The following is a 230,686-nucleotide window of genomic DNA, read 5'->3' as shown; positions in this document are numbered from 1 at the left end:
TCCGCAGGCGTCGGCGAGGAAGTGGTCGGGCGCATCCTCAAGCGCGTTGCGCGCCGTGAAGACATCGTGGTCACCACCAAGGTCGGCTACGGCACCCGCAGCGGCATCAATGCCAGCGGCCATTCGCGCAAGCACATCATGGACAGCATCGACGCCTCCCTGAGCCGCCTTGGCATGGATTACGTCGACGTGTTCATGCTGCATTACTTTGACGTGAACACCCCGGTGGAAGAAACCATGGGCGCCCTCAACGACATCGTGCGTTCCGGCAAGGCGCGCTACATCGGCGTGTCGACCATGCTCACCGGGCAACTGGCAAAAATCCTCATGGCCTGCGAGCGCAACGGCTGGGTCAAGCCGATCAACATGCAGCTGCAACTGAACTGCGCCTACCGCGAGGAAGAGCGCGAGATGATCCCGTTCTGCCGCGACCAGGGCCTGGGCGTGTCGGTGTTCAGCCCGCTGGCCCGTGGCTTGCTCACCGGCGAAGTGCAGTCGACCCGCAACCAGACCGACTTCTTCACCCAGCAGATGTACAGCGACCAGGCGTCGTTCGACATCGCCCACTCGGTGCAACGTGTGGCCCGTGCCCGTGGCGTGTCCAACGCGCAGATTGCCCAGGCCTGGGTGGCCAATCATCCGGGTGTGGACGTGATGCTGGTGGGCGCCGACACCACCGCACAATTTGATAGCGCGCTCGCCGCTTTGGACACCCAACTGGATGCCGAAGAACTGCACGAGCTGGAACGCAACTACACGCCGTGCGATGTGATCAACGACTACACCGCCGGCAAACGCATCCTGCGCAGCGCCCGTCCGGGCCTGGACCGTTTTAACCTGATAGAGGCCGTGGCATGAACCCGCTGATTCGCACAGGCAATTTCATTGATGGCCAATGGTCCAGCGGTGGGCCGGTCTACCCGGTGCGCAACCCGGCCAATGGTGCGCAGATCGCCGAAGTCCAACGCGCCGGGGCTGAAGAAACCAACCTGGCCATTGCCGCCGCCAACCGCGCGTTGCCGGCCTGGCGCAAGCTCACCGCCAAGGAACGCAGCCAGCGCCTCAAGCGCTGGAGCGAGTTGATGCTGAGCAACCAGAAGGACCTGGCCCACCTGCTCAGCCTGGAACAGGGCAAGCCGCTGGCCGAAGCCATGGGCGAAGTGGTCTACGCGGCGAGCTTCCTCGAATGGTTTGCCGAAGAAGCCAAGCGTGCCTATGGCGACGTGATCCCGAGCCACAAGGCCGACGCGCGGATCATCGTGACCAAGGAAGCCATTGGCGTGGTCGCGGCGATCACCCCGTGGAACTTTCCCCTGGCCATGGTCACCCGCAAGGTCGGCCCGGCGCTGGCGGCGGGGTGCACGATGATTCTCAAACCGTCGGAAGAAACCCCGCTGTCGGCCTTTGCCCTGGCGGTGTTGGCAGAACAGGCCGGGATTCCGGCGGGCGTGTTCAACATCGTGTCCGGCGATGCCGTGGCCATCGGTGGCGCACTGCAAGCCTCCAGCATTGTGCGCAAGCTGTCCTTCACCGGCTCCACCCGCACCGGCAAGCTGCTGATGCGCCAGGCCGCCGACACCCTGAAAAAGGTCTCCCTGGAACTGGGCGGCAACGCACCCTTTATCGTGTTTGACGATGCCGACCTGGACGCTGCCGTCAAAGGCGCCATGGCTTCCAAGTTTCGCAATACCGGGCAGACCTGCGTCTGCGTCAACCGCTTCTTCATCCAGGACGCTGTGTACGATGCGTTCACCCGCAAGCTGGCCGAAGCAGTCTCTGCGATGCGCGTCGGCAGCGCCCTGGACGGCGAAACCGAGCAAGGCCCGCTGATCAATGCGGCCGCGTTGGCCAAGGTTGAAGCCCACGTCGGCGACGCCCTGGAGAAAGGCGCCAAGCTGCTGTGCGGCGGCCGTCGCCATGCCTTGGGCGGGACGTTCTTCGAACCGACCATCCTCACCGAAGCCCACGGCGAGATGCTGATTGCTCAGGAAGAAACCTTCGGCCCGGTGGCGGCCTGCTTCCGCTTCAAGGACGAAGCCGAAGTGCTGCAACGGGCGAATGACACGCCGTTTGGCTTGTCCGCCTACTTCTACAGCCGCGACATCGGCCGCGTATGGCGCATGGCCGAAGGCCTGGAAGCGGGCATGGTCGGGATCAACGAAGGGATCATCTCCACCGAAGTCGCACCGTTTGGCGGGATCAAGGAGTCGGGCCTGGGCCGTGAAGGTTCCAGGTACGGCCTGGAGGATTACCTGGAGATCAAATACCTGTTGATGGGCGGTCTCTGACCCCACTCTCCCAAACAACACAAAACCCTGTGGGAGCTGGCTTGCCTGCGATAGCGGTAGGTCAGTCCCCCATTATCCAACTGACCCACCGCCATCGCAGGCAAGCCAGCTCCCACAATAAAGCTCACACATCACCATCGGCTTGCCCGCTGTTACTCCGTCAAGAACAAAAATATGGAGAACACCATGTCCACTCAACCCATCAAAATCGACGACCTGCCCATCGGTCGCTTCCACCTTAAAATCGCCGGCCTGACCTTCGGCGCCCACTTCACTGACGGCTACATCCTCGGCCTGATCGGCATTGCCTTCACCTTGCTCAGCCCACAGATGCAACTGGACGCCTTCTGGCAAGGCCTGATCGGCGCCTCGGCCCTGATCGGCCTGTTTATGGGCAGCCTGTTCTTTGGCTGGATCTCCGACACCCTCGGCCGGCAGAAAATCTTCCTGGTCAGCTTCGTCCTGATCACCGTTGCCTCGGTGATGCAGTTCTATGCCGAAACCGCCATGGGCCTGTTCCTCTGCCGGGTGTTGATCGGTATCGGCCTGGGCGGCGACTTCAGCGTCGGCCACGCAATGCTCGCCGAGTTCTCACCCAGGAAACATCGCGGGGTACTGCTGGGCTCCTTCAGCGTGGTGTGGACGGTTGGTTACGTGGCCGCGACTTTCGTCGGCACCGCCATGCTCAGCCTCGGCGATGATGCCTGGCGCTGGATGCTTGCATCGTCGGCAATTCCTGCCGGGCTGATCCTGATCGCGCGCATCGGGACGCCCGAATCGCCGCGCTGGCTGGTCAACCAGGGCCGGATTGCCGAGGCCCGAGCCATCGTCAAGAAACACCTCGGCGAACACGTGGTCCTCGATGAAGAACCGTCGACGCAAACCCGTTCCGGCTACGGCGTGCTGTTCAGCCGTGAATACCGCAAGCGCACCGCGTTCAACTGCCTGTTCTTCGTGTGCATCGTGATGCCGTACTTCGCCATCTACACCTTCCTGCCGTCGATCCTGCAGAAGATGGGTCTGGCCGAAGGTTTTGGCACCGAGCTGATGCTCAACCTGCTGCTGATCATCGGCGCCTTGATCGGCATCTGGTGCACCGTGAAATTCTCCCGGCGGGGCTTCCTGATCAACTCGTTCATCATCCTGGCGGCGGCGCTGTTCCTGCTGGCGGTATTGCCGGGCAGCATGGCGTGGTTGATGGTGCTGACGTTCGGCGTCTTCACCCTGGTGCTGTCGGCGGTGAGCAACCTGGTGGGCGTATTCCCGGCGGAGAGCTTCCCGACCGAAGTGCGGGCCAGCGGCATCGGCCTTGCCACAGCCATCAGCCGCCTGGGTTCGGCGGTGAGTACCTTCCTGTTGCCGGTGAGCGTAGCGGGGATCGGCCTGAGCCCGACCATGGGCATCCTCGCCGCGATCCTGGTGCTGGGGGCGATCATCTCCTGGGCCTGGGCGCCGGAAACCAAGGCGTTGACCTTGAGCCAGGCGTGCAAGGCCGAGCCTGCGGTGTCAGGGATTGCTCACCCGGTTCAACCACTGCGTAAACAACCGAACCTTGGATAAACCCTGCTTGTCACTTGCCACATCCAGCCAATAGCCATACGGGCCGATCACCTCCACCGGGGTGATCGGCAGCAGGCTGCCATTCGCCAGTTCACGCTCGATCATCTGCCGGTCGATCACCGCCAGCCCACCGCCGGCCAGGGCGGTGTGGATCACCTGGTCCAGGGTGCTGAATTCCAGGCCCTGGCCTGCATCGATATCTTCCCGGCCCATGGCCGCCAGCCAGTTCTCCCAAACCTTCAAGCGCTTACCATCGTGCAGGATGTGCAGCAGCGGAAAGCGCCGCAGGTCGGGCGGCTGACCGTCGCTGAACAGTTCCGGGCTGGCGACGGCGATGTGGCGTTCCATCACCAGCAGTTCACTGCTGCACTGCGTGGCCGCTTCCAGGCCGAAGCGGACTTGGCAGTCGATTTCCGCCAGGCTCGCATGGGTGTTCTGGTGGGTGACGCTGAGGTTGATGTCCGGGTAACGCTCGCAAAACCGGCGCAGGTGGGCGGACAGCCAGCGGGTGGCCCAGGTGGGCGGGGCGACGATACGCAGGCGCTGGCGCAGGTTGGGCACGCGCACGGCGTGCAGGGCGCGCTCGATATGGTCGAAGGCGTCGCTCAGGTGCGGGGAGAGGGCGAAGCCGGCTTCGGTCAGGGACAGGCCCTGGGGGGTGCGGATGAAGAGGGCGACGCCGAGGTAGTCTTCCAGTTGTTTGATCTGGCGGCTGACGGCGCCCTGGGTGACGTTGAGGCCCACGGCGGCCTGGCTGAAGCTGCGGTGGCGGGCGACTTCTTCGAAGACACGGAGCATGTTGAGGGAGGGCAGTTGGCGCATGAAATGGATTCCACACCTGTTGTTTTTATGGTGTTTTTGGCGGCCTCTTCGCGAGCAAGCCCGCTCCCACATTTGATCGGCGCCGCGGTCAAAATGTGGGAGCGGGCTTGCTCGCGAAGGCGTCAGTGAAGACGCCGCCTATTTTAGAAGTAGTAGCCAATGTTCATATACAACTGATTCTCCCACTGGTTACTCCCCCCAGCTCCCAAGCTCTCGGTATAGCTGCTCCCACCAATATACGGATCGTTCTTGCCGATCAACCACTCCGTGGCCACCCACAGTTTACTCACCGAAAACGACGTGCCCAGGATCACCCGCTGTGAGGTCTTGAACTGATCCTCGGACTTGTCAAACGCACTGTAGTTGGCATACAGCTTCACACCGCTGACCTGGTCAAACAGGTACTTGCCGCCCACGTCGTAGCTCAAGTCCGCCACATACAGATTGCCGCGGCTGGCCACGTTGAACGTGCCGTCATACCCGCCCAGGGTCACCACTCTGTCGGTGCCCGGGTTGCGCGGTGACATCTGCTGGCGTGCCGCCTGCAATTGCACGCCCCACGGGCCGTTCTTGCCCAGGTAGTGGATCGCCACCGCGTTGCGCCGGCCATCGTCGTTGGTGTCCTTGTTCTCCAGGGTGGAGGTCAGGCCGGACAGCCCGACTTCCGATTTCCACCCGCCCAGGTCCATGGCCTTGGCCACCCGCACCACCACGGTGTTGCGTTCCTGGTTGTTGCTGCCGTCGCCCACGTAGCTGTCGGCCTCGGAGATCACGCTAGAGTAGGTCACGCCCTTGCTCGTGCCTTTGCCTTGCCACGCCGGGCGCAGGTAGTAACCGGCCTGGATGTTCCAGTCGCCGCTTTGCTGGATGTACTTGGCGCCCACCTGCTGCACATCTTCCAGGCCGATCACGTTGCCCAGGGTTTCGTAGAAGGTGCTGCCGAAGTACGGCTGCAAGCCAAACGGCACGGTGTTCAGGCCCACTTGGACCTGCTGGTCGGGGTTGAACTTGTAGCCCACCCAGGCGAACTTGGCGAACTGGATATCGCCGTAGTTCTTGGTGTACTGGTACGGATAGGAGCGCCCGTAGAAACGGTACTGCGCCTCGCCGATCCAGGTGTCGGAGTTGTACTTGGCGCTGAGGTACGCGGTGTCGAGGCCGAACTTCTGGATGTCGCGATCCGGGTCGTAGTCCCAACGGGCGCGCACGGCGCCGCCGAGGTCGAGGTTGTCGGTGACTTGAATGGCCATGGCCGGTGCCGCAAGGGCGCCAAGCACAGGGACCAGAGCGATGTAACGGAAGGTTGGTCGCATGGTTTTGCTCTCGTTATTGGTTATTTTTTGGCAACAGCAGCCCCTTGCCGCAACGAACGCTGCGACGCGGGGTAAAGGGTTGACTCAGTGCGCTTGCGGGCGAATCAGCCGCAACGGCGGGCCTGCCGTGGGCAGCTCCGAGGCGCCGGGGGCGGCGGCCAGCAAGGTCTGGGTGTAAGTGTTCTGAGGTCGCAGCAACACTTGCTCGGCAGTGCCGTATTCCACGACTTCGCCCTGGCGCATCACCGCGATGTAGTCGCTGATCTGCGCCGCCACCCGCAGGTCGTGGGTGATGAACAGGATGCTCAGGTTCAGGCGCTGCTGCAGTTCGGCCAGCAGTTCCAGCACCTGTTTCTGCACCGAGACATCCAGGGCTGACACGCTCTCATCGGCGATCAACACTTCCGGGCGCATCGCCAGGGCGCGGGCGATGCCGATGCGCTGGCGCTGGCCGCCGGAGAACTGCCGGGGCTTGCGCTTGAGGGCGTCGCGCTTGAGGCCCACCTGTTCCAGCAAATCACCGGCTTCAGCCCACGCATCCTTGGCCGACAACCCGCGCAATTGCGCGGCGCGGGCGATGATGTCGCCCACCCGGTGCCGAGGATTGAGCGAGCCATACGGGTCCTGGAAAATCATCTGGATGCGCCGACGATTCGCCGCCAGCGCCGAGCCGCGCAGGGCCAGGAAGTCGGTGTCACCGACCCATACGTGGCCGCTGTCGCTGTCCACCAGGCGGATCGCGGCTTTCACCAACGTGCTTTTGCCCGAACCGGACTCGCCGACAATCGCCAGGGTCTTGCCCCGTGGCAGTTGCAGCGAGACATTGCGCAAGGCCGCCACCGAGCTGCCGCCGACGGTGTAGGTCTTGGTCAGGTGCTCGATGCGCAATGCCAGCTCGCCGTCGGCACTCGGCTTGTGCAGCTCCGGGTGCAGCGCCGGCACGGCCGCAATCAGCTTGCGGGTGTAGGCGTGGGCCGGGGCATTCAGCACCTGGTCGCGCTCGCCGATTTCCACCAGCCGGCCGCCTTCCATCACCGCGATACGGTCGGCAATCTGCGCCACCACGCCGAAGTCATGGGTGATAAACAGAATGCCGTGTTGCCCGCGGCCGCGCAGTTCGCGCACCAGCTTCAGCACTTGCGCCTGGGTGGTCACGTCCAGCGCCGTGGTGGGTTCGTCGGCGATCAGCAGGTCCGGGTTCATCGCCAGCGCCATGGCAATCACCACCCGCTGGCATTGGCCACCGGACAACTGGTGGGGAAAGCTGTTGGCGATGCGTGGCGGGTCCGGTAGTTGGGTGGACTCCAGCAGCGCCAACATGCGCTCGCGACGCTCCGCCGCCGGCATCTGCGGTGCGTGAATATCGAAGATCTCTTCCACTTGCTTGCCAATGCGAATCGCCGGGTTCAGCGCCGCCATGGGCTCCTGGAAAATCATCGCGATACGGTTGCTTCGCAGCTGGCTCAAACGCTCCTCGTCGAGGGTGCAAATGTCATCGCCGAGGAAGTCGATCACGCCTTCGGTATGCCGCAAACCCTTGGCGTAGTCGCCCATGATCGCCGCCGACAGCACGGACTTGCCGGAGCCGGACTCGCCGATCACGCAGAGGATTTCGCCCTTGCGCACTTCCAGGCTGATGCCTTGCACCGCGTGGCTGCGGTCGGCGCCGGCGGGCAATTCGATGGACAGGTTCTGCACCCGCAGTACTTGCGTGTGGTTCATGCTCAACTCCTTGCGCCTTTCTGGGCGTGTTCATCCAGGCCGTCCGCCAACAGGCTCAGGCCCAGCATCAGGGTGGAGATGGCGATGCACGGGAAGATCACCAGGTGCGGGAAGGCGATGGCCATGGCGCGGCCGTCATTGATCATGCCGCCCCAGTCCGGTGTGGGCGGCGGCAGCCCGAGGCCCAGGAAGCCGAGGGCGCCGATCATGATCGCGGTGTAGCCGATGCGCAGGCAAAAATCGACAATCAGCGGCCCGCCGCAGTTGGGCAGGATTTCCACCAGCATGATCCGCAGCGAGCCCTCGCCCTGGGTGATGGCGCTGAGCACGTAGTCTCGCGAGCGAATATCGATGGTCAGGGCGCGCATGATCCGGAAGATCGCCGGCGCGCTGGTGAAGGTCACCGCAATCAGGATATTCAGCGCCGAAGCACCGAGGGCGATGATGATCACGATGTACAGCACCAGCACCGGGAACGACAGCACCGTGTCGGCCACATACGACAGCACGCTGTCGACCCAGCCGTTGAAGTAGCCGGCGCACAGGCCCATGGCGATGCCCACGGCAAACGCGGTGAGCGTGGCGAGGATCGACCAGAACAGCACGGTACGAGTGCCCCAGATCAGCCGCGAGAGAATGTCGCGGCCAATCATATCGGTGCCCAGCAGGAAGCCCTGGCCGTTGTCGCCGACGGTCATTGGCGTGAGCAAGGGCGTGAAGCTTTCCAGCGGATCATGGGGCGCGATCCACGGTGCGAACAGCGCGATCAGCACCCAGCCGCCCACCAGCAGCAGGCCGAGCAATGCCAAGGGATGTTTGAACGAGTGCAGCAGGTTCATTGGGCACCTCCGCCGAGGCTGCGCAGGGTGATGCGCGGGTTGAGCCAGGTGTAGGCCAGGTCCGAGAAAATCTTGGTGATGCCCACCACCACGGCACTGACCATCGCGCAGGCTTCGATCAGGTACACGTCATGGTTCAGCGAGGCGGTGTACAGCAGCGAGCCGAAGCCCTTGTAGGCGAAGAACACCTCCACCACGATCACGTTCGACAGCAGCCACGGGATGTACAGCATGATCACCGTGACCGGCGCGATCAGCACATTGCGCAGGGCATGCCGCAGCACAATGCGTGAGGTCGACGCCCCCTTGAGCCGCGCCGTGCGGATGTACGGCGCCTGCATCACTTCCACCATCGAGGCCCGGGTGATGCGCGCCAGGTAACCGATGCCGAACAGGCACAGCACCATCAGTGGCAGCACCAATTGCACGACGCTGAAGCCTTCGCTCATGCTGCTCACACCGGGCAGCCAGTTAAGCCAGAACACAAAGATCGCGGAGACGAACACCGCGCTGGCGAAGTCGGGAATCGAGGTGGTGACGATCGACAGGAACGACACCAGGCGGTCCAGCGCCGAGCCCTGGCGAATCCCGGCCAGAACGCCGAGGGTCAACGCCACCGGCACCATCACCAGCAAGGCCAGGCCGGCCAGGGTCAGGGTTTGCGCAAGGTTCGGCAGCAGCAGCTTGATCACTGATTCGCGAAAGTACACCGAGGTGCCCCAGTCGCCGCTGACAAAGTCCTTGAGCCACACCAGGTAGCGCCACACAAAGGGTTGGTTGTAGCCATGTTCCACCAGCCACGCGGCGCGCTGGTCGGCGGCGGAGTAGGGGCCGAGGACGTTGATCGCCACGTCTTCGATATTCAGTTCCAGGGCCAGGAACACGATCAATGACACCGACAGCAGGGTCGCCACCAGCGCCAATAACTTGCGCATCAGAAAATGAGCCATGGGTGCATGCTCCGACTGTTCAAGGGATGCCTGCCCGTGTGCGGGCAGGGAGGAGGGCGTGCGCTAAATCAAGCGCTCATCCACACACTGTCCATCGGGTAGAAGTCGGAAGGGTGCACCTGGAAGCCCTGGACCTTTTTGCTCACGGCGGTGAACTTGTCGCCCCAGAACGGCTGCACGATCACGCAGGCGTCCTGCAGGATGCGTTCGACATCTTCCATCGCCACGGCGCGCTGTTTCGGGTCGATGATGCCCATGGCCTTGTCCAGCGCGGCATCGAACGCCGGGTCGCTGTAATGGCTTTCGTTCCAGGCACCACCGCCACGGTAGGCCAGTTCCAGGGACATTACGCCCAGCGGGCGGTGGGCCCAGTAGGTCAGGCTGAAAGCAGCCTTGTCCCAGATCGGCCAGTACTGTGCAGCAGGGATCACCTTGAGGTTGATGCGGATCCCGGCTTCCAGGCAGTTCTGTTGCAGGATCTGCGCGCAGTCCTGTTCATAGCGGCCCTGGGTGTTGCCGACGATCAGGTCAATGTCGATGCCGTTGGGGAAGCCGGCTTCGGCCAGCAGCTTCTTGGCCGCCGCCACGTCGCGGTTGCGCTTGGGCAGCGGGAAATATTCGGGGTGGGAAGGCGCCACATGATGGTCTTCGCCGAGGGTGCCCATGCCGCGATAGGCGATCTTCAGCATCTGCGCGTTGTCGGCGCACAGCACCACCGCCTTGCGGATGCGCAGGTCGGTGAACGGCTTCTGGTCGCAGGCCATGCGCATCACCACGGTTTGCGCCGACTTGCAGGTCAGCAACTGGGCCCCGGGCAAGCGCTTGGCCAGGTCCAGTTCAGCCACCGTCACGCGGTACAGCACGTCCACTTGCCCGGCTTGCAGGGCGGCGAGGTGGGTGGACACGTCGGTGCCCATGTCGACGTAGCGCAACTCGTCGAGGTTGGCTGGTTTGCCCCAGTAATCGGCGCGCTTGGCGAAGGTCGCCTGCTTGTTCACGGCGAATGAAACCAGCTTGAACGGCCCGGTGCCCAGCGGGTTTTTCGCCCAGTCGTCACCGGCCTTGAAGCTGCGGTGCACGATGGCGCAGGTGAAGGCGTTGAGCATCTCCGGGATCGCCAGGATCGGCCGCTTGAGCACCAGGCGGAACTGGAACTCGCTGACTTTTTCGAAGGCCTTGATGTCCTGGAACGCGGTGCGGTTCACCGACTTGGAATCGGCGGCGATCCAGCGTTCGATATTGTGCTGCACGTCGTCGACGTTGAAGGTGTCGCCGTTGCTCCACTTCACGTTCTGGCGCAGGTTGAAGGTCCAGGTAGCGAGGTCTTCCGACGGGCTCCAACTCTCGGCGAGGTAAGGGTGGGTGATGTTGTCGGCGTCGACCCAGGTCAGGTATTCCACCGAGTTGCGCAGCAGGTTCGAGGCTTCGATCCAGGTGATCAGCATCGGGTCCTGGATTTCCTGGATCGCGCAGGCAAACCGCAGGCTGCCGCCCTGGCGTGGCTCGGCGGCCTGGGCGTGATTGCCCAGCAGTGCGGAACCGAGAAAGGTGCTGGCACTGGCGACGGTGATGCCCAGCAGCGCGGCCGTGCGCAGGAATTGGCGGCGGTTGATTTCGCCGCTTTGCACTTGGGCACACAGATCATTTACGGCTGGATGCGGCGCGGCGCCGTCCAGGGTAGTCAATTCTTTCATAAGCCTCTCCGGTACTTGCGAATATGCGTTTTTTTGTTGAACCGCAAGGGTCAATGGCAAGCGCCGCGAAGGCGTGACCGTGACCGCTGTGAAGCCGGCAGAAGAACAAGGCGCAACGAAGTCGGGAGGGTGGCAATGGGACAGGACATAGGGCAGCTCTCATGTTGTTTTTATTAGAGATGCCCGCAGTTTTGTCATTTGCGCAAAGATCGACAAACGACAAATTCTGCGTTGGAACGTTCTATAAACGCATGTTACATGTCGCTCCCCACCGACCGATCGTTCCCACGCTCTGCGTGGGAATGCCGCTCCGGACGTTCCGCGTCCCCTCTGCGAAACGGTGACGCAGAGCGTCACGGGATGCATTCCCACGCAGAGCGTGGGAACGATCAGTACCTCAACAAGCGCGGGTCGAACGGGTAGTCGGAGAGCAACTCGATGCCGTGTTCGTGGATGTAGATCTGCTCTTCGAGCTTGACCCCTTCGCCGCCGTCGTCGTGGCCGATATAGCTTTCCACGCAGATGGTCATGCCGGCTTCGAACACGCCGTCGTAGCCCAGGGCATCAATGTCTTCGCGATGCACCACGTAGGGGTATTCACCGGTCATGCCAACCCCGTGCACCAGGGCGAAGTAACGGTTGTTTTTGTAATGCTCGGGAATCTTCCAGGCCAGTTCCGCGTACTCCTTGAAACTGCGCCCGGCCTTGAGCATTTCCATGTTGGTCTGCACTTGCTCGTAGGCCAGTTTGTACAGCTCCTGCTGCTTGGCGGTGGCGGCTTGTTCCCCGCACAGGAAGGTCCGCGAGAAGTCGGCGTAGTAGCCGAAACGCCCGACCACGTCAGTGTCCAGCGCTACCAGGTCGCCGGCTTCGATGGGCCGGGTGCTGCACTCCTGGAACCACGGGTTGGTGCGTGGGCCGGAGGACAGCAGGCGGGTCTCGACGTAATCACCGTCGGTGGCGATCACATGCTGGTGCAGGTGCGACCACAGCTCGTTCTCGCTGATGCCGGGGGTGAGTTTGCTTTCCATCAGGCGCACCCCGGCTTCAGTGGCACGCAGGCTGGCGCGGATCATCTTGAGTTCGTTCGGCACCTTGATGCAGCGTGCACGTTCCAGCGGTTCCTGGGCATCGAAAATCTGGTAGCCGAGCTTTTGCAGTTCGAAGGCCGCGGCCGAGGTGGCGCTTTCAATGGCGATGCGTTTGCCGCCGCCGCATTTGCGCACCAGCTCATCGATTTCCGCGGCCCAGTCGGCGGTGACATTGCCCAGGAAACTTTCGCAGAAGTAATAGGAGATGGCTTTGGCCGGGCGCACTTCATCGACGGTGTTGAGGGTTTCGGCCAGGTGCAGGCAGCCGCCGAACTCGAACACCACCACCGGGCCTTCTGCCGGGATAAACGCATAGCGGGCCGGGTTGCGCGCCGAGTACACCTGCATGTTGCGTGAGCCGGTGGCGTAGCGCATGTGGGTAGGGTCGAACAGTACGCAGGCGGCGTAGTCGCGTTTTTTCAGCTCGTTGCGTACCCGTTGCAGACGGTCCAACTGGATCTGCTGGATCTCGTCATGGGTAGGTTCGCAGTCAGCGGGGTTGCGGTTGGGGCCGGACAGACTCATGGGGTGTTCCTCGCAGGGCACATACGGTTTTTTGGTTTTTTTAGGTGTGAATCAGTCGAGCAACTGGTCGCTGCGGACCAGGTTGCGTTCGGCTTGCAGATGGGCTTCGGACAGGCGTCCGTAAAGCTGCTTGGTGCGCCGGGCACGGCCAATGATTCCGGGCTTTTCGGAGTAGGCGAAGATCGCCGTGTTGCGCTCGGTGGCGCCTTCCACGCGGGTCACCCGGTGCACCGAGAAACGTCCTTTGAAAATCTGCAGGTCGCCGGGGTTGAGTTCCAGTTCCTGCACCCGCGAACGGTCCTCGCCACGCACCACCTTGCCGACGGCGCCGAGGTTCTCCTGGGTGCGCGAGCGAATCATCGGCGCGTACTCGAACAGGCCGCCGGCCTCGGGCTTCTGGGTCATCATGCTGACGATGAATTCGTTGGTATCGAAGTGCCAGGGCTGCTCGGTGCCGTCCGGCATCACGTTGATCACCAGCCCGGCGAACGGGTCGGCGTACTCGAAGATTTCCGGCTCATTCAGGCAGGCACCGATAAAGCGTTTCATCATCGGCGACACGTACAGCCGGTGGATGATCGCGTCCGGGGCGATCATGTCGCGGGTCACAAAGCCGCTGGTGCGCTCCATGAACGTGCGGCGCGGGTCATCGTGGGGCAGGGAGGTGTCGTCCTCGGTGAAGTAGGCGTTGACCTTGCGCACCGAATAAAACGTCTTGCTCGACAGCGCCAAACCTTCCAGGCGCGCCTGCTCAAGCGCTGCGGGGCGCAGGAAGTTCTTCAGCAGGCAGCAGCCGTCTTCGGCCAGTTCGGCCCGGGCGTGTTCGATCAGGGCCTGTAATTGAACATGGCCCGAATCATGTATGGGATACAGCTCGGTATTAATAATGTCGCTGATATCGCCCACTTCAGCGTCAGCAAGTTGAAGGCTCATGCAAGACTCCCGGAACTATCAGTTGGTGTTTTTTGGCTGACCCGATAGTTGCTGAACGAGGTGCAAAGTGGAAATTACAAGTTGTGATCGAATCCATCGGCGAGGGCGATAGTTATGTCGGGCGAACTGGATGGCACCCTGCTTAAAGTGTTTGTGGCAATTATCGAGTGCCAAGGGTTTTCGGCGGCCGCCGAGCGCCTGCACAAGACCCAATCCACCGTCAGCCAGAGCCTGCAACGCCTGGAAGACATCGTCGGCACGCCACTGATCCGCCGTACCAGCCGCTCGGTGGGCCTGACCCCCGGTGGCGAAACCTTTTTGATCTACGCCCGGCAGATCCTCAAGCTGCACAGCGAGGCCGTCAGCGCCGCGCAATTGCCCAATCAACAGGTGTGTATCCACCTCGGCATGCCCGAGGACTACGCCGAGTACTGCCTGGGCGGGATGCTCAAGGACTTCCAGGCGCAGTTCTCCCAGGTACGGCCCGATGTGTGCTGCGAGATGTCGACGGCCCTGGTGGGGCGCCTGCAACGGGGCGAGCTGGACCTGGTGCTGGGGGTGGAACACGCAGGTTTGCAGAGCGGGGAATACCTGTGCGACGAGCCGTTGGTGTGGGTCGCGGCGCCCAGCTGGAGTTGCGTGGGGCGTCAGTCGGTGCCGTTGGCGGTGTACGCCGAGGGCTGCGCGTTCCGTGCGAACGCCGTGCAGGCGCTGGCCCAGTCCGGGCGTTCGTGGCAGGTGGTTTACACCAGCCAAAGCCCGCGCGGCATTGCGATTGCGATCGAGCAGGGCTTGTCGGTGGGCGTGATGGCGCGGCGCCTGGTGCCACCCGACTGGCAGATTCTGGACGAGCGCCAGGGCTTCCCGCCGATTGCCCCGGCGCGCCTGATGTTCTGGCGTTCAGCCGGTTGCCAGGTGCCGGAAGTGGATGCCCTGGTGGAGATTCTGCGCCGGCAACTGGGCCACTCAGGGCATCTGGGCGGCCAGCGCTTCACGGGTGTGTCGCTGGGCCATGCGCTTGAGCAATAACAGGCTGGCCAACACCCAGGCCGCGATCCAGCCGTGCACCACCGCAAATTCGCCAGTGACTTGCAGCAGCCAGCCGCACAAGGCATTGCCGGTGGCACTCGCCAGGCCGTAGCTGACCATGCTCAGGCTCACCACTTGCAGGCTGTGCACCGGGCTGAGCCGGGCACCGACGTAGGCGGCCATCAAGCCCCAACACGGGAAATAGAACAGCGCGAACAGCCCTGCCGCCAGCCAGCTCAGTACCAGGCTCGGGTGCCCGAGCAAGCCGAGCATGCTCAGACCAAACGCGCCGATACTCAGGGCCATCACCCGCAACGCCCCCCAACGATCTGCCAGCGTGCCCAGCAGCAAGCCGCCGATCACACCGCCGATCCCGATCAGCGTCCACATCGAGCCGGTGACGGAAGCGCTGGCCTGTAGCTGCTCGCTGACGAACGCCGACAGGAAATTCAGAAACGGCCCGCTGATGGCGCCGATAAACGCGCTGAGCAAGACGATCTGCATTGCCACCGGTTGTGCCATGCACAACTTCAGCCATTGGCGCAGCACTTGATTCAGCGCCGGCGCCATGGTCTCGCGTGGTGCCGGTTGCTTGATCGGGGCCAGTGCCCACAGGGTCAACAGCGTGACAACCAGCGTCAACCCGGCGCAGATCAGCCAGAACTGGCGCAACGACAACCCCTGCAACAGCGCGATCAACAGCCCGTTCAAGCACAGCGCAAAGGCTGAGCCCGAGGACGCCAGCCCCAGCACCCGGCTGCGATGTGTAGTCGGGATCACCTCTTGAGCGAGGGCCGAAATCGCGTTCCAGTTCGACACCGCGCACGCCGACACCAGTGCCAGGCACAGGGCAAACGGCAGCACCCACGGCGTGGCGACGGCCAGGGCCAGCAGGGCGGGGCTGAGGACGATGGTCAGGCGCACCATATTGCGCGGGCTGATCCACGCCGCCGCCAGGCCGCTGGCAATCGAGGCACCCATGTAGAACAGCTGCAACAGCGCGGCAATCAACGCGGCCTGGCTGTAACTGAGCTCAAAGGCCAGGCGGATCTGCGGCAACAGCGCCGAATACAGGAACACACTGAAACCGTGGGTGGTGGCGTTGCAGGCGGTAAACACCAGTGCCAGCAAGCCAATACTTCGCCGGGATGAAACGGGTGCGTTGGACATGGCGATGACTCGATAAGTTAATCGCGAAAGAGAGGGGCGAAGTTACAGGAAGTACATCGGCAGACTAGCGTTTATAGCCTGGCAACGACCAATGCTTAATTGTCTTAGTGTGCATGCGTTATACGCAGGCTATTTATTCGTGAGCGACGGTCTGTAGCGATAAACGACACTTTCAGCGTTTGCGACGATTAATTGTTTGTCAGGCTGGGGTGCTACCGCTGACCCAATACAAAAAGGTATGTTGTGCAGGTTATTTCCCCTGTGCTCCCGAGTGTCGTCCATGAAACGCAAAATGCCCGGTCTCAACGCCCTCAAAGCTTTCGAAGTCGCCGGCAGTACCGGCAGTTTTACCCGGGCCGCCGAGCTGTTGAACGTGACGCAGAGTGCGGTCAGCCGCCAGGTGCGCCAGCTTGAAGAACAGTTGGGCGAGGCCCTGCTGGAGCGTCGTCACCATCACCTGGAATTGACCAGTGCCGGGCGGGTATTGCTGCGGGCGTTGCATCAGTCGTTCGACAAGATCGAGTTGACGGTGCGCAGTATCCAGCAGAAGTCCCATGCCAATCGGCTGCACATCAATGCGCCGCCGACGTTTACCAATCGTTGGTTGATGCCGCGGTTGGGGCGCTTGCGCGAGCAGCATCCGGAGTTGGAGTTGAGCATTACCACGCGGTTGCAGGACAGCCTGGCGGAGACCAGTACGCTGGATTGTGCGATTCGGTTTGGCGATGGGGAATGGGATGGGTTGGACAGCTCGCTGTTGATTCAGGAGCGGCATATCGCGGTGTGTGCGCCGTCGTTGTATGCCCGGGAGTGGAGTGACGGGATTGATCTGAATCGCATGACGTTGCTGCATGTGCTGGCGCGGGAGGATCAGCGGTATCTGACGTGGAAGCATTGGCTGGATGCGGCGCGGATCAGTGGGGTTGATATCGAGGGGGGGTATGAGTTTGACCTGCTGGATTTGGCGATTCGGGCGGCGATCGATGGGTTGGGGATTACCATTGCGGATTGGCATATGGTCGCTTCGGAGTTGGCCAGTGGGCAGTTGACGCAGGTGCTGAATGTGCATGTGGAGGGGCATCAGTCGTATTGGCTGGTGACCCGGCCGGAGCAGACGGATACGCCGCAGTTGCAGGTGTTTGCGCAGTGGTTGCAGGAGGAGATTTGGTTGGCTCAGCGGCAGTTGGAGCCTTCTTTGGCGGCTGTTTGATTCGGTGTACATATCCGTTATTTAGGTAACGGCGACTTATGGTTCCGCTCTTACAGCGGGTCACTTTTGGCAAACGCCCCAAAAGTAACCAAAAGGTCTTTGCCCCACCACTCGGTGCCTCGCCTAGGCTCGGCATGCCCGCACTCCGGCCCGGTTCCGCGGGTCGCCGCGATGGGCCATCCCTGGCCCGGCGCGGCTAAATCGGCATCCTTGCCGATTTACCCGCTCCACCGTGCCTACTTGCGGCCATCGTGGTTGACGGGGCCCGCAGATCAAGATCAAAAGCAAGAGCACAGCGGCTACCGGCCGGCTTGAGTGTTAAAAGCAAAAGCAAAGACCAGAGCGAAAACAGAGCTGCTTTTCTGTGGGAGCGGGCTTGCTCGCGAAAAACCTGAGAGCGCCGCGTTCATCCAGAATGCCCGCGTCATCGTTAACGACCTTCGCGAGCAAGCCCGCTCCCACATTTGGACCGTGCCCGCTTTAGCTTTTGATTTGGCTTCTAAACACTCAAGCCGGCCGGGAGGCCGCTGTGCTCTTGCTTTTGATCTTGATTTTGATCTTAGGCGCCCCGTTAAACCACGCTGGCCGAACGCAGGCTTTGGAGCGTGGGTAACCCGGCAGGACGCCGGGTTAGCCGTCCTGGGCCAAGGATGGCCCATGACGGCGGCCCACGGTCCAAAGCCGGAGTGAGGGCACACCGAGCCTAGGCGAGGTGCCGAGTGGTGGGGCAAGAGCGTTTTGCTTACTTTTGCGCTGTTCAAAAGTGAGCCGCTGTAAGAGCGGAACCAATCTCAGCCATCACCCAAATAACGGATATTCACTCACTCACTCACTCAATCAATCAACCCAACCCCAACCGCCCATGCCACTCGGCAATCGACTCCTCTGGATACTCCTCAAACTCCAGGTCCCCCGCGCGAACACTCACCTCAACCCACGGCGCCTTCGACCCCAGCATCAAATGCGTATGCTCCGGCGGCACCGGCAACGGCGTATCAATCGCCGAAGCAAACGGATGAATCAACTCCGGCCACTGCGGACTGAACAACCACAACCCCGACCCACACTGCGAACAAAAATGCCGCTCAGCCGTACTCGCATGCGCCCGGCTATCCCCCGCCTCTTTCATCCGCGCGTGATAAATCGAAATCAACTTGCGCCCCCGCACCTTGAGGCTCCTGGCATCCCCCCCAAGGTTGATCGCATACCCGCCACCCCCCTGGGTCTTGCGACAAATCGAGCAATAACACCGCTGATAAGGGTAGGGATGCGCACTCTCAAGACTGAACGAAACCGCGCCGCAATGGCAGGAACCTTCAAGCTGCATGACCAGATCTCCTTCGCAAAAGGGCAACGTTAGCTTAGGCGCCCGGCAGCCGGGGCGGTTCCATCTCGGGCATCAAGGTCGCGATCAACGCCCGAATCGTACCCGGCAACGCCTCCAGTTCCCGCACCAGAATACTGCGCTCACGCACTGCCCAAACCTCATCCAGCTTCACCGTCACCAGTTGCATGGTCCGGCTGTGCCGCACGGCGGCCGACTCGGGAATGATGCCGATCCCCACGCCCGCCTCAACCATCCGGCAGATCGCCTCGAAGCTCGACATTTGAATGCGCAACGACAAGTGCTTGCCCAGCCGCTCCACATGCTCACGCAGGAAACTCAGCAACGTGCTGCCGTCATGCAAGCCGATATGCTGATAAGCCAGGGTTTGCTCCAGCGTCACCGAAGGCAGGCCCGCCAGCGGATGCCCCACCGGTACCGTCAGCACCAGGTGGTCGGTGCTGAAGTGCAGCACCTGCAAACCCGACGCTTCCACAGGCCCGGCGATGATGCCCATGTCGCTGGTGCCATCCAGCACGCCCCGCACGATATCCCGCGACAGCCGCTCCTGCAGGTCCACCGTCACGCCGGGTCGCTGGGACAGGAAGCCGGCCAGCACCTCCGGGAGAAACTCGGTCACGGCGGTGGTGTTGGCAAAAATGCGGATATGTCCGGCCGAGTCGATGCCGTATTGGGTGAACTCGCTTTTCAGGTAATCCACCTGGCGCATGATCAGCCGCGCATGGTGCAGCAGCCGTTCGCCCGCCGGGGTGATCTCCACGCCACGGCTGTCGCGGTACAACAGGCGGGTGTCGAGCTGGCCCTCCAGGGCCTTGATCCGCGCACTGGCGGCGGCCGGCGAAAGGAACGCGCGCTTGGCGCCCTGGGTCAGGCTGGGGGATTCGGCGATATGGATAAACAGGCGTAAGTCAGCCAGATCAAAGTGCATGCAAGGCTCCGGGGCAGCGACGAAGAACCCATGTGGGAGCAGGCAAGCCAGCTCCCACATTGATCATCCGGGTTCTTGAGATCTTTTTATGGGCGATGGCGTTCAGCATAGCCGAACGCTGCTTTATTGAAATGCAAATTCTCAGAACGGCCAGGGCCCAGCATGATCCGGTTCAGATTCCCTGCCCGAGGACATGCACCCGATGAGCGCCACAGACTGGATCGGCCGTAGCGAAACAGCCCACGACCACTTGAGCCACAACCTGCTCAAACGCATCGCCGCCACCTTTGGCGAAGCGGCACCGGCAGATGGCGAGCCGGTTCCGCCCTTGTGGCAATGGTGCTTCTTCCAGGACCCGCTGCCCGAATCCGCCCTGGGCGGCGACGGTCATCCGGCCCGTGGCGGCTTCCTGCCGCCGGCCGATAACCGCAACCGCATGTGGGCCGGCGGGCGCATCGAGTTCTTCCATGCATTGCGTGCGGGTGAGGCCGCCACCCGCGTTTCGACCATCACCCGGGTGGAAGAAAAAACCGGTCGCACTGGCTCGTTGTTGTTCGTCACCGTGCGCCACGACTATTCCCAGGACGGCCGCCTGGCCCTGCGCGAAGAACAGGACATCGTCTACCGCGAACCCACGCCGCCCAAGCAGGGCAGTGGTGACGCGCTCCTCGAAGGCGCCTGGCGTGAAGCGGTCGACCCGACGCCAACCCTGTTGTTCCGCTACAGCGCCGTAACCTTCAACGGCCACCGCATTCACTACGACTACCCCTATGTCACCGGCACCGAAGGTTATTCGGGGCTGGTGGTGCACGGGCCGCTGATCGCCACCTTGAGCCTGCGCGCATTTTGCCGCGCCAACCCCGCGGCCACGTTGCGCCGTTTCTCGTATCGCGGCGTGCGCCCGTTGATTGCCCCGCAAGCCTTTGAAGTGGGCGGGCACGTCACCGCGCCGGGCGTCGCGGAACTGTGGGCGGGCAACGCCGACGGCCTGGCCCAGCGCGCCGAACTGCATTTCGAATAAACCTCCAAGAACAACAGGCGGAGAGCCGTTAATGAACCCGAATGACAACGAAGAACTGAATGCCATCCGCGAAGGCGTGCGCGCACTCTGCGCCGAATTCGACGCCGCCTACTGGCGCAAGGTCGATGAAGAAAAGGGCTTCCCGGAAGCCTTCGTCAAAGCCCTGACCGACGCCGGCTGGCTGTCGGCAATGATCCCCGAAGAATACGGTGGCTCCGGCCTGGGGCTGGCGGAAGCCTCGGTGATTCTGGAAGAAGTGAACCGCTGCGGCGGCAACTCCGGCACCGTCCACGGCCAGATGTACAACATGTTCACCTTGCTGCGTCACGGCAGCGAAGCACAGAAACGCTTCTACCTGCCCAAGCTCGCCAGCGGCGAATTGCGCCTGCAGTCGATGGCCGTGACCGAGCCCACCACCGGCACTGACACCACCAAAATCAAGACCACCGCAGTCAAGCGCGGCGACAAGTACGTGATCAACGGCCAGAAAGTCTGGATCTCGCGGGTGCAGCATTCCGACCTGATGATCCTGCTGGCCCGCACCACGCCGTTGGCCGAGGTGAAGAAAAAATCCGAAGGCATGTCGATCTTCCTGGTGGACTTGCGGGAAGCCATCGGCAACGGCCTGACCGTGCAGCCCATCGCCAACATGGTCAACCACGAGACCAACGAACTGTTCTTCGACAACCTGGAGTTGCCGCTGGACAGCCTGATTGGCGAGGAGGGCAAGGGCTTTCGCTACATCCTCGACGGCTTGAATGCCGAGCGGACGCTGATTGCCGCCGAGTGCATCGGCGATGGCCGCTGGTTTATCGAGAAAGCCAGCGCCTATGCCCGCGACCGCGTGGTATTTGGTCGGCCCATCGGACAGAACCAGGGCGTGCAGTTCCCGATTGCCGAAGCCCATATCGAGATCGAAGCGGCCGACTTGATGCGCTGGCGTGCCTGTGAGGAATACGACAGCGGCGCCAATGCCGGGGCCAGCGCGAACATGGCCAAGTACCTCGCGGCCAAGGCTTCCTGGGAGGCGGCCAACGCCTGCCTGCAAACCCACGGCGGCTTCGGGTTTGCCTGCGAATACGACGTGGAGCGCAAGTTCCGCGAGACCCGCCTGTACCAGGTTGCGCCGATCTCCACCAACCTGATCCTGTCCTACGTGGCCGAGCATCTGCTCGAACTGCCACGCAGCTTCTGAGGGCCCGACCATGAGCCATACCCAAGCGCTGTGCCGGTTCCTCGCCGAGTTGAATTACGCACAATTGCCGGACGCCGTACTCGCCCGCACCGAAGACCTGTTCCTCGACTGGCTCGCCTCGGCGCTGGCCAGCAAGGGCGCGCATCCGATCCCGCTGTTCGAACGTTATGCCCGCAGGATGGGCCCGGCTGATGGCCCGGCGCAGATCATCGTCAACGGCGGCAGCAGCAGTGCCTATTTCGCCGCGCTGGTGAATGGCGCGTCGTCGCACCTGGTGGAGCAGGATGACCTGCACAACAGCTCGGTATTGCACCCGGCGACCGTGGTGTTTCCGGCGGCATTGGCGGCGGCGCAAGACCTCGGCAAGTCCGGTCGCGAGCTGCTGCTGGCCTCGGTGGCCGGCTACGAAGCCGGGATTCGCATCGGTGAGTTCATGGGCCGTTCCCATTACCGGATCTTCCACACCACGGCCACCGTCGGCACCCTCGCGGCGGCGGTGGCCGTGGGCAAATTGCTCGACTTCAACCAAGAGCAATTCATCAACCTGCTGGGCAGTGCCGGCACTCAGGCGGCCGGGCTGTGGGAGTTCCTGCGGGATGCCGCCGACTCCAAGCAACTGCACACTGCCAAGGCCGCTGCCGATGGTTTGCTGGCGGCGTATCTGACGGCGGACGGGCTGACCGGTGCGCGCAATATTCTGGAAGGTGATCAGGGGATGGCGGCGGGCATGTCCACCGACGCCGACCCAGGCAAATTGGCGGATCGCCTCGGCAGTCGCTGGGCGCTGCTGGAAACGTCGTTCAAGTTCCATGCTTCATGCCGGCATACCCATCCGGCCGCCGATGCGCTGCTGGATCTGATGCAGCGCGAAGGGCTGGGCCATGAGCAGATCGCCCATGTGGAAACCCGCGTTCACCAGGGCGCCATCGACGTTTTGGGCCGGGTGACGCTGCCGCAGACCGTGCACCAGGCCAAGTTTTCCATGGGCACCGTGCTGGGGTTGATTGCCGTGCATGGCAAGGCCGGGCTGACCGAGTTTCACGAGCTGGCGCTGAGCGACGGGGACGTGGCGGCGTTTCGCGACAAGGTCTCCATGACCCTCGACGCCGAAGTCGACGGTGCCTATCCGCAGCGCTGGCTGGGCCGGGTGATCGTGACCACCGCCGATGGTCGCACCCTGCACGGCGCCATCGACGAACCCAAGGGCGACCCGGGCAACACCCTGAACCGCTCGGAGCTGGCCGACAAGTTCCAGCGCCTGACTCAATTCAGCGGTGCCCGCACACCCGCGCAAACCACCGGGCTGATCGAAAAAGTCTGGGACCTGCGCAACGCCGCGTCCCTGGCTCACTGGCTTTAAGGAACTGTCATGACCGCTAATCAACGACCGCTGGACGGCATCACCGTTGTCAGCCTGGAACACGCGATTGCCGCACCGTTCTGCACTCGCCAGTTGGCCGACCTGGGCGCGCGGGTGATCAAGATCGAACGTCCCGGGGCGGGCGACTTTGCCCGGGGCTATGACGAGCGCGTGCGCGGCCTGGCCTCGCATTTCGTGTGGACCAACCGTTCCAAGGAAAGCCTGACCCTGGACCTCAAGCACGACGATGCCGGGAACATCCTGGAAACCCTGCTGGCCGATGCCGATGTGCTGGTGCAGAACCTCGCACCGGGCGCGGCCGCGCGCATGGGATTGTCATTCGAGGCGCTGCATGAGCGCTTCCCGCGGCTGATCGTCTGCGACATCTCCGGCTATGGCGAGGGTGGCCCGTATGAAAAGAAAAAGGCCTACGACCTGCTGATCCAGAGCGAAGGCGGCTTTCTCTCGGTCACCGGTGGCCCGGGTGAAGACCAGATGGCCAAGGCCGGCTGCTCCATCGCCGATATCTCCGCCGGGATGTACGCCTACAGCGGCATCCTCTCGGCGCTGCTGCTGCGGGGCAAGACCGGGCAGGGCAGTCGCATCGACGTCAGCATGCTGGAAAGCCTGGTGGAGTGGATGGGCTACCCGATGTATTACGCGTTCGACGGCGCGCCCCAGCCACCGCGCGCGGGTGCGGCGCATTCGACGATCTACCCCTACGGGCCGTTTCCCACCGGCGACGGCGGCACGGTGATGCTCGGGTTGCAGAATGAGCGGGAATGGGCGGCGTTCTGCGACAAGGTGCTGCTCACCCCGGAATTGGCCACCGACGAGCGTTTCTCGGCCAACTTCAAGCGTTCGGAAAACCGCGACGTGCTGCGCCAGATCATCGTCGACAGTTTTGCGCAGATGAGCGCCGAGGGCGTGATCCAGCGCCTGGAAGACGCGCAAATCGCCAGTGCACGAGTCAACGACATGCAAGGCGTGTGGGACCACCCGCAGCTCAAGGCCCGGGACAGTTGGCGTGAAGTCGACAGCCCGGCGGGCAAGTTGCCGTCGTTGCTGCCACCGGCGCGCAATGCCGCGTTCATTCCGCGGATGGATGCAGTGCCGGGGCTGGGGCAGCACAGCCAGGGGATTCTCGACCAGCTGGGTTACTCCGCTGAAGCCATCGACGGCCTGCGTGCACGCGGCGTTATCTGACAAGGAATCGAACGATGCCAACCTCTCTTGTGCGCTCTGCGCTGTTTGTACCGGGCAGCCGACCGGAACGTTTTGCCAAGGCCCTGGCCAGTGGCGCCGATGCGGTGATTGTGGATTTTGAAGACGCGGTGGAAGAGCCGCTCAAGCGTCAGGCCCGGGACAACCTCGGGGTGTTTTTGCAGGCGACGCCAGCGGCGCGGGTGTGGGTGCGGATCAACGCGCCGGAGCATCCCGAGCATTTTGCCGATGTGGCGTTCTGTCAGGCCCACGCCGGGGTCGCGGGGGTGTTGCTGCCCAAGGTTGAAAGTGCGGCCCAGGTGGCCGTGGTGGCTGCAACGGGCAAGGCTATCTGGCCGATTATCGAGAGTGCGCGGGGTTTGCTGGCAGTGGCGGAAATCGCCCATGCGCCGCTGGTGGAGCGCCTGTCGTTTGGTGGCCTGGACCTGGCGCTGGACTTGAACCTGAGCAGCGGCTCCCCGGCCGCGCAATTTGCCCTCGACCAGGCCCGCCTTGCCTTGATCGTGCATTCCCGCGCCGCCGGGCTGGTGGCGCCGCTGGACGGCGTGCACCCGGCCATCGACGACCCCGAAGGCCTGCGCCGTTCGATTCGGCATGCCTATGAAATGGGCTTTGCCGGCGCGCTGTGTATCCATCCCAAGCAGGTGGCGGTGATTCACCAGGCGTTGGCCCCCAGTGCCGAGGATCTGGCCTGGGCCAAACGGGTGGTGGATGCCGGTGCCCATGGGGCCGGGGCGTATCAACTGGATGGGCAGATGGTGGATGCACCGGTGCTGCTGCGGGCCCAAAGATTGCTGGCTGCACAACTCTAAAGTGTGGGAGCTGGCTTGCCTGCGATAGCGGCGGTTCAGCCAAGGATGTGTTGCCTGACACGCCGCCATCGCAGGCAAGCCCGCTCCCACATTGGATCTCTGTCGTTTGCAAAATCGGCGTTCGTCCACGCCGAACGCAGGTATCTAAAATTCGAAATTCTCTATACGCGTGACATCAGGCACCTTGCCCTATAACACAACAATAAGAAGGTGATTTTCCATGCTCAAGCTTTCTCGGGCGCTGTTCTGCGCCGCCACCTTGTTTGCCGCGGGCCTGGCCCAGGCGGCCGACCCCATCGTGATCAAGTTCGCCCACGTCGTCGCGGAAAACACCCCCAAAGGCCAGGGCGCCTTGCTGTTCAAGAAGCTCGCTGAAGAACGCCTGCCCGGCCGGGTGAAAGTCGAGGTGTACCCCAACTCCTCGCTGTTCGGCGACGGCAAGGAAATGGAAGCGCTGCTGCTGGGCGACGTGCAGATGCTGGCGCCGTCCCTGGCCAAGTTTGAGCAGTACACCAAGCAAGTACAGATCTACGACCTGCCGTTCCTGTTCAACGACCTGGCGGCGGTCGACCGTTTCCAGGCGGCCCAGGGCAAGGCGTTGCTGACCTCGATGCAAGACAAGAACATCCTCGGCCTGGCCTATTGGCACAACGGCCTCAAGCAACTGTCGGCGAACAAGGCATTGCGTGAGCCCAAGGATGCCCGTGGCCTGAAGTTCCGCGTGCAGGCCTCCAGCGTCCTGGAAGAGCAGTTCAAGGCGATCCGCGCCAACCCGCGCAAGATGAGTTTTGCCGAGGTGTACCAGGGCTTGCAGACCGGCACCGTCAACGGCACCGAGAACACCTGGTCGAACTATGAAAGCCAGAAGGTCAACGAAGTGCAGAAGTACTTCACCGAATCCAACCATGGCCTGATCGACTACATGGTGATCACCAACGCCAAGTTCTGGAACGGCCTGCCGCCGGATGTGCGCACCACCCTGGACCAGGTCATGGTTGAAGTCACCGTCGAGGTGAACAAGCAGGCCGAGGCGCTGAACCAGTCGGCCAAGCAGAAAATCATCGACGCCAAGACCAGCGAAATCATCGAGCTGACACCGGAGCAACGCCAGCTCTGGCGCGAAGCCATGCGCCCGGTGTGGCAGAAGTTCGAAGGTGAAATCGGCGCTGACCTGATCAAGGCGGCCGACGCGTCGAACCAGTAATTTGGAGAGCACCGAGATCAAATGTGGGAGCGGGCTTGCTCGCGAATGCAGTCTTTCAGTTGATGCATTCGGTGACTGACACACCGCATTCGCGAGCAAGCCCGCTCCCACATTTTGATCCGGTTCCCGCCTCCAAGCCTTGCACACACCTATCTCCGCTTCGCGAGGTTTTGCCATGCAAACGCTAAGGCGCGTCTGGGAGCACCTGGAGGAAGGCTTTATCGCCATCCTGCTGGCCGCCATGACCCTGGTGACTTTCGTCTACGTCATGCTCAACAACATCTACACCCTGTTCTTTGCCCTTGCCGACAAGTGGGCGTGGAGCAGCGGTTTCTTCAACGCCCTGGGTGACCACACCATGGGCTGGGCCCAGGACATGACCTGGAGCGTGGCGCTGACCAAGGCCATGTTCGGCTGGCTGATTTTCTTTGGCATCTCCTACGGCGTGCGCACCGCCGGCCACCTGGGGGTGGATGCCCTGGTCAAGCTGACGCCGCGCCGGGTGCAGCGCCTGCTGGGCATGCTGGCTTGCCTGTGCTGCCTGGCCTACGCCGGGTTGTTCATGGTTGCCAGCTACAAATGGCTGAGTGCGGTCACCACCGCGCACATCGGCGCCGAAGACCTCGACAAGTTCGGCATCGACGTCGACGACATCGTGGTGATCGTGCCCATCGGCTTTGCCCTGGTGTTCATCCGCTACCTGGAAATTTTCTACCGCATCTTCACCCACCGCCAAACCGGGCTGGGCCTGGCCGACGAAGCCGGTGAAGCCAGCAAGTTGGCCGGCAGCCATGAGGAGCGTCACTGATGGCCGTTCTGTGTCTGTTTTTGCTGCTGTTCGTGTTCATGTTCCTCGGTGTGCCCATCGCGATTTCCCTGGGGTTGTCGGGCGCGGTGTCGATCCTGATGTTCAGCCCGGACTCGGTGAGTTCCCTGGCAATCAAGCTGTTTGAAACCTCGGACGCCTATACCTTCCTGGCGATTCCGTTCTTCCTGTTGTCGGGTGCGTTCATGACCACCGGTGGCGTGGCGCAGCGGCTGATCGACTTTGCCAACGCCTGCGTCGGGCATATCCGCGGCGGGCTGGCGATTGCGGCGGTGCTGGCATGCATGCTGTTTGCCGCACTGTCGGGCTCCTCGCCCGCGACAGTGGCGGCGGTGGGTTCGATTGCCGTGGCGGGCATGGTGCGCTCGGGCTACCCGAAGGAATTCGGCGCCGGGATCATCTGCAACGCCGGTACCCTGGGCATCCTGATTCCGCCGTCGATCGTGATGGTGGTGTACTCGGCCGCCACGGAAACCTCGGTGGGCAAGCTGTTCATGGCCGGGGTGATTCCGGGCCTGCTGCTGGGCTTGATGTTGATGGTCGCGATCTACATCGTCGCGCGCATCAAGAAACTGCCGGCCCAGCCACGGGCGACCTTTCGCGAGTGGCTGACCTGCGCCCGCCGGGCATTCTGGGGCCTGTTGCTGCTGGTGATCATCCTGGGCGGGATCTACAGCGGCATGTTCACCCCGACCGAAGCGGCGGCGGTGGCGGCGGTGTACTCGGCGTTTGTCGCGCTGTTCATCTACAAGGACATGAAGATCAGGGATTGCCCCAAGGTGCTGCTGGAGTCCGGGCGCCTGGCGATCATGCTGATGTTTATCATCGCCAACGCCATGCTCTTCGCTCACGTGCTGACTACGGAGCAGATTCCCCAGGAAATCACCGCGTGGGTGATCTCCGAGGGCCTGACGCCGATTGGTTTCCTGATCATGGTCAACGTGGTGCTGCTGGTGGCGGGCAGCTTTATGGAGCCGTCGGCGATCGTGCTGATCCTGGCGCCGATCTTTTTCCCGATTGCGATGAAGCTGGGGATCGACCCGATTCACCTGGGGATTGTGATGGTGGTCAACATGGAGATTGGCCTGGTGCATCCGCCGGTGGGGTTGAACCTGTTTGTGACCTCGGCAGTGACAGGGCTGACCCTGGGGCAGACCATCCGCGCGGCGTTGCCGTGGCTGATGATCCTGCTGGTGTTCCTGATCATGGTGACTTACCTGCCGTTCATATCGCTGGCCTTGCCGCATTGGCTGGGGATGTAAACCCAGCTTGAATCACGCCACAAAACAATGTGGGAGCGGGCTTGCCCGCGATGAGGGCGTGTCAGCCAGCACATGTGCCGACTGATACACCGCCATCGCGGGCAAGCCCGCTCCCACATTTGAGGTATGCAGGGATTTATTTATCCATCGCACTCAAGATCGCATGGGCCACTTTCACCCGTTCGGCATTCGGGTAGTTCTTGTTCGCCAGGATCACCACCCCCAGGCCTCTGCTCGGCACGTACGCCACATAGGCGCCAAAACCACCGGTGGCGCCAGTCTTGTTCACCAGCGTGTCGGCATGGGGCGCTTGCGGTGGTGTCAGCCAGTTGACCTTGTGGGGCTGAAAGGCCATTTGTGCCGAGTTGCCTTCCGTCAATGCATCCAGCGTGATCGGGTAGGGGTACATCTCCCAGCCGAGGCCCTGGGTCATGCCATCCACCGTGTAGTAGCCGGTGTGGGTTGCGGCAATCGCCTGTTGCAGCGGCTTCTCCAGCTTCGCCGGGTGCATGTTCACTTCAACGTACTGAATCAGGTCCGAGGTGCTGGTCTTGATGCCGTAGGCCTCGGCGTCCAGGGCGCCAGGCCCGACGCGCACCGGTTTGCCGGACTTGTCGTAACCCTGGGCGTACAGGTTCATTTGTGACTTGGGTACGCTGATAAAGGTGTGCTTGAGGCCGAGTTTCGGCAGCAGGGTCTGCGCCATCAACCGGTCAAACGGCTGGCCCAGGCTTTGCGCTGCCAGGTGGCCGAACAAGCCGATGCTCGGGTTGGAATACAGGCGTTGGGTGCCGGGAGCGAAGTCCGGTTTCCAGTGCTGGTAGTAGCTGATCATCTTGCCGGCGTTATCGGACTCATCGGGGAATTGCAGGGGCAAGCCACCTGCGGTGTAGGTGCCGAGGTTGAGCAGGCTGATGTGGTCAAACGTGTCGCCGCGCAATGCCGGCAGGTATTGGCTGGCCGGGTCCGACAGCTTCAGCTTGCCGTTAGCCAGGGCATAGCCGGCAAGGGTGGCGGTGAAGGTCTTGCTCACCGAGCCGATTTCAAACAGGGTGTTTTCGGTGACGGGCTGCTTGCTCTCCTTGTTGGCGACGCCGTAGTTAAAGTATTGCGCCTTGCCGTTCTGTACGATCGCCACCGACAGGCCGGCGATGTCCTGTTGCTGCATCAGGGGCTGGACCGTACTGTCCACGACCTGGCGCATGTCGGTAGCCGCCATGCAGTTGCCTGCGCCGAGCAATAAGGCGAATATCGCGGTGTTGCGCACGGTTGGAAAAAGGGATGTGTACATGATGACGTGACTTCCATGAAGGTGATCGGGTGAATACCGTTGCCTGCGCAGGCGCCGCAAATCTAGGCAGTTTGTGATCCCGCGGCAAACGATGATATCTCGCAACAGCCATTAGAAAAATTAGGGTCAAGCCATGCTCCGTTCCCATTTGCCACTCAACGCGCTGCGAGCCTTCGAGGCGTCTGCGCGGCATTTGAGTTTTACCCGGGCGGCGATTGAACTGTGCGTCACCCAGGCGGCGGTCAGTCACCAGGTGAAAAGCCTGGAGGCCCAGCTCAATGTCACGCTGTTCAAACGCCTGCCCCGGGGCCTGATGCTCACCAGCGAGGGCGAGACCCTGCTGCCGGTGTTGCGCGAATCCTTCGACCGGATAGCTCAAACCTTAGGCCAGTTTGAAGGTGGGCATTACCGCGAAGTATTGACGGTAGGCGCGGTGGGCACCTTTGCGGTGGGCTGGCTGTTGCCGCGTCTTGCGGATTTCCAGGCGCGCTACCCGTTTATCGACTTGCGCCTGTCCACCAACAACAACCGCGTCGACGTGGCGGCCGAAGGCCTGGATTACGCAATCCGGTTTGGTTCCGGCGCGTGGCACGGCACCGAGGCGTGCCAATTGCTGGAGGCGCCGCTGACGGTGCTGTGCGTGCCGCAACTTGCTCGGCAATTGCAGGCTCCGGCGGACCTGTTGAAGCACACGCTGCTGCGCTCATATCGTGCGGATGAGTGGACGCAATGGTTCCAGGCCGCGGGCTTGCCTGCCGACACGCTGGTGCCGCGCAGTATCGTTTTCGACTCGTCCCTGGCGATGATGGAGGCGGCGCTGCAAGGGGCGGGGGTGGCCCTGGCGCCGGCGATGATGTTCAGCCGGCAGTTGGCGACGGACGTGATTCGCCAGCCGTTCGAGATCGGCATCACCACCGGCAGTTATTGGCTGACGCGCTTGCAGTCACGGGCCGAGACGCCGGCGATGCTGGCGTTCAAGACGTGGTTGCGTGAAGTGGCCATGAACTGAGGTTGGGTCGACGCTGTGGCGAGGGAGCTTGCTCCCGCTGGGCTGCGTAGCGGCCCCAAAGAAGCGACGGTGTTAGTTCAGCAAGAACGCGGCGGATGGTTTCAGGGTCGCTGCGCAACCCAACGGGAGCAAGCTCCCTCGCCACAGGTTATTCTCCCACTCGGTCTGCCCATTGATCATAAGAGGCTGCAATGCAAACTTCCGGCGTAGACATCCGTCAACTCAAGGCCTTCGTGGTGGTGGCCGAGGAGCTCAGCTTCGTGCGCGCCGCGACCCGTCTGCATGTCTCGCAACCGGCGCTGTCCCAGACCATCCGCCAGTTTGAGGCGCTGCTGGACGTACAACTGTTCCAACGCAACACCCGCAACGTAGCACTGACCGAAGCCGGCCTGGCCTTGCTGGTAGAGGCGCGGGAAATCGTCAATGGCGTAAGCCGCCTGGTACGCACCGCCCACGAACATGCACGCGGCGTACGCGGCTCATTGAATATCGGCTTCCTGATCGGCGCGGGTGTGGACTTGATGCCGCAAATCCTCAGCGTGTTCGCCAGGCGCTACCCGGAGATCGAACTGGTGGTGCGCGAGTATGACTTCGGCTCGCCCCATGCCGGGATCGACGAGGGCATGGACGTATCGGTGCTGCGCCCGCCACTGGGCCTGCCGGACATCGAGTTGCACACTCTGGTGACCGAACCCTGCGTGGCGTGCCTGGCGTCCAGCCACCGGTTGGCCGGGGAGAGCAGCGTGAGCATCTACGACGTGCTGGATGAGCCGATCATTGCTGCACCGGGAGTGGGCGTGTGGCGCAGTTTCTGGACCGCCGACGCGTACCGCGATGGCCAGCCGGCGCGGATCGTCCATGAAGCTTCGACGGTGGAGACCGAGTTGCAGGCGGTGGCGTCGGAGCGCGGGATCAGTATCACCGCGCTGTCCACCGCACGTTTTTATGCACGGCCCGGCCTGGCCTTCCCGGTGATCAGCGATATGCCGATGTGTGAAGTGGCGGTCGCCTTGCCGCCACAACCGAGTGTGGCGGCGCGCAACTTTGCCGAGTTGGCGATGGAAGTGGCGAGCAGCCGGGGTTAGTCAGGACAGGTCGTGCAGGGATTTGCCGTTGGGCGCACTTACCTGAAGCTCGGAAAACTCCACCTCCAGCCCGCCACGTTCCGGCGTGCAGCAATAAGGCCCCACCTGATACGACGCAGCCACGGGGAACGGCGCCAGGCGCACCAATGGCCAGCTCACACCATCCACCGACACCTGCACGCGCAGCACGCCCTTGGCCACGGTGGCGCGAATCCAGAACGCCTCGGGATCACCCGGGAACACACCGGTGGCCCAGTCCGACACACCATCGGTCAATACGCTGCTCAACAGCGTCACACCGTCGGACAGCTCTGCACCGATCTTCACCCAATGCGCTTCATCCACCCGCACCATCAACCCGGCCTGGTCATACAGGTGGGTAAACGCGCTGTGGATCTTGACCTGGGCGGTGAAGTCACCGTCGGTTTCAACAAACAGGAAATGCCCGTTGTCGCGCACAAAACCATAGTGGGTTTCGCGCCAGAAATCGGTGCTGGCATCGGTGCGCACCTTGAGGCGCTGGCCTTCTCGGCTCCATTGCTGGGGTTGATTGAGCCAACTGGCCTGTTCAAACATCGGGAAGCTCCTTGAAGGTGACAAGACAAAACCCCGGCGTCCGGGGTTTTGTTGTTTGGCTGCAATCAGCGGCTAGTGGTCGAGCAATTTGCCGCTCGGCCCGGCGGTGCCATTGTTAAGGCGCGTGCGCAGCGAAAACAACCACCACAGCACGCCGACCCCGAGTGTAACCCCGGTGGTGATGGCGCCGGTGTGGCTTTCTTCGGGCACGCTCAGGGTCAGGATCACCGCGATGGCCCACAGGCCGCCAAGGACGATCATCGGCAACAACCACTTGCCCAGGCTGAACACACCCGCAGGCGCCCCCGGCATCCGGCCATTTTTATAGGCCAGGTACGCGGCAATCAGCGTCAGCAGGTAGGTGCAGTAGTAGGTCAGGCCGACCATCGAGTAGATCGCCGTGACAAACCCGCCGCTCGCCAGGTTCAGCAGCACGGCAATGGCGGTGATCAACACGATGGCGGCGACCGGCGTACCGAAGTGCGGGTTGATCTTCGCCAGCACCTTGGAGCCCGGCAGCATGTTGTCCCGGGACAGGGCGAAGGTCATGCGCGTGGCCACCGCCATGTTGGCGATGAGGCAGGCGAGGATCGAGGCGAAGGCGATCACGATCATGCCCACGCCGGCGGCGTTGCCCAGTTGCAGGCGCACGATATTGATCACCGGGTTTTCGCTGTGGCTGAGCAGCTCGCTGACCGACCCCGGGATCGCAATGCTCAGCAAGGCGAACACCACGAAGCCCAATACACTGGACACCAGCACCGCTCGCAGCATCGCCCGGGGCGCGGCGCGGCGTGGGTCCTTGGTTTCCTCGGACAGGTCGGCGGCGCCCTCCCAGCCCAGCAGCACCGAGACCGGCAGCAAGGTGGCGAGGGCGAGGGTGGTGAAGCTGAGGGTGCCGCCGCTCACCGGTTGTGCCGAGGTCAGGATCGCCACGCCCTGGGTGTGCTCGAAGAAGAAAAACACCCCGAAGAACAACGCAATCGCCAGCAGCACCGTGCCGATGATTTCGATGATCGCGCCGATGTCGTTGATCCGCGTGGCCAGGCGAATCCCGCAGATGTTCAGCAGGCCTACCACCAGCGTGGCACCGATGCTCAGGCCCTGGATCTGGCCCTGTGTCGGGTTGGCCCAGATCTCCGGCGCGAACACCGTGCCGATGGCCGCCGAGGTGGCGGCTGTACCGGCGACAAACGAGGTGAACGCGACCCAGCCGGTAAACCAGCCGAAGTGATTGCCCGCCAACCGGCTGGACCATTGGTAGGCGTAGCCGGTAAGCGGAATGCGCCCGGCCAGGTGGCAGTAGACCATGACGATGCAGCACACCAGCGGGATCACCAGCAGCCACAAAAGGATGCCGATACCGCCGACGCGGTTGAACGGGTCGGCGAACAGCGTGACCACCCCGGTGTTGATCGAGACCATGGAAAAGGCCAGGGCAAACGAGGTGAACGAACTCATGGTGCGGTGCATCTTTTGCTCGTAGCCGAGGTTGGCCAGGTCGGCGTCGTCGCTGGACAGCGGGGCCTGGGCATTCGGCGGGGCGGTCACGGTGTTTTCAACGAATGTGCTCATGGCCGTTGCTCCTCGATGATGCCGATCACCTCGTCCAGCACGTCGAGGGCCTTGGCCAGCAACGGGCGTTCGATATCCAGAGGAGGCTTGACCTTGATCAGGTTACCCAGCCCGGCGTAGCGGCTTTCGCCAAACAATACGCCGCGCTCCACCCCAAGGCGATACACCTCCTGGGATTCCCGGCAGGCCGGTTCCTTGGTGGTGCGGTCCTTGACCAGCTCGATGGACGCCATCAGCCCGGGGCAGCGCACGTCGCCGATCAGCGGGTGGCGGGTTTGCATGTCCTTGAGGCGGGCGGTGATGTAGTCGCCGGAGTCGCGGGCCTTTTCGCAGAGGTTGTCGGCGACGATCGCTTCCACCGTGGCGTAGCCGGCGGCCAGCGAGACCGGGAAGTGGCCGAAGGTCAGGGCTTCTTCACCTTCGTCGAACCACTTGAGCTTGTCATCGGCGAGGATCCCGGCCAGTGGGAAGCCGCCGCCGACGCCTTTGCCGAACACGATGATGTCGGGCAGCACGTCGTAATAGTCCGCAGCGAACATCGTGCCCATGCGCCCGAAACCGGTCTGCACTTCATCAAAAATCAGCAGCACGCCGAGGCGGTCGCAGATCTCGCGCACGCCTTTGTAGTAGGAGCGGGGGAACTCGATATGCCCGCCATTGCCCTGGATCGGTTCCATCATCACTGCTGCCACGCCACCGTCGACGCCCTTGAGGATGGTTTCTTCCAGCAGGCCAAGGCACAGCTGCGACTCGGTTTCCGGGTCCATGCCCAGGCGCGTGCGGTACGGGTTGGGGTGGGGTACGCGGGTGAAACGTGGCTGGATCGCCAGGAACGGATTGTTCGGGTGTGGCCAACTGGCGCCGAGGGTGGCCAGGGAGCGGCCGTGGTAGCCGTCCTGCAGCACCAGCAGGTTCTGTGCGCCGGGGCGGTTCTTGAAAGCCAGTTTCATCGCCATTTCACCGGCGAGGCTGCCATGCAGGGCAAAGCCCATCTGGTTGAGGGTGCCCGGGGAGACTTCCCGCAGCTTCTTCACCAGCCGGGTGTGGGCCGGTGAGCCAAAGTTGGGGCGGATGTGAGTCATTTCGCGCAATTGCGCGACGGCGGCTTCCACCACCCGGGGGTCATTGGCCCCCAAATTGTTCGACCAGGCCTGGGCGGTACAGTCGATGTATTCCTTGCCCTGGTCGTCCCATACCAGCGAGCCTCGGGCCTTGACCAGGTTGATCTTGGCGGGTGCGGTGTTCATCACTTCATTCATCTGCGTTATCTCTTTTGTTAGGGCGGCAGTGTTTGGGGATGTGTGCAGTTAGGGTTGTGACTCGCTGCATCGAGTTGACCCGATGCTAGTGCCGGGGACGGGAGGAATAGAAAGACCGATTGCAGTGGGATTGATTGGCGTGGCTTATTAATAGAATCCTCTGAAACAAAATGAAACATTTGTCGCGGGCCAGCCTCTACCGTATCTCCACGACGAGTACCTCTATGAAAATTCCGCGTCCCTCTTCGCGAATGCCCCACCTCACGCAACTGCGCAACCTGAAGATGGCGCGCTCCGCCCACGCTTATGTGCGGGGCAGTACGATTCAGTTTTACGAGTGGCTGCACAGCCAGCGCGGCCGGCGCTTGCCCCACGGACCGGAGATCTGGATCTGCGGCGACTGCCACGCCGGTAACCTTGGGCCCACGGGCGATACCAAGGGCCGGATCGATATGCATATCCGTGACCTTGACCAGGCGGTGATCGGTAATCCGGCCCATGACCTGGTGCGCCTGGCCTTGTCCCTGGCCACCGCTGCGCGGGGTTCGGACCTGCCGGGGGTGACCACCGCCCGCATGCTTGAAGAGATGATGGTGGGCTACGCGCAGGCGTTTAAGGACAAGCCCGACGAGGCACCGCCGCGCCCGTCCCAGGTCAAGGCCGGGATGCGCAGTGCGGTGGAGCGCACCTGGAAGAATCTGGCTCGCGAACGTATTGAAAACACCCGGCCGACGATTCCATTGGGCAAGCATTTCTGGTCGTTGTCGCGGGCAGAAAAGTCAGCCCTTGAAACGTTGTGCGCGTCGGATGAAATCCACCGGCTGGTGACTTCGCTCAAAGGCCGCTCCAACGATGCTGAGGTTGAGTTGCTGGACTCGGCCTATTGGGTCAAGGGTTGCAGCTCCCTTGGATTGCTGCGTTATGCGGTGTTGCTGGGAGTAGGGGACAAGTCTGATCAGGAATACTGCCTGCTCGACATCAAGGAAGCGGTAGGCGCTGCGGCGCCGCGTGCGGCCCGGGCAAAAATGCCTCGGGATAACGGCCGGCGGGTGGTGGAGGGCGCGCGGCACCTGTCACCGGCGTTGGGGGAGCGGATGTTGGCCACGCGGTTTCTGGATCACGGGTTTTTCATCCGCGAACTGCTGCCCCAGGACATGAAGCTGGAGCTGGATGAGCTGAGCGAGATTGATGCGATGCACGCGGCCGGGTACCTGGCGCGGGTGGTCGGCGTGGCCCATGCGCGGCAGATGGACCGGGATACGCGCAAGGACTGGATGGCGCTGTTGCAAGAGAACCGCTCCAAGCAACTGGATGCGCCTTCGTGGCTCTGGACCAGTGTGGTGCAGTTGGTGGGGAGCCATGAGGAAGGGTATTTGAATCATTGCCGGCGGTATGCGCTGGAGCACTGAGCTCAAGAACGCTGAAAGTCCCCTGTGGGAGCGGGCTTGCTCGCGAAAGCGGTGGATCAGTCAAATATCTGCTGACTGACACACCGCTTTCGCGAGCAAGCCCGCTCCCACATGAGTTGGGTGGTGTTTTGGAGGGCGGGTTACACCAGGTATTTCTTGAACCAGCCCAACGTCCGCTCCCACGCCAGATTCGCCGCCGCCTCGTCATACCTCGGCGTCGAATCGTTGTGGAAGCCGTGATTGGCGCCCTTGTAGATAAACGCCTCATAGGTCGTGCCGGCCGCCTTCAACGCTTTCTCATACGCCGGCCAGCCCTCATTGATCCGCGTATCCAGCTCACCGTAATGCAACATGATCGGTGCCTTGATCCGTGGCACATCCTTGGCTTCCGGCTGGCGCCCATAAAACGACACCGCCGCACCCAGTTCCGGATAAGCCACGGCCGCCGCATTCGTCACGCCGCCGCCATAACAGAACCCGGTAATGCCCACCTTGCCGGTGCTCGCATCGTGGTGCATCAACCATTCGATGGCCGCGAAAAAGTCGTTCATCAGCTTCTCGGGATCGACTTTCTGTTGCAACTCCACGCCTTTCTCATCGTTGCCGGGATAGCCGCCCACCGAGGTCAGGCCATCCGGCGCCAGGGCAATGAATCCGGCCTTGGCCAACCGACGGGCGACGTCTTCGATATACGGGTTCAACCCCCGGTTCTCATGCACCACCACCACCGCCGGCACCTTGCCGCTGGCCTTGGCCGGGCGCACCAGGTAGCCGCGCACCGTGCCGTTGCCCTTGGGTGACGGGTAGGTGATGTAGTCGGCGACGATATCCGGGTCGGTGAATTTCACCTGCTCGGCCAGGGCGTAGTTGGGGCTCAGGGCGGCGAGCAGGGCGGAGGCCGTCAGCCCGCCGAAGGTGAACAGTGCTGCGCGGTCGAGAAATTCCCGGCGGTTGATCTTGCCGTGGGCGTAGCCGTCGTAAAGCTCCAGCAGTTCAGGGGCGAAGTCTTTGGCGGTCAGACGAGTCATCGGTAGCGTCCTCGATTAGCGGTGGGACTGAATGTAGACCAGTATCAGGCTTCCCGGCGATGGGCCGCGGCGGCCAGTTGCCCGGTGTCGACCCGTACGAAGACCGAATCGCCAATCGCCGTCAGCACGCCATCGGCGTACACCTCGCACACCACGCGGCTTTTGCGCCCCACGTCACCTTCGACTTTCGCGCGCAAGGTCAGCGGCACGCCCATCGGTGTCGGCTTGATGAATTTGATTCCCAGGTTGCCGGTGACGCAGTCGATACGCGGCAGGCTGCCGGGTTCGCGTTGCTCGGCCCGGTAGTGGTAGGCCATGGCGGTCCAGTTCGAGTGGCAGTCCACCAGCATCGCGATCAGACCGCCATAAACCAGGTCTGGCCAGCCGCTGTATCGGGCGTCGGGCTGGTGCTCGGCGATCACGTGGATGCCGTCGGCGTCCCAGCGGCTCTTGATGTGCAGCCCGTGGGGGTTGCTGCTGCCGCAGCCATAACAGACGCCTTCGGGGGCGGTGGTGTCTTGCAGGGAAAGCGCGGGCATCGTGGCTCCTTGTTGTTTGAGTTCCGTCGAGGCACGAGCCTAATGCCAGGCGCGTGAATAAATCCAGCGCCTACGCTGTTAGCAGTGCACAGCGTGTTCATTCCCGGTTGAGAATCCCATGAAATCTCGATTGCCAGCGGTCTTCCTTGCCTTCGCCACCTTGTCTAACGCGTACGCCGTGGAATACACCGACGTGAATCCGACGGCCAGCACCATCAGCTTCACCTATGACCAGATGGGCCAAGAGGTGTACGGCACGTTTGGCACCTATTCGGCGACCCTGAATTTCGACACGCAAAACCCGGCTGCCGCCAGCACCGTACTGACCATCCAGCTGCCGAGCATCAATGCCGGCAGCGACGACGCCAACACCGAACTGCCCAAGCCCGGTTGGTTCGACATGACCACCTACCCGGTGGGCACCTTCACCTCGACCCACATCACTGACCTGGGCGACAACCGTTACCTGTTCAGCGGCAACCTGACCCTCAAGGGCCAGACCCGGCCGGTGGAGGTCAAGGTGGCCCTCAAGGAGCAGAGCGGCATTGGCATATTCGACGGCGAATTCGTGCTCAAGCGCGACGACTTCAGGATCGGCGCGGGGGAGTGGGCGGACAGCGTGGTGTCCAATGCGATTGTCATCAAGTTCAAGATGGTTGCGCCTGAACGCTGATGGTCAGCGGGCGAACTTCTTGGCCCCCGCCACGCACGCAATCACCGCGACGGTCACCCCCAGCATGCCCAGGCTCACCTGCTCATGCAGCAGCGTGGCCGCCAGTGCCAGGCCGAAAAACGGTTGCAGCAATTGCAATTGCCCGACGGCGGCAATGCCGCCCTGGGCCAGCCCGCGGTACCAGAACACAAACCCGATCAGCATGCTGAACAGCGACACATAGGCCAGGCTCAGCCAGGCCGGCAGGCTGATGCTCACGAAAGTGCCCGGGGCGAGGATCGCCGTCAGCGGGGCCACAATCGGCAGCGAGATCACCAGCGCCCAGCAGATCACCTGCCAGCCACCCAGGGTGCGTGAGAGCCTGGCCCCTTCGGCATAACCGAGGCCGCACACCAGGATTGCCAACAGCATCAGCAAATCCCCGGCGGGCGCAGCGCTCAGGCCCTGGGCAACCGCGTAGCCCACCACCAGCAGGCTGCCCAGGATCGAAAACAGCCAGAACACCAACTTGGGCCGCTCGCCGCCGCGCCATACGCCGAAGACCGCAGTGGCTAAAGGCAGCAGGCCGACAAATACGATGGAATGGGCACTGGTGACGTACTGCAAGGCCAGTGCGGTGAGCAAAGGAAAGCCGATCACCACGCCCAGCGCGACGATTGCCAGGGGCAGCAACTGACTGCGGGCCGGGGTTTTTTCCTTGAACAGCCACAGCAGGCACAGGCCGAGCAGGGCGGCGATGGTGGCGCGGGCGACGGTCAGGAATACCGGATCGAACTCCAGCACCGCCAGGCGCGTGGCCGGCAGCGAGCCGCTGAAGATCACCACGCCGATCAGACCGTTGATCCAGCCGCTGGCGTTGTTTTCCCGGGTGTTGAGGTGGGTGGTTCGTTCCATGAGTGTAGGGCTCGATAGGGATAAGTTGCGTCCTGCGCATCCTATGATTCACTATCAAGACAATCAAAAAATTGTCATGGATACATCGCCTATGCCCCGCGCCCGCTACAAGACATTGGTGGACACCTTCGCCCGGGATATCCGTTCGGGCGCGCTGGCGGCGGGCACCCGGTTGCCGACGCACCGCCAGTTGGCCGCCAGCCATGGCCTGGCGCTGGTCACGGCCAGCCGGGTATACACCGAGCTGGAGGCCATGGGCCTGGTCAGTGGTGAAACCGGGCGCGGAACCTTTGTGCGGGAAATCGCGTTGTCGCCGGGGCAGGGCGTCGGCCAGATCGCGGTGGCGGCGGGCATGATCGATCTCAACTTCAACTACCCGTCGCTGCCGGGCCAGACCGACCTGCTGCGCACCGCATTGCGCCAGTTGGCGTTGTCCGGCGACCTGGCGGCGCTGCTGCGCTATCAGCCTCACGCCGGTCGGCTGCATGAGCGGGCAGCGGTGGCGCGTCATCTGCTGAGTCGTGGGTTGACGGTGCAGGCCGAGCAGGTGCTGATCGTCAGCGGTGCCCAGCATGGGCTGGCGGTGACCATGATGTCGCTGCTCAAGCCCGGCGATGTGGTGGCGGTGGATGCGCTGACCTATTCCGGGTTCAAGGTGTTGGCCGAGACGCTGCACCTGGAAATCGTTGCGATCCCGGTGACCGCGACGGGCCCCGACTTGGCCTTTCTTGAACAACTCTGCGCCCGGCGCCCGGTACGCGCCGTGTACAGCATGCCGACCCTGCATAACCCGTTGGGCTGGGTGATGAGCATAGAGCAGCGCGAGCACCTCGTGGCGATTGCCCGTCGGCATGACCTGATCCTGATCGAGGATGCTGCCTACGCGTTTTTAGCCGAGGACCCGCCACCGCCCGTGGCCGAACTGGCGCCGGAACGCACGGTTTACGTGTCGGGGCTGTCCAAGAGCGTCGCCACCGGCCTGCGGGTGGGTTACGTGGCTGCGCCGCTGCCGTGGATGGCGGCGCTGGAACGTACGGTCATGGCCACCACCTGGAACACCCCGGGGGTGATGACCGCCGTCGCCGTCGCGTGGATCGATGACGGCACGGTGCTGCAACTGGAAGCGCAAAAGCGTGAAGACGCCCAGGCGCGCCAGGCGGTGGCCGATGAGGTGTTGGCGGGGCTCACTGTGATCCGCCATCCGTCTTCGTATTTCTTGTGGTTGCCGTTGCCGGAGGATGCCCGCGCCGACCAGATCACCATGGCGCTGGCCCGGGAGAATATCTCGGTGTCCACCGCCGAGCCGTTTGCCGTCTCGGCCCACGTGCCCCATGCCTTGCGTGTGGCGCTGGGTTCGGTGGACCGGGAGGTGCTGCGCGAGGCGTTGGTGAAAGTGCGCTGGGCGGTGGAGGCGTACTAGATCGCGCTTGAGATTACTGTGGCGAGGGAGCTTGCTCCCGCTGGAGTGCGCAGCGCTCCCAAAGATGTTGGGGCCGCTACGCAGCCCAGCGGGAGCAAGCTCCCTCGCCACAGGGCAAGCATCTGTCGCTATCAGAATCGGCCCACGTGCCCCATGCCTTGCGTGTGGCGCTGGGCGGTGGAGGCGTACTAGGGGGCCGGATCGTTCCCACGCTCTGCGTGGGAACGCCGCCTTGGACGCTCCGCGTCCCGCTGTAGATTTGCGCGATAGTGACGCAGAGCGTCACCGGATGCATTCCCACGCAGAGCGTGGGAACGATCCAGGCGGGACTCAGAACTTGTAGGCCTGGCGCCCGATCAGCAGCCATTTGCCTTTCTGCTTCTGCCAGACCTGGAAGTTTTCAATTTCGGTGGGCACCTCGACGCCACTGTTCACCGCCTGCGCGGAAAAGTGGTTGCGCACCAGGGCGGTGTCGCCATTGAGGGTGATGGTCTGTTTCTGCATTTCCAGGGTCTTGAAACCACTTCTGCCGGTTTCAATGTCGGCGATAAATTCCTGCTTGTTCTGGACCTTGCCGCTGGAATGGCCGTAGGTGAGGTTGTTCGCGGTGAGGGCCTGCAGTTGCGGGATGTCCTTGTGCAACATGGCCTGGGTCAGATGATCGACCGCAGCGGCTACATCCTTGTCAATTGCGGCGGGCGCGGCGGCCGCGTAGCCGCTGAACAGGCACAGAAAACCAATCAGAACCTTGACGTTTTGCATGGGTGTTTCCTTGTTGTTGTGGGTACCGGGACGACTCGGATTGTGTTTTTAAGTCGTCGTACAACCATGCCGTATTTACCGGGATCAAGGAAAGTGAAATTTGTTCTTGGCTAGAAGATAAGCGCTGTTTGCCAGTATTAGTTGTCGTATCACTTGCGAAATAGCGGTCGGCACTTCCCGTGGAAATGGCACATGGCTATGCTGTGGCCGGCGACTTCATGGCGTGGATTCGCAACGACTGAGGAAAACAAAAAAATGACACCGGATCAAAAGTATGCGGCGGCCATGGTGCGCCTGGGTTATCAACTCAACGAGTTCAAGATCGGCGGCAACTACACGCCGCTGCTGAGGGACGGCAATCACGTCTACATCAGCGGCCAGATTCCGCGGGTGGGTGACGCCATCGTGTTGCCCGGCAAGGTCGGCGAAAGCCTCAGCCTGGCCGACGCACAGATTGCCGCGGGCGTCAGCGCACTGCGTTGCCTGGGCTTGCTCAAGCAGGCACTGGGTTCGCTGGACCAGGTCAAGGCGATCCTCAAGATCAATGTGTACGTGCGCAGCGCGGATGACTTCGACCAGCAAAGCGAAGTGGCCAACGGTGCGTCGGACCTGTTGAACGAGATCCTGGGGGCCGCAGGATCCCATACGCGCACCTCGGTGGGCGTGCTGCAATTGCCCAAGGGCGCGGCCGTGGAAATCGACATGATCGCCGTGGCACGGGACTGAAACCGGGTGATCGCCGAGGCGTTTGCGGTACTGGTCCACTATGGAATCTACCTGCTCCCGGGACTGATCCTGTTTGGCCTGTGGTTTGGTCTCACGCCAAAAACATTGCCGGGCTTGCGCATCGTTATCCTGCTGCTGGCCTTTGTGCTGATGCGCGATGCGATGACGCCACTGGGCATGTGGTCGCTGAGCCGCGAGGTGCAGATCGAGTTCACGGCCAACCCGTGGGTGCTGGCCGCGCTGGGCGGGTTATCCCTTGGGCTGATTGCACTGCTCGCGCGCCTGGCACCGGAGTTGTGGCAACTGACGGTGCTGTTCAAGGGCAATCGTTGGGCGGGCCTGGCGCTGGGCCTCGGGGCCGGGTGTCTGATCGGCCTGCCATTGCGGCTGTATCAAGGCATTGAGCCGGTTTACTGGGCCTGGCTGATGGGCATGCTGGTGCTTGCCTACTGCGCCAATGCGCTGGAAGAGGTGCTGTTTCGCGGCTTCCTGCAGGGCTATCTCGAACAGCACGTTACGCCGCTGCGCGCGGCGTTGCTCAGCGGGTTGGCGTTCGCCGCGTGCCATTCATTTCTGGCGTTGAGCGTGACGCAACTGGGCTGGCCAGTGTTGGCCTTTACCCTGATTGAAGGCGTGGCCTGCGGGCTGGTGCGGATGCGCTACGGTGTGGTGGCGGCGACGGCCACCCATGGCACGGCGATCTTGCTGATTGCCGTGCCGATGGTGTGAACCGTCTCAGGCCTGTACATCAACGCCGATGTGGGCCTGGAGCCAGTCTTTGTAGACCGCGATGTTATCGGTCGACTGGTCGCCATTTTTCGCGGTGACAGTCTTGCCGTCCAGGCGCCCGATATCGAGCAGGTACTGAAGACCGTTGGCCACATGGGTGGCGTCGCTTTTGCTGAGTGACTGAACATCGGGCAGTTCGACGGCGTTGCCTTTATCGTCGAAGGTCGCCCATGAAGGGTTGGCCCTGGCGGTGGCAACGGTTTGCGCGGTCGAGCGCACTTGCTCCTGATAGCTGGCTTCCAGCTTGGTCTTGATCTCGGGCGTGGCGTTGGTGACTTCAATCCTCCCGGCCCGCAGGGTGCCGTTTTCCATGGATTGTGTAAAAGTCTTCTGTCCCAGCGCTAACAGACTTGTCGTGCTTCCTATCATGGTGCCGCTCCCTTATTGGTAGCAGCAACAGAGCAAAACCCGGGCCATGTGCTGCATGCCTTGTGCGGCGCGGGCTGGGTGGTATTGCCGGGGCAGGGCGCAGGCCAGGAGTTGCCGGGGCTGGCAAAGGGTTGCCACGTCGGCTCGCGCGAGCGCATTTCAGAACGTTGGAAACTAAGTTCAGAATCTCCAGTCTGTAATAGCGTATCGCCACCTCTACAAGGAATTAACATGAAGCTTAAGGTCGTTTTGCTGGGCACGGTTTTGTTGGCTGCGCCGCTTTACCAAGCGGTTGCCGAGACGTGCAGGGCGAACAGTTATGGTGGGTCCGATTGCGAATACGACAATGGCACCTCTTCCAAGAGTCGCGCCAATAGCTACGGTGGGCAAGACACCCAATACAGCGATGGTACTTCCTCCAAGAGCCGCTCCAATAGTTATGGCGGGCAGGATATCCAATACGGTGACGGCACCTCGGCCAAGACCCGTTCCAACAGCTATGGTGGGCAAGACACTCAATACAGCGACGGCACCTCAGCCAAGAGCCGCTCCAATAGCTACGGCGGGCAAGACACCCAATACAGCAACGGCTCCTCCTCCAAGAGCCGCGCCAATAGCTATGGCGGGCAAAATACGACAAATAACTAATGGCCCCGCCGCGGCTTTCTACCTCACCAATGACCGCTCATACGCCGCGGTCATCACCTGCCACGTCTGCGCATCCGCCGGAATCAAATGCTCGATGCGCAACGACGTTACCGTGATGTCCTGAGGCATGCCGAAGGTGGTGAAGGTCGACATGAAGTTCAGCTCACCTTCACGGGAGTTGACGCGTGTCAGCACCAGTGGCGGCGGTTCATTGACCAAGGCTTCGGTACTTTGCGGGGCCGGCAGGCTGTCCAGAAGCCTGGCAAGTTCGGAGTTGCCCAACGCCTCGCGCGTCGCCCGTTGCCAGGCGATGGTGCGGATTTCGTCAGCGTTGATCAAATGATCACCCAGGCCGCCAGGCTGTAGCAGGGTGACCAGCAAATTCAGCCCATCAGCCGCCTCCGGTTTGATCCCCACCAGCTCGAACAGCACCTGGGTACTGGCGTTGGCGGCGAGCACTTCCCAGTGGCTGCCCAGCACGATCGCCGGTGCAGGATTGTTCGCGTGGAGCACATGGCTGATTGCCTCGCGAATAGCCTCCATGGAGGGCGAGGAGAGCGGGGTTGCCTCATAGCGCGGGGCGAAGCCGGCAGCGAGGAACACGCTGTTGCATTGCTCCAGCGGAACCTCCAGCGCCATCAGCAAATTATGCAAGGTGCCCGGGCTCGGCTTGGCGCGCCCGGTCTCGATGCAGCTCAGGTGGCGTTGGGAAACCCCGGTGATCAGCGCCAGTTCCAGCTGGCTCAATCTGGCGTGCCGACGCAGCACGCGCAGTTGCGTGCCGGCGGTGGTGTCGGGGTTGGCGCGGGGGAAAGGTTGGCTGCTCATGGGTTGACTCTGGCCGTGCGGGTCGGTGGTGTCGATGACCTTCGAGGTCATTGAGAGGGGAACGACGTTATCACTAATGTGCAGCTTCCCGAACCGTTGTCTCCAAGGAGGAGAACATGCGCAGACCCTGGATTGCCCTGGCCGGGCTGTTGGCTTTTGCCCTGTACACATTGATCACGATGCTGATCGCCGAACAATCGCTCATGGCGTTCGGACGTGAATTGATATCGAGGCCGGATACTGCCCAGGTGGTGATTGACTTGTATCTGATGGCGGCCTTGGCGGGCGTATGGATGTACCGGGATGCGCGGGCCAGGGGCAAATCCCTGGCGTCGGTGTTGCCCTATTTACTGGTAACGGCGGTTTTCGTATCCATCGGTCCGCTGCTGTATATCGTGGTCAACGGGTTCCGCGAACCTTCAGGGGGCCGGTGATGGAGGTTTATGCGTTGTGCGTACTGGTGCTGTTCTTGAAGATGCTGGCGATCTCCTGTTACCAGGGTTTCTTTCGACTCAGATTCCGTGCATTCACTAACCACGAGGATGCAGCTTTCTTCCATCGCGATGCGAATCCCCAGGAGTTACCGCAAGTCTCCCGGGCCGAAAAGGCTTGGGCCAATGATCTGGAAAATATTCCGTTGTTCTTCATTTTGGGTGGCCTGTGCCTGGCGATGGAAACGCCAGGCACCGCTACCGCGGGGTTGTTCTGTTTGTTCACCGCTGCCCGTGTGATGCATACGGTGATGTATCTGAGCGGCCGCCAGCCCTGGCGCACCCTCGCTTATGGAGTGGGAGTGCTCTGTTTGTCGGGGCTGGCCGGTCTGCTTGGCGCTGGGCTGATAACAATCAAGGGGTGAGAAAGGCCTGATAGTTGTCCTTGGTGATCTGTTGATAGGGAATGGTCAGCTCCGCCGTGTAGGGCTGCTTCCTGATCATCTTCAGCGCCAGGTCAATCGAGCCGACGGCCTGGCCCTTGTTGTCCTGATAGGCCGTGACTACCAATAGATCTTTCTTGATCGCATCCAGGCCGGCGGGGCCGCCGTCGCTGCCGCCCACCAGGATGTCCTTGCCAGGGTGCATGCCGGCCTGGGTAATCGCCATCGCGGCACCGATAGCCATTTCATCGGCATTGGCCGCCACGGCGTCGATTTTCTTGCCCGAGACGATCCAGTTGTTCATCAGGTCCATGGCCTTGCTGCGCTGCCAGTCGGCGCTTTGTTCTTCGACGATATGGATGTCGGGGTAATCCTTCAGTACGTTTTTCACGCCCTGTGTGCGGTTGTGGGTGGCGTTGTTGGAGAGCAAGCCGAGCATGATTGCGAGGTTGCCCTTGCCGTTCATTTTTTCCGCGAGGTAGCGCATCTGAATCTCGCCCGCTTTGATCTCGTCCGAGCCGACATAACCCACCCCGGCCGGCAGGCCCGGGATGTCAGGGCGACGGTTGACGTACACCAGCGGGATACCCGCCTGCTGGGCATTTACGGTCATTTTCTGGGTGGCGGCGGTGTCGACCGCGTTGACGATAATCGCGTCCATGCCTTGGGCAGAAAAGCTCTGCACCTGGTTCAGTTGGCGCACCACATCGCCTTGGGCGTCTTCGAATTGCAGGGTCACGTCGGTGAGGTCCCTGGCGTGGGCCGCCATGTAGTCACGCATCTGGGCGAGGAACACGTCGTCCACCTGGGCGATGCTGACGCCGATGCGTGTCTCGGCGAGGGCGAGCGGGGTAACGATGAGGGTCAGGAGCAAGGTCAGCAGCTGTTTTTTCATGGTGTCAGTCCGTTTTTTGTTGTTTTGAAAGACGTTGAAAACATTCCTCAGCCTTGGCGTTTGGCGTGTAGTTGCGCAACGCGTTCGGCAAAGGTCTCGCAGGGCCAGCGTTCGTTCAGTGCCTGCAACATCAGTTGCTGCCCGGTTTGCGGAGCCAGGCCCTGTAAGGGTGGGTCGGTATCCAGGTTGGTGGGAAAGGAATAGCCATCGGCGGTGCAGGCGATCACCGCGTGCAGCGCCTCGCCATCCATGACGTTGTCCGCCAGGCGCTCCAACAGGCAGGGGTAGAGCGCCAGCATCATCCGGTCGCGGTCCACAGCTTCCATCGTTTTGCCGAACGCCGAGGAGATTTGCAGCAGGTTGGCCATGCGCTGGCGGTCCGGTGTGCGATTGGTGCCAGCGGCGTGAAACAGGGCCGGGTTGAAGAACAGCAGGTCACCTTTGTTCAGCGGCAATTGCACGGCATGCTGCTGGAAGTACTCGATGAATTCAGTGCGCCTCCAGGCCAGGTAGCCCAGTGGGTATTGCTGGGAAAACGGCAGCAGTTGGGTCGGGCCGGTTTCCAGGGGCATGTCGCTGTGGGCCACGGCCCCTTGCAGCGTGAGGTATTGGGACAGCGTGTGCAGGGGCAACGGAAAGCGCTCCACCACGTCGATGGTCTGGAACCCGAGGTGATAATCACGGTGCGGTTGCTGGGCTTGGCCACCGGGGTGCACCACGTTGACCTGGGCCGTGACTTGGTAGCCCGGGCCGAGCCAGGCTTGTGCGATCAACCCCAGCAGTGGGTTGGAGTAATATTCGACAAAGGATGCCGGCGACTGCAGTGCCGCCTTCTGTAATGAGTTCCAGATACGTCCGTTACTGCCGGCCTTGGCGAAGTGGTCGGCGGCTACACCTTGCGCAGCCTCTTGGGCAAAGATCGCTTCGAATACCTGGCTGTGACGGTCCACCACGTCCAAGTCGGCATAGCCCTGGCGCACCACCATCACTCCCGGCCCCTGGCTGAACAGGCGATGCAGTTCGTCCAGCACGGCGTGACGATCGCCTTTGCGCAGTGCCTGGGCCTGATAGATCGGGATGTTGCTGCACACTTCGGCGCAGTGCGGGTAGTCCTCGGCAGCAGCCTGCTGGGCACAGATCGAGTGAAAATCTTCCAGTTGCACCGCATCGGCGCTGACAAAGGCAGGCATCACGCACCCTCCACCAGGCTCAAGGCCTGATCGGGGCGTGGGGTGCCGCCGTCGCCACAGCCGATGACGCCTTGCTCCAGGTCGATCACCGTGCCGGTCATCATTCCCGACTCGCGTGACAATAGAAATGCCACGCTCCGGGCCACCTCTTCAGGTTTGAGCAGGCGGCCGAAGGGCTGTGCGGCTTCGGCGGCCTCCAACCAGGCATCCCCGGCACCGTGGTAGTGCCGCTGGATTTCATCCTCGTGCGGTGTGTCCATCCAGCCGATGTTCAAGCCGTTGACCCGAATCCGGTTGCGCAGGGCGCTGAACGCCACGTTTTTGGTCAGAATCGCGAGAGCGCCCTTGGACGCCGCGTAGGCACTCAAGAACGATTGCCCGCCGTGGCCGGTGACACTCTGGATATTGACCACTGCACCTTCAACCCTCTGGCTGATCATCAGCTTCAAGGCTTCCTGCATCAGGAAAAACGGCGCCCTCACATTGACCGCAAATAGTCGATCAAACAGTTCGGGGGAGGTGTCGAGAATGGTGCCGCGATCCGACATCCCGGCGCAGTTGATCAGCCCGTGGAGGGTGCCGAAGTGGGCACGGGCCGCCTCGATCACGGCGCGGCAGTCGCCGATCTGTTCCAGGTCCGCCTGGACAAACACCGCGCGGCAATCGAGCGCTGCCAACTGCCGTACTTGCTCCTGGCCCTGGTCCGGGCGGCGTCCGCAGATGATCAGGCCGGCAGCACCGCGCCGCGCCAGGGTATGGGCGACGGCAGCCCCCAATCCCTGGGTGCTGCCGGTGACGACAAAGTATTGGCCTTTGAAGGTATGGCTGAGGTCGGTTGAAGGCATCGGGGTCTCCTGGGTTTTTGTTGTTTTGAAGGCCGGGCTCGACGCCGGGCAAAACTGAGACTAGCATTGCGGTCACCTCAATGAGTCTCAAAAAGACCTCAAAAAAACCTCAGGCTCAACGGCATGCTCGAACGCGCTAAACACTTTTCCATCAAGCAACTGGCCACCCAGGCGGGCGTCAGCAAGGCGACAGTCGATCGCGTCTTGCATGAGCGCGGCAGCGTGCACGCCCAAACCCGGCGGCGTATCGAACAGGCTCTGGATGAGCTGGAATCCCAGGAAAAAAATGGCCTGGCAGTAGGCCGTACCTTTCATGTCGATGTGATCATGCACACGCCCAAGCGCTTCAGTGCGGCGGTGCAGGCCGCCATCACCGCCCAACTGGGCAGCCTGGCACCGTTTCGTATCGCCCCGCGGTTTCATGTGTTCGAAGAGATCGAGCCTCAGGCGATGCACGACCAATTGCTGCGCTGCCTCGAGACCGGCAGCCAGGGTGTGGTGCTCAAGGCCGCGGACGAGCCGGCGGTGAATCTGGCGGTCAAGCACCTGGCGGCCGCAGGTATTCCGGTGGTGACCCTGGTCACCGATCTGCCCCACAGCGAGCGCATCGGCTACGTAGGCATGGATAACCGCACCGCCGGACAAACCGCCGCGTACCTCCTGTCCCGCTGGCTGTCACCCCAACCCCAGGAAGTGGCGGTGGTGATTGGCAGCGAATTGTTCCGGGGCGAGGAAGAACGCGAAATGGGCTTTCGCATGTGGCTGCGCGGCCGTGCGACGCACCTGCGGGTACTGGATATCAGCGGTGGGTACGGCGTGTATGACCGAACATTTGCCCGGGTCACCGATGCGTTGAAGCAGCATCCCGAACTGAAGGCGGTGTACAGCGTCGGCGGTGGCAACCGGGCAATTGTCGACGCCTTTGCGGCTCTGGATCGCCCGTTGGACGTGTTTATTGCTCACGACCTCGACGAAGAGAATCGCCAGCTGTTGGCTGAAGAAAAAGTCGCCGCGATTATCGATCACAACCTGCAGATCGATGCGCGCCATGTGTTTCTGCACATCCTGCAATTTCATCGGCTGTGGAAGGCTGGGCCGATTGCGCCGTCACAGGTACAGATCGTCACACCGTTCAACCTGCCGGACTGAATCTCCACACCCAATAACAATCCCAGGAGTTCGACCATGCTACGTATCGCTGTCCTTGGTGCAGGGCGCATCGCCAACATTCACGCGGCCAATGTCGCGGCCCATCCTGATGCCACTCTGGTGGTGGTCGCCGACCCCTGGCGGGAGGGCGTCGATGGCTTGGCTGCGCAGCTGGGTTGCGAGGCGGCCTATGACTGCGCAGCAGTGCTAAGTCGGGACGATATCGACGCGGTGGTGATTGGCACACCCACCGACACTCATATCGATTTGCTGCTGGCGGCCGTGTCCCAGGGCAAGGCCGTGCTGTGCGAGAAGCCCATTGACCTGGATTTCGCCAAGGCGCGGGCGGCGGCGCAAGCTGTGGAGCGCGAGGGCGGCAAAGTCATGCTGGGCTTCAACCGCCGCTTCGATCCCGACACGCTGCGCCTGCGCCAGGCCATCGACGCGGGGCAAATTGGTGCTGTGCGGCAGGTGATCATCACCAGCCGCGACCCGGGGTTGGCGCCACGGGATTACCTGGCACATTCCGGCGGCATCCTGCGGGACATGACCATTCATGACTTCGACATGGCGCGGCACCTGCTGGGTGAAGAGCCCATTGAAGTCGGCGCGATAGCCAGCCGGCTGGTAGATCCGAGCCTGGCGCAGATTGACGACTTCGACAGCGTGATGGTGCTGCTGCGCACCGCATCCGGGAAACAGTGCCATATCAACTGCTGTCGGGAGGCGGTCTACGGGTATGACCAGCGACTTGAGGTATCCGGGGCCAAGGGGGTGCTGCTCACGGATAACCATCGACCCAGCACCTTGCGCCATTGGAACCACGAGCACACCGAGGCGTTGGAGCCGTTGCAGCATTTCTTCCTGGAGCGTTATGCGGATGCCTACCGCAATGAGTTGGGGCAGTTTATCCAGGCACTGAGCGCGGGGCGCGCGCTGCCCACCAACATGCGCGATGGGCTGTATGCGTTGCACTTGGCGGACTGTGCGCTGGAGTCCATCAAGACCGGGCGAATGGTTGAGGTCAATTACGCTATTTAAGGTGTTGCCGGAGCGGGCATGCTCGCTCCGGCAGATTGCGCGTTAGATTTTTGCCAACGCCTGCGCCAGATCCGCCCGCAGGTCTTCCACGTCCTCAACCCCCACCGACAACCGCACCAACCCGTCACCAATCCCCAACTGCGCCCGGGTCGCTGCCGGGATGCTCGCATGGGTCATGATCGCCGGGTGCTCGATCAGGCTTTCAACGCCCCCCAGGCTTTCAGCCAACGCAAAGATCTTCACGTTTTCCAGGAAGCGTGTGGCGCCCGCCAGGTCGCTTTTCAGGTCCACCGAAATCATCCCGCCAAACCCGCGCATCTGCCGGCGTGCCAGCTCATGCTGCGGGTGTGATGCCAGGCCTGGGTAATAAACCCGCGCCACTTGCGGCTGTTGCTCCAGCCACGTCGCCAGTTCCAGCGCATTGCTGCAATGGCGCTCCATGCGCAGCGCCAGGGTCTTCACCCCGCGCAAGGTCAGGAATGCGTCGAACGGCCCGGCAATCGCGCCCACGGAGTTCTGCAGGAAGCCCACGCGTTCGGCCAGTTCAGGATTCTGGCCGACCACCGCAATGCCGCCGATCACATCGGAGTGGCCGTTGAGGTACTTGGTGGTGGAGTGCACCACGATGTCGAAACCCAGCTCCAGCGGGCGCTGGATCCAGGGGCTGGCGAAGGTGTTGTCGGCCACGCAGATGATGCCCCGGGCCTTGCAGATGCGGGAGATGGCACTGAGATCGGTCAGGCTCAGCAGCGGGTTGCTCGGGGTTTCGACCCAGACCATCCGCGTGTCGTCCTGCAGCGCGGCTTCGAAGGCCGACAGGTCGGTCAGGTCGACGAAGCTGAAGCGATGCCCGGCGCTGCGCTGGCGCACTTTGTCGAACAGGCGGAAGGTGCCGCCGTACAAGTCATTGCCGGAAACCACGTGGGAACCGGCGTCGAGCAGTTCCAGCACGGTGGAAATCGCCGCCAGCCCGGAGGCGAACGCGAACGCCTGGGTGCCGCCTTCAAGGTCGGCCACGCAGCGTTCCAGGGCAAAGCGCGTCGGGTTGTGGGAGCGTCCGTAGTCAAAGCCTTTGTGAACGCCGGGGCTGTCCTGCAGGTAGGTGGAGTTGGCGTAGATCGGCGGCATCAGCGCCCCGGTGGTCGGGTCCGGGGATTGCCCGGCATGGATCACGCGGGTGGCGAAGGCGCTTTTATCGTGCTGGGTCATGCAAGGGATCTCCGTAGGTGATTGAGCAGGTCGACGCGGGTGATCAGGCCGTGAAAGCCCGAGGCGTCGGCAATGATTGCCACCAGCCCGCGATCCAGCTCGGCCTGCAATTGCGCAAGGCTGGCGCTGGGTGCGAGGGTGTGAAGGGCGTTGGTCATGGCGCTGCCCACGGTCATGGAAAAGTGCGCGGCGTTCTGATGCAGGCCGAGCAATACATCCGACTCGTCGAGCACCCCCACCAGTTGCTTGCCGTCCACCAGCACCGGCAGCTGTGAGACGTCGGCCAGGCGCATGCGCTGGAAGGCGGTGAGCAGGCTGTCGTCGGGGCCGACGCTGATCACCCGGCCGTCCTCGAAACGACGGGCGATCAGGTCGCGCAGGTCGCCGTAGTGTTTGTATTGCAGCAGGCCGGCGTCGTTCATCCATTGGTCGTTGTAGACCTTCGACAGGTAGCGCGTGCCGGTGTCGCAGACGAAGGTGACCACGCGCTTGGGCTCGGTCTGTTCGCGGCAATAACGCAGGGCGGCGGCCAGCAGGGTGCCGGTGGAGGAGCCACCGAGAATGCCTTCGGCCCGCAGCAGTTGGCGGGCGTGGTCGAAGCTTTCTTCGTCGCTGATGGAATAGGCGTGGCGCACGCTGGAGAGGTCGGCGATCGAGGGGATGAAGTCTTCGCCGATACCTTCCACGGCCCACGAGCCGGGTTCGGTCATGGTGCCGCTGCGGCTGTACTCGGCCATCACCGAGCCGACCGGGTCGGCCAGCACCATGGCCAGGTCAGGTTGCACGCGCTTGAAGAAGCGCGTCAGGCCGGTGAGGGTGCCGGCCGAGCCGACGCCAACCACGATGGCATCCAGGTCATGTTGGGTCTGGGCCCAGATTTCCGGGGCGGTGCTGGTCTCATGGGCCAGGGGGTTGGCCGGGTTGTTGAACTGGTCGGCGAAGAACGAATCGGGAATGTCCTTGGCCAGTCGCGCCGCCACATCCTGGTAATACTCGGGGTGGCCCTTGCCGACATCCGAGCGGGTGATGTGCACCTCGGCGCCCATGGCTTTCAGGTGCAAGACTTTCTCGGTGGACATCTTGTCCGGCACCACCAGCACCACCCGGTAGCCTTTGGCGCGTCCCACCAGGGCCAGGCCGAGGCCGGTATTGCCGGCGGTGGCTTCGATGATGGTGCCGCCGGGGCGCAGGCGGCCATCCCGCTCGGCGGCGTCGATCATGGCCAGGCCAATGCGGTCCTTGATGGAGCCGCCGGGGTTCTGGGATTCAAGCTTGAGGAACAGCGTGCACGGGCCGGTATCGAAGCGGCTGACCCGCACCAGCGGGGTATTGCCAATCAGTTCGAGCACGGCGGGGCGGGAAGCGGTGGGCATGTCGTCACCTGGCTACGGAAAGGGCGTATGGGATGGACAGCAGCGTTTACAACATGGTTTCGAACATAGGCCGGTATCGGGCCGCTCGCAACCGCGCGGCCGCCAGAATGTCTTTTTTTGGCGCATTGCTGCTTCATGACGGAGCACGGCTGGAGGCGATCCATCGGTGGGTTTTCTGTCAACCTCACGTATTCATTGGCTTGCAGCTGATTGGCCCAGGGTTTGCTAAAAGAAATCCAAACTTGGATACAAGATGGAATCCTCAATGCGCAACGAACAACTCGGCTGGACCCTGGGTGAATGGCAAGCTGCCTACCGCAGCCAGGCGCTGACTCCCGACATTCTGTTGACCCTGGCGAGCACGTTTCCCGCCGAGGACAACGCCTGGATCAGCCAGGTGCAACCGCAGCAGTTGCGTGACCAGTTGGCGCAGTTGGCCGAGCGGCTTGCGGCGGTCAATGGCGATATCGACCAGTTGCCGTTGTATGGCGTGCCGTTTGCCATCAAGGACAACATCGATGCGGCGGGTTGGGAAACCACGGCGGCGTGTCCTGAGTTTGCCTATACCGCCGCGGCGGATGCCTCGGTGGTGGCGCGGTTGCGGGCGGCCGGGGCGATCCTGATGGGCAAGACCAACCTCGATCAGTTCGCCACCGGCCTGGTCGGTACACGCTCGCCCTACGGCGCGGTGAGCAACAGTTTTAACCCGGACTATGTCAGCGGCGGTTCCAGCTCGGGTTCGGCCTCGGTGGTTGCCCGCGGGCTGGTGGCGTTTTCCCTGGGCACCGACACCGCCGGTTCCGGGCGGGTGCCGGCGGGCTTCAACAATATCGTCGGGTTGAAGCCGACCAAGGGGCGCTTGTCCAACACCGGACTGGTGCCGGCCTGTCGTACCGTGGACTGTATTTCGGTGTTTGCGCTGACGGTTGAAGATGCCGAGACGGTTGCGGGCCTCGCTGCTGCTTACGACGCCAGCGACGCCTATTCACGCGTCAATCCCAACACTGCTCCCGTAGCGGTCGGCGCCACAATCAAGCTGGCGGTTCCGGCCAGCCTGGAGTTTTTTGGCGACGCGCAGAACCAGGCCGTATTTGAACAGGCGCTGCTCAGGTTCCAGTCCCTCGGCGCCGAAATCACGGCGGTGGATTTCAGCCCGTTTCAGCAACTCGCCGAGCAGCTCTATTACGGCTCCTGGGTTGCGGAGCGCACGGTGGCACTGGAAGGCATGCTCGCCAGCAACGCCGAAGCGATCAACCCGGTGGTGCGTGGCATTGTGGAAAACGGCCACACGTACAGCGCCTGCGATGCCTATAAAGCCGAATACCTGCGCGCCGAACTGAGCCGCCGCATCAACGACACCCTGGCCGGTTTCGACGCCTTGCTGGTGCCGACATCGCCGACGATCCGCACCCTGGCGGAAATGGCCGTGGAGCCGGTGCTCTACAACTCGCAGTTTGGCTTCTACACCAACTTCACCAACCTGGCCGACCTCTCGGCACTGGCCGTGCCCGCCGGGCTGCGGAGCGACGGCCTGCCGTGCGGCGTCACCCTTATCGCACCGGCCTGGCACGACGCCGCCCTGGCGCATCTGGGCAAGCGTTGGCAGGCCGGCCTTGATCTTCCGCTGGGCGCTACCCAACGCAATCTGCCGCAACCGGCACCGGCGCGACAGGCGCCCGGCAGCGTGCGGGTGGCGGTGGTTGGGGCGCATCTCACCGGGATGCCGCTGAACTTCCAGCTGACCAGCCGCAACGCCGTGCTGGTGGAGCAAACCCTGACGGCGAGCAACTACCGCCTGCATGCACTGCCGGGCACGGTTCCGCCCAAGCCGGGGCTGGCCAGGGATGACTCGGGCCGCTCGATCATCGTCGAGCTGTGGGACATGCCTGTCGCCCGCTTTGGTGAGTTCGTCGCCGAGATTCCCGCGCCGCTGGGCATCGGCAACCTCACCCTGGCGGACGGGCGCAGCGTGAAGGGTTTTATCTGCGAGCCCTGGGCCCTGGCAGGCGCCATCGACATCACCGAATTCGGCGGCTGGCGCGCCTACATGGCGAGCAGGAACTAGGCATGCAGCTCTCAACCATGAGAAAACCCGGCGAACGGCCGGACAGCCTGGCGGAACGGGTCTACCAGCAGGTGAAGGACGACATCTTCGGCTTTCGCCTGCTGCCGGGTGATCGCTTCAGCGAAGGCGACGTGGCCGAGCGCATGCAGGCCAGCCGCACGCCGGTGCGCCAGGCGCTGTATCGGCTGGAGCGGGAAGGGTACCTGGAGGTGTTTTTCAGGAGTGGCTGGCAGGTGCGGCCGTTCGACTTCAACTATTTCGAAGAGCTTTACGACGTAAGAATCGTGCTGGAGTTGGCCGCCGTCAGCCGCTTGTGTGGCATGGCGGAGCAGGGGCTTGAACGGCTTGAAGCGATCTGGCGGGTGGACGAAAGTGCCCGGCTGGATGACGCACAGGTCGTCTGCGCGCTGGATGAGGAGTTCCACTGCGGGTTGGTGCAAGCCACGGGCAACGCTGAAATGGCGCGCATGCATTACGAGATAACCGAGAAAATCCGCATCATTCGGCGGCTGGATTTCACTCAGCAATCACGTATCGCAGCGACCTATGAGGAACACGCAAGCATCCTCGATGCGATCTCGGCACGGCACCGCGATCTGGCGCAGCAACTGCTCAAGACTCACATCGAGGTGAGCAAGCAGGAGGTGCGCAAGATCACGTTGCATCGGTTGGCGGTGGCGAGAGGATAAGCCCTCGTATCGACGAGGCAGCCCGCCCCCTGTGGCGAGGGAGCTTGCTCCCGCTGGGGTGCGAAGCGCCCCCAAAACCGGTCACCCCATTTTACCTGGCGAAAACGCGGTGCCTGAATTGGGGCTGCTGCGCAGCCCAGCGGGAGCAAGCTCCCTCGCCACGGGTTATTGCCGCACGCCTAATACTTGCTGCAACCGATTTGTCACCGTCTCACTCGCCCCCAACATCGGCGCCCGCAACTCACTGCCGATCAAACCCTCCATCGCCAGCGCGGCCTTCACCGGCGCCGGATTGGGCTCCACGAACATTGTGTGAATCAACGGCAGCAGCCCGAAAAACGTCTCGCGAGCCGCCAGCAACCGGTTGTCGCGAACCTGTCGATGCAGCGCCACAAAATCCGCGGTACGCACATGCGCCGACGCGGCAATCGCGCCGGTCGCTCCCAGGCACAGCGCGTTGAATATCTGCACATCCTCGCCACACAACACATCCACATTCCCGCTGGCCAGCAGCGCCAGGGTATTGGCCAGGTTGCCGCCACAATCCTTGATCGCGACGATCCGTTCATGGGCAACGATGTTCAGCAACGTCGCCTGTTCGAAGGCGATACCGGTGCGGTAGGGAATGTCATACAGAATGATCGGCACACTGGACGCATCGGCCACGGTGCGGAAGAACGCTTCAAGGCCCGCCTGGGACGGGCGGATGTAGCTCGGCGGCGGTACCAGCAAACCGGCCACTGCGCGTTGCAGGATTTCACTCTGGAACTGCAGCAGCTCAATCTGGTTATACCCTGCCAGGCCCATCACCACCTGCTGCGGCGGTACCAGTTCCAGTACGGCATCCAGCATCGCCAACTGCTCACGGCGGCTCAGTGCTGCGGCTTCGCCGGTGGTGGTGCAGACCATGATCCCGGCCACGCCTTGTTCCAGCAGATGGCAGACCAGGCGGCGCAAGCCGATGAAGTCGATGGCGCCGTTATGAAACGGTGTAACGACGGGAACCCAGATACCTTGAAACGATGACATGCGCTTTCTCCTGATGGTTGACCGATTTCGTCACCGTCAGAAGGGCAGAGGGAAGTAAGCAAGAGGAGGGGGCCTTCGCGCTCAATGTCCTGTCAGCTCATCTGACGGGACAGCGCGCCCCGGTCACATGAGCGACTGTTTCTTCGATTTGAGGGCGTGCGCAACGCAACCTTGCGCCTTGGCAATCAAGCCAATGACGGAAAAGTTGAAGGTCGTTGCAGACATTGAGGACACACCCTGAAGAAGGCGCTTATCTTTATGGATTATTACAGGGTGTGTCAACTCACGGCGATCAGTCGCGGTTCAACCAGTGGCGCACGAAACGCACCTGCTCTGCCGACAGTTCTGCGTCTTCCGGCGCGCCCATGAAACCGCCGTGGGGCATTGCTTCAAAGATGTGCAGTTCCACCGGTACCTCGGCCCGGCGCAGCGCCCGGTGCAGGCGTACGGCGTTGGACAGGAACAGGTCGCGGGTGCCGCTTTGCACGAACGTCGGCGGGAAGCCCGCTGCGAAATCCCCGAACAGCGGCGACAGGTACGGGTGAGACAAATCCGCGCCAGCGGCGTACAGCAGGTTGGTGCTCATCAGCGGGTTGGGCAACACCACGTCGACGGTGCGGTTGACCTGGAAGCTGTCGCCCGATTCGGTCAGGTCCACTTCAGGTGACAGCAATACCAGCGCGGCCGGCAGCGGCAAGCCTTCGTCGCGGGCGCGCAGCACCATGGCAGCGGCGAGGTTGCCTCCGGCCGAGCGTCCGCCGATCACGATCTTGTCCGGGGTGTGGTGCTTCAGTACATGCCGGTAGGTGGCCATACAGTCATCGAGTGCCGCCGGGTACGGATGGTCAGGCGGCATGCGGTAGTCCACGCCGTAGCAGGCCAGGTTGTGCAGGTCGGCGTGCTTGCCGGCGGCGAGGCGGGCGTTTTCGCCGCCGCCGAACACCAGGGCGCCGCCGTGCAGGTCGATATAGGCGAACTCGGCCCCGTATGCCGGCGTCGCCCGGTACACGGTGGCGTCTTCCACGGTGAATGTCTCAACGTGGTCTGCCGTCTGTCCTGCCTGGGACGCCGCGTACTGTTGGGCAACTGCGGCCTGCATGCGGCGCCAGCCAGCGTGGTCATCGGGTGCGGGCAGGGTGTACAGGCTGTTCAGCGGCACGCCATCGGCGTTCACCATGCGTTGCAGCATCGCCTGGGCCTCGGGGCTGATGGACCGCGGAGCCGGGATGATTCGCGGGTCGATCCTTACACCATTACTCATTCTCTGCACCGTTTGGGTTCATGTCAGGACGCGAACGCATTCTTGTCGGTAGCGGTACTACACTGCAAGTCCGAACCTCCACGCTGGAGAACACTCATGCTCAGCAAAAACACGGTGTGCCTTTGGTACGACGGCAGTGCACTGGACGCTGCCAACTTCTACGCCAGGACCTTCCCGGACAGCGCAGTGACCGCGGTCCATCACGCCCCCGGGGATTATCCGGCGGGCAAACAGGGCGATGTGTTGACCGTGGAATTCACCGTCATGGGTATTCCTTGCCTGGGGCTGAACGGCGGCTCCGGCGTGCAGCACAACGAGGCGTTCTCGTTCCAGGTGGCCACCGACGACCAGGCGGAAACCGACCGCTTGTGGCACGCGATTGTCAGCCATGGCGGCCAGGAAAACGTCTGCGGCTGGTGCCAGGATAAATGGGGGGTGAGATGGCAGATTACCCCGCGTGTACTGAGCGCGGCGATCACCCACCCCGACCCGGCAGCGGCCAAGCGGGCGTTTGATGCGATGATGGGGATGACCAGGATTGATATTGCGGGGATTGAGGCGGCGCTCAAAGGTTGATGCACCGATTGAGTCAATCGGCGCCCACCGCCGTCCGGTCCACCAGACGAATACGGTTGCGTCCACCGCGCTTGGATTCATACAGCGCCGCGTCGCCTTGTTCGATCAAGGCCGCGAGGCTGGCGGGGGGCGTGTCGAACAGGCTGGCGCCGATGCTCAATGTCACCGCTTCGGGCGTGGCGAACGCCTGCGAGGCAGCCTGATGAAACTGTTCGCGCAGGGCGCTGCCCAGCGCGACAATGCGCGCGTTCGAGGTGTCGTTAAGCAGGATCACGAACTCGTCGCCACCCAACCGCGCCGCCAGCGAATCATCGGGCAACTGCGCGCGAATCATCTCGCTCAGGGCCACCAGCAGCCGGTCGCCCGCGGTATGGCCGTACAGGTCGTTGATCAGCTTGAAATTGTCGATGTCGATCAACAGCAGGGCACCCGGCCGGGCCTGCGAGACCTCGCTCAGCAGGTTCGGCGCGCGCATTTCAAGGGCGCGGCGGTTATACAGCGCGGTCAACGGGTCGCGGGCGGCCAACCGTGCAATCTGTTCCTCACGGCGGTAGCGCTCGGTGCCGGTCATCGACAATGCAATCAGCATGATCGCCATGGCGCCTTCCACCAGCGACACCTGAATGATCTCGCCACGAAACGCCGTCAGGTCGATCAGTGTCCCCGGCACGATCGCCACCAGCGACTTGGCCAGATAGAACAGCCCGTGGGCCAGCAGCACATAGCGCAGTTGCACCGCGCCCACGCTGAGTGATCGGCCATGGGGGCGCAACAGGAAACTGGCCCGCAGGGTCGGCAGGGCAACCAGCAGCGAGTTGGCCAGCAGCATGGCCCTGGACCACGACTGTCCTTCCGGCAACAGCAGCATGGCAAACCAGGCCACGAACATCAGGTACCAGGCGCGAGACAGGCGCACCTGGGTGAAACGCGCAACGCCCAGCAGGAACAGCCAGTGGGCGGTGATCAGCAGCCCGTTGGCGAACCAGATGCCGATCAACAGCAGGCCGCTGGCCCGCAACAGCGCCAGGGTGCTGCCCACGCTGATGATGGCGAAACCGGCGGTCCAGTACAGCAGCGATGGCTCGCGGACATTGCGCCACTCGACGGCCAGGTACAGCGCGGCGGCGCCTGCCAGTGCGATGGTGAGGACCAGTATGGTGATGGGGTCGAGCGCCATGGGCGAGCTGGCCTGCCTGAGTTGCGGTGAGACGGCGATTGTAAGCGTTTTCGCCGGTTTTTCGCAGTGCTCAGGCCCTGCGCGCCATCAGCAATACCGTCGCGGCGGCCGACAACAACCCCGCACAGCAGCGGTTGAAAATCCGCTTGCCCCGAGGCTGCGCGAACCAGCGGCGCATATGCAAACCCATATAGGCGTAGGCGCTGATGGCGAACCATTCCAGCGCCAGGAACATCGCTCCCAGCAGGGCAAATTGCGGCGTGATCGGACGTGCCGGGTCGACGAATTGCGGCAGGAAGGCGGTAAAAATCAGGATTGCCTTGGGATTGCCGGCGGCCACCAGGAACTCCTGTCGCGCCAAGGCCCACAAGCCCGCCTTGGGCGCTGTCGACTCAGCCTCCGCGTGCGGATTGGACCGCCACAGTTGGTACGCCAGATAAAATAGATACGCCGCCCCCAGGATCTTGATCCCGTAGAACAACAACTCCGAGGTTTGCAGCACCACCGCCAGCCCGGCGGACGCGAGGGCGATCATCCCGGCAAAGGCCAGCAGTCGCCCGACGCCTGCCAGGCACGAAGTGCGGTAGCCGTAGCGGGTGGAGTTGCTCACGGACAGCAGGTTGTTCGGGCCTGGCGCCATGTTCAGGGCGAAGCAGGCCGGGAGGAAGAGGGTGAGGGTGGCGAGGTCCATGGGGGGCTCCGGCGGGCGCTGGCAGGTAAGGCCACGAGGATAAGGGATGTGAGGCGGTTGAACAATTTGCGCTAATGGGTAGAACCGATGGCGCTCTGGCCATGTCTGTGAATCGCGGGTAAATAGATCGGTCACCATGACGCTCATTCGTTAATATGCCCGGCATGCCAATCGGGTAAAGGAAGTTGGCGTGAAGCACGAAGTACTTTTCCCGGGAATTAAAAATAGAGTAGGCAGGGAATGGAATATCCTTCATTTGAAAACAAATCAAAGATAAGAACCTTGTTGTTGGTGGTGTGTCTGGTATTTGGAGCATGGATTGCTTATATACTCTGGGCCGGTCGCATTGTAATGCGAACGGTTTTAATGCCATCGATTCCCGAGTGGACGACCTATATAGTCATTGGTTGTCTGGTTGGACTCTTTTTTGCTGCAAGGGCCACCTACTATCGTCCGGCTGTAAGAAACCCGAACCGTGTTGGAGAATCTTTTTTTGGTGGTTTTTGCCTGGGTCTGATTTTGTCCTTGCACAGTTATGACGTCGTGACGTACCTGTTGCCCGGCGACATTGTTCAGTATGCGTCACCATACGAGCTGGTGACTCCGGGGCCCTACGTTGGAAAGTTCAGTCGTTGTGAGGCGGGTCTGCGGATTAAGGATTTAAAGACTGAGCGCTGGGTTGCGCTTTGTACCACTCAGTCGGAATTCAACGATCAAAGAAAGACAGGCATGAATGCAGTGTGGGTGACTGCTCATTCAAACGAGATAGGTTCTTATATTGAGGCGTATGAATTTATTTATAAATAAATCATGTCGTCGTTGTACCAGCCTTCGTTCATAAGCCAATGACTCATTGTTGGCCGGGAGGGGAAGGTTTCGGTTTGCCATCAGCCACTTGTGTCTTGCCACAAACTTGCTGCGTTGCATTCGGCAGTATTGCGCCCCCTTGAAAGCCTCAGATGAACAGATCCGCCCCTTGCCTTCAAAGCGCCGCATAGACAAGGGATGAAAGTCGGCGGGGGCGTGGATCAATCATCGAATGGCTGCCCGAAGTCGTGGTGACAAAACCGAAGCTCACTTGTTTTTCGGGATCAGCGAAACTGATCGGGCCACCAAGCCCGATATGGCCAAAGGTGTTCGGGCCCATTGCATGGGAAGCCGTCGGGTCGCGTTGCTGCTCGAGCATGCAACCCAATCCATAACGCATGGGGCGCATCCATACTCGATCCATGCCATGACTGTGCTCACGGCTGAATTCAGTAAGCAGCTCGGGACCGATAAAGTTTCCTGCCATCAATGCACTGTAGAAACCGGCCAGGCCGTGAGCCGAACCGTGTCCACACACGGCGGGTTGCCGGTAGGCCCACCAGCGAGGGTCACTGGTTCGTCTGGGCACCATTCCGGGGTTGGTGAAGGCGAGCGTCGCGATATGCGACGGCTCGTTTTTCACCACGGTTCGCAACGCCTGCGAGTAAGGGTCACCGACTCGTCCCGTGGCACTGTCGAAACGCGCGATACGGTGAAAGTGTTCTTCGCTCACGCCAAGGTGCACGTCCAACTCATGGGGATCGAGAATCTCTTCGTGGATAAACACACAGGGATCTCGTCCGTCCACCCGGCGAATCAACTCGCCGAGGATCCAGCCAAACGTGGTGGTGCCGTAGCCCAGGTCTGTTCCCGGTTCCCACCACAGCGGCTCGGCCTCCAGCAGTCGCAGCATGTGCTCCCAGTCATACATCATGGGGTTATGGTCGGGCCCCCGCAGCGCCGGCAGGCCTGCGGTATGGTTCATCACCTGGCGCAGGGTGACCTTTGTTTTCCCGCTCCGGGCGAACTCGGGCCAGTAACGGGCCACGGGTGCATCCAGCTCCAGCTTGCCCGCCTCAACCAACATCAGGACGGCCACCGCGACATAGGGTTTTATTACGCAGAAGGTATTGGCCAGCGTATCGCGGGTCCAGGGTTTCGTGCCCGCCTGGTCTGCCATGCCGGCCCACAGGTCGACAACGATCTCTGCGCCTACCTGCACGCACAGGCCGGCCCCACGTTCCTGCGGATCATCGAACATGTCCTCGAAGGCCTGCTTGACCGCTTCAAACTGCTTCGCACATATCCCTTGCGCTTTCATACCTCAACGTCCTCGTATTTGAAGTGCGGCCCTTGATACTTGCCGAACACCGATAATGGTTGTGGAGGAATTCACCCACGAGACCGAGTTTGGGAGTGCTCCATGGAAAAGCGATTGGCTCGTTTGTAGGTGCCGAAGTCATTGAACCTGACACCGGCCTGGGCCATGACTTTATGAGCATGAGGTGCCGTCATCTGACGCAGATAAAACGGGTCTCTCACCACGAAGTGATGGATGCTGTGAGTGCTGCCAAAGTTAAAACAGAACAACTGGAACGGCCACAGCCACCAAGGGTTCATCACCTGGGTTTGTTGTAATGCGTTACGCGGGGCAACATCGCCGTAATAGTGCATATTTGAACTTATAAAGAACAGGCAGAACTGCCGTATCATATTGGGCGCTATAAGAATAACCACTGCGCTATTGACGATATCCATTAATTCCAGCGTCGTAGCTGAACTGTGAACCTCCATCCCGGTAATTGACCCAAGCCAGACATACAGGTGGTAGCCGAGGAACACATACCAGCACCCCCAATACAGAAGCCCGAATGGTGTATTGAGCCGAATGATCTTGCCTAACAATTTTACCTTTTGCCTCCATCCAGGGGCAAACACCGCATTTAGAAAACCAAATACAAATCCGTCCACCAGTTTGAGTAATCGCAGTATTCCCCAAGGACTGCCGCTCGTGGTGATCCAGGCTTCAACATCAGAATCAGTTCCGGACTCCTTATGGTGATGAAAGTGCAGACTGCGTCTTAGCCACGGGCTGGGCATACCCGGGCGTGCCAGCCAGCAGAAGAGCATCATGGCATTATGGGCCAGCGGCTGTTTTCTAAAATAAAGGCGATGAATCAGGTCATGTTCGATTTCATGAATGAACGAAGTCAGCAGCGCATTGACCAGAATACACATCCATGCGGGGATAAAACCCTTTAGATAGAGCCCTCCCGTAATGACCATCCCTATCAGGGAAAACGCCATGACACTCGCGCCCAGAGCATCCTGGTGCTGCAGGATCGGATAACGCTTTCGCAGGTAGTTCCCATGATCGGTAATACTGCGGGTTACCTTATCAATCTTTTCCTGATCGGCAGTTGGGCGATCAATTTCGATGGCGCCTTCCAAGACATTCATCCATTCATCCTCTGATTGCATCGAGAAATTAACAGCCGCGTCAAGCCGGTCATGTCAATTATTTGAGCTGTAAAACAGTAGATACTCATATGGGTTGCTTGAATTGCACGGGGCATTCAAGGAGTACGAAATCGACTTTTTTGCGAAAAGCTTGTTAGAATTCCATACTTCAAAATGATAAGGGAAGTTCAACTCTTTGCGACTGTGTATTTTGGGTGGGTTCAGTGTTACAAGTGCGGTGTAAGGAATTGATGATTTAGTTACAGTTTGTACAAGTATAAAATGACGCTGTACAAGTATTGCCAAGGAGGCACCATGAGATTGCATCGCATCAAATATGTCCGGCGCGCTCTAAAAGAGCCCGAGGGTGGCGTAGAGAAAATAACAAGCGACGATGTATTTGATGCCGTGTTTTGCGATGAGCCGGCAGACAATGCCGCGAATCCTGCAGGCCTGGAAAGGCTACTCCGCTACCTGCAGTGCGGGGATACCGTGGTGGTGGACAGCATGGCAGCGCTGACTTCAAGCACGGAGGAGCTGTGCGCCATCATTCGCCGGTTGATTGAAAAGCAGGTCACGTTGGAGTGTTTGAACGAAAACCTGGTTTTCCGGCATGACTGTCTTGAAGTCGTGGAGTCGATCATTGCGGTAATGGAGCTGATTGCAGAGTTCGAGCGCGCTGCGATGAGGGAAAGACAGGCGGCGGGAATTGCCAGTGCAAAGAATCGTGGGACTTATAGAGGTCGCAAGAAAAAGCTGTCTGACAATCAGGTTGTAAACTTGATTGACCGGGCCGCTGCTGGAGAAAGTAAATCCAAGTTGGCGCGTGATTTTGAAATCAGTCGGCAGACGCTCTATCGGTACTTGAGATCCAGATAGGGGCTTCTTCGGGTCGCACGAGGGAGCGGCTGCCAACAAGATCCTACAGTTGAAAAAACCTGTAGGACGGCATGGCGCGAAAGCGGTGGAAGTCTTGCCATCAATGATTTCTTCACTGGCAAGACGACCCACTATCGCGGCCAACGCTCCTGCTCCCTCTATTCAAGGCAGCCTTCAGATGCTGCGGGCAAGCGCTCGAGAAACTCGGCGATCTGCTGGCCACCGCGCAAGTGCACCACGGGCACCGACGGGCCTGCCGCCAACCGCACCGCCTCGATACCTGGCCGGTGGCCGCGATCAAACGTCCACACGTACTTCAGGAATGTCAGGAACTCCCGGTCGAGTTTCTCGGTACAGCCGGCGGGAATATCCGGGCGCGGGCGGTTCAGCGCACTGCGCAGGATCACCCGGGTAAAGCAGGTGAGCCGTGGCGTGTCGAGCCAGATGATCAAATCGGCACGGGGCAGGCGCAGGTCGAACGTGCGCCGCGCATAGTTGCCTTCACACACCCAGCCATCGGCGGCAACGGCGTCGCGCACGCGGGTACGGAACTGCTCGGCGTCGGGCTCGACCCAGCCGGGCGACCAGAACAGGGTGTCCAGGTGCACCACGGGCAGGCCCAGGCGTTGTCCGAGGGCGCGGGCGAGGGTGGATTTTCCGCTGCCCGCATTACCGAGAATCACGATGCGTTGCATGAAGGGACGTCCTGTCGCGGGAAAGCCCACAATTGTGCAGGTTTTACATGACCGACAAAAGCCATATGAGGTAGGTTGGGCGCCCCGGAATGAACCCTCTCGACCAAGGAAGCGCCTGTCAATGCCAAATGCCTTTTGCCAAATCAGCGAACGCCTGGACAACCGCCGGTTTATCGTCGCGGGCAACACCCATGGTGTGTCCGGTACAGGCACCGTGTTTCATTACCACGTCGATGAAAACGCCATATGGGGCACCTACCAGGGCGGCCGGATTCGCATGGGCAATCAAGTCGGGCGCGCCACAGGCCCCGATACCATCGAGTTGCTGTACCAGTGCCTGACCACCGAGGGCGAGATTCTTGCCGGCTGGTCCCGGGGCACGCTAGGCGTGGATGACGCCGGGCGTACCACCCTGGCCTTCGTCTGGGGCTGGTTGTCGGGCGCGACGGGAGGCGGGGAGTCGAACTACGTCGAACTCGTTGCCGAGTAATCATGCAATTTCGCGCCTACTGGAACCGCTCAACCAGGTAGTCGACAAAACACCGGACCCGCGCCGGCGTGTGGGTACCGCCGAGGAACACGGCATGGATCTCTTCGCCATCGCCTGGATTGAATGCCTCCAGCAGCGGCACCAGCCGACCCGCCTGAATGGCGTCCGCCACGGTCTCGGCGCAGACCCGCGCGATGCCGATGCCCTCGGCCGCCAATTGGCCCTGGGTGTCACCGTTATTGGTTTCGACATGGCCCTTGATCGTCAGTGAATAGTCGTGGCCATCCTTGCGAAACGGCCAGGTGGGCGCCGCACGCTTGAAGTTGAAACCGATGCAGTCGTGATCCAGCAGGTCTTCCGGCACCTGCGGCGTGCCGCGTCGTGCCAGATAGCTCGGCGCAGCAATGATGACCTTGTGGGTGGCGCCCAGCCGGCGGGACGTCAGGCTGCTGTCGGGCAGCGGGCCCAATCGCACTGCGACGTCGGCTTGCCCGGCGGCGATGTCGACCACGGTGTCGGTCAGGTTGATGTCCACCAGGATGTCCGGGTAACGCTGAATGAACTCGCCCAACAACGGGATCACGAAGGTCCTGCCATACAGCAGCGAACTGCTGACCCGCAGGCGCCCGCGGGGTGAACTCTGGTCGGTAATCTGCTGTTCGGTTTCCCGCAGGTCCGTGAGGATCCGCCGGGCGCACGACAGGTAGGCGGCACCCTCCGGGGTCACGGTCAGTGAGCGCGTGGTTCGCAGCAACAGGCGTACGCCCAGCCGGGCCTCCATGCGGTCCAGCACCCGCGCGATGGAGGAGGGCGCAAGGTTCAAGCGACGCGCGGCCGCCGAGAAACTCGCGGTCTCGGCCACGAGGGTAAAGATTTCCAGTTCGTCCGTTATGTCCACGGGAAACTCACTTGTGCGTTTTTCGCAAAGGCCTTGAGCGGCGTAATGGGGTTCACATCGGTTTTTGTCGGGTTCAGTATTGCGTAAAGCAATGCAATACGGAAACTCACCAGGAGAATCCCATGATCTTGCCCTACACCATCAATGTCCCCGACGAACGTCTTGTGGCCATCCGCGACAAAGTCGCCGCCTACGATTGGACCCGGCTTCCCGATTTGGGAGGGTGGAAGTCGGGCGTTGGCGTGCGCGACCTTCAGCGCCTGGTCGCTTACTGGCTGGAATCCTATGATTGGCGCCGGGTCGAAAAACACCTCAACCAACTGCCCAACTTCATCACCGAGATTGAGGGCGAGCACCTGCACTTCGTCCATGTGCGGGGCGACGGTTCCAGGCCGCCGATCCTGCTGCTCCATGGCTGGCCAGGTTCGTACCTGGAATTCGAGGCGCTGCTGGAACCGCTGGCGGCTGACGGACACGATGTGATCGTGCCGTCGCTTCCGGGGTTTGCATTCTCCAGGCCGATCACCGGAGTGATTGGCCCCCGTCGGGCGGGCGAACTCATGCATGGGCTGATGGCCCGGCTGTTCGGGCCAACCCGCTTCATCGTTCAGGGCGGTGACTGGGGTTCGGGCATCGCCGGTTGGATGGCCCACGATCGGCCCGAGGCGTTACTGGGGATTCACCTGAACATGGCCGACCTGCTGGCCCAGGGCACCGTTGCGACCACGCCGGAGGAGGAGGCTTTCGTCGCCCGGCGTGACGTGCTGATCGACTGGGAAACCGGCTACAACCACCAGCAGGAAACCCGCCCGCAGACCCTGGGTGTCGCGCTGGCCGACAGCCCTGTGGGGGCCGCGGGATGGATCCTCGAAAAAATCGGCACATGGGCCGATCTGCCCACTACCGCCGATGGCAGCCCGGATCTCTGGGGCACCTTTACCGAGGAGCAACTGCTGACCAACATCATGTTGTATCTCGCGCCATCTTCCATGGTCACCGCGACGTGGATGTATCACGGCAAGCGCCTTGAGGGATCGTCAAAATTCCCGGTCGGCACCCGCATCCAGGTGCCGACCGGATTTGCCGCCTTTCGTGATCCGGTGTTCGTGCCGCCGCCGCGCTCATTTGCCGAAAAGACCTTCAACATCGTGCACTGGAGCGAGATGCCCGCCGGTGGTCACTTCGCGGCCTGGGAGCAGCCGGCGTTGATGCTGGCGGACCTGCGCGCCTTTATCGCTACGGTCTCGGCTTGATCATCAAATCCAGGTTCTGCACGGCGGCACCTGCGGCGCCCTTGCCGAGGTTGTCGAATATCGCCGCCAGCAGGACCTGGCCCGTCTCGTGGTTTTCACACACGATCAGGCGCACATCGTCCGTGCCGTTCAGCGCTTGAGGGTCAAGGTAGGTCAGCTCCTTGGCGGCCTGCATCGACAGCACCTGGACGTGATTCGTATCGCGGTAGTGCTGAGTCAAACAGTCATGCAACCGCGAGCCATTCACACCCGGCGCCAATAACCGAAGTTGCAGGGGGATGGTCAATACGATCCCCTGGCGAAAAGCCCCGTAGGCCGGCACAAAGGTCGGCCTTTCCGTCAGCCCGCTTTGCTGCTGAATCTCCGGCACATGCTTGTGTGCCAGCCCAAGCCCATACACCAGGAAGGCGGGCGCCTGTGAGGCGTCGGCGCCCTCATGCTCCTGCACCCCGGCGCGGCCCTTGCCGGAATAGCCCGAGACGGCATGAATGGTCGTCGGGTAGTCCCCGGGCAGCAGCCCGGCCTCAAGCAACGGGCGCAGCAACCCAATCGCACCGGTGGGATAGCAACCGGGATTGCTCACCCGCTGCGCCGTGGCAATGCGTTGCGCCTGTTGCGGGTTCATCTCGGCGAAACCGTAGGTCCAGTCGGGATGAGTGCGGTGTGCCGAACTCGCGTCGATCACCCGCACGGCCGGATTGTGGATGCTGGCGACGGCGTCCCGTGCGGCGTCGTCGGGCAGGCAGAGAATCGCGATATCGCAGGCGTTGATCATCTCGGCGCGCTGCTGCGGGTCCTTGCGGTGTTCAGGGCTGAGGGTGATCAGTTGCAGATCGGTGCGGTCGCGCAGGCGTTGATGGATCTGCAGCCCGTTGGTGCCTTGGTCGCCGTCGATGAATACAAGAGGATTTGCCATGGGATGCACTCGGATAGGAAATCAGGTGTTCCAATCTTCGGCCAGCCGCTAGGATAGGAAAAGTTGAATTTCCAAACGATGAAGTTCAGTTTTTATGAATGAGGATTGACCCATGCGCGAAATCAGCCTGGACCGCCTGCGTACGTTGGTGGCAATTGCCGACCTCGGTTCGTTCGCCGAAGCAGCCCGCATGCTCAACCTGGCGCCACCCACCGTCAGCCTGCATATCGCCGACCTGGAGGCGCGAGTGGGCAGCAAGCTGCTATCGCGTACCCGTGGGCGGGTGCAGCCTTCAGCGATTGGCGAAACCCTGGTGGAGCGCGCGCGCCGCTTGTTGGCGGATGCCGAGCAGGCGCTTGAAGACGTGGAGCGACAGGTGCAGGGGCTGGCGGGGCGGGTGCGCCTGGGAGCCTCAACCGGAGCCATCGCACAGTTGCTGCCGCAAGCCCTGGAAACCTTGAGCCAACATCATCCCGCCATTGATGTGCAGGTGGCGGTGCTCACGTCGCAGGACACATTGAAGAAGCTGGCCGAGGGCGCCCTGGAGATCGGCCTGGTGGCGCTGCCCCAGGCACCGGTGAAGGGCTTGCGGATCGAGCCCTGGCGGCGCGACCCGGTCATGGCGTTTTTGCCGGCGCGCCGGGAATGCCCCGAGGTGGTAACACCCGCCTGGCTGGCTGCCCAGCCGTTAATCCTGAATGACAACACCACCCGGCTTTCGCGCCTGACCTCGGAGTGGTTTGCCAATGACGGCTACCAGCCGACGGCGCGTATTCAGCTGAATTACAACGACGCAATCAAAAGCCTGGTGGCCGCCGGTTACGGGGCCACGTTGTTGCCCCATGAAGCGTCCACGCCCTTGCACGACACCCGGATTGCGATGCGACCGTTGCAACCGTTGCTGTGGCGCCAACTGGGGATCGCCCATCGCGCCGGGGAGGTTGAGCGGCCTACGCAACATGTGTTGGACGTGTTGTGGGGATTGAGTGCGGGGTAGGGCGTTATGGAACGACTCATACGATCAGCCTATGAATACCTTCCCGAATCAGGAATTTACAGAAACCTGAATACCGTTGAAATTAACGGCTTTTGAGCCGCCAATCGGTTTTTCAGGGAGTCTTCACCATGCCATTCACCCACACACAACTCCCCATCGTCGTCGCCGATGTGCCGTTGAACATCGCCACGATCCACCGCGCGGGTACCCTGGCGCCAATCGTGTTCCTGCATGGCTTTGGCTCGACCAAGGAAGATTACGCCGACATCGTCCAGCAACCTGCCTTCGACGGTCATCCATTTTTGGCTTATGACGCCCCGGGTTGCGGTGAGAGCCATTGCGATGACCTGTCGAAGATCTCCATCCCGTTCCTGCTGCAAACCGCCTTGCAGGTGCTGGAGCATTTCAACATCGAGCGCTTCCATCTGGTAGGCCATTCCATGGGCGGCCTCACCGCGCTGATGTTGGCGCACCAGTTCCCGGGCCGGGTGCTGAGCTTTGTTGATATCGAAGGCAATATCGCCCCGGAAGACTGCTTTCTCAGCCGGCAGATCGTCGACTACCCGGCGGACGATCCCGAGGCGTTTTTCAGCGCCTTTATCGAGCGCACCCGGCAGGCACCGGCCTACGCCAGCGCGCTGTATTCGGCGAGCCTGCGGCACAAGGTGCGTGCCAGGGCGGTGCGGGGGATCTTCCAGTCGATGGTCGAACTGTCGGATAACGCCGACTTGATGGGCAAGTTCCTCGGCCTGGAATGCCCGCGCATGTTCATGTACGGCGAGCAGAATGCCCATTTGTCGTACCTGGCGCATATCCAGGCGCAAGGCGTGCGGTTGGCGCCGATTGCCCGGTGCGGGCACTTCCCGATGTACTCCAACCCGATCGCGATGTGGCAGCAGATTGCGGACTTTCAACACGGCTGATACCCATCGCCAACGATCGGCCAGGCCCGAAAGCACAAGACTTACGCCTCGAAACCCGGATAATGGCGGCCATATTTTGCTCGCTATTCTGGTAATCCCGCATGGAAATCAAGGTCAATTTTCTCGACAACCTTCGACTTGAAGCCAAGTTCGACGACTTCACCGTGGTGGCCGACCAGCCTATTCGCTACAAGGGCGATGGCTCGGCCCCCGGTCCGTTCGATTACTTCCTGGCGTCGTCGGCGTTGTGTGCGGCTTACTTTGTGAAGTTGTACTGCGAAACCCGCAACATCCCTACCGACAATATTCGCCTGTCCCAGAACAACATTGTCGACCCGGAAAACCGCTACAACCAGATCTTCAAGATCCAGGTCGAATTGCCGGCGGACATCTCCGATAAAGACCGCCAGGGCATCCTGCGTTCCGTCGACCGCTGCACCGTGAAAAAAGTCGTGCAGGCCGGGCCGGAGTTTGTCATCGAGGAAGTGGAAAACCTGGATGCCGATGCCCAGGCATTGCTGATGCCGAGCGCGGCGTCCGACGCGGGCACCTACATCGCGGGCAAGGACCTGCCGCTGGAAACAACCATCGCCAACATGTCGGCCATTCTCGCGGGCCTGGGCATGAAGATCGAGATCGCTTCGTGGCGCAATATCGTGCCCAACGTATGGTCGCTGCATATCCGCGACGCGCACTCGCCGATGTGCTTTACCAACGGCAAGGGCGCGACCAAGGAAGGCGCATTGGCGTCGGCATTGGGCGAGTTTATCGAGCGGCTGAACTGCAACTTCTTCTACAACGACCAGTTCTGGGGTGAAGACATCGCCAACGCGGCGTTTGTGCATTACCCGGACGAGCGCTGGTTCAAGCCGGGCCGCAAGGACGAACTGCCACCGGAGATACTCGACGCGCATTGCCTGCACATCTACAACCGTGACGGCGAGCTGCGCGGCTCACACCTCTACGACACCAACTCCGGCAACGAAGAGCGCGGCATTGTTTCGCTGCCGTTCGTGCGCCAGTCCGATGGCGAGGTGGTGTATTTCCCGTCCAACCTGATCGAGAACCTGTACCTCAGCAACGGCATGAGTGCCGGTAACACCCTGGCCGAAGCGCAAGTGCAGTGCCTGTCGGAAATCTTCGAACGCGCGGTAAAACGCGAAATCATCGAAGGTGAATTCGCGCTGCCGGATGTACCGCAGGAAGTGCTGGCGAAATTCCCCGGTATCCTGGCCGGTATCCAGGGCCTGGAAGCCCAGGGCTTTCCGGTACTGGTGAAGGATGCGTCCCTGGGCGGTGAATTCCCGGTGATGTGCGTGACGTTGATGAACCCACGCACCGGCGGCGTATTCGCCTCGTTCGGCGCGCACCCCAGCCTGGAAGTGGCGTTGGAGCGCAGCCTCACCGAACTGCTGCAAGGCCGCAGCTTTGAAGGCCTGAACGATCTGCCGCAGCCGACGTTTGAAGGCCATGCGGTGACCGAACCGAACAACTTTGTCGAGCACTTCATCGACTCCAGCGGCGTGGTGTCGTGGCGCTTCTTCAGCTCGAAGTCGGATTACGAGTTCGTCGAATGGGACTTCTCCGGCCAGGGTGAAAACTCCAATGCCGAGGAAGCCGCCACGTTGTTCGGCATCCTCGAAGGCATGGGCAAGGAAGTCTACATGGCGGTGTACGAGCACATCGGCGCGACCGCCTGCCGCATCCTGGTGCCCGACTATTCGGAGATCTACCCGATCGACGACCTGATCTGGGACAACACCAACAAGGCGCTGTTTTTCCGCGAGGACATCCTGAACCTGCATCGCCTCGACGAAGCGGAATTGAAGGGGTTGGTTGAGCGTCTGGTGGAAAGCGAGCTGGACGACTACACCGACATCACCACCTTGATCGGCATCGAGTTCGATGACAATACGGCGTGGGGTCAACTGACCATCCTGGAATTGAAGCTGCTGATTTATCTGGCCCTGCAGCAGTTCGAAGAAGCCAAGGAACTGGTGGAGATGTTCCAGCAGTACAACGACAACACCGTCGAGCGCGGCTTGTTCTATCAGGCTGTGAATGCGGTGCTGGAGATGGAGCTGGACGAAGACCTGGAACTGGCGGACTACGAAGTGAATTTCCGCCGGATGTTTGGCAACGAGCGGATGGACGCGGCGATTGGGTCGGTGAATGGCAGTGTGCGGTTCTATGGTTTGACGCCGACGAGCATGAAGCTGGAAGGGCTGGACCGGCACCTGCGGTTGATCGACAGCTACAAGAAGCTGCACGCGGCGCGGGCCAATACCGCGCGCTGATCCATACCTGTCAGGGAAGATATTGACCTGTGGCGAGGGAGCTTGCTCCCGCTGGGTCGCGAAGCGGCTCCAGAAAATGGGACTGCTACGCAGTCCAGCGGGAGCAAGCTCCCTCGCCACAGGTTATTGGTTGCTTGCTCTGGCTCTTACAACGTCCATCCCAACCCCAGCGCCTTGTGCAACGACGCAAAGTCCTTGAGCAACAGCGCATCCCCGGAAATCCGGCTTTCCTGCGCCTGGTACCGCGTACGTTCCGCGTCCAGCCAATCCAGCGTGCTCGCCGTACCTGCCTTATAACGCTGGCGCGTCAGGTCCGCAGCCCGTACTGCCGAAGATTCCACGTTACGCAGCAGCACCACGTTCTGCCGCTGGTTGCCATACCGCGCCAGGGCCACATCCGCATCACGCAACGCACTCAACACCACGCTTTTGTAATGGGCCAGGGCCTCGTCGCGCCCGGCTTCCGCACCTTTGACACTGGCCGCCACCCGGCCGAAATCCAATGCGTTCCAGGTCAGCCGCGGCAACAGCAGCCAGGTGCCGCTGTCCTTGCGCGCCAGGTGCCCGGGATCGGCCGCCGAGAACGACAAGTCGCCCATCAGGCTGAGCTTGGGAAACCAGTCGGCGGTTTTCTCGCCGATCTGCGCGTTGCTGGAAGCCAGTTGGCGCTCGGCCACCCGGATATCCGGGCGTGCTTTCAGGATCGCCGCCGGGTCTGCAAAGGGTACCTGGCTAGGGATAGCGGGCAGGGCGCGGGGAGTGTTGAGGCTCGCGTCCAACTCGCCCGGTTCCAGGCCGCAGAGCAGGTTCAACTGGTCAATCGCTTCGACGATTGACGCTTGCAGCGGCAGGCGTTGGGCCCGGGTGTTTTCGGCCTGGGTCAGGACCTGCTCCAGTTGCAACTGCGAGGCCACGCCACGGCTGCGTCGCTGCTGGGTCAGGTCCAGCGCCTGTTCCTCAATCTCGACACTGGCGTCCACCAGTGCCAGTCGCGCCTGCTGGTCACGCACGTCGGCATAGGTCTGCACCACCTCGGCTGCCAGTTGCACCTGGGCATCGGCCAGTTGCGCCTGCGAGGCGTCGTTCTCCGCCTGGGCCGCCTCGATTGCACGCCGGGTGCCGCCGAACAGGTCGGCCTCCCAACTGGCATCAAAGCCGGCGAGGTAAAGGCTCAATGGCCCGCGACCACCGCCACTGCTGCCACCCAGCGCCGAGGTGTCGGGGGAGCGCAGCTTCAGCATCGCTGCATCGCCGGTGATCTTGGGCAGGGCGTTGGCGTTGGCGCCACTCAGGCTGGCTCGCGATTGCTTGAGGCGCGCCTGGGCGGTCGCCATGTCCGGACTGTTTTGCAGGGCCTGGGCCACCAATTGGTTGAGCTGCGGATCGCCCAGGGCTTGCCACCACTGGGCGACCGCGGGTGTGCGCGGCAGGCCTATGTCGGCGTGGGGCAAGCGTCCGGCCGCGAGGGTCTTTGGTGAGGCATCCGGCGCACCCTGGTAGTCCGGCCCCACGGTACACGCCGTCAGCAGGCCGACGGTGAAGAGCAAGGGAAGTGAGCGATAAATCATGTTCGTTGGCCTGCCTGCGCCGCGCGCTTTTTCAGGATGAAGATCAGGGGAAGGCACGCCAGCATGGCGAGTCCCAGCACGTAGAACGCGTCGTTGTAGGCCATCACCGCCGCTTGTTGGGCGATGTCGTTGGCCAGATGACTGAGGGCCTGCAGCGAGGCGGTGGACGGGTCGCCGGTTTGCGCTAGGTAGCTGGCGGTATCGCTCGCCATTTGATCCTGGGTCAACTGGGTGTTGGCCTGGATGCCTTCGCGCAACATGTCGTCGTGGAAGTGGCTGCGCCGGTCCATCAGTACGCCGAGCAGCGCCAGCCCCAAGGTGCCGCCGAGGTTGCGTGACATGTTGTAGAGCCCGGCCGCGTCACCCGCATCGCGGGTTTCCACCGAGCGCATCGACAGTTGGCTGAGGGGCATCATCACCAGGATCTGCCCGAAGCCCCGCAGGATCTGCGACCAGTAGAAATCATGGCCGACGCTCTGGGCGGTGAGCTGGGTGTCGAGAAAGCAGCTGGCCCAGTACATCAACAAACCCACGCCGACCATCATCCGCAGGTCCAGGCGGCCAAGCATTCGCGGCAGGATCGGCATCAGCAGGAACGCCGGAATCCCCGACAGCAACATGATCGAACCCGACTGTTGCGCGTTATAGCCCGACAGGATGCCGAGGAACTGCGGCACCAGGTACGCCGTGCCATACAGCCCGGCGCCGACCGCCGTGGCGATCAGCAGCACGCTGCCAAAGCTGCGGTTGAGCACCAGTTGCAGGCGCAGGATCGGCGTACTCGAGCGGACTTGCCCGACGGCAATCAGGAAAAAGCCGATCACCATCGTGATGCTCAACCAGATGATCAACTTCGAGTCGAACCAGTGTTCGCGCTGGCCTTCTTCCAGCACCACGGTGAGCGAGCTCAGGCCCATGGCCAGGCCAATGATGCCCAGCCAGTCGGCCTTGATGAATTGCTGGAGGTTCATGCGGTCGCTGGGCAGGCCGGTGATCAGCAAGGTGATCAAGGTGATGCTGACGGGCAGGTTGATGAAGAAGCACCAGCGCCAGTTGATGTTTTCCGTGAGCCAGCCGCCAATCACCGGGCCCAGCAGCGGGCCGAGGATCACCGTCATGCCGAACATCGTGGTGCCGATTGCCAACTGATGGGCAGGCAGGCGGGTGCGCACGATGGTCTGTGCGGTCGGGATCATCGCGCCGCCGGCAAAACCCTGGCCGATACGCCCGGCGATCATCGCGCCGAGGCTGGAAGACAACCCGCAGAACATCGAGAAAAACGTGAACATCAACGCGGTGCCGATCAGGAACCGGCGCAGGCCGAATACCCGGGTCAGCCAGGCGGCGAGGGGAATCATGACGATTTCCGACATCAGGTAACCGGTGGCGATCCACGTGCCTTCGGTACCGGTCGCGCCGATCTGGCCCTGGATCTGCGGCAGCGCCGAGTTGGTGATCGAGATGTCCAGGGTCGCCAGCAAGGCGCCCAGCGAGCCGGCGGCGACTGCGATCCAGTCTGTCAGCGAAGCGTTGCGCGGTTTGTCCGCGGGCACTTCGGTCAAGATGGCTTCAGCCATGGTTGGCGTCTGCCTTGTGGGTGCGGGTGTCGACTTCCACGGTGGCGGACAAGCCGGGCACCAGTGCCTGGCGCACGTCGTCATCCGGTACATCCAGGGAAATCCGCACCGGCACCCGCTGCACGATCTTGGTGAAGTTGCCGGTGGCGTTGGACGGCGGCAGCAACGCGAACTGTGCGCCGGTGCCTGGGGACAGGCTGTCGATATGGCCCTGAATATCATGGCCTGGCAGTGCGTCCACATGCACGGTGACGGTCTGCCCGGCGCGCATCTCGCCGATCTGCGTTTCCTTGTAGTTGGCGGTCAGGTAGATCGCGCTCACCGGCACCACGGTCAACAAGCGTGTGCCTGGCTGCACGTATTGGCCGACGCGTACACCGCGATCAGCGACGCGGCCATCGAGCGGGCTGCGAATCACCGCGTCGTCCACGTCCAGCTGGCTCTGGGCTTCGCTGGCCTTGGCCACGCCGAGTTGCGCCTGGGCTTGCTTGAGCTGGGCTTCGAGGGTGCCGTAGCGGGTCTGGCTGGAGCGCAACGCGGCCTGCTTGGCGGCCACGGTGCTGCGGGCCTGGGCGAGTTGGTTGTTGAGCTGCGCCAGGCGTTCTTCCGGCTCGGCCCCGGAACGCGCGAGCGGCGCATAACGTGCGACTTCGGTTTGCGCGTGCTGGGCGTCGGCCTGGGCGCCTTGCAGTTGGGCGCGGGCTTCGGCGATGGTCGAGTCCTGTTGCACGAGGTCGGCCTGGGCCTTGGCAAAGTCGGCCTCGCGGGCCGCAATCGTCGCCGAGGCTTCGTCACTGACTGCCTGGTATTTGCGCGCATCCAGGCGCACCAGCACGTCGCCATGCTTCACGTTCTGGTTGTCGGCCACCAGCACCTCGGCGACGTAGCCGTTGATTTTCGGCGCCACGCTGATGCTGTCGGCTTGCAGATAGGCGTCGTCGGTGGTCTCGATAAAGCGCCCGGTGAGCCACCACCAGGCGCCCCAAGCCAGCCCGGCCAACAGCGCCACGCCGGCGAGTGACAGTAGAATCCGTCGGGCTTTGCCACGTTGGCCGTTGACGGTGGTTTCAGGAATGACCTGAGGAGAGGGAGGTGCAGCGGACATCAAGTCACTCCAGTTTTATATCAGTTGGAATAAATTCGTTTTTTCGCGAATTTTTGTCAACTGGTATATTTTGGTTACGTTAAAAAAATGGAGTGGCACATGGCACGACACAAACCGGCCGCCGAAGGGGGTTATCAGCGGGGTGAAGAAACCCGCGCACGCATTATCGAGGCGGCTGTCGAGGTATTTGGCGAGCGTGGCTACGACGGCGCGTCCACGCGAGACATCGCGAATGCTGCCGGCGTCAATGCGCCCGCAATCCAGTACTACTTCGATGGCAAGGAAGGCGTGTATCTGGAATGCGTCGAGCACTTGATCACGCTGTTGTGGCAAAAGATGGCGCCTACCGTTGAAGCCGCAGAAGGTGCGCTGGCCGATCCCGGGGTCGACGATCAGAGGTTGATCGACGCCTCACTGGGCATTCTCGGCGCGGTGGTTTCAACGATCCAGGACAGTCCCCAGACCACCGCGTGGCGGGCGTTTCTTGATCGCCATCAAGCCGGGCTCTGCCCTGAAAGCGCGACCATGGCGTTCGAGGAACGCTTCAAGGCGCGCATCGCCAACGTGATCCGCCTGCTGATCGCGCGCGTTGCCGGCCTTGCCGTTGACGACGAACGCACGGTGATCCACTCGATGGCGCTGTTCACCCAGGGCCTGGCGTTTCGGGTGCAGAAACCCAAGCTGCTCTCCGCCTTGAACTGGACCGAAGTGAGCCAGAAGGAAATGGAACTGGTGCGGGATGTGGTGCTGATGCAGGCGCGGTTTACCCTGGAAGGCCTGGTACGGCATCGGGACCGGCGCTGACTTCAGCGCTTGCTGAAGGCCAGCCGGGCCGCGAACAGCACGAATATCATGCCGGTGGTGCGGTCCATCCACTTGATCACCTTTTCACGCCGCAGCATGCCGGCCAATGGCTGCGTGGCACCGATCAGTATCAGTGACCAGGCCAGGCTGATCACCACGTGGATGCTCACCAGCCCGAACGTCCACGCCACCAGCGGATGCCCCTGGGGAATGAACTGCGGCAGGAAAGACACGTAGAAAATCCCGATCTTGGGGTTGAGCACGTTGCCCATCATGCCTTTCAGGAACCAGTTGGCACCGGGCTTTCCATCGGCCTCGACGGACGCCAGCGAACTGCGCGGACGCAGCAGCATGTTCAAGCCCAGCCACGCCAGGTAAGCCGCGCCGCAATACTTCAAGACGTTGAAGGCCACCTCGGACACGGCAATCAACGCGCCCAGCCCAAAGGCCACCGCTGCACCCCACAGCAGGCAGCCGGCATTGATGCCCAATGTGGCGCGCAAGGCTTGTTGCTTGCCTTCGACCGTTGCGGTGCGCAGCACCAGGGCCGTGTCCAGTCCTGGGGTCAGCGTCAGCAACGTGGCGGCGAAGGTGAAGGCGAGCAGGTTGTCGGTGATGGACATGGATATTTACCTGAGATCAGAAACGCTCAAGACAGGCGTTGATACCGGCGACACGCGCCAGTTCGATGGTTCATCGTTCGTGGGGCAGATTACGGTCATGGGCGCGCGGCTGTCGATATTTAATCAAGAGCGTTGTGGCTTTCTGGAAAGGCTCATGACGCACTACACCGTCACGCCACGCGATTGCGCCCCGACGACTTGGCCCGATACAACTGCTGATCCGCACGCTTGATCAGCACTGTGGTGTCGCTGTCCGAAGCTTCAACGAGCCCGACGCCAATACTCACCGTGACCTGCCCAACGGTCTCGAAATGCGCTCCGGCAATTGCCGCGCGAATCTTCTCGGCCACCACGTCCGGGCTGTCCGGCGCTTCGATTTCCGGCAACAGCACCGCAAACTCTTCACCGCCGTAACGGGCGACGAAGTCAGTGGCGCGGGTGGCGTCCTGAATCAACTGCGCGAGCTGGCGCAGTACATCGTCCCCGACGGCATGCCCATGGGTATCGTTGATCCGCTTGAAATGATCAACGTCGATCAGCATCAAGGCAAACGCGCGCCCGCTGCGCTGGAACAGCAGGCTGTACTCCGCCAGTTTTTCATCGAAGCGCCGACGGTTGTAGACGCCGGTCAGGGCGTCATGGCTGGCCAGGTTCAACAGCTCGGCATTGGCCTGGGTGAGGGCGGCAGTACGCTGGGCGACGGTGGCTTCCAGGGACGCATTGGTGTCCTGCAGCTCGCGCTCCTTGCCAAGCAGCGATTGGGTCATGCCCTTGATGGAGCGCCCGAGCTGGGCGATTTCCAGTACGAAATGGTCTTGAGGGAAATACGCGCCAGGCTGTTGGTTTTGGACCTGCTTGGCTGAACGCGCGAGTTCTTCGATGGGCCGGCTGAGGTACGACGCCAGGTAATACGCCACGAAGCCGAAAATCACCGCGGCAATGACGCCCAACAGCAGCAGTTTGTAGAGCAATACGCGGGCAGGGTGCAGGGCGATTTCCAGCGGCTGGCGCATCACGATGTACCAGGTCAGGCTGGAATTCGACGGGCTGGGCACCGCCACGGCGCTGGTCACGTAGCCGTTGTCGACCGACCAGCCGGTGTCATTGGCCAGGCGGTCCTGGGGCAGTTGCTGGCCGGCCAGTTGTTCCGGGTAGAGCACCTTGCCGTCGTTGTCGATGATCAGCGCCTCGATGTCCGGCGTATTGCCTTTGGCCGCTTCGACAATTTGTGTCACCCACGTCCAGTGGGCGTGAGCCCCCAGTACGCCGATCACCTGGCCCCCGGCATTGCGAATCGGTGCGGCAAAGTCGATGAAGCGCCAGGGCTCACCGTTGGAGCCCGGCAGCAACTTGGCAAGCAGTACCGCCTCGTGGGGATCGCCGGTGTAGTTGCCCTGCAAACCGGCCTGGAACCAGGGCCGTGCCGTTACGGATTGGTTGACCAGCAGCCCATTCACCGCCTGGCGCACACGCCCGTCGGTGTCGGCCACGCCCATCCACGCGTACTCGGCGCGGGACTGGGTGCGTTGTTCCATGGAGGTCAGTATGTCCGGATCGTCCAGGTTGCCCCGTCTGAACAGCGGTGCGCGGCTGAGCAGCGACACTTCGAGCTGGCGTTCACGCAGCTGCACCGCCAATAGCGCGGCGGTGGAGCGGGCAGTGCTCAACAAGGCATTGCCACTGGCCAGTTTCAGTTGCTCGGTAGCGATGTGCCCAACGTAGAACCCTACGCTCACCAGGGTGAGCAGCGACAAACCGGCAAACCAGAGGGTCAGGTGACTACGCAGGCTGGCTTTGATCATTGGGGGCTATCTGAAAGGAGTGTGACTACATGGTAGACGTACCATTCGGATAGTTGCCATAGCCTGATGATTTATACGCGCATTGATTTCCCACCTGCTTTCCCATTACGGGCATGCCAGAATATGGCGCTTAGCCACTTAGGGAACTCAAGGATGAAAACGCTGTGTGCTGCGCTGTTGTTGATGGTTGTCACCGGGCTGGCTCAGGCCAATGAGGTTCGGATCGGCTTCCAGGAAATAGTGATTCCCGACGCGGAGCACGGCAGGCCGTTGCAGGTGGCGGTGTGGTACCCGACCCATGCTGCCGGCACGCCGCAACTGATCGCTGACAATCCGGTGTTTGTCGGCGCGCCGGCCTTGAAGGACGCCGCGCCGGCTGCTGGCGAACACCCGTTGGTGGTGATCTCCCACGGCATCTTTGGCAACTGGATCAACCAGTCGTGGCTCGCCAACGCGTTGGCCGGGCAGGGTTACATCGTCGCCTCGCCCAACCACCCCGGCACCACCAGCAAGGACCGCACCCAACCCGCGGCCTCCGAACTTTGGAAACGTCCCCTTGATATCCATCGGGTGATTGATGCCGTGATCGCACAGCCAAAACGCTTTGGCGCGGTGGCCGAGCGCAAGATCGCCGTGGTGGGGCACTCACTCGGCGGCTGGACCGCGATGGAAGTTGGCGGCGCCCGCTTTGATCCCCAGCGCTTTACCGAGGACTGCAAGGTGCATTCCGAGATCGCCCCTTGCAAAGCGTACGACCTGATCGAGGTGGGTCGCACGGACCAGGCCAAACAGCTCCTGGCCGAGGACCTGAGTGACCCGCGCGTGGCGGCCATCGTTTCCCTGGACCTGGGCTTCGCCCGCGGCTTCAGCGACGAAAGCCTCGCGGCGCTGAACCGCCCCACACTGGTGATTGCAGCAGGCACACCGTCCCCGGAATTGCCCGCCGCGCTGGAGTCGGCCGACATGGCCAAGCGCTTGCCGCAGGCCACGTCGCGCTTCGTGGAAATCAGCGACGCCACGCACTTCAGCTTCCTGCCCCTGTGCAAGCCGGGCGCGGTGGAGCGAATTGAACAGAGCGACCCCGGCGAAGGCTTCATCTGCCTGGATGCCAAGGGCGCTCGTCCCAAGCCGCAGATCCAGCAGCAGATACTCAGCTTGATCAGTGAGTTCCTGCAGCAGTCCCTGCGCTAGCCGTCAGATATCCTTGGGTAGCACCATCCCCCTGCACATTCTGAAGTCGCCGAACAACCTGTGGCGAGGGGGCTTGTCCCCCGTTGGGCTGCGGAGCAGCCCCGGCAATCCGTCAAACATCATTGCTCTGCCAGGAAACCACTAACCCCGTGGCGAGGGAGCTTGCTCCCGCTGGGGTGCGAAGCGCCCCCCCAAAACAGGACTGCTACGCAGCCCAACGGGGGACAAGCCCCCTCGCCACAGTCGTTTCGCGTTGCTATCTTGCGGAGTCGGTCGCGGCCTCAACCTGTTCCCGCAAACGCCGGCCAATTACATCCATCAAGTCACACCCATCGCGCAATGGGATAGCCAGCAACTGGGCGAAGTCAGAGAGCACGACAGTGTCGCTTTGCAGTTCACTACGAAAGGCGATGTTTTCCAGGACTTGAGTCACCGTTCGAATTCGGTAATCGGCCATGGCGTGAAGGACGTCCAGCGGGGCGTGAGTGTCGATGAGCAGGGAGGCTGGAACCAGGTCGATTCCAGTGAGGGGCATGTATCTATCCATATTTGAAGCTCCGATAGCGCAACGATTGACCGCCACTTATTCGTCGCCAAACGATAGGTGGCAGCTGTACGCAGGTTGGCGAACCGGTATCGGAAAACCCGGCAGACCCGAGGGTCTCCCGCGCACAGCCGCCATAAGACAGCTTTGCGAAGGTGCAACAGCATCTGCAAAAAAGCGCAGTGCTTTTGCATCCGATAGACAGGTCGCCAAACCTGATCGCCATTTGGGCGACGGGGCGGACTATAAGCTCCATAGCGTTGAGGAATCAAGCGAACACTCAAATAGCCAAGCCTGTCCTTGAACGAGCAAAGAACAGGCTTGTAAATCTTTTATATGGCTATCGCTTTTTCCATTCCTGCGTAGTGCGTACCATCTAATCTACGAATCTCTTCAAATATGTCTCGAACAATAAATTCTGACTCTGCGGCTATGTTGTCAGATGCGCTGTCATCAAAGTCGATTACTTGATTGTGAGAGTATTTATTTATAAATCTATATATTCGCTCGCATTTTGCTGGGTCGGAAATTGCTTGATCCATTAGGCTGCGAAAGTCGCCTCTGCCATGAGGATATTTAAATGTTAAAAAGGATTCTAGTATTTTTCGAGACATGTTTGCGACAGAGAAAGAGGCTTCCATTGATAGTGTTCTTTCTTCTGTGTATTGCTTTAGTGTGGAATATAGAAAGTGGTATTCTGAGTTAAAGTTTGTTAGTGTGTTGGGTGCATTTTTTATCGCTGATATGCGTGGGGTAGTCAGGGTGGCGTCAATACAATAAAATCTCGATTTGATTTTTGGTGGGGCAGATGGATCTGATCTCTTGTTTTTTGCTGCCAACCAATCGCGAGCTAACTTAAAATAGTTAAAGCTATGGGTGAGAAGGAATAGTTGTTTCGCGTTTTGGCAGTGTTCACGCAAAAAAGAGTGCGCGTTAAAGAGGTTGTTTGAGTCGAAACTAGATACTGGGTCATCGAAAACTATAATGGAGTTTTTGATGTCCCTTTCGTTCTCTGAAAGCTTTGTCAGGAAGTATATTAGGCCGATAGCATTTTTTTCCCCTTCGCTTAAATTTTTTGCGGGTAAATCTTCGGGAGTTCTAAGTATCCGGTATCCTTTCTGTGTGGTATCAAAGTTCAGAGAAATGCTATCTCTTCCCAAGAAACGATGCAGTGAGCGGTTGAAATCATTGGCGCCAATGCTTTCGTTGTTTAATAGCTTCTCTAGACTGGCAATTTCCGCTGTCAGATCTCGCAGCTCTTTTCCAATATTGTCGATTGGAATATCTAATTTTTTAGAGGTTTCTTCTGACTTTAGATACTCTGAGTCACGTATCTCTTCGCTTAGAAAGTGTAGTTCTAATGCCGACTTCGCGAAGGTGATTTCATTATTGAAATTTTCCGCTTTCTCATTATGAGAACGGATTTTTTTCTGAATTTCCCTAGAGGACCTATTGTAGCTCTCGAAAAGAGTCTCCAAAGGCGTCGAAATGGCGAGCGTTATATCGAAAGGGTTTTCTATTTTTTGGTCTAACGTTACCTTCCAAGCTTGAAGATGATTGTTTAGACTTTCTACTGCAGCTTCAGCCTCGGCTTCCAAGCTGGGTATGTCGAACGCGAATTCTTCATATAATTCTGAGATGGCTATTTTGGGTGGCGCGAGGATAGTTACCCCTTGTATCCATTGCACAGCATCAGTAAGACGTGCTTTGAATGCTCTAAAGGATTCATTGAAGTGGTCATTTAGTGAGCTTAGTCTGTCGGCTGAGATTGGGTTTCCACAGAATTCACAATCCGCCTGACTCTTGTGAATCGCAAGGCCGGTTTCGATCCATGATTGTATAGGTGGATTTTCGAGTAAATAGTCGATTGATGTGGATATCGCTGTTTCACGAAATAGTGAGTTCAAACGTTCGGCTAACTCTTTGTACTTCTGATGACTTGCCGTGTCTAGAGTGTATTGTATGGTGGGTTTAAATTTTGGAGAGATCGCCTGTTGAGTTTTCTTAAAAGCCTCCTCTGTTAATAGTAAGCTGCCAGCTTTTATTTCTTCATGGTGTGAGTTTATTTTTGTTTGAACTTTGCTTCTGTTGTAACTAACATAGTAGTTATCTGTGCTGTCTAGTATTTGGAATCGGCTTTTGATGTTTTTTGCTATCGCGCTAAGTTGTTTTTGTATGTTGTCATCTGTTCTTTGTTTTTCTATGATTTTGTTTTCTAATAAATCGCTTTTCGTCTTGTGGGTTTCTTTTTTTTCTTTCCATGTTTTTTTCTCTTCGATCTTTTCTTTGGATATTAGGAGGATGCTTTTAACTAAGCTGTCCCAATTTATATTTTCCTTTATAAAATTTGAATTGAAGACGCAAACGTCAAGATCTCTTCTTATTAAGTTTTTGTTGTCGATGCTACCTATGTCTGTATCTATTTTTAGGGTGGCATCTGGGAAGTCAGATATTATATGTCCCTTGGATAGGCATTCAAATACTTTTGATAGTGTCGATTTTCCGCTTCCGTTCCAACCATAAATCAGATTGAATTTAGAAAATTCTTCAAGTTCGGGGGGCTTGGAATAATTTTTAAAAATTCCAAAGCTTTGTAGGGTTGTTATAGACTTGATCATTGAAGTTCCTTTTCTATGTGGTTGGCTTGTTAATTGTCAATGTCCTGGCGTCATTTTAGTGGTTTTTAAAGTTTTTTGATTTTGATCGCTGCTAGCAAGATAGTAGTAAATATTGAATTAAGTAAAGAGAATTTATTGGGAAATAAAAGTTTATCTAAGAGAAGGCTCTAGACCCTATGTCTAGTACCAGCTGAAATACTTTTTCATCATCCCGTCCTACCCGGAATCGCCACCCGACTCGTCGCCTTCACCTCCCTTAACGCCAAACTCGACTGAATCGACGCAATCCCCAACTGCCGCCGCAACACGCTCTCCACAAAATCGCTGTACGCATCCAGATCCTCCGCCAACACCTGCAACAGATAATCCGCATCCCCAGTAATCTTGTGGCACGCCTGCACCTGCGGCAGTTCCTTGATCACCGCTTCAAAATCTTCCGGCGTATGGTCGGAATGCACCGCAAACCTCACGTGCACAAACGCCATGATTTCCAGGCCCAGCATCTTGCGATCGAGGTTGGCCTGGTAATCCTTGATCACGCCTTCTTCTTCCAGCCGCTTACGCCGTCGCCAGCACGGCGTGAGGCTAAGGGACAGGCGCTCGCTGAGTTCGGCGTTGGAGATACTCGCGTCTTCCTGCAGCAATGCGAGGATGGCGAGATCGGTGTCGTCAAGTGCGACCTGTTTGGTTTTATTTTTCTTCATGGCGGCTCATCGGGGTAAAAATGCCCGATTACACTAGCATCGGCGCACATAAAAGCAAAGAAAGCCCACCGCAGCCAGAACAAAATAATCACCTGTCTTTCACGGGTGGATGTCTTTCATGTTGACTGTTTTCAGCGACTCTCATCGTTTGCACCATGGCACCGAACTCAAGGATGGCGTGCTCAAGCCGTCCTTCGAACAACCCAGCCGCGCCGACACGGTGCGTGATCGGGTCAAGCACGTTGGGCTGGGCGATATCATCGTGCCGCGCACGTTCGACCGGGCCTGTTACGTCAATGCCCACAGCGAACGCTACGTGTCCTTCCTGGAAACCGCCTGGGCCGAATGGACGGCGATTGGCCGTGCCCATGACGCCTTGCCGCTGGTGTGGCCGGTGCGGGACCTGGCCAATGAGCAGGTGCCGGAATTCATCGACGGCAAGCTCGGGTTTTTCGCGATGGATGCCGGTTCACCGATCACCAGCACCACCTGGGAAGCGGTGAAGACCAGCGCCGATATCGCACTCACCGGCCTGGCATTGATTGATGAAGGCCACAACAGCGCCTTCGCCCTGTGCCGGCCACCGGGCCACCATGCGGCGCGGGAATATATGGGCGGTTATTGCTACCTGAATAACGCAGCCATTGCCGCGCAACAGGCGATCACCCAAGGCGCCAAACGGGTCGCGGTGCTGGACGTGGATTTCCACCACGGCAACGGCACGCAGAACATCTTCTACAACCGCAATGACGTGATGTTCGTCTCGCTGCATGGCGATCCGTCCGTGTCGTATCCCTACTATTCGGGCTTCAGTGTCGAGCGCGGTGCCGGGGCGGGCGAGGGGTTCAACCTGAACTACCCGCTGGCGAAAAACACCGGGTGGAGCACCTACAAAGAAGCGTTGCTCGACGCCTGCAATCAACTCAGAAAGTTCTCGCCGCAAGTGCTGGTGATTTCCCTCGGCGTCGACACCTTCAAGGACGATCCCATCAGTCATTTCCTCCTGGAAAGCCGCGACTTCCTCGGCATCGGCGAGATCATCGCCAGCGTCGGCGTGCCCACGCTGTTTGTGATGGAAGGCGGCTACATGGTCGATGAAATCGGCATCAACGCGGTCAACGTGCTGCACGGTTTCGAGAACAAACACGCCTGATCCCGATGCCATTCCAACAATAAACAACGCCTGACTTTTTTCTGCCAAAACTCAAAAACATAACAAGAGGTTTTGTGATGAAAACAACCGTGCCCGGGCTGATTGAAAAGCCCGCTTTGCAACGCACCCTCAACAACCGCCATATCCAGCTGATGGCCATGGGCGGTGCGATCGGCACCGGCCTGTTCATGGGCTCGGGCAAGATCATCGCGCTGTCCGGCACTTCGATCATCCTGATCTACATGATCATCGGGCTGTTTGTGTATTTCGTGATGCGCGCCATGGGTGAGCTGCTGCTGTCCAACCTGAACTTCAAGAGCTTCGCCGACTTTGCCGGTGCCTACCTGGGGCCGCGTGCGGCGTTTTTTCTTGGCTGGTCGTATTGGCTGAGCTGGAGCGTGGCGGTGGTGGGGGATGCGGTGGTGGTCGGGGGCTTTTTCCAGTACTGGTTCCCGCACGTGCCGGCCTGGATACCGGCGATTGCAATGCTGCTGACCCTGTTTGCCTTGAATGTGCTGACGGTGCGGCTGTTCGGCGAGGTGGAGTTCTGGTTTGCGATCATCAAGATCATCGCCGTGGTGACCCTGATCAGTGTGAGCGTGGTGTTGATTGCCAGCTCGTTTGTATCGCCCACCGGCGTCACGGCTTCCCTGAATCATTTGCTGGATAAACAGGCGGCGTTTCCCAATGGCGTGTTCGGCTTCTTTGCCGGGTTCCAGATGGCGATCTTCTCGTTTGCCGGTACCGAGTTGATCGGCACGGCGGCGGCCGAAACCCGTTCGCCGGAGAAGACACTGCCCAAGGCAATCAACTCGATTCCGCTGCGGATCATCCTGTTCTACGTGCTGGCCTTGGCCTGCATCATTGCGGTGACATCCTGGGAGCAGGTGTCCCCCAGCAAGAGCCCCTTTGTCGAGCTGTTCCTGGTAGCCGGCTTTCCCGCCGCCGCCGGGATTGTGAATTTCGTGGTACTGACCTCAGCGGCTTCTTCGGCCAACAGCGGGGTGTTTTCGGCGAGTCGCATGTTGTTCGGCCTGGCGGACCTGGGAGACGCACCCGGGATATTCCGACGGCTGTCGAAAAACAGCGTGCCGTTTATCAGCCTGGCGTTTACCACCTTCCTGATGCTGCTGGGCTTGTTGCTGCTGTTTGTAGTCCCGGAAGTGATGACGGCCTTTACCATCGTCTCCACTGTTTCGGCGATCCTGGTGATCTTTACCTGGTCGACCATCCTGGCGTCCTACATCGCCTATCGGAAAAAGTGCCCGGAGCTACATGAAAAATCCCTCTACAAAATGCCCGGAGGCGTACCGTTGGCGTGGGTTTCACTTGGCTTCCTGGCGTTCGTACTTTGCCTACTGGCACTTCGCCCAGATACCCGCCTGGCCCTTTGCGTGATGCCTGCATGGTTTATGTGGCTGGCGGTTGCCTACCATTTCTCGCATTTTCGCCACCGACTCCAGCCTGATCAGCGCACGGCGCAGTAGCGGTTGTCGTACAACCGCACGCCATTCAACCCTCGAAAAAGGCCGGCTTGTACGGCCTTTTCATGACGGTTTTTTCATCGGTACATGACAAAAATTTCACATTCTGCGCCATCAGCCCCATGCCACAATCCGCAGCGTTTGCAGGGCCGCAACGGTATTCGCTCGAAGGACAGTAAAAAAATAATGTTCACAGGGGCGCAGTAAATGAAACTCTCTACATTAGCGTTGGCCATCACGGCGGCTGTCCTTGCACAACACGCCAGCGCAGACGGCTTTGGTCTTGGCTCACTCGGCACGGGTGACGGCCATAGCGGCTTCCTCGAAGACAGTCATTCTTCGATCAGTTCGCGCACCATGTACTACAACGCCGACGTTCACTCCGGCACGGCGAACGACCTGCGGGAAGCGGCTCAAGTACTGCGTTTCGACTATAAATCCGGTTACACCCAGGGCACCGTCGGCGTAGGTTTCGACGTGATGGCTTTCGGCGCGTTGCGTCTGGACGGTGGCGATGGCCACGCAGCGGGCAATGGCCTGTCGGGTAACGGCAACAGCTTCTTCCCGGTGAAGAACAACGGCACCGAGCCTGCTGACAGCTTCGGTCGCGCAGCCGGCAACGTTAAATTCCGTATTTCCCAGACTGAATTGCACGTGGGCGGTGGCCTGGCCCCGATCCTGCCGATCCTGGTGTCGAACGACAGCCGTGCCGCGCCGCAAACCTTTGACGGCGGCATCCTGACCTCCAAGGACATTCCCAACGTCACCTTCACCGGCGGCGAGCTGAACAAGGCTGAAGGTCGTGCATCGAGCAACTCCACGGGCTTGAGCGTGGCCGGTGCCACTCGCGACAGCGACAGCTTCCGTTTCGGTGGTGTCGACTACCAGCCGTTTGGTTCTTCTGACAACGTCATCGCTAAAAACCTGACGTTGCAGTACTACTACGCCAACCTGGAAGACTTCTACAAACAGAACTATTTTGGCCTGGTCCATGTATTGCCGTTGGGCAATGACCAGTCGTTCAAGACCGACCTGCGTTATTTCGACAGCACCAGCGACGGCAAAAACGGTTCGGCCGGCTATGCGTTCAACAACAACGGCGGCTATGCCAAGCACGCCGGTGAAGTCGACAACAAAACCTACAGTGCTGCCTTCACCTATCAGTTGGGCGGCAGCCAGTTGATGCTCGGCCATATCGGCGTGAGTGATGACGGTGGCTTCGTCTGGGTCAACCAGGGCAGCATCGCCGATCCAACCGCCCAAGGCGCGGCCGGTTCCGACTTCTACCTGTTCACCGACGCGGTGGTTGGCCAGTTCTCCCGTGCGGGCGAGCAGGTCAATTTCGGTCAGTACCTGTATGACTTCAGAACCCTGGTGCCGGGCCTGAAAGCCTCGATTGCCTACCTGAACGGCAGCGACATCAAGGCCAAGGTTGCCGGTGGCAGCGATCAGTCGGAACGCGAAACCGATTTCCGTCTTGATTACGTCGTGCAGGAAGGCCCGCTGAAAGGCTTCGGTACTACGTTCCGTACCGGCAGCTACCACGGCCATAACACCGGCACCGCCGACCAGGATCAGACCCGCCTGATCTTCAACTACACCTACGCGCTGTTTTAATCAGTCGTCGGTAACTGCTCCAGATGAAGGCCGCCCATTGGGCGGCCTTCTTTATTGGCGTGGGGTTCCAGCCAGAGCAGGGCGCTACAGTTGTTTTTACACAAGGCAACGTTTAACCATGCGCGGCAATTCCCAACCTACAAGTCAAGACAAGAACCGTTTCCATGAAAGTCAGTGCACGCAACGTATCCAAAGGCCAGGTCAGCCAGGTCCAGCACGGCGCGGTCAATGCCGAAGTGGTGTTGACCCTGCCCGGCGGCGAGCAGTTGGCGGGCGGTTCGAAGGTGTTTTCCATCGTGACCCGCGACGCGGTGGCCGAGTTGGGCCTGAAGCCGGGCGTGAGCGCCACGGCGTTTGTTGTTGAAAAGGGCTATTGCGCTAAGGCGCCAGCCGGGTGAACACATAATCGTGGTTCTTCACCAGCGCCTGATGGCAGGCAAAGCACGTCTCATGCTGCGCCTGGTCCACCGGCTTGCCATTGATGAACCGTCCAAAGCCCCAGCCTCCGGTCGCTGCGTATTTCTTCGAGTCCTTGACCATGAACTGCACGGTGGTCGCCGCGCCGGGAATCGACGCGGTCTTGAACTCCGGCGATTGCACATGTTTCCAGGCCAGTTTCGCCAGCACAGTGCCGTCGGGGAAGGGCAGCGTGCCGTCGCGGTACGCCTTGAGCGCCACTTTATTGCCCAGCACCACCCGCAGTTCATTCAGCGGGTCGGCTTCCTGGGCCGGCGCGATCAGCTCCCATTGACGGTAGCCGTCGGGAATGGTCACGCCGTAGATCGGCGAAGGCTCGCTGGTGGCCGGGCCGCCAAAGGCGAACCCGGTAGCGGTGGCCACCACGGCAGCTGTTGCAGCGACGAGTGCAGCAAGATGCAGGCGCTTCATCACAGGTGGTCCGCATCGATCACAGCCTTGGCAAAGGCTTGCGGTGCTTCCTGCGGCAGGTTGTGGCCGATGCCGCCGCTGATCAGGCGGTATTCGTACTTGCCGGTAAAGCGTTTGGCATAGTCCTCTGCGGCCGGGTGCGGCGCGCCGTTGGCGTCGCCTTCCATGGTGATGGTGGGTACGTTGATGGAGGGTGCAGTGGCCAGTTTCTGTTCCAGCGCAGCGTATTTTTTCTCGCCCTGCACCAGCCCCAGGCGCCAGCGGTAGTTGAAGATCGATACGGCGACGTGGTCGGGGTTGTCCAGGCCCTTGGCGCTGCGGTCGAAGGTGGCGTCGTCGAATGCCCATTTTGGCGAGGCGATCTGCCAGATCAACTTGGCAAAGTCGTGGGTGTTTTTCGCATAGCCGGCGGCGCCGCGATCGGTGGCGAAGTAGAACTGGTACCACCATTGCAACTCGGCCTTGGGCGGCAATGGGTTCTTGCCCGCGGCCTGGTTGCCGATCAGGTAGCCGCTGACCGATACCAGCGCCTTGACCCGCTCAGGCCACAACGCCGAGACGATGTCGGCGGTGCGCGCCCCCCAGTCATAGCCGCCGAGCACGGCCTGCTTGATCTTCAGCGCGTCCATGAAGTCGATCAGGTCGACGGCGAGGGCGGCCGGCTGGCCGTTGCGCAGGGTCTTTGCCGACAGGAAATGGGTATCGCCATAGCCGCGGGCGTAAGGCACCAGCACCCGGTAGCCCTGGGCGGCCAGCAGCGGCGCTACCTCGGAGTAGCTGTCAATGTCGTAGGGCCAGCCATGCAGCAGGATCACCACCGGGCCATCGGCCGGGCCGACTTCGGCGTAGGCCACATCCAGCAAGCCGGCTTTCACATGCTTCAACGGGCCGAGCGCGCTGTGGGCAGTTGCGCTGGCAGCCGCAGGTGCTTGCGCGTCCTGTGCACTGGCGACGCCGAGGGCACCGAACTGCAACAGCGCAAAGGCCAGCAGCGACGCGCCCATCAGGCGGCGGGGTGGGATGTTCAACTGTGTGTGCATGGTGAGTCTCCGGCGGCGGGTGGTGTGCCTGGCTCACAGTTGAACGTAGTTGTGTATCCCGTCTGTTTCGAGAAAACCCGTGGGTTAAAGGTTTTGTATCGCAGCGGTGTTTGGACACACTGCGATACAAAGGTCAGAGGGCCCGCCGGGCCACATACACCTGGCTCGGCGCCTGACCGGGTACATCGTCCAGCTCATCGATGTACTGCATGCCGATTTTCTCCAGCACCTTGATCGATGCTATATGAGCCGGACGCACCACGCCGTACACCTGCGGCTGGTCCAGCTCGACAAACGCAAACTGCAACGCCGCCCTGGCAATCTCGGTTGCAAAGCCCTGGCCCCAGGCGCTGACCGCAAAGCGGTAGCCCAGGTTGATCCGCTCAACGTCGTTGTAGGGGTACAAGGTGATGCCACCAAAGCCGATCACGCGGTCCGGCGCCTCTTGTGTAGCAATCGCCCATTGGCCGAAACCATGTTCTGCCCAGTGCAGCAGCCAGCGAGCCAGGGCGGCCTCGGCTTGGCCCAGGTCCGTCAACGGGCCGGCCGGGTTGTAGCGGTTGGTCTCGGGATCGCCATAAATGGCAAATACACTGGCCACATCGTCGGCCGCTGCGGGCCTGAGAATCAGGCGTTCGGTGGTAATCGGGTGGGTATTCATGGGTGGACTCTGATCCTTGGAGCGAGCGAGACGGTGTTCACCTATATTTATCCTGCTTTCGGCGCTCTAGCACGCTTGATTCAGTTGTTAGGGCTACTGGCAGGATGCCACAATGGCACTTTGTCGCGGCAGTAAGATCAGGCGGACCAAATGAATGGCCTTGGGCGTGGGCAGGACCAGGATTGCTTCATCGAGGAGCAGGTACGAACAGATCGATTGCACCAGCTGTTTCGCCAGTCATTCTCTGCAGTGTTCGGCAGTTATATGGCGGCCGCCATGCTGTGCTGGCTGTGCTGGGAACGTTTTGATCACCGGGTAATGCTGGTCTGGCTGGTGGTATTGGCCGGGACGTCGTTGCTGCGGGTGTGGATGTTCATGGACTGGTTTCGCTGCCCCAACAGTGAACGCACCCCCGCGCGCTGGGAGCGGCGCTATTGGGTAACGTTGATGTTGTCGGCCGGGGTCTGGGGAATCGGCGCATTCGTCCTGATGCCCACCGACGACCGCCTGTCCCAGGCCCTGGTGATGTTGTTCACCGTGGGCATGTCGGTCAGCGCAGTCTCGTGTTATTCAGCCTATCGCTACATGACCCTGGTCTCCATGGGCCTGGTGCTGCTGCCGTGCACCCTGTGGCTGCTGTTTCAACCGTCGTCGATGCAAGTCGGCATGGCCCTGGCGGTGCTGGTGTTCTCTTCGTTTGTCGGTGGCGCCACGCGCAAGCTGTCGGATGCCCTGGAAAAAGCCTTTCGCCTGACCCGGCAAATGGAACGAGCCCACAACATCTCCGCCCGCGCCGCGCAAACCGACGAACTCACCGGCCTGATGAACCGCCGGGCGTTTTTCGAGCATGCGCAGTTGCTCTACGAACAGTGCCGGCATAACCAGCAGCCGTTGTGCGCGCTGATGATGGACATGGACCACTTCAAGGACATCAATGACACCTACGGCCACCAGGCCGGGGACCAGGTGCTGCGCCAGATCGGCGGGGTGATCAGCGCGTCGTTTCGCCAGGCCGATGTGTACGGGCGGCTGGGGGGCGAGGAGTTTGCGGTGTTGCTGCCGGATACGTCGCTGGAGACCGGGCGGGACATCGCCGAGCAGTTGATCAAGGCCATTGCCGGGCTGACCAGCGAGCCGGTCAAGGGGTTGACCGCAAGCCTCGGCGTGGCCTGGGCTCGCGCGGTGGACCAGGACCTGCACGGCCTGATGAACACCGCAGACAAGGCGCTGTACCGCGCCAAGGCCCTCGGGCGTAACCAGGTGGCCGTCGCGGAATAGGCCTCAGCCCTTGAGCAGCGCCTTGGCCAGCACCTGTGAGACCTGGTCGGCCGAGTAGGGCTTGGGCAGGAACACCAGGCCTTCATAGCCGCTTTCCGCCAGTTCCTCGCTGTAGCCCGAGGTCAGTACCACCGGCAGGCCGGGCCGGCGGCGTCGCAGTTCCCTGGCCAGGGCCACCCCGGTGATGCCGGGCATCACCACGTCGGAAAACACTGCATCGAACCCCAACGCGTCTGCGCCGGCCAGTTCCAGCGCCTGTTCGGCATTGGTTGCCCAGGTGGTCTGGTAGCCGAGGTCCTGGAGGATCTGATTGGCAAAGCGGCCCACTTCCAGGTTGTCTTCCACCACCAGGATATGGCGCTGGGCGCATTCGGTGATCAGCCCGCAGGTGTCCGGGGCGTCACGTTGGAAGGTCTCTTCAGGTACCACTTGCGGCAAGTACAGGGTAAACACCGTGCCCTGGCCGACCTGGCTGGCCACATCGACGTTGCCGCCCGATTGCTTGGCGAAGCCGAACACCTGGGACAGTCCCAGGCCGGTGCCCTTGCCGACTTCCTTGGTGGTGAAGAAGGGTTCGAAGATGCGCTCGAACGTCTCCCCGGGAATCCCGCTGCCGGTGTCGGTGAGTGAAATGGCGATGAACGCCTGGCGTGAACCGGCGTCACCACGGATGCTCGGCAGTGCTTGATCGGCGTCCAGTCGCAGGGTCAGGCTACCCTGGCCGTTCATCGCGTCCCGGGCGTTGAGGGCGATGTTGATCAGGGCGGTTTCAAACTGGCTGGAGTCGGCGCGGATGTAGCACGGCTGCCCGGGCAGTTCGACGTGCACATGAATCCGCGCGCCAGTCACCGTCTCGAGCATCTCGCCGATGTTTTTCACCCGCAGGCCTGCATCGAACACTTCCGGGTTCAGCGGCTGGCGCCGGGCAAATGCGAGCAACTGGCTGGTCAATTTGCCGGCCCGGTCCACGGTGTCGGTGACCGCGCTCATGTAGCGCTGGCGACGCTCTTCGGACAGGCTCGGCATCCGCAGGAAGTCGACGGATGAGCGAATGATGGTCAGCAGGTTGTTGAAGTCGTGGGCCACGCCACCGGTCAACTGGCCGATGGCTTCAAGCTTTTGCGATTGACGCAAGGCGGCTTCGGTCTGGGTCAGCAGGGTGGTCCTTTCGGTGACGCGCTGCTCCAGGCTAGCATTCAGCTCGGCCAGGCGCTGGGACAAAACCACGGTGGCGGTGGTTTCGGTCACGGTGTCGAGCATGCCGACCACCTTGCCCTGTACGTCGCGGATCGGGCTGTAGCAGAAGGTGAAGTACGCCTGCTCCGGCGCGCCGCCGCGTTCGATCGTCAGCGGGAAGTTTTCGATAAAGGTGGCTTCACCCGCGAAGGCAGCATCCGCGATCGGGCTGATTTCGGGCCAGGCTTCCTGCCAGATCTCGTTGAATGGCCGCCCGAGGGCATCAGGCTTGTCGCCGAGAATCGGGATAAACCCGTCGTTGTAAAGCGTGATCAGCGCAGGCCCCCAGACGATCGCCTGGGGGAAACTGGAGGCAAGGCACAGGGCGACGGTGGTCTTCAGTACGTCCGGCCAGTGTTCCAAAGGCCCCAATGGCGTATTGGCCCAGTCGTGATGCCGGACCCGTTCGGCCATTTCGCCGCCGCCTTGCAGCCAGTTTGTCATTCGGTGAACGCCTTCTTGCCACGGTTCGCTGAGGTAGGGATGCCAAGCTACAGACATCCCGGGACTCAGCCAGTTCAGCGGGATTATCCACTAGATGGCACTTTAGTGTCTCGGCCGGATAATGCTTTGCTGAGCTCCCTTCAGGCCACCGTAATCGTTACCGCGATATTGCCGCGGGTGGCCTTGGAATACGGGCACGTCTGGTGGGCACGGTCCACCAGTGCCTGGGCGGCCGAGTGTTCGATACCCGGCAGGCTGACCCGCAGGCGCGCCTGCAGGTAATAGCCATCTTCCGGGCTGTTCACCAGGTCCACTTCGGCACTCACTGCCGTGTCGGCGGGCAGGCGGATGTGAAGGGTTTGTGCGGCTTTGCCCATTGCGCCGATAAAGCAGGCGGACCAGCCGGCACCAAACAGTTGCTCGGGGTTGGTGCCGGGCGCCTTGGAGCCGGGCGGCGACAGCTTGATGTCCAGGTGCAGGTCATCGCTGTGGGACGCGCCTTCACGCCCGCCGGTGGTGTGGGTTCTGCCGGTGTAGAGCACGGTGCTGTTCTGGGACATGACGGTTTCCTCGCAAGTGGCCCGGGGTGGGCCGGTGTGCACAGGAAACCGCGCCGGCGTATCCGCAATGTGTCATCGCCGGGGGCCTGCACCTCGCAGTGTGTCGCCTCGCCGGGAAGATACGTTGGGATACAAACCGTTATTGCTGCTGCACGCCAAACAACCCGGTCCAGTAGATGCCGGCATCACTTTTCGGGTCCATGGCGTAGGCGGCGCCCATTTCGCGGAACTGCGGGTTCATCAGGTTGGCACAGTGCCCGGGGCTGGCCAGCCAGCCGTCGACCACCTTGCGTGGGGTGTCCATGCCGGCGGCGATGTTCTCGCCGATCTGCTGGCCGATGTAGCCTGCCAGTTCAGCCCGGTCACCCGGGGTGCGGCCATCGTGGTCCAGGTGATCGAAGAAGTTGCCGTTGGCCATGTTGCGCGCGTGGCCGGCGGCGGCGTTGGCGAGTGCTTCGTTCCAGCTCAGGGGTGTGGTGGCGGCAAAGGCCTGGGCGCCACATTGGCGTGGTTGCTGGCGGGCGGTGTTGATCAGGTCGAGCACCTTCTTGCCTTCGGTCTGGGTCTCGCCCAGGCCGCTGGTCAGCAGCGGGCGGGCCAGCACGATGCGCCAGTCCTGGCCGCTGTTGCTCACGCCGATATCAATGAACTGCGGGTCGAGCACCACCCGGCAAAAACTTTCGCGCACGGCTTTCATCGCGGCTTCGGCGTTCCTGGGCCCGGACAGGCTGATGGCCTGGACGTTGACCATCGGGTACGCCGCCCGCGCCAGCGCCTGCTGCAAGTCGCCGACACTGTTGACCGGCAACACCAGCCGCGTGTCGCTGGCCAGCGGTGGCAATTCCTGGGAACCCTGGTTGCCGCAGCGCTGGACCTGGCTGCGGTATTGATTGATCGAGTCGACCAACAGGCTTTCTTCACCCGCCTGCGCCTGGGCGGTAAACACCAGACTGGCGGCCAGCGTCGTAAGACCCATCATCAATGACAGAACGCGCATGGACGTTTCCCTTGAGCTTGAAAGTGCCCATGATGCGCGATGAAGGGGCATCCATGCACCCGTTGGTCCGAACTTTTTGCCTCAGTTCTTGAATGCCGAGTGTTTACGGCCCTGATCGCACAAGGCGAACACCACCACCAGCAGGGACGAGATCGCGAGGATTATCACAACGCCATCAGTGGAGTGAGTGGCCGACGCCGCCACCATCGACAACGCCCCTAATGGCGCCAGGCCACCTGCGATCGCGGTGCCGATTTCCCGCCCGGTGCCAAAGCCCGAGGAGCGGGTCTGGGTCGGGAACTGGCGGCTCAGGAACGAACCCTGCGGCGCAAACATCATCGGCGCGAGGATGCCGGTGCCCACGCCAATGGCGACGTAGATCATCAGGCTTTCACCGGTATTGAGCAGCGCAAGGAACGGGTAGGCAAACAGCAGCGACAGCAGGCCGCCGAGCATCAGCACGGTCTTGCTGCTCCACTTGTCGCACAACCAGCCGAAGCATGGCACGGCGACGATGGCGATCAGGCTGGCAATGGTCACCGACAGCGACGTGACGTGCACATCGACACCCTTGAACTGGGTGAGGTAAGCCAGGGAAAAGGTCTTGAAGATGTAGCTCAACGCGTTGTAGCCAATCGCCACGAAGAACACCACGGCCAGGCCCTTGAGGTCGTTCTTGAACAGCGCCTTGAGCGGCGACGCCTTGGCCTTTGCGGTTTCCTTGCTCAGTTCCTTGAATTCCGGGGTTTCCGGGATGCTGTTGCGCACCCACAGGCCCACACCCACCAGCGCGATGCTGCAAATGAACGGAATCCGCCAGCCGCCGGCCAGCAGGAATTCATTGCCGTTGATGGTCAGCAGGTACACGGTCAGCGAAGACAGCAGCAAACCCAGGTTCAGCCCCAGCGCCGGCCATGCACCCTGGCTGCCGCGCTTGCCTTGCGAGGCGTGCTCGTAGGAAGTGACCGCCGCGCCGGACAATTCGGCCCCGGCGCCCAGGCCCTGGATGATGCGGATAAACACCAGCACGATCGGCGCCCAGATGCCGATGGAGGCGTAGCTGGGGATCAGCCCGATCAGTGTGGTGCACACGCCCATCATGCAGAAGGTCAGCACCAGCACTTGTTTACGCCCGAACTTGTCGCCCAGGTAGCCGAACAGAATGCCGCCGAACGGGCGCGCGATGAAGCCGATGGCAAAGGTGGAAAACGCCATCAGCGTAGCGGCTTTCGGGTCGCTGTTATCGAAGAAAATCTTCGAGAACACAATCGCCGCCATGGTGGCGTACAGGTAAAAGTCATACCACTCCAGCATCGAACCGAAGATCGTCGCGGCCGCGACTTTGCGCAGGCGTTTCCTGGTTTGCTCGGGGGTTTCAACGTCCGGGGTGCGGGCTGTAGCCGTCATTCTGTACTTCCTTATGAGTCATTATATTTATTGTCAAAGTGAGGCGTGGTGCGGTGCGTCAGTGGGGCTTGAACATGCGGTCGGCGATCATCGAGCCGATGGGAATCGCGGAGGTGGCAGCGGGTGAGGGCGCATTGCACACGTGGAGCATTCGCGGGGTCTGGGCGAACAGGAAGTCGTGCACCAGGGTGCCGTCGCGCATCACGGCCTGGGCGCGGATGCCGGCTTCATAAGGCAGCAGGTCTTCGATGTTGAGCGATGGGCAGTACTTGCGGCACTGCTCCAGGTAGCCGGACTTGAACAGCGAGTTCTTCATCTCGACGCTGCCCGAACCGAGGTTCTGCCAGATGGTTTTCCAGAAGCCCGGAAAGCTCGCGTACTGCGCCACGTCGCGCCAGTTCACCGAGAATTTGCGGTAGTTCTCGCGACCCAGGCCGAGTACGGCATTCGGGCCAACGGTGACGCTGCCGTCGATCATGCGGGTCAGGTGCACGCCGAGGAAGGGCAGCTCCGGGTCGGGAATCGGGTAGATCAGGTGGTTGACGATGGTGTTCTTCGATTCCGGCAAGCGGAAGTATTCGCCACGGAACGGGATGATCTGGTGGTCGATCTTGACGCCGGCCATCACGGCCAGGCGGTCCGATTGCAAACCTGCACACACCACCAGATGCCTGGCCTGCCAGCTTTCGCCCCGGGTGCTGACGGTGACTTTGTCGGTGTCCTCGACGATCACAGTGACGGTGCGTTCCAGGCAGATTTCCCCGCCGGCGCGACGAATCACCCGGGCCATGGTTTCGCAGACTTCGCGGTAATCGACAATGCCGGTGGCGTCGAGAAACAGCCCGCCCAGCCCGACGATGTTCGGTTCGCGCTGGCGCAACTGGTCGGCGTCCAGGCGTTCGACTTTCATGCCGTTGAGCTGCGAGCGGGCGTACAGCGCTTCCATCCGTTGTACTTCCAGATCAGTCGAAGCCACCAGCAACTTGCCGCACACCTCGAACTTGATCCCGTGCTCGGTGCAGAACTGCTTGGTCGCTTCGGCGCCACGCTTGCACAAGTCGGCCTTGAGGCTGCCCGGCGCGTAGTAGATGCCGGCATGGATCACGCCGCTGTTATGGCCGGTCTGGTGTTTGGCCAACAGGCTTTCCTTCTCCAGGATCACCAGCGAGGCGTTGGGCTGGCGCTTGAGCAACTCCATCGCGGTGGCCAAACCGACGATGCCGCCGCCGATGATGCAAAAGTCATAAATCATTATTTTGAATACCTACGCATTTCAGTCTGCTTATCAGGTTGTCAGACTAATGGTTTTGTTAAAAAAACAGCGCGCCATCGGCACGCTTTAAACGGGTTCGGATCGGTCAATTGATAGCGGGCAGTTCCAGATGCAGGCGCCTTGCTGCGGCGCGCAAGTGAGCCTCGGCACAGGCGGCAGCGCCTTGGGCATCACCGTCGACGATGGCCTGGTAGAGCGCGGTGTGTTCCTGGGTGGCATCGGCCGAGCCGCTGACAAAGCGGGTGGCGGAGTTTTCCCAGGCGGTCTTGCGGGCGCTGGCCAGTTGGCTTCTGAGGAAGTCATGGAAGGCCACGAAATAGTCGTTCTTGCTGGCCTCGGCGATGGCGCGATGGAATTCTACATCGGCCAGGGCGGCGGCGTCGAAGTCGGCGCGCTTGTCGTGCATTTCCTGCAGGGCGGTCTTCATGCGCTGCAGGTCGGCGGCGTCGCGGCGTTGGGCGGCAATCGAGGCGGCCTGGGTTTCGATCCACAGGCGCACTTCGAACATTTGCGCCAGGTCCGGGCGGCGACCGTTTTTTTCCGGGAAGCGGAACACGGTGCCGGCCGGGGTTTGCGAGATAAATGAGCCCAGGCCACGCCGTGCGGTCAGTACGCCGTCGGCCTTGAGCTGGGCAATCGCTTCGCGCACCACCGAACGGCTGACATTGAGTTGTTCAGCCAGTTGCTGTTCGGTGGGCAGGCGCGCTTCGGGCGCCAGTTGGCCGGAGTCGATTTCTGCACGAATGGCGCTGACAACGCGCATAACGAGCGAATCAGGGCGCTGGAGCTCAAGCATGGGAAAACCTTGGTAATCAGGTTGTCAGACAATAGTCGTTACGATTTTACCTTGTCAAGACAGGTGTTACGCGGAACCGGACGCGTAGGGCCAGGAAAAGACCTGCACCAATCAGTGCCAATGCCACGCCGAACGTGGCTTGCATCCCACTTCCCACGTCGCCGGGAGTGGCCGTGGAGAGGTCACCTGAAACCTGCGAAAACACTGCGCCCAAGGCCGAAGCCCCGGCGATCAGGCCCAGATTGCGCGACAGATTAAGCAAGCCGGCGATCACGCCACGGCGGTCTGGCAGTACGTCGCTCATCACGGCGGTGTTGTTGGCGGCTTGAAACTGGGCGTAGCCGAGGGTGAGGATGATCAGCGGGGTGATATACCCGGCAACCCCAAGGTTCAGCGGCGCCAGCGAGAGCAGCAGGCAGCCCGCCAGCATCGCCAGCAGCCCGGCGATGGTCATCGGGCCGCTGCCGAAACGGTCGGTCAAACGTCCCGCAGGGATGCCCGTCAATGCCGAAACGCAGGGCCCGACTGCCATTGTCAGGCCCATCCAGGCGGGGTTGAGGCCTGCACCGTGGGTCAGGTAGAAGGGCCCGACCACCAAGGTCGCCATCATCACCGCCGATACCAGGGCGCTCATGGCCAGGCCAGCGCTTAGCGTTGAATCCCGTAGTGTCGACAAGAAACTGAACCCGGATTGCGCGGGCTGTAGCCCATGGCGGTCGACGCGCAGATAACGCCGGGCGAGGGCAAATGTCAGCAAACCCAGCGGCACGGTGATGAAAAACAGCGCGCGCCAGCCAAACCCCGCGATCAACACCCCGCCAAGGCTTGGCCCCAGCGCGGTACCCATGGCCGACATCGTGCCCAGCAACCCCATGGCGCGGCCGGTGCGTTCCTTGGTCACGGTGGCGCCCACCAGCGCCATGGTCATCGCCATCATGACCGCCGCGCCCAGGCCTTGCAGGGCGCGGGCCGCAATCAACAGCCCGAGGGACGGAGCCATGCCGCACAGGGCCGAGGCAACGGTGAAGAGCAACAACCCGGCCAAGAGCAGGCGGCTGCGGCCCATCAGGTCGCCCAGGCGCCCGACGCTGACGATCACCGTGGTAATCGCCAGCAAGTAGGCGAGCACCACCCACTGCGCCGCCTGGAACGATGCATCAAACGCCTGCACCAGGCTCGGCAGGCCGACGTTGGCGATGCTGGTGCCCAAGGACGCCAGCAACATGGACAGTGACAGGGCGACGAGAGCGCCACGGGGTGCAGGTGATTTCATCAAGAGGCTCCTGGGTTTGACCGCTGTCAGAAATCTACGCCGTCACCTAACATGGCGGAAGGCGCAGCATTTGCACTTTATACGTGCGCCAAACGCCCTATGAGGTTTGCCGTGTCGACACCTGATTTCAATCTGCTGGTCACCCTCGATGTGTTGCTCGCCGAAGGCAGCGTCGCCCGTGCCGCTCAACGCTTGCGCCTGAGCCCGTCGGCGATGAGCCGGGCGCTGGCGCGACTGCGGGAAACCACCGGCGATCCGTTATTGGTCCGTGCCGGCCGCGGCCTGGTACCCACGCCGCGCGCTCTGGCGTTGCGCGAACAGGTCAGTCAGTTGGTGCAGGACGCCGAAGCGGTGTTGCGACCCGCTGCGACGCTGGATGTGAGCCAACTGGTACGCACCTTCACCTTGCGCACCAGCGACGGATTTGTTGAAAACTTCGGCCCGGCGCTGTTGACGCGGATCGCCCGGGAAGCGCCTGGCGTGCGGTTGCGCTTCGTGCACAAGCCGGACAAAGGCAGTACGCCGCTGCGCGATGGCAGTGTCGACCTGGAAACCGGCGTGGTCGACAGCAGCGCCAGCCCCGAGGTGCTGACCCAGGCGCTGTTCCGCGACCGGTTTATCGGCGTGGTGCGCAAGGGCCATCCGCTCAGCCAGGGCGAAGTCACGCCGCAGCGCTTCGCCGAAGGCCAGCACATCTACGTGTCCCGGCGTGGCCGTGATCAAGGCCAGATCCATCAAGCCCTTGAAGCGCTCGGGCTGACCCGGGACGTGGTGACCATCGTCGCCGGCTTCTCGACCGCCCTGGCCCTGGCCCGCAGCACCGACCTGATCGCCAGCGTGCCGGAGCGGCATACCGCCAACCTGCACAGCGACCTCTACCGCTTTGCGCTGCCGTTCGTGTTCCCGGACTTCACCGTATCGATGCTCTGGCACCCGCGCCTGGACGCCGACCTGGCCCATCGCTGGCTGCGCGGTTGCCTGCGGGAGGTATGTGCGCAATGAGCCGAGCAGCCCCCTTGTGGCGAGGGAGCAAGCTCCCTCGCCACAATGGGTGCTTGCGGGTCCACGGCGGCCCTTCAGCAGGTACAATCCGCCGGGCCTTAAAATGAAACACCAGGAATTCAAATGTTCAGCCTTACCCATTACGAAACCCCATGCCCCGAGCCGATCAACGCGCAGATCCTGCAGATGGTGGTCGACTACCTGACGGACATCAGCATGGTCGCCATCCCGCCAAGCAACCTGCTGTACAACGTCTACCAGTACGCCATCGGCTACGAGGTGCACCTGTACCTGGAAGCGCTGGGCGGGTCCAAGGGCATTGCGGTGGAATTGATCGTCGCGCTGGACGCGCAGGAGCAGGTGATCGGCTTCCTGCTGTACCTGCCGGTGAAGGACGATCCCGAGGCGTGCGGCGTGGCTTACATGGCGGTGCACGCCAGCCATCGGCGCAAAGGCGTGGCGCGGGCGATGATGCAGGACATGCTCGCTCGCTACCCCCATGCCGAACTGACCTGCGCAGTGGAGAAGGTCCCGGCGTTCGAGTCCATGGGCTTTCAACTGCGCGGTGTGCGCGGTACCCAGGTGTTGATGAACACCCGCGACTACAGCACTGACGGCTTGATGGGGTTGCTGGATGTGGCGTCGATCTACAGCTCGCTGGAGGTGCGGCAGATCCACACCTACCTCCTGCAAAAGCACGGCAAGCGGGCGATGGTCGATGCCGAAAAACAGCGTGATCGTCACTTCGACCAGATGACCCACAAGGCTCGGATGTTTGTGCACGCAAGGCTGGGTTAACGCGCGCCTCGACTCACCATCGACTTGATGCTCGCAAACAGCTCCTCCTGTGCCTCCAGCGCGCTGATTTCCCCGCTCGCTACGGCATGGGACAAGGCTTCCGCTGCGCCCAGCATCCCCCTCAAACCGGCCTGGGTTATCACACCGTCCACGGCAAAAGGGGCGAGGGCATCGCGGCACTTGCCGAGGAATATCACGTCGTACTCACGCTTGATGCTTTCCAGTTCCGGGCTGCCAGCCAAGGCGGAAATCACGCCCGGAATTTCACGTCCCTGCAGCAACACACAGTCGACATAGCACGAGGCGATCACCCAGGCGCGGTTGTCCAGGGTGGGTTCGCTGGCCTCGATTGCGGCGGCAAATACCTGGTTCTGACGGGCGTCGAAATCTTCATACAGCGCGGCCAACAGCCCCGCGCGATCGCCAAAATGGTCATACACCACCGGCTTTGTAACGCCGGCCAACTCAGCCAGATGCCCCAGGGTCAGGGCATCGGTGCCTTCTTCTCGCACCAGTTGCCAGGCCACGTCGAGCAGCTGGCGCAACCGGTCATCCCGGGACAAGCGGCGGCGAGGGGCAGGGGATTGATCGCTTGACATGCTTATATACCAAAAGTAACTTACCAACGGTAACTTAGCTCAAGCCTACTCAATTTGCCTTCTCATCGCTACCCCGACGGAGTCACTGCCATGCACGCGCTGATCGTTGTTGCTCACCACGACTCACACTCCCTGACCCACAGCCTCGCCAAACAGGCGGCTGCCGGCATAACCGCCGCCGGCCACACCTTTGAAATCGCCGACCTCGCCGCTGAAGGTTTCGACCCGCGTTACAACGCCGCCGACCATAAAGTGCACCGCACCCGCGCCACGCCGCCGGCCGACGTACTGGCCGAACAGGCCCGACTCGACCGCGCCGACGCCTTGGTGCTGGTGTTCCCGATCTTCTGGTGGTCGATGCCGGCCTTGCTCAAGGGCTGGATCGACCGGGTATTCGTCAACGGTTGGGCGATCGACTACAGCCTTGAGACGAAGGTGGTGAAAAAACTCGGCCACTTGCAGGTGCACTTACTGGGCGTTGGCGGGGCGGACGAAGGGGTGTTTGAACGCCACGGCTATGCCGACGCCATGCGCACGCAAATCGACCATGGGATCTTTGATTACTGCGGTGCGAAAGTGCTGACATCCGAGCTGCTGCTGGACTCGGAAAGCGGCGCTGCCGAACAGCATCTGGAGACGGCGGCGAAGTTGGGGCGACAACTGTTCGTCACCCTGCAACCCTGCGAAACCGCCTAAACCAGGCTGCTCTGTATGAGCGCTGCAAGCTGTGCGACCGCAGCGCCTGGCGCTGGATGGCTGCAATGCAATTCATAGCCAAGGGACGGCACCGGCGGCAGACCGTCGAGTACACGCAGGTGCGCAGGCAAACCGATACGGGTGCGCAAGGTCACACCCAACCCGGCATCGACCGCCGCCCAGATCCCACCCACGCTGGGGCTGGTCAAGGCAATGCGCCAGGCAATGCCGGCGCGGTCCAGGGCTTCGGTGGCGGCGCTGCGCAATACGCAGGGTGCCTCGAACATCACCAGCGGCAGCGGCGCGTCCTCGGCGCGCAGTAGTTGGGGTTTGTCCCGGGGCCCGATCCAGTGCATGGGTGTTTGCCCCAGGCGGGTGCGGCAGGACGATGTCTGACCGGTTTCCCAGGTCAGCGCCAGTTCCAGGCTCGCGCTGTCGATCAGGGTCAACAGCTCGGCATTGCGGCCTATCCGCACTTCAAGGCTGATCATCGGATAAAGCCTGGCGAAGCGCCGCAGGATGTCACTGAGCACATGCTCGCCGAAATCCTCCTGCAAACCGAGGCGCAAAGTGCCTGCGGTTTGGGTTTCGTTAAGGCTGCTGAAGACAGTGTCATTGAGGTCCAGCAACCGCCTGGCGTGGCCGAGCAGCGCTTCACCCACCGGCGTCAGCACCAGCCCGCGCCCGGATTTGCTCAGCACCGGCGCGCCGACCTGTTCTTCGAGTTTCTTTAATTGCGCGCTGACGGCTGAGGTCGAACGGCCCAGGCGATCCGCCGCCTTGGCAAAGCTGTTCAGCTCGACGCCGGTGACGAAGGTGCGCAGTACATCAAGGTCGAAGGTGGGGCGGCGCATTGAATGGTCCATTAAAACGGGATGGTGGATGCTATTGAATCTGATATTCGGAATGATCCTGGCTTGCTAGTTTTTGCCCGTCAACTGAATTGTCGGAGCGAGCGTCCATGAGCAACAAATTTACCGAGCTGACCCGCGACGTGCTGTTCGCCGATATCTGGGAGCGCGAGGGCCTGTCGCCCAGGGAGCGCAGCCTGATCACCGTGGCGGCACTGGTGGCGATGTACCGTCTGGAGCAACTACCGTTTCACTTGCAGCGGGCGGTTGGCAATGGCTTGAGCGTCGAGGAACTGGGTGAAGTCATCACTCACCTGGCGTTTTACTCCGGCTGGCCGACAGCGGCGTCGGCGCTGAACCTGTTGGCAGCCATCCATCCTGCGGAGTAACCCCATGCCTTACGCTCGAATCTCCCTGCACCGCGGGAAATCCCCTGAATATCTGCAAGCGCTTTCACAGGGATTGCATGATGCCCTGGTTGAGAGCTTCAAGATTCCTGACGCGGATCGCTTCCACGTGATCCACCAGCACGAAATTGGCGAGATGATCATCGACCCCAACTATTTGGGCGGCCCGCGCAGCCACGACTATGTACTTATCGCGATCACGGGCGGTAAACCTCGTGATACCGAGACCAAACGGCGGTTTTACCAGGTGTTGGTGGAGCGGCTGGAGGCTGCGATTGGGCTGAGCCCTGAGGATGTGATGGTAGTGATTACGACGACGGCGGCGGATGAGTGGTCGTTTGCGGGGGGAAGAGGGAATTAGTAGCACGGGCGTACTTTTCCAATTGGAATGATTGCCCACAAGGTATGGAGAGGTGATCGGGAAATGTCAGTCTGGAAAGGAGGACCTTTCTGACAACCTTTCAGGCGGCTCAGTCTTACTCTTTGCGCTCTCGTGGAATCCAGGAGTAAAGGAATGACTTCCAGCGTCTTGAAGGACGGTTTTCCAGCTGCCTATCGCACCACCCGCAAACGGATCGAAGGCAGTATCGACCTCGGCCGGTTGTTTGCCGCGATCGATGCTGACCCGGCGATTGCGGGGGCAGGAGTGGGTGCAACCATGAGTGTCATAGGCAGCGGCGTCTCCGGGAATATCCGGACACTGGCCATCGGCCTATACGAAGAGTTTGAATAATGGAACTGAGAAATTCCCCTAGAGCTTTTATGGCTCACTATTTTCCGGTTTTAGTCTGTGCTTTTATGTTTGCGCTTTTTGCTCTTGCGGTAGCGGGGTCGTCGATGGGTAGTACCTACATGCGAGGCGTGCCTGCTTATCGTAGTTACACGGGGCTGGATGTGGGTATCGCTTCCATTATCTTGTCAGCGGGCAACTTTCTTATCCTCCGAGGTCGCGACTGGGGCGTCTGGATACTGGCAGGCAGTTGTGTGATGAGCTTTTTCATTGTGCTGTTCACCTACAGCTATCAGCCCCATGTTTTTATCTACACAACGGGGCTGCTGTTCCCGCTGCTAAGCCTCTACCTGCTCAATACCCACCGCCACCGCCAAATGCGCGCAGAACTCGTCCTGCTTCGTCATGAACGCAAGCGCTACAAAGCCGGCTTTCGGCCCCCGCGTACTCAGGAGATGGCCCAGGCTCGCCTCGAATACAAAACGGCCCGCAGACTCAAGCGAGAAAATCGCCGCAAATGGAAGGCGGCCCTCAACCCTCGCGAAACAAGTCATGAGCATCCAGCAACCGATACGCAATCTCCGGGCGCTTCTCCATGCCCTTGCGAATCGCCGCTGGAATCGACTGCCGGGTCTTGCGACACAACCCCGGCAAGTCATCGATAACGATCTGAATCCCGCGCATCGTCTTCACTTCCGTATGACCCGGCGCGATATGCACGCGAATGCCCAGTTGCTGGTACATCAGCTGTTGCATGCGCTCAAGATCGGGCAGGCTTTGCAGGTTTTCGAGGCGTTCGAGCAGGCGTTTTTCTTCCTGGCGGGTCAGTTGCAGGATGCGCGCATCGGCGCCGGGAAGGTCGAGCAGTTGCTCACGATTGCAGTCGCAGACGCCGGGTGGGCAGGGTTGGCGAATCGTCATGCAGTCTCCCTCCCGTTATCGGCGCCGGCGGCTTACCAGGTCAAATGGACCCCAAGGCTTTCCAGCTCTTTCCAGTACTCGGGATAGGTCTTGCCGACGCAGTCCGGGTCCTGAATCCTGATCCCCGAGACCTTCAGTCCCGCCAGGGCAAAGCACATGGCGATGCGGTGGTCGGCGTGGGTGTCGATCAGCGCGTTGCAGCTGGTACCCGCCAAGGCCGGATCGCTGGCTACCAGCAAGTCATCACCTTCAATGGTCGCCAGGCCCGGACGGATTTCATTCAGACCGTCATGCAGGGCCTGCACCCGATCACATTCCTTGACCCGCAGGTTGGCCAGTTCGGTGAAGCGCACCGGCGTGTTGTTGAACGCGGCGAGCACGGCGAGGGTGGGGATTGCGTCCTGCATCTGCGAACCGACAACCACCGGTTGCATCTGCGGAAATTGCGCGATCACTGCCTGGGCCTTGGCGTCGGGCTGGGTGAAATCCTGCGGGGCGACACCGAGGTCGATGCGGCCACCGGTCAGCACTTCGGCGGCCCACAAATAGGTGGCGGCGGAAGCGTCAGGCTCGATCAGGTAGTCGTGGGCGGTGTAGCCGGTCGGGGCCACGCGCCAGGTGCTTTCATCGACGATGTCCACCTGGGCACCGAAGGCGCGCATGCAGTCCAGGGTCAGGTCGACATAGCCACGGGCGCCGATGTCCTTGCCGGTCAGCGCTACTTCAATCGGCGCTTCGCCGCACGCCGCCAGCATCAGCAGCGCCGACACGTACTGGCTCGACAGGCCGCCGTCGATCTCGAAACGCTTGGCTTGCACGCGGCCAGTGCCATGGACGGTCACGGGTGGGCAACCGGTAGGGCTGTCGACCTCGATGCCATTCTGGCCGAGGGTCGCCAGCAGCGGGCCGATCGGACGCTTTTGCATGTAGGCGTCGCCATCCAGCACCACGGTGCCTTGTACAGTGGCCACGGCAGCGGTGAGGAAGCGCATCGCCGTGCCGGCGTTGCCGAGGAACAGCGGCTGCGCCGGCAATTGCAGCTTGCCCAGGCTGGTGACGACGAACGTGGTGTCGTCCGGTTCATCGATCACCACGCCCATCTGCCGCAGGGCCACCGACATGTGGCGAGTGTCATCGCTTTTCAGCGCGCCGCTCAAGCGACTGGTGCCCTTGGCCAGGGCCGCCAGCAGCAAGGCACGGTTGGTAATGGATTTGGAGCCGGGGGGCGCTACCTTGCCGTTCAATGGAAAGTTGGGCGGTGTAACGGTCACGGTTTTCTGCGAACTCAAGGTACAAGGCTCCTGCTTCAAGGCGGGTGGCGTTTGGCGGACACGAATAATCGGCCAAACACGCTACCGTTGTCGAGCGTGGATCTACGCCTCCAGCCCTGCCACCGGCTTCCAGGCGGCCAGTGGTGTCAGGAAATGCAGCTCAAAGCGCCGCTCTCTGAACGCCCATTGCCCTTGCCGGCGTTCGAACCGATCGTGATAAAGACCGCTGATCTGCACCTGCCCCAGTTCGTTATGGGTGCACAGGCAATCCACCGCAACCCTCGCGCTGGCGGTATCGCCGCTGATGTCGATCAGCGGGTTGGCCATCCAGTGATGCATATGCGGCATGGCTGCCCAGTTGAGGTGGGCGGAAGCTATGATCGCGGCGACGCCGTCATGGCAGCCAAACGCGGCACCCAGGTCCAGCCGTGCGTCGTCGTGCCAGATGCTGCGCAGCAGTGTTTCGTCGCGGGCGTCGAAGGCGTGGGCGTACTCACTGATCAGGCGCTCCAGGGCGAAGCGGGTTTCCAGCTGTTCTACGCGGGTGATGAGGTCAGTCATGACAGAGGCCTTTATTGAGGAAAATCGGTGGAGGTGGACAGCGAGCGCCAGCGTTCAAGATCGGCGCGAACCTGGCCCAGCTTGGCTTCGACGACACTCAGCGCATCGCTGCCAGCGACGAAGCGCAACGGCGGTGCTGCCAGAGCCGCCAATTGCACAACCGCCAGGCCGAGTCGGTACGGGTCGCCGATTTGCCGGTGATTACGAGCCTCGAAGACCGCCAGCGTGCGGGCGCGAAATTCGGCGTAATCCTCAAGTGCCCGGGTGCCGAGCTTGAGCGTGCGGCTGTCGAGAAAGTCAGTACGAAACGCCCCGGGCTCCAACAGCGTCAGGCGGATGCCGAACTCGGCGACTTCCTCGGCCAGGGCTTCGGAAAACCCTTCAATCGCAAACTTCGACGCCGAATACATCGAGGCCCCACGCACGCCCTTGAAGCCGCCATTGGACGACATCATCACCAGGTGCCCGCTGCGCTGGCGGCGCATCACCGGCAGCACTGCGCGGGTTACGTTGAAGGTGCCGAACACGTTGGTCGCGAACTGACGCTCGATGGCCTCGGGCTCGACTTCCTCGAATGGCCCGAACTGTCCGTAGCCTGCGTTATTGACCAGCACATCGATGCGTCCGAATCGCGCCACTGCTGCGGTCACCACCGTTTGGGCCTGTTGCTCATCGCGGATGTCCAGCGCGGCGGTCATCACCTGGTCGCTGCTGTAGGTCTGGTCCAGACGGGCCAGGTCAAGGTCGGTGGCTACCACCTGGTCGCCGTTAACCAGCGCCGCGCGGGCGATGCCGGCACCCAGGCCGCCGGCGCTGCCGGTAATCATCCAGACTCGGCTCATAGCGGCATCTCGCTGCCGATCCAGTCGAGGATCGAAGCGTGACGCGGCGCCCAACCCAGCTCGGCGCGAGCGCGCTTGGCCTTGACCCGGCTATTGGTGCCGAAGGTGTAATGCACATGCATCGGGTCCCAATGTTGCTCGGCTTCTTCGGCTGGCCATGACTGCACCGCGCTCAGGTTCATGCGCTTGGCCAGTGCGGCGGCCATATCGATAAACGACGCCTCACCGTTTTCCAGAAAGTAAAACGCGCCGGCCGGGGCTTTTTCCACGGCCAGCAGGAACAGTTTCGCGACGTCATCAATGTGCACGTTGGACCAGCGATTGACCCCGGCCCCGACGATACGCATCACCCCGGTTTCCCGGGCACGGGCCATCAGGAACGGCAGTTGGAAGCTGTGATCGGTCAATCCATGGCCCACGCCATAGATGTTGCTCGGGCAGATCACCACGCTGCGAATACCTTGGTCGGCGGCAGCCATCATGCGCAGGTCAATGTCGTAGCGGGCTTGCTTGGGGGCCTCGATGATGAAGGGGGTGTCTTCGTCAAAGATGTGTTCGGACAAGGTATTGCCCAACGCGTCATCGCCGATGATGCTGGAGCCGCTGGTGTGGATCAGCAGTTTGCCCGAGCCACGCAGCGCCTCGATGAACGCGTCGACGGCACCGGCGTGGTCGCTGTTGGCGGCATCAATCACAGCGTCGGCCTGGCGTGCTTCGTCGATCAGTAATTGGCGGTCATCCAGGCTGCCGATCACCGGGGTGATGCCCTGGGCCTGCAAGCGGCCGGCTTTCTGCGGGTCGCGCAGCAGGCCGCGCACGCTGTGCCCTTGGGCGATCAAGTGATGGGCAACGCTGCCGCCGACGAAACCATTGGCACCGGTAAGGAAAATCTTCATGGGAAAAAGCCTGTGGCTGGGGAACGAGCCACCACCATAGGCGTGAACAATTAGCGGAAAAACAGGCCTTAGTTCTGTTTAGAATGGACTCCAGAGTCCTTAATGGGTAAGCGTATGGAAAGCCTGAATGCCATCGGCGTGTTTGTCGCGGCAGCTGAAGCCCGCAGTTTTGTCGGCGCTGGCAGGACGCTGGGCATCTCGGCGTCGGCGGTGAGCAAGAGCATCGCCCGGCTGGAAGCAAAGTTTGGTGTGCGGCTGTTTCATCGCAGCACCCGCAGCATCACCCTCACGGCCCAGGGCACGCAGTTTGTCGAGCGCTGCCGGCGGGTACTGGCGGAGCTGGAAGTGGCGGGTGAAGAGCTGTCGCAAACCCTTGTCGCGCCCCAGGGCCCGCTGCGGGTTGGCCTGCCGATGATTGCGCGGCCGTTCCTGGCGATGTTCGGCGAGTTCCAGGCGCTGTACCCGCAGATCCAGCTGGACCTGGATTTCAACGACCGCCTGGCGGACGTGATTGCCGAAGGTTTCGACGCGGTGATCCGCAGCGGCGTGCCGAAGGATTCCGGGCTGTCGGCGCGTCCGCTGGGCACCTATCGAATGTTGGTCGTTGGCTCCCCGGATTATCTGGCTCGGAACGGAACGCCGCGTTGCCCGGAAGACCTGCACGCACATCGCTGCATCCATTTCCGCTTTCCCGCCTCCGGCAAACTCCAGGCCTGGCAGATGCGCCGCGACGAGCGAGCGCTGGAGCTTGAGCTGCCGCGCTCGATGATCTGCAATTCGGTGGAAGGACGCATGGAGCTGGCGGTGCAAGGCCAGGGCCTGACTTATGCGGCCGACTTCGTGGTGCGCGAGGCACTCGCGGCCGGGCATCTGGTGGAGGTGCTTGGGGATTACACCTGTGAGGGCGGCCAGTTCAACCTGCTGTGGCCGTCGGGGCGGCAGGTGCCGCCCAAGCTGCGGGTGTTTATTGAATTTATTGTCGCCAATATGCCGTTGGTACGTGGGACGTCTTAACCCGGCATCGCAATCGTGAAACCACCACTGGTCGACATTTCCCACGTTGATGTCGATTGAGCGCCTGATGGATCGACTACAGGCACAACAACCCGTCGAATCAGGAGAGTGATCATGTCTTACGTAGATGGCTGTGTGATCGCGGTGCCCACCGCAAAACGCGAACAATTCATCCAGCACGCCAAGGCCGCCGCCGTGGTGTTCAAGGAACATGGTGCGCTGAATATCATCGAGTGCTGGGGCGATGACGTACCCCAGGGGCAGGTGACCTCGTTTCCCATGGCGGTCAAGCTCAAGGAGGATGAAACCGTGGTGTTTTCCTGGATCGTCTGGCCGTCGCGGCAGGTGCGTGACGCCGGGATGAGCAAGGTGATGGAAGACTCGCGCCTGAAGGCAGACGTCAATCCGATGCCGTTTGATGGGCAGCGGATGATCTATGGCGGATTTGAGATGATCCTCAACACCTGAGGCCAGGCGTTCATGGACGGCGGCTGTAGTCCGATCGCCTGTCGCAGGGTAGGACCGACGATAACTCTGGTGCAAGACCAGTACGAAAGCTACGCAAAACAAGGACATGACGCGATTTGTCTGACAGAACCGTCGGGTAGACAACCCGGCGAGGTGGGCTAAGTTCAAGGCGCTTCCCATGAGGGGAAGTCTTCAATCAAGGAGTGACTGAAATGAACAAACCCCAGACTCAACTCAGGCATGGTCGCGTCGTGACACCCGCCAGCCGTGGCTCGGTGGCGGTAGAGCGTGGCCTGCTGGAAAACTGGCAAGTCAACGAAATGGAAGGCGGCAAGAACTTCCCGGCCCTCAACGCCGGGCCGTTTCCGGCGCCTTATGAAACCGACGATCAAAGCGTCACGCCGCCCGCCGACGGGCACATCCTCAGCGGCGGCAAGACCGATGCCCGCGACTGTGTGAACTTCACCGACGAAGAAATGGCTAAAAAGCTCAACACTCCGTTTAACTGGCCGTTGTTGAATGTTGAAGCCGGCCAGGTGTTCAAGGTGCAGTGGGATTACACCGCTGCGCACGTGACCCGTGGCTATCGCTGGTTGATCACCCGGGACGGTTGGGATCCCAGGCAGCGCATCAGCCGCGCCCAACTGGAGGCCAAGCCGTTCTTCGAGGACTTCTATACCCAGGTGCCGTATTACCAGCACTCGGCCGAACTGAAGGCCAAGGTTGAACATCAGGTGACATTGCCCAAGGGCAAGAAGGGCCGGCATGTGCTGGTGTTGATGTGGATCGTGGCCAACACCGGCAATGCGTTCTATCAGGCGTTTGACGTCGATTTCAACTAGCGGCAACTGAACCCGGAGGCAAAACAAATAAATGTGGCGAGGGAGCTTGCTCCCGCTGGGCTGCGAAGCAGCCCTAAAAATCGGGGGCGCTTCGCACCCCAGCGGGAGCAAGCTCCCTCGCCACAGGTGTTGCGTTCAGCGCTGGGCCAACCAGTAGTCGTGCAACGCACGGGCGGCCGGTTCGATAGCGGCTACCCGTTGCTGATGGGCATTTACATCCAGGTCTGCCGGCAGTTCAAAGTTGTCCTGCTCGGCGCACCAGGAAATCTTCTCCAGTTGCCCGGCCTGTTCGGCAGGCAGCTCTGGCCAGTTGCCGATAGCGGCGCCACGGATATAACCAAAGCACCATTCTTCCGCCAGGGTCAGTGGCTGGTCCTGATGCTCGGTTTCCTCGAAACGTGCCTTGAAACCCTGGGCGTCGGTCGCCAGTTGCGTGGCAATGGCGTTCATATGGCGCACGCACAGTTCAAGGAACTGCCCGGCTTCTTCCGGGCTTTCCCAATCCGGGTTCTGCCCACCAAAGATACCGGGGAACCATTCGGCAACCTCCACCTGCGCGGGGCTTGAAACCAGGGCGGTGAAGTAACCGTCGAGCTCGGCCAGGTTCAGCACCGAATGGTCGTCGCCGTACTTGAGCAGGGTGTCGTCGATGAACTCGAAATCGGCGGGGGCGAGGGGTTGGTCGTGCATGGGCATATCCTTTGTGCGTGGAACGCCGCTGATGGGGCGGCTTAAAGCGCGGAGGATGGCGCGTGTCGGGGTTTTAATCCAGCTTCTTCAACGCTTTTCCCACAGGACGCACAGCTTGCTCATGCACATCGAACCTGCCACCGCGAGAATGATCGGCACCAGGAAGTCATGGTCGATGCGGGTGAATTCCGCCACCAGCACGATTGCCGTCAACGGCATGCTCATGCTCGATGCCAGGAACGCCGCCGCACCGATGATCGCGAAAGCCCCCAGCGGCACGCCGGGCCACAACAGGCTCCAGGCGCCGCCGAGGATGATGGCGAGCAGGGCGCCGTTGGCCAGCGCCGGGGTCAGCAAACCGCCTTCGGCACCGGCGCGCAGGCTGCTCGCCGTGATCAGTACCTTGACCACCAGCAGCACCGCGGCAAGGCCGATGGTCAGCTCATTGTCAAAGCCCAGTTGCGCCGGGCCCTTGCCGTTGCCGAGGATCTGCGGCAGGAAAATCGCCAGGCCCCCGATGATCGTGAAGTTGATCAACGACAGTACCGGCAACCGCCAGCCACGGGCGGCGTTGCTGCGGGCCGCGCCGGTCAGCCGGGTGAATCCGTAGGCGGCCAGGCCAAACACCGGCCCGCAGGCCAGCGCCCAGGCGATCAAGCCTGGGCTGAGCACAAAGTGCGGCACTACGTATTGCGCCTCTGCGCCCAAGCCAATCCAGGCCACCGACGCGCCGATGGCCGAGGTGGCCAACGCAATCACTGCCGCCGGCCAACTGAACACACCCACCAACACTTCGAGCACAAACACCGCGCCGCCCAACGGCACGTTGTACACCGCCGCCAGCCCGGCGCCCGCACCGCAGGCGACGATCAGCCGGTGCATGTCCGGCGCCAGTCGCGCCCGCTGTGACAACCAGGTGGCGGCCAGCGCGCCGACTTCCCGTGGCGCCACTTCACGGCCCAATGGCGAGCCGAGGGCCACAGTGATGATTTGCAGCACGGCGTGGGCGAGGGTGGTCTTGGGCGGCATGATCGGTGCCTGGGCGGAGACCGCTTGCTTGATGCTCACCAGCGGGCGGCCATAGCGGTAGATCAACCACCAACCCACACCGGCCACCAGGCCACAGGTGATCAGCACCAGCACCCGGCGTTCGGGCGCGGCGGCGGTGACACCGAGCAAAAAGGTTTCATGGCTGATCAGGCTGTCGAGGCTGTAGCCGTAGGCCAGATGCTGGATGCCGTGCAGCAGCAAGGCGAGGAGCATGCCGCCCAGGCCGGCGCCGATGCCGGTGAAGATGACGACGAGTGCGAGAATCAGCAGCGAACGGGTTTTTGAGGGCATGAAGGGTCCAGGGAGCCGGGTTTCCGAGCCCGATTCTATAGCGCAATGGTGACGCCATAGCCCCGAGATGTAATGCATATGCGCGAACTGGCCTTCCACAACATTGCATTACGTTCAGATTACTTTAACGGCCCGGCCAATTGCCTGAATCGGACCTGTCGGCTTGCCGGTTTTCGACCCGCCGGGATTTTCCAGGGTCAGCTCAAACAGCTGGTTCGGCGCCAGTGGCGGGAGTTTGTCCAGGGGCACAGATAACGTCTGTCCAGGCTTGACCAAGCCCAGCGACACCGGGCCTTGCCAGTCTTCGCCCTTGGTCCAGAACTGCAGCGTCTTGTCTGCCGGTACTTCCATGATGCCCAGGGGAATCAGCTGGATTTCCTGGGTATTGCTCGCCTGGATTACCCAGCCCGGCGCCTGGTTTTGCGGGGCTACCAGCACCACTACATAAGCGGTCGGGTTGATGGCGGCCGTACGGGTCAACAGCAGTGTCGCCAATACCAGGCTCGCCGCGATGCCGGCGCCGGCCAGTCCGCGCCACAACGCCAGCCTGTTCCACCACGAGACCGGCGAGTTCCGGGTGGCAGAATGCCCCAGGCTGCGCTCGATGCGTCGCCATAAATACACCGAAGGCGTTGCAGGCGGGGCCTGTCCAGTCAGTGGCAGCAGGCGCTGTTCCCAGGCGTCTACTGCCGCACGCAAGTCGGCATCGGTGGCCAGGCGCTGTTCCACCTCGGTGCGTTGCTCGGTGGGCAAGGTGCCCAGCACATATTCGCTGGCCAGTTCGTCGATGCTGTTCATGCCATGCACTCACGCAATGCCGCGAGGCTGCGTTTGATCCACGCTTTCACGGTACCCAGCGGGGTGCCGAGTTTGTGCGCGATTTCGCTGTGGGAATAACCGTCTACATACGCATGCAGGATGCAGTTGCGGCGGGCCGGGTCGAGTTGTTCGAGGCAGCTGTAGATCCGCGCCGAGTGCGCCTGATAGTCGAAGGTGTCAGCGCGCTCTGCGCTTTCATGCTCTTCGCTGAGGGGCACTTCGCGTCCATTGCTGCGCACGGCATTTAGCGCCAGGTGCCGGGTCACGCTGTATACCCAGCCGCGGGCCGAGCCTCTGTGCGGGTCAAAACTGGCCGCGCCGTTCCAGATCTTGATGAAGGCGTCATGCACGATATCTTCGGCCACCGCCTTGTCACGCACGATGCGCAACGCGACCCCCAGCAGCCGGCTGCTTTCCTGTTGATACAGCCGGCGCAAGGCCGGTTGTTCGCCACGGGCGCAGGCCAGCAGGCAGGCTTGATAGTCAAAATCGGCTTCAGGCAAAGACAGGTTTCCAGGTGGAGGCCCCGGCGGTGAGCCCGGGGCGCTTTCGCAGCAGCGTAGACGAATCTGGTCAGTTGGCCGCCCAGAAGATGTAGTCGGCCTGGTATTTGACCACTTCCTGCTTGCCCTTGTTGGCCGCCGTGCATTCCGTGCCTGGCGCCACGCCGCCCTTGAGGGCCACCCGCTGGATATACGCGACGCCACTCATCGCGCCCTTGCCTTCGGCGGGGTTGGCCTTGACCAGTTGATAAGGCAGGTTGCCAGGGCTGGACGGCGCCACGGCCAACTGGGTGCCGGTGACTTTCGAACCATCCTTGGCCTGCCAGGTGGCCGGCGGGCCGAAGTAGCTACCGACCTGCTGGCCGCTGCGGTCATTGAGCACCGCCTTGGGCCCGACGAAAAACCATTCGGTCTGGCCGGCAGCATTGGCCTTGTCCCGGCATTCGTAGGTGATTTCGCCGACTCCGGTGGTTTCCATGGTCACCTTGTGGCCGTCCGGCACCTTGATGCTGTCGGGTAAACCGGTCTGGGCAAAGGCAGTCGGTGCAGCGGCGAACAGGCAGGTCACGCAGAACAGGGCTTTGGCGTTCATCGGTGTCTCTCCATAAGGGCAGCAAGGCGCTGCTACCTGTACTACCCACGGCACGCGCAAACGGATGCAGCGATTAGAAAATAAATCTTCAAGGGCGCACACTGTGGGCCCCCGCACTACCAGAGGAGAGATTGACGATGACCGGTGTTCACAAGTCTGCTCAACAGGGTTTCTCTACTCAGGCCGTCACGTACGCCCAAGGCCGGCCGGACTATCCACGGCAACTCACGGGTTGGCTCACCGACGCCCTGCAGATCAATCCCCACTCCACGGTCATCGACCTGGGCGCCGGCACCGGCAAGTTCACCCGCTTGCTCAGCACCGTGGCGCCGACGTTGATCGCAGTGGAGCCGGTGGAGGCAATGGGGGCGCAGTTGCACAAACTGCTGCCCCAGGTGCGCCTGCTGTCGGGCACCGCTGAAGCCATCCCCCTGGAGGCGGCCACCGCTGATGCCCTGGTGTGTGCCCAGGCGTTCCATTGGTTTTCCACGGAAGCGGCCCTGGCGGAAATTCACCGGGTGCTCAAGCCGGACGGTCGCCTTGGGTTGATCTGGAATGTGCGGGATGAGTCGGTGGACTGGGTCGCGGCCATCACCGAAATCATCACGCCCTACGAGGGCGACACACCGCGCTTTCATACCGGACGTTGGCGCGAGGCCTTTACCGGCGAGTATTTTTCCGCCCCCGAAATGACCTGCTTCCCCTACAGCCATGTCGGCAGCCCCCAGGAAGTGATCATGGACCGCTTCCTTTCCGTGAGCTTTATCGCCGCATTGCCACCGGCAGAAAAGGCGCAGGTGACTGAGCAGTTGCAGTCGCTGATCAACACGCATCCGGCCTTGCGCGGCCGTGAGACGGTTGCGTTTCCGTACCAGACCCAGGCTTATCGCAGCCAGCGGCTGACCAGAAAGGCATAATGTCAGATCGTTTTGATATAAGTAGTTATAAGAAAAATCGCTATGCTGCGGCCAGAATTTTATAAGGCCGCAGGTAGTGGTAATGGATGTAGGTAATTTTGGTTTCTCGATTGCTGGCCTGATTGTTGGATTTATCGTGGGAATGACCGGTGTAGGCGGGGGCTCGTTGATGACGCCGATCCTGCTCTGGTTCGGCATCAACCCGGCCACCGCCGTGGGCACCGACCTGTTGTACGCCGCCATCACCAAGTCCGGCGGGGTGCTGGTTCACAGCAAGAATCGCAACATCGACTGGACCATCACCGGCTGGCTGACCCTGGGCAGCGTGCCCGCCGTGTTGCTGACCTTGTGGTTTCTCAAGAGCCTGGACACCGACCCCGCCGCCTTGAACGCGGTGATCAAGCAGTCCCTGGGCGTGGTCTTGCTGCTGACGGCCACGGCGATCCTGTTCAAGAACAAGCTGTTGGCCTTTGCCCAGCGGCATGCCGGCGACGACTACAAGATGGCGCCGCGCAACCTTAATGCGCTGACCATCATCACCGGCGCTGTCCTCGGTACCATGGTGGCCCTGACCTCCATCGGCGCCGGTGCCCTGGGCACGGTGGCGCTGTTTATCCTGTACCCGTTCCTGGCCACCAAGCGCCTGGTGGGTACCGAAATCGCCCACGCCGTGCCGCTGACCCTGGTCGCCGGCCTCGGCCACGCCAGCATGGGCAACATGGACTGGACCCTGCTGGGCTTCCTGTTGCTGGGCTCGCTGCCGGGGATTTATGTCGGCAGCCACATGGCCGGCAAGGTCCCGGACGGGATATTGCGTCCTTGCCTGGCGTTCATGCTGGTGATGATCGGCTTCAAGCTGGCGTTTTAACGCGCCGGCCCATTGCCGATCTGCCACACAAACGGCGGCTCGGTGCGGTTGATCACCCAGTCGCCGACAATCCGCGCCTTGTAGATCACCGGGTTGTGGGACGACACGGTGCGGGCGTTGCGCCAGTGCCGGTCGAGGGCTTTGCCCTGGCGTACATCCGAAGCCCCCAGTGCGTTGAACAGTTCAGTGGTGGCGCGCTGGATCAGTTCCGAGACCACCACCTGCGCCGTGGCTGATTCGATTTCGGCGGCCACATTGGCTTCGTGCTCCACGGCATCGTCCCCACCGAACCGCGCCACATAAGCCCGCTGCGCTGGAACTGCGGTTTTCAATGCGCTGGCTTCGGCCGCATACACCAGCGCTGCAACTTCACCCACCACCTGCTGAATCTGCGAGTCCTGGCTCACATGGGCGGCATTGCCATGGCTGTAGATCCGTTCACGGCTGCGCACCTGATGCGCCACATCCTTGAGGGCCGCGCGGCCGATGCCGGCGAGGGTGGCGAGCAGCACCAACTGATAGAACGCAGTCTGATATTTGAAGCGCGTGGCAAAGTCGATGACGTTTTCCGCCTCCACCACCGCATCGGTAAAACGCGAGGTGCCGCTGCCGGTGGTGCGTTGGCCAAAGCCGTCCCAGTCATCGCTTTGCACCACGCCGGGCTGGCGGGTGCGGGTGGCGGCAATCACGTCGCCGCCGGTGTCGCTGCGTTGGGCGTAGACGTCGATCCAGTCGGAAAACAGGCTGCCGGTGCTGTAGAACTTCTCACCGTTGAGTTTCCATTTGTCGCCGTCAGGGCTGACTTTAGTGACGACATCGCCGATGGCCACGCTGCCGATTTCTGTCCAGGCGCAGCCCACGATGTCACCGTCGACAAAGCGTTTGAACCAGAGGTCTCGCGCCGCGCCGGGGGCGGCATTCAGGCGGTCTTCGGCAAACGCGAAGTGCCCGCGCAGGGCCTGGGGCACGTTGGAGTCGGCTTCGGCCAGTTCGATCAGCAGTTCGAATAGCTGGGGCAGGGAGGCGCCGCCACCGCCGTATTCCACCGGGACGCGCACGGCGCCAAAGCCGGCTTGCTTGAGCCATTGGATCGGCTCGTAGGGCAGGGCGCGGGTTTGTTCGCGCTCTACGGCACCCTCGGCGATGCGCTGGAAAATCGGCCGGAAGCGTTCGGCCAGGGCGTGATAATCGACGCCGGTGGACAGTGGATTGATCACGTGATGTTCGGTCATGGGGACGGTTCCTGGGCAGTGAGATAGGTGAGCTATTGCACGGTCCATGCCGGGCGCGAAGGCACGTATTTACGGGACGGGTGACGATTCAACTGTTGTTCCTGCAACAGCAAAACGACAAACCGCTGCAATCCACGACAGCTCGGAACAGGCTGCTTTTCGCCTGTTTCCGCGCTCGAAGGCCGGTAGTGCGGGCCTCTCACGCCCACTGGCACAGTTGCTGCTCCACACCTCGTACATGCCAATCCGCGAGGTACAGTCCAATGAGTCAGCAAGCCGTCAAATTTGCCTACTGGGTGCCCAACGTCAGCGGGGGGCTGGTGGTTAGCAAGATCGAACAGCGCACCCATTGGGGCATCGACTACAACCGCAAGCTGGCGCAGTTGGCTGAAGAAGCCGGCTTTGAATACGCCCTGACACAGATTCGTTTCACCGCCGGTTATGGCGCCGAATACCAGCATGAGTCGGTCGCGTTCAGCCACGCGTTGCTGGCGGCCACCACCAAGCTCAAGGTGATCGCGGCAATCCTGCCGGGCCCCTGGCAACCTGCGCTGGCGGCCAAGCAACTGGCAACCATCGACCAACTCACTAACGGCCGCGTTGCCGTCAATATCGTCAGCGGCTGGTTCAAGGGCGAGTTCCAGGCCATCGGCGAACACTGGCTGGAACATGACGAGCGTTATCGCCGTTCCGAGGAATTCATCCGCGCCCTGAAAGGCATCTGGACCCAGGACAACTTCACCTTCCGGGGTGATTTCTACCGCTTCGACAACTACAGCCTCAAGCCCAAGCCCCTGGGCGAGCCCCACCCGGAAATCTTCCAGGGTGGCAGTTCGAGGGCCGCGCGGGACATGGCGGCACGGGTATCGGACTGGTACTTCACCAACGGCAATACCCCGGAAGGCATCAAGGCCCAGGTCGATGACATTCGCGCCAAGGCGGCGGCCAATAACCATTCGGTGAAAGTCGGTGTGAATGCGTTTGTGATCGCTCGCGACACCGAGGAAGAAGCCCGCGCCGTGCTCGCGCAAATCATCGAACAGGCCGACCCGGAAGCCGTCAACGCGTTTGGCGATGCGGCGAAACAGGCGGGCAAGGCGTCACCGGAAGGTGAGGGCAACTGGGCCAAGTCGACCTTCGAGGATCTGGTGCAATACAACGACGGCTTCAAGACCAACCTGATCGGCACCCCGCAGCAGATTGCCGAGCGCATCGTCGCCTTGAAGGCGGTCGGCGTGGACCTGGTACTGGCCGGCTTCCTGCACTTTCAGGAAGAAGTGGAATACTTCGGCAAGCGTGTATTACCGCTGGTGCGCGAACTGGAAGCCAAGGCCGGGATCAAGCAAGTCGCCTGAACACCACCACCGCTGCCCGCAATTTGTTATTGCCGAACCGGCACATTCGCTCGAACTCCCCATGGCTGACCGGCAGATGCTGGCAGTCCATGGGCTGGCGGTGCTGGCTGTGATCCACGTCCGGGTCGTGCAGGTACACGAAGTCTTCGTCGCAGTCGGTGACGATTACCCAGTGGGGTGACTTGGAGCGGGTCAGCCGGTAGCTGCTGATCAACACCAGCGGCTGGCCGCCGTCGCGCAGCACCTGGGGTAAATCCAGCGGGCCGCCGAGCACTTGCTCAACGTCGCTCAAGGCCAACTCTTCCTCGAAGGCGTCATGCACCAAACGCATGACGTCTTTTTTATGCTGATCACGCACCCCGTCGAGAAACAACGGCCCGCTGACATTGACCTGCATGCGCACGCGAAAGCCCCGGCGCCAGGCGGCCAGCGCCAAACCCTGGGGGCTGCAGCCGCCATGTCCGGCGGTCATGAACACGGTGGTTGCCTCGCGCCAGATCTGCAGTTCTTCCCGGCGCTGGGCCACCCGCGCAGGTTCCAGGGCACCCATGGCCATCAGCAGGCTGGCGGCTCCGCAGGTGAAGTCGGTGGTTTGCTGGTAATAGGGCACGCTCAAGGCGCGCGCGTCCTGGTGCTGGAGGATGCGTTTCTCCAGGCGCAGGGCCGGGGCGTGGTCTTCGTAGTAGTCGTTGACCAGGGCAAAGCGCCGGTAGCCGTTGCGCTCATACAGGGCGATGGCGCCGGGGTTGTCGGTACGCACTTCCAGGCGCAGGTAGGCGCAGTCATGCTCCACCGCACAGGCTTCGATGCGCGTCAGCAGTTGTTTGCCCAGGCCCAGGCCCCGGGAAGACTCGGCGATGGCGATGGAGTACAGGCGCGCCAGGGAGGTGCCACGGTGGAACAACACCAGGGCGTAGCCCAGCAATTCGCCGTGTTTTTCTGCCACCAGCAGTTGCCCGTGGGCGCGACTGACCATCCACTGGAAGCTGCGGGTGGAGAGCCGGTCCGTGGTGAAACAGTGCTGTTCCAATGCCACCAATGCAGGCACGTCATCGGGTGTTGCAACGCGAAAGGAAAGAGCCATGTGACCGCCGTAAAAGTTGCGTAACGAAACGGGACTTCTCTAAAAGATCGTGCTTAATAGAAAAGGTCTAGTTCTCTAAAGCGGATCAATCAATATGTCAGCGGTACAAGGTCATTGGCGTGAAGTATCCGAGCAAACAGTGGCGGCGACAATAACTTCCAACGGTTATTTTTCCAGCCCTCCCAAGAGTGCAAGTCAAGTCGTGATCATTGTCGAGCGCAAGGAAGACTGGGCCTCGTACTTCCCCAGCGAAGACATCGTCACCGCCCAGGAATACCTTGAGCAAACCCGGGAAAACGAGACGGGCAAGCGCGTGCAGGTGATCAACCTGTGCCGCAGCTACAAGTACCTGGGGCACGGCTATTACTGCTCGCTGCTGGCCGAGGCGCGGGGGCACAAGGTGATTCCGTCGGTGCGCACCATCAGCGAACTGACGAAAAAGTCCCTGTACGGCCTGGCCCTGGATGACCTCGATAAAACCCTCGATAAAGCCTTGAGTCATCATCTCTACAGCAACACCGAAGGCTTTACCCTGACACTTTACTTTGGCCGGACCAATATTGAACCCTTGCAGGATCTGGCCCGCCAATTGTTTGAAGCGTTTCCCTGCCCGATCCTGTTAGTTGAGTTTCGCAAGAATAACGGCTGGCACATCGAAGGCATCAAGTCTGGCGTATTGCACAAGTTGCGTGATGACCAGGAAGACCAATTCGCGAATGCCCTGGACAACTTCAGCCGCAAGATCTGGCGTCAACCGCGCTCCCGCCGTCTGGCCCGCTATGACCTGGCGATCCTGCACGACCCGCAGGAACAACTGCCGCCGTCCAATGCCCGCGCCCTGGAAAATTTCGTCCGGGTCGGCAAGGGGCTCGGCATCGACGTGGAACTGATCGAACGCAAGGACTACGCCCGCCTGGCCGAATACGACGCCCTGCTGATCCGCGAGACCACCAGCGTCGACAACCACACCTACCGCTTCGCGAAAAAGGCCGAAAGCGAAGGGCTGGTGGTGATGGACGACCCGGCCTCGATCCTGCGCTGTACCAACAAGGTCTACCTCACGGACCTGCTGAAAAGCCATCAACTGGGCATGCCCGCCACCGAAATTCTCTACAAGGAGCGACCCGAAGATTTCGAAAGGGTGGGTGAGCGCCTCGGCTTCCCGCTGGTGCTGAAGATCCCCGACGGGTGTTTCTCCCGCGGCGTGATCAAGGTCGAAAGCCAGCAAGCGCTGCTGACCGCCACCGCCGAACTGTTCGAGCATTCCGTGTTGCTGCTGGCCCAGGAATTTTTCTACACCGAGTACGACTGGCGCATCGGCGTCCTCAACCGCAAACCGATCTTTGCCTGCCAGTACTTCATGTCCAAGGGGCATTGGCAGATCTACAACCACAAGGCCATCGGCCAGGACATCAACGGCGAGTGCCGCACCCTGGCGGTTCACGAAGCCCCCAAGGCGGTGGTGGAACTGGCGGTAAAAACTGCCAACCTGATCGGCGACGGCCTGTACGGCGTCGACCTCAAGCAATCCGGCGACAAGGTGGTGGTGATCGAGGTCAACGACAACCCCAACATGGACGCCGGCATCGAAGATGCCTACCTGCAAGACGACTTGTATTCCCTGGTACTGGAAGAGTTCGTGCGACGCCTGGAGTTGAAGCGTCAAGGCCAGGTGTGGTGACGCGCGATGATCCAGCGCTTTGAATTAACCGATGGCAAGTTGTACAACAGCCTGGGGGACGGCGGGGATGTCTTGCTGTTCAGCAATCCTGACCCCCACGAGCGCAAGTACCTGCGCGACTGCTACAAGCTCGATGAACACGCCCTGGCTTCGGCGCTGGACCCGGACGAAGTGTCGCGCATCGAGTTCCACCCCGATAACCTGTTCCTGATCTGGAAGCGCCCGGAGAACTATTCCGGCGGCGGCAACCTGGTGTTTGAAGTGTCGTCCTGCGGCCTGTTGTTTTCCGGGGACCAACTCCTGGTGATCGCCACCGACGACAGCCAGCTCTCCGGGCTGGGTGCGCGCCGGCCATTGCGCACGCCGCTGGATGTGTTGCTGGACTTGCTGCTCAACAACATCCATCACTACCTGGGCCACCTCAAGGTGATCAAGATGGTCGCCCGGGAACTGCAGCAGCAGTTCAATGCATCGATGAGCAATCGCCACCTGATGCAGATGTTCAACCTCAGCGAAAGCCTGATCTATTACATCAACGCCCTGCACAGCAACGGCGCGGTGCTGACGCGCCTGCGCAACCATGGGGAAAAGGAACATTTCAGCGCTGAAACACTGGGCCTGATCGATGACCTGATTATCGAGAACAACCAGTGCTACAAGCAGGCGGAGATTTACTCCAACGTGTTCTCCGGGCTGATCGACGCCCGGGGCAACCTGATGAACAACAGCATGAACAACCTGCTGCGCAAGCTGACGCTGATCAACGTGGTGTTCCTGCCGTTGAACCTGATTGCGAGCGTGGGCGGGATGTCGGAATTCAGCATGATGACGGCGGGGACGCCGTGGTGGATTTCGTATCCGTTGTTCATGGCGGCGATGGGGCTGGGAGCGGGGTTGATGGTGTTGGGGTTGAAGCGGATTGCGGGGAATGGCGACAAGGCAGTATGACCAAAATCCTGAATATCACTGAGGTCTGAATGTGGGAGCGGGCTTGCTCGCGAAAGCGGTGGATCAGTCGCTGTAGATGGCGACTGTCACACCGCTTTCGCGAGCAAGCCCGCTCCCACAGGGGATTTGCGCCATTCAGACGTCTGGCTGCAACGTCAACACCTCAAACCCGTCCCGCGTCACCGCCACGGTATGTTCCCACTGCGCCGATAGGCTGTTATCCCGCGTCACTACCGTCCAGCCATCCTTCAAGCTGCGCACCTTGGCGCTGCCCTGGTTGAGCATCGGCTCAATGGTAAACACCATGCCTTCGCGCAGTTCCATTCCGGTACCGGGGCGGCCGAAGTGCAGGATTTGCGGTTCTTCGTGCATCTCGCGGCCGATGCCGTGCCCGCAATATTCACGCACCACGCTGTAGCCGTTGCTTTGGGCATGGCTCTGGATGGCGTAGCCGATATCCCCCAGGCGCGCGCCGGGTTTGACCTGGCGGATCCCGGCCCACATGGCCTCAAACGTCATTTCTACCAGGCGCCGGGCCTTGGGCGCGACGTTGCCGATCATGTACATCTTGCTGGAGTCGGCAATGAAACCGCCTTTTTCCAGGGTGATGTCGATATTGACGATGTCGCCATCCTTGAGCACGGCCTTGGCGCTCGGCATGCCATGGCACACCACCTCGTTGATCGAGGTGTTGATGCAGAAGGGGTAGTCGTACTGGCCCAGGCTCGCCGGCCGTGATTGCAGGTCGTTGCGGATGAAGGCTTCGACGGCGCTGTCGATCTCCAGGGTCGACTGGCCGGCGGCGACAAAGCCGTCAAGCATGGTAAACACCTGGGCCAACAGGCGGCCGGATTCGCGCATCACCGCGAGTTGTTCCGCCGTCTTGATCATTGCGCGCGCCCTCGGATCAGGTCGGGTTTGTCCAGCAACAGCTTGTTGATCAGGTCGTTATAGGCCAGGTGCGGATTGAGCTCGGCGAGCAGGCCGATCTTGATCCAGAACTCGGCCTGGGCGTTGATGGAACGGTCCATGGTGGCGCTGGCCAGACGGAGTTGTTCGTGCAATTGGTCGGTGATCTTGACGATGCCCATAAGCTTCACTGTGCAGGGTTGATATACAAAGCGTATACGTTTCGTATGCTCCCCGTAAAGCCTGGCGTTTCGCCATTGACTTGCCCGGTGACGCCGGTTAATTTTGATTCATGACATTTCAAACCTTTCGTTGCCAGCCAAGCATTATTACCGCCATTCCTCATTTGGCGGGATAGCGCTCGGCTGTACCCAAACCCGCCCTAGAGGCGGGTTTTGTTTTTCCGTCTCCAGGGCCCTGCAAACACCCAGGAGACATCCATGAGTACCCGCCCCGCGAGCCAGCCCCAGGATTCGGGATTGCTTGAGCACTACGTGAAGAAGATCCTGGCCGCCCCGGTCTACGACCTGGCGGTGCGTACGCCGTTGCAGGTGGCGCCGGCGCTGTCGGCATTGCTGGGCAATCAGATCCTGCTCAAGCGCGAAGACCTGCAACCGACCTTTTCCTTCAAGATTCGAGGCGCCTACAACAAACTGATGCAGCTCAGTGCCGAGCAAAAGGCGCGAGGCGTGATCACTGCTTCTGCGGGTAATCATGCCCAGGGCGTGGCATTGGCGGCGCGGGAGTTGGGGATCAAGGCGACGATTGTCATGCCGTGCACCACCCCGGAGTTGAAAGTGTTGGGCGTGCGCTCCCGAGGCGGCGAGGCGGTGTTGCATGGGGCCAGCTTTCCGTTTGCCCTGGCCCACGCGTTGCAACTGGCCGAGGCCACCGGCAGCACCTTTGTCTCGCCGTTCGACGACCCGGACGTGATTGCCGGGCAGGGCACCGTGGGCATGGAAGTGCTGCGTCAACAGCAGGGCCCGCTGGACGCGATCTTTGTCCCCGTGGGCGGCGGCGGATTGATCGCCGGTATCGCGGCCTACGTCAAATACCTGCGCCCCGAAGTGCGCATCGTCGGCGTCGAGCCCGAAGGCTCCAGTTGCCTGCTGGCAGCCTTGCGCGCAGGGAGCCGGGTGGTGCTGCCGAGCGTCGACAGCTTTGCCGACGGGACTGCCGTGGCCCAGATAGGCGCCCATGGTTTTGAAATCTGCCGACACCACGTGGATGAGGTGATCACCGTCAGCAATGACGAACTGTGCAGCGCCATCAAGCTGATCTACGACGATACGCGATCAATTACCGAACCTTCGGGGGCGCTGGCGGTGGCGGGTATCCGCAAGCATGTCGCGAAGACCGGGATCCAGGGACAAACATGGGTGGCGATCAACTCGGGGGCCAATATTAACTTTGATAGTTTGCGACATGTTGCCGAACGAGTGGCGGCTCAAGCAGATTAAACGTTTAATCTAATGAAAATTTAATGTTAGTCGCAGCCACCCGTTTGGAGGGTGTTTATTTCCGCTGGAAATAGTTTCGGGAAGGCGCTTGTTTTACAGTCTTTCAATTTGCATGACGCCAACCGGTGCTTATTGCAGGATGCATGAGTCGGTGGCCAGTATTTCGTTCGAATATGCCGATTTTCCTGGGCCTTGGCAGTCCATGCCCGACGGCATGTTTAATGCTTCATAAGATCCTGTTACAACTCTGAATGAGCAACAAATACCGCTGCTGATCCCCCAAACGAACGGGTTAATGGCGGTCTGCCACGTAACTTATATAAGTAACGTTGTCGCTTATGAGGAAAGGATCCAACGCAACTCTGAACGGCCTAGTAGGCTGGGTACGTGAAGCCGTCTGCCAGGGCTGGCAAGGCGCAAAAAGGTGAACGTCTCATCACGGTCGCCAGCAATAAGAATATTGATAACAATCGATTGGCAATCTCATAAAAGGAGAGGTCGGCCATGCTTTCGGATCTGGAACTACGCGGCATCATTGAAGGAAGTTTTCTGCCCAAGCGCTGTGAAGTCACCAAGGCGTCGGACGCCTCGCTGACGGTCAAGGTCTATCACGAGATCGATCATGACCGGGTCGACCTGGTGGTCACCGGCATTTGCGCCAACAAGCTCGACAGCAGTCGGGCGATCTGCAACTTGATTACCGAGTTGCGTGAAGACCTCAAGCATACCCACACCCAGGCCCCGGCCCTCAAACGAGCCGGCGCGCGTCCTTTCTATTAAACGGACGGTTGAGCTTCAGTCAGTGAAGACTTGCGGGCCTGGATAAATGCCAGGCCCAACGCCGTTTCCGTGATCCTTTCGGCCGTGAAGCGGCCGGCAAGGGTAACGCCTGGCGACCGCAGGAGCGAGCTCGCTCCCCCCTGCAACGGCGCTGCAATCACATCAGTTCTGGAAATCACACGCCTCGGACATTTTGCGATAACCCACGTCCTGGACTTTCCCTTGGCTGTCCACGAACTTGATATCGGCATTGATCACTTTGCAGACATTGGTGTCGGGTTCGTGCATGGCAAGTACCTTCTGCACATCCATCTTCTCGCCGTAGTGGTAAGGCGTGATGACGGGTGCGGTGTCAGCCTGCGCCATCCCCGTTACAGCCGTCAGGGCCAGTGCAGCGCCGAGCATTAACGTACGCAGTTTCATGGTGTTTCTCCGCAAGTCGTTCGCAGGCTCAACAACGTGATGAGCCGCGGCCGCCCTGGGCAACGGCTGGAGCCGTGCGAGTGCGGTCGATTCAACTGTCGTCCCGGGGGATTAACCATCGATTAAGTGAGGCTTTACTGACAAAAGCTTCATCTTCAGCACCGTCGATATCTCGCGCGCTTTAACCGGAAAAGTCTGATACGAGCCGGTTAACCCCGCTTGCTACCGTCGCCGCCGGGTCCATCAATCGGATGGCGTTGGCATTGGGTGGAGTTGGTTTGCAAAAGAAAATCGCAGCAGAATTTCTTGGGACGTTCTGGTTGACCTTCGGCGGGTGCGGCAGCGCGATACTGGCCGCGGCGTTTCCGGAGCTTGGGATCGGCTTCGCCGGTGTCGCCCTGGCCTTTGGCTTGACGGTGCTGACCATGGCCTACGCGGTGGGCAGTATTTCCGGTGCGCACTTCAACCCGGCGGTGACCATCGGCTTGTGGGTGGGGCGCCGGATGCCGGGGGGTGACGTGGTGCCGTACATCATTGCCCAGGTGGCTGGTGCGATTGTCGCCGCCGCCGTGTTGGCGCTGATCGCCAGTGGCCGTCCGGGGTTTGAAGTGGGTGCTTTCGCCGCCAACGGCTATGGCCAGTTGAGCCCCGGGCAGTACAGCCTGCTGGCCGCGTTGGTGGTCGAGGCGGTGGCGACGTTCTTTTTTGTGTTCATCATCATGCGTGTCACCGGCCCGGGTTCGGCGGTCGGGTTTGCACCGATTGCCATTGGCCTGACCCTGACGCTGATTCACCTGGTGGCCATCCCCGTCACCAACACCTCGGTCAACCCGGCGCGCAGCACCGGGCCGGCATTGTTTGCCGGCGGGGAATACCTGATGCAGTTGTGGCTATTCTGGGCGGCACCGATAGCGGGTGCGGTGGTGGGCGCCATCGTTGCCCGCGCGGTTACCTGCCCCCGGGAGGCGTGAGCCTACCAGCTCATGCGTACCCCGGCGTTACCGCTGAAACCCTCCAGCGTGTTGCTGTCCAGTTGGGTGTTGTAGTCCGCCGCCAGGTACACGCTGACGGTGGACGACAACTTGGCGACAACGCCCACACCGAGGTCGGCAGTGGATGACTTGTGATCGGTTTTAATCCGGTCCACGTCGTCGTAGGTCACCGTGTCACTGCCACCGAAGGTGCGCCAGGCGTTGGCTCGCAAATACGGTTCGATCGGGGTGTTCTGCACCAGGTAACGCCCCTTCAGGCGTGCACCGAGGCGGCCGGTCCAGTAGTCCTGGGAGTCGAATGAAACCTTGGAGATGCCGTCATTCTGGTGGTCCATGTCAATCTGCTGGTTGATCACCTGCACCTGGGGTTCCACCACCCAGTGTTCGGAGACGGTAATCGGGTAGCCGGCTTCCGCCGAGAGGGCCAGGGCGTGGCCCTTGTTGTCGATCTTCACGTCACGGTCGGACTTGCTGTCACCGTCGAAGCGCGTGCCCATGGCCACCAGGTCAACGTACCAGCCCTTGGGATCGGTGAGGGTCCAGTAGGCGCCGAAGTTATCGCCATCCAGCTTGATCCGCCCGGAGCGGTTGTCCTGGAAGCCCATTGAAAAGCCCTTGATGTCACCTTGCAGGCGGCTTTGGCCGATGAACAGGCCGAAACGCTGGAGCTGTCCGCCGCTGGTCTCGGAGGCGTAGAGGTCATGGCCCACTTGATAGCCCTTGATGGAACCGTCGAAGCTCGGCGATACCGTACCCGACCAGCTCTTGTTGAAGTCACTGCCATAGGCACGGCCCCAGCCCGCCGGAACCGGTCCGGTCTCGCTGAGCAGGCTTTGTTCGCCCTGGCGGTCATGGAAGGTGCCGAGGGCTTGCAGGGTCATCAACTGCGCGGCCGGGACGACCACCGAGTACACCGGCACCTCCAGGCGATACAACGGAATCGGCTCGGCCCCGGCGATGGCGGCAGGCAACACCGGGTTGCTCGCTGCCGACTCCGGCGAGGTGGCAGCCGCGACCTGGCTGGGCGGTGGAGCAGGGGGCTCGACCGGGGCGACGGGTTGCGAGGTCGGTGGCTCCACGGGCGGTTCATCCGGCGCGACCACGGGCGGCACTGGCGGAATCGGCGGCACGGGAACCACCACCGGTGGCGTCGGCGGGACAGGTGGCACCACCGGTGGCTGCACGGCGACCACCGACGAACGCAAGTACCAGTTATTTTCCGTGCCGGCAGTGACACCCCCTTTGAACAGCAGATACTCATAAGCTCCGGCGGATACCGAGCCTTTCAGGGCAAATGCATCGGTGCTGCTGGTGGCGCCGTTGAGGGCTTGCACCACTTCGATCCCGCTGTTTTGTGTGAGACCGCCCAGGCCGCCGAGATTGCTCACGGTCATTTGTGTGTGCCCGCTGATGGTCCCGTCAGACACTACCAGTTTGTCGGTGGCCGAGTTCTCGTCGCCCAGCACGGTTTGCAACCAAAGCTGCCCATTGTTGCCGACGTAGTTGCCGTACACCGTCAACGTATCGGTGGCGCTGTTGCTGCGGCTGGTCATGTCGATGGTGCCGGCATTATTCAGGGTGGCCAGTGCGCCTGCGGTGTAGGGGCGGATACTGCCTTGCGTCACGCCCAGGGTGCTGCTGCCATCGATGTTGAAGGTGCCGGTATTGCTGGCACTGTCGCCGAGGAAAAAGTCGCCGGCCAGGTCGAAACGCGCATTGTTGTTGAGGTTGACCGTTTCCCAGCCGATATAGCGCGCGGCTGTGCTGGAAGTGGTGTTGTCGAAGGTCAGTTGGTCGTTGCCCAGGCCGCCGTCAATCGAAGGCGTCGTGCCGAGCAGGTTTTCGTCGAGGCCGCTGAGCAGTGCGGTGTCATCGCCATCGCCCATCAGCACCGCGGACTTGATCTGGCCGCCATTGAGCCAGTTGAGTGTGTCGTTGCCGACACTGGCGCGGATCTCGCCGTTGATCACGCCGCCACTGACGGTAATGCTGTCGTTGCCGCCACTGGTGCTGATATTGCCGCCGATGCTGCCGCCGGAGACGATGATGGTATCCGTGCCGAAGCCGGTCACCAGGTTGCCGAGGATCGACCCGCCGGACATGTCGTAGATGTTGTTGTCGAGCTTCATGTCGACCCGGCCGATGGTGCCTGCGGTTTGCCGGGCCACGTCGCCATCCTCGAAGGCGCCGACGATGGTGCCGCCGGTCATCAGGAACGTGTCGCGGCCATCGCCCTGGGCCAGGGACTGGATCTGCCCGCCGCTCATCACGAAATCATCGATGCCGTTGCCCTGGGAAACCGCACCGGTCACGGTGCCGGCGCTGATCTGGAAGCGATCGGCACCGTCGCCCTGGGTGATACTCCCGACAATGCGCCCGGAATTGATGTCGACGAAATCAGTGCCGGCGCCGAAAGTGATATTGCCGTTGATGGTGCCCGTGCCGCCTGCGGGCAGGGTCAGGGTGTTATTGCCGGCAAGGTCCGTAAGCCCAGTCGGACTGCTCCCGCTGTCGCAGGTGTAGGCATCGTTGCCAGGACCCGGGGTGAGCACGCAAGCCGCCAGGACTTGTTGGGGGGCCAGGTAATGCAGTGAGAGGATGCCGACAGCCAACACGGCGCGAGACTGAAAAGTCCGTTTATTGCGCATGGATCTGCCCTGTTTTTGTTATAGAAACTGCACATGTTTCTTGGGTCTAGTACAGTTTTTTACACAATGCAGGATTTTCGGACAGATAACCGCAGGGCTGTAAGCCACGTGATACGTGGCTTACATAGTGACATATTGATTTCTACCGTGTTTTTTCAGTCCAACTGACGACGATAGGGCAGGTCCGGCCCGGTCTTGCTGCAGGTGAGTGCCGCAGCGCGGATAGCGAAGGTGAGCATGCTGCTAATCTGATCGCGGGACAGCTGTTGCAGGCCCTCCACCGAGTCCAGTTGCTGCTCGGTCAGCCAGGCAATCAACGCGGCCTGGAAGGTATCGCCAGCACCAACCGTGTCCGCCATGACCACCTTGACCGCTGGCGCCGACCAGCTGCCGTGCTGGCGGCTGAACACCGTGGCGCCGTCGCCGCCGCGGGTCAGGAACACCAGCTGGCAACGGTGCTGCAACCAGCCTTGCAGGACGCTTTCCGGGGTTTGGCCGGGGTAGAGCAGGTGCAGGTCTTCGTCACTGACCTTGATCAGGTCGGCATGCTTGACCAGCTCGGCCACACGGGCGCGCCACAGCTCGATGTTCGGCTCCGGGTTCAGGCGTACGTTGGGGTCGAGGCTGATCAGGCGCTTGCCGCTTTCCCGGCGTACCAGGGCCAGCAACGTGTCGGCAATCGGCTGCACCACCAGTGAGAACGAGCCGATGTGTACGCCACGCACTTCGTCGCCCAACGCCGGTAGATGCTCAAGTTGCAACTGGCGGTCGGCGCAACCTTCACCGCGAAAGCTGTATTGCGGTGAGCCATTGGCACCCACTGCGACCATTGCCAGGGTGGTGGGCGCTGAGAATTCCACGAGGTAATCCTCGCCCACGCCTTCGTCCTTGAGCACCTGCAACAGGCGTCGGCCCAGGTAGTCGTCGGAGATCCCGGCGAAAAAGCCCGCGTCGATTCCCAGTCGACGCAAGCCTACCGCGACGTTGAACGGCGAGCCGCCGGCAATCGCCTTGTAATTGACCCTGGATGCCTTGCCGCTGGCATCGTCCTCGCTGAAAAAATCAAACAGCGCTTCGCCACATACCAAATACATATTCGTTCGCTCTTAAAGGGATGCCACGTGCTGTTGATAACGCTCATAAGCCTGCTGGTAGGCGCTCACGCTGCCGGCATCCGGCAGTGTGCGGCTGGCTGCGTCGACGCTCACGCAGCGCTGGCACAACTGCGCCAGGCTTTCACCGGACTGGCACCACGCGGCCTGGATTGCCGCACCCAGGGCTGCGGCTTCGCTTTGTTCGGTGCAGACCACTTCGGTGTTCATGATATCCGCGACCATCTGCCGCCACACCGGGCTTTTCGAGCCGCCACCGATCAGGCGGATACTCTGGCTTTGCAGGCCGGTCTGGCGCAGCAGGTCCAGGCCATAGCGCAAGCCGAAGGTAGTGCCTTCGACCACGGCGCGGCACAGGTTGGCGCGGGTCAGATTGGTCATCGTCAGGCCGTGCAGGCTGCCGGTGGCGTGGGGCAGGGCGGGCACCCGCTCGCCATTGAGGAACGGCAGCATGCTCACGCCGTCTGCGCCGATCGGTGCCTGGGCCACCAACCCGTTGAACGCGGCCAGGTCCAGGTCGAACAGCTCGCGGATGACCCCGGTGGCGTTGGTCAGGTTCATGGTGCAGATCAACGGCAGCCAGCCGCCGCTGGATGAACAGAAAGTCGCCACCGACGCCTGCGGGCTGACATTGGCCTGATCGGCAAAGGCATACACGGTACCGGATGAACCCAGGCTCATGGTGATCACGCCGGGGGCGATATTGCCGGTGCCGATAGCGCCCATCATGTTGTCGCCGCCGCCGCTGGACACCCGGGCGTTCGGGTTGATGCCCAGGCGCTCGGCGATGGCTGGCAGGAGGGTGCCCACTGGCTGGTTGGCCTCGATCAACTCGGGCAGCGCAGCTTCCAGGCGCCCGTCGGGATCGATGTGGCGCAACAGTGCCAGGTCCCATTCACGGGTGCGCACGTTGAAATAGCCGGTGCCGGAGGCATCGCCGTATTCGGCGCAGGCGCGGCCGGTGAGCCAGTAGTTGAGGTAGTCGTGGGGCAGCAGGATATGCGCGATGCGCGCGAACACCTCCGGGTGCTGTTCGCGGGTCCACAGCAGCTTGGACACGGTGTAGCCCGGCGCGATGGCCACGCCGAGGCGCTCCAGGGAGCCGCTTTCACCGCCCAGGTGTTGCAGCAGGCGATCATTTTCCGGCGCGGTTTCGGTGTCGCACCACAGCTTGGCGGGGCGCAGCACCTGGCCTTGGTCATCCAGCAACACCAGGCCGTGTTGCTGGCCGGAAACGCCGATGGCGAGGATATCCTGGCCGTCCACCCCGGCCTGTTGCAAGGCGCGGTGAGTGGCTTCGGTAAACGCGTCCAGCCACTCCTGGGTGTGCTGTTCGCGGCGGCCATTGGCACCGCTGATCAGCGTGTGGCTGGCGGCGCCCAGGCCCAGGACTTTGCCGCTGCTGGCGTCCAGCACGATGGCCTTGGTGCCCTGGGTGCCGCAGTCGATGCCGAGGTAGAGGTTTTGCTGGGTCATGGTAGGTCGCTCAGCACATTAGGGATGTGGAATGCGATCAATGTGGGAGCTGGCTTGCCTGCGATGGCGCCTGTTCAGTCGGTAATGGTGTAACTGATACACCGCTATCGCAGGCAAGCCAGCTCCCACAGTTTGATTCGGTTCCGTCAGTTGAGATTGGCGAGCAGCCGCTCCAGCGTTTTGCTCACACCCACATCCTGCAGGCTCTCGAAGCACCGCTCAAACGCTGCCACAAACTCGGGCGAGTTGGGAATAGCCGTACCAAAAATCTCTTCCACCCCCAGCAGTCGCTTGCTGATCAACGCATCTTCCGTGACCAGCCCCTGGCAAAACTCGGCGCGAGGGTCTGGAATGCGGTAGATCACCCCATTCTCATCCACGCCTTTCAAGTACAGCGCCCAGGCCGCCACCACCAGCGCGGCACGTTCAGTCTCGCGACCATCGGCAATCAGGCGGTTGATGGTCGGTACGGTGAACTTGGGAAACTTCGACGAACCATCGGAACACACGCGCTCCAGCTGGTCGGCAATCGCCTGGTTGGAAAAGCGGTCCACCAGGGTCTGCTTGTATTCGGTCAGGTCGATACCCGGTACCGGCGCCAGGTTGGGCGTGACGTCCAGGTCCATGTAGGCGCGCATGTAGGCCACGAACAACGGGTCGTTCATGGTCTCGTGGACGAAGCGATAGCCCTTCAGGAAGCCCAGGTACGTCAATGCCAGGTGGCTGCCGTTGAGCAGGCCGATCTTCATCTCTTCATACGGTGTCACGTCATCGGTGAACTGCACGCCCACCGTCTCCCACGCGGGGCGGCCGTTGACGAACTTGTCTTCCAGCACCCATTGCACAAACGGCTCGCAGACCACCGGCCAGGCGTCGTCGATGCCGTGATCGTCATGCAGTTGCAGGCGGTGCGCGGTGCTGGTCATTGGCGTGATGCGGTCGACCATCGCATTCGGGAAGCTCACGTTGGCCTTGATCCACTCGTGCAGGCCAGCGTCATGCAGCGCGGCGAAGGCCAGCAACGCCTTGCGAGTCACGGCGCCGTTGTGGGGCAGGTTATCGCAGGACATCACGGTAAATGCCGGCACCCCGGCGGCCCGGCGCTGGGTCAACGCCGCGCAGATAAACCCGAACACGGTTTTCGGCGAGCCCGGGTTGGCCAGGTCATGCTGGATCTGCGGCAGGTGGGCCATGAACTCGCCGTTGCTGTCGTCGATGCAGTAGCCGCCTTCGGTGATGGTCAGCGAGACGATGCGAATCTGCGGGCTGGCCAGCTTGTCGATCAACGCCTGGGCGCCGTCTTCGGCCAGCAGCATGTCGCTGATGGAGCCGATCACGCGCACTTCGGTGTCGTCGGTGTCGCCCAGTTCATACAGGGTGAACAGGTAGTCCTGGCCGGCCAGGTCGTCCCGCGCCTTGCGGTCTTCAGCCCGCAGGCCCACGCCGCAAATGCTCCAGTCCAGGCCCACGCCGGTATTCATCAAGGCATCGGTGTAATACGCCTGGTGGGCGCGGTGAAACCCGCCAACGCCGATGTGCGCGATGCCCTGGCTGGTATTGGCAATCGCATAGGCCGGCAGTTGCACTTCGGGCGCCAGTTGCGTGAGGTTTTGCTTGTTCAGTTTCATCGGGAAATTCTCGCGAAATCAGGCGGCGGCGCGCAGTGGGCGGGCCACGGCAACACCCTCAGCGTCGAACAGATGGCATTGGGTCGGGTCCAGGTACAGCTGCAGGGTCTCGCCATACTGGCTGGCCATGTCGCCACGGATCCGCAGGGTCAACGGCTCCTTGCTGGCGGTAATCACATGGCAGAAGGTGTCGCTGCCGAGGCGCTCGCCGACGTCGGCGGTGACGGTCAGGGTGGCTTGCCCTGGCGCGGCGATTTCCAGGTGCTCCGGGCGAATGCCCAGGGTCACGGCGCTGCCGACGCTCAAGGTTGCGCTGCTCAGGGGCAGGCTGATGCGGCCGCCGGCGTCCAGTTCGACTTCGCAGCTCTGTGGGTCAACGCGAGTGACCTTGCCCTTGAGGAAACCCATTTTCGGCGTGCCCAAAAAGCCTGCGACAAACAGGTTGGCCGGCTGGTGATACAGCTCCAGCGGCGAGCCCACCTGTTCCACGCGGCCGCTGTTGAGTACGACAACCTTGTCGGCCAGGGTCATGGCTTCAACCTGGTCGTGGGTCACGTAGATCATCGTGGCTTGCAGCTCTTTATGCAGGCGCGACAGCTCCAGGCGCATCTGCACGCGCAGGGCGGCATCGAGGTTGGACAGGGGTTCGTCGAACAGGAAGATCTTCGGGTTACGCACAATCGCACGGCCAATGGCGACACGCTGGCGCTGGCCGCCGGACAACTGCTTTGGCTTGCGCTCAAGCAAAGGGCCCAGCTCCAGGATACGTGCTGCTTCGTTGACCTTGCTCTCGACAATCTTCTTGTCGACGCCGGCCAGGTCCAGGGCAAACGACATGTTCTTGCGCACGCTCATGTGCGGGTACAGGGCGTAGGTCTGGAACACCATCGCCAGGTCGCGCTTGGCCGGGGTGACCTCGGTGATGTCGCGGCCATCCAGCTCGATGGTGCCTTCGGTGACTTCTTCCAGGCCGGCAATCAGGCGCAGCAGGGTGGATTTGCCGCAGCCCGACGGGCCGACGAACACCACGAATTCCTTGTCGTTCACCTCAAGGTCGATGCCCTTGATGATGGAGAAGCCTTCGAAGCCTTTTTGCAGATTCTTGATTTTCAGGTTGGCCATGATGGGCCTCCGCTTCTAAATATTTTTGAAGGAGCCGTTACTTCACGGCGCCGAAGGACAAACCGCGGACCAGCTGTTTCTGGCTGATCCAGCCAAAGATCAGGATCGGCGCACAGGCCAGGGTCGACACGGCAGACAATTTGGCCCAGAACAAGCCTTCGGGGCTGGAGTAGGAGGCGATCAGCGCGGTGAGCGGCGCGGCATTGGACGAGGTCAGGTTCAGCGACCAGAACGCCTCGTTCCAGCACAGGATCAGCGACAGCAGCACCGTGGAAGCCAGGCCGCCCTTGGCGATCGGCAGCAGCACCCGGACCATTTCCTGCCACAGGGTGGCGCCGTCCAGGCGGGCGGCTTCGAGGATGTCCTTGGGGATGTCCTTGAAGTAGGTGTAAACCATCCAGACCACGATCGGCAGGTTGATCAGGGTGTAGATGATGATCAGCGCAATGCGCGTATCCAGCAGGCCGAAGCTCTTGGCCAGCAGGTAGATCGGCATCAGTACGCCCACCGGCGGCAGCATCTTGGTGGAGAGCATCCACAGCAGCGTGCCCTTGGTGCGCTTGGTCTCGTAGAACGCCATGGAGTAGGCGGCCGGTACCGAGATCAGCAGGCACAGGGCGGTGGCGCTGAAGGAAATCAGTACCGAGTTCCAGGCGTAGCTGAAGTAGTTGCTGCGCTCGTTGATGTGCAGGTAGTTCTCCAGCGTCGGCGTGAAGATGAACTGCGGCGGCGTGGCGAACGCGTCGATTTCGGTCTTGAAGCTGGTCAACACCATCCAGAAGATCGGGAAGAAAATCAGGATCGCGATGGCCCAGGCCAGGGTGCCGAGCAGTACGCTTTGCAGGCGGCGGGATTGTTGAAGCGTCATGGCGCGGCCCTCAAGGCTTGTCAGTCAGGTTTTTGCCGATCATCCGCACCAGGATGATCGCCGCGATATTGGCGATGACCACGGCAATCAAGCCGCCGGCCGAGGCCATGCCCACGTCGAACTGCACCAGCGCCTGGTTGTAGATCAGGTAGGCGAGGTTGGTCGAGGCGTAGCCGGGGCCACCGTTGGTGGTGGTGAAGATTTCGGCGAACACCGAGAGCAGGAAGATCGTTTCGATCATCACCACCACGGCAATCGGACGTGCCAGGTGCGGCAGGGTCAGGTGCCAGAAGATCGCGATGGCGCCGGCACCGTCGAGGCGGGCGGCTTCCTTCTGTTCCTGGTCGAGGGACTGCATGGCGGTCATCAGCAGCAGGATCGCGAAGGGCAGCCACTGCCAGGACACGATGATAATGATCGACAGCAACGGGTAATGGGCCAGCCAGTCCACCGGCTGGGCGCCGAACAGCTTCCACACGTAGGCGAGGATCCCCGACACCGGATGGAAAATCAGGTTCTTCCAGATCAGCGCACCGACGGTGGGCATGATGAAGAACGGTGAAATCAGCAACACCCGCACCAGGCCGCGACCGAAGAACTCGCTGGCTTCCAGCAGGGCGCTGATCAATACGCCAAACACCACGCTGATCAGCAATACGCTGCCCACCAGCAACAGGGTGTTGGTGGCGCCGGGCAGGAAGCCCGAGTCGGTGATGAAGTAGGTGAAGTTCTCCAGCCCCACGAATTGGTTTTCGCCGGGGTAGAGCAGGTTGTAGCGAATCAGCGAGAAGTACAGGGTCATGCCCAGCGGCACGATCATCCACAGCAGCAACAAGGCCACCGAGGGGCTGACGAGGAACCAGCCGGGGTTGATCAGGCGGCTTTTACGCGGCTTGTCCGGCGTAGCGGTTTGCACTTGGGCAGTGGTGGTATTCATGGTGATCAGGACCAGTCAGGTACATGCAGAGCGAGAGTCGAAGCGCGGTCAATGTGGGAGCTGGCTTGTGTGGGAGCTGGCTTGCCTGCGATGGCATCCCCCGGTTTAACTGACAGACCGAGGTGTCTGCATCGCAGGCAAGCCAGCTCCCACCAAGAGCCTCCCACATAAAGCATTTACGGTGGTGTGCCCGCTTTACTTGGGATAACCGGCCCGCTTCATTTCGCGTTCGGTGAAGGTCTGTGCATCCGCCAGGGCTTTTTCGGCAGTGGAGCCACCGGTCAGTGCGCTGGAGAAGAACTTGCCGACCTGGGTACCAATCGCCTGGAATTCAGGAATGGTCACCAGCTGGATGCCCACATACGGCACCGGCTTGGCCGACGGGTCTTTCGGGTCGGCGACTTTCAGCGATTCCAGCGTCACCTTGGCAAACGGCGCGGCCTTCATGTATTCGTCGCTGTAGGTCGATTTGCGGGTGCCTGGCGGTACGTTGGCAATCCCGTCGGTCTTGGCGACCAACTGGCTGTATTCCTTGGAAGTGGCCCAGGTGGTGAACACCTTGGCAGCGTCCTTGGCTTTGGAACTGGTTGGAATCCCCAGGGACCAGGAGTACAGCCACGAAGTACCTTTGTCGGTCTTCTCGTGCGGTGCGAAGGTGAAGCCGACGTGGTCAGCCACTTTGCTTTGGGTCTTGTCGGTCACGAACGAGCCGGCGACGCTGGCGTCGACCCAGATCGCGCACTTGCCGCTGTTGAACAGCGCCAGGTTTTCGTTGAAACCGTTGCTGGAAGCGCCCGGCGGGCCGGATTTCTTCATGTTGTCGACGTAGAAGTTCAGTGCGTCTTTCCACTCTGGCCCGTTGAATTCCGGTTGCCACTTCTCATCGAACCAGCGTGCACCGTAGCCGTTGGCCAGGGTGGTGATCAGCGCCATGTTCTCGCCCCAACCAGCCTTGCCCCGCAGGCACAGGCCGTACTGCTCTTTGTCCTTGTTGGTGAGTTTGGCGGCGAATTCGCCGATCTGGGTCCAGGTCGGGTGCTCGGGCATGGTCAGCCCGGCGTCCTTGAACAGGTCGGTGCGGTAGTAGGTGATGGAGCTTTCGGCGTAGAACGGCAGGGCGTACAGCGAGCCCTTGACGGAAAGGCCGTCACGCACGGACGGGAAAACGTCGTCCAGATCGTAGGAAGCAGGCAGGTCCTTCATCGGTTCCAGCCAGCCTTTGGCGCCCCAGAGTGCAGCTTCGTACATGCCGATGGTCAACACGTCGAACTGTCCGCCCTGGGTGGCGATGTCGGTGGTGAGGCGTTGGCGCAGGACGTTTTCTTCGAGTACCACCCAGTTCAGCTTGATCTCCGGATGCCCGGTCTCGAAGGTTTTCGAGAGCTTTTGCATGCGGATCATGTCGCTGTTGTTGACGGTGGCAATGGTCAGGGTTTGCGCGCCAAGACTGACGGCGCTGAGGGTCATGCAGGTGCAGGCAAGCAGAGCTTTGGCTGTGAACTTCATCGCGCACTCCATTTCTGCGCCCAGGGGCTGCAGAAGGACAGTTATTGTTGTTGTGTCTTCCACGACAGCTGGAAGAGTGTGCGTTGATTACAGCCTTCAATTGACGTGCTGACAAATCCTTGGGAGCACTTTTACTGATACTTTTTTGCACTGCAGCGGAAAATTGCTGAAACGATTCGCTGGGAGCGATCGCCTTCCTGCGTGAGCGCGATGCAAATGTGGGAGCGGGCTTGCTCGCGAAGGCGGTGAATCAGCCGACATTTGCGCTGCCTGACACACTGCATTCGCGAGCAAGCCCGCTCCCACACAAGCGGGTTCCCACAGGAACGCGCGTTTTCAGGCCAGGTTCTGCTCGGTTAACCGCTGCACCGCCAGGCGCCGGTAGTGCGAGGGGGTCATGCCCTTGAGCTGCTGGAAGCGGCGGTTGAAATTGGAGATGTTGTTGAAGCCTGACTCGAAGCACACATCGGTCACGGCTTTGTCACCATCGGCCAGCAGCTCGCAGGACTTGCTGATACGCAGGCGGTTGACGAATTCGATGAAGGTGCGGCCGGTGGCTTGTTTGAACACGCGGGAGAAATAGGTGGGTTTCATGCCGAGGTATTCGGCCACCTCTTCCAGGGACAGCTCCCGCGCGTAGTGGGCAAAAATGTAGTCCACCGCGCGGTTGGTGCGGTCGATGCTGTGTTCGTCCGCCAATTGCGGCGTGGTCACGCCGGAGAGCAGCTGGTAGTCCTCGCAGGCACTCAGCACTTCCATCAGGATGAAGAAGTGCCCCAGGCGCGCCATGCCCTGGGCGTCCTCGATGCGCTGCATCAGGGTCATGGCCTGTGCGATGGTCTTCTTGCAGCGAAATTCGATGCCGTATTGCGCCCGTTCCAGCAGTGGCGCCAGGGTCTTGAGCTCGGCAAAGACATGGCTGCCGCCGTCGAACAGCTCGTCGGTGAAGTTCACCAGCATGTCGCGCTTGGGCACCACTTCGTCCTCGGCCACCTGGCTGATCCAGTTATGGGGCAGGTTGGGGCCGGTGAGGAACAGGCTTTCCGGGTAGAAGTTGCCGATGTAGTCGCCGATAAACACCTTGCCGGAGCTGGCAACGATCAGGTGCAGCTCGTATTCCTTGTGGAAATGCCAGCGCACCAACGGGCACGGGAAGCCGTGTTGGCGATAGATGATGGACAGACCGTTGTGATCGTCCATCAGCTCGTAGGAAGGATCGGTGATTCTCGCTGCTCGGGTCATGCTGCAGTCGCTTTATTGTGGTTGCGAAAAGGATAATGCCCCCTTGCGCGCCACCTCGCCAGCGTCTGTGTCTACAGCGTACGGTTTTTCGCCTCGATCCACTGCGCCATGTACTGGGTACTTTTGTGCAGGTGGTGGCGCAGCATGCTGCCGGTGAAATTGTTCCGACGGTACTCGGCCAACTGGCGGCGGCACTGCTCCAGGCGCTCCACCAGGGCCGGGCCGTGGAGGTCGTGGGCGTAACGGCGGGCCAGTAACTGCCGGCCATCTTCCTGGGCCTGGGTCCAGCGTGGCGGGTCTTGATACAACGCAACCGCCGCAGCCGCCAGTGCACTGGCGCTGTGTTCGACCACGCCGGGCCACGGTTCGCCCATGGCTTCGGCGCCAATCGGTGTGGTAACGCTGGGTGTGCCGCAGAGCATCGCGTCGGCCAGCTTGCCCTTGATCCCGGCACCAAAGCGCAGTGGCGCCAGGCAGATACGCGCAGCGCTCATGACCTGCAATGCATCCTCGGCCCAATTCATCACGTGGAAGCCCTGGGCCGGGTTGTGCAGCGCGGTGGCCTTGGGTGGCGTATAGGCGCCGTACACGTGGAGTTGAGCGCCGGGCAGTTGCTGGCGGATCAGCGGCCACACACTGTTCTTCATCCACAACACCGCATCCCAGTTCGGCGCATGGCGGAAATTGCCGATGCTCAGGAAGTGGGCACGGTCCTCAAAGGGGGCAAAGGCTTCGGTGGGCGGCGCCAGCATCAACGGGCACCAGTGGAGCAGGGCAGCGGGCACCTTGAAGTGTTCGGTCAGCAACTGGATTTCCACGTCGGAGATCATCAGGCTGATGTCGCAGCGGTAGATCGCGGCGATCTCGCGCTTGGCCAGGTCGGTGTCGGCCATGTCATCGAATTCGGCGGCCAGGTCCCGGCTGAACAGCGCGTCGAAGTCATCAGCTTCGGGGTGCGCCTTCAGGAAATCCTTGAGGCGCTGGTGGCGGGCGTCCCGCAGGCTTTGCAGGTCGGATGCTTCCAGCACCCGAAGAGCATTCGGGCAGGATTTTTCCACGCGCCAGCCGAACTGTTCTTCCATCATGAAACGGTCGAACAGCACGATATCCGGAGCCAATTGCTGGATAAACGCGTCGAAACTGCTGTTATTCAACTCGATCGCGCATTCGCGAATGCCCAGGGCGGGCAGGTCGGCCTTGTGTTCGCCGGTGACCGCCGGGCTGCTGAAGGTGATGTCCCAGCCTTGGGCCAGGAAACTCTCCAGAATCTGCATCATGTGCCCGCTGGCCGCCGAGGAGCGAGGCTCTGGCCAGACGTAGCCAATGACCAGGACTTTGGTGGCGGGCTGATTCATCGACAACGGATTCCTTGAAGGGCTGGGCAACGGCGCGCAATTAAACCACAGCCCCTCAAGTTCCGGCGCACTCAGCGGAAGATGTTGACCGGCGTCGGCAGTGTCACCAACCCTACATAACCGTCCCAGAACTGCTTCTGGTCCACCGCGAAGACCACCTTGGCCTTTTGCGTGCCGACCGGCGCGCCTTTCTTGTAGCCCAGTGCCCGGCCATAGTCGGCGCCGAAGGTGGCATCCACGTCCACCCACAGCTCGCGGGATTCGGTGACGATCCCGGGGTTCACGAGAAACAGTGCCGGCAGGCTGTCCCAGGTGAAGCTGTGGTAAGCCGGGTCCTTGGCGAACAGTGGCCCGAACTCGTGCTTGTACAGGTCGGCAATCGGGCCTTTGTGTGCGATCACCCGCTCATACACCGACTTGTCGAAGGTGACTTTCTCACAGACATCGTTGGGAAAAATCACGTGTTCGATGGGCGAGCGCAACACGATCTTCGCCGCCTCCGGGTCGAACCACCAGTTGAACTCCGCCGCCGGCGTGGTGTTGCCCGGAATCTCCAGCGCGCCGCCCATGTACACGATGCGCTTGATCAGCGGCACGATGTCCGGCGCCGAGCGAATCGCCAGGGCAATGTTGGTCAGTGGGCCGACCGCCAGGATCGTTACCTCGTGGGGGTTGGCCCGTACGCTGTCGACGATGAACTGGGCGGCGGTTTCCTTGCGCAGCCTGGTGTGGGTCGCCAGGCCGTCCGGTGGCGCGACCAGTTGTGAGGCACTGGTTGGCCGCGGGTTCTTGAACGCACCCGGCCAGCCGGAACCGAACAGGGCTTTTTCCGCCTCATAGGTGGCGTAGTCATGCAGCAGCGGGTAGGCGGCGCCGGAATACACGCCGACTTCCTTCTCCACACCCATGCGTTCCACCGCCTTGAGGGCGTCGACCTGTTCCTGGTCGACCCAGGCGTTGCCGCTGACCAGGGTCATGCCCAGCAGGTCGATGCGTTTTTGCCCGTGCAGCTGGGCGAGCATGATAAAGGCCTGGCCGTCATCGTTGAGCACGTTGAAGTCGGTGTCGAAGATGACCTTTTCTGCGGCCTGCGCCGTACCGGCACACAGGCCCACGGCGACAAGCAGGGCACAGCGCTTGATGAAACCTTGCATGGAGACTCACCCGAAAAATTGTTGTTGTTAGCGGTTTACCAGCTTCGCCGGCAAGGCGATCACCAGGAAGCTGCTGAGAATCAGGCAGCCGGCAAAAAACCACAAGGCCCCTACGCTGCTGCCGGTGACGTCAATCGCCACGCCCATCAGCGAGTTGCTCACCAGGCCTGCGATGTTCGCCAGCGAGCAGGCCAGGGCAAAGCCGGTGGCCGCTGCGGTGCCTTTCAGGAAGGTCGCCGGCAGGCTGAAAAACACCGGCACCGCACCGATGATCGCCGCCGAGGCAATCGCAAACAGCGCCACGGTGGCGACCACGTTATGGGTGAAGAACGTACTGGTAGCCATCGCCGCCGCGCCGATGAAGAACGGCACGATGATGTGCCAGCGGCGTTCGCGGTGTTTGTCGGAGCTGGCGCCGATCAGCAGCATGCCCAAGAGGGCCGCCACGCTGGGCAGGGCCGTGAGGATGCCGATGTGGAAAGTGTCGGTAATCCCGGCGTTGCGGATGAATGTGGGCATCCAGAACCCCATGGCATAGGCACTGAGCAGGATCGAGAAGTCGATACCGCCGAGCATCCACACCTTGAGGTTGAAGAAGCCGTCGCGGAAGCTGTGTTTGCTGCCGGCACCGTCGGCGTCGTCCTTGCGCAGCTCGCTTTCCAGCAGGGTTTTTTCTTCCGGCGACAGCCACTTGGCTTGCTGATAGGTATTGGGCAGCGCCCAGAAGGTCCACACACCGAGCAGCACGCTGGGCACCGCTTCGATCAGGAACAGCCACTGCCAGCCGCGCAGGCCGGCCATGTTGTCGAAGTGGCCCATGATCCAGCCCGACAACGGGCCGCCGATCACGCTGGACAGCGGCAGGCCGATCATGAACAGGGCGATGATCCGCCCCCGGCGATGGGTGGGAAACCAGGTGGTCAGGTAATACAGCACGCCCGGCAGAAACCCGGCTTCGGCCGCACCCAGCAGGAACCGCAGGATGTAGAACTGGGTGGTGGAGGTGACCAGCATGGTGCAGGCCGACAGCAGGCCCCAGGTGATCATGATGCGGGCGATCCAGATCTTCGCCCCGACCTTTTCCAGGATCAGGTTGCTGGGGACTTCGAAGATGATATAGCCGACAAAAAACAGCCCGGCACCGAGGCCGAACGCGGTTTCGCTGAAGTGCAGCTGGTCGAGCATCTGCAGTTTGGCGAAGCCGATATTGATGCGGTCCAGGTAGGCCGCGAGGTAGCAGAAACACAGGAACGGAATCAGCTTCCAGGTGATCTTGTGGTAGAGCGTGTGGACCGGATCGGCGACCGTAGTCGCGGGCGCTGCATTCGCAATGGGCATTGGGGTGTCTCCTGGCGGTGACTTATGGTTTTTATACGGCCGCTTTTTCAGCACTTCGGAGTGCTGTGAAAGCGACTTCCAAAGGCAGTGACAGAAGACTGAGGTGGCCCTGTTGGAGGTGATCAAGTGTGGGAGCGGGCTTGCTCCCACATTCGACTGCATTCCAGCGTGGGCGCTCAGTTTTTTCCGGACCACGCTCTTTGTCGTGGTTCCTGTTGACGCGTTATTGCTCCTTGAACTTGCTCATCGCCTCCTGCTTGCTCACCACGTCGCCGTACTTGCTGTCGATATCAAACAAGTTGGCTTCATGGGGCGCCGGGTGGCGGTCGCCGACGCATTCGCGCACGACGATGGTACGAAACCCGTGTTGCACCGCATCCACTGCGGTGGCCCGGATGCAGCCGCTGGTGGAACAGCCGGCGAGCACCACGGTGTCGATGCCCTGGGCGTGCAGCATCGGGGCCAGGCTGCTGCCGAAAAACGCGCTGGCGTATTGTTTGGTGATGACTACTTCATTGGCCAGGGGCAGCACTTCGGTGCAGAAGGCGGCGAGGGGGTTACCCTCGACCATGTCTTTCATCACCGGGGCCTTTTTTACCCAGATACCGCCGTCGGCGAAATGGCCCGGATGGTAGCGGATATTGGTGTGCACCACGCTGATTCCGTGACGCCTGGCGCAGGCCAGCAGCTCGACGCTTTCGGCCACGGCGATGCGCACTTCGGGGGCAAACAGTGGCGCGCCTTCGGTGGTATAGCCTTGCATGAAGTCGATCATCAGCAGGGCGGATTTTTTGCCGAAGCCGATTCGGTTACCCCAGACGCCCTGGTAGTTGGCGTCGGCGGATTGTTCGCTCATCTTTCAGTCCTCGGTAATGGACAGTGCACATAACCTTGTGGCGAGGGAGCTTGCTCCCGTTGGGCTGCGTAGCAGGCCTGTTTTTTTGGGGGGCGCTTCGCACCCCAGCGGGAGCAAGCTCCCTCGCCACAAAAGCGTTTTTAGTAGGCTCCCGACAGGAGGGCGCCGGCGCCGGGGACGATGGGTTCCAGGTCCAGGGCCTTGAGCATGGCGTAGGTGGTGGCGATGGCGGCGGTGAGCACCGGCAGGCCGGTCTGGGCTTCGACCTTCGCGACCACGGGCAGCGACTGCATTTGTACGCAGGCCGACAGTACGATTACGTCGACACCTTCCAGGTTCATCCCGGCAACAATCGCCGGCAGGTTGGCCGGGTCGTGGCGGGCCACTTCGAGGTTGTCGGGGATTTCCAGGGCGCGCCAGTCCACCACTTCAAAGCCTTCTTCGCGGATGTAGTTCACCACCAGTTCGGTCAGCGGTTTCATGTACGGCGCAACAATGGCGATGCGTTTGGCGCCCATGACTTTCAAGCCTTCGATCAGGGCGCCGGCGCTGGTGATCACCGGGGCGTTGGCGTCGTTGTCGGCGGTGGCCTTGCGCAGGCGTTGCTCGGACTTGCGGTGGTAACCCAGCCCCATGGCCATGATCGCTACCAGGCAGGCGTAGCCCAGCACGTCGACCTTGGCGTCGGACAGTTCGATGGCGCAACGGTCGGACTCACCGTCCATGGCCGCCAGTTCTTCCTTGCGCACTTGCTTCATGCGCATGCGGCTGGAGTGAAAGGTGAAACGTTCCGGGCGGATCGCCTGGCGCGCGTTAAGCATCGCCGGGATCTCGGTTTCCATGGTGGTGTTGGAGCTCGGCACGATCTGGCCGATGCGGTAAGGCTTGAGCATGGTGGTCTCCGTTATGCAGTCAGGGGCTGGCCGAGGAAGTCGCCGAAGGCAGCGAAAAAGCCTTCAAGGTCGTCCCAGGGGATCATGTGTCCTGCATTTGGCACATGGGCGACCTGTAGGGTCGGCTGTAACTGTCGGACTTCCGCGACATCTTCGGCCTGAATTACACCGCCGCGTCCGGCAACAATCAGCAGGGCAGGAGCCTCCAGGTGAGGCAGGTCCTGATGGAAATCGACGGTATGGAAGTCATTGAACGCACGCACGATCGCCGGCTCGTAGCAGGTGTGCAGCCATTCGGCGCGCAGTTGCAGTTGTTCGTCGGTCCAGGTGGCGCAGAAGGCGCGCATCGCCTCCGCATCCATGCCGACCTGGGATTGACGAATCGAATCGACGTACCACGGCAGTTTGCTTGGGTATTCGCGGCGACCCGGTCCGGACATCGGCGGGTCGATCAACACCACGCGGTTGACACCTTGTGGATGGCGCACCGCACTGCGTACGGCAAACCGCGCGCCCATGGAATGGCCGACCAGGTGATAGCTGTCGAGCTTCAGGGCGTCGGCAAACGCGCCAATGTCATCGGCGCAGGTGTCGGCGCTGTAGTCCAGCTCCGGGCCGGTGGACGACAGGCCGCGACCGCGCACGTCCAGCACGTAGGTGTCGAAGTGCAAACCCAGGCGTTCGGCGACAAAACCCCAGGTAATCGCCGGGCTGGTGATGCCGGGAATCAGGATCAGTGCCGGGCCCTTGCCGCCGTAACGCAGGTAATGCTGGCGGATACCATTGGCCTGGACGTTGCCGCCATAGAGAAAGCTGCTCACGCCGCCACCCCCGATTTCAGTTGCTGGGCGTAGAGGTCATAGCCGTAGACCCAGTCCGGATCTTCCTGGGTGCGCAGCCAGGTGTTGGCGTTGGACACGGCCTGCACCCGGGACGCGCGTTCCTTGCGGTTGGCTTCATACAGCTCGAACGCGGTGCGGTAGTCGCCGATCCCTGTTTCCTGCAGGCAGCGCGTCAGCATCGCGGCGTCTTCGATGGCCATGCCGGCGCCCTGGGCCATATGGGGTTTCATCGGGTGGCAGGCATCGCCCAGCAATACCAGGCGACCACGGCTCCACAACGGCAGCGGGTTGCGGTTGCGCAGCGGCCATTTGGTCACGCTTTCGGTGGATTCGATCAGGGCCTGGACGGTCGGGTGGTAGCCCTTGAAGGCGTCGAACATCTCCTCCCGGCTGCTGTCGACGAAGGCGCCCTGGAAGTCCCATTCCGGGTGCGGCACGCCGGTGACGTAGTAGTACTCGTCGCGCTTGCCGGTGGTGTAGTAGACCATCATGTGCCGGTCCTCGGTCCACCACTTGATGCAGTCTTCGAACTTCAGGTCGTACTTGGCCAACTGGTCGCCACGGATCAGCGCACGGTGCGCGACCCAGCCGCTGTACAGCGGTTTTTCGGCACCCAGCAGCTCTTCACGAATGCGCGAGTTGATGCCGTCGGCACCGATCACGATGTCGGCGTAGGTTACCTCGCCGTCGGCGAAAGTCAGGCGCACCTGGGTATCGGTTTCTTCAAGGGTTTCCAGGCGCTTGTTGAAGTGCAGGGTGCCGGGCTTGAGGGTGGACATCTGCAGCGCGTGCAGATCGCCGCGGTGCACGGTGATGTAGGACGCGCCGTAGCCAGTCAGGGGAATGCGTGACAGGTAGTCGCCGGTTTCACCATCGCGGCTGAACCAGTGCTCGGGGTGCGACCCCATCAGGTCCAGCTGTTTTTCGATGCCCATGCGGCGGAAGATTTTCATGATGTTGGGGCCCATGTGGATCCCGGCACCCAGGCGGGAAAACTCCGGCGCCTGCTCGTAGATGTCCACGTCGAACCCTGCCTGTTGCAGCAGGGTGGCAGCGGCGGCACCGCCAAGGCCGGCGCCGACGATTGCGATTTTTTGTGTGCTTCCCATGGGGCGTGGTCCTCTTTTTCGAATAATGGCCGGCGGCGTCTGTCCGCAAGGTTTTTAAAGTGTATACGCTCATTTTTTCAAATGAAAAGCCCACGCCTGAAAAATTGTTTTTTTGGCCATATCGATCCCCTGTAACCGGTTATCTCCCTATATCACTGGGTTTGTGTGGATTCGTAACGTTTTGGCGTGGTGCTTGCAGTCCATGCTGAAATCAGTTCTTATCGTGATTAATTGGCGTATACGCTATAAAGACGCACTAGAGTGAAGCGCCCTGCAAGATCTTGGTGCAGCAGCTGAGGAGACAGGAAATGCCGGTAAGTGATTGCGAACTGACCCAGATGTTTGAGCACGTGTTGAAGCTCTCGAAGGTCGACCCGACCCAGAGCGTCGCCGTGCTCAAGAGCCATTACTCCGACCCGCGCACCGTGCGCGCCGCGATGGACGCGGCGCAGCGCCTGGGGGCCAAGGTGTATGCGGTGGAGTTGCCGTCGTTCAACCATCCCCGGGCGATGGGCAATGACATGACCGCCTACTGTGGCGACACTGCCCTGACGGGCAATATCGCGGCGCAGCGGGCGCTGGAAGCGGCAGACCTGATCGTCGACACCATGATGCTGTTGCACTCGCCGGAGCAGGAACAGATCCTCAAGACCGGCACGCGCATCCTGCTGGCGGTGGAACCCCCGGAAGTGCTGGCGCGCATGCTGCCGACCGAAGAGGACAAAGTGCGCGTGCTGGCCGCTGAAGAGCTGCTGAAAAAAGCCCGCTCGATCCACGTCAAATCCCGCGCCGGCAGTGATTTCCGGGCGGCGCTGGGGCAATACCCGTCCGTCACCGAATACGGCTTTGCCGACGAACCGGGACGCTGGGACCACTGGCCGAGCGGCTTCCTGTTCTCCTGGCCCAATGAAGAAACTGCAGAGGGCGTGCTGGTGCTGGATATCGGCGACATCCTGCTGCCGTTCAAGACCTACACCCGGGAGAAAATCACCCTGGAGATCGAGAAGGGCTTCATTACCAGAATCCACGGTGGTTTCGAGGCCGAATACCTGCGCGACTACATGAAATACTTCAACGATCCCGAGGTATATGGCATCTCCCACATCGGCTGGGGCCTGCAGCCACGGGCGCAATGGACGGCCATGGGCCTGCACGACAAGAACGACGGCATGTGCATGGACGCCCGCGCGTTCTACGGCAACTTTCTGTTCTCCACCGGGCCCAACACCGAAGTCGGCGGCACCCGCAAGACCCCGTGCCACATGGACATCCCGCTGCGCAATTGCGACGTCTACCTCGATGATGAGGCCGTAGTCATCGCCGGCGACGTTGTAGCCCCTCAAGCCTCCCTGGCCCACTAAAAATCCAATGTGGGAGCGGGCTTGCTCGCGAATGCGGTACGTCAGTCACACATGCGCCACCTGACACACCGCATTCGCGAGCAAGCCCGCTCCCACATTTCAACCGCGTTCCGGCAATGAGATCCTTGAGTCATTTCCACAACCCCGCCATCATGCCACCCCATCGACCACCGCCTTCCCGAGCCCGCCGTGCCTGATTCCTACGTTTTCTCCGAGCAAGTCGGCCACCTGCTGCGCAAGGCCTACCAGCGTCACCTGGCGATCTTCCAGCAGAACGTCGGCGACTCCCAGCTCACCGCCGTGCAGTTCGTCACCCTGTGCGCCCTGCGCGATCACGGTGCAAGTTCGCTCACCGAACTGGTCAAGGCCACCGCCGTCGACCAGGCGACCATCCGTGGCATCGTCGAACGCCTCAAGGCCCGCGAACTGATCACCCTCGAACCCGACCCGCAGGACAAACGCAAAGTCGTGGTCAACCTATCCGACTCCGGCGCCTCCCTGGTGCAGCAAACCGTGCCCTGCGCCGCCACCATCACCGAACTGACCCTGAGCAACCTAAACCCCGCCGAACGCGTCGCCGTACTCTTCCTGCTCCGCAAAATGATCGAAGACCCCCAAACCTGACCCCGATCCCCTGTGGTGAGGGAGCTTGCTCCCGCTGGACTGCGCAGCAGGCCCATCTTCTGGGGTCGCTTCGCAACCCAGCGGGAGCAAGCTCCCTCGCCACAGCTATTCATCCATCTTCTGGCACCGTTTTTGCTCTACGTTGATGTAGTAACCACTTCACCCGTCAAGTGTGTCGCGAGACCCCAGGTACGCGACGCTTTTTTTTGACTGTTTGATGTAGTGGACACTTCACCAAATCCAACGGGCGAAGCGAATGACCAGCCAGAACATCACGGTAACGCTTGAGGTCAACGGCCACACCAGCGAAGTCAGCGCAATGGCCGACACCCCGCTGTTGTTGATCCTGCGCAATGACCTGCAACTCAACGGCCCCAAATACGGCTGCGGCCTGGGGGAGTGCGGCGCCTGCACGGTGATCATCGACGGCGTGGCTGCACGCTCCTGCGTCTTCCCCCTGTCGGGTGCCGTGGGCCGCAACATCGTCACCCTCGAAGGCCTCGGCATCCGCCAGACCCCGCACCCGGTGCAGCAGGCTTTCATCGATGAACAGGCCGCCCAGTGCGGCTACTGCCTCAACGGCATGATCATGACCGCCAAGGCCTTGCTCGACCGCAATCCCAACCCCAGCGAAGCCGAGGTGCGCAGTGAGCTGTCGGGCAACCTCTGCCGCTGCGGCACCCATATCGAAATCCTCCGCGCGGTGCTGCGTGCCGCCCGCCAAATGCCTTGAACGTGGATCGATGACCATGACTGATGCAATCCCTTCCCGTGACCAATGGCTGGCCAAGGCCGGCGTCCTGCTGATCGTCGACGATGTGCTGCCACCTTCGGGGCCGGTGGCCAAGGGCGGTACACCGACGGTCAAGCCCAAGGAACTGGGGCTGTTTATCGCAGTGAACGATGACGGGCTGGTGTACGCCTTCAACGGCCACGTGGACCTGGGCACCGGCATTCGCACCTCCCTGGCGCAGATCGTCGCTGAAGAACTGGACCTGACCATGGACCAGGTGCGCATGGTGCTGGGCGACACCGAGCGTGCGCCGAACCAGGGCGCGACCATTGCCAGCGCAACCTTGCAGATCTCCGCGATTCCGCTGCGCAATGCCGCCGCCGAAGCCCGGCGTTTCCTGCTGGCGCGGGCGGCGCAACGCTGGTCCGTAAATGCTCAAAGTCTCAAGGTCGACGCAGGCGTTATCCGCGGCGAAGACGGGCGCACCATCACTTATGGCGAACTGGTGACGGGCGAGCATGACCAACTGCGCATCAGCGGCGATGCACCGCTCAAGGCCACCGCCGATTACCGCCTGGTGGGCAAGGGCGCAGCCCGGGTGGATATCCCGGGCAAGGCCACCGGCGAACTGACGTACGTGCACGACATGCGCGTGCCGGACATGCTCCACGGTCGGGTGATCCGCCCACCGTATGCGGGCCTGGATTGCGGTGACTTTGTCGGCAACAGCCTGCTGAAGGTCGACGAGTCTTCCATCGCCCATATCCCGGGCATTGTTGCGGTGGTGGTGATCCGTGATTTTGTCGGCGTGGTGGCCTTGCGCGAAGAGCAGGCAATCAAGGCCGCCCAGGAACTGCAGGTGCACTGGAAACCCTGGAACCACCCACTGCCGGACATGAGCGATGTGGAGCAGGCAATCCGCGACAACCCGCGGGTACGCCGCACCGTGCTCGACCAGGGCAACGTCGACGCAGCCCTGGCCGCCGCCAGCCAGCGCATGCCGCGCACCTACCTGTGGCCATACCAGATGCACGGCTCCATCGGCCCGTCCTGTGGCGTGGCGGATTATCAGCCCGGTGGCAGCCGCATCTGGTCGGGCAGCCAGAACCCGCACCTGCTGCGGGCCGACCTGGCCTGGTTGCTGGAATGCCCGGAAGCGTCGATCGACGTGATTCGCATGGAGGCCGCCGGCTGCTACGGCCGCAACTGCGCCGATGATGTATGCGCCGACGCCGTGCTGCTGTCGCGTGCGGTGGGCAAGCCGGTGCGGGTGCAACTGACCCGCGAACAGGAGCACCTGTGGGAGCCCAAGGGCACCGCGCAATTGATGGATGTCGACGGCGGCCTGAACGCCGACGGCAGCATCGCCGCCTATGACTTTGAAACCAGCTACCCGTCCAACGGCGCGCCCACCCTGGCGCTGCTGTTGACCGGCCGGGGTCGAGCCGGTGGCGGCGATGTTCGAGATGGGCGACCGCACCTCGATCCCGCCCTACGACATCGCGAACATGCGCGTCACCATCAACGACATGGCGCCGATCGTTCGCGCCTCGTGGATGCGCGGTGTGTCGGCGTTGCCCAACACCTTCGCCCATGAATCCTATATCGACGAACTGGCGTTTGCCGCCGGGGTCGACCCGGTGGAGTACCGCCTGCGTTACCTGAAGGACGAGCGCGCCATCGACCTGGTGAAATCCACCGCCGAACGCGCCAACTGGGCACCGCGTACCGCGCCGATGCAAACCGCGAATGAGGACCACCTGCTGCGTGGTCGGGGCTTTGCCTACGCGCGCTACATCCACAGCAAGTTTCCCGGCTTCGGCGCGGCGTGGGCGGCGTGGGTCGCGGACGTGGCCATCGACAAGCAGACCGGCGATGTCTCGGTGACGCGGGTGGTGATCGGGCATGACTCGGGGATGATGATCAACCCCGCAGGGGTGCAGCATCAGATCCACGGCAATGTGATCCAGTCCACCAGCCGTGTGCTCAAGGAACGCGTGACCTTTGAAGAGTCGACCGTGGCGAGCAAGGAGTGGGGCGGTTATCCGATCCTGACCTTCCCGGAAGTGCCGCAGATCGACGTACTGATGATGCCGCGCCAGGACCAGCCCCCGATGGGCGCCGGTGAGTCGGCCTCGGTGCCCAGCGCGGCGGCGATTGCCAATGCGATCTATGACGCCACCGGCATCCGTTTTCGCGAGCTGCCGATTACCCCCGAGCGGGTATTGGCGGCGCTGAATGCAGGCACCCTGGGCGAGCCGGCGAAGTCCCCGGAAAAGCGCCGCAAATGGTTGTTCGGCTCATTGTTCGCCGCCTTTGGCGCGGTGCTGGGCATGGCTGCTACCGCGTGGCCGTTTCACAGCGAAATTGCCCCGATTGCACCGCCCAGTGCAGGCACCTGGTCCAAGGCCACCCTGGAGCGCGGGCGCTTGCTGGCCGCCGTGGGGGATTGCGCGGTGTGCCACACGGCACCGGGCGGTGCCACCAATGCCGGCGGGCTGGCGATGCATACGCCGTTCGGCACCCTTTACAGCAGCAACATCACCCCGGATGAGAAAACCGGGATTGGCAACTGGTCCTACCCGGCGTTCGAGCGGGCGATGCGCGACGGCATTGGCCGCGACGGGCGCAACCTGTACCCGGCGTTTCCCTATACGGCGTTTCGCAATATCAACGATGCCGACATGCAGGCGCTGTATGCCTACCTGATGTCCCAGGCGCCGGTGAGCCAGGCACCGGTGCCGAATGCGATGAAGTTTCCGTTCAATATCCGGCCGTTGATGGCCGGCTGGAATGCGCTGTTCCTGCGCCGCGGAGAAATCAGCGTGCAGCCACAGCGCAGCGAGCAATGGAATCGTGGCGCTTACCTGGTCAACGGTTTGGGGCACTGCGCGGCGTGCCATTCGCCGCGCAACCTGATGGGGGCGGAGAAGGGCGGCAATGCGTTCCTCGCGGGCGGCAGGGTGGACGGTTGGGAAGCGCCGGCCTTGAATGGCTTGTCCAAGGCGCCGACGCCGTGGACCGAAGACCAATTGTTCAGCTACCTGAGCACTGGTTATTCCGATGCCCATGGCGTGGCAACTGGGCCGATGGGACCGGTCGTGACTGAACTGGCGAAACTGCCCAAGACCGACATCCGCGCGATGGCGGTGTACCTGGCTTCGCTGAACGACAGCGGCGCCGCCGAAGCGCAGGTGGTGGCAGCTGCGACGGTGCCCAATGCCAATGGGCGACGGGTATTCGAAGGTTCATGCAAGGCCTGCCATGCCGACGGACAGGGCCCGAAGCTGTTCGGCGTCAGCCCGTCACTGGCGACCAATACCAATGTGCACAGCGATCAACCGGACAACCTGATCAAGGTGATTTTGCAGGGCATCAGCACCCCGGCTACCCGGGATCTGGGTTACATGCCGGCGTTCAAGGACAGCCTGTCGAACACCCAAGTGGCGGAGTTGGCCGCATACCTGCGCGGGCGCTTCGCACCCCATGCACCGCAGTGGGAAGGCCTGGAGCAAACCGTGGCACACCTGCGAGCCAATCCCGGTACCCATTGATTCACACGGTCAAAAAATGTGGGAGCGGGCTTGCTCGCGAAAGCGGTTCGTCAGTCGCCAAGTATATTGACTGATACACCGCATTCGCGAGCAAGCCCGCTCCCACATTTAGATCCAGGTTCTACCGTTGGATGGGCGGTGTCACGCATACCCCGCGCAACACCAGATCACTGATAAACCCCAGCCAATCCCGCTGCTGGGTCTTATCCGCCAAATCCTCCCCCAAAAACGAACTCAGCGTGTGCTGGTTGGAGTTATAGAAGTAGCACAACGAAGCAATCATCAAGTACACATGCTTGATGTCCACATCTTCACGAAACAGCCCCTGGGCCTGGCCCGCTTCGATGATCGGCCGCAACACCCCAACCGCCTCCCCGGACAACCGCCGCAGTTCACCCGACTGCTTCGCATGCTTGCCCTGGTGCAGGTTCTCGATGCTCAGGATCGCCACAAACTCGGGATGCTTGACGTAGTAATTCCAGATAAACCCCACCAGCGCCTGCAACGCTTGCACCGGTGCAGTCAGGTCGAGCTTGAGCTTGCTTTCGGCCTTGTTGAACTGTTCATAGGTGTGCTCCAGCACACACACAAACAGGTGCTCCTTGCTGCCGAAGTAGTAATACAACATGCGGTCGTTGGAGTCGGCCTCGCGGGAAATGCTTTCCACACGCCCGCCGGAATAGCCGTCGCGGGTGAAGACCTTGACCGCCGCCTGGAGAATCCGCGCGCGGGTCTGGTCGGCTTGCTGGGCGCGGATACCGGTCTTCTTGATCACCATCGAAAAGCCTCTGCTGCGCGGCGTAAAGGCCCGGAATATAGCATGGGCATTATTCCGTTACCGACAGGCTCTGTCACAAACGCGGCATAACGCTGGGGCTTGGATCGGAAACGTATTACTTTCGAGTTCTTCTAATAAACAGAGTAGCCAGGGATGAAATACCAACCGTTTACCCGAACTTTGATTGCCACCGCGCTGGTGCTGACTGTCAGCGGCGTGCAGGCGGCTTCCCAGGCCCCGGTGGCTGGCGAAAATGGCATGGTGGTCACCGCCCAGCATCTGGCGACCCATGTGGGCGTGGATGTGCTCAAGGCCGGTGGCAATGCGGTGGATGCGGCGGTGGCGGTGGGCTACGCCCTGGCCGTGGTGTACCCGGCGGCCGGCAACCTGGGCGGCGGCGGCTTCATGACCGTGCAACTGGCCGACGGCCGCAAGACCTTCCTCGACTTCCGCGAAAAAGCCCCGCTGGCGGCGACTGCCGACATGTATCTGGACAAGGACGGCAACGTGGTCCCGGACCTCAGCTCCAAGGGCCACCTGGCGGTCGGCGTTCCCGGCACTGTGTCGGGCATGGAACTGGCGCTGAGCAAATACGGCACCCTCAAGCGCGCCCAGGTCATCGCCCCGGCGATCAAGCTGGCCGAAGACGGTTTTGCCCTGGAGCAGGGCGATGTCGACCTGCTGCACACCGCCACCGACGAATTCAAGAAAGACAAAGACCTGCGCGGCATCTTCCTGCACGGCGGCGAGCCGATGCTGGTGGGCCAGAAGCTGGTGCAGAAAGACCTGGCGAAAACCCTGCGGGAAATCTCCGCCAAGGGCACCGATGGCTTTTACAAAGGCTGGGTAGCCAAGGCGATTGTGGATTCCAGCCAATCAGGCAAAGGCATCATCACCCAGGCCGACCTGGACAAATACAAGACCCGCGAACTGGCGCCCATCGAGTGTGACTACCGTGGCTACCACGTGGTGTCCGCGCCACCACCGAGCTCGGGCGGGGTGGTCATCTGCGAAATCATGAACATCCTCGAAGGCTACCCGATGGCCGATCTCGGCTATCACTCGGCCCAGGGCCTGCACTACCAGATCGAAGCGATGCGCCACGCGTACGTCGACCGCAACAGCTACCTCGGCGACCCGGACTTCGTGCAGAACCCGGTCGAGCACCTGCTGGACAAGGATTACGCCGCCAAACTGCGCGCCGCCATCGACCCGCAGAAAGCCGGGATTTCCCAGGACATCAAGCCGGGCGTTTCGCCCCACGAAGGCAATAACACCACCCACTACTCCATCGTCGACAAGTGGGGCAACGCGGTGTCGGTGACCTACACCCTCAACGACTGGTTCGGCGCGGGCGTGATGGCGAGCAAGACCGGGGTGATCCTCAACGACGAAATGGACGACTTCACCTCCAAGATCGGCGTGCCGAACATGTACGGCCTGGTGCAGGGCGAAGCCAACGCCATTGCTCCGGGCAAGACGCCGCTGTCGTCCATGAGCCCGACCATCGTCACCAAGGATGGCAAGGCGGTGATGGTGGTGGGTACGCCGGGTGGCAGCCGTATCATCACGGCCACCTTGCTGACTATCCTCAATGTGATCGACTACAAGATGAACATCCAGGAAGCCGTGGACGCCCCGCGTTTCCACCAGCAATGGCTGCCTGAGGCGACCAATATCGAGCGCTTTGCCCTGAGCCCCGACACCCAGAAAATCCTCGAAGGCTGGGGCCACAAGTTTGCCGGCCCGCAGGACGCCAACCACCTGGCGGCGATCCTGGTAGGCGCGCCGTCCCTGGACGGCAAGCCGGTCGGCAATAACCGTTTCTATGGGGCCAACGACCCTCGGCGCAATACCGGGTTGTCGCTGGGCTACTAAAGCCCGCGGATCAGCTCCAGCACCTCGGCCTTCTTCAGCGGGTGCTTCAGGCGTTGCGAGAGCAGCGCCATGGCCCGCTGATGTTCACAGGCAACTACCGCTTCCACTTCGTCGCCCTGGCAGAGCAGGGCGATGAAGTCGTGGCGCTGCAGGTCGCCTTCCACGTGGAGCTGATTCCAGTGGCGGGGGTGGCCCAGCAGTTCAAAGGTCTTGCCGAAGTGATACGTCCAGAAGAACGGCACATCGGCAAACACCTGTTGTGCGCCCAGCATATTGCGCGCCGCCAGCACCCCGAGTTGCTGCGCCACACGCCAGTGTTCGATGCGCACGGGTTGGCCGTTCCATGGAAAGGTCACCATATCGCCCGCCGCCCATAGTCCGGGCGCGACAGACAAACCGGCATCGGCTTTCAGCGACTGGTCCTCGGCTTTTTCCAGCCCCTCGACAAACCCCGTGGCAGGCGTGACGCCGACGCCTATCAGTACCAGGTCTGCGGCCAATCTGTGGCCGTTTTTCAGCACCACCGTCGTCACGTCCATGTGGCCTTCCAGGCGTGCAGGCTCGCTGGCGGTGTGGAATATCACGCCGTTGGCTTCATGCAATTGGCGCAGTGAGGCACCGATGCGCTTGCCCAGTTGGGCCGCCAGCGGAATCTCGTGACGGCCCACCACCTGCACCGTCAACCCGCGCTTGCGTAAGGCGGACGCAGCTTCCAGGCCGATAAAACTGTCGCCGATGATCACTGCACATGTGCCCGGTTGAGCCGCCTTGACGATACGCGCCGCATCGTCCCGGGAGCGCAGCACGAACACGTTGTTGAGTACGGTGCCTGGAACATCCAGCGGCCTGGCTTCGCCGCCGGTGGCCAGCAGTGCGGCGTCGTAGTCGAAGTGGCGACCGTTCGCAAGCTCGAGGCGCTTGGCTTGAGGGTTGAGGTGGCGCACTTCGCCGTGGATCCGCGACGCGTGGCAGGTGGCCTCGTCCAGCAAGGGCGGTGTTTCCTGCGGCGGCATCTCGCCGCAGATGACGAATTTGCTCAGGGCGGTGCGGTCGTAGGCGGGGTCCTGTTCCTGGTCGATCCACAACAACCGGCCGCTGAAACCCTTGCGGCGCAGCGTGGCCACGGCCGCCGAACCGGCTGCACCGGCGCCAATCACGATAAAGCAGCGCGAATCGTTGGTGTGCGGGGCAACGGGCGAGGGCAGTGCCTCGTCGCCCACACTGACCACGCCGTCGTGAATCTCCACCGGGTACTGCTTGAGCTGCACCAGCGCGGGCGGCTCGCAGACCTGGCCGTCATCCACCCGGAAGGCCGCCTTGTGCCACGGGCAAATGATCCTCCCGTCACAGACCACGCCTTGCTCCAGGGGCGCCCCGGCGTGGGGGCAATCCGCCTGATAGGCACGAACCTCGCTACCCGAACGCACCAGCAGGATGTGATGGGCGGCGGTTTCAACACGAACGCCACGGTCTTCGGGCAAGTTGATCAAGCGGGCAACGATGCGCATGTTCATAGGCCAATCTCCTTTTAAGGATTGACCGGTGCCCCGGGTAGAGGACTGCGTTGACCCGATAACCGGTCTTCAGCCCTGCGCGCCAGAGCGTTGAAAGTGGGCCATGCGTAACGAGCGGTGCATGAAAACCGTCCCCGCCGGTCAATCCAGCAGTTGTTCCACAGCTGAAAAGGCCTGGTCCTGGCGTGCTTGCCAATCCCCACGGATGACCCGTAGCGGTAGATGATGTTGCTCCAGCCAGTCACGACTGGCCTGGAAAAACGCCAGGCGATCGGCAAACTCCGGCTGGCAGCGCTGGCCATCGGCGGTCCACTCCACGTCTTTCGGCGACAGCAGCAGGTGCAGGTCGTAGTGGCGGGCGAGCAGTTCGCTGTCGAGCCACGCCGGGTAGTCGCCAAACAGGGTCTGGCTCCACAGCTTGTTGGTCAGCAGGTTGGTGTCGAGGATCAGCAATGCCGGCTGCGCGGCGCGGGCGGCATCTTCCCAGGCCAACTGGCCCCGGGCGATCTCCGGGATATCCGCCAGGGTGGTATCGCGCTGGTGGTGGTCGATGAAATCGCGCACGTATTCGCCCACCATCACCCCGCCAAAATGTGCCTGCAACTGGGCGGCCAGCCAGCTTTTACCGCTGGATTCCGGGCCGGCCAGTACCACCACCTTCATGCGTGCAGCGCCGGGTCGGCGCGCCATTCACGCCAGCCCTGCACGGCGATCACGGTGAACAAGGCGTAGAGCGCGGCGGTGAGGTACAGGCCTTTGTAGAGGAACAGCCCGACGAAGATCACATCCACTGTGATCCACAACGGCCAGCACTGCACGCGTTTTTGCGCCATCCACATCTGCGCCACCAGGCTGAAGCCGGTCAGGGCCGCGTCCAGCCAGGGTTGGGCGGCGTCGGTCCAGTGGGCCATGGCTGCGCCCAGCAACAGGCTGCCCACAGCACCCACAGCCAGGCCTTGCAGGATCGGTTGCAGGCCCAGGCTGGTGACTTGCCGGCCTTGCTTGACCTCACCGGCGCGGGTCCACTGCCACCAGCCGTAGAGTTGCAGGGCGGCGTAGATCACTTGCAGGAGCATGTCGGAGTAGAGCTTCACATCGAAGAAGATCCAGGTGTACAGCAGCACCATCACCAGGCCGATGGGCCAGCACCACGGGTTCTGTTTAACCGTCAACCAGACAGCGATCACCCCCAGGGCGGCGGCAAACAGTTCAAGCCCGGACATGGCGGTTCCTTGGGGGAGTCGAAGAGGGCGCTGATTGTAACCAATGTGGGAGCGGCGGTGCGACGATAGATCGTTCCCACGCTCTGCGTGGGAATGCAGTTCCGGACGCTCCGCGTCCCGGCTCTGCGCAACGGTGACGCAGAGCGTCACAGGATGCGTTCCCACGCAGAGCGTGGGAACGATCATCGGCGTCAGACCTTGAATTGGCGCAGAAGGCTGTCGAGTTGTTCGCTCAGGCCTTTCAAGTGCGCACTCGCGACGCTGGACTGCTGCGCCGCCAGTGCCGTGCTGTGGGACAAACCGGCTGCCTGGGTGACGTTCTGGTTGATGTCTTCCACCACATGCGCCTGCTGCAACGTGGCACTGGCAATCGAGGCGTTCAGCCCGTTGAGATTACGCAGCGCCTGGCCGATGGCAGTCAGGCTCGCGCCCGCCTGGCCTGCTTGTTCGATGGTCAGTTGCGAGGCCTGGTGGCTGTCGCTGATGACCTTGACCGCTGCCTCCGAATGGCCTTGCAGGCGCTCGATCATCGCCTGGATCTCTGCCGTGGATTTTTGCGTGCGCTGGGCCAGCAGCCGTACTTCGTCGGCCACCACCGCAAAACCACGGCCTTGCTCCCCGGCGCGGGCCGCTTCGATGGCGGCGTTGAGGGCCAGCAAGTTGGTCTGGTCGGCAATCGAGCGGATCACTTCCAGCACGCCGCCAATCTGCGTGCTTTCAGTCGACAGCGTACGGATCACCTCCACGGCCTGGCTGATGGTGCCGGAGAGCTGGTCGATCCGTTGCAGGCTGCCATCGATATTGAGCTGGCCCTGTTCGGCCTGCACCTGGGCATCGCGCATTTCGCTGGCGGCATGCTCGGCATTTTTGGCCACGTCCTGTACGCCATAGGTGACTTCATTGATCGCCGTCGCCACCAGTTCCATCTGCTGCGATTGCTGCTGGCTGCGGTCATGGGCATCGCTGGCGTTGCTGCCCAGCTCGGTGGACGACTGGCCCAAGGCGTTGGCGCAGGTCTGCAACTGGCCCACCACCTGCCGCAGCTTGGCGGTAAAGCTGTTGAAGTGCCGCGACAATTGAGTGACTTCATCCTGGCCATGGGTGTCGAGGGTGCGGGTCAGGTCGCTTTCGCCACTGGCGATATTGGCCATCGCATTCACTGCCTGCTGCAACGGGCGCACGATGCTGCGGGCGATCAGCACCACCAGCAGGGCCATGATCAGCGCGATCACCAGGCCAACCACCGAGGCTTTCCACACCTGGCCGCGGAACTCGCCTTGCACGTCATCGACATACACGCCGGAACCGATGATCCAGCCCCAGGGTTCAAACAGCTGTATATAGGAGGTCTTGGCCACCGGCGCATCGGCGCCGGGCTTGGGCCAGCGGTAATTCACCATCCCCGCGCCCTTGGCCTTGGCCAGGATCACGAACTCGTTGAACACCGCAAAGCCGTCCGGGTCACGGATGGCCGACAGGTTCTGGCCGTCGAGCTTGGGGTTGGCCGCGTGCATGATCATCACGGGCGTGAGGTCGTTGATCCAGAAGTAGTCGTCCTTTCCGTAGCGCAAGCCACGTACCGCGCTCAAGGCTTGCTTCTGCGCCGCTTCACGGGTCAGGACGCCGCTGGTTTCGAGGCTGTGATAATAAGTCAGGATCCCGCTGGCGGTTTGCACCACGCGCTGGGTCTGCTCACTCTTGGCCTGGTACAGGTCGTCATGAATCTGCTTGAGCATAAGCAGGCCGAGGGTTAGCAGCATCAGCACGGCGACGATCAGGATCAGCCAGAGGCGCCGGCTGATAGACATATTGCGCAAACTGTTCATGGTCCTGTCACTCCGTGTTCTTATAATTTTGGGTGCTGCATCGACATTTCCGGCTTGTCTGATAGGCTTTCGGCCCAGAATCAAAAAACCTGAGTCCTGCCTGATTTTTCACGGAATTTTCGCAGTTCGGCCTTGATTATTTGCGCTGTGCTTGCAGCGCACTCTTCGTTAGTGAACGTCTAAAAAATATCAACGAGGCATGCCGTGGGCATGACCTTTGGGGGAATCGATGGATCTTTGGACCGCCGTACAGGCACTGATACTCGGCGTTGTAGAGGGGCTGACGGAGTTTTTGCCGATCTCCAGTACCGGGCACCAGATTATCGTGGCCGACTTGATCAACTTCGGTGGCGAACGCTTTGAAGCGTTCAATATCATCATTCAGCTGGGCGCGATCCTGGCGGTGGTGTGGGAGTTTCGACGCAAGATCCTCGACGTGGTCATTGGCTTGCCGACCCAGCGCAATGCCCAGCGTTTCACCGTCAACCTGATCATTGCCGTATTGCCGGCGGTGGTACTGGGGGTGATTTTCGCCGACCTGATCAAACACTACCTGTTCAACCCGATCACCGTTGCGGCGGCGTTGGTGGTGGGCGGCGTCATCATGTTGTGGGCCGAGCGCCGCCAGCATGAAGTGCACGCCGAAACCGTCGACGACATCACCTGGAAGGACGCGATCAAAGTCGGCTTCGCCCAGTGCCTGGCCATGATCCCGGGCACCTCGCGCTCGGGCGCTACCATCATTGGCGGCCTGTTGTTCGGCCTGTCACGCAAGACCGCCACCGAGTTCTCGTTCTTCCTGGCGATGCCGACCATGGTCGGCGCAGCGGTGTATTCGGGCTACAAGTACCGTCACCTGTTCCAGCCGGATGACCTGCCGGTGTTTGCCATCGGCTTTGTCACCTCGTTCATCTTCGCGATGATCGCGGTCAAGGCGCTGCTCAAGTTCATCGCCAGCCACAGCTACGCGGCGTTCGCCTGGTACCGGATCGCCTTCGGCCTGGTGATCCTGGCCACCTGGCAGTTCGGCTGGATCGACTGGTCGGCCGTCAAGCCATGATCATCCAGCATCCGCGCTTCAAGGCGTTGGTGTTTGCACTGTTGTGCGCCGCGCCGCTGTTTGGTGCGGCGCTGCTGGGGTACCGCGGGGTTTCGCTGATCCCGCTGGTGGCCTATGGCGTGGTCAGCGTGGTGGCGTTCCTGCTTTACTGGAGCGACAAGCGCAAGGCGCGCGAAGACAGCTGGCGCACCCCTGAAAACGTCCTGCACGCGGTGGAGCTGGCAGGCGGTTGGCCGGGGGCGTTGATTGCCCAGCAGGTGTTCCGCCACAAGACGCGCAAGGTGTCTTATCAGGTGGTGTTCTGGCTGATCGTGTTGCTGCACCAGGTGTTCTGGATTGATCAGCTGTTCCTGGGTGGCACGCTACTCTCGATCTTCTAGCAACAAGCCGACCTGCGTGCGCTTGGGCAGCTTGCTCACCACCAACTGGTGGGAACGCTGCAACAGGCCACGCAGTTCCTCGGCGCCCAGCGGGTAGGGCGTTTCCATGATGATCCACTGCGCCCGCGCCAGGTACGGCGCCGGGTGGATGCCGGGGCGATCCACATGGCCCAGGAACAGCTCCTTGTCGACCTTGAAGGCCAGCGAGTCGCCCCGCAGGTTCTGCAAGGCAAACATCTTGTTGCCGGCAATCGAAAACACCCGCACGCCACCCCATTTGTAATCTTCCCGCGCGCCGGGCAAGCCCAGGCAAAACGTGGCGACTTGTTCTTCGGTCATTCTCATAGCAAACGGTCTCCGCAACCTTTGAAGGCGTTATCCAGGTGGTCGATCCAGGCCCGCACGGCCGGCAACACACCGCGCCGATGTGGGTACACCGCCTGCAACCAGCCACCCGGCAATGACCATTGCGGCAAGAGCTGCACCAATTGGCCGTTGGCCAATTCCTCCTCGCAATACATCATCGGCAGCACGGTAAACCCCAGGCCGGCGAGGGCGCAGGCCTTGCGTACCAGGAAATCATCGATCCCCAGCCGCGCTTCCATCACCAGGTCGTGGCTGCTGCCCTCCGGGCTGAGCATGCGGAAGTGCACCATGCGGTCTGCTTCCAGGGCGCCCAGCACCGGCAGTTGCTTGAGGTCTTCCAGGGTGTCGATCTGCCGCTCACGCACAAAGTCGGGGCTGGCGACAATCGCGGTCTGGGCCTGGCGCAGGCGCTTGGTCACCAGCAGCGGGTCTTCATCCCCAAGCTCGCGCACGCGCAAGGCCACATCAATGCCTTCGGCCACCAGGTCGACGCGGCGGTTGACCAGGTTCATCTCCAACTGCACCAGCGGGTTGGCGGTGAGAAACTCCGCCACCACGGTCTGCAGGAATTGGTGAGCCAGGCCCACGGGGCTGCTGACCCGCAGCCGACCGCGGGGTTCGCTGGACATGCTGGCCACTGCCTCATCGGCCATTTCCGCCTCCAGCAGCATTGCCTGGCAGTGGCGCAGGTAGCGTTCACCCACGGCGGTGAGGGTCAGTTGGCGGGTGGTACGTTGCAGCAAGCGGGCGCCGAGGCGTTCTTCCAGCTCGGCAATGCGCCGCGACAGCCGCGACTTGGGAATCCCCAGCAGTCGCCCGGCAGCGGCGAAACCGCCGGCTTCCACCACCTTGGCGAAGTAGTAGAGGTCATTCAGATCTTGCATGGTGGGCCTATTGTCCTGTCAGTGGGACGAATAATCGCATATTGCCTGACTAATCGCTGATTGGTTTCATCTGTAGCCTTATTTCCATTCCGTCGCCCTTGGCGATGCTTACTTGGAGATTAACCATGAAACTGTTGCATATCGATTCCAGCATCCTCGGCGACAACTCGGTTTCCCGTCAGTTGAGCGCAGGTGTCGTCAAGACCTGGCAGGCGGCCGAGCCAGGCGTTGAAGTGACCTACCGTGACCTGGCCAGCGAAGGCATCAACCACTTTTCCGGCGTGACCCTGGGTGCACTGGGCACCGCTGCCGAGCTGCGTGATGCCGTACAGAAACATGAAGCCGAGCTGAGCGCCAACACCCTCGCCGAATTCCTCGCGGCCGACGCCATCGTCCTGGCTGCGCCGATGTACAACTTCACCATCCCGACCCAACTCAAGGCCTGGATCGACCGTATCGCCGTCGCCGGCCAGACATTCCGCTACACCGAAAACGGTCCTGAAGGCCTGGCCGGTGGCAAAAAAGTCATCATCGTGTCGACCTCCGGCGGCCTGCACGTTGGCCAGCCTACCGGTGTGGCTCACGAAGACTACCTGAAAGTACTGCTGGGCTTCCTGGGCATCACCGACATCGAAATCGTCCGCGCCCACGGCCTGGGCTATGGCGATGAAGTGCGCAGCAAGGCGATCAGCGACGCCAACGCAGTGATCAGCGAACAATTGTTCGCTGCAGCGTAAGACTTGTGTAAATTTTGCTGTTCCTCGATATCAATCTGATTCGAGGCGCCTAAACTCTGTATTCTGCTCGCCTGAAAAGCGATCGGAGTACGGAGTTTTTTCGTTTACCCGCTGTCACTACTTTGGCCCAGGTTATGCACGCATGGGTAAACCCTGCCAGTCCGAGCGCCTGAACCATGGATACTTCAACAGCTACGCGGGCTTACGCAACAAAGGTGGACATCCCCATGATGCGTCTTTGTGCAGTCTTGGTTCTCTCCCTGCTCGGCGGCCTGATTTCAGTGCAAGCCGCGCCCGCGCCGCACCCCCATTGGAGTGTGGGCTTCCACCGCATGACTTTTCTCGACCCGCTGGATCTGCAGCCGATGAAAGCCGTCGCGTTCTACCCGTCCACCGGCCTGGAACACACCACCCAGGTGGGCGCTTATCACATCGCCGCCACTGAAGATTCGAAGATCGCCATCGGCCGCTTTCCGATGCTGATGCTGTCCCACGGCAATACCGGCACGCCCCTGGCCCTGCACGACCTCGCCACCTCCCTGGCGCGCAAGGGGTTTGTGGTGGTGGCGGTGCTGCACCCTGGCGACAACTACAAGGATCACAGCCGGCTGGGCACCTTGAGCAACCTGTACGGTCGCCCGATCCAGATTTCCGAAGCGATCACCGCCACCCTCGGCGACCCGATGCTGTCGCCATTCGTCAACGTCGACCAGGTAGGCGTCATCGGTTATTCGGCTGGTGGCGAAACCGCGCTGATCCTCGCCGGCGCCAAGCCGGACCTCGACCGCCTGCGCCGCTACTGCCAGCAACGCCCGGAAGATCGCGACGCCTGCACCACCAAGGGCGAGTTGATCGTCGACCGCGACGACCTGCAACCGCAGGCCGACCCGCGTATCCATGCCTTGATGTTGATGGCGCCGTTGAGCCTGATGTTTGGCCGCCACACCCTGGCGGACGTGCATGTACCGGTGCTGCTCTACAGCGGCGACGGCGACAAGCTGGTGGCCGTGGACAAGAACGCCGAGGCCCTGGCGCGCAAACTGCCGGAGCCGCCGGACTTCAAGCTGCTGGCCGGGGCCGGGCACTTTGTGTTCATGGCGCCTTGCGACGAGAGCCAACTGGCCGCGATGCCCGCCATGTGCACCGATGCCGACGGGGTTGACCGTGAAAGCATACACCGCGACCTGATTTCCGAGGCCGGGCGGTTCTTTAATCACACCCTCGGGCAATCCACCCGGGCGGGGCTTGCAGACGGCTGATCAGTAAGCGCGGCGCTTGAGCAGTAACGTCAGGCCCAGGCCGGTGACCGAGAGCAGGGCGGCGCAGAAGAAGATCCACGAGTAGCCCAGGTTCAGCGCCACCGCACCCATCACCGGCCCGGCAATGGCCAGCGCCAGGTCAAAAAACACCGCATATGCACTCAACCCGGCGCCCCGGCTGCTGTTGGGCACCTGCTTGATCGCCTCCACGCCCAGCGCCGGGTACACCAGCGACAGACCAAAGCCGGTCAGCCCGGCGCCGATCAAGGCCACGCCGGTGGACGGTGCCAGCCACAGCAGCGTCAGGCCCAGGGTTTCGATGGTCATGCAGGCAATCGCCGCGGTGAAGCCGCCGAAGCGGTTGATGGCAGAGATAAACACCAGCCGTGACAGGATGAAACACACGCCAAATACCGTCAGGCACCAGGCTGCGCCCGTCCAGCCACGGCTCAAGTAGTAGAGGGTGATAAACGTGGTGAGGGTGCCGTAGCCAATCGATGCCAGGCACAGGCTGGCGCCGAACGGCGCGATACGCCCGAATACCGCCCAGAAGGGCAGCCGCTCGCCGCGCACCACGGGCACCGAAGGTTTGTTGCGAATCAGCAGCAGGCCCAGGGCGGAAAGTGCCGTGAGGGCGATTCCGAGGCTGGTGTAGCCGTAGTCGGCAACCATCACCACCCCAAGCGGTGCACCAATGGCAATCGCGCCGTAGGAGGCGATGCCGTTCCACGAGATCGATCGTGCCGTATGTTCGGCACCGACCGCGCCCATGCACCAACTGATGGTGCCGACGCCGATCAGGCCCTGCGCGACGCCGAGTAACAGCCGGCCGACAATCAATATGCCGAGGCTCAGCAACGGCAGGCTTTGCACCAGCGTGGCGATGAACGTCAGCACCCCGCTCAGCAGAATCCCGCTCAGGCCCAGCACGATAGCGCGCTTGGTGCCCACGTTGTCCGACATGCGCCCCGCCATGGGGCGGCTGAGCAGCGTGGCCAGGTATTGCGAGCCGATGGTTATCCCGGCGACCACCGCGCTGAAACCCAGCTCACCGTGGACATAGCCGGGGATGACGGCAATCGGCAGGCCGATACAGATAAACGCGATAAACGTGTAGAAAACGATGGAAACGATCTGCAGGGTGATCGACAAGGAGCTGGGGGTGGCAGGCTGTGTGGCAGGCATGGGGACTCGTTCGCGGGCGGGCGGTGAGGGCATCATGGCAAGGGCTTGGGGTAAAAGGAAGCAGGCTAACTATATTTGATGATATTGCGGCCCGTGCCTATCCGGCTTTGGATCCATGGGGCCTCCCTGGCCCGGGACGACTAAAGCGGACGCGGTAAAGTGTGGGAGCTGTCGAGCTTTAGCGAGGCTGCGAAGGCGGCGGCATGGTCAATAAAGATGTTGCCTGGCACACCGCTATCGCGGCCTCGCTAAAGCTCGACGGCTCCCACAGAAAAGCAGAGCCATATCCCAAAAAAAAGCCCCATCACACTGGACGGGGCTTTCGCATTTCAAACTACCGGCGGCTCTTAGAAAACCACACCCTGACTACGCAGGTAATCGTCATAAGTCCCGCTGAAGTCGATCACCCCACTCGGGCTCAGCTCGATGATGCGGGTGGCCAGGGACGACACAAACTCCCGGTCATGGCTGACAAAGATCAGCGTACCCGGGTAGTTCTCCAACGCCAGGTTCAGCGCCTCGATGGACTCCATGTCCAAGTGGTTGGTCGGCTCGTCCATGATCAGCACGTTCGGCTTTTGCAGGATCAGCTTGCCGAACAGCATGCGACCTTGTTCGCCACCGGAAATCACCTTCACCGACTTCAGGATCTCGTCGTTGGAGAACAGCATGCGGCCCAGGGTACCGCGAACCACTTGCTCGCCTTCCTTGGTCCAGCGGCCCATCCAGTCGAACAGGTTGGACTCGTCTTCGAAGTCCGAAGCATGGTCCTGGGCGTAATAGCCCAGTTCAGCCGCGTCGGTCCACTTGACCGTACCGGCATCCGGGGTCAGTTCGTTGACCAGGGTACGCAGCAGGGTGGTCTTGCCGATACCGTTCGGGCCAATGATCGCCACGCGCTCGCCGGCTTCAACCTGGAAGCTGAAGTCCTTGAACAGCGTCTTGCCGTCAAAGCCCTTGGCCATGCGATCGACGATGACCGCCTGGCGGTGCAGCTTCTTGGTCTGGTCGAAGCGGATGAACGGGCTGACGCGGCTCGATGGCTTGACTTCGGCCAGCTGGATCTTGTCGATCGCCTTGGCACGGGAAGTGGCCTGCTTGGCTTTCGAGGCGTTGGCCGAGAAGCGGCTGACGAAGGATTGCAACTCGGAGATCTGCGCTTTCTTCTTGGCGTTGTCCGACAGCAACTGCTCGCGGGACTGGGTCGCCACGGTCATGTATTCGTCGTAGTTGCCCGGGAACAGGCGCAGCTCGCCGTAGTCCAGGTCGGCCATGTGGGTGCAGACGCTGTTCAGGAAGTGACGGTCGTGAGAGATGATGATCATCAGGCTGTTACGCTGGGTCAGGATGTTTTCCAGCCAGCGGATGGTGTTGATGTCCAGGTGGTTGGTCGGCTCGTCGAGCAGCAACACTTCCGGATCGGAAAACAGCGCCTGGGCCAGCAATACACGCAGCTTCCAGCCTGGTGACACTTCACTCATCGGGCCGTTGTGCTGCTCGATGCCGATACCCAGGCCCAGCAGCAACTCACCGGCGCGGGATTCGGCGGTGTAGCCGTCCATCTCGGCGAAGTCGGTTTCCAGCTCGGCCACGGCCATGCCGTCGTCTTCGGTCATTTCCGGCAGCGAGTAGATGCGGTCGCGCTCGGCCTTGACCTTCCACAGCTCTTCGTGACCCATGATCACGGTGTCGAGTACGGTGAATTCTTCGTAGGCGAACTGGTCCTGGCGCAGTTTACCCAGGCGCACGTTCGGCTCCAGCATGACCTGGCCGCCCGACGGGTCGAGGTCGCCACCGAGGATTTTCATGAAAGTCGACTTGCCGCAACCGTTGGCACCGATCAGGCCATAACGGTTGCCTGCGCCGAACTTGACCGAAACGTTCTCAAATAGCGGCTTGGCGCCGAACTGCATGGTGATGTTAGCTGTGGAGATCAATTACTTTACCTATCAATAGCTTGGAGTGCGCTAATTTGAGCCGGGCCCATTTTGTGGCCCAGGCCAACGGGCATACGTCGGCAGCGACATCAAGGCTTGGGGCCCAGTCGCTGAGCAGAAAAATGGGTGCATGTTGGAATTTGGCGCGCATTGTCGCATATGTCAGGCGGGAGTTGTATGGCGCTGCACGGATGGATTCGCCCGAGTCTCCGGCATTGCCACCCACACCAGCCCCAATGCGACGGCCGCCACGCCGGCCAGGGTCAGGAACGCGGCGTTGTAACCCGCCCACTGCACGACAAAACCTGCCAGGCTGCTGCTCAAGGCCGCCCCGAGGCCGAATGCCGTGGACAGCGCGCCCAGGCTGACATTGAAGCGTCCGGTGCCCTGGGTGAGGTCTTTGACGATCACCGGAAACAGCGCGCCGAACACCCCGGCGCCGACCCCGTCAAGCATCTGCACCGCCACCAGCCAATAAGGATCACTGGACAGCGTATACAACACGCCCCGTAGAGGCAGGATCATGAAACCGGCGAGCAGCAACGGCTTGCGCCCCCACACGTCGGCCTTCACGCCCACCAGCCAGGCCACCGGCACCATCACCAACTGGGCCGCGACGATGCAGGCCGAGGTCAGCGGCGTGGCCATCTGCAGGTTGATCTGCGACAGCTTCTGGCTGACCAGCGGCAGCATGGCCGCATTGGCCAGGTGAAACAGCGCGCAGCAGATGGCAAACAGCATCAAGGGCCTGTTCGCCAGAAGCACGGCCAATCCCGACGGTTGTTCATGGCCGGTGCCATGCGCAGGGTCGAAACCCCGTGCGACTTCGTGGTCGATTGCCTGGGCTGACACGCAGCTGACCGCGATGACACTCGCCGCAGCCATGACTGCCATCAGATAGAACACCGCCACCGGGCCGAACAGGTAGGCGAACCCACCAGCGAGCAGGGCCGCCACCGCGTTGCCGGCGTGGTTGAAGGTTTCATTGCGGCCGGTGCGCCGGGTAAAAGCGCGCGGCCCGGTGATCCCGAGGGAAATCGCCGAGATGGCCGGCGCAAACACCGAGGCCGCCGCTGCACTGGCCGCCTGGGTCAGCGCCACCAGGCTGAAGGAGCTGACGAAGGGCAGGAGCAGGCAACTGGCAGTCACCAGCAGCGCGGCGATCACGATCACTGCCCGTTTGCTGCGGGTTCGGTCAATCAATGCGCCGGCCGGGGTCTGGGTGAGCAGGGCCGCGATGCCGGCCAGGGTCATGACCACGCCGATGCTGGCGGGGTCCCAGTGGTGCACGGCCAGCAGATAAATCGCCAGGTACGGCCCCAGTCCGTCACGCACGTCCGCCAGGAAGAAGTTCAGGCTGTCCAGGGACAGGGTGTTGCGCAGGTCAGAGCGAGTGGCCATGGCACGGTCTTCAGGCAAGAGGTCGGTAGCAGTAGTGACCCATGGCATGAAGGTATAGTTTCTGAAGGCGGCGTTGCACTCATATGGCAATACAAGCAAAAACATTTACAAAGTGGAGCCATTTGCATCGAAAAATAGCGCTGATCGAGGCTTTTTCAGGGCTTTTTATTGTTAACAGTTGAACATCCAATAAGCCTGGCTTATTTTCCGTCCGTTCGCCCTACAGTGAAGGCTCTTTACCGGTTCAAGGATGGCGAGGCTTTCGGTGTAGGGCGGACTTCTTTTGTCGCAATGACCGGAACATATTGGAGACGCAATGGACATGCTGTCAGCCCAGGTATCAAAACCAGCCCGCTCAACTGCCCCGTGCTACACCCTCACCGCCATCAAGCGCCCGTGCTGATTGGCTGCCGTGCAGGCAAAAAAAGGCCCGTGGGGTAGACGGGCCAAGGTGTTCACTGGAGTAGGTAGCCTTCACCCTATAGGTCAACACGTGAAGGCCATGTGAAAACCATGTCGTAGGAACGGATGTATCTCCGTGTCAGGGTTTGCGCACGAACGTGCGCATGGTTTGCCCTGGGCCGGTACTGAAGCGGGTAGGGCGGGGCATGCCTTCATCTGCCGCAATAAACACGAAGTGATCACCTTCCAGCCGGTAACTCGCGGGTAACTGCTTGCCGGCATCCTCTCCCATCGAGTCAACCCAGGTAATGCTTTTGGGTGCCGTGCTGGCATCGAGCGTGAAGCTGCCTGCCAGTAAAACCTCGCCGTCGACCGTCACCACCTGGAATTGATCGCCCGAGATTGTCGTGATCGCGCCTGGCGCGCTGTGTTCATCCGTGGGATTGAGCACACCATTGTCTTCCAGCGCCGTTTGTTCCCATGCCCCCTGGAGCGCCTGGAAATCCGCATTTGAAGCAGGTGTCATATAAATTCCTTTTTGGTTAAAAAACGAGCAGTCAATACCTTGGTGTGTAGATGCCTGACGGATAAGCTGAATCGATTTTGTGAGAATTGTCTGGTTTCTCATTGTTGCGTACGAATTTTCCCAGTATTCACGGGTATTTAGCGCCATTTTGTGCGTTGATTCGGAATCGGTTCTTTACAAGTTCGTCTACGCTCAGCACCAGGGTAGGGGCTCCTGCGTAATCTGAACGAAAACAATCTACGGTGATGTGGGATTTTTCCATGACCGAGGTGGTCCGATGACCATCGGTAGACCGTTCGTGTCTTGTGTACAGGGCGTTGTCCCTGATTTTCAAGCGGCCATTCAGTATTTGATGAATATGTGTGACCGCTGACTGTCGACTTTTTAAGGTGCATCAGTTTTGAATAAAACTCCTCGGCTCCACGCTCATGCGGCATCGGACGAAATTGATCTGTTTGAACTGTGTCATGGTATCTGGCGGCAAAAGAAGTTGGTGCTGGGGTGTACGATTCTGGCGGGGGTGCTGGGGGCGGGCTACGCTTTTCTGGCCCCGCGGGAGTATCAGGTCAGCAGTGTGCTGCGCCCGGCTGCCATCAATGAGCTGGATGCTCTGAACCGCTCCGAAGTCTATAAGTTGCCGCCGGCCGACGCCCTGAACAAAGTGGGGGCGCAACTGGACTCATACGAAGCGCGCCTGGGGTTTTTCAAGTCCCATGAGGACCTGTTCAAGGCGTTCCAGAAAACCGGGCAAAGCCTCGAGCAGAGTTTTGAAGAATTCAATCGAAACTCCATCAACCTGAGCCTGCCCGATCCCAAGAAGTCCGACTCCCTGAGCAGCTATATCAAGCTTGAGCTGGAATACCCGGCAGACATCGACGGGGTAGCGATTCTCAACGGCTTTGTAGACTACGCAATTGATTCGGAACGTGCCCAGGTCGGTGCTGACCTTAAAGTGATCGTCAATAACCGCTTGAACGAACTCAAGGGCAAAATCGACGCGGCGCGCTCCAATTACGAAACCGACAAGGAATCGAAGATTGCCAAGCTGCTTGAAGCCGACAGGCTCAAACGGGCCAAGCTGGAGGACGAACTGGGTGCCCTGCGCTTACAGATGAAAATGGAGCGCACGGACCGGCTGGCAGAGCTGGCGGAGGCCATTTCCATCGCCAAGTCGATGGGCATCAAGACCCCGACCACTCCTTCGTCCATGGCAGATGCCTCGCGTAGCGGCTCGAATCAAGTAATGCGCACCGAGGTCAACAACCAGAAAATCCCGCTGTACTTCCTCGGTACAGAGGCGCTTGAGGCGGAACGTGCCGCGTTGCAGGCGCGTACCAGCGACGACTTTACCAACAGCCGCATTGCACAGATTGGCAAAGAGTTGCAGATGCTGGAGGTCAACCGTGAAGTGGAGGTGCTGAAAAATCGCGGGAATGAAGACATTTTCTTGCAGGATGTTGAACCGTTACGAGCGGAAGTCGCGCGTTTGCGAGGCCTGAATATCGACATGAGTGGCCTCAAGCTGGTAACCATTGACCGTCGTGCCCAAGAGCCGCTGAGCCCGATCAAGCCCAAGAAAGCCCTGGTTATGATACTGAGCCTGCTGGCAGGGTTGACCGTGGGTGTACTGATTGCGCTGGGCCGCCATCTGCTGGCACGACGCGAAGCCGTACCCTACTCGGAGTTGGATGAATATCGGCTTTCTCTGCGTACACGCAAGGATGACGAACCGAAAAGCTGACGCCTTCAGCAGCGGGCAGGCCGCCCGGCAAGCCCGCTGCTGCTCTTCCTGGCACACTCACTGGACACCTTTTCACAAATCTTGATTAACCTTTGGTTACAAAGTGTGGCTAAAATAGCTGCCAATGGCCACGACCGGATTGTCACCCAGCCGTTCGTGTTGCCGGTTTTGTGAATTGTGATTTCAGGTGCTGCATCTTCAATCCTCGGCCGTTGTGGGCACGCGGGAGCAGCCTGTTCTCTTCTGACTTGTGACGAATACCTTGAAACTCATCATTGTTGCTCTCTACGTTGCCTCTATTGCGTATGTCCACCTGCGTGGCCGGGTGCGCCACAAGCTGGGGCGCCAGCTCAGTGATCACTCGACCTTCCTGGCTCCGGTGAACTGCTTTCTCTACCTCTTTTCCAAACTGCCCAGCCGACCGTACCTGTCCCCCAGCGACTTTCCCGACCTGAGCCCGCTTCAGGAGCATTGGCAAGAGATCCGCGAGGAAGGCCAGAACCTGCTGCGCGCAGGCGAGATCAAGCGCTCCGACCAGTACAATGACGTGGGTTTCAATTCGTTCTTCAAGTCGGGCTGGAAGCGTTTCTATTTGAAGTGGTACGGCGACAGCCATCCTTCGGCGATGAAGCTGTGCCCGCGCACCACCGAGCTGGTGCAAAGCATCGGCTCGATCAAGGCCGCGATGTTTGCCGAGCTGCCACCGGGCTCAAAGCTGGTACGCCATCGTGACCCGTATGCCGGTTCCTACCGTTACCACCTGGGCCTGGACACGCCCAACTCCCCGGGCTGCTACATCAACGTGGACGGTGAAAACTACTACTGGCGCGACGGTGAACCGGTGATGTTTGACGAGACCTTCATCCACTACGCCGAAAACACCACCGAGCAGAACCGGATCATTCTGTTCTGCGATATCGAACGGCCGATGAAGTACCGCTGGGCGGCCGCGTTCAACCGTTGGTTCAGCCGCAACGTGATGGCTGCGGCCGGTTCGCCCAACGATGCCGGTGACAAGACCGGCGGCCTGAACCGTGCGTTTACCCGCCTGTACAAGATTCGCCTGCGGGGCAAGGAGTTGAAGAAACGCAACCGCACCCGTTACTACCTGGAAAAATGGGCGATCTTTGCCGGCCTGGCCGCGATCTTCATCCTCATCTGAACCGGGCAGCGGAGCGCATCAGCCTGGCGGATGCGCCCCCAGCTTCTCCCACATCTTCTTGCTGATCTTCTGCCGATTGGCATAACCCGCCCACGGGTCCTTCTTCAAACCCTGCAAACGCTCGTGCAGGTTAGCCACCGTCCATTGTTGGGCGCTGTGCAAACTCTTCAACTCATCACGACTCACCGGTACCGATACCGGCAGGCCGGGCCGCGCCCGCACCGAGTAGGCGGCTACCGTGCTGGCGCCCCGGGCGTTGCGCAGGTAGTCGATGAAGATCTTGCCCACGCGATTCTTCGGGCCCGAAGTCGCGGTAAAGCGTTCAGGCAACTGCAGCGTCATGAACTGGGCGATGGCCTTGGCGAAGGCTTTTACCGAGTCCCAGCCATCGCGGCGCGCCAGCGGCACCACCAGGTGCAGGCCTTTGCCGCCGCTGGTCTTGACGAACGCTTCAAGCCCCAGTTCATCGAGTACCGACAAGGTCAGTTGCGCCGCTTCAAGCATGCTTTTCCACGGCAGTGCCGGGTCCGGGTCGAGGTCGAGCACAAACAGGTCCGGGGTTTCAATCTTGTCAGCGGTAGCGCCCCAGGTATGCAACTCGACGGTACCCATCTGCACGGCACCGATGAGCGCGGCCGGGCTGTCGATTTCCATCAGCCGCGCATGGCCCGGGTCCAGGGCCTGGTCCAGTTGCTTGATATTCGGGATCGCCAGGCGCTCGGAGTGCTTCTGGAAAAACTGTTCGCCGGCAATGCCTTCCGGTGCCCTGAGCAAGGACACCGGCCGGTTGCGCAGAAAGGGCAGGAGCCATTCGCTGATGCCCTCATAGAACTGTGCCAGTTGCAGTTTCTGTGTAGCGCTCTGGGCATCGATGACTCGGTCCGGATGGGTAATCCTGACCCCAGCCACGGCGCCGGTGCCCGCCGTCTTTTTGCGGGGTTTTTCCTTCAGCGATTTGGCCGTCCGCGGCTGCTCATGCACAATCTGCTCCGCCGGCTTGTCGGTGCGCAGCCCGACAAACGCCGCCTGGCGCACCACACCTTCGCGGGTCCATTCGGCAAATTGCACTTCGCCCACCAGCTGCGGCTCGACCCAGTGCACGCCGCGTGCCTGGGCACTGGTCAGGGGCTTGGCCAGCGGTGAAGTCTGGCGTTCCAGCGCCTTCAACTGTGCACTGATCTTTTTCAGCGCGGCCTGATCGAATCCGGTACCTACGCGCCCGGCATACACCAGGTCGCTGTCATCATTGACCGCCAGCAACAGCGCGCCAAACCCGCTGCGTGAACCTTGCGGGCGAGTGAACCCTACGATCACGAATTCCTGGCGCAGCCGGCACTTGAGCTTGATCCAGTCCGGGCTGCGCCTGGAAACGTAGGGGCTGCCGGCACGTTTGCCGATCACGCCCTCCAGCGCCAGGTCGCAGGCACTTTCGAAGATATCCCGCTGGTTGGCAGCAAAGGACTCGGAGAAGCGCAGCAGCTTGCTCTTGCTGCGGCTAACCGCGTCCTTCAGTGCGGTGCGGCGCTCTTCGACAGCGGCTTCGCGCTGGTCGCGGCCGTCCAGGAACGGCGCATCGAACAGGTAATAGACAATGTCCAGGCTGCGGCCGATATCAAAGGCGTTTTGCAGCGCCTGGAAATCCGGCAGCCCGTCGGCGTTCAGGCTGACCACCTCACCGTCAAGCCAACTGTCCTTGAGCTTCAGGGCTTCCAGGGCCTTGGCCTGGCGTGGCAGGCGATCGGTCCAGTCATGGCCATTGCGGGTGAACAGCCGAACTTCGCCATCGCGAATCCGCGCGAGGATGCGATAGCCGTCGAATTTGATCTCGTACACCCAATCGCCTTCCGGTGCACGGTCCACCAGTGTCGCCAGCTGTGGCGCGAGTTGATCGGGCAGGTCGGTTGAGGGCTTGCGCCTGGCTTTCTTCGGCGCTGCGGGCTTTTTCGCAGCCCCCACCGTTGCGTCGCTCAGCACGCTTTTCGGTTCAGCCTGGACCACATCGTAGTCAGCCACCGGGCGTGCCTGCTGATCGTTCTCCTTGATCAACAACCACTGCTCCTTGTCGCCGCTGCCCTTGAGTCGGGTGCGCACCAGCGTCCAGTCGCCTGCCAGTTTTTCGCCGATCAGGCTGAACTTCAGCTTGCCGGCCGCGTAGGCCTTGTGCGGGTCATCGTGGGGCTGCCATATACCGCGATCCCACACGATCACATCGCCAGCGCCGTATTGGCCTGCCGGAATGCTGCCCTCGAAACTGCCGTAGCCCAATGGATGATCTTCCACATGCACCGCGAGGCGCTTCTGGCTCGGGTCGAGGCTTGGGCCCTTGGGCACCGCCCAGCTTTTGAGGACGCCGTCGAGTTCCAGGCGAAAGTCATAATGCAGGTTGCGCGCATCGTGCTTTTGAATCACGAACGACAGGGCATGCGCCCGGTTCCTGGCGCGAGGCGCACTGCCGGCGGGTTCGGCGGTCACGTCGAAGTCGCGCTTGGCGTTGTATTCACTCAGGGGCTTGGCCATGGCGGTCTACCTCATGAAGCCTTGCTGGTCTTTTTCGCGGCAGGTTTCTTGGCTGCAGCCTTGGTCGCGGGCTTGCCGGCCAGGCTGCGCTTGAGCAACTCCGTCAGGTCTATCACGTCCGCAGATTTGCGCTCGTCGACACCTTCGCTGGATTCCACGTCTTCGATCTTGCCGGCCTTGGCCTTCTTCGCCACCAGCGCCATGATCTTTTCCTGGAAGCTGTCGCGGTATTCGTCCGGCTGCCAGTCGGCACTCATGTCTTCCACCAGACGCTTGGCCATGTCGAGTTCGCCCTTGGCCAATGTCGGTTTGGTCACGTCGCTGCCCAATTCCAACTCGTCCAGGCCACGCACTTCGGCAGGCCAGCGCAGCATCACCAGCACCAGCGCCGACTCCAGCGGCATCAGTGCCGCCAGGTGCTGCTTGGTGTGCAGCACCACGTTGGCCAGGGCGACCTTGCGGGTTTTCTTCAGGGTTTCGCGCAGCAGGGCATACACCTTGCCGCCGCGCTTGTCGGGGGCCAGGAAGTAGGGCGTGTCGATGTTCTGCAACGGGATCTGGTCGCTGGCCACAAACGCGATGATTTCGATGGTCTGGGTGGACTTGGGGTGGGCAGAGCGGATTTCATCTTCGCTGAGGATCACGTAGCGACCTTTCTCGTAGGCCACGCCCTTGACGATATTCTCCTTGGTGACTTCCTTGCCCGTGGTCTTGTTGATGCGCTTGTAACCCACCGGGTCCATGCTGCGTTTGTCCAGCCAGTCGAAGTCGACGCCCTGGGAGGACGTGGCCGAGACCAGTGACACGGGGATGTGCACCAAGCCAAAACTGATTGCGCCTTTCCAGATAGCCCGTGGCATGTCGGTATTCCTGAAGTGTGTGGTCTTCAGGTGACAGGGCGGATTCGGCAAAAGTTTCCCTGGCCAGCCGGCTGGCACCAGGGTTTCAGACAGATCGTGTTACACCTGATGAGAAACTATTTAGTTACCAACGTCGAACCCAAGGCGTAGCGTGTTATCGAAAGCACGTATTACTTGCGTCCAGAGAGGCTTTGTCATGAACACCCGTTTGCGCAACCTTGCCGTATTGGCGTTGGGCCTGGCCTTGAGTTCGTTGGCACAGGCGCAAAACCTGCCCGGCACCAGCAACAACCCCTACAACGGCCCCATCCACCAGGCCAATCCCAACAGCATGCAGGGCACCCAGCCCAACGCGCCGGCAGCGCGAGGCACCTATATTCCGCCGGCACAGCGGCCGCCGACCCTGCAAAACGGCGGTATCGGCAACAGCGTCCAGCGCCGTGACGGCGCGCAGACCCCGCCGGCTATCCAGCCCAAGACTCCCACCCGTGACGCCAATGGCAATCGCGGCGATTGAGTGTGTAAAGACGACAAGGAAACCCACCGTATGCTGTTACGCAAAACCCTTCTAGCGACCTTCTGCGCCGCTGCCTTGCTGCCCCTGGCGCTGCCTGTCTCGGCGGCCGCCACCCAACAGTTTCCCAGCGAGCAAGGGAGTATCACCGTCACCCCGATTGCCAAGGGCCTCGATCACCCGTGGGCGGTGGCGTTCCTGCCGGACAAGCAAGGCTTCCTGGTCACCGAACGTCCCGGCAACCTGCGGTTTGTCAGCCCGGACGGCAAACTGTCCGCGCCCCTGAGTGGCGTGCCGAAGGTGTTTGCCAAAGGGCAGGGCGGCCTGCTGGACGTGGTGCTGTCACCGGACTTCAAGGAGGACCGCCTGGTGTACCTGTCCTACGCCGAGGGCGGCGGCACGAATGGCACTGCAGGCACCGCAGTCGGGCGTGGGCGCTTGAGCGATGACCTGAGCGGCCTGCAAGACTTCAAGGTGATCCTGCGTCAGGAGCCCAAGCTGTCCACGGGCAACCACTTCGGCTCGCGGCTGGTGTTTGACCGCGATGGTTACCTGTTCGTGACCCTCGGGGAAAACAACGACCGCCCCACCGCCCAGGACCTCGACAAGCTGCAAGGCAAAGTGGTGCGGATCTTCCCGGACGGTCGTATACCTGAAGACAACCCCTTCGTCGGCCAGGAAGGCGTGAGGCCGGAAATCTGGTCCTACGGCCAGCGTAACCCCCAGGGTGCGGCACTCAACCCGTGGAGCGGCACACTCTGGGAAAACGAACATGGCCCGCGCGGCGGGGATGAAATCAACATCATCGAGCGGGGCAAAAACTACGGCTGGCCCCTGGCAACCCATGGCATCAACTATTCCCTGACGCCGATTCCCGAGGCCAAGGGCAAGACAGTCGAAGGCACCGTTGCACCGCACCACGTCTGGGAAAAATCCCCGGGTGTGAGCGGCATGGCGTTCTACGACGCTGACCGGTTCAAGGCCTGGCAGCACAACGTGTTTATCGGGGCATTGGTCAGTCAGGAGTTGATTCGCTTGCAGTTCGATGGGGACAAGGTCATCCACGAAGAGCGACTGCTGGGTGGCCTGAAAGCGCGGATCCGCGATGTGCGCCAGGGCCCGGATGGTTACCTGTATGTGCTCACGGATGAAGATAACGGCGTGTTGTATCGGGTGGGTTTGAACCAGGACTGACGGATACGGCAAATACCAATGTGGGAGCGGGCTTGCTCGCGAAAGCGGTGGGTCAGTCGCTGGAGATGTTGGCTGAGCCATTGCCTTCGCGAGCAAGCCCGCTCCCACAGTTGTGTAGCGTCGAGCCTACAACCCAAGCTCCGACAACCCCGGATGCTCATCCGGACGCCGCCCCAGCGGCCAGTGGAACTTGCGCTCGCTTTCCTTGATCGGCATGTCGTTGATGCAGGCAAACCGGTTCGCCATCAAGCCGTTCTCGTCAAACTCCCAGTTCTCGTTGCCGTAGGAGCGGAACCAGTTGCCGGAGTCGTCATGCCATTCATAGGCATAGCGCACCGCAATGCGGTTGCCGGTAAACGCCCACAACTCCTTGATCAACCGATAATCCAGCTCTCTGGCCCATTTGCGGGTCAGGAAGGCCTTGGCCTCTTCGCGGTTGTGGGCGAACTCGGCACGGTTGCGCCATTGGGTATCCAGGGTATAGGCCAGGGACACCCGTTGCGGGTCCCGGGAGTTCCAGCCGTCTTCGGCCAGGCGAACTTTCTCAATCGCCGACTCACGGGTAAACGGCGGCAACGGCGGGCGTATTTCAGCAGTGGATGACATGGGACGGCTCCTTCACAGGTTTAAAGGTCAGGTCAAAGTTGCAATAGGGTTCGCGCCATGGATTGCGCATTATCGGCAGCGGTGGTGTCGCCCATCACCAGGGCAACGGTAATGGCGCCATCAATCAGGATCAGCAGGTGCGCGGCCTGGCGTTCCGGGTCGGGGGTGCCATGTGCTTGACACAGTTCGAGGGCGTACTCGAACAGTTTCTGTTTATGGGCCTTGGCCAGTTGGCGCACCGGGTTGTGCGGGTCGCCGGTCTCGCCGCTGGTGTTGATGAAGGCGCAGCCGCGAAAGTCGTCGGAGCCGAACCAGGTTTTCAGCGCACTGAACACACCCAGCAGGCGCTCGCCCGTGGTGGCATGGCGTTCAACTTCGCTGCGCAGCCAGTGCATCCAGCGCTCGTCGCGGCGTTGCAGGGCGGCAATCACCAGTTCGTCCTTGTTGGCGAAGTAGCGGTAGACGCTCTTTCTGGAGACGCCGGCGGTTTTCACCAGAAGATCCATGCCGGTGGCAGCGATGCCATTTCGGTAGATCAACTTTTCGGTAACGTCGAGGATAATGTCGCGAGTGATATCGTTCATGGAGATTACAGTAGAACGATCGTTCTCCTTGGTCAATTAATTATTTTTAACCCTGGGCGGGAAGACCTGAGCCAGCCCATGGTGTAAGCTCTGGAGTCCTTCGGATTCGACCCATTGCGAGCCCTATGCCGTCGTTATTCAAACGCTCCCTGTTGCCCAAGCTGCGCGGTTTTCCCCTCACGCCCGACGCGATCGAGGTGCTGTCCGGCGCCGCCGAGTACCGCCGTTGCCTGCTGGAGAAAATTTCCCAGGCCACCCAGCGCATCTACATCGTAGCGTTGTACCTGCAGCAGGATGAGGCGGGGCAAGAGATCTACGACGCGTTGCACGCTGCCAAGGCCGCCCGGCCTGGGCTGGATATCGTGGTGGTGGTCGACTCGCTACGGGCCCAGCGCGGTTTGATCGGTGCCGGCAAGCAACCGGGCAACAGCGCCTGGTACCAGGCAATGACCGAGTCCCACAGCACCGAAGTGCCGGTGTACGGCGTGCCGGTGCAAACCCGCGAACTGTTCGGCGTGCTGCACCTCAAGGGCTTTGTGATCGATGACAGCGTGCTGTACAGCGGCGCCAGCCTGAATAACGTGTACCTGCACAAGTTCGACAAATACCGCTACGACCGTTATCACCTGATCCACAACAAGGCGCTGGCCGACTCGATGCAGCACCTGGTGGAGCACGGCCTGGTGGCCGCCAAGGCGGTGCATCGCCTGGACCTGCCCAACCCGCCGACCACCCGCAGCCTGCGCAACGACATCGGCGACCTGCGCAGCCGCCTGAAACACGCGGTGTATGACACCACGGCGGGGCAGTTGCCCAACGGCAGCCTGACGGTCAGTCCGTTGCTGGGCGTGTGCAAGAACAACCCCCTGAGCCGGGTGATCTGCGAGCTGATTGCCAGCGCCCAGCACCAGCTGACTATCTGTACGCCGTACTTCAACCTGCCGCTGCCGGTGACCCGGGAAATCAACCGCGCCCTGGCGCGCGGGGTGAAGATCGACATCATTGTCGGCGACAAGACCGCCAACGATTTCTACATCCCGCCGAGCGAGCCGTTCAAGGTCATCGCCGCGCTACCGTATCTCTACGAAATAAGCCTGCGTCGCTTCGCCAAGCGCCACCAGCGCATGATCGACAGCGGCCAGCTGAACCTGCACCTGTGGCGCGACGGCGACAACACCTACCACCTCAAGGGCATGTGGGTCGACCAGCGCTACACCTTGTTGACCGGCAACAACATCAACCCGCGAGCGTTTCGCCTCGACCTGGAAAACGCCTTGCTGATCGATGATCCGAAGTGGCAGTGGGTAGGGCCACGGCGCACCGAGCTTGCCGAGATTTTCCAGCACACCTCGCGTATTGAACGCTACCAGCAGCTGGAAACCCTGGTGGAGTACCCGGCGGCCGTCGGCAAGTTCTTGCGCCGGGTCAGCCGGGTGCGGATCGAGCGTTTGCTGTATCGGATTTTGTAGGGCCCGTGACCTTGCAGGTTAATCCGGAATCGACCTGACAAGAATGTTGTCCAAGTCGTAGCGATGGGGTTCGCTGCCTGCACTTCTTGACCAGAGTCTGATTGAGATTGGGTGAGTGCCTCCGTCCTCTTTCACGTACGGAAGAGGGACAGTCAGGCGCGTCCAGCCGGGAGACGGTGGATGTGGCCCGTATGCTTGCTCCAAGCCTCCCGCCAACACGATGATGTCCGTTTCCGATAGGGTCCGGTATTCAAAGATCACTGTGTATTCAGTGCCCTTTATGAATGAGTAGGACTTGGAGATACCCATCTCATGAACCGCATCGGATGCATTGGTGAGGTAGAACTCGTGATCGTTCCCAGGCGTCCGTGGCTCAAGCTTTGCGGTGTCTGGGCGGTCCGGGTGCCAGCCATTCCAATTTCTGTCAGTAAATGTCGTCAAGTCATTCAGGTCGTCGCTCATGGTGCTTGTCTTCAGAAAAGGTAGGTGGCCTCAGCTAATGCTGTGGCCACGCGCTTTATCAGAGGCTTTTCAGGGATGGACGTCTACTTTCAGAAATAACAGGTAGCTCAACCTGGGGTGTTACCTGGTTGCCGTGCCGCCGGCCAGCACGCGATCAATAGCAGCAGCGCCGCCGCCACCAAGTAGGGCAGGCGAGGTTCGATCGCGTAGATCAAGGTCCCGGCCAACGGCCCGACCACCACGCCCAGGCCTTGGGCCGCACCCACCGAACCTGCCGTGGCGCCTTGCTCCGACGCATCCACCGCATTCGCCGCCAGCGCCGCGAAAGACGGGAAGATCCAGCCCATGCCGGCCGCGGACACAAAAAAGCACAGCCACAGGATCCAGGCCGTATCAGCGAACATGCTGCCGGCAAATCCCAGGGCTGACACCACCGCACCGATGCGAATCATCCGCAGCGGCGGCCACTCCAGTTTGCGCACTACCAGTTGCGAACAGATCAACGCCAGCCCGACCATGGTCAGGGCGATACCGGCAGTTTGTGCCGCATCGGCCGGGTTCATCTTCAAGCGATCCAACGCGAAAAAACCCACGGTTATCTGCGCGATCGACACACACAGCATCGCGACAAACGCCACCACCAACGGTCGACGCAGGCGTGGGTCCGAGAGGTTGACCGGCTTGGGCGGCTGCTTGAGGTGCAGCTCCTGGCGCGGCAATTTGGCCAGCAGCAACAAGAATCCCAACAGCGGTAACACCGCCATCGCATAAAACGGCAGGCTCAGGCTGTGACGCGCCAACAGCGCAGCAATCGCCGGGCCCAGCACCAGGCCGCAGGCGTTGGCGGCGCCCAGGGAAGCCATGGCCTTGGCGCGGTGCTCAGGCTCAATGTTGTCGGCCACCAGCGCATAGCCGCCCACCGGTATCGCAGCGTAGAACACGCCGATCAGGCCACGACCCAGAATCAGCCCGATAAACGCCAACATGGCCGATGGCAGCAGTTGCAGGGACGCATCGATAAACACGCACAGCGCCCAGTAGGCCAGGGTGAAACCACCGGTGCCCAGCAGCAGCACACGGCGCCGGCCCAGTCGGTCACTGGCCTGGCCCCATGGACGAGCCAGAAGCATCCAGATCACCCCGGACACGGTGACCGCCGCACCTGCCTGCCAGGTGGCCAGGCCAAGCACCCGAGCGATCGGGCCAATCAGCGAGACAAATGCCATCATCGCCATGGTGCAGGCCATGTTGGCCAACAGCAGCGGCCTCAGGTTGAATGGGCGGTCAGTGTGCAAAGTCGCGAGTGCAGCGTCTTGGGAGCTGTTCATCGGTTATCCAAGGGCAGGAGAAAAGGGCAGTCGTGCATCCACCATCACCAGCGGGCGGCCATGCACCTGTTCCAGGCGGCCACTCACACCATAGACGTTTTTCAGCAACGCCTGATTGATCACCACTTGCGGTGGCCCGGCAGCGGCCAACTGACCGTTGTGCAACACCACCACCTGATCACTGAAGCCCAGGGCGAGGTTGATGTCGTGCACCACCACCAGGGTGATCAGGTTGCGTTCGCGGGTGGCCTGGGTGATGGCTTCCACCACCTGGCACTGGTGATACAGGTCCAGGGCGCTGGTGGGTTCGTCCAGCAGCAACACCCGAGGCTGGCGCACCAGGGCCTGGGCCAGGCCCACCAGTTGGCGCTGGCCACCGGAAAGTGCATCGATCGGGCGGTCGGCGAGGGCGGTCAGGTCGAGGTCGGCGAGGATTTTTTCCACGCCCTTGAGCACCGTCGGGCTCGGCCGCCCAGGCGCAAAACCCGCGCCGCGATGGCCGGCCATGGCCGCACTCAGTACCGCTTCGAAGGCGCACAGGCGCGTACGCTCCGGCAGGCTCTGAGGCAGGTACACCACTTGTTGCGCGCGCTCGACTTGCGGCAGGCGATTGAGATCGACACCCTCCAGCCAGATCTGGCCGTGCGCCTTGTGCAGTCCGGCGATGCCACGCAACAAGGTCGACTTGCCGGCAGCGTTGGGGCCGATCAGCGCGGTGATGGTGCCGGGCAGCAACGCCGGCAGATGAATGTCCTGCAGCACGCTGCGACTGCCGTAGTGCATGCTCAATGCTTGTGTGCTTAATCCGGTCACAGAGCACCTCGGCGGTTACGCATCACAATCGCCATGAAAAACGGAATTCCCACCAGTGCGGTGACAATCCCCACCGGAATCAACACGCCGGGCATCAATGCCTTGCTGGCAATCGACGCCATCGACAGGATCAAGCCACCGCTGAGCACGCTCGCTGGCAGGAACAAGCGGTGATCTTCACCCACCAACAGCCGCGCGATATGCGGAGCAATCAGCCCGATAAAACCGATAGTGCCGACAAACGAAACCGCCAGCGCCGACAGCAGGCTGATGCGCAGCAACGACAGCACCCGCAGGCGGCCGACATCAATCCCGAAACTGCGGGCGCGTTCCTCGCCCAGGGTCAGGGCAGTCAACGCCCAACTCTGACGCAGGGAAAACGGCAGGCACAGCAGCAACGCCGCAGCGAGGATCGCGAGCTTTTCCCAGGACGCCCGGGCCAGGCTGCCCAGGGTCCAGAACACCAGTTGCTGAAGGCTGTCCTGGCTCGCCACAAACTGCAGCAGTGCCACCAGCGCATTGAACGCAAACACCAGGGCAATCCCGAACAGCACCAGGCTCTCCACACCAAACCCACGCCAGCGTGCCAACAGATACAGCAATGCCACCGATGCCAGTGCGAACAGAAAGGCGTTGGCCGAAATCAGGTACTGCGCCGGCACGCCAGGAATGCCCATCCCGAGCACAATGGCCAGGGCTGCACCGAAGGCGGCGGCGGCGGAAACGCCGAGGGTGAACGGGCTGGCCAGCGGGTTATCCAGCACCGTCTGCATTTCGGCGCCGGCCAGGGCCAGTGCCGCGCCCACCAGTACCGCCATCAACGCGTAAGGCAGGCGCACATTCCATACGATCACCGCCTCCACCCGCGGCATCGAAGCCGGGTCCCACAGCACTTGCAACAGGCGCGTCAGGCTCATGCCGGAAGGCCCGGTGGTGATGTCCACCGCCAGGGAAACCACCAATGCCAACGCCAGCGCCGACAACAGCAATACCCGTCGTCCATGGCGGTGGCGATAGCGCTCACCTGCGCCATCGGCGCTCGCACAGGCTTGCACCTGCGTCACGGCACAAGGCTCGTGGTGAATACGCCGCTGGCCGGAATTGGCATAAAGCGCCGGTACAATTCGGCTCGGGTCTGTTCCGGATCCAGGTCGGCGAACAACTCAGGATGCAGCCACTTGGCCAGGGCCTGCACTGCGATCAAGTGTTCCGGCGAGTCATAGAAAATATGCCAGAGGCCATGCACGTTGCCTTCACGTACCGCCCGCAGTTCATTCAGCGGCGCGCGCTGGGACACTTGCTTGAGGCTGTCGTTGGCCTGCTGCGGCGTGGCCGAATAGCCGAGGGTCACACCGCCCTGGCCGTGGCCGAATACGCCGGTGGCGACGTACACATCCGGATCGCTGGACAGAATGTATTCGACGTTCAATGTGCCGATCGGGCCGGGAATGCGCCCGTCGGCGATGTTCCGGCCACCCGCGAGCTTGATCATTTCCCCGAAGTTGCCGGTGCCCGGCGAACCACAGCAATCCTGCAGGCCGGCGAGCATGTCGATGAAGATCTTCGGCCGTTTTACCGTCCCGGCCTTGGCCAGGGTATCGGTGACCTTGGCCAGCGAGGCCTGGTAAAACGCGATGTAGTCCTCGGCTTGTTGATTACGGTCCAGAGCCTTGCCCAGCAGGCGCATGCTCGGCACCGTGTTGCTCAGCGGATGGTCGCTGAAGTCGACGAAAATCACCGCCACGCCGGCCGCTTCCAGCTGCTTGACCGCCTCGCTGTCGGGGCTCGGGCCATGGCCGCCGCTCAAGGCCATGATCGCCAGGTCCGGGTGTACCGCCAGGGCCTTTTCCACACTGAAGGTTTCGGCGGAGGTGCCGCCTACCAACGGTACGTTGTCGGCTTCGGGAAAGTGCTTCTGGAACGCGGCGTAACCCTGCACGTCCAGGCCGCGAAAATCCCCTTGCCAGCCGGCGATGCGGGTAAACGGGTTCTTGCCTTCAAGGAGCGACAGCGAGTAGATCATCCGGCCTTCACCCAGCAGGATATGCGAGACCTTGTCCGGTACGTCGACCTTGCGCCCCGCCAGGTCGGTGACGGTGTGGGCGCAGGCCAGGCCGCTCATTAACAGGCCAAGACCGAGCAGCAGGCCGCGTTGCAACAACAGAGGGTGTTTCATGAACAATTTCCTTGAACAGTTGGGCGCACGTGGCGGACGCGTTTGCGCCACCACAACAACAGCCCGGTGAGATAGAGCAGCGGCAATGCCAGGCCGCAAAGAAAGGCCAGGGCCGCGCCGGGCAACCCGAGCAACAGGTGGCCGTGGGCGGCGGAGAACAGCGGTTTGATCGCGGCGGGGTTGGCGAAGAACCAGTCGGGCCGGGCCAGCCAGGCGCCGCTGCCGGCAATCACCGCCAACGGCAGGCACAGCCAGGCGGCTGCGACGTTGTGCCATTCCCGCAGGCGGCGCAGGCCCTGGCTGCCCGGGCGCAAGCTGGCGGCTTTCCACCAGCTGCGCCGCCCCGGCCACCACAGGTACAGGCCGCTGCCCACCGAGCCCAGCAGCACCAGGCCACAGGCAAACAGGGCGACGGCGCCAATGGGCGGCGGCAACAGCAGTGCCCGGTGCAGCGCCACCAGCTTCGCCAGCCACAGGTCATCGAACACAAAAAATGCCCGTGGCTCGGCACTGTAGGGATCGATCATCGCAATGCCGATGCCGGGCCGATCCTCCAGGGCTCCGAAGACGATCGCGTTGTCCGATTCCAGGAAACCCTGGCGCGGTTTTGCGGCGCCAAAGACTTTCTGAAATTGCGGGTAGGCACCCAGTGCCGCGCTGATCCACTGCGCGTCATCCAGCAGTGCGCCGTGTTCAACCGGAGCCAGGTCCAAGGCCTGGCTGCCGACCTCCCAGCGCAGGATCGGCCCCTTGAGTTCCAGCAGCGCACCGCTCAAGCCAATCAGCGCCAGCAGCAGGCCGACGCTCAGCGCCAGCCATCGATGCACACGAAGCCACCACCCACGCATGGCAGTTACCAGCGATAGCGCAGGCTGGCGATGACACTGCGGTCATACCCGGCACTGCAACTGGAGAGGGAGCAGCCTTCGTAATAGTGCTTGTCGGTCAGGTTGGTGGCATTCACCGCCAGGCGCAGGCCCTTGGCCGCCGGGATCAGCTTGTCGAAATCGTAGTGCACCGCCGCGTCGAGCAAGGTGTAGGAGGGCACGCTCACAGTGTTGGCAGCATCGGCCTCGGTGGAACCGATATAGCGTACGCCGACGCCAAATCCGAGCCCGGTGAGCTGGCCAAAGGGCAGGGTGTAGTCAGCCCACAACGACGCCATTTTTTCCGGGGTGTCGGTGGGGCGGTTGCCTTTTTCCAGCGGGTTGTTGCTCTTGCTGACTTCGGCGTCGTTGTAGGTCAGGGTTGCCAGCAGGTCCAGGCCCTTGGCGAGGCTGGCCTTGCCTTCCAGCTCCACGCCGCGCACGTTGACCTCACCGGTCTGCACGCTGTTCAGCGGGTTGCTCGGGTCGGTGGTCTTGACGTTCTGCTGGGTCAGGTCGAACAGCGACAGGGTGATGTAGCTGTCGATCCCGGGCGGCTGGTACTTGATGCCGACTTCCGACTGCTTGGCGGTGCTCGGTTTGAAGCTGGTGCCGTAGAAATCAGTGCCGAGCACCGGGTCGAACGAGGTGGCGTAGCTGATGTACGGCGACAGGCCGTTGTCGGCCAGGTAAACGAGGCCTGCACGGTAGGTGAACTTGTTGTCGTCCTGCTTCTGCCCGGTATCGGTCAGGCGGTTGTCGGTGCGCGCACTCGAATGATCCTGGCGACCGCCGACGGTCAGTACCCAACGGTCGTTGAACGTCATCTGCTGCTGGGCGTAGAGCCCGGTCTGGTCGGCGCGCTGCAAGGTGCTGGCGAACGGGGTGTTCGGCGCGAACACACCCCCGTGCACCGGGTTGTAGATGTCGATCGACGATGCCGCGCCGCCGTTGAGGTAATAGTCTTCACGGGTGCGCCGGTAATCGACCCCCAGCAGCGACACCATCTGCACCTCGCCAAGGTTCCAGCGGGCCTGGGCATTGTTGTCCAGGGAGTACACGTCGCCGACGATGCGGAAGCGGTAGGCCGACCGGTTCAAGGTGCGCAGGTCCGGCGCCAGGGACATGCCGCTGGCGGTGTTGGTCAGCAGGTTGACGTGGCCATAACGTGCGCTGGAATTCAGGCTCCACACATCGTTGATCCGGTGCTCCAACAGGTAGCCCAGCGAGTATTGCGTGCGGCCGTTGTCCAGGCCGGGTTCGTCGAGAAAGACGTTGTGTTTGACCTTGCCATTCGGGTTCGGCTTGAGCGTGCCCACCGTCGGCAGGAACACCCGGGGCGCGCCGAATTCATCCTCCGAGTAATCGGCCAGTACGGTCAGGCTGGTGTCGTCGTTCGGCCGCCAGGTAAACGATGGCGCGATGAAGGTTTTGTCGTCCTTGATGTGATCGAACTGGGTGCCGCTGCTGCGCTCCAGGCCCACCAGCCGATAGAGGAATTGCCTCTGGTCATCCAGTGGCCCGCTGAAGTCGAACTGGCCCTGGGCGCGGTCGAAACTGCCGCCCTGGAGCTGCACTTCATGGAACGACTGGTCCAGTGGCCGCTTGCTGATCTGGTTGACCACACCGCCCGGTGCGTTCTGGCCGAACAACACCGAGGCCGGGCCCTTGAGCACGTCGATGCGTTCCAGGCCATAGGCTTCGGCTTTTGGCCAGGCCTGGGTGGTGGTGCCACGTAAGCCGTCGCGCAACATGCCGGTGCTGGTCACGTCGAAGCCGCGAATCGAGAGGTTGTCGAAGCGCTGGCTGGCGGCGGTAGTGTTGGCCTGCACGCCGGCCGTGTAGCGCAACGCTTCGCTCACCGATTGCACTTGCTGCGCGTCCATCTGGTCGCGGGTCACTACGGAGATCGACTGGGGGATTTCATTGAGCGCGGTGTCGGTCTTGGTCCCGCTGAGGCTACGCTTGGCCACGTAGCCGGCCTGTTGTCCGGTGGGGCTGTCGGCTTGGGTCCCGGTGACCACGCTGCTGTCGAGCACCAGGGCGTGATCGGTGTCCGCCTCGGCGGCCTGCACAAGGTTCATCTGGGTCAGCGACAGGCCCAGGGCAACGCCATGGATCAGGGTTGCCAAGGGCTTGCGACTGGTTTTCAAGTGCGGGACTGCGGTATCGATTGGCAAATCTGGGGTGTCTCGGTACAGAACGCGGGTGCCCATGCTTCACTCCATGATGAGGTGTTCAATGCGAATGCAAACGTATCTCATCCAGGCGTTGTGACGCAGGGCTATTGCTTTGGGTCGAGCGATCATTTCTTTCGTTTGCGGGGCAGGGCGGAACTTTCACAACCCGTCAGCGCAACGCCTTGGGCGAAACCCCGAAACGCTTGCGAAACGCCGTGGAGAAATGCGCCGGGCTGTAACCCACGCGGTACGCGGCGCTGGACACATTGGTCTCACCGCTGGCGAGCAGGCGATAGGCTTCGGCCAGGCGCTGTTCCTGCAAGTACACATAGACACTGGTGCCGAATACCTGACGAAAGCCCGCGGTCAATTTGCGCGGGTTGAGGCCGACTGCGCGAGACAGCTCGGCCAATGACGGCGAAGCCTGCAACGAACCGAGCAACAGGTCGCGGGCGGCATGAATGCGTTCGATGTCCGCTGAGTTGCAATGGGCGTCCTGCACCGGGCGCGACTCGGTTTGCGCGAGAATTCCCTCCACCCCCAGCGCTGTCAGCTCCAGGGCCTTGCCGCCCAGATAGAAGGAGCGGGCAGGGCCCTGCAACGGGCAGGTGAAAATCTGTTGGGCAAGGGCGAGCAACGGTTTGCTCGCGGGCTGGCAGAACATCATCGGCCCGCCGCCGCGTTTATCCAGCAGGCGCTCAGGCTCAAGGCCGACGCTGCGGATCGACGGGAAATCCAGCTGCACGGTGGTGTAGCGCACCGGCACACCACTGGCGAACAGGTGATCGCCACAATGTTCACCCTGGTTGGCCACGGCGCACAGGGTCGGCCCGCGAATCTCCACTTCCTGCTGGCCTTCGACCCGGCAATTGAGCTGGCCGCTGAGCACCAGGATGATCTTCAAACCTTGCCACAGCGGCTCTTGCATCCACATCTGGCTGTCCATCAACACAGTCCCGGCGGACAGGGTGATTTCCGGCACGACGGTGGCGGCACCCGTGTTCAAAGTGTTGGGAAAATTGAGGGTGAAATCCCTTTGGGTCGGTAGCGGCGCAGCGTGTGGGCTGAGCATGGCGGACTCCCTGTGAACCGGAAAAGAGGGGCATACGCTATCAGGAAATTTCTTACCTGTAATTAAGAATGATTATCCTTTAGCCGAAAGCCCGGACCACGCCTCATCGCTGCAGGCCGCAGAAACTCACGCTGTAGCGCAATCAAAAGAAAAAGCCGCGCAAACGAATGTCCTGCCGGTTGCCGTGCTGCGGCTTTTGCCTATTAATAATCACTCTCATTTCCGCAGCCCTTGGCGACTCATGGATGAACCGCTCAATGACCCATTCTCCCTAGCCCTTTTCACCCTTGCCCCGCAGGCCTTTTGTTCACGGCATCGGCCCCTTATTGCCGAAAAAAACTCTGGAGACCCCATGACTATCATTGACGACTGCCCCGATTGGCCCGAAGCGTTTGCCCAACGCTATCGCGACGCAGGCTATTGGCGCGACGAGACCTTTGGCGACCTGCTGCGCAACGCCGCCCGCACCTTTGGCGAGCGTGAAGCGATCACCGATGGAACGCTGCGGGTGAGCTATCGCCAACTGGATCAACGGGTCGATCAACTGGCCGGCGGGTTCTCCCGGCTGGGGTTGGTGGCAGGGGACAACGTGGTGGTGCAACTGCCGAACTGCGTGGGTTTTGTCGAAGTGTGCTTCGCCCTGTATCGCCTCGGCGTACGGCCAATCTTTGCGTTACCGGCCCATCGTCATCTGGAAATCGGCCGCTTCTGCGAGTTTGCCCAGGCCAGGGCATACCTCTGCGCTGACGTCACGGCAGGTTTTGATTATCGGGGCATGGCCCGTGGCTTGAAGGCGGCCCATGGCGACCTTGCGTGGGTGATCGTGGCCGGTGAGGCTGAAGAATTCATCGCGCTCGAAGACCTTTATCTGGACGACCCGCAGCCAACCTTTTCTGCGCCGCCCGCGGATGCCGTCGCGTGTTTCCAGTTGTCCGGTGGCTCCACCGGCGTGCCGAAACTGATCCCGCGTCGCCACAATGAATACCTCTACAACGTGCGGACCAGCGCCGAACGTTGCGGCCTGACCGACGCCACGGTGTACCTCGCCGCGCTGCCCATGGCCCATAACTTTCCCATGTGCTGCCCGGGGTTCATGGGCACCTTGCTGATGGGCGGCCGTGTGGTGCTGAGCGGCTCGCCAAGCGCCGAAACCTGCTTCGCCCTGATCGAGCATGAACGCGTGACCCATACCGCGCTGGTGCCGCCACTGGTGCTGGTCTGGCTGGATGCCGCCCAGGCGCGCGGGCAGGGCCTGCCAGGATTGCAACTGCTGCAAGTCGGCGGCGCCAAACTGAGCTTCGAGGCTGCCCGCCGCGTGGAACCCACCCTCGGCTGCCGCTTGCAGCAAGTGTTCGGCATGGCCGAGGGGCTGATTTGCTATACCGACCCCAACGACCCACCGCAACGAGTCCTGCACACCCAGGGCAAACCCATGTCCCCGGGCGACGAAATCCGGGTGGTGGACGACAACGAACAGGACGTGATACAGGGCCAGGTCGGCCAATTGCTGACCCGTGGTCCGTACACGATTCGCGGTTACTACCGCCACCCTGCGCACAACGCCCAGGCGTTTACCACTGACGGTTTCTACCGCACCGGCGACCGGGTAATGCTCACCGACGACGGCTACCTGATGGTCGAAGGTCGCGACAAGGACGTGATCAACCGTGGCGGCGAAAAGATCGCCGCCGAAGAAGTCGAAAACCTCCTGCTCAGCCATCCTGCCGTCGCCGATGTGGCCTTGGTGGCGATGCCGGACGCCTACCTCGGCGAACGCACCTGCGCCTTCGTGATTCCCCGTGGCACGGCACCGCGCCCGCCGGAACTGCTGCGCCATCTGCGTGAGCAAGGGTTGGCGGCCTTCAAGCTGCCGGACCGCTTCGAATTTATCCCCGGTTTCCCGCAAACCGGCGTGGGCAAGGTCAGCCGCAAGCACCTGCGGGAGGCTATCCAGCAGCTGTATTTCGGGGCAAAACAACCTGAGGGAAGCGCCGCCCGTGGCTGATCAAGACTCGCTGCGTGAACTGCTCGCGCCTGTACGTGGCCGGTTGATCTGCGCCATGCTGCTGCAAGCCCTGGCGACCCTGATCGGCCTGCTGCCGTTGATCGCGGTGGCGGAGTTGGCGCCGTCGTTGCTGGACGGAAAACTCGATCTGCACGATGGGTTCTGGTGGTTGTTGGCCGGTGCGGGCGCTTTGCTGTTGCGCATGCTCGGGCTGGCTGCCGCCTTGCAGATGACCCACCTGGCCGACAGCGACCTGCAACGCCAGGTTCGCCAACGGCTGGCCGCGCATTTGGCGCGGGTTCCGCTGGCTTGGTTCAGCGCCCGTGGTGGGCAAAAAGTCGACCGTGTTTTGCTCGACGACGTAGGTGCGCTGCATCAACTGGTGGCGCACTTGCCAAACAACCTCGCCGCCGCATTGGTGGCGCCCCTGGCGTGCCTGTTGTACCTGCTGACGGTAAGTGTGCCGATGACCGTTGTGGTGCTGCTGCCTCCAGCGCTGGCGCTGTGGCGACTGCGAGCCTTGCGCTCCCAGGCTTATCGGGATGACCAGAAGGCACTGGGCGCCGCGCTGGGCAACCTGTCCCTGGCCACCCAGCAGTTTGTGCAGAGCATCGCCATGGTCAAGTCATTCGGCCGGGCCGATCGGGTGCAGTCAAAGTTCTTCGGTGCGGTGGAACGTTTCGCCAGTTTCTTTTCCTGCTGGGCCCAACGCTGGGCCGGGCTTGGGGCGAGTGTCGAGGTGCTGCTTTCGCCGTTGCTGGTGCTGGCCCTGGTGCTGTTGGGCGGTGCGTCGCTGGTGGCTGGCGGTTGGCTGATGCCGGTGCAACTGCTGCCGTTCCTGCTGCTGGGGCCGGCCCTGGCAGCGCCGGTCGCGGCCGTCGGGCATGGTGCGGATGCACTGGTGCAGGGCCGCATGGCCGCCAGCCGTATCGCCACCGTGCTCAACAGCGCGACGTTGACGCAACCTCGCGAATCCCGCGAGCCCAAGGGCCGCCAGGTGAGCTTTGAAGGCGTGGACTTTCGCTACCCCGACGGCACGCAGGTGCTGCATGACATTGACCTGGATCTACCGCCCGGCACGCTGACCGCATTGGTGGGCGACTCGGGCGCCGGCAAATCCACCCTGGCCACTTTGCTTGCGCGCTTTGCCGATGTGAGTGCCGGGGCGATCCGCATCGGCGACGTCGACCTGCGGGACATGCACAGCGCCACCTTGTATCGCCAGGTCGCCTTTGTGTTCCAGGATGTGCGCCTGCTGCGCACCAGCGTCCTCGACAACCTGCGCCTGGCGCGCCCCGACGCCACGCAAATCGAGGTGGAAGCCGCCGCCCGGGCCGCGCAGATTCACCAGCGCATCCTCGCGCTGCCCCAGGGGTATCACACCGTCCTCGGAGCCGGCGTGCAACTGTCCGGCGGTGAAGTGCAACGCCTGGGCATTGCCCGGGCGATGCTCAGTGAAGCGCCGATCCTGATTCTCGATGAAGCCACCGCCGCCAGTGATCCTGAATCCGAAGCCGCGATCCAGCAGGCGCTGTCTCGCCTGGCCCGTGCCCGCACGGTGCTGGTAATCGCCCACCGCTTGAGCAGCATCCAGGACGCCGACCAGATCGTCGTGCTGCAAGGCGGGCGGATTGTCGAGCGCGGTACGCATCACGGCTTGCTGGACCAGCAGGGCACTTACGCCGGGCTGTGGGCCGCTGAGCAGTTTTCGGCGGCCGCACTGAAGAGGGCACGGGCATGATTCGCGCGCTGTTACGCAGCCTGCAACCCCGTGAAGCCGGCTTGTTGCGGCGTGCGCTGATGGCGATGGCGTTGAGTGCGTTGGCCCAGGGCGCAGCGTTGGCGTTGTTGCCGATGGCCTTTGCCCAGTGGTTCGGCAACACCACGCCTTGGGCCTGGGCCATCGGTTTCACCGGCATGGCCTTGTTGTGCCTCTGGCTGCGCCGGTATGCCCAGCTGGCGGGCTATCGCGCCGGTGCCGAAGCAGCCCAGGCGTTGAACCGACGCATTGGTGACAAGCTGGTGCAACTGCCGCTGGAATGGTTTGTGGAGCGGCGCAGCGCTGAACTGAATCGCCTGGTGACTCACACCGTGCTGCAAATCATGAGCACCCCGGCGCACCTTTTGCAGCCAATGGCCAATGCGCTGTTGACGCCTTTGGCACTCCTGCTGGCGCTGTTTTTCTACGACCGCTCCATGGCGTTGGCGGCACTGGCCGCGTTGCCGTTGCTGGTGCTGGTGTACCACTGGGGCGTGCGCTGGGGCGGGCAAGCTGAAGCACTGAGCGAAGCCGCAGCCAATGAAGCGGCGGCCCGGGTGATGGAGTTTCTGCGCCAGCAACCGTTGCTGCGCTCCAGCGGGCGCACCGAGCAAGGTTTCGACCTGCTCACCGAGGCCCTGGCCCAGCAGCAACAGGCACAGCGTCACGCCCACTGGCGCACTTTTCCCGCCGCGCTGGGTTTGGCGGTGGTGTTGCAGGCCGGCTACAGCGCCATCCTGTTATGCGGCCTGTATGCCGTGTTGGGTGGCACCCTCGATGCGGCGAAGTTCCTGGCGCTGGCGATTCTCGCCACCTGCCTGGTGGAGCCAATGGGCGCGCTGGTCAACCTCGGTACCACGTTGCGCCAGACCCGCCACGGCTTGAATCGCCTGCGCCACCTGCTGCAGATGCCGGGGTTGCCTGAGCCTCTCGAACCCCAACCTGCCCTGGGTTACGACGTGCAAGTGCGGGACGTAGGACTGGTCCGCCAGGGCCAGGCGATCTTGCAAGGCATCGACTTCACGTTGCAGGAGCGTTCGCTGAACCTGGTGGTGGGGGCGTCCGGCTCCGGCAAGTCCAGCCTGTTGCGCCTGCTGGCGCGCTTCAGCGATGTAAGCAGTGGCGCGATTCACCTCGGCGGTGTCGACCTGCGGCAACTGTCGGCCCTGGCCCGAGATACCCAGGTCGCCTTGATGTTCCAGGACAGCCCGCTGTTGCCGGGCAGCCTGCTGGACAACCTGCTGCTGGGCCGCCCCGACGCCAGCGAAGAGCAATGGCAGCACGCCGCCCGCGCCACCGGCCTCGACCGCCTCGCCGAGCGCCTGCCCCAGGGCTGGCACACCGTGCTGGGCGAGCAGGGCGTCAGCCTGTCCGGCGGCGAGCGCCAATGCCTGGCGTTGTCGCGGGTGTTGCTCAAGGACGCGTCGCTGATCCTGCTGGACGAGCCGACCGCCGCCCTCGATGCCATCAGCGAGGCGCGGGTCAATCGGACCCTGTTGCAACTGGCCCGCCGGCACACGGTGGTGCTGGTCACCCACAAACCGACCTTGGCGCCCCATGCCGACCAGATTCTGCTGCTCGACCACGGCCAGTTGGCCCAGGTCGGCCGCCATGACGCGTTGATGGCCACGCCCGGCCGTTACCGCGAGTTGTTCCACGAGCGCGAAGCGATCAATCGCTGGCGCTTGCGCCCAGACCCTACCGTTCCCCAAAGGACCGTCCCCCATGACCGATAACCCATCACTGGCATGCGTTCATCCTGCACCCGGCGGCCTCGCACACAGCCCCGAGGCGCTGTGCGCCGGTGTCGCGCAGTTGCTCGACTATGCCCCCCAGGACCTGGAGCCCGATGCCTCGCTGATCGAGCAGGGCCTGGACTCGGTGAGCATGATGCGCCTGCCGGCCTTGCTCGCCCGCGAAGGTGTGCAGGTGAGCTTTGCCGAACTGATTGAGCAGCCGACCCTTGAGGCCTGGTGGTTGCTGATCGACCGCCGTCGCGGGCAGGCGACGCACCTCAAGCCCGTCGCCGCCGACAACGATTTCGCCCTCACACCGTTGCAGCAGGCTTATTGGTTTGGTCGCGACCCGGCCATGCCGCTGGGGGGCGTTGGCTGTCACCTGTATCAGGAGCTGGACGGGTATCAGGTCGACGCTCAACGCCTGGAAAGCGCGGTGATGCGCCTGACTCACCGCCATCCCATGCTGCGCGCCTGTTTCCCGAACGCCACTTGCCAGCGCGTGCTGCCGACCAGCCCGTGGCCTGGGTTGACCGTGCATGAACGGCCGGATGAGTTGGCCTTGCGTGAGCGCCTGGCCCACCGCTGCCTGGATGTGCGCCAGGGCGAGGTGTTTGATGTGCAACTCAGCCGCTTGCCCGACGGCCGCAGCCGGGTGCACCTGAACATCGATTTGCTGGTGGCGGACGTCCTGAGTATCAGCGTACTGCTGCGGGATCTGGCGCTGATCTACAGCGGGCAAGAGGCGCAGCTGCCACGTCTGGAATGGGATTTTGCCCACTACCTGGGCGCCACCCGAACCAGCGATGCCGGCGCGCGGGACTACTGGCTGCAACGTCTGGATGACCTGCCCGACGGCCCGCAACTCCCCTTGGCACACGAGCCGCAATCCCTCGGCCCGCCGCGTTTTCGTCGCCTGGCGATGCGCCTCGGCCGCGCGCAGTTGCGAGCCCTGGAAGACCAGGCCCGCCAACACGGCCTGACCCTGGCCAGCGTGCTGTGCTGCGCCTATACCCAAGTGCTGGGCCGCTGGAGCGCCAGCCAGCATTTCCTGTTGAACGTGCCGCTGTTCAACCGCCAGGAGCTGCACCCCTGCGTCCCGCATCTGCTGGCGGATTTTTCCAACCTGGTGCTGCTGGAGATCGACCAGCGCCAGGCGGGTTCTTTCGCGCAGCAGGCGCAAGCCCTGCAACGCCAACTGCACCGCGACATCGCCCACAGCGCCTGGCCTGGTGTGGAAGTGCTGCGTGAGTTGTCCCGCACCCGGCAAGGCGGCGCCCCCGTAGTGTTTGCCTGCAACCTTGGCGAAGCGTTTGTCGACGCCACTTGCCGGCAGCACCTGGGCGAACCGGGCTGGGCCTTGTCGCAAACGCCCCAAGTGTGGCTTGACCACCAGAGCTATCCGCTGCCCGATGGCCTGTTGCTCAACTGGGACGGGGTAGATGCGCTGTTCCCCGAAGGCCTGCTGGACGAAATGTTCACCGCCTATGGCGACCTGCTGGCGTGGCTGTGTACCGGTGACTGGCGCCAACCCGCGCCGCTGCCGTTGCCCCAAGGCCAGCAAGAGGTCCGTGCAGCGGTCAACCACACGCCCTGGGCCTATGACAAAGGCTTGCTGCACGATGGCTTTTTCCAACAGGCGCAGGTGCACCCGCAGCGGGTGGCATTGATCACCGAGGACGCTGAGTTGAGTTACGCCGAGCTGGCGGCCCAGGCCCTGCAAGTGGCAGGTGCCCTGCGCCAGTGGGGGATTGAACCGGGTGATACGGTGGCGATCACCTTGCCCAAAGGCCAGGCGCAAATCGTTGCGGTGCTCGGCATATTGGCGGCGGGCGCGGTGTATGTGCCGGTGGGTATCGAACAGCCGGCAGCCCGTCGCGACATGATCTATCAACGCGCCGGAGCCAAGGTGGTGATCACCGATACGGCCCACCGTGATCGCGGTGTATGGCTGGCGGACTTGCAAGTGGTGGACCTGGCCCAGGCGCGTTCGGCCAGGGCCCTGAAACAACCGATCGAGGTGGCGCCGGACGCACTGGCCTATGTGATTTTTACCTCTGGCACTACCGGCGAACCCAAGGGCGTCGAGGTTTCCCACCAGGCGGCGCTGAACACCGTCGCCGCGATCAACCGGCGTTATCAGGTGGGCGCGGATGACCGTGTGCTCGGGGTTTCCGCCCTCGATTTCGACCTGTCGGTGTACGACCTGTTTGGCCTGCTGAGTGTCGGTGGCGCCGTGGTGCTGCCAGCGGATGCGCGGCGCAAGGAGCCGTCCGAATGGTTGCGGCTGATCCGCCAGCAGCGCGTGACCCTGTGGAACTCGGTACCGGCGTTGCTCGACATGCTGACCCTCAAGGCCCGCGAGCCGAATGCCCTGAGCGGATTACGCCTGGCGATGGTCTCGGGTGACTGGGTCGGGCTGGACCTGCCACGCCGCCTGCGATTGGCAGCCGGCGAAAGCGCCCGGTTCGCCGCTCTCGGCGGCGCCACTGAAGCGGCCATCTGGTCCAACGTCCAGGACGTCGACGAAGTGCCGGCTCACTGGCTCTCGATTCCCTACGGCAAACCCCTGGATAACCAAAGCTTTCGAGTCGTCGACAGCCAGGGCCGCGATTGCCCGGACTGGGTGGCGGGGGAGTTGTGGATCGGCGGCGCCGGGGTTGCCCAGGGCTATCGTGGCCTGCCGCATCTCAGCGCCCAACGCTTCGTCGAGCACGCCGGGCAACGCTGGTACCGCACCGGCGATCAGGGCCGTTATTGGCCCGACGGCAGCCTCGAATTTCTCGGGCGTATGGACCAGCAGGTCAAGGTCCGTGGCTTCCGCATCGAACTCAGTGAGATCGACGTGGCCCTGGAACGCCATCCGGCCGTCAGTCGTGCCGTCACCCTGGTGTTGCCCGGGGCCAACCCGCAGTTGGCAGCAACCCTGATGGGCGACGCGCTGCCGGATGCCGAAGCCATGCGCCAGTGGCTCTGCCAATGGTTGCCGGAACACATGTTGCCGGACCACTGGCTGAACCTCACCGAACTGCCCCTGAGCGCCAACGGCAAGGTCGACCGCGCCGCACTGCTGTGGCTGGTGCAGGAGCAACGCAAGGGCGCCAGACCCGAGCATGAAGACGCGCCTCAAGGCGAAGCCGAACAACTGTTGGCCGGGCTCTGGCGCGAATTGCTCGACATTCCCCTGGTGGGACGCAACCAGGGCTTTTTCGCCCTCGGCGGCAACAGTCTGTTGGCCGCTCGCCTGATCGAACGTATCGCCCGACAGTTCGACGTCGAACTGTCGCTGAAGGACTTTTTCAACGCGGCCACCGTCGCCCGCCAGGCCCAATGGCTTGTCGCCCGACGAGAACAGGACCACGTCAACCGGAACGCAATGGTGGAGGGTGCGCTATGACACTGCAGCAACTGCAACAGGACCTCGAAGCACTGGGTGTGGAACTCTGGGAAGAGCAGGGCCGCCTGCGCTACCGGGCGCCCGCCGGGGTGATGGATGAAGGCCGCCTGCAACAATTGCGCGAACACAAGGACGCGTTGTTGCAGCAATTGATGGAACCGGTGATGCCCACCGTCTCGGCCGACCTGGCTGCCCGCAGCGAACCGTTTCCGCTGACCGACGTGCAGGCCGCTTACCTGATGGGCCGCACCCAGGCATTCAGCTACGGCGGGGTGGCGTGCCACGGTTACCTGGAATTTGAACTCAGGGAACTGGACCCGGCGCGCCTGGAGCAGGCATGGAACCATCTGATTGCGCGTCACGACATGCTGCGGGCGGTGGTGCTGGAAGACGGCTACCAACAAATCCTGCCCCAGGTGCCGCATTACCTGATCGCCCGGCATGACCTGCGCGAAGACGACGGCCGTGCACTGGCCGCTCTGCGCGAACGCATGGAAATTCGCCTGGCGTCGCCCCAGCAGTGGCCGCTGATCGAGTTGTGCGTCAGCCAGGGCCGTGAACATGCGCGCCTGCATCTCTCAGTGGATCTGCTGGTGTGCGACTACCAGAGCGTGCGCATGCTGTTGGCCGAGTTGCAGCAGGTCTATCGTGGCGAAGCCTTGCCGCCGGCGGCGCCCATCAGTTTTCGCGACTACGTACTGGGCGAGCGCCGGTTGCGGGAACAGCCGCGTTACCAGCGTGACCGCCAGTACTGGTGGGCGCGGGTCGACAGCCTGCCCGGTGCTCCGGAATTGCCCATGCAGGGCGCTCCCAGCGGACCGCGTTTCGAGCGCCGCGCCCTGAACCTGGAGGCCCGGGATTTCAACGCCCTGCGCCTGAATGCAGCGGCGGCCGGCGTGGGTGCGTCGGCGGCGATTCTTTCCTGCTATGCCGAAACCCTGGGGCGCTGGAGCCGCAAGGGGCATTTCTGCTTGAGCCTGACCTTGCTCAATCGCCTGTCGCTGCACCCGCAGGTCGATCGGCTGGTGGGGGATTTCAGCTCGGTGGAATTGCTGGAAGTCCAGACCCTGCAAGGCGGCAGCTTTGGTGAACGCAGCCAGCAGTTGCAGGAGCGACTGTGGCAAGACATGGACCACCGCCTGTGTTCCGGCATTGAAGTACTGCGCGAACTGGCGCGGCGCAAAGGCCGTGATGCGGCCTTGATGCCCTATGCCTTCACCAGCACCCTGGGCGCCGGTGGCGAAAGTGGCGGCGGGGCATTTATGCCCGGCGCAGAACTGGTGCACGGCATCAGCCAGACCCCGCAAGTGTTGATTGATTGCCAGGTCAGCGAGCGCGACAACGGCCTGTTCATCAATTGGGACATTCGCCAGGGCGTGTTCAATGAGGCCATGCTGGAAGCGATGTTCGACACCTTCGAACGTCTGCTCAAGCGCTTGGCGCGGGAGCCTTCGGCCTGGACCCTGGACGATTGCCTTGAACTGCCGGCACCCCAGCGACTGGTGCGGGAGTTGATCAACCAGACGGCGCAGCCGATTCCCCCAGGCTTGCTGCATGAACCGTTCTTTCGCCAGGCCCGGGCGCAACCCCAACGTGTCGCCCTGATCCAGGGCGCGCGACAGCTCACTTACGCGCAACTCGCCGCCCGTGCCGAGGCGATTGCCGAGCAGTTACTGGATGGCGGTTGCCAGCCCGGCGAGCGGGTCGCGGTATGCATGGAAAAAGGCATCGACCAGGTGGTCGGTGTACTCGGGATCTTGCGGGCCGGCGCGGCGTACCTGCCGCTGGACACTAATCAGCCGATGGCGCGGCGCGCGTTGATTCTTGAGAACGCCGAGGTCAGCCGGGTGCTCAGCCAGTCGTGGTTGAGCGAGGACGTGGCCTGGCCCGCCCAGGTGACCCAGTGCATACCCGTTGATCAGGCCGCAGCCAGTGCCGGACGTGAACTGCCGGCGCCGCAGGTGACACCGCAACAACTTGCCTACGTGATCTACACCTCCGGCTCCACCGGGATTCCGAAGGGTGTGATGATCAGTCACCAGGCGGCCCTCAACACGGTGGTGGATATCAATCAGCGCTTCGCCATCGGCGCCGAAGACCGGGTACTCGCCTTGGCCAGCCTGGGCTTCGACCTCTCGGTGTACGACATCTTCGGCCTGCTGGCCGTAGGTGGCGCCCTGGTGTTGCCCGACGCCGGACGCCGCGCCGACCCGTCCCACTGGGCCGAATGCGCCCGCGAGCACGGTGTGACCCTGTGGAACTCGGTGCCCGCGCAGTTGCAGATGCTTGCCCATTACCTGCAAGCCGTGCCGGCCGCGGCACCTCAGAGCCTGCGCCTGGCCTTGCTGTCCGGCGACTGGATCCCGCTGAACCTGCCCGCCGAAATCGCTGCGTTGTTGCCTGAGCTCCAACTGATCAGCCTGGGCGGCGCCACAGAAGCGGCGATCTGGTCGATTGCCTATCCAATCACCGAGGTGGACGCACAATGGCGCAGCATTCCCTACGGCGCGCCGCTGGCCAATCAACGCTTCATGGTGCTCGACGAACAAGGCCGCGATCGCCCGCAAGGCGTTGCCGGTGAGCTGTTCATCGCCGGCACGGGGTTGGCGATGGGGTACCTGGGGGACGCGGAGAAAACCGCCGAGCGTTTTATCGAGCATGCCCACAGCGGCGAGCGGCTGTACCGCACCGGCGACCTGGGGCGCTACCTTGAAAGCGGGTTGATTGAGTTCCTTGGCCGTGAGGATTTCCAGGTCAAGGTTCGCGGGCATCGCATCGAGTTGGCGGAAGTCGAAAGTGCCTTGCTCAGTCATCCTCATGTCGAATCGGCCGTGGTGGTCGCTGCGGGCGAGGGCGCGTTCGAGCGGCGTTTGCAGGCCTGCGTGCGCGGGACTTTGCGTGATACTCCATTGCCTTGGCCGACCCGGTTGGCACCCAACGCCTTGGCGGCGGCCAACGGCGTGAAAGGCCAACTGACGGAAGCGCTGATTACGCAGATGTCCGATTGCGTCGAGCGTGCCGCGTTGCTCTCCATGGGCCTGGCCCTGCAACGCCCGGGGCTGTTTGATCAACCGGGCGTCGAGCACGACCTGGCCCAGATCATGAGCCTGTGCGAAGTGGCGCCACGCAACGAACGGCTGATCCGCCGCTGGCTGCAAGCGCTGCATCGCGAACAACTGGTAGACCGCAACCCAGGCACCGGCGCCTATTCGTCACTGCGGGTCTCGGGTGCTGAATACCGTCAGCTGTGGCAGCGCATCGAGGCGCTGGAACCGAGTGTGGGCTGGGGCGGTGAAGTGCTGCGCTACCTGCGGGAAAGCCAGGAGCAATTGCCTGCCCTGATGAGCGACCGGCTCGACCCGTTGCACTTGCTGTTTCCCGAAGGCCGTACCGACACCGCCGAAGGCGCCTATCGCAAGAACCTGATCAGCCAGTACCTGAACCAGGCGGTGTGTGCGGCGGTGCAGGAAATCGCCGCACTGCAACCGGCGGGCCGGCGTCTGCAGTTGCTGGAAATCGGCGCAGGCGTGGGCGGCACCAGTGCCGACCTGATTCCGGCCCTGGACGGCTTGGCGGTGGACTACCAGTTCACCGACCTGTCGCAGTTTTTCCTCAACGAAGCGCGGGAGCATTTCGTCGAGTTTCCGTGGGTCAGCTACGGGCTGTTTGACCTGAACCTCGACCACTGGGCCCAAGGCATCGCCGCCAACTCCCTGGATGTGATTCTGTGTGCCAACGTGCTGCACAACTCGCGGCATGCCAGCCAGGTACTCGCCCGGCTGCGGGAAATGCTCGCCCCCGGCGGCTGGCTGATCTTTATCGAAGCCACCCGCGACACCTACCAGATCATGGCGTCCATGGAGTTCAAGGAGGGCCTGACCGCGTTCGAGGATTTCCGCGCCGAGCAGGACACCACGTTCATCCGCCGCGAGCAGTGGCAGCAACTGTTGCAGGAAGCCGGCGCGCAGACGCCGCTGTGCATGCCGGCAGCTGACGATGCGATGTCACAGATCGGCCAGCACCTGTTCATCACGCGCTTCAAGACCGAGCGCCAGACCCTTGAGCCGGAGGCGTTGCGCGCGCATCTGGGCCAGCGCCTGCCGGATTACATGGTACCCACCGAGTGGCGGGTACTGGATGAAATGCCGCTGACGGTCAACGGCAAAGTCGACCGCCAGGCGTTGGCCAACCTCGGCATGGCCCAGGCCACGCAACAGGCCAACAGCGGGGCTGCACCGCTGGATGCGCTGGAGCGCAGTATCGCAGAGGTCTGGCAAACCCTGTTGCGGGTGCCCAGTGTGGGCCGTGAACAGGGCTTCTTTGAGTTGGGCGGTGATTCATTGCTGGTGGCGCAGGTGGTTGGTCGCCTGCGGGAAAGCCTGCCCCAGGCCCGTAACGTGCCCTGGGGGGATTTGCTGCGCCAGTTGATCAACCAGCCCACCGTTGCGGCCCTGGCGGATTACCTGCGGGGGCAGGGCAGCGAGAGCCTGTCGCCGCTGGTGCGGATTCGTGAGGAGGCGCAAGGCCCGGCGCGGATCTTTGTCCATGATGGCAGCGGCACCCTGGCACCGTATCGCGCGCTGTTTGCTGCACTCGGGGAAGAAGCGCCACTGGAGGGGCTGGTGCTCAATGATGTACCGGGTTACCTGGCTCTGGCACCGGCTACGGCGATTCGTGAACTGGCCGAGCGTTATGCCGACACCTTGCACGCCGAAGGCCGGCGCCAGGTGAGCATCGTCGGTTATTGCCTCGGCGGGTTGCTGGCGACGGAGCTGGCGTCATGCCTCGCGGCGAGGGACATCGAGGTGCTGCAACTGACAGTGATCAGCAGCTACCGCGTGCCGTTCATGATCGAGGATGACCTGCTGGCGGAGTACGTGTTCGCCCGCGTGATGCAGGCCGACCCGCACACCTTGGGTTACCCGGTGGATGAACAGGCGATGGAGCGGGCGATTGCCAAGGTGCTGCGCCAAACTCCGGGCCGCGTGCCCCAAGGTGCGTTGCTGGCGCTGCAGGATGAGCCCGACTGTGCCACGGCCCTGGCCTGCCTGCGGGCCCTGGCATCCAAGTCGGCAGATGAGCGCTTGCAGGCAATTGCAGACGCGATGCGCCACGCCGGCTCGCAACTGAGCGACCTGGACTGGCTGCGCGAGCAACTGCAGGTGCTGCGCCACAGCCTGGCCGCCGTCGCCTTGCATCAGGCCACGCCTTACGACGGTGACATGGTGTTTATCCGCCAGTGCGGTGAAGTCCAGGTACTGCCCGGCATGCACCGCGACATGAGCCAATACTGGCAGGCCCTGTGCCTTGGCGAATTGCAGGTGGTGGACGTGCCGGGCGACCACTTCAGCTGCATGCAGAGCCCCCAGGTCGAAGCCGTGGCCCGCGCGTTCGAACGGCTGGCGCAGGTGGCGGCGTGAGAGTCGGGATTGTAGGCGGCTATGGGCATGTCGGTCGGCTGGTTGCGCGGGTGCTGGTCGGTCATTGCCGCTTGCGCCTGGGCGGTCGCGACCCTGGGCAAGGGCAGCGTTTTAACGACGGCGAGTTGAACGGGCAGGCCGAGATCCGTGAAGTGGACCTGTGGGACGCCCAAAGCCTGGCGGCGTTTTGCAGCGGCTGCGACCTGCTGATCAATTGCGCGGGCCCCAGCTACCAGGTGCTCGACCGGGTGGCGCTGGCCGCTTTGGCCAGTGGCGCCGATTACATCGATGTCGGCGGCGATGATCCGCTGCATCAGCTGCTGCCCGCTCAGTTGCCGCCGGGTCGTCGTGTGGTGTTATCAGCCGGCATGTTGCCCGGGCTGTCGGGGTTGTTTCCCAAGGTGCTTGCGGCGTCGTTCGAGCGCGTCGATGCCGTGCATTGCTATGCCGTCGGACTTGGGCGGTTGTCGACAACGGCGGCCGAGGACTTTCTATTGAGCCTCGGCAACGGCTATGGCCAGGCCTCGATGGGCTGGTGCGATGGCCGTGCAATCAAGTCCGCCGTACTCGTCGATGAACACTTCGAGCGGCCCTGGCTGGTGGGCGGTCCCGTAACGGCCCACCCGTATCTAACCACTGAGCAACAGCGCTTGTTTACTGACTTGCGGGTGCGCGAAGCCCAGGCCTACAACCTGTTCGACGGCGGCCACCTGCGGGCCGCACTCGGGCGCATTCAGGGCTCGCCACCGGCTCTGCGACACACGGCAGAGAACATTGCCGCCCTGGTACAGGCCAGTGCGCTGGACCTGGCAGGGCGCACGCCTTACCAGTTGCTCGCAGTCGAAATGGCAGGCCTGCAACACGGCGAACCGCAGCAGGCCACCGCCTGGTTGCGTGCCGCCGACGGCTCGGCGTTGACCGGCACAGTGGCGGCAATCTGCGCCCTGCAACTGGCCAAACTGCCCGAAGGCACGCACTACGCTGCTCAGGTGATGGACGCCGATGACTGCTTGCGCCAGGTGCTGCGCTGGTTGCCGCAGACCCGGATCCACGTCACCACTGAACTGGAGGAGGGCGTGTTATGAAGAAAATCCCCAGCCCATGGCTGCGACGTTACCCGCAGCATCAAACGCCGCGTTGCCGATTGGTCTGCCTGCCCCACGCCGGCGGCAGCGCGGGATTTTTCAGCGGTTGGCAGGCACTGTTGCCGGCTGACATCGAACTGGTCAGCGTGCAATACCCCGGCCGCGAAGAGCGCCTGAGTGAAACCTGGCCCGGCAGCCTGGAATGGATGGCGGGCACTATTACCCGGGCGCTGTGGGACCTGTCCGACCGGCCGCTGGTGCTGTTCGGCCACAGCATGGGTGCGGCGCTGGCCTATGAGGTGACGCGGCGCCTGAACCGCCAGGGCAAGGACCTGCAACGGCTGATCGTCTCCGCCCATCCGGCCCCTCACCGGCAACGTCACAGCCAATTGCACCAGGGCCCGGATGCCGGTCTGCTGGCGGATGTGCGGCGCCTGTCGGGTGGTGCGCCATCACCCCTGGACGAACCCGAGATGCAGGCACTTTACCTGCCCGCATTGCGCAATGATTACCGCCTGATCGAAAACTACTGCGGCGATATCAGCGAGCTGCTGGACGTGCCAGTGAGCGTATGCCTGGGCAGCACCGACCGCGAAGTCGATCGGGAGGAAGCCCATGCCTGGTCGGAAGTGACGCGCCAGGTCACCGACTTTCGAACCTTCAACGGCGGGCATTTTTACCTGCGCGACAGCCAGGCCGACCTGATCGAGCACCTGGAACTGTTGCTGGGCAGCCCCGCCGAACCGGCGTGGCAGTGCTGGCCGTCGACCCCATGACCGGAGAATCCTATGAAAACACCTGAGCAGTGCAGCGGGCTGGAAGACGTCCGCCTGGGTATCGACACGTTGGACGAACAGATCATCCGCGCTCTCGGCCAGCGGTTGGCCTATGTGAAAGCTGCGGCGCAGTTCAAGCCTGACGAAGCCAGCATCGCCGCCCCCGAGCGGGTGGCCGCCATGCTGCCCCATCGCCGCCGCTGGGCCGAGCGCGAAGGGTTGGACCCGATGTTCGTGGTCCCGCTGTTTGCGCAGATCATCCAATGGAATATCGACCAGCAAGTGCGCCACTGGCGCCAGCAGCATCAAGGAGCGGAGCATGAGTGAACGTCTGCCGGGATTGCTTCAGGCGCTGACCGAGGGCGAACGCCTGGCGCGCGAGAAGGGCGGCGCAGTGCTGGTGGTGTTCAGCCTGGCCTCGGAGCGCCTGGACCCGCTGCGGTTATTTGCCGCCAACCGCCAGGTACTCGGGCAAAGCCTGTTCTGGTCAAGTGACCGGGGCGCACTGGCCATGGCCGGCTTTGGTTGTACCGAGGAAATCAGCCCCGGGGCCGATGACCGCTTCAACGCCAGTGCCCTGGCGTGGCAGGCGTTGCTCAGCCAGGCCCATCAGGTGGGGCCGCGCCAGCCGTTGCTGTGTGGCGGCTTTGCGTTTGACCCGAAGGGCCCACGCTCGCTCAAATGGCAGTCATTCGCCGCCACCTCCCTGGTGCTGCCGCGCATCCTGCTGCTGCGGGAAGCCGAGCAACATCATGTGATCTTCAGCCAGTGGCTGGAGCCCGGGGCGGACGCGGTGCGTTGCGCCCAGAGCCTGGAAACCCAGTGGACGTTGCTTCTGTCCCGCTACGCCAGTGCGCCACGCCAGGAGATTCCCCTCGGCACACCGAGCGACGAAAACACCATCAGCGCGCAGCAATGGCAAGACACCGTGGCGACGGCCGTGCAGCGCATCAACGCCGGCGACCTGCGCAAGGTGGTGCTGGCCCGCGAAGTGCGGTTGACCACCTCACGGACGATCCCCTGTGGCCCGCTGCTGGAAAACCTCAAGGCGGCCTATCCCCAGGCGTACCTGTTTGCGTTCAGCCGTGGTGACAGCTGCTTTCTCGGCGCAACGCCGGAGCGGCTGGTGCGGGTGACTCGTGGCACGCTGAACACGGTGGCGTTGGCCGGTACTTGCCCGCGTGGTCGTCACGAGCAGCACGATGCCGAACTTGGCCAGGCCTTGATGGACAGCCCCAAGGACCGCCACGAACACACCCTGGTGGTTCAAACCCTGCGCGAAGCATTGCAGCCCTATTGCGCGATGCTCGACATTGCCAGCCAGCCGCAGTTGCACCGGCTGGCCAACGTGCAGCACCTGTTGACGCCGGTGATGGGCCGCTTGCATCCCCAGGTGCAATTGCTGCAACTGGTGCAGGCCCTGCACCCGACGCCGGCGGTGGGTGGCTTGCCGCGACGTGAGGCGATGGCCTATATCCGAGAGCACGAGCAGCTCGACCGTGGCTGGTACGCAGCGCCAGTGGGCTGGATGAATGCGCAGGGTGATGGTGAATTTGCCGTGGCGTTGCGCTCGGCGTTGATCAGAGGCTGTGAGGCGCACCTGTTCGCTGGCTGCGGCATTGTCGCCGAGTCGGATCCCGGGAGTGAGTACGAGGAAACGTGCTTGAAGCTGCGGACTATCCGCGATGCCTTGCGGCCTTCGGACGGAGTGCAGGTGGCGTCAGCCTGAGGAAGGCTCTCGCCCGGCAGGCCGGGCGAGAGCATGCAGCGTCTGGATCAGTTCAAGCCAAGCTTGCCACGCAGTGTGGACAGGTCTTCCGCCAGGGTATTGACCGGGCCAACCAGGGCTTTGCGGTCGGCTTCCTTGACCTTGTCGTAGGTCTCGAAACCGCCATCCTTGGTTTTGTACTTGGCCAGGATCTTGTCCACGGTGGCGAAGTTCTTGTCGACTTTGGCAACGAAGGCCTTGTCTTGCTTCTCGATCTGCGGACGGAACAGGTCGACGATTTTCTTCGCGCCGTCGATGTTGCCCTGGAAGTCATACAGGTCGGTGTGGCTGTAGCGGTCTTCTTCACCGGAGATCTTGGTCGCGGCGACTTCTTCCAGCAGAGCAGCAGCACCACCCACGACTTTTTCCGGCGGGAAGGTCAGGCCGTCCACGCGGGTTTTCAGGTCCAGTACGTCGCTGTTGAGCTTGTCCGCCAGGGCGTCGAGGCCTTTGGTGGTGTTCTCGGAGAACAGGCTGTACTCGATGCGGTGGAAGCCGGTGAAGTCTTCGGCTTTCACGCCTTTCTCGTGGTCGTCCACGCGGGAGTCGATGGAGGCGTCGAGGTCGCTGAACAGTTCGGCGATCGGCTCGATCGACTCATAGTGCACGCGGGTTGGCGCGTACAGCTTCTTGGCGGTCGCCAGGTCGCCTTTTTTCACGGCGTCGGTGAACGCCTGGGTCTGGGTGACCAGCTCGCCGATTTCTTCGGTGACATAGATCTTGTAGTCCGACACCGGCCCTACCAGGTCCAGCGGCGCGGTGGCGGCGAAGGCGGCCAGCGGCGAAAGGCTCATTAACAACGACAATGCGAGAGACGACTTCTTCATGGGACGATTTCCGCTCTGGGGTTTGTTTTAGGTTTTGGCAGTGGTTTGTGGATGTGTCGCATCAAGCAGCGTGCGCCCGATGAAATCCTGGGCCCCGGTGACGCCTGGCAAGGTGAAGAAGTAACCGCCGCCAACCGGCTTCAGGTATTCCTCCAGAGGCTCGCCGTTGAGCCGGGTTTGCACGCTGATAAAGCCTTTCTCCAGGTCAGCCTGGTAGCAGATGAACAACAGCCCCATGTCCAGCTGACCGTTTTTGTTGACGCCGTTGGAGTAGTTGAACGGCCGGCGCAGGATCAGGTTGGCCTGGGTCTGTGCAGTACGCGGGTTGGCCAGGCGGATGTGGGCATCGAGCTTGGTCAACTTGCCTTCCGGGTCCTTGCTGTAGTCCGGGACCTGGGTTTCTTTCTGGCCATCCATGGGCGCGCCACTGGTCTTGATCCGGCCAATGATGCTTTCTTGCTCTTGCAGCGGGGTGCGGTCCCAGCGTTCGACGAAGTTGCGGATGATCCGCACCGCCTGGTAGCTGCCGTTGGCGGCCCAGGCCGGTTCGTCGCTGCCTGGCTGGACCCACACAATCTGATCCATCGCCTTGTTGTCGTTGGAGTTCGGGTTGGCCGAACCGTCGCGAAAACCGAGGAAGTTGCGCGCGCTTTGCGCCGGCTCGCCGGGGCGGGCAGGGGCCTGGGGCGGCACGCTGCCTTCCTGCTTCCAGCGCACCAGCAGCAGGTCCGGCAGGTTTTTCACGATATCGCGCAGGGCGTGGATATTGGTGTCCGGGGTGTTGGAGCTGAACTGCAGGCTCAGGTCGCCGTGGCACTGCGCCGGTTCCAGTGCATCGTTGGGGAAACCGACCATGCGGATCAGGCGCTTGGGCTTGGCCGCGGCCAGGCCGAAGCGTTCGTCGAACAGCGACTCGCCCACCGATACGGTGATGGTCAGGTTGTCCGGTGTCACCACCGGGCCGAGGATGCCGGAGTCGGTGGGGGGCAGTTTCGGGTCGACTTGCACCACGGTGCCGCCGGTCATCAGGAACGCGATACGCTCGTTCAGGGTGCGGAACAGCCGCTCCAGGTCCTCGCGGTCGCTGGCCAACACGTCGAATGCCACCAGCATACCGCAGGCCGGGCGCGGAGTGACGATGCCGGTCTGGTGCTTGCCATGGAAATCGTGGTGGTCCTGGGTCTTTTCACTGCTTGGCGCGGTGGTCACTTGTGCCGCCGCGTTGGCAGCCATTGCCGGGCAGCTCAGGCTGCTGCCGGCAATGGCCGCGCCAGTGGCGGCCATACCCAGCAATACACGACGACGCTGGGCGGAAAATTGTTCTGAATCACTCATGTCTACGGTCGTCTTCACTTCAGGCCGGAAAGGCCAAGGGCGGGGTCGATTCCATCGAGTGCAACGGCCAGAGCCTTGGCCTTGTCGGCGATCTGCTTGCGCTGATCGGCGGTAACGCTGTCATACGAGGCGTAGCGGCCATCGACTTTCAAACCGTTGAGTTCGGCATCGAGGGCGGTGATCGCGCTGTCGATCCCCGGCAGCAATTGCGCGGCAGATTTGGTCAGCAGCGGGCGCATCAGGTCGACCACTTTGCGGGCGGCGTCCAGGTTGGCGGCGAAGCCGTTGAGGTCGGTATGGCTGTAGCGTTCTTCCTCACCGCTGGCGGCACGTACGTCGGCCAGGCTGTTGAGGTTGCGCACCACGATGCTCACCAGTTGCTCCGGCGGCAGCGACTGGGCCAGCAGCTGTTGCTTGAGGCTGGTGACGTCGGTGACCAGGCGCTGGGCAATCGGCGCCAGGCCGTCGAGATTGCGTTGCTGGAACAGGCCGTATTCGAGACGGTGGAAGCCGCTGAAGGCCGGGTCCTGCTCGCGCTTTTCAAAGTAGTCGGCGCGGGCGTTGATCGCGTTGTCCAGTTCCGCCAGGCGTTGCGAGGCCGGGGCCAGGCGCTGGTAAGCCTCGCGGGCCGGTACGTAAAGCGCCTGGGCCTGGGCGAGGTCGCCGGCTTCGATGGCTTGGTCCAGCGCGGTAACGGCCTTGACCAGGGCGCTACCCTGGCTGCTCAGGTACACGCGGAACTCCGACAGCGGGCCGATAAACGCGACCATCGACGGCTTGGCCTTGGCTTGGGCGTCAGACTCGGCAGTCGGTGTCACCTTCAAGGTGCCACGCGGGTTGCTCAGCAGGCCGCAGGTGATCTGGTAGTCGCCGGGCAGCAGGTTGGCGTTGATCACCTGGCTCAGGCCCGGGGCGATGTTCTCGCGCTCTTCGACCACCAGCACGCCGTCGAGGATTTCCCATTCCACGGCACGGTCCGAGCGGTTGATGATGCGGAAGCTGGCGCGTCCGGCCGGTACCGTCAGCGCATTCGGCTCGCAGCTGTGGGCGTGGATGGTGACGGCGATTTCATTGTGGTTGGCCTGGCGCTTGGAGGCGGCCAGTTGCGAGGCGTAGTAGAACAGGCCACCGGCGGCGATCATCACGACCACCGAGCCGCCCACCGCCCAGCGCAAGGCGCGGGAGGGCGGAGCCGGTTGAGGGGTTTGGTTGGACAAGAGGCGGTCCTTACTGGCTGGAAACGGAAGAGGTTGTGCGGGTAGCCGGCTTGCTCGGCGGCGCCGGCAGGAAGAACATCACCAGGGCCACCACCAGGTAAATCAGGTAGGCACCGAGGGTGCTGATGGTCGGGGCGTCCTGATAGCCGAACATGCCGGCCAGCACCGAGCCCAGCGGGCCATCCATCGGCAGCGTCGCGCTGAAATCGAACAGTACGGTTTGCAGGTGGTTCCATACCCCGGCTTCGTGCAGGGCTTGTACCGAGTTGGCGAGGATGCCGGCGGCCACCACCAGGATGAACAGGCCGGTCCAGCGGAAGAACGCACCGAGGTTCAGGCGCATGCTGCCGGTGTAGATCAGGAAGCCGACGATGATCGCCAGGATCAGGCCGAGCAGGGCGCCAATCGGCGCGCCCGGACCTTCGCTTTGCTGGAACACGGCCAGCAGGAAGAACACGGTTTCCAGGCCTTCACGGGCCACGGCGAAAAACACCATGGCGATCAGCGCGGTGACCTGGTGTTTGGAGCCGGCCAGGGCATGATCGAGGGATTCATGCAGGGAATGCTTGATGGAGCGCGCGACCTTGCGCATCCAGAACACCATGGAGCTGAGAATGCCCACGGCCACCAGGCCGACGATGCCTTCGAACAGTTCCTGTTGTTTCTGCGGGAATTCGGCACTCACCAGTTCCAGGCCACCGCCGACCAGCAGCGCGAGGGCCGCTGCCAGAAATACGCCGATCCACACTGCGGGCATGTACTGGCCACGGCCAGTTTGCTTGAGATAGCTGGCAATAATGCCAACGATCAAGGCGGCTTCTATGCCTTCGCGCAGCATGATTAAAAAGGGAACAAGCATTCGGCACCGAATCGTCACTAGATAGGATGCTAAGTTGTAACATAATGATACTCATTACTAAACAGGGAATATTGACCTTTACTGAACCTTGACTGAACGGTGGTGGCAAACCGCATCCGACACTAGAATGCGCGGCATCGTCCCAGCCACCGGATTGCGCCATTCCCCATGTCGGAAAAAGACACGATTTCCATCCAACTGGTCCGCGAAGCCCTGTTGCAGAGCTGTGCGCCGGGTGCGGCGAGCGATGAAGTGTTGACCAAGGTCGGGATTGATCCAGCACTGCTGGGCCAGCCAACCGCACGCGTCCCGGCAACCGCTTACGCACGCTTATGGCGCTTGCTGGCACGGCGAATGGACGATGAATTCTTTGGCATGGACCCGCGCAAGCTCAAGTCCGGCAGCCTGGAGTTCCTCTGCCGGGCCTCCATGGCACAACCGAGCCTGGCCACTGCGCTGGAAACCGGCCTGGGGTTCCTGTCACTGATGCTCGAGCGCATGCCGGCGCAACTGGTTCGCCAGCAGAGCCTGGCGGAAATCGTCCTGTTGGAGCCGGAGCCCGCACCCAGGCGCGCCTTCACCTATTTCGCCTACTGGATGATCGTCCACGGCGTCGCCTGCTGGCTGGCTGGGCGCCGGATCCCGATCCTGGCGATTGAACTGCGTTGCCCGCAGCCGGACTTCTGCGACGACTACCAGGTGATGTTTTCCGACAACCTGCGCTTTGACCGGCCGCGTACCCGGATGATCTTTTCCGCCGACTGCCTCGACCTGCCGATCAAGCGCAGCCCGGAGGAGCTCAAGCGCTTCCTGGCCCATGCGCCGGCCAACATCCTGGTCAAATACCGCGACCCGGACAGCCTTGCCACCCGCATCAAGACCGACCTGCGGCACATGCCCGCCGACACCTGGCCGGAAACCGAAGGCCTGGCCGCATCCCTGTGCATCTCGGCCTCGACCCTGCGCCGGCGCCTGGCGGAAGAAGGGCAGACCTACCAGGGCCTCAAGGACAGCGTGCGCAAGGAGCTGGCGATCGTCTGGCTGGCCGATTCCGACATCAGCTTTGCCGAGATCGCCACCCGCCTGGGGTTTGCCGATGCCAGCTCGTTCTACAAGGCGTTTCGCAAGTGGTCGGGCTCCAACCCCGGGCACTATCGCAGCCTGATATTGAACGAAGCACTGAGCCAGTAGGTCACTGCCAGGCACCCCCGGCACGTTTGCCTGCTTATCCACGCCTTTAATGATCTGGGTCACTTTCCTGCGCCGCCGTGCGTGTGATATTCGGCGCCACCGCTCCATCGTTCGTTTCCTGACGCAGCCTGATCGGCATTTGTCGCGATCAACGTCTACGCCATTTCCCTCATTCAAGAGCAGGATTTCATGGCACTTCACAGAACCGTAGAGACCCAGGACCAAGCCATCGAAGACGTCTATTCGAGTGGCTCCGCCCAGCACAAACTGCCCAAGTACCGCCTCCCGGACCACTCGACCACGCCGTCGGCCGCCTACAACCTGGTGCGCGACGAACTGCTGCTGGATGGCAATTCCCGGCAAAACCTGGCGACCTTCTGCACCACCTGGGTCGAGCCCGAAGTGCAGCAGTTGATGGCCGATGCCCTCGACAAAAACATGATCGACAAGGATGAGTACCCGCAGACGGCCGAGATCGAAAACCGTTGCGTGCACATCATTGCCGACCTGTGGCACGCGCCGAAATCGTGGCAAACCGTGGGTTGCTCCACCACCGGTTCCAGCGAAGCGGCGATGCTTGGCGGCCTGGCACTGAAGTGGAGCTGGAAGAAAACGCCGGGAAGCGGCGGGGCTGCCCACCGACAAACCGAATTTCGTGTGCGGCCCGGTGCAGATCTGCTGGAAGAAATTCGCCCGTTATTTCGATGTGGAAATTCGCGAAGTGCCGTTGCGCGGTGACGCATTGGGCCTGCGCCCGGCCGACCTGCGGGAATATTGCGACGAAAACACCATCGGTGTCGTCGCGACCCTGGGCGTAACCTTCACCGGGATCTACGAACCGGTCGCAGCCCTGGCGGCCGAGCTGGACTCGATGCAACGTGACCTCGGCCTGGATATCCCGATCCATGTCGACGCGGCGAGCGGCGGGTTTATCGCCCCGTTCATCCAGCAAGAGCTGCAATGGGATTTTGTGATCGAGCGCGTCAAGTCCATCAACGCTTCCGGCCACAAGTACGGCCTGGCGCCGCTGGGCGTCGGCTGGGTTATCTGGCGCTCCACCGAAGACTTGCCGGAAGAGTTGATCTTCTACGTCGACTACCTGGGCGGCAACATGGCGACCTTTGCCCTGAACTTCAGCCGGCCCGGCGGTGAAATCATCGCCCAGTACTACAACTTCCTGCGGCTGGGGCGCGACGGCTACACGCGGATTCAACAAGCGTGCTCCGACACGGCGCAATGGCTGGCCTCGGAAATCACCAAGTTTGCCCCGCTGGAACTGGTGTACGACGGCAAGGATGGGCTGCCGGCGGTCTGCTACAAGCTCAAGGACGGCGTCGACCACGGCTTCAGCCTCTACGACCTGTCGGAGCGCGTGCGCATGCGCGGCTGGCAGATCGCGTCATACCCGTTGCCGTCCGATCGGCAGAACGTCGTGGTACAGCGCATCCTCGTACGGCATGGCGTGAGCCGTGACCTGGTGGCGTTGCTGCTGGAAGACCTGCGCAAGGCCGTTGCCCACCTGCAGAAAAACCCGGTGGAGCATTCCGACGCGGGCCCCAGCTTCAGCCATGGCGCCATCGCCGACCCGGTCATCCCGGCCGACACCCCGAACCTCGACTGAACGCACTGAACACTCACCGGGCCTCGAGGCCCGGTGCCTTTAGCGTTGCATCGCCAGGTACGAATCATCGTGACTGCCTTCTTTACTTTCCTGCACGACAACCCCTACATCCTGCTGTTCCTGGTGGTTGGCCTGTCCGTCTGGGTCGGGCGCGGCACCATCAAGGGTTATGGCCTGGGCGCGGTGGCCGGGGCCATCGTGATCGGCTGCGCGATTGCGACGTGGGCGTCTTACTACGGCGTGCATTTCGAACTCGATAACTTTACCAAGAGCCTGTTTTATTACCTGTTCATGTACGGCGTCGGGCTGCGGGTCGGGCCTTCGTTCATCAACAGTCTCAAGGGTGATGGCCTGAAATTCACCTTCCTGGCGATCCTGTCCTCGTTCCTCGGGCTGGGTATCGTGGTGCTCGGCGTGCGGCTGTTATCCCTGCCGGTGGGCGCGGCGGGCGGGATTCTTGCCGGTTCGCAAACCATGTCGGCGGCGATTGGCTCCGCCGAACAGGCGATTACCTCGGGCGTGGTGCCGCTGCCACCGGGCACCACTGCGGCGGCGGCCACCGCGATGATCGCGCTGTCTTACGGCATCACCTACATCTGGGGCACGGTCGGCATCATCCTGATCTGCAAATACCTGCCGCGCTGGTGGGGTGTGGATGCGCGCAAGGCGGCCAAGGAATTCGAGGTGGAGCACGGTGTGCCGAACGTCGACGATGCCGGGCTCAGTGGGTATCGGCCGTTTGACCTGCGGGCCTATCGCCTGGTGAACCCGGAGCTGGTGGGGCAGAGCATCGCGCAGTTTCGCCAGCGCTTTGCGTTGTACCAGATCGAGAACGTCGAGCGTGGTGAAGAGTTGCTGGGGGCTGATCCGACGCTGGTGTTGCAACTCGGCGATGTGATCGCCCTGGGCGGCAGCCTGGATGCGCTGACCGATCACATGGGCCTGATCGGGCCGGAAGTACCGGATGCCCGGGCGTTGAATATACCGCTGGATGAGGCGGTGATTCTGGTGACTCACAAGGATGCCGTGGGCAGGGCGCTCAAGGAATTCAGCCAGTCGCCGATTGCCGGTCAGGTGCAGTTGGTGGGGATTGAGCGGGGTGGAGCGCCGATCCCGGTGGGGCTGGAAACGCGGTTGCAGCGCCTGGATGTGATGCACTTGATTGGCTTGCGCAGTGCCATCGACAAGGCCACGGCGTTGCTGGGCAAGGCGGGGCGGGCGAGTACGGCGACGGATTTGCTGACGCTGTCGCTGGGTATGGTGCTGGGGTTGTTGATCGGGCTGATTCAGGTGCCGGCGTTCGGTGCGGCGGTGGGGCTGGGCAATGCGGGCGGGTTGCTGGTGTCGGGGATTATCGTCTCGTCGCTGGTGTCGCGGGTGCGGTTTTTTGGGAATACCCCGAATGCGGCGCGCAACATTCTGGAGGACATGGGGTTGATATTCTTTGTCGCGATTGTGGGGGTGAATGCGGGGGCTAACCTGGTTTCGCAGATTAGCGCGATCATTGCGTTGAAGATCTTTTTGCTTGGGTTCGTGGCTTGTACGATTCCACCGTTTATTGTTTGGGCTGTGGGTTTTCATGTGTTCAAGATCAACCCGGCGATTCTCATGGGCGGTGTTGCGGGGGCGCGGAGTCACTCGGGGCCGGCGCGGGAGGCGGCCAAGGAAATTGATAGTACGGTGCCGTGGATCGGGTTTCCGGTGGCGTATGCGGTGTCGGGGATTTTGCTCACGGTGTTTGGGTATTTTGCCATGGTGCTGGCGCGGTAGCTGTATTGGGTACATATCCGTTGCTGCGGTAACGGCCACTTATGGTTCCGCTCTTACAGCGGGTCACTTTTGGCAAACGCCCGGAATGCCGGCCCAGCCAAAAGTAACCAAAAGGTCTTTGCCCCACCACTCGGTGCCTCGCCTAGGCTCGGCATGCCCGCACTCCGGCCCGGTTCCGCGGGCCGCCGCGACGGGCCATCCATGGCCCGGCGCGGCTAAACCGGCATCCTTGCCGGTTTACCCGCTCCACCGTGCCTGCTTGCGGCCATCGTGGTTGACGGGGCCCGCAGATCAAAATCAAAAGCAAGAGCACGGCGGCCTGAAAGCCGACCTGAGTGTTAAAAGCAAAAGCAAAGACCAGAGCGAAAACAGAGCTGCTTTTCTGTGGGAGCTGGCTTGCCTGCGATGCAGACACCTCGGTGCATCAGGTACACCCAGTTGATGCTATCGCAGGCAAGCCAGCTCCCACATTTGGACCGTGCCCGCTTTAGCTTTTGATTTGGCTTTTGCTCTTCAACACTCAAGCCGGCCGGGAGGCCGCTGTGCTCTTGCTGTTGATCTTGATTTTGATCTTAGGCGCCCCGTTAAACCACGCTGGCCGAACGCAGGCTTTGGACCGTGGGTAACCCGGCAGGACGCCGGGTTAGCCGTCCTGGGCCAAGGATGGCCCATGACGGCGGCCCACGGTCCAAAGCCGGAGTGAGGGCACACCGAGCCTAGGCGAGGTGCCGAGTGGTGGGGCAAGAGCGTTTTGCTTACTTTTGCGCTTTTCAAAAGTGAGCCGCTGTAAGAGCGGAACCGATATAAGCCATCACCCAAATAACGGATATGCACACACCACAAGCGAGCAAAAAAAAGCCCCGCGACCGAATGACGGCACGGGGCTAAAAATTGGCTGGATGCGACCAACCAAAGGAGCTCTTTAAGTCAAATCACTTGGCACTGGCAATCGTGGTACTCGGCTGCCACCCACCGCCCAACGCCTTGTAGATCGCCACAATCCCGCGATACAGATCCACCTCGGCCTGAGCCTGGGAGTCCTCGGCGGCCAAACGCTCACGCTGCGCGTCCAGCAACACCAGGAAGTCCACCGTCCCTTCGCGGTAACGAATCTCCGCCAGATCCGCAGCAGCCCGGCTCGACTCACTCTGACGAATCAGCGAGACCAACCGCTGCTGGCGTTTGCCGTAATCACTGAAGGCATTCTCCGATTCTTCCAGCGCCAGCAACACCTGCTGCTCATAAGTCGCCAGGGCGCCATCCGCTTCGGCATCCGCACCACGCAACCTTGCCCGCACACTGCCCAGGTCAAACGCCGCCCAGGTAATGCTCGGACCCAGCGACCAGGCATTCGCCGCCGCCGACCCAATCTGCGAACCCCGCCCAGCGGTAAACCCGAGGAACCCACTGAGGCTCACCCGCGGAAACAGATCAGCCTTGGCCACCCCAATCCGCGCCGTGGCGGCTGCCAACTTACGCTCGGCACTGAGAATGTCCGGACGACGTTGCAGCAGTTGCCCCGGATCACCAATCGGCAACGCCTTGGCAATCGCCGGCAAATCTTTCGGGCTCAAATCCACGCTCAACTTGTCCGGCCGCTCACCGAGCAGGGTAGCGATACGATTACGCTCGCGAACTTCCTCGGCCTGCAGCTGCGGCACACTGGCTTCTACAGCCGCCAGACGCGCATCGGCCCGTACCACATCGAGTTGATCGCCCACACCGGCGTCCCGCAGGCTGACGGTGATACCGCGCGAATCCTCCTGGTTCTTCAGGTTGGCCACCGCGATTTTCTCGCGCAGTTGCGCGCCCCGCAGTTGACCGTAAGCGTCCACCAGCTCGGCAATCATCGTGACTTGCAGTTGATACAGGTCTGCCTCGGCAACCTGTTGGTCAGCGTCGCTGGCCTCCAGGTTGCGGCGGATGCGGCCGAACAAGTCCACTTCCCAGGCCATGTCCAGGCCCAGGTCATAACGCTCACTGTTGACGCGTTTGGTGGTCTGGCCCGGAATCTGGCCTTTGCCCACGTCGCTGCTGGCGCGGCTGGTGATCACCGGCATCACGTCATTGGCAGCGTCGTCACGAATCGCCCGGGCTGCCCGCAGGCGGGCAAATGCCACCCGCAGGTCACGGTTACCGTTCAGGGACTGAGTCACCAACTGGTTAAGGGTCGGGTCCTCGAACTGTTGCCACCAGATGCCTTCGAACTTCGCGTGGTCGTACTGCTTGGCGTCGGCGGCGGCCGTTACGTTGGCCGCCTCCAGTGGCTGGGTTTTATAGTCCGGGCCCACGGCACAGGCGCTCAGCGCCAGTACCAGCAAGCTCGGCAAAAATACTTTCACGCTCATTGCTGTGTCTCCAGCTTCAAGGCCTTGGCCGCTTTGCGCGCTTCACCGCGTTCAACAAACCGGCGGATCAGTACATAGAACACTGGCGTCAGCAGCAGACCGAAGAAGGTCACGCCGATCATCCCGGAGAACACCGCCACACCCATGGCATGGCGCATCTCGGCACCGGCACCGCTGGACATCACCAGAGGCACTACACCCATGATGAAGGCGAACGAGGTCATCAGGATCGGCCGCAGACGCAGACGGCAGGCTTCCAGTACCGCAGCGAGCGGATCGAGGCCTTCCTGCTGTTTATCCTTGGCGAACTCGACGATCAGAATCGCGTTCTTACAGGCCAGGCCCACCAGGACGATCAGGCCGATCTGGGTAAAGATGTTGTTGTCGCCGCCAGAGATAATCACCCCGGTGATGGCCGACAACAGGGTCATCGGTACGATCAGGATCACCGCCAGTGGCAGGCTCCAGCTTTCGTATTGGGCGGCCAGTACCAGGAACGCCAGCAGTACGCAGAGCGGGAACACGAACAGCGCAGTGTTGCCCGAGAGGATTTGCTGATAGGTCAGGTCGGTCCACTCGTAGGTCATGCCGTTGGGCAGTTCGTCTTTCAACAGTTTCTCGATCGCCGCCTGGGCCTGGCCGGAGCTGTAGCCCGGTGCGGCGTTGCCGTTGATCTCGGCGGTGATGAAGCCGTTGTAGTGCATCACGCGGTCCGGGCCCGAGGTGTCGCTGACCTTGATGAAGGTCGCCAGGGGAATCATCTCGCCTTTGTTGTTGCGCACTTTCAGCTGGCCGATCTGGTCTTCATCCTGGCGGAACTGTTGCTCAGCCTGCACGTTGACCTGATAGGTGCGCCCGAAGCGGTTGAAGTCGTTGGCATACAACGAGCCCAGGTAGATCTGCAGGGTGTCGAAGATGTCGCTGATCGCCACGCCATGGGTCTTGGCCTTTTCGCGGTCGATGGCAGCATCGACCTGGGGCACGTTGACCGTGTAGCTGGTGAACAGGCCGAACAACTCAGGCACGCCACGGCTCTTGGTAATGATGTTCTGCACTTCTTTGTACAGCTCGTCGTAACCCAGGTTGCCACGGTCTTCGACCTGCAGGCGGAACCCGCCGATCGTACCCAGGCCCTGTACCGGCGGCGGTGGGAAGATCGCCATGTAGGCTTCCTGGATGCTGCTGTACTTGCCATTCAGTGCACCGGCAATCGCACCGGCAGACAGGCTCGGGTCTTTACGCTCATCGAACGGCTTCAAGGTCACGAACACGATGCCGTTGTTCGGGCTGTTGGTAAAACCGTTGATCGACAAGCCGGGGAAGGCGATCGCGCTTTCCACGCCGGGCTGTTTCATGGCGATGTCGGACATGCGCTTGATCACGTCTTCGGTACGGTCCAGGCTCGCGGCGTCCGGCAATTGCGCGAAGGCCACCAGGTATTGCTTGTCCTGGGCCGGTACGAAACCGGTCGGCGTGTGGGCAAAGCCCATCCAGGTCAGGACCATCAGGCCGGCGTACAGGAACAGCGCGATACCACTGCCGCGGATCACCCGGCGTACCGTGCCGACGTAACCATGGCTGGCCTTGTCGAAGAAGCGGTTGAACGGTTTGAACAACCAGCCGCCCAGCATCCTGTCGAGGAACCTGGAGAACCCGTCTTTCGGAGCGTTGTGGCCTTTGAGCAATACCGCTGCCAGTGCGGGCGACAGGGTCAGCGAGTTGAACGCCGAGATCACGGTCGAGATCGCAATGGTCAAGGCGAACTGCTTGTAGAACTGGCCGGTCAAGCCGCTGATAAATGCCGCTGGGATGAACACCGCACACAGTACCAGCGCGGTCGCGATGATCGGGCCGGTTACTTCGCTCATGGCCTTTTCAGTGGCCGGGAACGGTTCCAGGCCCAATTCGATGTTCCGTTCGACGTTCTCCACCACCACGATGGCGTCGTCCACCACGATACCGATCGCCAACACCAGCCCGAACAGCGACAGCGCGTTGAGCGAGAAGCCAAACAGGTGCATCACCGCAAAGGTACCGATCAACGATACCGGCACCGCCACCAATGGAATGATCGACGCACGCCAGGTCTGCAGGAACAGGATCACCACCAGCACCACCAGGATCAGTGCTTCGAACAGGGTGTGAACCACGGCCTCGATGGAGCCACGTACGAAGACGGTAGGGTCATAGGCGATGCGGTAATCCATGCCCTCCGGGAAGCTCTGTTTCAGCTCCGCCATCTTGGCGCGCACTTCATTGGAGATGTCGATTGCGTTGGAGCCCGGGCGCTGGAAGATCGGGATCGCCACGGCCGGCTGGTTGTCGATCAACGAGCGCAGGGCGTACTGGCTGGAACCCAGCTCAACCCGTGCAATGTCCTTCAAACGCGTGATTTCGCCGTTGGCGCCGGCACGGATGACGATATTCTCGAACTCTTCCTCAGTGACCAGTCGGCCCTGGGTGTTGACCGACAGCTGGAAGCTGGTGTCATTCGGCGCAGGTTGCGCGCCCAAGGCACCGGCCGCCACCTGGCGGTTCTGTTCGCGAATGGCCGTGACCACGTCGGTGGCGGTCAGGTTGCGCGAGGCGGTCTTGTTCGGGTCCAGCCACACACGCAGGGAGTAATCGCCCATGCCGAACAGCTGCACATCACCCACGCCGCCCAGCCGTGCCAGCTCATCCTTGATATTGAGGATCGCGTAGTTGGACAGGTAGAGCATGTTGTAGCGCTGGTCGGGGGAGGTGATGTGCACCACCATGGTCAGGTCGGGAGAGGCCTTGTCCACGGTAATACCGATGCGCGTCACTTCCTCGGGCAGTTTTGGCTGAGTCCGGGTTACCCGGTTCTGCACCTGCACCTGCGCGTTGTCCAGGTCGGTGCCCAGGGCGAAGGTGATGGTCAGGGTCAGCTTGCCGTCGGCGGTCGACTGCGAGGACATGTACAGCATGTTCTCGACGCCGGTGATGGCTTGCTCCAGGGGCGCGGCCACGGTTTCACCGATGACCTTGGGGTTGGCGCCCGGGAAGTTGGCACGGACCACGACGGTCGGCGGCACCACTTCCGGGTATTCACTGATCGGCAGCTGGAACAGTGAAATCGCGCCGGCGATCAGGATCAACAGCGACAGCACCGCTGCGAAGATCGGCCGCGAAATGAAGAACTTGGAAAAATTCATCTTGAGTCGTATCCCTTAACCGCGTGGAGTCGCTGTACTTGCGAGCTTGGGCGCGGCTTTATCCGGCGCCACTTGCTCCAGGTTGCTGGCTTCAAGCGCTTGTCGTTGTTGTGCCAAGGCGGCGAGGGTTTCCTTGCTGGCCATCGGGATGGTTTCCGGTGCAACCGGCGACCCCGGGCGAACGCGCTGCAATCCCTTGACGATGATCGTGTCGTCCTTGGTCAGGCCGCTGCGCACGATGCGCAAACCTTCGATCTTCGGACCCAGCTCCACCGCGCGGTAGGCAGGCTTGTCGCCGTCCATCACCAGTACGAACTTCTTGCCCAGGTCGGTGCCCACGGCTTCGTCGCTGATCAGCACGGCGGAGTAGGTGCCACTGCCTACCAGCTTCAGGCGCGCATACAGGCCTGGGGTGTATTCGCCCTTGCTGTTATCAAACACGGCGCGACCACGAATGGTGCCGGTGGCCGGGTTGACCTGGTTGTCGACGAAGTTCATCTGGCCCAGGTGCGGGTTGCCGTCTTCATTGGACAGGCCCAGGTACACCGGGGTGGTCGCGCCACGGCGACCCTGGCGCGCGAGTTCGGTGTACTTGAGGTACACACGTTCATCGGCGTCGAAGTAGGCGTAGACCTTGTCGGTGGACACCACGCTGGTCAGCGCGGTGACATCGGCGGTCACCAGGTTGCCGGCGGTGATCTCGGCACGGCTGACGCGACCGCTGATGGGCGAGCTGACACGGGTGAAGCTCAGGTTCAGCTTGGCCAGGTCCAACTGCGCCTGGATGCCGGCGACAGTCGCATGGGCTTCCTGGGCGGCGGTGGTGCGCGAGTCGGCCAGCTCGGCGGAGATCGCATTGCTCTGGCGCAGGCGTTCGCCGCGCTGGGCTTCGTTATCGCTGCGGGTGGCGGCGGCCTTGGTTTGTGCGAGTTGTGCTTCGAGGCGGCGCACCTCAGCCTGGAATGGGCGTGGGTCGATCTGGAACAACAGGTCGCCCTTCTTGACCAAGGCACCTTCGGTGAAGGCGACCTGATCGATCTGGCCCGACACGCGCGGACGGATCTGCACGGTTTCCGGCGCTTCGAGCCGGCCGGTGAATTCGTCCCACTCATTGACCGGTTGTTCCAGCACCTTGGCCACGCTGACGTGGCTTGGTGGCATGGCGGCTGCCTGTTCGGGCGCTTTGCCGCAGGCGCTCATCACCATCACGGCCAAAATGGCCAAGGGATAGCGCAAATGTTTGAGTGACTGTTCCATGAGGTGCATCCGCCAATGTATTTAAGATGGGCGGATCATGCTCGGCAGGGTGCTATCTCACGAATCGAATGAAACAAAGGTAACTATCATTCGGAATGATATAAGCGTAAAGCGAGCCCTCTAGCATGGGGCTTTCGTTAGGGAGCTATCAATGCTGTTGATGACAAAGGACTGTTGCGCAAGATGCAAGGAACAGCGCGCCGCATAAATTGTCGGGCGTGTCTGCTATTCAAATGTACAGAGCGCCGGGTTGGTTGCCGTGCATTCGTTGCCTGACCATGCGCTGCCCAGAGGCCTGGCATTGACCTGGTTTTTCAGGGTCATGCTTACCGGTTCATGGTTCTGATCCAGGTAGTGGCATGCCACAGACGACTGGCCCTGGCTGCTTTGGATCACCGCCTTTTCAAAGTGGACCTGGTGCAGGTCCTTCTGCTCTGTCATCGGGTTTTGCCTGGTCCATTGCCGACCGTCCGGGCCGGACGCGGTGTAGGCGACCACTTCCCCGGTCGGCGTCTTTTTGTACGTATCTTTAAGGGCATGGGTGGGCGGGCAGGCACCAGTGCCAGCGTAGACGTTGCCCATCAACGCCATCAGGGTAATCACGAGGGCTGAGGTTTTCCTGAGCTGCCTGTTCATCACGCGTGCTCCTGGTCTGGAGTAACTGTGAGGTAAAGACTAGCCCAAACAGGCAACGCCGGAAGGTGCTAAATCCACACGTCGTTGATTGCCGTGCGCTCGCCACCCTCGCTGCCGGTGTTCAGCACGCCGCAGGGTTCGATCAACAGCAACTTCACCTCACCCAATGCGTGCGGCTTGTGCTCGACGCCCTTGGGCACCACGTACATTTCCCCTTGGCCGATGGTCACCGCGCCGTCGCGGAAGTCGATGCGCAGGGTGCCTTCGAGGACGATAAAGGTTTCATCGGTGTCGGCATGGTCGTGCCAGATGAAGTCACCTTCGATCTTCACCACCTTGAACTGGTAGTCGTTCATCTGCGCGACGACCTTGGGCGCCCATTGCTCGCTGAACAGGGCGTATTTCTGGGCGAAGTTGATCGAGGCGTAATTCGTCGAAGCGTGGGAGGCGGGCATTGTAGGTTCCAGGGTTTCAGGACATTGGAGCCTTAAGTTAGGCCTAACGGCCGGCCGGATATTGAATGATCGTGCAGCGACAGCTCATCCACTATCCGCTCGATCAACACCCTGACACGGCGCGGTTGAACCCGTGTCGGCGGATAGATGATGTTCAGCGCGGTACTGCCCAAATCATAGTCAGCCAGCAGCTCGACCAATCGCCCGGCCTCAAGGTCGGCGCGCACGTCCCACACCGATTTCAGGCAAATGCCATGGCCCGCCAGGCACCACTGGCGTACCAGCGCACCGTCGTTCGCCACCCGCCGGCCCTGGACCAGCACCCGATGGGCGTGCCCGTGCCGCTTGAAGGTCCATTCCCGCGAAATATTGATGCCGAAGCGCATCACCAGGCACTCGTGGCGCGTCAGATCCTCGGGGTGTCGGGGCGTACCATTGAGCGCCAGGTAGTGGGGTGACGCACACAGCACGCGACGGTTTTCGCCAATCGGCCTGGCATGCAGGGTGCTGTCCGCCAGCTCGCCGTAGCGCACCGCGAAATCGATGCCCTGGCTCACCGGATCGGCGTAGCCGTCGCTCAGGTTCAGGTCAATGCTGATCTCGGGATGTTCCAGCATGAATGCGGCGAGGATCGGTTCGATGTATTGGCGCCCGAGGTCTTCCGGGGCGCTGAGGCGAATCGGCCCGGACAGGGTGTGGGTGCCATGGCGAATGCTGCTGTGCAGCTCGTTGGCCTCTGCCAGCAAGCGGCGGGCGCCTTCCACCAGCAAGCGGCCTTCGTCCGTCAGGTTGATCGCCCGGGTGGTGCGGTTGAGCAGGCTGGCGCCATAGAAACCCTCCAACTGCGCGAGCCTTTCCGAGACAGAGGCGGGTGACAGTCCCAGCTCTCTACCCGCTGCCGACAGCCCGCCTTTTTCCACAATCAGCAAAAACAACTCAAGGTTCTTCAGCAGCATTGTTCGGTATTTCCGAAAGTAGTTTTTGATTTCGACTCAATTATCAAGTTAAGCCAAAAGAACTAGTTTTGCATCCATCGTTAACCATCGGAGTGACTGACATGTCATCCAATTCTTCGAAAATGCCCATCCAGGTCTGGGTGCTGACCCTGGCGGCTTTCGCCATCGGCACCGCCGAGTTCGTGATTGCCGGATTACTGACCCAGGTCTCCCACAGCTTGAACATCAGCGAAGGGCAGGCTGGCAGCCTGATTACCGCCTACGCGCTGGCCATCGTGATCGGAGGCCCGGTGCTGACCATCTGGCTCTCGCGCTACGAAAAACGCACGGTGCTGTGGTTGTTGATGGCGGTGTTCGTCGGCGCCAACGTAATGACTGCCCTCAGCAGCGACTACAGCGTGTTGCTGGTCAGCCGGGCGATTGCCGGGCTGACCCAGGGGCCGTTCTACGGGATCGGCGCGGTGGTCGCGACGCGCCTGGTGGCCAGCGGCATGGAAGGCCGCGCCGTCGGCCAGATGTTTGCCGGGCTGACGTTGGCCAACGTGCTGGGCGTACCCGCCGGCTCGTGGATTGGCAATCAATATGGCTGGAGCACCGCATTCCTGGTAGTCGCCGCGTTGGGCGTGCTCGCGTTGCTGGCAATCATTGTGTCGATCAAGCGCCAGGGCACCGAGCAGTCAGTGTCGTTGATCAACCAGTTGGCGGTGTTTCGTAACCGCAACCTGCTGGCCAGTCTGATGTTCACGGTGCTCGGCTGGGCCGGGTTCATGGCCTTTTATGGCTATATCGCGCCGATTGCCGAACAGGTGGCAGGGTT

General features: G+C 61.8%; 204 protein-coding genes and 2 pseudogenes (2 of these 206 only partly in view). 87 read left to right on the top strand and 119 right to left on the bottom strand.

What is annotated here, in order from left to right; genetic code table 11:
• From QF039_RS14505 to QF039_RS14495, 3 genes are all read left to right on the top strand, one after another.
• A protein-coding gene (locus tag QF039_RS14505; RefSeq protein WP_307519055.1) for an aldo/keto reductase crosses the window boundary here: on the top strand, positions 1-858 show its 3' portion. The gene continues 177 nt to the left of window position 1, outside the view; the window shows 858 of its 1,035 coding nt (coding positions 178-1,035); its start codon lies off the left edge, out of view; its stop codon occupies positions 856-858.
• Positions 855-2,288 (top strand): NAD-dependent succinate-semialdehyde dehydrogenase, encoded by a 1,434-nt coding sequence (locus tag QF039_RS14500; protein ID WP_177051876.1) that lies wholly within the window; start codon positions 855-857, stop codon positions 2,286-2,288. The genes QF039_RS14505 and QF039_RS14500 overlap by 4 nt, the downstream gene beginning before the upstream one ends.
• 186 nt (positions 2,289-2,474) lie before the next feature.
• Positions 2,475-3,848: an MFS transporter gene (locus QF039_RS14495; RefSeq protein WP_307519052.1), complete on the top strand. Its 1,374-nt coding sequence runs from the start codon at positions 2,475-2,477 to the stop codon at positions 3,846-3,848.
• On the opposite strand, the gene QF039_RS14490 is transcribed toward QF039_RS14495, so the two are convergent.
• The 8 genes from QF039_RS14490 to QF039_RS14455 form a co-directional block, all read right to left on the bottom strand.
• Positions 3,795-4,670 (bottom strand): LysR substrate-binding domain-containing protein, encoded by an 876-nt coding sequence (locus tag QF039_RS14490; RefSeq protein WP_008432889.1) that lies wholly within the window; start codon positions 4,668-4,670, stop codon positions 3,795-3,797. The genes QF039_RS14495 and QF039_RS14490 overlap by 54 nt on opposite strands.
• Positions 4,671-4,813: 143 nt before the next feature.
• Positions 4,814-5,983 carry a hypothetical protein gene (locus QF039_RS14485; protein ID WP_307519049.1) on the bottom strand — a complete coding sequence of 390 codons (1,170 nt, stop codon included), beginning with the start codon at positions 5,981-5,983 and terminating at the stop codon, positions 4,814-4,816.
• 84 nt (positions 5,984-6,067) lie between these two features.
• On the bottom strand, positions 6,068-7,705 hold the full coding sequence (locus tag QF039_RS14480) for an ABC transporter ATP-binding protein (RefSeq protein WP_307519047.1): 1,638 nt from the start codon (positions 7,703-7,705) through the stop codon (positions 6,068-6,070).
• A gap of 2 nt (positions 7,706-7,707) precedes the next feature.
• On the bottom strand, positions 7,708-8,544 hold the full coding sequence (locus QF039_RS14475; protein ID WP_102369229.1) for an ABC transporter permease: 837 nt from the start codon (positions 8,542-8,544) through the stop codon (positions 7,708-7,710).
• The gene (locus tag QF039_RS14470; protein WP_102369228.1) at positions 8,541-9,494 is read right to left on the bottom strand and encodes an ABC transporter permease; all 954 of its coding nucleotides are present in this window, start codon (positions 9,492-9,494) and stop codon (positions 8,541-8,543) included. The genes QF039_RS14475 and QF039_RS14470 overlap by 4 nt, the downstream gene beginning before the upstream one ends.
• Before the next feature lie 68 nt (positions 9,495-9,562).
• The gene (locus QF039_RS14465; RefSeq protein WP_177021271.1) at positions 9,563-11,188 is read right to left on the bottom strand and encodes an ABC transporter substrate-binding protein; all 1,626 of its coding nucleotides are present in this window, start codon (positions 11,186-11,188) and stop codon (positions 9,563-9,565) included.
• A gap of 389 nt (positions 11,189-11,577) precedes the next feature.
• Positions 11,578-12,804 carry a Xaa-Pro peptidase family protein gene (locus QF039_RS14460; protein WP_003218567.1) on the bottom strand — a complete coding sequence of 409 codons (1,227 nt, stop codon included), beginning with the start codon at positions 12,802-12,804 and terminating at the stop codon, positions 11,578-11,580.
• A 51-nt stretch (positions 12,805-12,855) separates the two neighbouring features.
• Positions 12,856-13,737 (bottom strand): hypothetical protein, encoded by an 882-nt coding sequence (locus QF039_RS14455; RefSeq protein ID WP_307519041.1) that lies wholly within the window; start codon positions 13,735-13,737, stop codon positions 12,856-12,858.
• 114 nt (positions 13,738-13,851) lie between these two features.
• On the opposite strand from QF039_RS14455, the gene QF039_RS14450 reads away from it, so the two are divergent.
• On the top strand, positions 13,852-14,766 hold the full coding sequence (locus QF039_RS14450) for a LysR family transcriptional regulator (protein WP_177021270.1): 915 nt from the start codon (positions 13,852-13,854) through the stop codon (positions 14,764-14,766).
• Here the strand turns inward: QF039_RS14450 and QF039_RS14445 are convergent.
• The gene (locus tag QF039_RS14445) at positions 14,704-15,936 is read right to left on the bottom strand and encodes an MFS transporter (RefSeq protein ID WP_102369226.1); all 1,233 of its coding nucleotides are present in this window, start codon (positions 15,934-15,936) and stop codon (positions 14,704-14,706) included. The two genes, QF039_RS14450 and QF039_RS14445, sit on opposite strands and share 63 nt — an antisense overlap.
• A gap of 280 nt (positions 15,937-16,216) precedes the next feature.
• Between QF039_RS14445 and QF039_RS14440 the strand changes: the two genes are divergently transcribed.
• On the top strand, positions 16,217-17,146 hold the full coding sequence (locus QF039_RS14440; RefSeq protein ID WP_032899060.1) for a LysR substrate-binding domain-containing protein: 930 nt from the start codon (positions 16,217-16,219) through the stop codon (positions 17,144-17,146).
• A gap of 841 nt (positions 17,147-17,987) precedes the next feature.
• Here the strand turns inward: QF039_RS14440 and QF039_RS14435 are convergent.
• On the bottom strand, positions 17,988-18,473 hold the full coding sequence (locus QF039_RS14435; RefSeq protein ID WP_307519036.1) for a GFA family protein: 486 nt from the start codon (positions 18,471-18,473) through the stop codon (positions 17,988-17,990).
• Positions 18,474-18,507: 34 nt separating this feature from the next.
• Positions 18,508-19,419 (bottom strand): LysR family transcriptional regulator, encoded by a 912-nt coding sequence (locus QF039_RS14430; protein WP_008436234.1) that lies wholly within the window; start codon positions 19,417-19,419, stop codon positions 18,508-18,510.
• A 202-nt stretch (positions 19,420-19,621) separates the two neighbouring features.
• Here QF039_RS14430 and QF039_RS14425 point away from each other — a divergent pair, with 202 nt between their 5' ends.
• The 8 genes from QF039_RS14425 to dctM all read left to right on the top strand — a co-directional run bounded on the left by QF039_RS14425 (position 19,622) and on the right by dctM (position 28,323).
• The gene (locus QF039_RS14425) at positions 19,622-20,440 is read left to right on the top strand and encodes a MaoC family dehydratase N-terminal domain-containing protein (RefSeq protein ID WP_087695071.1); all 819 of its coding nucleotides are present in this window, start codon (positions 19,622-19,624) and stop codon (positions 20,438-20,440) included.
• A gap of 31 nt (positions 20,441-20,471) precedes the next feature.
• A complete protein-coding gene (locus QF039_RS14420; RefSeq protein ID WP_177019774.1) occupies positions 20,472-21,635 on the top strand; it encodes an acyl-CoA dehydrogenase family protein in 1,164 nt (387 codons plus the stop codon).
• A gap of 10 nt (positions 21,636-21,645) precedes the next feature.
• A complete protein-coding gene (locus tag QF039_RS14415) occupies positions 21,646-22,995 on the top strand; it encodes an MmgE/PrpD family protein (RefSeq protein WP_134326762.1) in 1,350 nt (449 codons plus the stop codon).
• A gap of 9 nt (positions 22,996-23,004) precedes the next feature.
• The gene (locus QF039_RS14410; protein ID WP_307519032.1) at positions 23,005-24,201 is read left to right on the top strand and encodes a CaiB/BaiF CoA-transferase family protein; all 1,197 of its coding nucleotides are present in this window, start codon (positions 23,005-23,007) and stop codon (positions 24,199-24,201) included.
• Positions 24,202-24,215: 14 nt separating this feature from the next.
• Positions 24,216-25,031, top strand: coding sequence for a CoA ester lyase (locus QF039_RS14405; protein ID WP_307519030.1), 816 nt, complete (start codon positions 24,216-24,218; stop codon positions 25,029-25,031).
• Between the two features lie 220 nt (positions 25,032-25,251).
• Entirely contained in the window at positions 25,252-26,235 is a 984-nt protein-coding gene (gene dctP, locus QF039_RS14400; RefSeq protein ID WP_003215057.1) for a C4-dicarboxylate TRAP substrate-binding protein DctP, read from the top strand.
• A gap of 175 nt (positions 26,236-26,410) precedes the next feature.
• Positions 26,411-27,043, top strand: a complete 633-nt coding sequence (locus QF039_RS14395) for a TRAP transporter small permease (protein WP_003215060.1) — start codon at positions 26,411-26,413, stop codon at positions 27,041-27,043.
• Positions 27,043-28,323, top strand: a complete 1,281-nt coding sequence (gene dctM / locus QF039_RS14390; protein ID WP_003215062.1) for a C4-dicarboxylate TRAP transporter large permease protein DctM — start codon at positions 27,043-27,045, stop codon at positions 28,321-28,323. The genes QF039_RS14395 and dctM overlap by 1 nt, the downstream gene beginning before the upstream one ends.
• 136 nt (positions 28,324-28,459) lie before the next feature.
• Here the strand turns inward: dctM and ampC are convergent, their stop codons facing one another.
• Positions 28,460-29,614, bottom strand: a complete 1,155-nt coding sequence (gene ampC / locus QF039_RS14385; protein WP_307519024.1) for a class C beta-lactamase — start codon at positions 29,612-29,614, stop codon at positions 28,460-28,462.
• A gap of 133 nt (positions 29,615-29,747) precedes the next feature.
• Here ampC and QF039_RS14380 point away from each other — a divergent pair, with 133 nt between their 5' ends.
• Together QF039_RS14380 and QF039_RS14375 are read left to right on the top strand one after the other, a co-directional pair.
• Positions 29,748-30,623 carry a LysR family transcriptional regulator gene (locus QF039_RS14380; protein WP_307519022.1) on the top strand — a complete coding sequence of 292 codons (876 nt, stop codon included), beginning with the start codon at positions 29,748-29,750 and terminating at the stop codon, positions 30,621-30,623.
• Between the two features lie 191 nt (positions 30,624-30,814).
• Positions 30,815-31,708, top strand: a complete 894-nt coding sequence (locus tag QF039_RS14375) for a LysR family transcriptional regulator (protein ID WP_087694998.1) — start codon at positions 30,815-30,817, stop codon at positions 31,706-31,708.
• Here QF039_RS14375 and QF039_RS14370 read toward each other — a convergent pair whose 3' ends face one another.
• The 3 genes from QF039_RS14370 to QF039_RS14360 form a co-directional block, all read right to left on the bottom strand.
• Positions 31,709-32,284 (bottom strand): DUF1349 domain-containing protein, encoded by a 576-nt coding sequence (locus QF039_RS14370; RefSeq protein WP_177042158.1) that lies wholly within the window; start codon positions 32,282-32,284, stop codon positions 31,709-31,711. It abuts the gene before it with no gap.
• Positions 32,285-32,356: 72 nt separating this feature from the next.
• Positions 32,357-33,859, bottom strand: coding sequence for an APC family permease (locus tag QF039_RS14365; protein WP_307519018.1), 1,503 nt, complete (start codon positions 33,857-33,859; stop codon positions 32,357-32,359).
• Positions 33,856-35,118 carry an aspartate aminotransferase family protein gene (locus tag QF039_RS14360; RefSeq protein ID WP_178964964.1) on the bottom strand — a complete coding sequence of 421 codons (1,263 nt, stop codon included), beginning with the start codon at positions 35,116-35,118 and terminating at the stop codon, positions 33,856-33,858. Before QF039_RS14360 ends, QF039_RS14365 begins: the two co-directional genes overlap by 4 nt.
• Before the next feature lie 224 nt (positions 35,119-35,342).
• Here QF039_RS14360 and QF039_RS14355 point away from each other — a divergent pair, with 224 nt between their 5' ends.
• Positions 35,343-36,527, top strand: a complete 1,185-nt coding sequence (locus tag QF039_RS14355) for a DUF2252 domain-containing protein (protein WP_307519015.1) — start codon at positions 35,343-35,345, stop codon at positions 36,525-36,527.
• A 140-nt stretch (positions 36,528-36,667) separates the two neighbouring features.
• Here QF039_RS14355 and yghX read toward each other — a convergent pair whose 3' ends face one another.
• Positions 36,668-37,555 carry a YghX family hydrolase gene (gene yghX / locus QF039_RS14350; protein WP_063029644.1) on the bottom strand — a complete coding sequence of 296 codons (888 nt, stop codon included), beginning with the start codon at positions 37,553-37,555 and terminating at the stop codon, positions 36,668-36,670.
• A 44-nt stretch (positions 37,556-37,599) separates the two neighbouring features.
• Positions 37,600-38,094 (bottom strand): PaaI family thioesterase, encoded by a 495-nt coding sequence (locus QF039_RS14345; protein WP_307519010.1) that lies wholly within the window; start codon positions 38,092-38,094, stop codon positions 37,600-37,602.
• Between the two features lie 118 nt (positions 38,095-38,212).
• Here QF039_RS14345 and QF039_RS14340 point away from each other — a divergent pair, with 118 nt between their 5' ends.
• Positions 38,213-38,767 carry a YceI family protein gene (locus tag QF039_RS14340; protein WP_087695009.1) on the top strand — a complete coding sequence of 185 codons (555 nt, stop codon included), beginning with the start codon at positions 38,213-38,215 and terminating at the stop codon, positions 38,765-38,767.
• 3 nt (positions 38,768-38,770) lie between these two features.
• Here the strand turns inward: QF039_RS14340 and QF039_RS14335 are convergent, their stop codons facing one another.
• Positions 38,771-39,661, bottom strand: coding sequence for a DMT family transporter (locus QF039_RS14335; protein ID WP_102369215.1), 891 nt, complete (start codon positions 39,659-39,661; stop codon positions 38,771-38,773).
• A 91-nt stretch (positions 39,662-39,752) separates the two neighbouring features.
• Between QF039_RS14335 and QF039_RS14330 the strand changes: the two genes are divergently transcribed.
• Positions 39,753-41,081, top strand: a complete 1,329-nt coding sequence (locus QF039_RS14330) for a PLP-dependent aminotransferase family protein (RefSeq protein ID WP_307519006.1) — start codon at positions 39,753-39,755, stop codon at positions 41,079-41,081.
• Between the two features lie 330 nt (positions 41,082-41,411).
• Here the strand turns inward: QF039_RS14330 and QF039_RS14325 are convergent, their stop codons facing one another.
• A complete protein-coding gene (locus tag QF039_RS14325; protein WP_307519004.1) occupies positions 41,412-41,843 on the bottom strand; it encodes a nuclear transport factor 2 family protein in 432 nt (143 codons plus the stop codon).
• A gap of 255 nt (positions 41,844-42,098) precedes the next feature.
• Here QF039_RS14325 and QF039_RS14320 point away from each other — a divergent pair, with 255 nt between their 5' ends.
• Complete coding sequence (locus QF039_RS14320) at positions 42,099-42,569, top strand: RidA family protein (RefSeq protein ID WP_003215091.1); 471 nt, start codon at positions 42,099-42,101, stop codon at positions 42,567-42,569.
• Positions 42,570-42,575: 6 nt separating this feature from the next.
• Positions 42,576-43,298: a CPBP family intramembrane glutamic endopeptidase gene (locus QF039_RS14315; protein ID WP_087695013.1), complete on the top strand. Its 723-nt coding sequence runs from the start codon at positions 42,576-42,578 to the stop codon at positions 43,296-43,298.
• A 6-nt stretch (positions 43,299-43,304) separates the two neighbouring features.
• Here QF039_RS14315 and QF039_RS14310 read toward each other — a convergent pair whose 3' ends face one another.
• Complete coding sequence (locus QF039_RS14310; protein WP_003215095.1) at positions 43,305-43,670, bottom strand: hypothetical protein; 366 nt, start codon at positions 43,668-43,670, stop codon at positions 43,305-43,307.
• Positions 43,671-43,958: 288 nt separating this feature from the next.
• Between QF039_RS14310 and QF039_RS14305 the strand changes: the two genes are divergently transcribed.
• Complete coding sequence (locus QF039_RS14305) at positions 43,959-44,375, top strand: hypothetical protein (protein ID WP_003215097.1); 417 nt, start codon at positions 43,959-43,961, stop codon at positions 44,373-44,375.
• Positions 44,376-44,393: 18 nt separating this feature from the next.
• Here QF039_RS14305 and QF039_RS14300 read toward each other — a convergent pair whose 3' ends face one another.
• Entirely contained in the window at positions 44,394-45,203 is an 810-nt protein-coding gene (locus QF039_RS14300) for a helix-turn-helix domain-containing protein (RefSeq protein WP_174717786.1), read from the bottom strand.
• Positions 45,204-45,319: 116 nt separating this feature from the next.
• Here QF039_RS14300 and QF039_RS14295 point away from each other — a divergent pair, with 116 nt between their 5' ends.
• Entirely contained in the window at positions 45,320-45,637 is a 318-nt protein-coding gene (locus QF039_RS14295) for a DUF2834 domain-containing protein (protein WP_003215101.1), read from the top strand.
• Positions 45,637-46,059: an MAPEG family protein gene (locus tag QF039_RS14290; RefSeq protein ID WP_003215104.1), complete on the top strand. Its 423-nt coding sequence runs from the start codon at positions 45,637-45,639 to the stop codon at positions 46,057-46,059. Before QF039_RS14295 ends, QF039_RS14290 begins: the two co-directional genes overlap by 1 nt.
• Here the strand turns inward: QF039_RS14290 and QF039_RS14285 are convergent.
• The 3 genes from QF039_RS14285 to QF039_RS14275 are packed head-to-tail and all read right to left on the bottom strand — an operon-like array spanning position 46,049 to position 49,007.
• A complete protein-coding gene (locus tag QF039_RS14285; RefSeq protein WP_177050616.1) occupies positions 46,049-46,972 on the bottom strand; it encodes a substrate-binding domain-containing protein in 924 nt (307 codons plus the stop codon). The genes QF039_RS14290 and QF039_RS14285 overlap by 11 nt on opposite strands.
• Positions 46,973-47,019: 47 nt before the next feature.
• Positions 47,020-48,162 carry a phytanoyl-CoA dioxygenase family protein gene (locus tag QF039_RS14280; protein ID WP_307518995.1) on the bottom strand — a complete coding sequence of 381 codons (1,143 nt, stop codon included), beginning with the start codon at positions 48,160-48,162 and terminating at the stop codon, positions 47,020-47,022.
• On the bottom strand, positions 48,162-49,007 hold the full coding sequence (locus QF039_RS14275; protein WP_003215109.1) for an SDR family oxidoreductase: 846 nt from the start codon (positions 49,005-49,007) through the stop codon (positions 48,162-48,164). Before QF039_RS14275 ends, QF039_RS14280 begins: the two co-directional genes overlap by 1 nt.
• A 123-nt stretch (positions 49,008-49,130) precedes the next feature.
• Between QF039_RS14275 and QF039_RS14270 the strand changes: the two genes are divergently transcribed.
• Positions 49,131-50,156, top strand: coding sequence for a LacI family DNA-binding transcriptional regulator (locus QF039_RS14270; protein WP_003215111.1), 1,026 nt, complete (start codon positions 49,131-49,133; stop codon positions 50,154-50,156).
• A 36-nt stretch (positions 50,157-50,192) separates the two neighbouring features.
• Positions 50,193-51,197 carry an inositol 2-dehydrogenase gene (iolG, locus tag QF039_RS14265; RefSeq protein WP_102369211.1) on the top strand — a complete coding sequence of 335 codons (1,005 nt, stop codon included), beginning with the start codon at positions 50,193-50,195 and terminating at the stop codon, positions 51,195-51,197.
• A 42-nt stretch (positions 51,198-51,239) separates the two neighbouring features.
• Here iolG and QF039_RS14260 read toward each other — a convergent pair whose 3' ends face one another.
• On the bottom strand, positions 51,240-52,406 hold the full coding sequence (locus tag QF039_RS14260; RefSeq protein ID WP_307518991.1) for a cystathionine gamma-synthase: 1,167 nt from the start codon (positions 52,404-52,406) through the stop codon (positions 51,240-51,242).
• Complete coding sequence (locus tag QF039_RS14255; RefSeq protein WP_003215116.1) at positions 52,403-53,779, bottom strand: cystathionine beta-synthase; 1,377 nt, start codon at positions 53,777-53,779, stop codon at positions 52,403-52,405. The genes QF039_RS14260 and QF039_RS14255 overlap by 4 nt, the downstream gene beginning before the upstream one ends.
• A 265-nt stretch (positions 53,780-54,044) precedes the next feature.
• Between QF039_RS14255 and atzF the strand changes: the two genes are divergently transcribed.
• Together atzF and QF039_RS14245 are read left to right on the top strand one after the other, a co-directional pair.
• Positions 54,045-55,844 (top strand): allophanate hydrolase, encoded by a 1,800-nt coding sequence (gene atzF / locus QF039_RS14250; protein ID WP_307518988.1) that lies wholly within the window; start codon positions 54,045-54,047, stop codon positions 55,842-55,844.
• A gap of 2 nt (positions 55,845-55,846) precedes the next feature.
• The gene (locus tag QF039_RS14245) at positions 55,847-56,533 is read left to right on the top strand and encodes a GntR family transcriptional regulator (RefSeq protein ID WP_307518986.1); all 687 of its coding nucleotides are present in this window, start codon (positions 55,847-55,849) and stop codon (positions 56,531-56,533) included.
• Positions 56,534-56,698: 165 nt separating this feature from the next.
• Here the strand turns inward: QF039_RS14245 and dapA are convergent, their stop codons facing one another.
• Together dapA and QF039_RS14235 are read right to left on the bottom strand one after the other, a co-directional pair.
• A complete protein-coding gene (gene dapA, locus QF039_RS14240) occupies positions 56,699-57,562 on the bottom strand; it encodes a 4-hydroxy-tetrahydrodipicolinate synthase (protein WP_307518984.1) in 864 nt (287 codons plus the stop codon).
• Positions 57,563-57,854: 292 nt separating this feature from the next.
• A complete protein-coding gene (locus tag QF039_RS14235; protein WP_307518982.1) occupies positions 57,855-58,823 on the bottom strand; it encodes an alpha/beta hydrolase in 969 nt (322 codons plus the stop codon).
• A 96-nt stretch (positions 58,824-58,919) separates the two neighbouring features.
• On the opposite strand from QF039_RS14235, the gene QF039_RS14230 reads away from it, so the two are divergent.
• Complete coding sequence (locus QF039_RS14230) at positions 58,920-59,399, top strand: VOC family protein (protein ID WP_087695027.1); 480 nt, start codon at positions 58,920-58,922, stop codon at positions 59,397-59,399.
• A 13-nt stretch (positions 59,400-59,412) separates the two neighbouring features.
• Here QF039_RS14230 and QF039_RS14225 read toward each other — a convergent pair whose 3' ends face one another.
• Positions 59,413-60,576, bottom strand: coding sequence for a GGDEF domain-containing protein (locus tag QF039_RS14225; RefSeq protein ID WP_003215131.1), 1,164 nt, complete (start codon positions 60,574-60,576; stop codon positions 59,413-59,415).
• Positions 60,577-60,646: 70 nt separating this feature from the next.
• Positions 60,647-61,267 (bottom strand): LysE family translocator, encoded by a 621-nt coding sequence (locus QF039_RS14220; protein ID WP_177009454.1) that lies wholly within the window; start codon positions 61,265-61,267, stop codon positions 60,647-60,649.
• 240 nt (positions 61,268-61,507) lie between these two features.
• On the opposite strand from QF039_RS14220, the gene QF039_RS14215 reads away from it, so the two are divergent.
• Complete coding sequence (locus tag QF039_RS14215; protein WP_307518978.1) at positions 61,508-62,074, top strand: hypothetical protein; 567 nt, start codon at positions 61,508-61,510, stop codon at positions 62,072-62,074.
• Between the two features lie 175 nt (positions 62,075-62,249).
• Here the strand turns inward: QF039_RS14215 and QF039_RS14210 are convergent, their stop codons facing one another.
• Positions 62,250-63,395, bottom strand: coding sequence for a serine hydrolase domain-containing protein (locus QF039_RS14210; RefSeq protein WP_307518976.1), 1,146 nt, complete (start codon positions 63,393-63,395; stop codon positions 62,250-62,252).
• Between the two features lie 71 nt (positions 63,396-63,466).
• Complete coding sequence (locus QF039_RS14205) at positions 63,467-64,534, bottom strand: fatty acid desaturase (protein ID WP_307518973.1); 1,068 nt, start codon at positions 64,532-64,534, stop codon at positions 63,467-63,469.
• A 315-nt stretch (positions 64,535-64,849) separates the two neighbouring features.
• Between QF039_RS14205 and QF039_RS14200 the strand changes: the two genes are divergently transcribed.
• A complete protein-coding gene (locus QF039_RS14200; protein WP_307518972.1) occupies positions 64,850-65,413 on the top strand; it encodes a recombinase family protein in 564 nt (187 codons plus the stop codon).
• Between the two features lie 158 nt (positions 65,414-65,571).
• On the opposite strand, the gene QF039_RS14195 is transcribed toward QF039_RS14200, so the two are convergent.
• Positions 65,572-66,108: an ATPase AAA gene (locus tag QF039_RS14195; protein WP_008436317.1), complete on the bottom strand. Its 537-nt coding sequence runs from the start codon at positions 66,106-66,108 to the stop codon at positions 65,572-65,574.
• Positions 66,109-66,229: 121 nt separating this feature from the next.
• Between QF039_RS14195 and QF039_RS14190 the strand changes: the two genes are divergently transcribed.
• Positions 66,230-66,598, top strand: coding sequence for a hypothetical protein (locus QF039_RS14190; RefSeq protein ID WP_177068106.1), 369 nt, complete (start codon positions 66,230-66,232; stop codon positions 66,596-66,598).
• A 16-nt stretch (positions 66,599-66,614) separates the two neighbouring features.
• Here the strand turns inward: QF039_RS14190 and QF039_RS14185 are convergent, their stop codons facing one another.
• Positions 66,615-67,496 (bottom strand): LysR family transcriptional regulator, encoded by an 882-nt coding sequence (locus QF039_RS14185; RefSeq protein WP_003215146.1) that lies wholly within the window; start codon positions 67,494-67,496, stop codon positions 66,615-66,617.
• A 122-nt stretch (positions 67,497-67,618) separates the two neighbouring features.
• On the opposite strand from QF039_RS14185, the gene QF039_RS14180 reads away from it, so the two are divergent.
• Positions 67,619-68,749, top strand: coding sequence for an epoxide hydrolase family protein (locus tag QF039_RS14180; protein ID WP_003215148.1), 1,131 nt, complete (start codon positions 67,619-67,621; stop codon positions 68,747-68,749).
• Here QF039_RS14180 and argC read toward each other — a convergent pair.
• Positions 68,733-69,665 (bottom strand): N-acetyl-gamma-glutamyl-phosphate reductase, encoded by a 933-nt coding sequence (argC, locus tag QF039_RS14175; protein WP_307518966.1) that lies wholly within the window; start codon positions 69,663-69,665, stop codon positions 68,733-68,735. The genes QF039_RS14180 and argC overlap by 17 nt on opposite strands.
• Positions 69,666-69,777: 112 nt before the next feature.
• Between argC and QF039_RS14170 the strand changes: the two genes are divergently transcribed.
• The 3 genes from QF039_RS14170 to QF039_RS14160 all read left to right on the top strand — a co-directional run bounded on the left by QF039_RS14170 (position 69,778) and on the right by QF039_RS14160 (position 73,882).
• The gene (locus tag QF039_RS14170) at positions 69,778-70,662 is read left to right on the top strand and encodes a LysR family transcriptional regulator (protein ID WP_307518964.1); all 885 of its coding nucleotides are present in this window, start codon (positions 69,778-69,780) and stop codon (positions 70,660-70,662) included.
• A 128-nt stretch (positions 70,663-70,790) separates the two neighbouring features.
• Positions 70,791-71,585, top strand: a complete 795-nt coding sequence (locus QF039_RS14165) for an alpha/beta fold hydrolase (protein ID WP_307518962.1) — start codon at positions 70,791-70,793, stop codon at positions 71,583-71,585.
• 101 nt (positions 71,586-71,686) lie between these two features.
• Positions 71,687-73,882: an OsmC domain/YcaO domain-containing protein gene (locus QF039_RS14160; protein ID WP_307518959.1), complete on the top strand. Its 2,196-nt coding sequence runs from the start codon at positions 71,687-71,689 to the stop codon at positions 73,880-73,882.
• Between the two features lie 146 nt (positions 73,883-74,028).
• Here QF039_RS14160 and QF039_RS14155 read toward each other — a convergent pair whose 3' ends face one another.
• From QF039_RS14155 to QF039_RS14145, 3 genes are read right to left on the bottom strand one after another with little or no spacing between them, the layout of a single operon-like run.
• Positions 74,029-75,450, bottom strand: coding sequence for an efflux transporter outer membrane subunit (locus tag QF039_RS14155; protein WP_177080897.1), 1,422 nt, complete (start codon positions 75,448-75,450; stop codon positions 74,029-74,031).
• Positions 75,447-77,027: a DHA2 family efflux MFS transporter permease subunit gene (locus QF039_RS14150; protein WP_178902914.1), complete on the bottom strand. Its 1,581-nt coding sequence runs from the start codon at positions 77,025-77,027 to the stop codon at positions 75,447-75,449. The genes QF039_RS14155 and QF039_RS14150 overlap by 4 nt, the downstream gene beginning before the upstream one ends.
• Positions 77,020-78,132 carry an HlyD family secretion protein gene (locus QF039_RS14145; protein ID WP_307518955.1) on the bottom strand — a complete coding sequence of 371 codons (1,113 nt, stop codon included), beginning with the start codon at positions 78,130-78,132 and terminating at the stop codon, positions 77,020-77,022. Before QF039_RS14145 ends, QF039_RS14150 begins: the two co-directional genes overlap by 8 nt.
• A gap of 99 nt (positions 78,133-78,231) precedes the next feature.
• Here QF039_RS14145 and QF039_RS14140 point away from each other — a divergent pair, with 99 nt between their 5' ends.
• Positions 78,232-78,936 carry a CerR family C-terminal domain-containing protein gene (locus tag QF039_RS14140; protein ID WP_177009446.1) on the top strand — a complete coding sequence of 235 codons (705 nt, stop codon included), beginning with the start codon at positions 78,232-78,234 and terminating at the stop codon, positions 78,934-78,936.
• A 2-nt stretch (positions 78,937-78,938) separates the two neighbouring features.
• On the opposite strand, the gene QF039_RS14135 is transcribed toward QF039_RS14140, so the two are convergent.
• Both QF039_RS14135 and QF039_RS14130 read right to left on the bottom strand, forming a co-directional pair.
• On the bottom strand, positions 78,939-79,559 hold the full coding sequence (locus QF039_RS14135) for a LysE family translocator (RefSeq protein WP_177019803.1): 621 nt from the start codon (positions 79,557-79,559) through the stop codon (positions 78,939-78,941).
• A 170-nt stretch (positions 79,560-79,729) separates the two neighbouring features.
• Positions 79,730-81,361, bottom strand: coding sequence for a sensor domain-containing diguanylate cyclase (locus QF039_RS14130; RefSeq protein ID WP_307518951.1), 1,632 nt, complete (start codon positions 81,359-81,361; stop codon positions 79,730-79,732).
• Between the two features lie 153 nt (positions 81,362-81,514).
• On the opposite strand from QF039_RS14130, the gene QF039_RS14125 reads away from it, so the two are divergent.
• Positions 81,515-82,552, top strand: coding sequence for an alpha/beta fold hydrolase (locus tag QF039_RS14125; protein WP_307518949.1), 1,038 nt, complete (start codon positions 81,515-81,517; stop codon positions 82,550-82,552).
• A 256-nt stretch (positions 82,553-82,808) separates the two neighbouring features.
• Here the strand turns inward: QF039_RS14125 and QF039_RS14120 are convergent, their stop codons facing one another.
• From QF039_RS14120 to QF039_RS14110, 3 genes are all read right to left on the bottom strand, one after another.
• Positions 82,809-83,099 (bottom strand): hypothetical protein, encoded by a 291-nt coding sequence (locus QF039_RS14120; RefSeq protein ID WP_307518948.1) that lies wholly within the window; start codon positions 83,097-83,099, stop codon positions 82,809-82,811.
• A 329-nt stretch (positions 83,100-83,428) separates the two neighbouring features.
• Positions 83,429-85,714: an AAA family ATPase gene (locus tag QF039_RS14115; RefSeq protein ID WP_307518946.1), complete on the bottom strand. Its 2,286-nt coding sequence runs from the start codon at positions 85,712-85,714 to the stop codon at positions 83,429-83,431.
• A 206-nt stretch (positions 85,715-85,920) separates the two neighbouring features.
• Complete coding sequence (locus QF039_RS14110; protein ID WP_307518944.1) at positions 85,921-86,418, bottom strand: Lrp/AsnC family transcriptional regulator; 498 nt, start codon at positions 86,416-86,418, stop codon at positions 85,921-85,923.
• A gap of 118 nt (positions 86,419-86,536) precedes the next feature.
• On the opposite strand from QF039_RS14110, the gene QF039_RS14105 reads away from it, so the two are divergent.
• The 4 genes from QF039_RS14105 to QF039_RS14090 all read left to right on the top strand — a co-directional run bounded on the left by QF039_RS14105 (position 86,537) and on the right by QF039_RS14090 (position 91,070).
• A complete protein-coding gene (locus QF039_RS14105; RefSeq protein WP_307518942.1) occupies positions 86,537-87,571 on the top strand; it encodes a histone deacetylase family protein in 1,035 nt (344 codons plus the stop codon).
• Positions 87,572-87,648: 77 nt separating this feature from the next.
• Positions 87,649-89,058, top strand: a complete 1,410-nt coding sequence (locus QF039_RS14100; protein ID WP_307518940.1) for an amino acid permease — start codon at positions 87,649-87,651, stop codon at positions 89,056-89,058.
• Positions 89,059-89,262: 204 nt separating this feature from the next.
• The gene (locus QF039_RS14095; protein ID WP_023658889.1) at positions 89,263-90,672 is read left to right on the top strand and encodes an OprD family outer membrane porin; all 1,410 of its coding nucleotides are present in this window, start codon (positions 89,263-89,265) and stop codon (positions 90,670-90,672) included.
• Positions 90,673-90,836: 164 nt separating this feature from the next.
• A complete protein-coding gene (locus QF039_RS14090; protein ID WP_003215195.1) occupies positions 90,837-91,070 on the top strand; it encodes a molybdopterin-binding protein in 234 nt (77 codons plus the stop codon).
• On the opposite strand, the gene QF039_RS14085 is transcribed toward QF039_RS14090, so the two are convergent.
• From QF039_RS14085 to QF039_RS14075, 3 genes are all read right to left on the bottom strand, one after another.
• The gene (locus tag QF039_RS14085; RefSeq protein WP_003215197.1) at positions 91,051-91,560 is read right to left on the bottom strand and encodes a cytochrome P460 family protein; all 510 of its coding nucleotides are present in this window, start codon (positions 91,558-91,560) and stop codon (positions 91,051-91,053) included. The genes QF039_RS14090 and QF039_RS14085 overlap by 20 nt on opposite strands.
• Complete coding sequence (locus tag QF039_RS14080) at positions 91,560-92,600, bottom strand: alpha/beta fold hydrolase (RefSeq protein ID WP_177070060.1); 1,041 nt, start codon at positions 92,598-92,600, stop codon at positions 91,560-91,562. The genes QF039_RS14085 and QF039_RS14080 overlap by 1 nt, the downstream gene beginning before the upstream one ends.
• A 133-nt stretch (positions 92,601-92,733) precedes the next feature.
• Positions 92,734-93,261: a GNAT family N-acetyltransferase gene (locus QF039_RS14075; protein WP_307518933.1), complete on the bottom strand. Its 528-nt coding sequence runs from the start codon at positions 93,259-93,261 to the stop codon at positions 92,734-92,736.
• Positions 93,262-93,411: 150 nt separating this feature from the next.
• Between QF039_RS14075 and QF039_RS14070 the strand changes: the two genes are divergently transcribed.
• A complete protein-coding gene (locus QF039_RS14070) occupies positions 93,412-94,539 on the top strand; it encodes a sensor domain-containing diguanylate cyclase (RefSeq protein WP_177035589.1) in 1,128 nt (375 codons plus the stop codon).
• Between the two features lie 3 nt (positions 94,540-94,542).
• On the opposite strand, the gene QF039_RS14065 is transcribed toward QF039_RS14070, so the two are convergent.
• The 7 genes from QF039_RS14065 to QF039_RS14035 all read right to left on the bottom strand — a co-directional run bounded on the left by QF039_RS14065 (position 94,543) and on the right by QF039_RS14035 (position 102,525).
• Positions 94,543-96,219, bottom strand: a complete 1,677-nt coding sequence (locus QF039_RS14065) for an ATP-binding protein (RefSeq protein ID WP_307518930.1) — start codon at positions 96,217-96,219, stop codon at positions 94,543-94,545.
• Between the two features lie 140 nt (positions 96,220-96,359).
• Positions 96,360-96,779, bottom strand: coding sequence for an organic hydroperoxide resistance protein (locus tag QF039_RS14060; protein WP_087695064.1), 420 nt, complete (start codon positions 96,777-96,779; stop codon positions 96,360-96,362).
• Positions 96,780-96,918: 139 nt separating this feature from the next.
• On the bottom strand, positions 96,919-97,776 hold the full coding sequence (locus tag QF039_RS14055) for a CAP domain-containing protein (RefSeq protein WP_003215212.1): 858 nt from the start codon (positions 97,774-97,776) through the stop codon (positions 96,919-96,921).
• An 81-nt stretch (positions 97,777-97,857) separates the two neighbouring features.
• Positions 97,858-99,183 (bottom strand): MFS transporter, encoded by a 1,326-nt coding sequence (locus QF039_RS14050; protein WP_087695066.1) that lies wholly within the window; start codon positions 99,181-99,183, stop codon positions 97,858-97,860.
• Positions 99,184-99,241: 58 nt separating this feature from the next.
• Positions 99,242-100,435, bottom strand: coding sequence for an L-2-hydroxyglutarate oxidase (gene lhgO, locus QF039_RS14045; RefSeq protein WP_307518924.1), 1,194 nt, complete (start codon positions 100,433-100,435; stop codon positions 99,242-99,244).
• A 106-nt stretch (positions 100,436-100,541) separates the two neighbouring features.
• The gene (locus tag QF039_RS14040; RefSeq protein WP_008436372.1) at positions 100,542-101,252 is read right to left on the bottom strand and encodes a FadR/GntR family transcriptional regulator; all 711 of its coding nucleotides are present in this window, start codon (positions 101,250-101,252) and stop codon (positions 100,542-100,544) included.
• Positions 101,253-101,298: 46 nt separating this feature from the next.
• On the bottom strand, positions 101,299-102,525 hold the full coding sequence (locus tag QF039_RS14035; protein ID WP_307518921.1) for an MFS transporter: 1,227 nt from the start codon (positions 102,523-102,525) through the stop codon (positions 101,299-101,301).
• 111 nt (positions 102,526-102,636) lie between these two features.
• On the opposite strand from QF039_RS14035, the gene QF039_RS14030 reads away from it, so the two are divergent.
• Positions 102,637-103,527 carry a LysR family transcriptional regulator gene (locus QF039_RS14030; RefSeq protein WP_003215222.1) on the top strand — a complete coding sequence of 297 codons (891 nt, stop codon included), beginning with the start codon at positions 102,637-102,639 and terminating at the stop codon, positions 103,525-103,527.
• Between the two features lie 123 nt (positions 103,528-103,650).
• On the top strand, positions 103,651-104,325 hold the full coding sequence (locus QF039_RS14025) for a GNAT family N-acetyltransferase (protein ID WP_003215223.1): 675 nt from the start codon (positions 103,651-103,653) through the stop codon (positions 104,323-104,325).
• Here QF039_RS14025 and QF039_RS14020 read toward each other — a convergent pair.
• Entirely contained in the window at positions 104,322-104,924 is a 603-nt protein-coding gene (locus tag QF039_RS14020) for a TetR/AcrR family transcriptional regulator (RefSeq protein WP_307518918.1), read from the bottom strand. The two genes, QF039_RS14025 and QF039_RS14020, sit on opposite strands and share 4 nt — an antisense overlap.
• A 90-nt stretch (positions 104,925-105,014) precedes the next feature.
• Between QF039_RS14020 and QF039_RS14015 the strand changes: the two genes are divergently transcribed.
• Complete coding sequence (locus QF039_RS14015) at positions 105,015-105,620, top strand: NAD(P)H-dependent oxidoreductase (protein ID WP_307518916.1); 606 nt, start codon at positions 105,015-105,017, stop codon at positions 105,618-105,620.
• On the opposite strand, the gene QF039_RS14010 is transcribed toward QF039_RS14015, so the two are convergent.
• Positions 105,617-106,474: a LysR substrate-binding domain-containing protein gene (locus tag QF039_RS14010; RefSeq protein ID WP_307518915.1), complete on the bottom strand. Its 858-nt coding sequence runs from the start codon at positions 106,472-106,474 to the stop codon at positions 105,617-105,619. The two genes, QF039_RS14015 and QF039_RS14010, sit on opposite strands and share 4 nt — an antisense overlap.
• A gap of 107 nt (positions 106,475-106,581) precedes the next feature.
• Between QF039_RS14010 and QF039_RS14005 the strand changes: the two genes are divergently transcribed.
• From QF039_RS14005 to QF039_RS13995, 3 genes are all read left to right on the top strand, one after another.
• On the top strand, positions 106,582-106,860 hold the full coding sequence (locus QF039_RS14005; RefSeq protein WP_008436391.1) for a carboxymuconolactone decarboxylase family protein: 279 nt from the start codon (positions 106,582-106,584) through the stop codon (positions 106,858-106,860).
• Between the two features lie 4 nt (positions 106,861-106,864).
• On the top strand, positions 106,865-107,239 hold the full coding sequence (locus QF039_RS14000; RefSeq protein ID WP_008436392.1) for a tautomerase family protein: 375 nt from the start codon (positions 106,865-106,867) through the stop codon (positions 107,237-107,239).
• Between the two features lie 153 nt (positions 107,240-107,392).
• Positions 107,393-107,611, top strand: coding sequence for a hypothetical protein (locus QF039_RS13995; RefSeq protein ID WP_008436400.1), 219 nt, complete (start codon positions 107,393-107,395; stop codon positions 107,609-107,611).
• Positions 107,612-108,139: 528 nt separating this feature from the next.
• On the opposite strand, the gene QF039_RS13990 is transcribed toward QF039_RS13995, so the two are convergent.
• From QF039_RS13990 to QF039_RS13970, 5 genes are all read right to left on the bottom strand, one after another.
• On the bottom strand, positions 108,140-108,529 hold the full coding sequence (locus QF039_RS13990; protein WP_178902921.1) for a hypothetical protein: 390 nt from the start codon (positions 108,527-108,529) through the stop codon (positions 108,140-108,142).
• A gap of 32 nt (positions 108,530-108,561) precedes the next feature.
• A complete protein-coding gene (locus QF039_RS13985) occupies positions 108,562-109,818 on the bottom strand; it encodes a 3-phosphoshikimate 1-carboxyvinyltransferase (RefSeq protein ID WP_307518910.1) in 1,257 nt (418 codons plus the stop codon).
• Positions 109,819-109,902: 84 nt separating this feature from the next.
• Positions 109,903-110,361, bottom strand: coding sequence for a nuclear transport factor 2 family protein (locus tag QF039_RS13980; protein WP_177019819.1), 459 nt, complete (start codon positions 110,359-110,361; stop codon positions 109,903-109,905).
• 11 nt (positions 110,362-110,372) lie between these two features.
• On the bottom strand, positions 110,373-111,203 hold the full coding sequence (locus QF039_RS13975) for an SDR family NAD(P)-dependent oxidoreductase (RefSeq protein WP_307518908.1): 831 nt from the start codon (positions 111,201-111,203) through the stop codon (positions 110,373-110,375).
• Positions 111,200-112,099, bottom strand: a complete 900-nt coding sequence (locus QF039_RS13970) for an NAD-dependent epimerase/dehydratase family protein (protein WP_307518906.1) — start codon at positions 112,097-112,099, stop codon at positions 111,200-111,202. The genes QF039_RS13975 and QF039_RS13970 overlap by 4 nt, the downstream gene beginning before the upstream one ends.
• A gap of 114 nt (positions 112,100-112,213) precedes the next feature.
• Between QF039_RS13970 and QF039_RS13965 the strand changes: the two genes are divergently transcribed.
• From QF039_RS13965 to QF039_RS13955, 3 genes are all read left to right on the top strand, one after another.
• A complete protein-coding gene (locus tag QF039_RS13965) occupies positions 112,214-113,113 on the top strand; it encodes a LysR family transcriptional regulator (RefSeq protein WP_003215249.1) in 900 nt (299 codons plus the stop codon).
• Between the two features lie 114 nt (positions 113,114-113,227).
• Positions 113,228-113,581, top strand: coding sequence for a DUF1428 domain-containing protein (locus QF039_RS13960; RefSeq protein WP_307518904.1), 354 nt, complete (start codon positions 113,228-113,230; stop codon positions 113,579-113,581).
• Positions 113,582-113,793: 212 nt separating this feature from the next.
• A complete protein-coding gene (locus QF039_RS13955) occupies positions 113,794-114,423 on the top strand; it encodes a lytic polysaccharide monooxygenase auxiliary activity family 9 protein (RefSeq protein ID WP_102605856.1) in 630 nt (209 codons plus the stop codon).
• Between the two features lie 135 nt (positions 114,424-114,558).
• Here the strand turns inward: QF039_RS13955 and QF039_RS13950 are convergent, their stop codons facing one another.
• The 5 genes from QF039_RS13950 to QF039_RS13930 form a co-directional block, all read right to left on the bottom strand.
• The gene (locus QF039_RS13950; protein ID WP_008430812.1) at positions 114,559-115,113 is read right to left on the bottom strand and encodes a UPF0149 family protein; all 555 of its coding nucleotides are present in this window, start codon (positions 115,111-115,113) and stop codon (positions 114,559-114,561) included.
• Between the two features lie 87 nt (positions 115,114-115,200).
• Positions 115,201-116,454, bottom strand: a complete 1,254-nt coding sequence (locus tag QF039_RS13945) for a chloride channel protein (RefSeq protein ID WP_003215260.1) — start codon at positions 116,452-116,454, stop codon at positions 115,201-115,203.
• A gap of 114 nt (positions 116,455-116,568) precedes the next feature.
• On the bottom strand, positions 116,569-117,252 hold the full coding sequence (locus QF039_RS13940) for an anti-sigma factor domain-containing protein (protein ID WP_307518900.1): 684 nt from the start codon (positions 117,250-117,252) through the stop codon (positions 116,569-116,571).
• Positions 117,249-117,776 carry a sigma-70 family RNA polymerase sigma factor gene (locus QF039_RS13935; RefSeq protein WP_087692699.1) on the bottom strand — a complete coding sequence of 176 codons (528 nt, stop codon included), beginning with the start codon at positions 117,774-117,776 and terminating at the stop codon, positions 117,249-117,251. Before QF039_RS13935 ends, QF039_RS13940 begins: the two co-directional genes overlap by 4 nt.
• A gap of 70 nt (positions 117,777-117,846) precedes the next feature.
• Positions 117,847-118,368 (bottom strand): DUF3455 domain-containing protein, encoded by a 522-nt coding sequence (locus QF039_RS13930; RefSeq protein ID WP_003215266.1) that lies wholly within the window; start codon positions 118,366-118,368, stop codon positions 117,847-117,849.
• A gap of 137 nt (positions 118,369-118,505) precedes the next feature.
• On the opposite strand from QF039_RS13930, the gene QF039_RS13925 reads away from it, so the two are divergent.
• Together QF039_RS13925 and QF039_RS13920 are read left to right on the top strand one after the other, a co-directional pair.
• On the top strand, positions 118,506-119,285 hold the full coding sequence (locus QF039_RS13925) for a class I SAM-dependent methyltransferase (RefSeq protein ID WP_087692698.1): 780 nt from the start codon (positions 118,506-118,508) through the stop codon (positions 119,283-119,285).
• A gap of 82 nt (positions 119,286-119,367) precedes the next feature.
• On the top strand, positions 119,368-120,153 hold the full coding sequence (locus tag QF039_RS13920; protein ID WP_008430805.1) for a sulfite exporter TauE/SafE family protein: 786 nt from the start codon (positions 119,368-119,370) through the stop codon (positions 120,151-120,153).
• Here QF039_RS13920 and QF039_RS13915 read toward each other — a convergent pair.
• Positions 120,150-121,385 (bottom strand): acyl-CoA dehydrogenase family protein, encoded by a 1,236-nt coding sequence (locus QF039_RS13915; protein WP_307518895.1) that lies wholly within the window; start codon positions 121,383-121,385, stop codon positions 120,150-120,152. The genes QF039_RS13920 and QF039_RS13915 overlap by 4 nt on opposite strands.
• Before the next feature lie 263 nt (positions 121,386-121,648).
• Between QF039_RS13915 and sfnG the strand changes: the two genes are divergently transcribed.
• Positions 121,649-122,740: a dimethylsulfone monooxygenase SfnG gene (sfnG, locus tag QF039_RS13910; RefSeq protein ID WP_087692696.1), complete on the top strand. Its 1,092-nt coding sequence runs from the start codon at positions 121,649-121,651 to the stop codon at positions 122,738-122,740.
• On the opposite strand, the gene QF039_RS13905 is transcribed toward sfnG, so the two are convergent.
• On the bottom strand, positions 122,724-123,824 hold the full coding sequence (locus QF039_RS13905; protein ID WP_177009424.1) for a GNAT family N-acetyltransferase/peptidase C39 family protein: 1,101 nt from the start codon (positions 123,822-123,824) through the stop codon (positions 122,724-122,726). The two genes, sfnG and QF039_RS13905, sit on opposite strands and share 17 nt — an antisense overlap.
• 94 nt (positions 123,825-123,918) lie before the next feature.
• On the opposite strand from QF039_RS13905, the gene QF039_RS13900 reads away from it, so the two are divergent.
• Together QF039_RS13900 and QF039_RS13895 are read left to right on the top strand one after the other, a co-directional pair.
• On the top strand, positions 123,919-125,505 hold the full coding sequence (locus QF039_RS13900; protein ID WP_003215278.1) for a RimK family protein: 1,587 nt from the start codon (positions 123,919-123,921) through the stop codon (positions 125,503-125,505).
• 6 nt (positions 125,506-125,511) lie between these two features.
• Complete coding sequence (locus QF039_RS13895; RefSeq protein ID WP_307518888.1) at positions 125,512-126,453, top strand: magnesium transporter CorA family protein; 942 nt, start codon at positions 125,512-125,514, stop codon at positions 126,451-126,453.
• 135 nt (positions 126,454-126,588) lie between these two features.
• Here the strand turns inward: QF039_RS13895 and map are convergent, their stop codons facing one another.
• The gene (map, locus tag QF039_RS13890) at positions 126,589-127,344 is read right to left on the bottom strand and encodes a type I methionyl aminopeptidase (protein WP_307518886.1); all 756 of its coding nucleotides are present in this window, start codon (positions 127,342-127,344) and stop codon (positions 126,589-126,591) included.
• Positions 127,341-127,544: a ParD-like family protein gene (locus QF039_RS13885; RefSeq protein WP_017475587.1), complete on the bottom strand. Its 204-nt coding sequence runs from the start codon at positions 127,542-127,544 to the stop codon at positions 127,341-127,343. Before QF039_RS13885 ends, map begins: the two co-directional genes overlap by 4 nt.
• A gap of 258 nt (positions 127,545-127,802) precedes the next feature.
• Here QF039_RS13885 and ilvA point away from each other — a divergent pair, with 258 nt between their 5' ends.
• Both ilvA and QF039_RS13875 read left to right on the top strand, forming a co-directional pair.
• Entirely contained in the window at positions 127,803-128,822 is a 1,020-nt protein-coding gene (gene ilvA, locus QF039_RS13880; protein WP_177081636.1) for a threonine ammonia-lyase, biosynthetic, read from the top strand.
• A 504-nt stretch (positions 128,823-129,326) separates the two neighbouring features.
• On the top strand, positions 129,327-129,602 hold the full coding sequence (locus QF039_RS13875; protein WP_003215295.1) for a DUF1652 domain-containing protein: 276 nt from the start codon (positions 129,327-129,329) through the stop codon (positions 129,600-129,602).
• Positions 129,603-129,764: 162 nt separating this feature from the next.
• Here the strand turns inward: QF039_RS13875 and QF039_RS13870 are convergent, their stop codons facing one another.
• Positions 129,765-130,025 carry a DUF2790 domain-containing protein gene (locus QF039_RS13870; RefSeq protein ID WP_003215297.1) on the bottom strand — a complete coding sequence of 87 codons (261 nt, stop codon included), beginning with the start codon at positions 130,023-130,025 and terminating at the stop codon, positions 129,765-129,767.
• 278 nt (positions 130,026-130,303) lie between these two features.
• Between QF039_RS13870 and aqpZ the strand changes: the two genes are divergently transcribed.
• The gene (gene aqpZ, locus QF039_RS13865; RefSeq protein WP_177068081.1) at positions 130,304-130,996 is read left to right on the top strand and encodes an aquaporin Z; all 693 of its coding nucleotides are present in this window, start codon (positions 130,304-130,306) and stop codon (positions 130,994-130,996) included.
• 2 nt (positions 130,997-130,998) lie between these two features.
• On the opposite strand, the gene QF039_RS13860 is transcribed toward aqpZ, so the two are convergent.
• The 16 genes from QF039_RS13860 to QF039_RS13785 form a co-directional block, all read right to left on the bottom strand.
• Positions 130,999-133,665, bottom strand: coding sequence for an autotransporter outer membrane beta-barrel domain-containing protein (locus QF039_RS13860; RefSeq protein WP_307518878.1), 2,667 nt, complete (start codon positions 133,663-133,665; stop codon positions 130,999-131,001).
• Positions 133,666-133,820: 155 nt separating this feature from the next.
• Positions 133,821-134,759, bottom strand: a complete 939-nt coding sequence (locus QF039_RS13855) for a carbohydrate kinase (RefSeq protein ID WP_307518876.1) — start codon at positions 134,757-134,759, stop codon at positions 133,821-133,823.
• 12 nt (positions 134,760-134,771) lie between these two features.
• Positions 134,772-136,253 carry a xylulokinase gene (xylB, locus tag QF039_RS13850; RefSeq protein WP_307518873.1) on the bottom strand — a complete coding sequence of 494 codons (1,482 nt, stop codon included), beginning with the start codon at positions 136,251-136,253 and terminating at the stop codon, positions 134,772-134,774.
• Between the two features lie 146 nt (positions 136,254-136,399).
• Positions 136,400-137,881, bottom strand: a complete 1,482-nt coding sequence (locus QF039_RS13845) for a mannitol dehydrogenase family protein (protein ID WP_177009419.1) — start codon at positions 137,879-137,881, stop codon at positions 136,400-136,402.
• An 18-nt stretch (positions 137,882-137,899) separates the two neighbouring features.
• Positions 137,900-139,003, bottom strand: a complete 1,104-nt coding sequence (locus tag QF039_RS13840) for an ABC transporter ATP-binding protein (protein WP_003215310.1) — start codon at positions 139,001-139,003, stop codon at positions 137,900-137,902.
• 37 nt (positions 139,004-139,040) lie between these two features.
• A complete protein-coding gene (locus QF039_RS13835) occupies positions 139,041-139,871 on the bottom strand; it encodes a carbohydrate ABC transporter permease (RefSeq protein WP_003215312.1) in 831 nt (276 codons plus the stop codon).
• A gap of 10 nt (positions 139,872-139,881) precedes the next feature.
• Entirely contained in the window at positions 139,882-140,808 is a 927-nt protein-coding gene (locus QF039_RS13830) for a carbohydrate ABC transporter permease (protein ID WP_003215314.1), read from the bottom strand.
• A gap of 195 nt (positions 140,809-141,003) precedes the next feature.
• Positions 141,004-142,314 (bottom strand): sugar ABC transporter substrate-binding protein, encoded by a 1,311-nt coding sequence (locus tag QF039_RS13825; protein WP_307518869.1) that lies wholly within the window; start codon positions 142,312-142,314, stop codon positions 141,004-141,006.
• A gap of 336 nt (positions 142,315-142,650) precedes the next feature.
• Positions 142,651-143,556 (bottom strand): AraC family transcriptional regulator, encoded by a 906-nt coding sequence (locus tag QF039_RS13820; protein ID WP_003215319.1) that lies wholly within the window; start codon positions 143,554-143,556, stop codon positions 142,651-142,653.
• Positions 143,557-143,627: 71 nt separating this feature from the next.
• Positions 143,628-144,911 (bottom strand): glycosyltransferase, encoded by a 1,284-nt coding sequence (locus QF039_RS13815; RefSeq protein WP_307518866.1) that lies wholly within the window; start codon positions 144,909-144,911, stop codon positions 143,628-143,630.
• A gap of 71 nt (positions 144,912-144,982) precedes the next feature.
• Positions 144,983-146,065 carry a nucleoside hydrolase gene (locus tag QF039_RS13810; protein WP_008436139.1) on the bottom strand — a complete coding sequence of 361 codons (1,083 nt, stop codon included), beginning with the start codon at positions 146,063-146,065 and terminating at the stop codon, positions 144,983-144,985.
• A gap of 27 nt (positions 146,066-146,092) precedes the next feature.
• Positions 146,093-147,403 carry an MFS transporter gene (locus QF039_RS13805; protein WP_307518863.1) on the bottom strand — a complete coding sequence of 437 codons (1,311 nt, stop codon included), beginning with the start codon at positions 147,401-147,403 and terminating at the stop codon, positions 146,093-146,095.
• Between the two features lie 223 nt (positions 147,404-147,626).
• Positions 147,627-148,259, bottom strand: a complete 633-nt coding sequence (locus QF039_RS13800; protein ID WP_003215327.1) for an N-carbamoylsarcosine amidohydrolase — start codon at positions 148,257-148,259, stop codon at positions 147,627-147,629.
• A gap of 140 nt (positions 148,260-148,399) precedes the next feature.
• Complete coding sequence (locus QF039_RS13795) at positions 148,400-149,152, bottom strand: hypothetical protein (RefSeq protein ID WP_003215329.1); 753 nt, start codon at positions 149,150-149,152, stop codon at positions 148,400-148,402.
• An 11-nt stretch (positions 149,153-149,163) separates the two neighbouring features.
• Positions 149,164-149,973 (bottom strand): alpha/beta fold hydrolase, encoded by an 810-nt coding sequence (locus QF039_RS13790; protein ID WP_178902932.1) that lies wholly within the window; start codon positions 149,971-149,973, stop codon positions 149,164-149,166.
• On the bottom strand, positions 149,970-151,103 hold the full coding sequence (locus tag QF039_RS13785) for an FAD-dependent monooxygenase (RefSeq protein WP_003215332.1): 1,134 nt from the start codon (positions 151,101-151,103) through the stop codon (positions 149,970-149,972). Before QF039_RS13785 ends, QF039_RS13790 begins: the two co-directional genes overlap by 4 nt.
• A 308-nt stretch (positions 151,104-151,411) precedes the next feature.
• Between QF039_RS13785 and QF039_RS13780 the strand changes: the two genes are divergently transcribed.
• The 4 genes and pseudogenes from QF039_RS13780 to QF039_RS13765 all read left to right on the top strand — a co-directional run bounded on the left by QF039_RS13780 (position 151,412) and on the right by QF039_RS13765 (position 157,375).
• Positions 151,412-152,464: a 2,5-dihydroxypyridine 5,6-dioxygenase gene (locus QF039_RS13780; RefSeq protein WP_177042246.1), complete on the top strand. Its 1,053-nt coding sequence runs from the start codon at positions 151,412-151,414 to the stop codon at positions 152,462-152,464.
• 189 nt (positions 152,465-152,653) lie between these two features.
• Positions 152,654-153,088 carry a MarR family winged helix-turn-helix transcriptional regulator gene (locus QF039_RS13775; protein ID WP_307518858.1) on the top strand — a complete coding sequence of 145 codons (435 nt, stop codon included), beginning with the start codon at positions 152,654-152,656 and terminating at the stop codon, positions 153,086-153,088.
• 256 nt (positions 153,089-153,344) lie between these two features.
• Positions 153,345-153,821: a (2Fe-2S)-binding protein gene (locus QF039_RS13770; protein WP_307518856.1), complete on the top strand. Its 477-nt coding sequence runs from the start codon at positions 153,345-153,347 to the stop codon at positions 153,819-153,821.
• 16 nt (positions 153,822-153,837) lie between these two features.
• A pseudogene (locus QF039_RS13765) lies at positions 153,838-157,375 on the top strand (molybdopterin cofactor-binding domain-containing protein).
• A gap of 121 nt (positions 157,376-157,496) precedes the next feature.
• Here QF039_RS13765 and QF039_RS13760 read toward each other — a convergent pair.
• Positions 157,497-158,153, bottom strand: coding sequence for a TetR/AcrR family transcriptional regulator (locus QF039_RS13760; protein ID WP_003215344.1), 657 nt, complete (start codon positions 158,151-158,153; stop codon positions 157,497-157,499).
• Between the two features lie 153 nt (positions 158,154-158,306).
• Between QF039_RS13760 and ggt the strand changes: the two genes are divergently transcribed.
• Entirely contained in the window at positions 158,307-160,031 is a 1,725-nt protein-coding gene (gene ggt, locus QF039_RS13755; RefSeq protein ID WP_003215346.1) for a gamma-glutamyltransferase, read from the top strand.
• Here the strand turns inward: ggt and QF039_RS13750 are convergent.
• The 4 genes from QF039_RS13750 to QF039_RS13735 all read right to left on the bottom strand — a co-directional run bounded on the left by QF039_RS13750 (position 160,028) and on the right by QF039_RS13735 (position 164,594).
• Positions 160,028-161,545 (bottom strand): FAD-dependent oxidoreductase, encoded by a 1,518-nt coding sequence (locus tag QF039_RS13750; RefSeq protein ID WP_307518854.1) that lies wholly within the window; start codon positions 161,543-161,545, stop codon positions 160,028-160,030. The genes ggt and QF039_RS13750 overlap by 4 nt on opposite strands.
• Positions 161,546-161,686: 141 nt before the next feature.
• On the bottom strand, positions 161,687-162,208 hold the full coding sequence (locus QF039_RS13745) for an AAA family ATPase (RefSeq protein ID WP_102605001.1): 522 nt from the start codon (positions 162,206-162,208) through the stop codon (positions 161,687-161,689).
• Positions 162,205-162,768, bottom strand: a complete 564-nt coding sequence (gene pnuC, locus QF039_RS13740) for a nicotinamide riboside transporter PnuC (RefSeq protein WP_003215352.1) — start codon at positions 162,766-162,768, stop codon at positions 162,205-162,207. The genes QF039_RS13745 and pnuC overlap by 4 nt, the downstream gene beginning before the upstream one ends.
• A gap of 191 nt (positions 162,769-162,959) precedes the next feature.
• The gene (locus QF039_RS13735) at positions 162,960-164,594 is read right to left on the bottom strand and encodes a methyl-accepting chemotaxis protein (RefSeq protein WP_102369157.1); all 1,635 of its coding nucleotides are present in this window, start codon (positions 164,592-164,594) and stop codon (positions 162,960-162,962) included.
• A gap of 229 nt (positions 164,595-164,823) precedes the next feature.
• Here QF039_RS13735 and QF039_RS13730 point away from each other — a divergent pair, with 229 nt between their 5' ends.
• Positions 164,824-165,654 (top strand): undecaprenyl-diphosphate phosphatase, encoded by an 831-nt coding sequence (locus QF039_RS13730; protein WP_003215357.1) that lies wholly within the window; start codon positions 164,824-164,826, stop codon positions 165,652-165,654.
• Complete coding sequence (locus QF039_RS13725) at positions 165,651-166,034, top strand: DUF1294 domain-containing protein (RefSeq protein WP_003215359.1); 384 nt, start codon at positions 165,651-165,653, stop codon at positions 166,032-166,034. Before QF039_RS13730 ends, QF039_RS13725 begins: the two co-directional genes overlap by 4 nt.
• Here the strand turns inward: QF039_RS13725 and QF039_RS13720 are convergent.
• Complete coding sequence (locus tag QF039_RS13720; RefSeq protein ID WP_032899493.1) at positions 166,017-166,379, bottom strand: MmcQ/YjbR family DNA-binding protein; 363 nt, start codon at positions 166,377-166,379, stop codon at positions 166,017-166,019. The genes QF039_RS13725 and QF039_RS13720 overlap by 18 nt on opposite strands.
• A complete protein-coding gene (locus QF039_RS13715) occupies positions 166,376-167,284 on the bottom strand; it encodes a LysR substrate-binding domain-containing protein (protein WP_003215364.1) in 909 nt (302 codons plus the stop codon). The genes QF039_RS13720 and QF039_RS13715 overlap by 4 nt, the downstream gene beginning before the upstream one ends.
• 125 nt (positions 167,285-167,409) lie before the next feature.
• On the opposite strand from QF039_RS13715, the gene QF039_RS13710 reads away from it, so the two are divergent.
• Together QF039_RS13710 and QF039_RS13705 are read left to right on the top strand one after the other, a co-directional pair.
• Positions 167,410-168,021: an FMN-dependent NADH-azoreductase gene (locus QF039_RS13710; RefSeq protein WP_177015418.1), complete on the top strand. Its 612-nt coding sequence runs from the start codon at positions 167,410-167,412 to the stop codon at positions 168,019-168,021.
• Between the two features lie 227 nt (positions 168,022-168,248).
• Positions 168,249-169,287, top strand: a pseudogene (locus tag QF039_RS13705) (alpha/beta hydrolase family protein).
• Here the strand turns inward: QF039_RS13705 and QF039_RS13700 are convergent.
• From QF039_RS13700 to QF039_RS13685, 4 genes are all read right to left on the bottom strand, one after another.
• Positions 169,281-170,465, bottom strand: a complete 1,185-nt coding sequence (locus QF039_RS13700) for an MFS transporter (RefSeq protein ID WP_008436173.1) — start codon at positions 170,463-170,465, stop codon at positions 169,281-169,283. The pseudogene QF039_RS13705 and the gene QF039_RS13700 sit on opposite strands and share 7 nt — an antisense overlap.
• Positions 170,466-170,812: 347 nt before the next feature.
• Positions 170,813-172,402: an ABC-F family ATPase gene (locus tag QF039_RS13695; protein WP_008436174.1), complete on the bottom strand. Its 1,590-nt coding sequence runs from the start codon at positions 172,400-172,402 to the stop codon at positions 170,813-170,815.
• 162 nt (positions 172,403-172,564) lie between these two features.
• Positions 172,565-173,803, bottom strand: a complete 1,239-nt coding sequence (locus QF039_RS13690) for an MFS transporter (RefSeq protein ID WP_087692676.1) — start codon at positions 173,801-173,803, stop codon at positions 172,565-172,567.
• A 541-nt stretch (positions 173,804-174,344) separates the two neighbouring features.
• Positions 174,345-174,731: a TIGR03067 domain-containing protein gene (locus QF039_RS13685; protein WP_177042280.1), complete on the bottom strand. Its 387-nt coding sequence runs from the start codon at positions 174,729-174,731 to the stop codon at positions 174,345-174,347.
• A gap of 400 nt (positions 174,732-175,131) precedes the next feature.
• Here QF039_RS13685 and QF039_RS13680 point away from each other — a divergent pair, with 400 nt between their 5' ends.
• A complete protein-coding gene (locus tag QF039_RS13680; RefSeq protein WP_087692674.1) occupies positions 175,132-176,472 on the top strand; it encodes an LPS O-antigen chain length determinant protein WzzB in 1,341 nt (446 codons plus the stop codon).
• Between the two features lie 262 nt (positions 176,473-176,734).
• Positions 176,735-177,634, top strand: a complete 900-nt coding sequence (lpxO, locus tag QF039_RS13675) for a lipid A hydroxylase LpxO (RefSeq protein WP_008436177.1) — start codon at positions 176,735-176,737, stop codon at positions 177,632-177,634.
• A gap of 18 nt (positions 177,635-177,652) precedes the next feature.
• Here the strand turns inward: lpxO and ligD are convergent, their stop codons facing one another.
• Together ligD and QF039_RS13665 are read right to left on the bottom strand one after the other, a co-directional pair.
• The gene (ligD, locus tag QF039_RS13670) at positions 177,653-180,151 is read right to left on the bottom strand and encodes a DNA ligase D (RefSeq protein WP_307518838.1); all 2,499 of its coding nucleotides are present in this window, start codon (positions 180,149-180,151) and stop codon (positions 177,653-177,655) included.
• 11 nt (positions 180,152-180,162) lie between these two features.
• Positions 180,163-181,011, bottom strand: coding sequence for a Ku protein (locus QF039_RS13665; RefSeq protein ID WP_003218456.1), 849 nt, complete (start codon positions 181,009-181,011; stop codon positions 180,163-180,165).
• A gap of 196 nt (positions 181,012-181,207) precedes the next feature.
• Between QF039_RS13665 and QF039_RS13660 the strand changes: the two genes are divergently transcribed.
• Positions 181,208-181,528: a hypothetical protein gene (locus QF039_RS13660; RefSeq protein ID WP_003218454.1), complete on the top strand. Its 321-nt coding sequence runs from the start codon at positions 181,208-181,210 to the stop codon at positions 181,526-181,528.
• Between the two features lie 30 nt (positions 181,529-181,558).
• Positions 181,559-182,719, top strand: coding sequence for a PQQ-dependent sugar dehydrogenase (locus tag QF039_RS13655; RefSeq protein WP_003218452.1), 1,161 nt, complete (start codon positions 181,559-181,561; stop codon positions 182,717-182,719).
• A gap of 126 nt (positions 182,720-182,845) precedes the next feature.
• Here QF039_RS13655 and QF039_RS13650 read toward each other — a convergent pair whose 3' ends face one another.
• Together QF039_RS13650 and QF039_RS13645 are read right to left on the bottom strand one after the other, a co-directional pair.
• On the bottom strand, positions 182,846-183,325 hold the full coding sequence (locus QF039_RS13650) for a nuclear transport factor 2 family protein (RefSeq protein ID WP_102604993.1): 480 nt from the start codon (positions 183,323-183,325) through the stop codon (positions 182,846-182,848).
• Between the two features lie 32 nt (positions 183,326-183,357).
• Positions 183,358-183,909, bottom strand: a complete 552-nt coding sequence (locus tag QF039_RS13645; RefSeq protein WP_102369151.1) for a TetR/AcrR family transcriptional regulator — start codon at positions 183,907-183,909, stop codon at positions 183,358-183,360.
• Positions 183,910-184,034: 125 nt separating this feature from the next.
• Between QF039_RS13645 and pssA the strand changes: the two genes are divergently transcribed.
• On the top strand, positions 184,035-185,378 hold the full coding sequence (gene pssA / locus QF039_RS13640) for a CDP-diacylglycerol--serine O-phosphatidyltransferase (RefSeq protein WP_307518832.1): 1,344 nt from the start codon (positions 184,035-184,037) through the stop codon (positions 185,376-185,378).
• An 18-nt stretch (positions 185,379-185,396) separates the two neighbouring features.
• Here the strand turns inward: pssA and QF039_RS13635 are convergent, their stop codons facing one another.
• The 8 genes from QF039_RS13635 to QF039_RS13600 form a co-directional block, all read right to left on the bottom strand.
• Entirely contained in the window at positions 185,397-185,840 is a 444-nt protein-coding gene (locus QF039_RS13635; protein ID WP_008436193.1) for a hypothetical protein, read from the bottom strand.
• A gap of 107 nt (positions 185,841-185,947) precedes the next feature.
• Positions 185,948-187,168 carry an MFS transporter gene (locus tag QF039_RS13630; RefSeq protein ID WP_003218442.1) on the bottom strand — a complete coding sequence of 407 codons (1,221 nt, stop codon included), beginning with the start codon at positions 187,166-187,168 and terminating at the stop codon, positions 185,948-185,950.
• 3 nt (positions 187,169-187,171) lie between these two features.
• A complete protein-coding gene (locus QF039_RS13625) occupies positions 187,172-187,951 on the bottom strand; it encodes an ABC transporter ATP-binding protein (protein ID WP_003218440.1) in 780 nt (259 codons plus the stop codon).
• 26 nt (positions 187,952-187,977) lie between these two features.
• Positions 187,978-189,045, bottom strand: a complete 1,068-nt coding sequence (locus QF039_RS13620) for an iron ABC transporter permease (RefSeq protein ID WP_023658859.1) — start codon at positions 189,043-189,045, stop codon at positions 187,978-187,980.
• The gene (locus QF039_RS13615; protein ID WP_003218435.1) at positions 189,042-190,157 is read right to left on the bottom strand and encodes an ABC transporter substrate-binding protein; all 1,116 of its coding nucleotides are present in this window, start codon (positions 190,155-190,157) and stop codon (positions 189,042-189,044) included. Before QF039_RS13615 ends, QF039_RS13620 begins: the two co-directional genes overlap by 4 nt.
• Positions 190,154-191,005 carry a PepSY domain-containing protein gene (locus tag QF039_RS13610; RefSeq protein ID WP_003218433.1) on the bottom strand — a complete coding sequence of 284 codons (852 nt, stop codon included), beginning with the start codon at positions 191,003-191,005 and terminating at the stop codon, positions 190,154-190,156. Before QF039_RS13610 ends, QF039_RS13615 begins: the two co-directional genes overlap by 4 nt.
• A 5-nt stretch (positions 191,006-191,010) precedes the next feature.
• A complete protein-coding gene (locus QF039_RS13605) occupies positions 191,011-193,239 on the bottom strand; it encodes a TonB-dependent siderophore receptor (RefSeq protein WP_307518825.1) in 2,229 nt (742 codons plus the stop codon).
• A gap of 133 nt (positions 193,240-193,372) precedes the next feature.
• Entirely contained in the window at positions 193,373-194,275 is a 903-nt protein-coding gene (locus QF039_RS13600) for an AraC family transcriptional regulator (RefSeq protein WP_003218429.1), read from the bottom strand.
• 352 nt (positions 194,276-194,627) lie between these two features.
• On the opposite strand from QF039_RS13600, the gene QF039_RS13595 reads away from it, so the two are divergent.
• Genes QF039_RS13595 through QF039_RS13555 form a run of 9 tightly spaced genes read left to right on the top strand, consistent with a single transcriptional unit; the run spans position 194,628 to position 212,182 of the window.
• Complete coding sequence (locus tag QF039_RS13595; protein WP_003218428.1) at positions 194,628-196,280, top strand: (2,3-dihydroxybenzoyl)adenylate synthase; 1,653 nt, start codon at positions 194,628-194,630, stop codon at positions 196,278-196,280.
• The gene (locus tag QF039_RS13590) at positions 196,273-198,021 is read left to right on the top strand and encodes an ABC transporter ATP-binding protein (RefSeq protein WP_003218426.1); all 1,749 of its coding nucleotides are present in this window, start codon (positions 196,273-196,275) and stop codon (positions 198,019-198,021) included. Before QF039_RS13595 ends, QF039_RS13590 begins: the two co-directional genes overlap by 8 nt.
• The gene (locus QF039_RS13585; RefSeq protein ID WP_003218423.1) at positions 198,018-199,775 is read left to right on the top strand and encodes an ABC transporter ATP-binding protein; all 1,758 of its coding nucleotides are present in this window, start codon (positions 198,018-198,020) and stop codon (positions 199,773-199,775) included. Before QF039_RS13590 ends, QF039_RS13585 begins: the two co-directional genes overlap by 4 nt.
• On the top strand, positions 199,765-203,172 hold the full coding sequence (locus QF039_RS13580; protein ID WP_307518820.1) for an amino acid adenylation domain-containing protein: 3,408 nt from the start codon (positions 199,765-199,767) through the stop codon (positions 203,170-203,172). The genes QF039_RS13585 and QF039_RS13580 overlap by 11 nt, the downstream gene beginning before the upstream one ends.
• Positions 203,169-208,592: a non-ribosomal peptide synthetase gene (locus QF039_RS13575; protein WP_307518817.1), complete on the top strand. Its 5,424-nt coding sequence runs from the start codon at positions 203,169-203,171 to the stop codon at positions 208,590-208,592. Before QF039_RS13580 ends, QF039_RS13575 begins: the two co-directional genes overlap by 4 nt.
• Positions 208,589-209,677 (top strand): saccharopine dehydrogenase NADP-binding domain-containing protein, encoded by a 1,089-nt coding sequence (locus tag QF039_RS13570; protein ID WP_307518815.1) that lies wholly within the window; start codon positions 208,589-208,591, stop codon positions 209,675-209,677. The genes QF039_RS13575 and QF039_RS13570 overlap by 4 nt, the downstream gene beginning before the upstream one ends.
• A complete protein-coding gene (locus QF039_RS13565; protein ID WP_003218418.1) occupies positions 209,674-210,453 on the top strand; it encodes a thioesterase II family protein in 780 nt (259 codons plus the stop codon). Before QF039_RS13570 ends, QF039_RS13565 begins: the two co-directional genes overlap by 4 nt.
• 12 nt (positions 210,454-210,465) lie before the next feature.
• Positions 210,466-210,780: an isochorismate lyase gene (locus QF039_RS13560; RefSeq protein WP_003218417.1), complete on the top strand. Its 315-nt coding sequence runs from the start codon at positions 210,466-210,468 to the stop codon at positions 210,778-210,780.
• Positions 210,773-212,182 (top strand): isochorismate synthase, encoded by a 1,410-nt coding sequence (locus QF039_RS13555; RefSeq protein WP_003218416.1) that lies wholly within the window; start codon positions 210,773-210,775, stop codon positions 212,180-212,182. Before QF039_RS13560 ends, QF039_RS13555 begins: the two co-directional genes overlap by 8 nt.
• A gap of 47 nt (positions 212,183-212,229) precedes the next feature.
• Here the strand turns inward: QF039_RS13555 and efeO (QF039_RS13550) are convergent, their stop codons facing one another.
• Genes efeO (QF039_RS13550) through efeU form a run of 4 tightly spaced genes read right to left on the bottom strand, consistent with a single transcriptional unit; the run spans position 212,230 to position 216,459 of the window.
• Positions 212,230-213,048, bottom strand: a complete 819-nt coding sequence (efeO, locus tag QF039_RS13550; protein WP_003218415.1) for an iron uptake system protein EfeO — start codon at positions 213,046-213,048, stop codon at positions 212,230-212,232.
• A 27-nt stretch (positions 213,049-213,075) separates the two neighbouring features.
• On the bottom strand, positions 213,076-214,383 hold the full coding sequence (gene efeB, locus QF039_RS13545) for an iron uptake transporter deferrochelatase/peroxidase subunit (RefSeq protein WP_008436218.1): 1,308 nt from the start codon (positions 214,381-214,383) through the stop codon (positions 213,076-213,078).
• 14 nt (positions 214,384-214,397) lie between these two features.
• Entirely contained in the window at positions 214,398-215,600 is a 1,203-nt protein-coding gene (gene efeO / locus QF039_RS13540) for an iron uptake system protein EfeO (protein ID WP_008436219.1), read from the bottom strand.
• A gap of 10 nt (positions 215,601-215,610) precedes the next feature.
• Entirely contained in the window at positions 215,611-216,459 is an 849-nt protein-coding gene (efeU, locus tag QF039_RS13535) for an iron uptake transporter permease EfeU (protein ID WP_003218412.1), read from the bottom strand.
• Positions 216,460-216,627: 168 nt separating this feature from the next.
• On the opposite strand from efeU, the gene QF039_RS13530 reads away from it, so the two are divergent.
• The 4 genes from QF039_RS13530 (at position 216,628) to QF039_RS13515 (ending at position 221,041) form a co-directional block, all read left to right on the top strand.
• Positions 216,628-217,650: an AraC family transcriptional regulator gene (locus QF039_RS13530; protein WP_177029192.1), complete on the top strand. Its 1,023-nt coding sequence runs from the start codon at positions 216,628-216,630 to the stop codon at positions 217,648-217,650.
• A 189-nt stretch (positions 217,651-217,839) separates the two neighbouring features.
• A complete protein-coding gene (locus tag QF039_RS13525) occupies positions 217,840-218,388 on the top strand; it encodes a pyridoxal-dependent decarboxylase (protein WP_307518805.1) in 549 nt (182 codons plus the stop codon).
• The gene (locus QF039_RS13520) at positions 218,318-219,271 is read left to right on the top strand and encodes a glutamate decarboxylase (RefSeq protein ID WP_307518803.1); all 954 of its coding nucleotides are present in this window, start codon (positions 218,318-218,320) and stop codon (positions 219,269-219,271) included. Before QF039_RS13525 ends, QF039_RS13520 begins: the two co-directional genes overlap by 71 nt.
• Positions 219,272-219,340: 69 nt before the next feature.
• Positions 219,341-221,041 carry an aspartate:alanine exchanger family transporter gene (locus QF039_RS13515; protein WP_177019845.1) on the top strand — a complete coding sequence of 567 codons (1,701 nt, stop codon included), beginning with the start codon at positions 219,341-219,343 and terminating at the stop codon, positions 221,039-221,041.
• A 932-nt stretch (positions 221,042-221,973) separates the two neighbouring features.
• Here QF039_RS13515 and QF039_RS13510 read toward each other — a convergent pair.
• The 6 genes from QF039_RS13510 to QF039_RS13485 all read right to left on the bottom strand — a co-directional run bounded on the left by QF039_RS13510 (position 221,974) and on the right by QF039_RS13485 (position 229,869).
• Positions 221,974-223,389: an efflux transporter outer membrane subunit gene (locus QF039_RS13510; protein ID WP_102604616.1), complete on the bottom strand. Its 1,416-nt coding sequence runs from the start codon at positions 223,387-223,389 to the stop codon at positions 221,974-221,976.
• Positions 223,386-226,565 carry an efflux RND transporter permease subunit gene (locus QF039_RS13505; RefSeq protein ID WP_003210869.1) on the bottom strand — a complete coding sequence of 1,060 codons (3,180 nt, stop codon included), beginning with the start codon at positions 226,563-226,565 and terminating at the stop codon, positions 223,386-223,388. Before QF039_RS13505 ends, QF039_RS13510 begins: the two co-directional genes overlap by 4 nt.
• Positions 226,566-226,580: 15 nt before the next feature.
• Complete coding sequence (gene mexE / locus QF039_RS13500) at positions 226,581-227,822, bottom strand: multidrug efflux RND transporter periplasmic adaptor subunit MexE (RefSeq protein WP_008433857.1); 1,242 nt, start codon at positions 227,820-227,822, stop codon at positions 226,581-226,583.
• A gap of 225 nt (positions 227,823-228,047) precedes the next feature.
• Positions 228,048-228,458, bottom strand: coding sequence for a DUF3757 domain-containing protein (locus QF039_RS13495; RefSeq protein ID WP_307518795.1), 411 nt, complete (start codon positions 228,456-228,458; stop codon positions 228,048-228,050).
• 68 nt (positions 228,459-228,526) lie between these two features.
• A complete protein-coding gene (locus QF039_RS13490; protein WP_177009926.1) occupies positions 228,527-228,913 on the bottom strand; it encodes a cupin domain-containing protein in 387 nt (128 codons plus the stop codon).
• Between the two features lie 32 nt (positions 228,914-228,945).
• The gene (locus QF039_RS13485; RefSeq protein WP_177020809.1) at positions 228,946-229,869 is read right to left on the bottom strand and encodes a LysR family transcriptional regulator; all 924 of its coding nucleotides are present in this window, start codon (positions 229,867-229,869) and stop codon (positions 228,946-228,948) included.
• Between the two features lie 101 nt (positions 229,870-229,970).
• On the opposite strand from QF039_RS13485, the gene QF039_RS13480 reads away from it, so the two are divergent.
• Positions 229,971-230,686, top strand: partial view of an MFS transporter gene (locus QF039_RS13480; RefSeq protein ID WP_307518791.1) — the 5' portion only. 469 nt of this gene lie beyond the right edge of the window; only the first 716 of its 1,185 coding nucleotides appear in the window; its start codon is at positions 229,971-229,973; its stop codon lies off the right edge, out of view.

It is taken from the genome of Pseudomonas sp. W2I6 (assembly GCF_030815935.1).
Lineage (GTDB): Bacteria > Pseudomonadota > Gammaproteobacteria > Pseudomonadales > Pseudomonadaceae > Aquipseudomonas.
Note: the sequence above shows the minus strand (reverse complement) of the source record. Positions and strands in the feature narration are given on the sequence as shown.

Coding starts and splice junctions, on each gene's coding strand:
- QF039_RS14500 (WP_177051876.1), top strand. CDS start 855: ATGAACCCGCTGATTCGCACAGGCAATTTCATTGATGGCCAATGGTCC.
- QF039_RS14495 (WP_307519052.1), top strand. CDS start 2,475: ATGTCCACTCAACCCATCAAAATCGACGACCTGCCCATCGGTCGCTTC.
- QF039_RS14490 (WP_008432889.1), bottom strand. CDS start 4,670: ATGCGCCAACTGCCCTCCCTCAACATGCTCCGTGTCTTCGAAGAAGTC.
- QF039_RS14485 (WP_307519049.1), bottom strand. CDS start 5,983: ATGCGACCAACCTTCCGTTACATCGCTCTGGTCCCTGTGCTTGGCGCC.
- QF039_RS14480 (WP_307519047.1), bottom strand. CDS start 7,705: ATGAACCACACGCAAGTACTGCGGGTGCAGAACCTGTCCATCGAATTG.
- QF039_RS14475 (WP_102369229.1), bottom strand. CDS start 8,544: ATGAACCTGCTGCACTCGTTCAAACATCCCTTGGCATTGCTCGGCCTG.
- QF039_RS14470 (WP_102369228.1), bottom strand. CDS start 9,494: ATGGCTCATTTTCTGATGCGCAAGTTATTGGCGCTGGTGGCGACCCTG.
- QF039_RS14465 (WP_177021271.1), bottom strand. CDS start 11,188: ATGAAAGAATTGACTACCCTGGACGGCGCCGCGCCGCATCCAGCCGTA.
- QF039_RS14460 (WP_003218567.1), bottom strand. CDS start 12,804: ATGAGTCTGTCCGGCCCCAACCGCAACCCCGCTGACTGCGAACCTACC.
- QF039_RS14455 (WP_307519041.1), bottom strand. CDS start 13,737: ATGAGCCTTCAACTTGCTGACGCTGAAGTGGGCGATATCAGCGACATT.
- QF039_RS14450 (WP_177021270.1), top strand. CDS start 13,852: ATGTCGGGCGAACTGGATGGCACCCTGCTTAAAGTGTTTGTGGCAATT.
- QF039_RS14445 (WP_102369226.1), bottom strand. CDS start 15,936: ATGTCCAACGCACCCGTTTCATCCCGGCGAAGTATTGGCTTGCTGGCA.
- QF039_RS14440 (WP_032899060.1), top strand. CDS start 16,217: ATGAAACGCAAAATGCCCGGTCTCAACGCCCTCAAAGCTTTCGAAGTC.
- QF039_RS14435 (WP_307519036.1), bottom strand. CDS start 18,473: ATGCAGCTTGAAGGTTCCTGCCATTGCGGCGCGGTTTCGTTCAGTCTT.
- QF039_RS14430 (WP_008436234.1), bottom strand. CDS start 19,419: ATGCACTTTGATCTGGCTGACTTACGCCTGTTTATCCATATCGCCGAA.
- QF039_RS14425 (WP_087695071.1), top strand. CDS start 19,622: ATGAGCGCCACAGACTGGATCGGCCGTAGCGAAACAGCCCACGACCAC.
- QF039_RS14420 (WP_177019774.1), top strand. CDS start 20,472: ATGAACCCGAATGACAACGAAGAACTGAATGCCATCCGCGAAGGCGTG.
- QF039_RS14415 (WP_134326762.1), top strand. CDS start 21,646: ATGAGCCATACCCAAGCGCTGTGCCGGTTCCTCGCCGAGTTGAATTAC.
- QF039_RS14410 (WP_307519032.1), top strand. CDS start 23,005: ATGACCGCTAATCAACGACCGCTGGACGGCATCACCGTTGTCAGCCTG.
- QF039_RS14405 (WP_307519030.1), top strand. CDS start 24,216: ATGCCAACCTCTCTTGTGCGCTCTGCGCTGTTTGTACCGGGCAGCCGA.
- dctP (WP_003215057.1), top strand. CDS start 25,252: ATGCTCAAGCTTTCTCGGGCGCTGTTCTGCGCCGCCACCTTGTTTGCC.
- QF039_RS14395 (WP_003215060.1), top strand. CDS start 26,411: ATGCAAACGCTAAGGCGCGTCTGGGAGCACCTGGAGGAAGGCTTTATC.
- dctM (WP_003215062.1), top strand. CDS start 27,043: ATGGCCGTTCTGTGTCTGTTTTTGCTGCTGTTCGTGTTCATGTTCCTC.
- ampC (WP_307519024.1), bottom strand. CDS start 29,614: ATGTACACATCCCTTTTTCCAACCGTGCGCAACACCGCGATATTCGCC.
- QF039_RS14380 (WP_307519022.1), top strand. CDS start 29,748: ATGCTCCGTTCCCATTTGCCACTCAACGCGCTGCGAGCCTTCGAGGCG.
- QF039_RS14375 (WP_087694998.1), top strand. CDS start 30,815: ATGCAAACTTCCGGCGTAGACATCCGTCAACTCAAGGCCTTCGTGGTG.
- QF039_RS14370 (WP_177042158.1), bottom strand. CDS start 32,284: ATGTTTGAACAGGCCAGTTGGCTCAATCAACCCCAGCAATGGAGCCGA.
- QF039_RS14365 (WP_307519018.1), bottom strand. CDS start 33,859: ATGAGCACATTCGTTGAAAACACCGTGACCGCCCCGCCGAATGCCCAG.
- QF039_RS14360 (WP_178964964.1), bottom strand. CDS start 35,118: ATGAATGAAGTGATGAACACCGCACCCGCCAAGATCAACCTGGTCAAG.
- QF039_RS14355 (WP_307519015.1), top strand. CDS start 35,343: ATGAAAATTCCGCGTCCCTCTTCGCGAATGCCCCACCTCACGCAACTG.
- yghX (WP_063029644.1), bottom strand. CDS start 37,555: ATGACTCGTCTGACCGCCAAAGACTTCGCCCCTGAACTGCTGGAGCTT.
- QF039_RS14345 (WP_307519010.1), bottom strand. CDS start 38,094: ATGCCCGCGCTTTCCCTGCAAGACACCACCGCCCCCGAAGGCGTCTGT.
- QF039_RS14340 (WP_087695009.1), top strand. CDS start 38,213: ATGAAATCTCGATTGCCAGCGGTCTTCCTTGCCTTCGCCACCTTGTCT.
- QF039_RS14335 (WP_102369215.1), bottom strand. CDS start 39,661: ATGGAACGAACCACCCACCTCAACACCCGGGAAAACAACGCCAGCGGC.
- QF039_RS14330 (WP_307519006.1), top strand. CDS start 39,753: ATGCCCCGCGCCCGCTACAAGACATTGGTGGACACCTTCGCCCGGGAT.
- QF039_RS14325 (WP_307519004.1), bottom strand. CDS start 41,843: ATGCAAAACGTCAAGGTTCTGATTGGTTTTCTGTGCCTGTTCAGCGGC.
- QF039_RS14320 (WP_003215091.1), top strand. CDS start 42,099: ATGACACCGGATCAAAAGTATGCGGCGGCCATGGTGCGCCTGGGTTAT.
- QF039_RS14310 (WP_003215095.1), bottom strand. CDS start 43,670: ATGGAAAACGGCACCCTGCGGGCCGGGAGGATTGAAGTCACCAACGCC.
- QF039_RS14305 (WP_003215097.1), top strand. CDS start 43,959: ATGAAGCTTAAGGTCGTTTTGCTGGGCACGGTTTTGTTGGCTGCGCCG.
- QF039_RS14300 (WP_174717786.1), bottom strand. CDS start 45,203: ATGAGCAGCCAACCTTTCCCCCGCGCCAACCCCGACACCACCGCCGGC.
- QF039_RS14295 (WP_003215101.1), top strand. CDS start 45,320: ATGCGCAGACCCTGGATTGCCCTGGCCGGGCTGTTGGCTTTTGCCCTG.
- QF039_RS14290 (WP_003215104.1), top strand. CDS start 45,637: ATGGAGGTTTATGCGTTGTGCGTACTGGTGCTGTTCTTGAAGATGCTG.
- QF039_RS14285 (WP_177050616.1), bottom strand. CDS start 46,972: ATGAAAAAACAGCTGCTGACCTTGCTCCTGACCCTCATCGTTACCCCG.
- QF039_RS14280 (WP_307518995.1), bottom strand. CDS start 48,162: ATGCCTGCCTTTGTCAGCGCCGATGCGGTGCAACTGGAAGATTTTCAC.
- QF039_RS14275 (WP_003215109.1), bottom strand. CDS start 49,007: ATGCCTTCAACCGACCTCAGCCATACCTTCAAAGGCCAATACTTTGTC.
- QF039_RS14270 (WP_003215111.1), top strand. CDS start 49,131: ATGCTCGAACGCGCTAAACACTTTTCCATCAAGCAACTGGCCACCCAG.
- iolG (WP_102369211.1), top strand. CDS start 50,193: ATGCTACGTATCGCTGTCCTTGGTGCAGGGCGCATCGCCAACATTCAC.
- QF039_RS14260 (WP_307518991.1), bottom strand. CDS start 52,406: ATGACCCAGCACGATAAAAGCGCCTTCGCCACCCGCGTGATCCATGCC.
- QF039_RS14255 (WP_003215116.1), bottom strand. CDS start 53,779: ATGCCCACCGCTTCCCGCCCCGCCGTGCTCGAACTGATTGGCAATACC.
- atzF (WP_307518988.1), top strand. CDS start 54,045: ATGCGCAACGAACAACTCGGCTGGACCCTGGGTGAATGGCAAGCTGCC.
- QF039_RS14245 (WP_307518986.1), top strand. CDS start 55,847: ATGCAGCTCTCAACCATGAGAAAACCCGGCGAACGGCCGGACAGCCTG.
- dapA (WP_307518984.1), bottom strand. CDS start 57,562: ATGTCATCGTTTCAAGGTATCTGGGTTCCCGTCGTTACACCGTTTCAT.
- QF039_RS14235 (WP_307518982.1), bottom strand. CDS start 58,823: ATGAGTAATGGTGTAAGGATCGACCCGCGAATCATCCCGGCTCCGCGG.
- QF039_RS14230 (WP_087695027.1), top strand. CDS start 58,920: ATGCTCAGCAAAAACACGGTGTGCCTTTGGTACGACGGCAGTGCACTG.
- QF039_RS14225 (WP_003215131.1), bottom strand. CDS start 60,576: ATGGCGCTCGACCCCATCACCATACTGGTCCTCACCATCGCACTGGCA.
- QF039_RS14220 (WP_177009454.1), bottom strand. CDS start 61,267: ATGGACCTCGCCACCCTCACCCTCTTCCTCCCGGCCTGCTTCGCCCTG.
- QF039_RS14215 (WP_307518978.1), top strand. CDS start 61,508: ATGGAATATCCTTCATTTGAAAACAAATCAAAGATAAGAACCTTGTTG.
- QF039_RS14210 (WP_307518976.1), bottom strand. CDS start 63,395: ATGAAAGCGCAAGGGATATGTGCGAAGCAGTTTGAAGCGGTCAAGCAG.
- QF039_RS14205 (WP_307518973.1), bottom strand. CDS start 64,534: ATGAATGTCTTGGAAGGCGCCATCGAAATTGATCGCCCAACTGCCGAT.
- QF039_RS14200 (WP_307518972.1), top strand. CDS start 64,850: ATGAGATTGCATCGCATCAAATATGTCCGGCGCGCTCTAAAAGAGCCC.
- QF039_RS14195 (WP_008436317.1), bottom strand. CDS start 66,108: ATGCAACGCATCGTGATTCTCGGTAATGCGGGCAGCGGAAAATCCACC.
- QF039_RS14190 (WP_177068106.1), top strand. CDS start 66,230: ATGCCAAATGCCTTTTGCCAAATCAGCGAACGCCTGGACAACCGCCGG.
- QF039_RS14180 (WP_003215148.1), top strand. CDS start 67,619: ATGATCTTGCCCTACACCATCAATGTCCCCGACGAACGTCTTGTGGCC.
- argC (WP_307518966.1), bottom strand. CDS start 69,665: ATGGCAAATCCTCTTGTATTCATCGACGGCGACCAAGGCACCAACGGG.
- QF039_RS14170 (WP_307518964.1), top strand. CDS start 69,778: ATGCGCGAAATCAGCCTGGACCGCCTGCGTACGTTGGTGGCAATTGCC.
- QF039_RS14165 (WP_307518962.1), top strand. CDS start 70,791: ATGCCATTCACCCACACACAACTCCCCATCGTCGTCGCCGATGTGCCG.
- QF039_RS14160 (WP_307518959.1), top strand. CDS start 71,687: ATGGAAATCAAGGTCAATTTTCTCGACAACCTTCGACTTGAAGCCAAG.
- QF039_RS14155 (WP_177080897.1), bottom strand. CDS start 75,450: ATGATTTATCGCTCACTTCCCTTGCTCTTCACCGTCGGCCTGCTGACG.
- QF039_RS14150 (WP_178902914.1), bottom strand. CDS start 77,027: ATGGCTGAAGCCATCTTGACCGAAGTGCCCGCGGACAAACCGCGCAAC.
- QF039_RS14145 (WP_307518955.1), bottom strand. CDS start 78,132: ATGTCCGCTGCACCTCCCTCTCCTCAGGTCATTCCTGAAACCACCGTC.
- QF039_RS14140 (WP_177009446.1), top strand. CDS start 78,232: ATGGCACGACACAAACCGGCCGCCGAAGGGGGTTATCAGCGGGGTGAA.
- QF039_RS14135 (WP_177019803.1), bottom strand. CDS start 79,559: ATGTCCATCACCGACAACCTGCTCGCCTTCACCTTCGCCGCCACGTTG.
- QF039_RS14130 (WP_307518951.1), bottom strand. CDS start 81,361: ATGATCAAAGCCAGCCTGCGTAGTCACCTGACCCTCTGGTTTGCCGGT.
- QF039_RS14125 (WP_307518949.1), top strand. CDS start 81,515: ATGAAAACGCTGTGTGCTGCGCTGTTGTTGATGGTTGTCACCGGGCTG.
- QF039_RS14120 (WP_307518948.1), bottom strand. CDS start 83,099: ATGGATAGATACATGCCCCTCACTGGAATCGACCTGGTTCCAGCCTCC.
- QF039_RS14115 (WP_307518946.1), bottom strand. CDS start 85,714: ATGATCAAGTCTATAACAACCCTACAAAGCTTTGGAATTTTTAAAAAT.
- QF039_RS14110 (WP_307518944.1), bottom strand. CDS start 86,418: ATGAAGAAAAATAAAACCAAACAGGTCGCACTTGACGACACCGATCTC.
- QF039_RS14105 (WP_307518942.1), top strand. CDS start 86,537: ATGTTGACTGTTTTCAGCGACTCTCATCGTTTGCACCATGGCACCGAA.
- QF039_RS14100 (WP_307518940.1), top strand. CDS start 87,649: ATGAAAACAACCGTGCCCGGGCTGATTGAAAAGCCCGCTTTGCAACGC.
- QF039_RS14095 (WP_023658889.1), top strand. CDS start 89,263: ATGAAACTCTCTACATTAGCGTTGGCCATCACGGCGGCTGTCCTTGCA.
- QF039_RS14090 (WP_003215195.1), top strand. CDS start 90,837: ATGAAAGTCAGTGCACGCAACGTATCCAAAGGCCAGGTCAGCCAGGTC.
- QF039_RS14085 (WP_003215197.1), bottom strand. CDS start 91,560: ATGAAGCGCCTGCATCTTGCTGCACTCGTCGCTGCAACAGCTGCCGTG.
- QF039_RS14080 (WP_177070060.1), bottom strand. CDS start 92,600: ATGCACACACAGTTGAACATCCCACCCCGCCGCCTGATGGGCGCGTCG.
- QF039_RS14075 (WP_307518933.1), bottom strand. CDS start 93,261: ATGAATACCCACCCGATTACCACCGAACGCCTGATTCTCAGGCCCGCA.
- QF039_RS14070 (WP_177035589.1), top strand. CDS start 93,412: ATGAATGGCCTTGGGCGTGGGCAGGACCAGGATTGCTTCATCGAGGAG.
- QF039_RS14065 (WP_307518930.1), bottom strand. CDS start 96,219: ATGACAAACTGGCTGCAAGGCGGCGGCGAAATGGCCGAACGGGTCCGG.
- QF039_RS14060 (WP_087695064.1), bottom strand. CDS start 96,779: ATGTCCCAGAACAGCACCGTGCTCTACACCGGCAGAACCCACACCACC.
- QF039_RS14055 (WP_003215212.1), bottom strand. CDS start 97,776: ATGCGCGTTCTGTCATTGATGATGGGTCTTACGACGCTGGCCGCCAGT.
- QF039_RS14050 (WP_087695066.1), bottom strand. CDS start 99,183: ATGACGGCTACAGCCCGCACCCCGGACGTTGAAACCCCCGAGCAAACC.
- lhgO (WP_307518924.1), bottom strand. CDS start 100,435: ATGATTTATGACTTTTGCATCATCGGCGGCGGCATCGTCGGTTTGGCC.
- QF039_RS14040 (WP_008436372.1), bottom strand. CDS start 101,252: ATGCTTGAGCTCCAGCGCCCTGATTCGCTCGTTATGCGCGTTGTCAGC.
- QF039_RS14035 (WP_307518921.1), bottom strand. CDS start 102,525: ATGAAATCACCTGCACCCCGTGGCGCTCTCGTCGCCCTGTCACTGTCC.
- QF039_RS14025 (WP_003215223.1), top strand. CDS start 103,651: ATGTTCAGCCTTACCCATTACGAAACCCCATGCCCCGAGCCGATCAAC.
- QF039_RS14020 (WP_307518918.1), bottom strand. CDS start 104,924: ATGTCAAGCGATCAATCCCCTGCCCCTCGCCGCCGCTTGTCCCGGGAT.
- QF039_RS14015 (WP_307518916.1), top strand. CDS start 105,015: ATGCACGCGCTGATCGTTGTTGCTCACCACGACTCACACTCCCTGACC.
- QF039_RS14010 (WP_307518915.1), bottom strand. CDS start 106,474: ATGCGCCGCCCCACCTTCGACCTTGATGTACTGCGCACCTTCGTCACC.
- QF039_RS14005 (WP_008436391.1), top strand. CDS start 106,582: ATGAGCAACAAATTTACCGAGCTGACCCGCGACGTGCTGTTCGCCGAT.
- QF039_RS14000 (WP_008436392.1), top strand. CDS start 106,865: ATGCCTTACGCTCGAATCTCCCTGCACCGCGGGAAATCCCCTGAATAT.
- QF039_RS13995 (WP_008436400.1), top strand. CDS start 107,393: ATGACTTCCAGCGTCTTGAAGGACGGTTTTCCAGCTGCCTATCGCACC.
- QF039_RS13990 (WP_178902921.1), bottom strand. CDS start 108,529: ATGACGATTCGCCAACCCTGCCCACCCGGCGTCTGCGACTGCAATCGT.
- QF039_RS13980 (WP_177019819.1), bottom strand. CDS start 110,361: ATGACTGACCTCATCACCCGCGTAGAACAGCTGGAAACCCGCTTCGCC.
- QF039_RS13975 (WP_307518908.1), bottom strand. CDS start 111,203: ATGAGCCGAGTCTGGATGATTACCGGCAGCGCCGGCGGCCTGGGTGCC.
- QF039_RS13970 (WP_307518906.1), bottom strand. CDS start 112,099: ATGAAGATTTTCCTTACCGGTGCCAATGGTTTCGTCGGCGGCAGCGTT.
- QF039_RS13965 (WP_003215249.1), top strand. CDS start 112,214: ATGGAAAGCCTGAATGCCATCGGCGTGTTTGTCGCGGCAGCTGAAGCC.
- QF039_RS13960 (WP_307518904.1), top strand. CDS start 113,228: ATGTCTTACGTAGATGGCTGTGTGATCGCGGTGCCCACCGCAAAACGC.
- QF039_RS13955 (WP_102605856.1), top strand. CDS start 113,794: ATGAACAAACCCCAGACTCAACTCAGGCATGGTCGCGTCGTGACACCC.
- QF039_RS13950 (WP_008430812.1), bottom strand. CDS start 115,113: ATGCACGACCAACCCCTCGCCCCCGCCGATTTCGAGTTCATCGACGAC.
- QF039_RS13945 (WP_003215260.1), bottom strand. CDS start 116,454: ATGCCCTCAAAAACCCGTTCGCTGCTGATTCTCGCACTCGTCGTCATC.
- QF039_RS13940 (WP_307518900.1), bottom strand. CDS start 117,252: ATGAACAGCATCGACGAACTGGCCAGCGAATATGTGCTGGGCACCTTG.
- QF039_RS13930 (WP_003215266.1), bottom strand. CDS start 118,368: ATGAACGCCAAAGCCCTGTTCTGCGTGACCTGCCTGTTCGCCGCTGCA.
- QF039_RS13925 (WP_087692698.1), top strand. CDS start 118,506: ATGACCGGTGTTCACAAGTCTGCTCAACAGGGTTTCTCTACTCAGGCC.
- QF039_RS13920 (WP_008430805.1), top strand. CDS start 119,368: ATGGATGTAGGTAATTTTGGTTTCTCGATTGCTGGCCTGATTGTTGGA.
- QF039_RS13915 (WP_307518895.1), bottom strand. CDS start 121,385: ATGACCGAACATCACGTGATCAATCCACTGTCCACCGGCGTCGATTAT.
- sfnG (WP_087692696.1), top strand. CDS start 121,649: ATGAGTCAGCAAGCCGTCAAATTTGCCTACTGGGTGCCCAACGTCAGC.
- QF039_RS13905 (WP_177009424.1), bottom strand. CDS start 123,824: ATGGCTCTTTCCTTTCGCGTTGCAACACCCGATGACGTGCCTGCATTG.
- QF039_RS13900 (WP_003215278.1), top strand. CDS start 123,919: ATGTCAGCGGTACAAGGTCATTGGCGTGAAGTATCCGAGCAAACAGTG.
- QF039_RS13895 (WP_307518888.1), top strand. CDS start 125,512: ATGATCCAGCGCTTTGAATTAACCGATGGCAAGTTGTACAACAGCCTG.
- map (WP_307518886.1), bottom strand. CDS start 127,344: ATGATCAAGACGGCGGAACAACTCGCGGTGATGCGCGAATCCGGCCGC.
- QF039_RS13885 (WP_017475587.1), bottom strand. CDS start 127,544: ATGGGCATCGTCAAGATCACCGACCAATTGCACGAACAACTCCGTCTG.
- ilvA (WP_177081636.1), top strand. CDS start 127,803: ATGAGTACCCGCCCCGCGAGCCAGCCCCAGGATTCGGGATTGCTTGAG.
- QF039_RS13875 (WP_003215295.1), top strand. CDS start 129,327: ATGCTTTCGGATCTGGAACTACGCGGCATCATTGAAGGAAGTTTTCTG.
- QF039_RS13870 (WP_003215297.1), bottom strand. CDS start 130,025: ATGAAACTGCGTACGTTAATGCTCGGCGCTGCACTGGCCCTGACGGCT.
- QF039_RS13860 (WP_307518878.1), bottom strand. CDS start 133,665: ATGCGCAATAAACGGACTTTTCAGTCTCGCGCCGTGTTGGCTGTCGGC.
- QF039_RS13855 (WP_307518876.1), bottom strand. CDS start 134,759: ATGTATTTGGTATGTGGCGAAGCGCTGTTTGATTTTTTCAGCGAGGAC.
- xylB (WP_307518873.1), bottom strand. CDS start 136,253: ATGACCCAGCAAAACCTCTACCTCGGCATCGACTGCGGCACCCAGGGC.
- QF039_RS13845 (WP_177009419.1), bottom strand. CDS start 137,881: ATGAAACTGAACAAGCAAAACCTCACGCAACTGGCGCCCGAAGTGCAA.
- QF039_RS13840 (WP_003215310.1), bottom strand. CDS start 139,003: ATGGCCAACCTGAAAATCAAGAATCTGCAAAAAGGCTTCGAAGGCTTC.
- QF039_RS13835 (WP_003215312.1), bottom strand. CDS start 139,871: ATGACGCTTCAACAATCCCGCCGCCTGCAAAGCGTACTGCTCGGCACC.
- QF039_RS13830 (WP_003215314.1), bottom strand. CDS start 140,808: ATGAATACCACCACTGCCCAAGTGCAAACCGCTACGCCGGACAAGCCG.
- QF039_RS13825 (WP_307518869.1), bottom strand. CDS start 142,314: ATGAAGTTCACAGCCAAAGCTCTGCTTGCCTGCACCTGCATGACCCTC.
- QF039_RS13820 (WP_003215319.1), bottom strand. CDS start 143,556: ATGACCCGAGCAGCGAGAATCACCGATCCTTCCTACGAGCTGATGGAC.
- QF039_RS13815 (WP_307518866.1), bottom strand. CDS start 144,911: ATGAATCAGCCCGCCACCAAAGTCCTGGTCATTGGCTACGTCTGGCCA.
- QF039_RS13810 (WP_008436139.1), bottom strand. CDS start 146,065: ATGCAAGGTTTCATCAAGCGCTGTGCCCTGCTTGTCGCCGTGGGCCTG.
- QF039_RS13805 (WP_307518863.1), bottom strand. CDS start 147,403: ATGCCCATTGCGAATGCAGCGCCCGCGACTACGGTCGCCGATCCGGTC.
- QF039_RS13800 (WP_003215327.1), bottom strand. CDS start 148,259: ATGAGCGAACAATCCGCCGACGCCAACTACCAGGGCGTCTGGGGTAAC.
- QF039_RS13795 (WP_003215329.1), bottom strand. CDS start 149,152: ATGCTCAAGCCTTACCGCATCGGCCAGATCGTGCCGAGCTCCAACACC.
- QF039_RS13785 (WP_003215332.1), bottom strand. CDS start 151,103: ATGGGAAGCACACAAAAAATCGCAATCGTCGGCGCCGGCCTTGGCGGT.
- QF039_RS13780 (WP_177042246.1), top strand. CDS start 151,412: ATGCCGGTAAGTGATTGCGAACTGACCCAGATGTTTGAGCACGTGTTG.
- QF039_RS13770 (WP_307518856.1), top strand. CDS start 153,345: ATGACCAGCCAGAACATCACGGTAACGCTTGAGGTCAACGGCCACACC.
- QF039_RS13760 (WP_003215344.1), bottom strand. CDS start 158,153: ATGGTGATCAAGAAGACCGGTATCCGCGCCCAGCAAGCCGACCAGACC.
- ggt (WP_003215346.1), top strand. CDS start 158,307: ATGAAATACCAACCGTTTACCCGAACTTTGATTGCCACCGCGCTGGTG.
- QF039_RS13750 (WP_307518854.1), bottom strand. CDS start 161,545: ATGAACATGCGCATCGTTGCCCGCTTGATCAACTTGCCCGAAGACCGT.
- QF039_RS13745 (WP_102605001.1), bottom strand. CDS start 162,208: ATGAAGGTGGTGGTACTGGCCGGCCCGGAATCCAGCGGTAAAAGCTGG.
- pnuC (WP_003215352.1), bottom strand. CDS start 162,768: ATGTCCGGGCTTGAACTGTTTGCCGCCGCCCTGGGGGTGATCGCTGTC.
- QF039_RS13735 (WP_102369157.1), bottom strand. CDS start 164,594: ATGAACAGTTTGCGCAATATGTCTATCAGCCGGCGCCTCTGGCTGATC.
- QF039_RS13730 (WP_003215357.1), top strand. CDS start 164,824: ATGGATCTTTGGACCGCCGTACAGGCACTGATACTCGGCGTTGTAGAG.
- QF039_RS13725 (WP_003215359.1), top strand. CDS start 165,651: ATGATCATCCAGCATCCGCGCTTCAAGGCGTTGGTGTTTGCACTGTTG.
- QF039_RS13720 (WP_032899493.1), bottom strand. CDS start 166,379: ATGAGAATGACCGAAGAACAAGTCGCCACGTTTTGCCTGGGCTTGCCC.
- QF039_RS13715 (WP_003215364.1), bottom strand. CDS start 167,284: ATGCAAGATCTGAATGACCTCTACTACTTCGCCAAGGTGGTGGAAGCC.
- QF039_RS13710 (WP_177015418.1), top strand. CDS start 167,410: ATGAAACTGTTGCATATCGATTCCAGCATCCTCGGCGACAACTCGGTT.
- QF039_RS13700 (WP_008436173.1), bottom strand. CDS start 170,465: ATGCCTGCCACACAGCCTGCCACCCCCAGCTCCTTGTCGATCACCCTG.
- QF039_RS13690 (WP_087692676.1), bottom strand. CDS start 173,803: ATGGCCACTCGCTCTGACCTGCGCAACACCCTGTCCCTGGACAGCCTG.
- QF039_RS13685 (WP_177042280.1), bottom strand. CDS start 174,731: ATGACACCTGCTTCAAATGCGGATTTCCAGGCGCTCCAGGGGGCATGG.
- ligD (WP_307518838.1), bottom strand. CDS start 180,151: ATGGCCAAGCCCCTGAGTGAATACAACGCCAAGCGCGACTTCGACGTG.
- QF039_RS13665 (WP_003218456.1), bottom strand. CDS start 181,011: ATGCCACGGGCTATCTGGAAAGGCGCAATCAGTTTTGGCTTGGTGCAC.
- QF039_RS13660 (WP_003218454.1), top strand. CDS start 181,208: ATGAACACCCGTTTGCGCAACCTTGCCGTATTGGCGTTGGGCCTGGCC.
- QF039_RS13655 (WP_003218452.1), top strand. CDS start 181,559: ATGCTGTTACGCAAAACCCTTCTAGCGACCTTCTGCGCCGCTGCCTTG.
- QF039_RS13650 (WP_102604993.1), bottom strand. CDS start 183,325: ATGTCATCCACTGCTGAAATACGCCCGCCGTTGCCGCCGTTTACCCGT.
- QF039_RS13645 (WP_102369151.1), bottom strand. CDS start 183,909: ATGAACGATATCACTCGCGACATTATCCTCGACGTTACCGAAAAGTTG.
- pssA (WP_307518832.1), top strand. CDS start 184,035: ATGCCGTCGTTATTCAAACGCTCCCTGTTGCCCAAGCTGCGCGGTTTT.
- QF039_RS13635 (WP_008436193.1), bottom strand. CDS start 185,840: ATGAGCGACGACCTGAATGACTTGACGACATTTACTGACAGAAATTGG.
- QF039_RS13630 (WP_003218442.1), bottom strand. CDS start 187,168: ATGAACAGCTCCCAAGACGCTGCACTCGCGACTTTGCACACTGACCGC.
- QF039_RS13625 (WP_003218440.1), bottom strand. CDS start 187,951: ATGCACTACGGCAGTCGCAGCGTGCTGCAGGACATTCATCTGCCGGCG.
- QF039_RS13615 (WP_003218435.1), bottom strand. CDS start 190,157: ATGAAACACCCTCTGTTGTTGCAACGCGGCCTGCTGCTCGGTCTTGGC.
- QF039_RS13610 (WP_003218433.1), bottom strand. CDS start 191,005: ATGCGTGGGTGGTGGCTTCGTGTGCATCGATGGCTGGCGCTGAGCGTC.
- QF039_RS13605 (WP_307518825.1), bottom strand. CDS start 193,239: ATGGGCACCCGCGTTCTGTACCGAGACACCCCAGATTTGCCAATCGAT.
- QF039_RS13600 (WP_003218429.1), bottom strand. CDS start 194,275: ATGCTCAGCCCACACGCTGCGCCGCTACCGACCCAAAGGGATTTCACC.
- QF039_RS13595 (WP_003218428.1), top strand. CDS start 194,628: ATGACTATCATTGACGACTGCCCCGATTGGCCCGAAGCGTTTGCCCAA.
- QF039_RS13585 (WP_003218423.1), top strand. CDS start 198,018: ATGATTCGCGCGCTGTTACGCAGCCTGCAACCCCGTGAAGCCGGCTTG.
- QF039_RS13580 (WP_307518820.1), top strand. CDS start 199,765: ATGACCGATAACCCATCACTGGCATGCGTTCATCCTGCACCCGGCGGC.
- QF039_RS13575 (WP_307518817.1), top strand. CDS start 203,169: ATGACACTGCAGCAACTGCAACAGGACCTCGAAGCACTGGGTGTGGAA.
- QF039_RS13565 (WP_003218418.1), top strand. CDS start 209,674: ATGAAGAAAATCCCCAGCCCATGGCTGCGACGTTACCCGCAGCATCAA.
- QF039_RS13560 (WP_003218417.1), top strand. CDS start 210,466: ATGAAAACACCTGAGCAGTGCAGCGGGCTGGAAGACGTCCGCCTGGGT.
- QF039_RS13555 (WP_003218416.1), top strand. CDS start 210,773: ATGAGTGAACGTCTGCCGGGATTGCTTCAGGCGCTGACCGAGGGCGAA.
- efeO (WP_003218415.1), bottom strand. CDS start 213,048: ATGAAGAAGTCGTCTCTCGCATTGTCGTTGTTAATGAGCCTTTCGCCG.
- efeB (WP_008436218.1), bottom strand. CDS start 214,383: ATGAGTGATTCAGAACAATTTTCCGCCCAGCGTCGTCGTGTATTGCTG.
- efeU (WP_003218412.1), bottom strand. CDS start 216,459: ATGCTTGTTCCCTTTTTAATCATGCTGCGCGAAGGCATAGAAGCCGCC.
- QF039_RS13530 (WP_177029192.1), top strand. CDS start 216,628: ATGTCGGAAAAAGACACGATTTCCATCCAACTGGTCCGCGAAGCCCTG.
- QF039_RS13525 (WP_307518805.1), top strand. CDS start 217,840: ATGGCACTTCACAGAACCGTAGAGACCCAGGACCAAGCCATCGAAGAC.
- QF039_RS13510 (WP_102604616.1), bottom strand. CDS start 223,389: ATGAGCGTGAAAGTATTTTTGCCGAGCTTGCTGGTACTGGCGCTGAGC.
- QF039_RS13505 (WP_003210869.1), bottom strand. CDS start 226,565: ATGAATTTTTCCAAGTTCTTCATTTCGCGGCCGATCTTCGCAGCGGTG.
- mexE (WP_008433857.1), bottom strand. CDS start 227,822: ATGGAACAGTCACTCAAACATTTGCGCTATCCCTTGGCCATTTTGGCC.
- QF039_RS13495 (WP_307518795.1), bottom strand. CDS start 228,458: ATGAACAGGCAGCTCAGGAAAACCTCAGCCCTCGTGATTACCCTGATG.
- QF039_RS13490 (WP_177009926.1), bottom strand. CDS start 228,913: ATGCCCGCCTCCCACGCTTCGACGAATTACGCCTCGATCAACTTCGCC.
- QF039_RS13485 (WP_177020809.1), bottom strand. CDS start 229,869: ATGCTGCTGAAGAACCTTGAGTTGTTTTTGCTGATTGTGGAAAAAGGC.